Source organism: Actinopolymorpha singaporensis (genome assembly GCF_900104745.1).
Classification (GTDB): domain Bacteria; phylum Actinomycetota; class Actinomycetes; order Propionibacteriales; family Actinopolymorphaceae; genus Actinopolymorpha; species Actinopolymorpha singaporensis.
Map to the genome: position 1 here is coordinate 4,050,206 of NZ_LT629732.1, position 230,686 is coordinate 4,280,891.

At 68.9% G+C, this 230,686-nt stretch carries 196 protein-coding genes and 1 pseudogene (2 of these 197 cut by a window edge); 125 read left to right on the forward strand and 72 right to left on the reverse strand.

Annotated features, from left to right (window positions below):
- The 8 genes from BLU27_RS18240 to BLU27_RS30110 form a co-directional block, all read right to left on the reverse strand.
- A protein-coding gene (locus BLU27_RS18240; protein ID WP_092654874.1) for a prenyltransferase/squalene oxidase repeat-containing protein crosses the window boundary here: on the reverse strand, positions 1-1,009 show its beginning. The gene continues 1,217 nt to the left of window position 1, outside the view; the window shows 1,009 of its 2,226 coding nt (coding positions 1-1,009); its start codon is at positions 1,007-1,009; its stop codon lies off the left edge, out of view.
- Positions 1,000-1,230 (reverse strand): hypothetical protein, encoded by a 231-nt coding sequence (locus BLU27_RS18245; protein WP_092654875.1) that lies wholly within the window; start codon positions 1,228-1,230, stop codon positions 1,000-1,002. The genes BLU27_RS18240 and BLU27_RS18245 overlap by 10 nt, the downstream gene beginning before the upstream one ends.
- Positions 1,231-1,298: 68 nt before the next feature.
- Positions 1,299-1,637 (reverse strand): hypothetical protein, encoded by a 339-nt coding sequence (locus BLU27_RS18250; protein ID WP_092654876.1) that lies wholly within the window; start codon positions 1,635-1,637, stop codon positions 1,299-1,301.
- On the reverse strand, positions 1,634-2,830 hold the full coding sequence (locus BLU27_RS18255) for a polyprenyl synthetase family protein (protein WP_092654877.1): 1,197 nt from the start codon (positions 2,828-2,830) through the stop codon (positions 1,634-1,636). Before BLU27_RS18255 ends, BLU27_RS18250 begins: the two co-directional genes overlap by 4 nt.
- Positions 2,831-2,915: 85 nt before the next feature.
- Positions 2,916-3,161, reverse strand: a complete 246-nt coding sequence (locus BLU27_RS18260) for a hypothetical protein (protein WP_157728643.1) — start codon at positions 3,159-3,161, stop codon at positions 2,916-2,918.
- A gap of 62 nt (positions 3,162-3,223) precedes the next feature.
- Positions 3,224-3,610: an MTH865 family protein gene (locus BLU27_RS18265; protein WP_092654879.1), complete on the reverse strand. Its 387-nt coding sequence runs from the start codon at positions 3,608-3,610 to the stop codon at positions 3,224-3,226.
- Positions 3,611-3,645: 35 nt separating this feature from the next.
- The gene (locus BLU27_RS18270) at positions 3,646-4,386 is read right to left on the reverse strand and encodes a DUF6065 family protein (RefSeq protein ID WP_092654880.1); all 741 of its coding nucleotides are present in this window, start codon (positions 4,384-4,386) and stop codon (positions 3,646-3,648) included.
- Positions 4,383-5,063 carry a DUF6065 family protein gene (locus BLU27_RS30110; RefSeq protein WP_092654881.1) on the reverse strand — a complete coding sequence of 227 codons (681 nt, stop codon included), beginning with the start codon at positions 5,061-5,063 and terminating at the stop codon, positions 4,383-4,385. Before BLU27_RS30110 ends, BLU27_RS18270 begins: the two co-directional genes overlap by 4 nt.
- Before the next feature lie 920 nt (positions 5,064-5,983).
- Between BLU27_RS30110 and BLU27_RS18280 the strand changes: the two genes are divergently transcribed.
- The 17 genes from BLU27_RS18280 (at position 5,984) to BLU27_RS18360 (ending at position 27,103) form a co-directional block, all read left to right on the forward strand.
- Positions 5,984-7,024 (forward strand): sugar transferase, encoded by a 1,041-nt coding sequence (locus BLU27_RS18280; RefSeq protein ID WP_197681486.1) that lies wholly within the window; start codon positions 5,984-5,986, stop codon positions 7,022-7,024.
- Positions 7,024-7,986 (forward strand): glycosyltransferase family 2 protein, encoded by a 963-nt coding sequence (locus BLU27_RS18285; protein ID WP_092654883.1) that lies wholly within the window; start codon positions 7,024-7,026, stop codon positions 7,984-7,986. Before BLU27_RS18280 ends, BLU27_RS18285 begins: the two co-directional genes overlap by 1 nt.
- Complete coding sequence (locus BLU27_RS18290; RefSeq protein WP_092654884.1) at positions 7,983-9,494, forward strand: GNVR domain-containing protein; 1,512 nt, start codon at positions 7,983-7,985, stop codon at positions 9,492-9,494. The genes BLU27_RS18285 and BLU27_RS18290 overlap by 4 nt, the downstream gene beginning before the upstream one ends.
- Positions 9,491-10,945, forward strand: a complete 1,455-nt coding sequence (locus BLU27_RS18295) for an oligosaccharide flippase family protein (protein WP_092654885.1) — start codon at positions 9,491-9,493, stop codon at positions 10,943-10,945. The genes BLU27_RS18290 and BLU27_RS18295 overlap by 4 nt, the downstream gene beginning before the upstream one ends.
- Positions 10,942-12,012, forward strand: coding sequence for a glycosyltransferase family 2 protein (locus tag BLU27_RS18300; RefSeq protein WP_092654886.1), 1,071 nt, complete (start codon positions 10,942-10,944; stop codon positions 12,010-12,012). The genes BLU27_RS18295 and BLU27_RS18300 overlap by 4 nt, the downstream gene beginning before the upstream one ends.
- A gap of 38 nt (positions 12,013-12,050) precedes the next feature.
- A complete protein-coding gene (locus BLU27_RS18305) occupies positions 12,051-16,328 on the forward strand; it encodes an O-antigen ligase family protein (protein WP_172804988.1) in 4,278 nt (1,425 codons plus the stop codon).
- Positions 16,329-16,343: 15 nt separating this feature from the next.
- Complete coding sequence (locus BLU27_RS18310; protein WP_157728645.1) at positions 16,344-17,306, forward strand: glycosyltransferase family 2 protein; 963 nt, start codon at positions 16,344-16,346, stop codon at positions 17,304-17,306.
- A complete protein-coding gene (locus BLU27_RS18315) occupies positions 17,293-18,201 on the forward strand; it encodes a class I SAM-dependent methyltransferase (protein ID WP_092654889.1) in 909 nt (302 codons plus the stop codon). The genes BLU27_RS18310 and BLU27_RS18315 overlap by 14 nt, the downstream gene beginning before the upstream one ends.
- Entirely contained in the window at positions 18,198-19,136 is a 939-nt protein-coding gene (locus tag BLU27_RS18320; protein ID WP_092654890.1) for an SDR family oxidoreductase, read from the forward strand. The genes BLU27_RS18315 and BLU27_RS18320 overlap by 4 nt, the downstream gene beginning before the upstream one ends.
- 49 nt (positions 19,137-19,185) lie before the next feature.
- Positions 19,186-20,295: a hypothetical protein gene (locus tag BLU27_RS18325; RefSeq protein ID WP_092654891.1), complete on the forward strand. Its 1,110-nt coding sequence runs from the start codon at positions 19,186-19,188 to the stop codon at positions 20,293-20,295.
- Entirely contained in the window at positions 20,292-21,476 is a 1,185-nt protein-coding gene (locus BLU27_RS18330) for a 3-hydroxyacyl-CoA dehydrogenase family protein (protein WP_092654892.1), read from the forward strand. The genes BLU27_RS18325 and BLU27_RS18330 overlap by 4 nt, the downstream gene beginning before the upstream one ends.
- Positions 21,464-22,516, forward strand: coding sequence for a 3-oxoacyl-ACP synthase III family protein (locus BLU27_RS18335; protein WP_157728646.1), 1,053 nt, complete (start codon positions 21,464-21,466; stop codon positions 22,514-22,516). The genes BLU27_RS18330 and BLU27_RS18335 overlap by 13 nt, the downstream gene beginning before the upstream one ends.
- Position 22,517: 1 nt before the next feature.
- Positions 22,518-22,970, forward strand: a complete 453-nt coding sequence (locus tag BLU27_RS18340) for a MaoC family dehydratase (RefSeq protein WP_092654894.1) — start codon at positions 22,518-22,520, stop codon at positions 22,968-22,970.
- The gene (locus BLU27_RS18345; RefSeq protein ID WP_092654895.1) at positions 22,967-24,226 is read left to right on the forward strand and encodes a sulfotransferase family protein; all 1,260 of its coding nucleotides are present in this window, start codon (positions 22,967-22,969) and stop codon (positions 24,224-24,226) included. The genes BLU27_RS18340 and BLU27_RS18345 overlap by 4 nt, the downstream gene beginning before the upstream one ends.
- Before the next feature lie 66 nt (positions 24,227-24,292).
- Positions 24,293-25,426: a glycosyltransferase family 4 protein gene (locus tag BLU27_RS18350; RefSeq protein ID WP_092654896.1), complete on the forward strand. Its 1,134-nt coding sequence runs from the start codon at positions 24,293-24,295 to the stop codon at positions 25,424-25,426.
- A gap of 16 nt (positions 25,427-25,442) precedes the next feature.
- Positions 25,443-26,096, forward strand: a complete 654-nt coding sequence (locus BLU27_RS18355; protein WP_092654897.1) for a serine O-acetyltransferase — start codon at positions 25,443-25,445, stop codon at positions 26,094-26,096.
- On the forward strand, positions 26,093-27,103 hold the full coding sequence (locus tag BLU27_RS18360) for a hypothetical protein (protein WP_092654898.1): 1,011 nt from the start codon (positions 26,093-26,095) through the stop codon (positions 27,101-27,103). The genes BLU27_RS18355 and BLU27_RS18360 overlap by 4 nt, the downstream gene beginning before the upstream one ends.
- 7 nt (positions 27,104-27,110) lie before the next feature.
- Here the strand turns inward: BLU27_RS18360 and BLU27_RS18365 are convergent, their stop codons facing one another.
- From BLU27_RS18365 to BLU27_RS18385, 5 genes are read right to left on the reverse strand one after another with little or no spacing between them, the layout of a single operon-like run.
- Positions 27,111-28,097 carry a mannonate dehydratase gene (locus BLU27_RS18365; RefSeq protein ID WP_092654899.1) on the reverse strand — a complete coding sequence of 329 codons (987 nt, stop codon included), beginning with the start codon at positions 28,095-28,097 and terminating at the stop codon, positions 27,111-27,113.
- A gap of 41 nt (positions 28,098-28,138) precedes the next feature.
- Positions 28,139-30,832 (reverse strand): SUMF1/EgtB/PvdO family nonheme iron enzyme, encoded by a 2,694-nt coding sequence (locus BLU27_RS18370; RefSeq protein ID WP_092654900.1) that lies wholly within the window; start codon positions 30,830-30,832, stop codon positions 28,139-28,141.
- Between the two features lie 5 nt (positions 30,833-30,837).
- The gene (locus BLU27_RS18375) at positions 30,838-31,839 is read right to left on the reverse strand and encodes a carbohydrate ABC transporter permease (protein ID WP_092654901.1); all 1,002 of its coding nucleotides are present in this window, start codon (positions 31,837-31,839) and stop codon (positions 30,838-30,840) included.
- Complete coding sequence (locus BLU27_RS18380; RefSeq protein ID WP_092657860.1) at positions 31,833-32,768, reverse strand: ABC transporter permease; 936 nt, start codon at positions 32,766-32,768, stop codon at positions 31,833-31,835. Before BLU27_RS18380 ends, BLU27_RS18375 begins: the two co-directional genes overlap by 7 nt.
- 8 nt (positions 32,769-32,776) lie before the next feature.
- Positions 32,777-34,309 carry an extracellular solute-binding protein gene (locus BLU27_RS18385; RefSeq protein ID WP_157728647.1) on the reverse strand — a complete coding sequence of 511 codons (1,533 nt, stop codon included), beginning with the start codon at positions 34,307-34,309 and terminating at the stop codon, positions 32,777-32,779.
- A 252-nt stretch (positions 34,310-34,561) separates the two neighbouring features.
- Between BLU27_RS18385 and BLU27_RS18390 the strand changes: the two genes are divergently transcribed.
- From BLU27_RS18390 to BLU27_RS18415, 6 genes are all read left to right on the forward strand, one after another.
- Positions 34,562-35,734, forward strand: a complete 1,173-nt coding sequence (locus tag BLU27_RS18390; protein WP_092654903.1) for a GntR family transcriptional regulator — start codon at positions 34,562-34,564, stop codon at positions 35,732-35,734.
- Between the two features lie 125 nt (positions 35,735-35,859).
- Positions 35,860-36,885, forward strand: coding sequence for a Gfo/Idh/MocA family protein (locus BLU27_RS18395; RefSeq protein ID WP_092654904.1), 1,026 nt, complete (start codon positions 35,860-35,862; stop codon positions 36,883-36,885).
- A complete protein-coding gene (locus BLU27_RS18400; protein WP_092654905.1) occupies positions 36,882-37,661 on the forward strand; it encodes an amidohydrolase family protein in 780 nt (259 codons plus the stop codon). Before BLU27_RS18395 ends, BLU27_RS18400 begins: the two co-directional genes overlap by 4 nt.
- Positions 37,658-38,764, forward strand: coding sequence for a mandelate racemase/muconate lactonizing enzyme family protein (locus BLU27_RS18405; RefSeq protein ID WP_092654906.1), 1,107 nt, complete (start codon positions 37,658-37,660; stop codon positions 38,762-38,764). The genes BLU27_RS18400 and BLU27_RS18405 overlap by 4 nt, the downstream gene beginning before the upstream one ends.
- Positions 38,765-38,798: 34 nt before the next feature.
- Positions 38,799-39,671: an amidohydrolase family protein gene (locus BLU27_RS18410; protein WP_092654907.1), complete on the forward strand. Its 873-nt coding sequence runs from the start codon at positions 38,799-38,801 to the stop codon at positions 39,669-39,671.
- The gene (locus BLU27_RS18415) at positions 39,668-40,426 is read left to right on the forward strand and encodes an amidohydrolase family protein (protein WP_092654908.1); all 759 of its coding nucleotides are present in this window, start codon (positions 39,668-39,670) and stop codon (positions 40,424-40,426) included. The genes BLU27_RS18410 and BLU27_RS18415 overlap by 4 nt, the downstream gene beginning before the upstream one ends.
- 54 nt (positions 40,427-40,480) lie before the next feature.
- On the opposite strand, the gene BLU27_RS18420 is transcribed toward BLU27_RS18415, so the two are convergent.
- From BLU27_RS18420 to BLU27_RS18430, 3 genes are read right to left on the reverse strand one after another with little or no spacing between them, the layout of a single operon-like run.
- Positions 40,481-42,226, reverse strand: a complete 1,746-nt coding sequence (locus BLU27_RS18420) for a polysaccharide deacetylase family protein (protein ID WP_092654909.1) — start codon at positions 42,224-42,226, stop codon at positions 40,481-40,483.
- The gene (locus BLU27_RS18425; RefSeq protein ID WP_092654910.1) at positions 42,223-43,386 is read right to left on the reverse strand and encodes a Gfo/Idh/MocA family protein; all 1,164 of its coding nucleotides are present in this window, start codon (positions 43,384-43,386) and stop codon (positions 42,223-42,225) included. Before BLU27_RS18425 ends, BLU27_RS18420 begins: the two co-directional genes overlap by 4 nt.
- The gene (locus BLU27_RS18430; protein ID WP_092654911.1) at positions 43,386-44,819 is read right to left on the reverse strand and encodes a hypothetical protein; all 1,434 of its coding nucleotides are present in this window, start codon (positions 44,817-44,819) and stop codon (positions 43,386-43,388) included. The genes BLU27_RS18425 and BLU27_RS18430 overlap by 1 nt, the downstream gene beginning before the upstream one ends.
- Positions 44,820-45,325: 506 nt before the next feature.
- Between BLU27_RS18430 and BLU27_RS18435 the strand changes: the two genes are divergently transcribed.
- The 9 genes from BLU27_RS18435 to BLU27_RS18475 all read left to right on the forward strand — a co-directional run bounded on the left by BLU27_RS18435 (position 45,326) and on the right by BLU27_RS18475 (position 57,053).
- The gene (locus BLU27_RS18435; protein WP_092654912.1) at positions 45,326-47,143 is read left to right on the forward strand and encodes an ABC transporter substrate-binding protein; all 1,818 of its coding nucleotides are present in this window, start codon (positions 45,326-45,328) and stop codon (positions 47,141-47,143) included.
- Positions 47,144-47,145: 2 nt separating this feature from the next.
- Positions 47,146-48,138, forward strand: coding sequence for an ABC transporter permease (locus BLU27_RS18440; RefSeq protein WP_092654913.1), 993 nt, complete (start codon positions 47,146-47,148; stop codon positions 48,136-48,138).
- Between the two features lie 17 nt (positions 48,139-48,155).
- The gene (locus BLU27_RS18445) at positions 48,156-49,280 is read left to right on the forward strand and encodes an ABC transporter permease (RefSeq protein WP_092654914.1); all 1,125 of its coding nucleotides are present in this window, start codon (positions 48,156-48,158) and stop codon (positions 49,278-49,280) included.
- 9 nt (positions 49,281-49,289) lie between these two features.
- Positions 49,290-50,423 carry an ABC transporter ATP-binding protein gene (locus BLU27_RS18450; protein ID WP_092654915.1) on the forward strand — a complete coding sequence of 378 codons (1,134 nt, stop codon included), beginning with the start codon at positions 49,290-49,292 and terminating at the stop codon, positions 50,421-50,423.
- On the forward strand, positions 50,420-51,502 hold the full coding sequence (locus tag BLU27_RS18455) for an ABC transporter ATP-binding protein (protein ID WP_092654916.1): 1,083 nt from the start codon (positions 50,420-50,422) through the stop codon (positions 51,500-51,502). Before BLU27_RS18450 ends, BLU27_RS18455 begins: the two co-directional genes overlap by 4 nt.
- A 56-nt stretch (positions 51,503-51,558) precedes the next feature.
- Positions 51,559-52,365: an IclR family transcriptional regulator gene (locus BLU27_RS18460; protein WP_241827505.1), complete on the forward strand. Its 807-nt coding sequence runs from the start codon at positions 51,559-51,561 to the stop codon at positions 52,363-52,365.
- A gap of 193 nt (positions 52,366-52,558) precedes the next feature.
- On the forward strand, positions 52,559-53,815 hold the full coding sequence (locus BLU27_RS18465) for a sensor histidine kinase (protein ID WP_092654917.1): 1,257 nt from the start codon (positions 52,559-52,561) through the stop codon (positions 53,813-53,815).
- Positions 53,812-54,504: a response regulator transcription factor gene (locus BLU27_RS18470; RefSeq protein ID WP_092654918.1), complete on the forward strand. Its 693-nt coding sequence runs from the start codon at positions 53,812-53,814 to the stop codon at positions 54,502-54,504. The genes BLU27_RS18465 and BLU27_RS18470 overlap by 4 nt, the downstream gene beginning before the upstream one ends.
- A gap of 371 nt (positions 54,505-54,875) precedes the next feature.
- The gene (locus tag BLU27_RS18475) at positions 54,876-57,053 is read left to right on the forward strand and encodes an MMPL family transporter (protein WP_197681487.1); all 2,178 of its coding nucleotides are present in this window, start codon (positions 54,876-54,878) and stop codon (positions 57,051-57,053) included.
- A gap of 134 nt (positions 57,054-57,187) precedes the next feature.
- Here BLU27_RS18475 and BLU27_RS18480 read toward each other — a convergent pair whose 3' ends face one another.
- Entirely contained in the window at positions 57,188-58,201 is a 1,014-nt protein-coding gene (locus tag BLU27_RS18480; protein WP_092654920.1) for a LacI family DNA-binding transcriptional regulator, read from the reverse strand.
- Positions 58,202-58,499: 298 nt separating this feature from the next.
- On the opposite strand from BLU27_RS18480, the gene BLU27_RS18485 reads away from it, so the two are divergent.
- The gene (locus tag BLU27_RS18485) at positions 58,500-59,984 is read left to right on the forward strand and encodes a glycoside hydrolase family protein (RefSeq protein ID WP_241827506.1); all 1,485 of its coding nucleotides are present in this window, start codon (positions 58,500-58,502) and stop codon (positions 59,982-59,984) included.
- A gap of 146 nt (positions 59,985-60,130) precedes the next feature.
- On the opposite strand, the gene BLU27_RS18490 is transcribed toward BLU27_RS18485, so the two are convergent.
- The 4 genes from BLU27_RS18490 to BLU27_RS18505 form a co-directional block, all read right to left on the reverse strand.
- Positions 60,131-60,868 carry a TylF/MycF/NovP-related O-methyltransferase gene (locus BLU27_RS18490; RefSeq protein WP_197681488.1) on the reverse strand — a complete coding sequence of 246 codons (738 nt, stop codon included), beginning with the start codon at positions 60,866-60,868 and terminating at the stop codon, positions 60,131-60,133.
- 79 nt (positions 60,869-60,947) lie between these two features.
- Positions 60,948-61,781: a hypothetical protein gene (locus BLU27_RS18495; RefSeq protein WP_157728648.1), complete on the reverse strand. Its 834-nt coding sequence runs from the start codon at positions 61,779-61,781 to the stop codon at positions 60,948-60,950.
- Positions 61,778-63,301: an oligosaccharide flippase family protein gene (locus BLU27_RS18500; RefSeq protein WP_092654924.1), complete on the reverse strand. Its 1,524-nt coding sequence runs from the start codon at positions 63,299-63,301 to the stop codon at positions 61,778-61,780. The genes BLU27_RS18495 and BLU27_RS18500 overlap by 4 nt, the downstream gene beginning before the upstream one ends.
- Positions 63,298-64,221: a glycosyltransferase family protein gene (locus BLU27_RS18505; protein WP_092654925.1), complete on the reverse strand. Its 924-nt coding sequence runs from the start codon at positions 64,219-64,221 to the stop codon at positions 63,298-63,300. The genes BLU27_RS18500 and BLU27_RS18505 overlap by 4 nt, the downstream gene beginning before the upstream one ends.
- Before the next feature lie 314 nt (positions 64,222-64,535).
- Here BLU27_RS18505 and BLU27_RS18510 point away from each other — a divergent pair, with 314 nt between their 5' ends.
- On the forward strand, positions 64,536-65,615 hold the full coding sequence (locus BLU27_RS18510; RefSeq protein ID WP_241828028.1) for an NAD-dependent epimerase/dehydratase family protein: 1,080 nt from the start codon (positions 64,536-64,538) through the stop codon (positions 65,613-65,615).
- Positions 65,612-66,643 (forward strand): annotated as a pseudogene (locus BLU27_RS31330) (glycosyltransferase); the annotation flags it as partial. The gene BLU27_RS18510 and the pseudogene BLU27_RS31330, both read left to right, overlap by 4 nt.
- 99 nt (positions 66,644-66,742) lie before the next feature.
- Here the strand turns inward: BLU27_RS31330 and BLU27_RS31335 are convergent.
- Positions 66,743-67,459 (reverse strand): class I SAM-dependent methyltransferase, encoded by a 717-nt coding sequence (locus BLU27_RS31335; RefSeq protein WP_422386109.1) that lies wholly within the window; start codon positions 67,457-67,459, stop codon positions 66,743-66,745.
- Between BLU27_RS31335 and BLU27_RS18525 the strand changes: the two genes are divergently transcribed.
- The 7 genes from BLU27_RS18525 to BLU27_RS18555 all read left to right on the forward strand — a co-directional run bounded on the left by BLU27_RS18525 (position 67,377) and on the right by BLU27_RS18555 (position 74,383).
- Entirely contained in the window at positions 67,377-69,089 is a 1,713-nt protein-coding gene (locus BLU27_RS18525; protein ID WP_157728650.1) for an O-antigen ligase family protein, read from the forward strand. The genes BLU27_RS31335 and BLU27_RS18525 overlap by 83 nt on opposite strands.
- A 252-nt stretch (positions 69,090-69,341) precedes the next feature.
- Positions 69,342-70,163 carry a glycosyltransferase gene (locus BLU27_RS18530; RefSeq protein ID WP_157728652.1) on the forward strand — a complete coding sequence of 274 codons (822 nt, stop codon included), beginning with the start codon at positions 69,342-69,344 and terminating at the stop codon, positions 70,161-70,163.
- Positions 70,160-71,092, forward strand: a complete 933-nt coding sequence (locus BLU27_RS18535; protein WP_092654930.1) for a glycosyltransferase family 2 protein — start codon at positions 70,160-70,162, stop codon at positions 71,090-71,092. Before BLU27_RS18530 ends, BLU27_RS18535 begins: the two co-directional genes overlap by 4 nt.
- Complete coding sequence (locus BLU27_RS18540) at positions 71,089-72,225, forward strand: glycosyltransferase family protein (protein WP_092654931.1); 1,137 nt, start codon at positions 71,089-71,091, stop codon at positions 72,223-72,225. Before BLU27_RS18535 ends, BLU27_RS18540 begins: the two co-directional genes overlap by 4 nt.
- 32 nt (positions 72,226-72,257) lie before the next feature.
- Positions 72,258-72,980 (forward strand): class I SAM-dependent methyltransferase, encoded by a 723-nt coding sequence (locus BLU27_RS18545; RefSeq protein ID WP_241828031.1) that lies wholly within the window; start codon positions 72,258-72,260, stop codon positions 72,978-72,980.
- A gap of 242 nt (positions 72,981-73,222) precedes the next feature.
- Positions 73,223-73,693, forward strand: coding sequence for a hypothetical protein (locus tag BLU27_RS18550; protein WP_241827507.1), 471 nt, complete (start codon positions 73,223-73,225; stop codon positions 73,691-73,693).
- 81 nt (positions 73,694-73,774) lie between these two features.
- Positions 73,775-74,383, forward strand: a complete 609-nt coding sequence (locus BLU27_RS18555) for a dihydrofolate reductase family protein (protein ID WP_092654933.1) — start codon at positions 73,775-73,777, stop codon at positions 74,381-74,383.
- Positions 74,384-74,864: 481 nt separating this feature from the next.
- Here the strand turns inward: BLU27_RS18555 and BLU27_RS18560 are convergent, their stop codons facing one another.
- The 3 genes from BLU27_RS18560 to BLU27_RS18570 all read right to left on the reverse strand — a co-directional run bounded on the left by BLU27_RS18560 (position 74,865) and on the right by BLU27_RS18570 (position 77,287).
- Positions 74,865-75,365, reverse strand: a complete 501-nt coding sequence (locus BLU27_RS18560; RefSeq protein ID WP_092654934.1) for a GNAT family N-acetyltransferase — start codon at positions 75,363-75,365, stop codon at positions 74,865-74,867.
- 297 nt (positions 75,366-75,662) lie between these two features.
- Positions 75,663-76,211, reverse strand: a complete 549-nt coding sequence (locus BLU27_RS18565; protein WP_157728654.1) for a dihydrofolate reductase family protein — start codon at positions 76,209-76,211, stop codon at positions 75,663-75,665.
- 227 nt (positions 76,212-76,438) lie between these two features.
- Positions 76,439-77,287, reverse strand: coding sequence for a hypothetical protein (locus tag BLU27_RS18570; RefSeq protein ID WP_157728656.1), 849 nt, complete (start codon positions 77,285-77,287; stop codon positions 76,439-76,441).
- Between the two features lie 383 nt (positions 77,288-77,670).
- On the opposite strand from BLU27_RS18570, the gene BLU27_RS18575 reads away from it, so the two are divergent.
- The gene (locus BLU27_RS18575; RefSeq protein ID WP_172804989.1) at positions 77,671-79,218 is read left to right on the forward strand and encodes an FG-GAP repeat protein; all 1,548 of its coding nucleotides are present in this window, start codon (positions 77,671-77,673) and stop codon (positions 79,216-79,218) included.
- A 63-nt stretch (positions 79,219-79,281) separates the two neighbouring features.
- Here BLU27_RS18575 and BLU27_RS18580 read toward each other — a convergent pair whose 3' ends face one another.
- From BLU27_RS18580 to BLU27_RS18615, 8 genes are all read right to left on the reverse strand, one after another.
- Positions 79,282-79,656, reverse strand: a complete 375-nt coding sequence (locus BLU27_RS18580; RefSeq protein ID WP_092654938.1) for a DoxX family protein — start codon at positions 79,654-79,656, stop codon at positions 79,282-79,284.
- Positions 79,657-79,884: 228 nt separating this feature from the next.
- Entirely contained in the window at positions 79,885-81,492 is a 1,608-nt protein-coding gene (locus BLU27_RS18585; protein ID WP_092654939.1) for a DHA2 family efflux MFS transporter permease subunit, read from the reverse strand.
- A 549-nt stretch (positions 81,493-82,041) separates the two neighbouring features.
- A complete protein-coding gene (locus BLU27_RS18590) occupies positions 82,042-82,584 on the reverse strand; it encodes a GNAT family N-acetyltransferase (RefSeq protein WP_092654940.1) in 543 nt (180 codons plus the stop codon).
- A 143-nt stretch (positions 82,585-82,727) separates the two neighbouring features.
- Entirely contained in the window at positions 82,728-83,660 is a 933-nt protein-coding gene (locus BLU27_RS18595) for an NAD-dependent epimerase/dehydratase family protein (RefSeq protein ID WP_092654941.1), read from the reverse strand.
- A gap of 76 nt (positions 83,661-83,736) precedes the next feature.
- The gene (locus BLU27_RS18600) at positions 83,737-85,200 is read right to left on the reverse strand and encodes a flavin-containing monooxygenase (RefSeq protein WP_092654942.1); all 1,464 of its coding nucleotides are present in this window, start codon (positions 85,198-85,200) and stop codon (positions 83,737-83,739) included.
- Entirely contained in the window at positions 85,200-85,985 is a 786-nt protein-coding gene (locus BLU27_RS18605; protein ID WP_197681489.1) for an alpha/beta fold hydrolase, read from the reverse strand. The genes BLU27_RS18600 and BLU27_RS18605 overlap by 1 nt, the downstream gene beginning before the upstream one ends.
- A gap of 86 nt (positions 85,986-86,071) precedes the next feature.
- Positions 86,072-86,431 carry a WhiB family transcriptional regulator gene (locus BLU27_RS18610; RefSeq protein WP_092654943.1) on the reverse strand — a complete coding sequence of 120 codons (360 nt, stop codon included), beginning with the start codon at positions 86,429-86,431 and terminating at the stop codon, positions 86,072-86,074.
- A 324-nt stretch (positions 86,432-86,755) separates the two neighbouring features.
- Positions 86,756-87,475 carry a VanZ family protein gene (locus BLU27_RS18615; protein WP_092654944.1) on the reverse strand — a complete coding sequence of 240 codons (720 nt, stop codon included), beginning with the start codon at positions 87,473-87,475 and terminating at the stop codon, positions 86,756-86,758.
- 219 nt (positions 87,476-87,694) lie between these two features.
- Here BLU27_RS18615 and BLU27_RS18620 point away from each other — a divergent pair, with 219 nt between their 5' ends.
- A complete protein-coding gene (locus BLU27_RS18620; RefSeq protein ID WP_092654945.1) occupies positions 87,695-88,969 on the forward strand; it encodes a hypothetical protein in 1,275 nt (424 codons plus the stop codon).
- A gap of 9 nt (positions 88,970-88,978) precedes the next feature.
- Here BLU27_RS18620 and BLU27_RS18625 read toward each other — a convergent pair whose 3' ends face one another.
- On the reverse strand, positions 88,979-89,266 hold the full coding sequence (locus BLU27_RS18625; RefSeq protein ID WP_092654946.1) for a hypothetical protein: 288 nt from the start codon (positions 89,264-89,266) through the stop codon (positions 88,979-88,981).
- Between the two features lie 76 nt (positions 89,267-89,342).
- Between BLU27_RS18625 and BLU27_RS30610 the strand changes: the two genes are divergently transcribed.
- Positions 89,343-89,828 carry a respiratory nitrate reductase subunit gamma gene (locus BLU27_RS30610; protein ID WP_241827509.1) on the forward strand — a complete coding sequence of 162 codons (486 nt, stop codon included), beginning with the start codon at positions 89,343-89,345 and terminating at the stop codon, positions 89,826-89,828.
- Here the strand turns inward: BLU27_RS30610 and BLU27_RS29600 are convergent.
- From BLU27_RS29600 to BLU27_RS18645, 4 genes are all read right to left on the reverse strand, one after another.
- Positions 89,734-89,952 (reverse strand): hypothetical protein, encoded by a 219-nt coding sequence (locus BLU27_RS29600; protein WP_172804832.1) that lies wholly within the window; start codon positions 89,950-89,952, stop codon positions 89,734-89,736. The two genes, BLU27_RS30610 and BLU27_RS29600, sit on opposite strands and share 95 nt — an antisense overlap.
- A 69-nt stretch (positions 89,953-90,021) precedes the next feature.
- Positions 90,022-91,224: a YVTN family beta-propeller repeat protein gene (locus BLU27_RS18635; protein ID WP_092654948.1), complete on the reverse strand. Its 1,203-nt coding sequence runs from the start codon at positions 91,222-91,224 to the stop codon at positions 90,022-90,024.
- Positions 91,221-92,030, reverse strand: coding sequence for a polysaccharide deacetylase family protein (locus BLU27_RS18640; RefSeq protein WP_092654949.1), 810 nt, complete (start codon positions 92,028-92,030; stop codon positions 91,221-91,223). The genes BLU27_RS18635 and BLU27_RS18640 overlap by 4 nt, the downstream gene beginning before the upstream one ends.
- Positions 92,031-92,193: 163 nt before the next feature.
- Positions 92,194-93,198: an acetamidase/formamidase family protein gene (locus BLU27_RS18645; protein WP_092654950.1), complete on the reverse strand. Its 1,005-nt coding sequence runs from the start codon at positions 93,196-93,198 to the stop codon at positions 92,194-92,196.
- Positions 93,199-93,283: 85 nt separating this feature from the next.
- Between BLU27_RS18645 and BLU27_RS18650 the strand changes: the two genes are divergently transcribed.
- Entirely contained in the window at positions 93,284-94,060 is a 777-nt protein-coding gene (locus BLU27_RS18650) for an ElyC/SanA/YdcF family protein (protein WP_092654951.1), read from the forward strand.
- A 44-nt stretch (positions 94,061-94,104) separates the two neighbouring features.
- Here BLU27_RS18650 and BLU27_RS18655 read toward each other — a convergent pair whose 3' ends face one another.
- Complete coding sequence (locus BLU27_RS18655) at positions 94,105-95,175, reverse strand: aminoglycoside phosphotransferase/kinase family protein (protein ID WP_157728660.1); 1,071 nt, start codon at positions 95,173-95,175, stop codon at positions 94,105-94,107.
- Positions 95,176-95,301: 126 nt separating this feature from the next.
- On the opposite strand from BLU27_RS18655, the gene BLU27_RS18660 reads away from it, so the two are divergent.
- Positions 95,302-96,228 (forward strand): aminoglycoside phosphotransferase family protein, encoded by a 927-nt coding sequence (locus BLU27_RS18660; RefSeq protein WP_092654953.1) that lies wholly within the window; start codon positions 95,302-95,304, stop codon positions 96,226-96,228.
- Positions 96,229-96,253: 25 nt separating this feature from the next.
- Here the strand turns inward: BLU27_RS18660 and BLU27_RS18665 are convergent, their stop codons facing one another.
- Both BLU27_RS18665 and BLU27_RS18670 read right to left on the reverse strand, forming a co-directional pair.
- Positions 96,254-97,189 carry a hypothetical protein gene (locus BLU27_RS18665; protein ID WP_092654954.1) on the reverse strand — a complete coding sequence of 312 codons (936 nt, stop codon included), beginning with the start codon at positions 97,187-97,189 and terminating at the stop codon, positions 96,254-96,256.
- Positions 97,190-97,395: 206 nt separating this feature from the next.
- A complete protein-coding gene (locus BLU27_RS18670; RefSeq protein WP_172804990.1) occupies positions 97,396-98,457 on the reverse strand; it encodes a LacI family DNA-binding transcriptional regulator in 1,062 nt (353 codons plus the stop codon).
- A 272-nt stretch (positions 98,458-98,729) separates the two neighbouring features.
- Between BLU27_RS18670 and BLU27_RS18675 the strand changes: the two genes are divergently transcribed.
- The 5 genes from BLU27_RS18675 to BLU27_RS18695 are packed head-to-tail and all read left to right on the forward strand — an operon-like array spanning position 98,730 to position 105,456.
- Positions 98,730-100,022, forward strand: coding sequence for an ABC transporter substrate-binding protein (locus BLU27_RS18675; protein ID WP_092654956.1), 1,293 nt, complete (start codon positions 98,730-98,732; stop codon positions 100,020-100,022).
- 56 nt (positions 100,023-100,078) lie between these two features.
- A complete protein-coding gene (locus tag BLU27_RS18680) occupies positions 100,079-101,020 on the forward strand; it encodes a carbohydrate ABC transporter permease (protein WP_092657868.1) in 942 nt (313 codons plus the stop codon).
- The gene (locus tag BLU27_RS18685) at positions 101,017-101,838 is read left to right on the forward strand and encodes a carbohydrate ABC transporter permease (protein ID WP_092654957.1); all 822 of its coding nucleotides are present in this window, start codon (positions 101,017-101,019) and stop codon (positions 101,836-101,838) included. The genes BLU27_RS18680 and BLU27_RS18685 overlap by 4 nt, the downstream gene beginning before the upstream one ends.
- A 22-nt stretch (positions 101,839-101,860) precedes the next feature.
- Positions 101,861-103,312, forward strand: coding sequence for a glycoside hydrolase family protein (locus BLU27_RS18690; RefSeq protein ID WP_092654958.1), 1,452 nt, complete (start codon positions 101,861-101,863; stop codon positions 103,310-103,312).
- Positions 103,312-105,456, forward strand: coding sequence for an alpha-amylase family protein (locus BLU27_RS18695; protein WP_092654959.1), 2,145 nt, complete (start codon positions 103,312-103,314; stop codon positions 105,454-105,456). Before BLU27_RS18690 ends, BLU27_RS18695 begins: the two co-directional genes overlap by 1 nt.
- Positions 105,457-105,531: 75 nt before the next feature.
- On the opposite strand, the gene BLU27_RS18700 is transcribed toward BLU27_RS18695, so the two are convergent.
- Positions 105,532-106,041, reverse strand: coding sequence for a hypothetical protein (locus BLU27_RS18700; protein WP_092654960.1), 510 nt, complete (start codon positions 106,039-106,041; stop codon positions 105,532-105,534).
- A 140-nt stretch (positions 106,042-106,181) separates the two neighbouring features.
- Between BLU27_RS18700 and BLU27_RS18705 the strand changes: the two genes are divergently transcribed.
- The 14 genes from BLU27_RS18705 to BLU27_RS18765 all read left to right on the forward strand — a co-directional run bounded on the left by BLU27_RS18705 (position 106,182) and on the right by BLU27_RS18765 (position 119,272).
- Positions 106,182-107,072 (forward strand): NAD-dependent epimerase/dehydratase family protein, encoded by an 891-nt coding sequence (locus BLU27_RS18705; RefSeq protein ID WP_241827510.1) that lies wholly within the window; start codon positions 106,182-106,184, stop codon positions 107,070-107,072.
- A 215-nt stretch (positions 107,073-107,287) separates the two neighbouring features.
- Positions 107,288-108,208, forward strand: a complete 921-nt coding sequence (locus BLU27_RS18710) for an aldo/keto reductase (protein WP_092654962.1) — start codon at positions 107,288-107,290, stop codon at positions 108,206-108,208.
- A 5-nt stretch (positions 108,209-108,213) separates the two neighbouring features.
- The gene (locus tag BLU27_RS18715) at positions 108,214-109,191 is read left to right on the forward strand and encodes an aldo/keto reductase (RefSeq protein WP_092654963.1); all 978 of its coding nucleotides are present in this window, start codon (positions 108,214-108,216) and stop codon (positions 109,189-109,191) included.
- Between the two features lie 36 nt (positions 109,192-109,227).
- Positions 109,228-110,127: an NAD-dependent epimerase/dehydratase family protein gene (locus BLU27_RS18720; protein ID WP_092654964.1), complete on the forward strand. Its 900-nt coding sequence runs from the start codon at positions 109,228-109,230 to the stop codon at positions 110,125-110,127.
- Between the two features lie 402 nt (positions 110,128-110,529).
- Complete coding sequence (locus tag BLU27_RS18725; RefSeq protein WP_092654965.1) at positions 110,530-110,781, forward strand: hypothetical protein; 252 nt, start codon at positions 110,530-110,532, stop codon at positions 110,779-110,781.
- A gap of 525 nt (positions 110,782-111,306) precedes the next feature.
- Positions 111,307-112,644: an ROK family protein gene (locus BLU27_RS18730; protein ID WP_197681490.1), complete on the forward strand. Its 1,338-nt coding sequence runs from the start codon at positions 111,307-111,309 to the stop codon at positions 112,642-112,644.
- Positions 112,641-113,525 (forward strand): sugar phosphate isomerase/epimerase family protein, encoded by an 885-nt coding sequence (locus BLU27_RS18735; protein WP_092654967.1) that lies wholly within the window; start codon positions 112,641-112,643, stop codon positions 113,523-113,525. Before BLU27_RS18730 ends, BLU27_RS18735 begins: the two co-directional genes overlap by 4 nt.
- Positions 113,526-113,571: 46 nt before the next feature.
- A complete protein-coding gene (locus tag BLU27_RS18740; RefSeq protein ID WP_092654968.1) occupies positions 113,572-114,630 on the forward strand; it encodes a Gfo/Idh/MocA family protein in 1,059 nt (352 codons plus the stop codon).
- A gap of 168 nt (positions 114,631-114,798) precedes the next feature.
- Positions 114,799-115,674: an ammonia-dependent NAD(+) synthetase gene (gene nadE, locus BLU27_RS18745; protein WP_172804991.1), complete on the forward strand. Its 876-nt coding sequence runs from the start codon at positions 114,799-114,801 to the stop codon at positions 115,672-115,674.
- Positions 115,675-115,822: 148 nt separating this feature from the next.
- Positions 115,823-116,578 carry an AfsR/SARP family transcriptional regulator gene (locus BLU27_RS18750; RefSeq protein WP_157728662.1) on the forward strand — a complete coding sequence of 252 codons (756 nt, stop codon included), beginning with the start codon at positions 115,823-115,825 and terminating at the stop codon, positions 116,576-116,578.
- A gap of 35 nt (positions 116,579-116,613) precedes the next feature.
- Positions 116,614-116,817: a hypothetical protein gene (locus BLU27_RS29220; RefSeq protein ID WP_157728664.1), complete on the forward strand. Its 204-nt coding sequence runs from the start codon at positions 116,614-116,616 to the stop codon at positions 116,815-116,817.
- Positions 116,818-116,914: 97 nt separating this feature from the next.
- Entirely contained in the window at positions 116,915-117,718 is an 804-nt protein-coding gene (locus BLU27_RS18755) for an AfsR/SARP family transcriptional regulator (protein WP_157728666.1), read from the forward strand.
- Positions 117,719-117,843: 125 nt separating this feature from the next.
- Complete coding sequence (locus tag BLU27_RS18760) at positions 117,844-118,884, forward strand: eCIS core domain-containing protein (RefSeq protein WP_241827511.1); 1,041 nt, start codon at positions 117,844-117,846, stop codon at positions 118,882-118,884.
- Between the two features lie 10 nt (positions 118,885-118,894).
- Positions 118,895-119,272: a hypothetical protein gene (locus tag BLU27_RS18765; protein ID WP_092654972.1), complete on the forward strand. Its 378-nt coding sequence runs from the start codon at positions 118,895-118,897 to the stop codon at positions 119,270-119,272.
- Positions 119,273-119,340: 68 nt separating this feature from the next.
- Here BLU27_RS18765 and BLU27_RS18770 read toward each other — a convergent pair whose 3' ends face one another.
- Complete coding sequence (locus BLU27_RS18770) at positions 119,341-120,561, reverse strand: prolipoprotein diacylglyceryl transferase family protein (protein WP_157728668.1); 1,221 nt, start codon at positions 120,559-120,561, stop codon at positions 119,341-119,343.
- An 87-nt stretch (positions 120,562-120,648) separates the two neighbouring features.
- On the opposite strand from BLU27_RS18770, the gene BLU27_RS18775 reads away from it, so the two are divergent.
- The 5 genes from BLU27_RS18775 to BLU27_RS18795 are packed head-to-tail and all read left to right on the forward strand — an operon-like array spanning position 120,649 to position 126,576.
- Positions 120,649-121,269 carry a Pvc16 family protein gene (locus BLU27_RS18775; protein WP_157728670.1) on the forward strand — a complete coding sequence of 207 codons (621 nt, stop codon included), beginning with the start codon at positions 120,649-120,651 and terminating at the stop codon, positions 121,267-121,269.
- Positions 121,266-122,138: a hypothetical protein gene (locus BLU27_RS18780; RefSeq protein WP_092654974.1), complete on the forward strand. Its 873-nt coding sequence runs from the start codon at positions 121,266-121,268 to the stop codon at positions 122,136-122,138. Before BLU27_RS18775 ends, BLU27_RS18780 begins: the two co-directional genes overlap by 4 nt.
- Positions 122,139-122,151: 13 nt before the next feature.
- Positions 122,152-124,068, forward strand: coding sequence for a phage tail sheath family protein (locus BLU27_RS18785; RefSeq protein WP_092654975.1), 1,917 nt, complete (start codon positions 122,152-122,154; stop codon positions 124,066-124,068).
- A 13-nt stretch (positions 124,069-124,081) separates the two neighbouring features.
- Positions 124,082-124,543 carry a phage tail protein gene (locus BLU27_RS18790; protein WP_092654976.1) on the forward strand — a complete coding sequence of 154 codons (462 nt, stop codon included), beginning with the start codon at positions 124,082-124,084 and terminating at the stop codon, positions 124,541-124,543.
- Positions 124,543-126,576: a phage tail sheath C-terminal domain-containing protein gene (locus tag BLU27_RS18795; protein WP_157728672.1), complete on the forward strand. Its 2,034-nt coding sequence runs from the start codon at positions 124,543-124,545 to the stop codon at positions 126,574-126,576. The genes BLU27_RS18790 and BLU27_RS18795 overlap by 1 nt, the downstream gene beginning before the upstream one ends.
- A gap of 17 nt (positions 126,577-126,593) precedes the next feature.
- Here BLU27_RS18795 and BLU27_RS18800 read toward each other — a convergent pair whose 3' ends face one another.
- Both BLU27_RS18800 and BLU27_RS18805 read right to left on the reverse strand, forming a co-directional pair.
- Entirely contained in the window at positions 126,594-127,445 is an 852-nt protein-coding gene (locus BLU27_RS18800) for a CpXC domain-containing protein (RefSeq protein WP_092654978.1), read from the reverse strand.
- A gap of 15 nt (positions 127,446-127,460) precedes the next feature.
- Positions 127,461-132,446, reverse strand: a complete 4,986-nt coding sequence (locus BLU27_RS18805; protein ID WP_092654979.1) for an eCIS core domain-containing protein — start codon at positions 132,444-132,446, stop codon at positions 127,461-127,463.
- A gap of 186 nt (positions 132,447-132,632) precedes the next feature.
- Between BLU27_RS18805 and BLU27_RS29990 the strand changes: the two genes are divergently transcribed.
- The 21 genes from BLU27_RS29990 to BLU27_RS18900 all read left to right on the forward strand — a co-directional run bounded on the left by BLU27_RS29990 (position 132,633) and on the right by BLU27_RS18900 (position 160,631).
- Positions 132,633-133,112: a phage tail protein gene (locus BLU27_RS29990; RefSeq protein WP_197681491.1), complete on the forward strand. Its 480-nt coding sequence runs from the start codon at positions 132,633-132,635 to the stop codon at positions 133,110-133,112.
- Positions 133,109-134,362: a CIS tube protein gene (locus BLU27_RS18815; protein ID WP_092654980.1), complete on the forward strand. Its 1,254-nt coding sequence runs from the start codon at positions 133,109-133,111 to the stop codon at positions 134,360-134,362. The genes BLU27_RS29990 and BLU27_RS18815 overlap by 4 nt, the downstream gene beginning before the upstream one ends.
- On the forward strand, positions 134,359-134,529 hold the full coding sequence (locus tag BLU27_RS29225) for a hypothetical protein (protein WP_157728674.1): 171 nt from the start codon (positions 134,359-134,361) through the stop codon (positions 134,527-134,529). The genes BLU27_RS18815 and BLU27_RS29225 overlap by 4 nt, the downstream gene beginning before the upstream one ends.
- On the forward strand, positions 134,522-135,613 hold the full coding sequence (locus BLU27_RS18820) for a phage late control D family protein (protein WP_092654981.1): 1,092 nt from the start codon (positions 134,522-134,524) through the stop codon (positions 135,611-135,613). Before BLU27_RS29225 ends, BLU27_RS18820 begins: the two co-directional genes overlap by 8 nt.
- Positions 135,610-136,287, forward strand: a complete 678-nt coding sequence (locus tag BLU27_RS18825) for a phage baseplate assembly protein V (RefSeq protein ID WP_092654982.1) — start codon at positions 135,610-135,612, stop codon at positions 136,285-136,287. The genes BLU27_RS18820 and BLU27_RS18825 overlap by 4 nt, the downstream gene beginning before the upstream one ends.
- Complete coding sequence (locus BLU27_RS18830) at positions 136,284-137,912, forward strand: hypothetical protein (RefSeq protein ID WP_092654983.1); 1,629 nt, start codon at positions 136,284-136,286, stop codon at positions 137,910-137,912. The genes BLU27_RS18825 and BLU27_RS18830 overlap by 4 nt, the downstream gene beginning before the upstream one ends.
- A complete protein-coding gene (locus BLU27_RS18835) occupies positions 137,909-138,304 on the forward strand; it encodes a GPW/gp25 family protein (RefSeq protein WP_092654984.1) in 396 nt (131 codons plus the stop codon). The genes BLU27_RS18830 and BLU27_RS18835 overlap by 4 nt, the downstream gene beginning before the upstream one ends.
- A gap of 3 nt (positions 138,305-138,307) precedes the next feature.
- Entirely contained in the window at positions 138,308-140,470 is a 2,163-nt protein-coding gene (locus BLU27_RS18840) for a putative baseplate assembly protein (protein ID WP_092654985.1), read from the forward strand.
- The gene (locus BLU27_RS18845; RefSeq protein ID WP_092654986.1) at positions 140,470-142,662 is read left to right on the forward strand and encodes a phage tail protein; all 2,193 of its coding nucleotides are present in this window, start codon (positions 140,470-140,472) and stop codon (positions 142,660-142,662) included. Before BLU27_RS18840 ends, BLU27_RS18845 begins: the two co-directional genes overlap by 1 nt.
- Positions 142,663-142,665: 3 nt before the next feature.
- Entirely contained in the window at positions 142,666-144,171 is a 1,506-nt protein-coding gene (locus BLU27_RS29605; RefSeq protein WP_172804993.1) for a hypothetical protein, read from the forward strand.
- Complete coding sequence (locus tag BLU27_RS18850; RefSeq protein ID WP_172804994.1) at positions 144,164-146,089, forward strand: ATP-binding protein; 1,926 nt, start codon at positions 144,164-144,166, stop codon at positions 146,087-146,089. The genes BLU27_RS29605 and BLU27_RS18850 overlap by 8 nt, the downstream gene beginning before the upstream one ends.
- 1 nt (position 146,090) lies before the next feature.
- Positions 146,091-147,518, forward strand: coding sequence for a hypothetical protein (locus tag BLU27_RS18855; RefSeq protein WP_092654988.1), 1,428 nt, complete (start codon positions 146,091-146,093; stop codon positions 147,516-147,518).
- Between the two features lie 26 nt (positions 147,519-147,544).
- Positions 147,545-148,822 carry a GerMN domain-containing protein gene (locus BLU27_RS18860; protein WP_092654989.1) on the forward strand — a complete coding sequence of 426 codons (1,278 nt, stop codon included), beginning with the start codon at positions 147,545-147,547 and terminating at the stop codon, positions 148,820-148,822.
- 9 nt (positions 148,823-148,831) lie between these two features.
- Positions 148,832-152,200, forward strand: coding sequence for a hypothetical protein (locus BLU27_RS18865; RefSeq protein WP_092654990.1), 3,369 nt, complete (start codon positions 148,832-148,834; stop codon positions 152,198-152,200).
- Between the two features lie 80 nt (positions 152,201-152,280).
- Entirely contained in the window at positions 152,281-154,665 is a 2,385-nt protein-coding gene (locus BLU27_RS18870) for a glycosyl hydrolase (protein WP_092654991.1), read from the forward strand.
- Positions 154,666-154,719: 54 nt separating this feature from the next.
- The gene (locus BLU27_RS18875) at positions 154,720-155,250 is read left to right on the forward strand and encodes a hypothetical protein (RefSeq protein WP_092654992.1); all 531 of its coding nucleotides are present in this window, start codon (positions 154,720-154,722) and stop codon (positions 155,248-155,250) included.
- A 112-nt stretch (positions 155,251-155,362) separates the two neighbouring features.
- Positions 155,363-156,787, forward strand: coding sequence for a cytochrome bc1 complex cytochrome b subunit (qcrB, locus tag BLU27_RS18880; RefSeq protein WP_092654993.1), 1,425 nt, complete (start codon positions 155,363-155,365; stop codon positions 156,785-156,787).
- Positions 156,788-157,122: 335 nt separating this feature from the next.
- Positions 157,123-158,796, forward strand: coding sequence for a sodium:solute symporter family protein (locus BLU27_RS18885; protein WP_092654994.1), 1,674 nt, complete (start codon positions 157,123-157,125; stop codon positions 158,794-158,796).
- A gap of 31 nt (positions 158,797-158,827) precedes the next feature.
- The gene (locus tag BLU27_RS18890) at positions 158,828-159,169 is read left to right on the forward strand and encodes a hypothetical protein (RefSeq protein WP_092654995.1); all 342 of its coding nucleotides are present in this window, start codon (positions 158,828-158,830) and stop codon (positions 159,167-159,169) included.
- Positions 159,170-159,429: 260 nt separating this feature from the next.
- The gene (locus tag BLU27_RS18895; protein WP_092654996.1) at positions 159,430-160,185 is read left to right on the forward strand and encodes an SDR family oxidoreductase; all 756 of its coding nucleotides are present in this window, start codon (positions 159,430-159,432) and stop codon (positions 160,183-160,185) included.
- A gap of 23 nt (positions 160,186-160,208) precedes the next feature.
- On the forward strand, positions 160,209-160,631 hold the full coding sequence (locus BLU27_RS18900; protein ID WP_092654997.1) for a cupin domain-containing protein: 423 nt from the start codon (positions 160,209-160,211) through the stop codon (positions 160,629-160,631).
- Between the two features lie 37 nt (positions 160,632-160,668).
- Here BLU27_RS18900 and BLU27_RS18905 read toward each other — a convergent pair whose 3' ends face one another.
- From BLU27_RS18905 to BLU27_RS18920, 4 genes are all read right to left on the reverse strand, one after another.
- The gene (locus BLU27_RS18905; RefSeq protein ID WP_092654998.1) at positions 160,669-161,418 is read right to left on the reverse strand and encodes an SDR family oxidoreductase; all 750 of its coding nucleotides are present in this window, start codon (positions 161,416-161,418) and stop codon (positions 160,669-160,671) included.
- On the reverse strand, positions 161,415-162,440 hold the full coding sequence (locus tag BLU27_RS18910; protein WP_092654999.1) for an alcohol dehydrogenase: 1,026 nt from the start codon (positions 162,438-162,440) through the stop codon (positions 161,415-161,417). Before BLU27_RS18910 ends, BLU27_RS18905 begins: the two co-directional genes overlap by 4 nt.
- 153 nt (positions 162,441-162,593) lie before the next feature.
- Positions 162,594-164,411 (reverse strand): transketolase, encoded by a 1,818-nt coding sequence (locus BLU27_RS18915; protein ID WP_092655000.1) that lies wholly within the window; start codon positions 164,409-164,411, stop codon positions 162,594-162,596.
- Positions 164,412-164,775: 364 nt separating this feature from the next.
- Entirely contained in the window at positions 164,776-165,606 is an 831-nt protein-coding gene (locus BLU27_RS18920) for an endonuclease/exonuclease/phosphatase family protein (RefSeq protein WP_092655001.1), read from the reverse strand.
- A gap of 126 nt (positions 165,607-165,732) precedes the next feature.
- On the opposite strand from BLU27_RS18920, the gene BLU27_RS18925 reads away from it, so the two are divergent.
- The 8 genes from BLU27_RS18925 (at position 165,733) to BLU27_RS18960 (ending at position 177,366) form a co-directional block, all read left to right on the forward strand.
- Positions 165,733-166,821 (forward strand): LacI family DNA-binding transcriptional regulator, encoded by a 1,089-nt coding sequence (locus BLU27_RS18925; RefSeq protein WP_241827513.1) that lies wholly within the window; start codon positions 165,733-165,735, stop codon positions 166,819-166,821.
- 170 nt (positions 166,822-166,991) lie between these two features.
- Entirely contained in the window at positions 166,992-168,662 is a 1,671-nt protein-coding gene (locus BLU27_RS18930; protein WP_157728676.1) for an ABC transporter substrate-binding protein, read from the forward strand.
- Between the two features lie 41 nt (positions 168,663-168,703).
- Complete coding sequence (locus BLU27_RS18935; protein WP_092655004.1) at positions 168,704-169,693, forward strand: ABC transporter permease; 990 nt, start codon at positions 168,704-168,706, stop codon at positions 169,691-169,693.
- Positions 169,690-170,631 (forward strand): ABC transporter permease, encoded by a 942-nt coding sequence (locus BLU27_RS18940; protein ID WP_092655005.1) that lies wholly within the window; start codon positions 169,690-169,692, stop codon positions 170,629-170,631. Before BLU27_RS18935 ends, BLU27_RS18940 begins: the two co-directional genes overlap by 4 nt.
- Before the next feature lies 1 nt (position 170,632).
- Complete coding sequence (locus BLU27_RS18945; RefSeq protein WP_092655006.1) at positions 170,633-172,510, forward strand: ABC transporter ATP-binding protein; 1,878 nt, start codon at positions 170,633-170,635, stop codon at positions 172,508-172,510.
- 60 nt (positions 172,511-172,570) lie between these two features.
- The gene (locus BLU27_RS18950; protein ID WP_241827514.1) at positions 172,571-174,412 is read left to right on the forward strand and encodes a GH39 family glycosyl hydrolase; all 1,842 of its coding nucleotides are present in this window, start codon (positions 172,571-172,573) and stop codon (positions 174,410-174,412) included.
- A gap of 1 nt (position 174,413) precedes the next feature.
- Positions 174,414-176,789: a beta-galactosidase gene (locus tag BLU27_RS18955; RefSeq protein ID WP_092655008.1), complete on the forward strand. Its 2,376-nt coding sequence runs from the start codon at positions 174,414-174,416 to the stop codon at positions 176,787-176,789.
- A 16-nt stretch (positions 176,790-176,805) separates the two neighbouring features.
- A complete protein-coding gene (locus tag BLU27_RS18960; RefSeq protein ID WP_092655009.1) occupies positions 176,806-177,366 on the forward strand; it encodes a GrpB family protein in 561 nt (186 codons plus the stop codon).
- Here the strand turns inward: BLU27_RS18960 and BLU27_RS18965 are convergent.
- From BLU27_RS18965 to BLU27_RS18985, 5 genes are read right to left on the reverse strand one after another with little or no spacing between them, the layout of a single operon-like run.
- Positions 177,363-178,388: a Gfo/Idh/MocA family protein gene (locus tag BLU27_RS18965; RefSeq protein ID WP_092655010.1), complete on the reverse strand. Its 1,026-nt coding sequence runs from the start codon at positions 178,386-178,388 to the stop codon at positions 177,363-177,365. The two genes, BLU27_RS18960 and BLU27_RS18965, sit on opposite strands and share 4 nt — an antisense overlap.
- Complete coding sequence (locus BLU27_RS18970; RefSeq protein ID WP_092655011.1) at positions 178,385-179,386, reverse strand: Gfo/Idh/MocA family protein; 1,002 nt, start codon at positions 179,384-179,386, stop codon at positions 178,385-178,387. Before BLU27_RS18970 ends, BLU27_RS18965 begins: the two co-directional genes overlap by 4 nt.
- 42 nt (positions 179,387-179,428) lie before the next feature.
- Positions 179,429-180,415 (reverse strand): carbohydrate ABC transporter permease, encoded by a 987-nt coding sequence (locus BLU27_RS18975; RefSeq protein ID WP_092655012.1) that lies wholly within the window; start codon positions 180,413-180,415, stop codon positions 179,429-179,431.
- The gene (locus BLU27_RS18980; RefSeq protein ID WP_092655013.1) at positions 180,412-181,347 is read right to left on the reverse strand and encodes a carbohydrate ABC transporter permease; all 936 of its coding nucleotides are present in this window, start codon (positions 181,345-181,347) and stop codon (positions 180,412-180,414) included. Before BLU27_RS18980 ends, BLU27_RS18975 begins: the two co-directional genes overlap by 4 nt.
- On the reverse strand, positions 181,344-182,660 hold the full coding sequence (locus tag BLU27_RS18985) for an ABC transporter substrate-binding protein (RefSeq protein WP_092655014.1): 1,317 nt from the start codon (positions 182,658-182,660) through the stop codon (positions 181,344-181,346). Before BLU27_RS18985 ends, BLU27_RS18980 begins: the two co-directional genes overlap by 4 nt.
- A gap of 238 nt (positions 182,661-182,898) precedes the next feature.
- Between BLU27_RS18985 and BLU27_RS18990 the strand changes: the two genes are divergently transcribed.
- Complete coding sequence (locus tag BLU27_RS18990) at positions 182,899-183,933, forward strand: LacI family DNA-binding transcriptional regulator (RefSeq protein WP_092655015.1); 1,035 nt, start codon at positions 182,899-182,901, stop codon at positions 183,931-183,933.
- Between the two features lie 15 nt (positions 183,934-183,948).
- Here BLU27_RS18990 and BLU27_RS18995 read toward each other — a convergent pair whose 3' ends face one another.
- From BLU27_RS18995 to BLU27_RS19015, 5 genes are all read right to left on the reverse strand, one after another.
- A complete protein-coding gene (locus BLU27_RS18995; protein WP_092655016.1) occupies positions 183,949-186,051 on the reverse strand; it encodes a hypothetical protein in 2,103 nt (700 codons plus the stop codon).
- Positions 186,048-186,797: a phytanoyl-CoA dioxygenase family protein gene (locus BLU27_RS19000; RefSeq protein ID WP_092655017.1), complete on the reverse strand. Its 750-nt coding sequence runs from the start codon at positions 186,795-186,797 to the stop codon at positions 186,048-186,050. The genes BLU27_RS18995 and BLU27_RS19000 overlap by 4 nt, the downstream gene beginning before the upstream one ends.
- Positions 186,791-187,885, reverse strand: a complete 1,095-nt coding sequence (locus tag BLU27_RS19005) for a Gfo/Idh/MocA family oxidoreductase (protein WP_092655018.1) — start codon at positions 187,883-187,885, stop codon at positions 186,791-186,793. The genes BLU27_RS19000 and BLU27_RS19005 overlap by 7 nt, the downstream gene beginning before the upstream one ends.
- Before the next feature lie 10 nt (positions 187,886-187,895).
- Complete coding sequence (locus tag BLU27_RS19010) at positions 187,896-189,104, reverse strand: endo-1,4-beta-xylanase (RefSeq protein WP_092655019.1); 1,209 nt, start codon at positions 189,102-189,104, stop codon at positions 187,896-187,898.
- Positions 189,105-189,278: 174 nt separating this feature from the next.
- Positions 189,279-190,169 (reverse strand): AraC family transcriptional regulator, encoded by an 891-nt coding sequence (locus BLU27_RS19015; protein WP_092655020.1) that lies wholly within the window; start codon positions 190,167-190,169, stop codon positions 189,279-189,281.
- A gap of 114 nt (positions 190,170-190,283) precedes the next feature.
- On the opposite strand from BLU27_RS19015, the gene BLU27_RS19020 reads away from it, so the two are divergent.
- From BLU27_RS19020 to BLU27_RS19035, 4 genes are all read left to right on the forward strand, one after another.
- On the forward strand, positions 190,284-190,895 hold the full coding sequence (locus BLU27_RS19020; protein WP_092655021.1) for an NADPH-dependent FMN reductase: 612 nt from the start codon (positions 190,284-190,286) through the stop codon (positions 190,893-190,895).
- Between the two features lie 56 nt (positions 190,896-190,951).
- Complete coding sequence (locus tag BLU27_RS19025; RefSeq protein WP_092655022.1) at positions 190,952-191,464, forward strand: nucleoside deaminase; 513 nt, start codon at positions 190,952-190,954, stop codon at positions 191,462-191,464.
- Between the two features lie 213 nt (positions 191,465-191,677).
- Positions 191,678-192,550, forward strand: a complete 873-nt coding sequence (locus BLU27_RS19030; RefSeq protein ID WP_092655023.1) for a hypothetical protein — start codon at positions 191,678-191,680, stop codon at positions 192,548-192,550.
- Positions 192,551-192,583: 33 nt separating this feature from the next.
- Positions 192,584-194,080 (forward strand): cobyric acid synthase, encoded by a 1,497-nt coding sequence (locus BLU27_RS19035; RefSeq protein ID WP_092655024.1) that lies wholly within the window; start codon positions 192,584-192,586, stop codon positions 194,078-194,080.
- Here BLU27_RS19035 and BLU27_RS30125 read toward each other — a convergent pair.
- Entirely contained in the window at positions 194,061-195,185 is a 1,125-nt protein-coding gene (locus tag BLU27_RS30125; RefSeq protein WP_206744623.1) for a hypothetical protein, read from the reverse strand. The genes BLU27_RS19035 and BLU27_RS30125 overlap by 20 nt on opposite strands.
- Before the next feature lie 696 nt (positions 195,186-195,881).
- Between BLU27_RS30125 and BLU27_RS19040 the strand changes: the two genes are divergently transcribed.
- On the forward strand, positions 195,882-196,667 hold the full coding sequence (locus BLU27_RS19040; RefSeq protein ID WP_241827515.1) for an HpcH/HpaI aldolase family protein: 786 nt from the start codon (positions 195,882-195,884) through the stop codon (positions 196,665-196,667).
- Positions 196,664-196,867: a hypothetical protein gene (locus tag BLU27_RS19045; RefSeq protein WP_092655025.1), complete on the forward strand. Its 204-nt coding sequence runs from the start codon at positions 196,664-196,666 to the stop codon at positions 196,865-196,867. Before BLU27_RS19040 ends, BLU27_RS19045 begins: the two co-directional genes overlap by 4 nt.
- A 109-nt stretch (positions 196,868-196,976) precedes the next feature.
- Here BLU27_RS19045 and BLU27_RS19050 read toward each other — a convergent pair whose 3' ends face one another.
- On the reverse strand, positions 196,977-197,300 hold the full coding sequence (locus BLU27_RS19050; RefSeq protein ID WP_092655026.1) for a YciI family protein: 324 nt from the start codon (positions 197,298-197,300) through the stop codon (positions 196,977-196,979).
- A gap of 148 nt (positions 197,301-197,448) precedes the next feature.
- Here BLU27_RS19050 and BLU27_RS19055 point away from each other — a divergent pair, with 148 nt between their 5' ends.
- Positions 197,449-197,808 (forward strand): MmcQ/YjbR family DNA-binding protein, encoded by a 360-nt coding sequence (locus BLU27_RS19055; RefSeq protein WP_092655027.1) that lies wholly within the window; start codon positions 197,449-197,451, stop codon positions 197,806-197,808.
- A 37-nt stretch (positions 197,809-197,845) separates the two neighbouring features.
- On the opposite strand, the gene BLU27_RS19060 is transcribed toward BLU27_RS19055, so the two are convergent.
- Positions 197,846-198,733: a helix-turn-helix transcriptional regulator gene (locus tag BLU27_RS19060; protein WP_092655028.1), complete on the reverse strand. Its 888-nt coding sequence runs from the start codon at positions 198,731-198,733 to the stop codon at positions 197,846-197,848.
- Positions 198,734-198,844: 111 nt separating this feature from the next.
- Between BLU27_RS19060 and BLU27_RS19065 the strand changes: the two genes are divergently transcribed.
- Positions 198,845-199,600 carry an SDR family NAD(P)-dependent oxidoreductase gene (locus BLU27_RS19065; RefSeq protein ID WP_092655029.1) on the forward strand — a complete coding sequence of 252 codons (756 nt, stop codon included), beginning with the start codon at positions 198,845-198,847 and terminating at the stop codon, positions 199,598-199,600.
- 45 nt (positions 199,601-199,645) lie between these two features.
- Here BLU27_RS19065 and BLU27_RS19070 read toward each other — a convergent pair whose 3' ends face one another.
- Both BLU27_RS19070 and BLU27_RS19075 read right to left on the reverse strand, forming a co-directional pair.
- Positions 199,646-200,089 carry a mycothiol transferase gene (locus BLU27_RS19070; RefSeq protein ID WP_092655030.1) on the reverse strand — a complete coding sequence of 148 codons (444 nt, stop codon included), beginning with the start codon at positions 200,087-200,089 and terminating at the stop codon, positions 199,646-199,648.
- A gap of 49 nt (positions 200,090-200,138) precedes the next feature.
- Complete coding sequence (locus BLU27_RS19075; protein ID WP_092655031.1) at positions 200,139-200,984, reverse strand: NAD-dependent epimerase/dehydratase family protein; 846 nt, start codon at positions 200,982-200,984, stop codon at positions 200,139-200,141.
- Positions 200,985-201,153: 169 nt separating this feature from the next.
- Here BLU27_RS19075 and BLU27_RS19080 point away from each other — a divergent pair, with 169 nt between their 5' ends.
- Positions 201,154-201,906: a hypothetical protein gene (locus tag BLU27_RS19080; RefSeq protein ID WP_092655032.1), complete on the forward strand. Its 753-nt coding sequence runs from the start codon at positions 201,154-201,156 to the stop codon at positions 201,904-201,906.
- A gap of 30 nt (positions 201,907-201,936) precedes the next feature.
- On the opposite strand, the gene BLU27_RS19085 is transcribed toward BLU27_RS19080, so the two are convergent.
- Positions 201,937-207,090: a HAMP domain-containing protein gene (locus BLU27_RS19085; protein ID WP_157728678.1), complete on the reverse strand. Its 5,154-nt coding sequence runs from the start codon at positions 207,088-207,090 to the stop codon at positions 201,937-201,939.
- Positions 207,091-207,394: 304 nt separating this feature from the next.
- Between BLU27_RS19085 and efeU the strand changes: the two genes are divergently transcribed.
- The 3 genes from efeU to efeB all read left to right on the forward strand — a co-directional run bounded on the left by efeU (position 207,395) and on the right by efeB (position 210,913).
- Positions 207,395-208,276, forward strand: a complete 882-nt coding sequence (gene efeU / locus BLU27_RS19090; protein WP_092655034.1) for an iron uptake transporter permease EfeU — start codon at positions 207,395-207,397, stop codon at positions 208,274-208,276.
- An 83-nt stretch (positions 208,277-208,359) separates the two neighbouring features.
- Complete coding sequence (gene efeO, locus BLU27_RS19095; protein ID WP_092655035.1) at positions 208,360-209,559, forward strand: iron uptake system protein EfeO; 1,200 nt, start codon at positions 208,360-208,362, stop codon at positions 209,557-209,559.
- A gap of 4 nt (positions 209,560-209,563) precedes the next feature.
- Positions 209,564-210,913, forward strand: coding sequence for an iron uptake transporter deferrochelatase/peroxidase subunit (efeB, locus tag BLU27_RS19100; protein ID WP_092655036.1), 1,350 nt, complete (start codon positions 209,564-209,566; stop codon positions 210,911-210,913).
- On the opposite strand, the gene BLU27_RS19105 is transcribed toward efeB, so the two are convergent.
- A complete protein-coding gene (locus BLU27_RS19105; protein ID WP_092655037.1) occupies positions 210,906-211,880 on the reverse strand; it encodes a TauD/TfdA dioxygenase family protein in 975 nt (324 codons plus the stop codon). The two genes, efeB and BLU27_RS19105, sit on opposite strands and share 8 nt — an antisense overlap.
- Positions 211,881-212,003: 123 nt before the next feature.
- Between BLU27_RS19105 and BLU27_RS19110 the strand changes: the two genes are divergently transcribed.
- The 3 genes from BLU27_RS19110 to BLU27_RS19120 are packed head-to-tail and all read left to right on the forward strand — an operon-like array spanning position 212,004 to position 214,434.
- Positions 212,004-212,768 (forward strand): GNAT family N-acetyltransferase, encoded by a 765-nt coding sequence (locus BLU27_RS19110; RefSeq protein WP_092655038.1) that lies wholly within the window; start codon positions 212,004-212,006, stop codon positions 212,766-212,768.
- Positions 212,765-213,928, forward strand: a complete 1,164-nt coding sequence (locus BLU27_RS19115) for a Gfo/Idh/MocA family protein (protein WP_092655039.1) — start codon at positions 212,765-212,767, stop codon at positions 213,926-213,928. Before BLU27_RS19110 ends, BLU27_RS19115 begins: the two co-directional genes overlap by 4 nt.
- Positions 213,925-214,434 (forward strand): cupin domain-containing protein, encoded by a 510-nt coding sequence (locus BLU27_RS19120; protein WP_092655040.1) that lies wholly within the window; start codon positions 213,925-213,927, stop codon positions 214,432-214,434. The genes BLU27_RS19115 and BLU27_RS19120 overlap by 4 nt, the downstream gene beginning before the upstream one ends.
- Here BLU27_RS19120 and BLU27_RS19125 read toward each other — a convergent pair.
- On the reverse strand, positions 214,403-215,227 hold the full coding sequence (locus BLU27_RS19125; protein WP_092655041.1) for a hypothetical protein: 825 nt from the start codon (positions 215,225-215,227) through the stop codon (positions 214,403-214,405). The two genes, BLU27_RS19120 and BLU27_RS19125, sit on opposite strands and share 32 nt — an antisense overlap.
- 370 nt (positions 215,228-215,597) lie before the next feature.
- Between BLU27_RS19125 and BLU27_RS29995 the strand changes: the two genes are divergently transcribed.
- The 3 genes from BLU27_RS29995 (at position 215,598) to BLU27_RS19140 (ending at position 219,094) form a co-directional block, all read left to right on the forward strand.
- Positions 215,598-217,511, forward strand: a complete 1,914-nt coding sequence (locus BLU27_RS29995) for an HNH endonuclease signature motif containing protein (RefSeq protein WP_197681493.1) — start codon at positions 215,598-215,600, stop codon at positions 217,509-217,511.
- 568 nt (positions 217,512-218,079) lie between these two features.
- Positions 218,080-218,577 (forward strand): metallophosphoesterase family protein, encoded by a 498-nt coding sequence (locus BLU27_RS19135; RefSeq protein WP_092655042.1) that lies wholly within the window; start codon positions 218,080-218,082, stop codon positions 218,575-218,577.
- A gap of 13 nt (positions 218,578-218,590) precedes the next feature.
- Positions 218,591-219,094, forward strand: coding sequence for a DUF2127 domain-containing protein (locus tag BLU27_RS19140; RefSeq protein ID WP_092655043.1), 504 nt, complete (start codon positions 218,591-218,593; stop codon positions 219,092-219,094).
- A gap of 5 nt (positions 219,095-219,099) precedes the next feature.
- On the opposite strand, the gene BLU27_RS19145 is transcribed toward BLU27_RS19140, so the two are convergent.
- Positions 219,100-220,269 carry a calcium:cation antiporter gene (locus tag BLU27_RS19145; RefSeq protein ID WP_241827517.1) on the reverse strand — a complete coding sequence of 390 codons (1,170 nt, stop codon included), beginning with the start codon at positions 220,267-220,269 and terminating at the stop codon, positions 219,100-219,102.
- Between the two features lie 142 nt (positions 220,270-220,411).
- Here BLU27_RS19145 and BLU27_RS19150 point away from each other — a divergent pair, with 142 nt between their 5' ends.
- Positions 220,412-220,759, forward strand: a complete 348-nt coding sequence (locus BLU27_RS19150; RefSeq protein WP_092655045.1) for a DUF2188 domain-containing protein — start codon at positions 220,412-220,414, stop codon at positions 220,757-220,759.
- Between the two features lie 12 nt (positions 220,760-220,771).
- Here the strand turns inward: BLU27_RS19150 and BLU27_RS19155 are convergent, their stop codons facing one another.
- Positions 220,772-221,599, reverse strand: coding sequence for an MBL fold metallo-hydrolase (locus BLU27_RS19155; protein WP_092655046.1), 828 nt, complete (start codon positions 221,597-221,599; stop codon positions 220,772-220,774).
- 96 nt (positions 221,600-221,695) lie between these two features.
- On the opposite strand from BLU27_RS19155, the gene BLU27_RS19160 reads away from it, so the two are divergent.
- Positions 221,696-222,493, forward strand: a complete 798-nt coding sequence (locus tag BLU27_RS19160; RefSeq protein ID WP_197681494.1) for an EI24 domain-containing protein — start codon at positions 221,696-221,698, stop codon at positions 222,491-222,493.
- Between the two features lie 33 nt (positions 222,494-222,526).
- Here BLU27_RS19160 and pdxR read toward each other — a convergent pair whose 3' ends face one another.
- Positions 222,527-223,966 (reverse strand): MocR-like pyridoxine biosynthesis transcription factor PdxR, encoded by a 1,440-nt coding sequence (pdxR, locus tag BLU27_RS19165; RefSeq protein ID WP_092655048.1) that lies wholly within the window; start codon positions 223,964-223,966, stop codon positions 222,527-222,529.
- A gap of 47 nt (positions 223,967-224,013) precedes the next feature.
- Between pdxR and BLU27_RS19170 the strand changes: the two genes are divergently transcribed.
- Together BLU27_RS19170 and BLU27_RS19175 are read left to right on the forward strand one after the other, a co-directional pair.
- On the forward strand, positions 224,014-224,484 hold the full coding sequence (locus BLU27_RS19170) for a carboxymuconolactone decarboxylase family protein (RefSeq protein WP_092655049.1): 471 nt from the start codon (positions 224,014-224,016) through the stop codon (positions 224,482-224,484).
- On the forward strand, positions 224,484-225,206 hold the full coding sequence (locus BLU27_RS19175; protein ID WP_092655050.1) for an isocitrate lyase/PEP mutase family protein: 723 nt from the start codon (positions 224,484-224,486) through the stop codon (positions 225,204-225,206). Before BLU27_RS19170 ends, BLU27_RS19175 begins: the two co-directional genes overlap by 1 nt.
- Before the next feature lie 68 nt (positions 225,207-225,274).
- On the opposite strand, the gene BLU27_RS19180 is transcribed toward BLU27_RS19175, so the two are convergent.
- Both BLU27_RS19180 and BLU27_RS19185 read right to left on the reverse strand, forming a co-directional pair.
- On the reverse strand, positions 225,275-226,456 hold the full coding sequence (locus tag BLU27_RS19180) for a zinc-dependent alcohol dehydrogenase (protein WP_092655051.1): 1,182 nt from the start codon (positions 226,454-226,456) through the stop codon (positions 225,275-225,277).
- Positions 226,457-226,589: 133 nt separating this feature from the next.
- On the reverse strand, positions 226,590-227,576 hold the full coding sequence (locus BLU27_RS19185; RefSeq protein WP_092655052.1) for a sodium:calcium antiporter: 987 nt from the start codon (positions 227,574-227,576) through the stop codon (positions 226,590-226,592).
- Positions 227,577-228,275: 699 nt separating this feature from the next.
- Here BLU27_RS19185 and BLU27_RS19190 point away from each other — a divergent pair.
- Both BLU27_RS19190 and BLU27_RS19195 read left to right on the forward strand, forming a co-directional pair.
- The gene (locus tag BLU27_RS19190) at positions 228,276-228,713 is read left to right on the forward strand and encodes a gas vesicle structural protein GvpA (protein ID WP_092655053.1); all 438 of its coding nucleotides are present in this window, start codon (positions 228,276-228,278) and stop codon (positions 228,711-228,713) included.
- 270 nt (positions 228,714-228,983) lie between these two features.
- Positions 228,984-230,686: the 5' portion of a hypothetical protein gene (locus BLU27_RS19195; protein ID WP_172804995.1), read on the forward strand. Its footprint extends 685 nt past the window's final position; 1,703 of the gene's 2,388 nt are visible here — the first part of the coding sequence; the start codon lies at positions 228,984-228,986; its stop codon lies beyond the right edge, outside the window.

A 230,686-nucleotide genomic window follows, 5' to 3' on the forward strand; every position in this document is an offset into this window, starting at 1 on the left:
CCACCTTGTCGGCCGCCTCGGCACCCACGACGTAGAGGTCCTGATCGCCGCCCTGACTTGCGGATCCCTGGTCCAAGAGCGCGTACAGACGGTGAAGGAACACGTTTGGGAACCCGCAGCGATCGTCCTGGACGAGGTCCACAAGGTCGTCGGTGAGCCAGAACAGTTCGCCGAGCGCGGTGACGTCCTCCTCGATCTTCGAACACGCTGGGAGGCCAAGGGCTTCCCGTGCCAGCTCCGCACACTGCCACAGTGCCCATGTGGGGCCGACCGACTTCCACCGCACTGCCTCCGCGAACTCGTCCGGGTCGGCTTTGGCGCCGCCGGCCGAGACTAGTTCGGCACGAAGCAGTTCCCCGACGGTGGCTCCGAGGCTGTGCCACGTCGAACTCGTCCCGCCGGCACCGACGAGCGACCAACCTTCCTCCGCGCAAACTCCGACGAGTCCCATCACGACTGCCAGCAACGGGTTGCCGATGGCGCGATGTGCGTGCGCGATGCAGGAGCGCGCTGTCTCCTCCGAGGTGAAGAGGCCTGCCAGCAACGTGGGATCGAGAGCGTCGGCGGCCGGGCCGACGGAACCCATGTCATCGACGAGGTAGTCCAGCAACGAGATGGCGGTGTTGAACGCCGCACCCAGAACCACAGCGCGCGGGGCCAGGCCGTGCGCACCAGCTTCGAGGGCGCGGGCCTGCGCAGCACCCAGTCCCAACATCAGCGGAAGGCGCGACCACAGGTATGCGTCAGAGCGAGCGGCCTCGAACCCAGGTATGCCGAAGGACGCCCGAAGTCGTTCCGCGAACACCTGGTCGCGCAGTTGCAGTCCCTCGGTACGGAACGACTCGACGTTTCGCCGCAGTGTCGGACCATCGGCCCGGAAGCCCGCAGCCGTCAGTGTCGTACGGACGTAGGCAAGCCAGTGGTCATGGCCCAGAACTCCGCGGTATCGCTCCGCACCGGCGCACCTGGATCCGTCAGGGTGAGGTGAGCAGGTGCCGGTCACGACCATCCACCATCCTCGACGTCGGCTGGATCCACGTGCCGGACCCAACGGTCGAAGGCCGAACCGTCCACGTCTTCCCCCGCCCCCGCGAGGTCCGCGAGCTTCGCCGTCAGGTCAGCTTCGGAGACGACGGGAAAGTAGTACAAGGGCACCAGCTCCCGACAGTCGCCGACAAGCAACTTTCTGCCTCGGATGGTGAGTTGCCCGTCGGATCCGAGCACCGCCACGAGGTCGTCGAACGATCTCAGTGGCTGTCGGAAGGCTCGACTCGGGGGCCAGGGCGATTCGGCCCGGCTCACTCGGCCGTCCCGCGCGTTGTTCCCGCCTCGTCCGGGAACAGAACCTGCAGACAGTCGCAGACGCCGGTGACGCGGTCCTCCTCGCCCCGCTCGATCGCGGCGTTCAGATCGTGAACCATCTGCGTCACCGCCGTGCGGGCGACATCGGACAGCGCGCCCGAACGCAGCGCGTTCCGCCACGATTCCATGCCGCCCGCAGGGTCGCAGTAGGCCAAGGCATGCTGAACGACGTCGAGGGCCTCCACTGCCTCACGGGTCAGCGCGCCTGTACCGGAGCGGTGCGCCAGACCGTGTTCGATCCCCGAGATGATCTCGGCCGGGTTCGCCGGCCTCACCCCTCGGCCCTCCTGTCACCACTGGCCGGGTACACCGAGTCCGACACGGCGACATCCAGGTCGGCGAGTGGACGCATCCCACGGGCCACGAGCAGGTCCTTCGTCTTCTCCAGCAGGTCGGCCTCGGAATCAAGGGGGAAGAAGAAGTCCGGAATGAGGCGTGCGGCGAACTCGGTGTCGAAGGACTCGCCGCGGAAGACGACCTCGCCGCCACTCGCCGTCATGGCATCCACGAACTGCTGCTTCTCCGCGATGGGGTACTGCAGGTTCCGACCGCGGGCCAGTTCGAGCAGCCCTCGGATCTCCTCCTCCAACGTGGGCTCGATCATCAAAACCTCCTTGTTGGCAGAACGAATGAAAGTGTGCGCGACGTGGGCGGCGAAGCCGGCGAGCTCGCCCACCTCGATCAGTCCGCTGAGCTCTTCGAGTGCGTCCCGCGCCAGGGCCAGATGGTGTTCCCCGACACTGCGCAGCCCCCGTGGAGTGAGCAACTGTCCCTCGGGGAGACCGTCGACGAGGTCATCGGCCGCCTGGTAGGCCACTCCAAGGGCGTATCCGAAACGGGTGAGCACATCGACCACGTGGTCCTCGGCCCCGCCGGCCACCGCGCCCAGGGCCGCAGCGGCAGCGAACGGAGCACCGGTCTTCGCCGCTGTCTCCTGGTAGTAGGACCTGTGGTCGAGTGATCGGTTCGCGGTGCGGGCGCCGGACTCCCGTAACTGTCCGGTACAGCATGCGGCCGCGAAGTCCGCGAGCAGCCGGACCTGTCGTGAACGTGTGCCGGTCGGCGCAGGAGCCGCGCCGGAGATCCCGTCCGGCCCGGCCAGGACGCCGAAGGCCCGGACAAGCAGCCAGTCCCCGACGACGAGCGCGGTGGCCGCGCCCGCCGTCACATGCACAGCCGGCAGGCCCCGCCGAAACGGAGAACGGTCGATGATGTCGTCGTGGATGAGTGACGCCGCGTGGAGGAGCTCGACAGAAACGGCGGGAGCGACGGCCGCCGCATCGTCGCCGCCCACCGCATTCGCGGCGAGGACGACCATGAGCGGCCGTAGCCCTTTGCCCCTCCGGACGAACTCTCGCAGAGCGCCTTCCTGCGGACACTTCTCGACCTCGGCGCTCAACCGCTCGCTGATCGTACGCAGCACCGGGACGTACTTGGCGTGTGCGGCTGAAGCCCAGGTCCAGTCCATGTCCGTCCATTGATTCCAGTCGGGAGCCCGTCGGTGTGGGCTCGTCACGGGTGTGATGCGCCGCGCCCGGTGGTCCCGAGAGTGGTCACGACCAGCAGTTGGGAGGCGGGGGAGGCGGCGGGGTCGTGGGCTGAGGGGTCAGCCACACAGTCATCGACGCGTAGGTGTCGTCGTTGCCCCACAGCGTGTAGTGCCCAGGCGCTGAGCAGGTGAAGGCCTGGTTGTACGAGCTGAAGTAGACGTAGTAGTTCCCGTCACCACGGTTGTAGTAGGCGATGCTGAAACTTGCGTTCGTAATGACTCTGCCGGTGACCGCATCTAGCACAAGCACCCACACGTGAGTCTCCTTCCTGACAGGTACGCCGATCAGTCGTTGTCGAGTGCGGGCGCTGCCTACTGGCGCTTGCCGTGTCCGCGGAGCCCAGGGAAGCCCCCCGGCCGGCCGACGTGTTCTGCGCTCGGAGGATCGCCGGCGTCGTCGGCCGGGCGGTCGCGCTGCTCGCCGGCCTCGTGCCCGCCGGCACCTTGCTGGCTACGTACTTCCAGGTGACCCAGCTTTGCGATGAGGTCCTCGCGCGACTCGACCGGGAAGAAGGACTCGGGCAGCATGCGCCGCAGCTGTCCCAGCTTGATCCGTCGGCCTCGGTGCTGAACCTCGGTGTCCTCGTCTCCGAGGGCGCCTACCAGATCTCGCACGTTGCGGATCGGGTAGTCGGTCCGCTCGGAGACCTGGTCGGCATAGCGCTGGACCTCCTGGTATCCCTGTGGAGCTGGGGCCATGACGTCCTCCTGTTCTGTTGTCGTCGGCCGCGAGGTCAGATCGTCGGCCGTACTGAGCATTCGGTCTGCTCAGAGTCTTCGAAATCCCTCAGATGCAGCCTGGTCTGGTGCTCGCCAGGCGGTGCCGCGGCTGCTCCGGGGGAGCGGCCGCGGAAGTAGTCCTTCTGCCATTCCCGGGGCCTGGTCGCGTTGAACTCGGTTCGACTGTCCGAGAAGGTGCCGTACTCCTGTGAGAGTTCGGGCTCGTCGAAGATGTCACGGACCCGCGGCTCCCACTCCTCCAGTTCGCCACGACGTTGGGGGACGATCATGCAGATGGGTTCGCCGTCCTCCCAGACCACCGGGTGACCGCGCCGGGTGAGTTTCCAGGAATGGAACGCCGGTGCGACAGCCCAGTCGGTCTCGATGACGCCCTCGAGGGAGGTGGCGCCGTCCTTCGGGGCGTTGGCGGGGCCACGCATGAGGACGTTCCAGCCTGGCGGAGTGCGGAAGAGGTAAGGAACGCGCCATGTGATGATGCCGTGCCCGAAGTGGGAGGTCGGCGCCTCCCCGCCACCTTCGAACTCGATGCGTACGTCGCCTGGCCGGTCACCGTCCTCCCAGGTCGCGCGAGTACGCCCGCGGTGTACAACGATCCATCCACTCTGGTTCGCGATGAGGAGGGGCAAGCAGCGGTTGGCGTGGCCGGCCGGGGTCGCGTCCATCCAGGCACGCCGGATGGGTGCGGGCGTGATCGGGACGTAGGGAGGCTGCAGGGCGTAGGCGTAGAGCCTCACGGTGTTGGCTCCGCTCTGACGTGCTTCCAGTTTCGACGATGCGTTGGTTCCGGTGTGCCGTCCGGATGACGACCCATCAGGTAGTCGAGATCCTTGCGGTAGTCCGGGCGGTGGCGGCGCGCTCGCCAAGCCTCGGTTTCGGCCGGCAGACCTGGCCGTATGTCGAGGCGAGCCGAGCCCCCCTCGGCTCGGTACACGCACATCTGGGCCAGCGGATCCCCTCGCCGGACCGCGAAGCTACCGGCTCTGGTCATCAGGCACACGAGCCCGAACTCCCCCGGCTGCCACCATGCCTCGATGAGCGCTTCCATGGCGACGAACCAGGGGCAGCGCACGTTCGGGACAGGCCGCACCATGAGGAAGTCACCTTCGTCGGTGGTACGCGGAACGAAGCCCGGCTGGATCGTGAAGGAGCCTCCGGCCGAGTGGTTGTCCACAACGCAGTCGTCGACGTCGTCAACGGTTACGTGGGTGTCGACGTCACCGTCCCATGTCACCCGGAAGGCGCCCGGAGAACGCACCACGTACCCGAGGGAGTTCGCCATCGTCAGCGGAAGGCAGTGGTGCGCGTGACCCGCCGTTGCGAGGTCTTCGCCCCACCAGGACCGTTTGGGCGACGCAGGCTCGGGCAGCAGATCGTCGGACAGGGTAGTGATGTACAGGGTGATGTTCCCCACGAACGGTTCCTCGCGATCACATCGGAACTGCGCGAGCGAAGCAGGGCCCGCCCACCGAGTGTGGGAGAGCTAGGTGTGCAGGGTGGGGGCCGAGATCAGCCTGGATGCAGTACGTAGGCCCCGACAGTGCTTCGGGCCGTCGACGATCCGCCGTAAAGGAAGCGTAAACACAGGCTCTGGATGTTGCTACCTCGCGTGGTCCACACGGCTACCCCCTCCACGTCCCACCGCGCAGCGATAGCTGACAGAGTAGCGATCGGCGCAGACTTCGTCATAGTCTTCGCGATCTTTCTCGAACCGGTCGTGGACCGGACCTCGCCAGAGCTCGCCGGGAGCCGCGGAGGCTTCCTGCCGCGCCGGTGCCCGTACCGAGCTCGTCGGTTCCCGGATCGAACAGGGAACTCTCTCCGGTCGGCAGGGGGAGCTGCCACCCAACTCCTGGGTGCGGACGCGCCACCGCGGCGCAGGGCTGAACCTTGCGGTCGCGGCTGTCAGTGCCGGCGAGGAGCGTCAATCCCAGGTTGACATGATGGGACTGCGGGCCGCGGCGGTCCTGGCGACGGAAGCCGGCCGGCACGTGCGACATGGCCGGCGCCCTCGGATACCCACCCCCAGGTGGCGAGGGCAGCCTGCCGGGTTTCGTCGACGAGGCCTCACGAGAAACTTATTGACGTTCTTGACAGCGGTCGACATTGGGATCAAAGTTCCGTCACAGCCAGTTCGCCGCGGCCGGGATGGTCGGCTCGCGGATGGCTGCTTCATCCGGGGGGGATGGACGTTGCCTGGCGAAAGCTCTACATGCCTGCCTGCGCTGGACGTGAGCCGCCGGTGTTCCCATGGCTCGGCGCAGAGCGCGCTCAACCACAGGATGCCGACACTCAAACAATTCCTCTCGGGCCGGGAGCCACGGGAGGACGGGAATGGCTGAGGAATCCATGCCCAACGCGGGCGTGGGCGAAAACGGTGCTGTCGTCGGCGCGCGTTGGGTAATGGGGTTTCACGGTGCAGTCGGCGGATCGACCTTCGAGGCGGGCCAATTCGCGTCATTACGAGAGGTCGCGCTTTCACGACGGTCGATGGGGTTCGGGCGCATCGATGTGCTTACCGAACTGCCCGGGAGATCGGGGTGGGTGACGCCGACAAGTGGCAGTGGTGCGGTGCACGCAGGGTCCGGAAGGAGCCGTGTCGGGGACGAGCTGGGCCCGTTGGTCAGTGGGCAAGCGTACCGAGAAGCGCCTCGCGCTGCCGAAGAGACAATTCCGAGCAGAAGCTCCGGTGAGTCTCTGGCTGCCTATCTGGATCGCCGACTGGCCGACGCGCCCTACGTGTATCTGCCGAACCGCGGCCGTGCGTACGCCATTTCCAAGCGGCTCATCGATCTGGTCGGTGCAGCAATTCTGCTGCTGGTCAGTGCGCCGATCATGATCGCACTGGCGATTCTGATCCGACTTGACTCACCCGGTCCGGCCATATTTCGGCAGACCCGGGTGACCCGGGGTGGCCGCGTGTTCACCTTCTTCAAGTTCCGCACCATGTACGTTGATGCCCGAGAGCGGTTTCCGGAGCTCTATCGATACCACTTGAGTGAGGACCGCCGGGACAACACGTATTACAAACTGGCAGATGATCCGCGCAACACCAGGGTTGGCCGCTGGTTGCGCCGGACGACTCTCGACGAGCTCCCCAACCTGTTCAACGTGTTACGCGGAGAAATGAGCCTGGTGGGGCCGCGTCCCGACCTTCCGGAACTCGTGGTCTTCTACCGTCCGGAGGAGTTGGCCTGCCTGTTCACCAAAGCCGGGCTTACCGGCTTGGCACAGGTGGCCGGCCGCAGCTTCCTGACGATCCGTGAGCGCCTGACCCTGGACATGCGCTACGTGGCGCAGCAGACGCTCATGCTGGACCTGAGGATTCTCTGGCGCACCGTCATCGTCGTCCTGCTCGGACGTGGGGCCTTCTGATGGCGGCGGACGTCCCGGACGGTGACTTCGCGCATCGGAAAGCCTCCGGCATCGACGTGGTGATCTGTACTTACCGCAGCAGCGCGCACATCCTGGCCTGCTTGGACAGCCTACGGGCGAGCACGTCGGTCAGCTCGACGACAGTCGTCGACAACGCGTCGGACGACGGAACGAGCGAACTGGTGGCCGACCACTGCGCATCGGCCCAGGTGGTCCGGATGGGTTACAACGCCGGCTTCGCACGCGCCGTGAACCGAGGACTCCGTGTCGGCAACTCGCGATATGTCTTCGTGCTCAACCCTGACACGGTGGTCGAAGAGGGCACCCTGCAGACGTTGCTGGAATTCGCGGAGCTGCACACGGACGCCGGCGTGGTGGCACCTCGGCTGGTGTACGGCGACGGACGCGACCAGCTGACCGCGCGCGCCTTTCCGGCGGCGGCGGCAGGCCTGTTCGGGCGCAGGTCTCCGCTGACCCGCCTGATGCCGAACAACAGGTGGTCGGCCAGGTACCTCTCCGAGCGGCGGCACACCGGTGCGACCCCGTTCGAGGTCGACTGGGTGTCCGGAGCGGCCATGCTCCTACCGCGGTGCGTCATCGACGAGGTCGGGGGACTGGACGAGGGCTTCTTCCTGTTCTGGGAGGACGCGGACTGGTGCCGCCGGATCAAGGACGCCGGGTACAAGGTGTGGTGCGTTCCATCGGCCGTCGTGGTGCACCACGAGGGCGGCTCGAGGGGGTTCGGCTGGAACTCCCTGACCATCAGGTCGTTTCATCGGGGTGCCTATCGCTACTGGTGCAAACACCACGCCCCGCAGGTGTGGAACCCGCTGCGCTGGGTGGCGGGAACGCTGCTGGCGGGGCGGGCTGCGGCACTCCTTGCGCGCTCACGGCTGAGTGCACCAGCCAGGTCGACCGACCGTCGTCCCGAGACTGCTGAGAGAAGGCGGTTGGTTCCATGACGACTCTGCGGGCCATCCGGCCCTACTGGCAGATCCCGTTCGTCGCGCTGCTCAGCGCCGTCCTGGCCTTCGCTGGTTCGTTCCTGGTCAGTAAGCAGTACACCTCGAAGACCCGGCTGCTCATCCACGCCCATGACGTGACGTTCCTGAACAGCACAGGGACCGACCCGTCGCGACAGCAGCCGACCCTGACCGACGCGACCCTCTCACAGGCGCTGGCCCAGACCTATGCAGGAGTGGCCACCAGCCGCACCGTCGCGATCGCGGTGGTGGACAGGCTGCGCCTGGACGCACCCGACACCGGGCACGGCCCGATCCACGCCCTGGAGAAGGCGGCTGCCCTGACCTACAAGTGCACGCGGGCCTTCATCACCTACGGGTACTGCGCCGGGGTGGACCGCCGGGAGAAGGCGATCGCAGACGTCGTCAGCGGTGCCGACGCCGAACAACTCGGCGCGACCTCGGGCGCCGCCGCCGGCCAGCCCGGATCGTACGTCCTGGAGGTCTCGGGCTCCGGCAGGACCGGCGTAGAGGCGATGCAGGTGACCAACGCCCTTGCCGACGAGTTGGTGTCGGTGAGCGCCGAGCGGTTCCGGACGACAGCGCAGGCGTACGTGAAAGCCCTGCAGAAACAGGTTGATCTCGCATCTGCGGACGTCACCTCCAGGAGTGCCGCGGTGGCGAAGTACGAGACGGATCACGGCATCTCGGCCGCCGACGCCCAGCAGGTTCTGGACGCGAAGTCCTCCGACACGCTGCAGGCCGACCTGCGCAACGTCAAGGCCGACCTCGCGGACAACCAGGCCCAGCTGGCCTCGGTGGAGGCGTCCATCGCAGCGACGGCCTCCACTGCCACCAGTGACCAGCAGATCACCACCGGACGGTCGGGCACCTCGGTCACCACGAAGGAGGCCAACCCCGTCTACAGCTCGCTGCAGTCCCAGAAGGCGGTGCTGAAGTCGAAGGTCAAGGGGTTGCAGGCACGGCAGAGCCAGCTCGAACTGCAGATCGCCGACGCTCCGCCGACCGACCTGAACGCCCAGCAGGCACGCCTCGCCGAACTGCTGCAGGATGTCGACCTGGCCAAGGGTAACCAGACCGCGCTGACCCAGCAGCTGCAGAAGGCGCAGACGGAGGTCGCCGTCAGCGAGTCGGAGCTGACGCGGATCGACCGGGCCGGTGTCCCTGCGTACCCCGTGGCGCCCAAGCGATACCTCTACCTCGCCATCGGGCTGCTGCTCGGCGGGCTCGCCGGTGGCGCCCTGACCTGGCGGGCGCGGCGGCGGCAGGACCCGAACCTACCGGAACCCGGTTCCCTGGAGGATCCGGACCGGCAGGCGACCCGGGAACTGTCGGCGGAGCTGTCCGGCGGTGAGCACGGTGACCTGAGCGACATCCCCGAGCCGGCGCCGAGCCTCAACGGGCACCCGCGCGCGGGTTCCCACGAGACCCTGGTGAACGGCAGCTCGCAGCGCCCGAGCCCGGTCGACAACAGGGGTGGCGCATGAGTTCCGCTGTGCCGTCGGTCGAGTCGACCGTCAGCCGCAAGGTCCTCGTGAGTACGACGACGCAGCTGGCCGCGAAGGTCCTCCACCTGCTTCTCAACGTCGTGTCCACCCTCGCGATCGTGCGGCACCTCGCGCCGGGGGAGTACGGCGTCTACGTCCTGGTGCTGACGGTGACGACCATCGTCGGCCTGGTTGCGGACTTCGGCCTGCCGAAGGTGGCGGTGCGAGAGATCTCGGCCGCAAGGACAGACGAGAACGACGTCGTGGGCACGATCATCGCGCTACGCCTGGGGTTGGCACTGGCCGGCATCGTGGTGACCCAGGCGGTACTCCTGGTGATGCGGCAACCGCCGGGCACGTTGGCGGCGGCCGCCGTGGCCTCACTGGTCTTCCTGTCCGAGGCGGTGCTCGCCGCGGTCGTCGTGTGTTTCCAGGTCCGGCTCGTGCAGCAGTTGGAGGCGTTCGTCCGCACCGGCGCCGAGGTGCTGGAGACCGCCGCGATTCTGGCTCTGGTGGCGGTGAACGCCGGCGTGGCGTGGTTGTGCCTGCCGCCGGCGGTGGGCTCGGCGCTGGGTGCCGTGGTGGCGTACGGACTGGCGCGTGGGTACGGGCTGCAGGCCCGGTTCTCCCGCGGGCTCGTTCGGATGCTGATGCGCGAGTCGCTGCCGATCGCCCCGGCGCTCCTGCTGGCCGTGCTCTACCGGAAACTGGACAGCCTCACCTTGGCGGTGATGCGGCCCTCGCGGGAAGTCGGTCTCTACGGGTCGGCTGCCCAACCGGTCGAGTACTACTTCCTCACCACCGCGTTGTTCATCAACGTGATGTTCCCGCTGCTGTCTCGGGCGTACGGACAACAGGAGCGCGCACGGTTCCTGGACCTGTACCGCAGGGGCGGCGAGGCACTGCTGGCAGTCACCGCGATCGTGCCCGTGGTGCTGGTCTTCGCCGCCGGCCCGATGGTCCGTCAGGTGTACGGATCGGGATACGCCCGAGCCGCCGTGCCGCTGGTGTTGCTGTCGGTCGCCATGGTGTTCCTCGTGCTCGCCGTGTGGCAGTCGCTTGCCCTGCTGGTCGGCGGCTGTCAGCGGATCACCCTGCACTACAACGCGCTGGCGTTGGTGGTGGCGCCGGTGCTGTGCGTGGGACTGATCAGCCGGTTCGGACTCGTCGGGGCCGGCAGCGCCGCCGTGGGGATCGCCGTTTTCGTGACGGCGGCCTCCGCCTACTGCGTACGGCGCCACCTCGGCATCGGGCTGGAGGTGCGTGGACTGTCGCGTGTGCTGACGGCCGCGGCGGTAGCCCTGCTGATCTCCGGATCGGTGACCTGGCTGCACGTGAGCGGGGGGATGTTCGCCCCCTGGCCGCTGGTGATGATCCTCGCGTTGGTCACCTACGTGGCTGCGCTGTTCGTGTTGCGGGTACCACACGCGTTGCGAGAGGTGTTGGCATGAGTGACCCCCTGGCCGCCGACGAAGCCGCCACCGACGGAGGCGCCGACGGGGTGGGTGCGTCGCGTGGCACGACCGTGTCGGTGATCCTGCCGACGTACAACCGCTGTGACGTGGTGGAGACCACGCTGCGGCACTTCATCGCACAGGACTATCCGGCCGAGCAGATGGAGGTGCTGGTCGCGGACAACTCCACTGACGGCACTCCGGACATGGTGCGCCGGCTGGCTGCCAATTCGCCCTTGACGATCCGGCTGGTCAGCAGCGAGGAACGGTTGCCTGCGGTCAAACGCAACCAGGCCTTGCGTCAGGCGTCCGGCGACCTCGTCCTGTGGATGAACGACGACGTGTGGGTCCGCCCGGACATGGTCCGGCGCCATGTGGAGATGCACGCCCGCCACGACGCGCCGATTGCCGTGCTGGGACACGTCGAACAGTCCCCGCAGATGCCGCCCAACCCGTTCACCGACTGGTACCGGCCCTTCTCCTACTGGGAGATCGCCGACCGCGCCGGGAAGACGGTGTCCTACCGCTACCACTGGTCGATGAACCTCAGCCTGCCTCGCCGGGTGATGCTCCAGCGGAACCTCGTGTTCCACGAGGACTGGGCGAACATCGGCCACGAGGACATCGAGCTCGGCTACCGCTGGACCCGGGCCGGTTACGAGATCGTCTACGAACCCAGGGCCTGGGGGGAGCACTACCACCCGCACGACCTGCTGAGCGCCTGCCGGCTGCAGGAGAGCGTCGGCCGCGGGCTGCGCGACCTGGAGGTGCTCATCCCGGAACCGGACCTGCTCGAACGGTACGGCGTGTTCTCGCGCAACGCCTCGCCGCGCGGCATGCTGCGGATGGGCGTACGCAACGCGTTGTTCAACCGGCTCACCGTGCCGCCGCTGCGGGCCTGGCTGGCCGGGTTGCAGGAACGCAACGCCCTCGCGGAGTGGCTGTACTGGAAAGTGCTCCTCTTCCACACCGAGCGCGGCTACCACACCTCGCTGCCGCGCCGGCCCGCGGTGGTTCCGACCTGGCCGGCGGCCGGGCCGACACCCGTTGGAACGCCGGGATGAGCCTGGCCCTGCCGCCGCGGTCGGCCGGACCGCCGAAAATGCGCGTCCGGTCTTCCGGTGGGCCACCGCCGCCGCACGGTGGTCGACGCGGTCACGAGGGCCTGCTCGTGGTCGCCTGCGGGCTGGTGGCGGGTCTGGGGGCGCTGGCGCTGGCACCACTGGGCATGACCGCGGTGTACGTGTTGGCCGGGGGGATCACCCTTGGCGTGGTCGCCTACGGCCTGCGCGCGGACCTTGTCCCGCCGCTGCGGGAGGCCGTGGACCGGGTCCAACCACGGCGGTGGCGTGCCAGGGCCGCGGACGTGCCGCGATGGTTGCGCGTGTCGGGTTCGGTCGCCGTCGCGGTGGTTTGCGCGGGACTGGCGTACGTCATGGCCTCCTTCGGCTCGAAGGGGGTGATCGGGCTCGCCGGCGGCTGCGTGCTCGCCGCGGCGGTATGGCTGCTCTGGCCACTGATCCGTGACCTGCTCACCGCCGAGCCGTCGGACGTTCCGGCGCGAGCGGCCTCGCGTCGGCGTACGACCGTGGTCGAGCGACGGCCGTCGAGAGTGGTGTCGGCGATCGGTGTCGGCGCGATCGTGGTCGGCATCGCGATGCTCTCGTTCGTGCTCGGAACTCTGGGAAAGAAGGGCATCCTGGCCCTGGCGGGTGCCATCGTCGTGGGTGCCCTGATGGTCTACGTGCGGGACCGGTCGGTGTTCTTCACCTTCGCCGCCACCTGCTCCCTGGCCGTCATGCTGCACAAGTCGTTCAGCACCCAGGACCTGGAACTGTCCGGTGGGGCGATCTCGGTCTACGTGACGACCTTCGACGCCATGCTGCTCGTCCTCTACGGCCTGTGGGCGTGGGAGGGCAGGCTGGTCGCCGACGTGAAGGAGGCGATCCGGCGGCCGATCATCTGGCTGCCACCTGCGTGCGCACTTCTCCTGCTGCCAAGTCTGCTGGTCGCCCCCAGCGTGGAGCACAGCGCCGCGGAGCTGTTCCGGATGACGTGGATGTACCTCCTCTACTTCTACCTGGCAGTGCGAGTCCGGACCCGGCGCCACGTGTGGGCGGTCCTCGGCGGGCTGGCCGTGTTCGTGATGCTCGAGCTGGTCGTGGTCGTACTGCAGTGGAAGACCGGGGGAGTGCTCGGGCTGTCGTTCCTCGGCGTACCCACCCACCTCACCCAGCGCGTCACCGACCAGGGAGATCTCGGCAGACCTTTCGGCACGATCATCCACCCGGTCTTCATGGGTGCGGTGATGGGTTCGCTGGCACTGGTCGCCCAGGGGCTCGCGATCGAGCTGAAGAGGTCGCTGGCCAAGATCGCCGCCTGCGTCCTGATCCTGTGCTGCTTCTTCCCGCTCTACCTGGCGCACACCCGGGCGTCGCTGGTCGCCGCCCTGGCCGCCGCGCTGGCGATGCTGGTCGCGGGTGTCGCGCGGGGCCGGGTCGGGTGGCGGGCGGTCGGCCGGCTCTGCCTCGCGGCGATCGTCGGAATGGTCGCGTTCTTTCCCGAGCTGGCGACGAAGTACTCGGAGAACTTCGGCACTTCGCACTTCTACCTGGAGTTGAGGTCCCGGTTCCAGCTGAACGACATCGCGCTGGCGATGATCCACGACCACTGGGAGCTCGGTGTCGGGCTGAACAACTTCGAGCTGGTGATGCCGAAGTACGAGCCGTACCGGGTGATCTTCTTCAACAATCCGGTGCACAACCTGTACCTGCTCTACCTGGCCGAGTGCGGGTTTCTCGGTCTGGTGGCCATCTCGGTGCTCGGGGTGGCCCTGATGGCGGCCGCGATCCGGCTGGCCCGCTCCGCCGACCGGCTGGCCGCAGGGGTGGGGCTCGGCGTCGCCGGCGCGATGGGTTTCCTGATGGTCGAGGAGCTGCTCGGCTTCTCCCTACGACAGGACACGCCCTTGGCGGTGTACTGGCTGCTCGCCGGCCTGGTGGTCGCCTGTCTGCGGATCGCGCCGCCGGCGCCGCGGGGGCGGCGGCCGGGGCCGGCCAGCGTGAGCCACGCCGCACCGGCCGGCGGTAGGCACCTTTCGCCGCCGCGCGGCGAAGCAACGGCGAACGCCGCGAGAAAGTTCTGGCCGGGCATCCTGCGCGGGAGCGGACCGGCTCCTGTGATGCGTTGGTCGTGGCGGATGAACCGGATCGCGAGAGCATGCCGGCGGGGGCCGAATGCTCGTGCGGTACGCGAACGGCTGGCCTCGCTGCGAGCCGCGCGGCGGCGGCCGGCCTTCGCCCGGAGGATGGCCACGCTCGGGCTGGTCCCGGTCATCGGGTTCGGAGGCCTTGTGACGGCCGGCCCGCTGATGGCTGCGGGCGACACCGGCTCCGCTGTCCGTCTGGTGTTCGGGGCTCAGATCCGCGCCACCGGTGAGGACGCGATCTTCACCGCCAACGCGGACGGGTCCGGTGTGAGGAGGATCAGCCCGGCCGACGGGCGTACCTACAGCTGGCCCCGCTGGGCGTTCGGTGGAACGAAGATCGTCTACACCGCGCGCCGCGGCGGCCGGGGATCGGCCGAACGCATCGAGCTGATGAACCCGGACGGCTCCGGCCGCCGGCTGATCCAGTCGTTCGAGTACGCGGTGGGCCAGCCCGCCGTCGACAACACCGGCACGTACCTCACGTTCGTCGCGGTCACCCCGTGGTTCCCCAACTACGGGATCTTCCGAATGGACCTGCGTACGGGCCTGAGCCGCAACCTCAGTGGGGTGACCCGACCGCTGGGTTCCGGCGACTCCGATCCAGCGCTCGTCCCCGGCGGCAAGCAGATCGCCTTCGTCGCCGCCGGCCCGCGGAACGCTTCGATCACGACGATCAACGTGGACGGTACCCATCGGGTGCCGCTCACCACCCATGGCGACCACTTCGACACCGACCCGGACGTCTCACCTGACGGCAACCGAATCGTCACCGCCTCCTACCGTGGCCCGGCCACTCCGCAGGACGAGCAGAAGCTCAAGGGCAAGACGCAGGACTTCCGGATCGTGACCTTCAACCGCTGGACGGGGGGTGCGGAACGAGTGCTCACGGCCGGACGCAACTGCGTACTGCGTTCGCCTGCCACGCCGTGCGCCATACCGGAGATGTCGGGCTACACCCCGCGCTACTCTCCGGACGGCTCCAAGGTCGCGTTCACCGGCGCCCTGGACCGAACCACGACCTGCATCTGTGCGCTGAGGACGAACGGAAGCCAACCGCACGTCATCGTGAGCTCGACCACGTTGGCGATCAACTGGTTCGACTGGAGGCGTCCGTCGCCCCGTCCGCCGAGCAGTGCGGTCATAGGCAGCCACCAGGTGAACTCCCGGGTCCTTCTCACAACTCTGACGTCCAAAGGACGACAGGAAATCGTCGACGCGTCGGCCGATCTGATGCATCGGACCACCCTCGCGTTGCCGAAGCACCTGCGTCCCATCCAGGCCAGGTGGACCCCTGACCGCAGGCAGATCGTGTTCGTCGCCGACGTCCCGGTGCCGAAGGCCCAAGGAGCGCCGCATCCGGCACCACCGCCGGGAGAACACCGCCGCGAACACGTCACACTGGACGACTCCAGCCCGCTGGCGACCGCGCTGCGCGCCGGCACGCCAAGCCCACAGAGCAGACTCGCCGCCAGGCATCAGGTCTTCCTGCGCAGGGCGGACGGCACCCTGAAGCGGCTCACCGACCCCTGGACGGAGGACTGGCGGGATGGCGTCCGCCTCGGTGACGCACGCGGGAACGCCGACCCGGTTGTCACCCCGGACGGCCGGGCGGTGATCGTCACCAACACCTCAACGCTCACCGGTGAGTCATTCCTGTTGCGGATCGACCTGCGCACCGGAGCGGTGCTGAACCTCACCAACGGCACCTCCGGGGCGATGGCTGTCAACGACTCCTTGCCCGCGGTCTCCGCCGACGGGGGCCGGGTCGCGTTCTCGTGGCTGCGAGACGGACGGCGTGACCTCTACCTGATGGACGCGGCGACCGGATACGACGTTCGGGGCGTCACGGCGGACGGCCTGCCGGGTAGATCTCCGGCGTGGCTGCCGGACAGGAGCGGGATCGTCTACGTCGGACAGCGCGACGGTCACGACGTCATCCTCCGGGTCGATGTCGGTGGTCTGGAAGGGCAGCCCGCACCCCACGCACTGAGCTCCCGCGCGCAGGCCCCGGCGGCGAACCCCGTGGTGCGGGCGAGCGGTGGCGGTGTGCTGTTCGTCGGTCGCGCATTGACGACGCGAAGCGTCTACGTCGCCGATCCCCACGGCGCGAAGAAGCCCTGGCTGTTGCAGCCGGACCCGCAGAACAACGTTCTCTTCCTCGATTGGCGGTGAGTGGTGCGCGAACAGGTGACCGGTACCAGGCCGGACCTCACGACAGTGGTCGTCAACTGGAACACCCGCGACCTGCTGGACGACTGCTTGCGCAGCGTCTACGAAGCGACCCCTCACGGCCTCACGAACCACGTGGTGGTGGTCGACAACGGCTCGACGGACGGCTCGGCGGAGCACCTGCGCAGTCACTGGCCGCAGGTCGACCTGGTCGCGAACGACGAGAACGTAGGGTTCTGCCGGGCGAACAACCAGGCGTTGCGGATCACGGAGTCGCCGTACGTCCTGCTGATCAACACCGACGCCCGGCTCGAACCAGGCGGGATCGACGGCATGCTCGGCTACCTGCGCGACGATCCCACGTGTGCCGTCGTCGGTCCGCGGCTCGTCTACGGGGACGGAACCTTCCAGCGGTGGACGGCAGGACAACCGTTCACCCTGCGTACGTTGGCCAACTACCTTCTCGGGCTGGAGCGGTTGCTTCCCGGCCGGCCGGGTGCCGCCGGCATCTATCTCGGGCGGGACACCGACCGTGCCTTCCAGCCGGGCTGGGTGTCCAGCGCGGTGATGATGCTCCGGCGTTCGGCCATCGAGCAGATCGGGCTGCTGGACGAGCGGATCTTCGTCTACATGGATGACGTCGACCTGTGCCAGCGCGCCCGAGACGCCGGCTGGAACGTGTGGTACGCGGCCGACGTCACCGCGACCCACTTCATGGGCGCCTCATCGCGGCGAGCCCCGGGTCGCGCCTCGCCCGAGGCGCTGCGGGCCCTGAACCGGTGGTTCGTACGCCGGCACGGTCACGCCGCCGGTGTGGTCCTTCGCGGCCTTGAGGTCGCCGGCTTCGGCGGACGAGCCCTGGCCTACGTCGGGTTGGCGGTGGTCACCCGGTCCCCGGGGCGTTCGTCGGCCCTTTCACAGATGCGCGTACACGCAACCCGCCTCCGACTCGCCCTGGAGCCGATCGATGTCCGGAACTGACCAAGCCCACCGTGGCGACGCCCACGGCCACACCATCTCTGACCACGGTCGAAGGATCGACGGCCATGGCCTGATGATCGAGGACCGGCACGACCACGAGGCCGAGACGTACGACGCGATGGCCAGGGAACTGCTGGCGACCTGGACCGACGACGACTACCGGGTCGACCCGGCACGAATCCCCTTTCCCAACCGCGAACACGTCGACTACCTCACCGCTGCCGTCGACCAGCTTCGCCCGTTGGCCGGAAAGCGGATTCTCGAGGTGGGCGCCGGTGGAGGTTCGCTGGCGGTCTGGCTCGCGCAGCAGGGAGCCGAGGTCGTCGGCATCGACGTGTCGGCGGGCATTCTCGAGGTGGCGAGGAAGCGGGCGAAGGTCAACGACGTGGCGGGCTCGACCACCTTCGTGCACTGCCCGGTCGAGCGGTTCGACCCGCGTGCGGCCGGACTGGACCACGATCGGTACGACGCGATCATCGGCAACAACGTGGTCCACCATTTCGACCGGCATGCGGCGATGGCCAGCCTGTGCCGTCTCCTCGCACCCGGTGCCGTCGCGGTCTTCTGCGAGCCGGTGTTGTTCGCGCCCGAGTGGGTGCGATCGGTCCGTAACTCCCGCCTGGTGACCCGGCGGTTCCCACCGCACACCCACACACCCGACGAGCGATCCCTTGGCGAGGAGGACTTCGCGATCATGCGCCGCTGGTTCCGCCATGTGCAGTGGCAGCCGTTCCAGCTGCTGGCCAGGCTGCAGAACTTCGTGGAGTTGTCCGACCGCACCTGGAACGCCCTTGAGTCCATGGACCGCACGATTCTGCGCTGTGTTCCGTTCAGCCGACGGGCCTGCCGGATGGTCGTGGTGACCCTGGCCCTTCCGCGAGAGGAAATCCGATGAAGATGCTGGCAACCGGGAGCGCGGGGATGCTCGGCAGTGCCCTCGTCCCCACGCTCGTCCGCGCGGGCCACGACGTGGTGGCGACCGACATTGACCTGACCGACACTCACCCGTGGGGAAGCGCCGGCCCTCGCCTGCTCTGGCTGGACGTCCGCGACCGGCTGGCGGTGCGGAACGCTGTCCGCGAGCACCGACCCGACCTGCTGTTGCACCTGGCGGCGGAGACGTCGCTGGAGCTGAGCGACGCCAACCCCGACCACGCCTTCATGACCAACACCGTGGCAACGAAGTACGTCGCGCTGGAAGCTCGCCGGGCCGGCATCCCGATGACGTACATCAGCACGGCCGGTGTGTTCGACGGGGAGAAGCTCACCCCCTACACCGAATTCGACCAGCCCAACCCGCTGAACATCTACGGCAAGAGCAAGTACGAGGGCGAGCTCGTGGTACGCGAACTGCTCGACGAGTACTACGTGATCCGAGCCGGCTGGATGGTCGGAGGAGGTCCTCGCAAGGACCACAAGTTCGTGGCGCGCATCATCAACCAACTCCGCGACGGCGCCACCCGCGTCTACGCGGTGACGGACAAGCTCGGCACGCCGACCTACGCGCCGGATTTCGCCGAGTGCTTCCTCGGCCTGGTCGGGTCGGAGCTGTACGGCCTGTACCACATGGCCTGCGGTGGTGAGGGCAGCCGCTACGACGTGGTGGCTCGGATGCTGGAGGTCCTGGGCCGTGACGACGTGGAACTGGTCCCGGTCACCTCTGAGCACTTCGCCGCGGAGTTCCCGTCGGTACGCCCGCGCTCGGAGATCATGCGCAACCTGGTACTCGACCTGCAGGGCATGAACACGATGCGGCCCTGGCCGGAGGCACTCGAGGAGTACCTCACCGTCAACTTCGCCGACCTCGTAGCGGCTGTTCGAATCGCCTGACCGAGCCGCCGTCTTCGAGCCGAAGTCCCAACTTCCCGGGAGTCCCACCATGAGCACCCTTGCCGTCCCCGACCCGGCCGACCAACGTCGGCCCGGCACCGACTCCCGTTCGGTGGCCGTCGTCATCCCGATCCCGAGCGACCCGCCGTGGGAGCTCTTCGACGCGATCCCGCCGGAGATTCCGATCATCGTCAGCGACGACAGCGACGGCCGGCTCACTCCGCCCGCGCGGCCGAACGTCTTCTTCTACGACTACGCCGCTCAACGCGCCTACGCGGGCAAGCACTACGAGGCGATGCCGCACAAGAGCGCCGCGAGCCGGAACATCGGGCACTACATCGCCTACAAGGAGGGCTTCGACGTCGTCGTCGCACTCGACTTCGACTGCCGGACTCGTCCTGGTTGGCTGGCCTCTCACCTGGAGGCACTGGGAAAGGTGGTCGAGGCGCCGGCCCTCGCCCCAACCGTGCCGGGCGGCTGGGTCAACTCGATCGACCAGACCTTCACCGACGGGCAGGCGGTGTACGCGCGCGGCTTTCCCTACGAACTGCGCACCCCCGAGTTGGCCGGGGTCGAACAGACCACCGCCACCGGTGAGGTCAAACTCAACATGGGTGTGTGGGATGGCGTGCTGGACCTCAACGGGGTCGACAAGTTGTACGGCGGCGAGCCCGGCGATCCCGGTGTCGCTGCAGGAACCAACCGGATCGCGCTGGGAAACATACCGGTGTGCGGCATGAACACCGCGTTCGCGGCCGAGCTGACTCCGGCGTACTACTTCCTGCCGGACGTCTGGGTGAACGGCTGGCAGCTGAGCCGGCACGACGACATCTGGGGCGGTTACGTCGTCAAGAAGCTGATGGACCTGCGTGGCGACCTGTTCGCGTTCGGTGCGCCGGTGGTCGAGCACACCAAGCAGACCCGGCTGGAACGCGTGGTCGTCCTGGAACAGTGGATGCACCTGATGTCGGTACCGTTCTACGAGCTCGTGGACGAGGCGGTCGCCGAGGTCTCGCCGGGGCCCTACGCGCAGATGTTCGCGCACTTCGTGGAGGAGTTCCGCGACGTCGTGGGTGCCAGCCGAGCCCCTGTGCACTACCGCGCCGTGTTCGCCGAACTGGGTGACTGGATGGCCCGCTGGGCGGGAGCGTTCGCGTGAACGCGGTCCGGGAGGTACCGATCCTCGGTGTGGTCGGCGCGGGCACGCTGGGCGTCAGCCTGGTACAGGCCGGCCTCGCCGCGGGGTCGCCGGTCACGGTGCTGGTCCGCGGCGGCGAGGAAGGCGCGGCGAGCAGGCGCCGGGGGATTGCCCGCGCGTTGCAGCGGGATGTCGACCGAGCCGCGCTTCGGCCCGACCAGGCGCGGCTGCGGCTGGACCGCCTGCGGGTGACCACGGATCCGGCCGACCTCGCCGGGGCCGAGGTCGTACTGGAGAGCGTTCCCGAGAACGTCGCCGCCAAGCGTGCGGTGATCGCCACGGTCGAGTCCGTTGTGGACGGGAACTGCCTCATCGCCAGCACCACGTCGAGCATTCCCGCGGCCACCCTTGCGGTGGGTGCCCGCCGCCCGGAGCGGATCGTGGTGACCCACTACTGCTGGCCGGCCCACCGGATGCCGCTGGTCGAAGTGGCCCTGCACGCCCGCTGCGACGCGACGGCAAAGCAGCGGCTGGAGTGGCTGCTGGCCAGTCAGGGCAAGCAGTGGCTACGGACAGCCGACCGGCCAGGTTTCCTGACCACCAGGGCGCTCTTCGCGTACTGGGACGGAGCGATCCGGCTGCTCTGCGAGGGGTATGACGCTGCCGCGGTGGACGAGGCGCTGGAGAGGTACGGCTGGCCCCTCGGCCCGTTCCGCGTCATGGACGCCGCCGGCGTGCGCAGCGTGGTTCGGATCAACCAGTGGCTGGCACCCTTGCTGGGCAACCGGTTCACTGCGCTCGCACTGCTGTCCGGGATGGTCGACGCGGGGCTGGACACCTTCTACCACCGAGACTCAGACGGCAGGCGACGCTCGCGTCCGGAGATCGGTGACCACCTGTGGGGCCTGACGGGCGGCACAGCGCCCCGCCAGGCCGGCACCCCACTGCTGGCACGGGTCATGAACGCGCTCGCCCACGAGGTGACGCTCGCTGTGGCGGAGGGCGTGCTGCCCTCATGCGAGGACGCGGCCGCGGCGTACGACCTGGCCTTCGGATTCACCGGCCCGAACGGCGGGCTGCGGGCATGGATGACCGACGTCGCGATCCCGGGTCCCGGAAGCTCCCCATCGGCGCCAGGTCGGCCGTTCCTGGCCGGCGCCACATCGACCCGACACGGATCGGAGCAACCATGTCCTTCGTGATCCTTGGGACGGGGAGCGACCTGCCCCCGAAGATCGTGTCCAACGAGGACATCGAGCGGGCAAGCACGGACTACGACCCGGTTCGTGCGCGGCAGAGCCTGCACGAGTGGGTGATGCAGCGCGCCGGGGTGGCGACGCGGCACCGGCTGGACAACGGCGAGGGCACCTCCGACATGTCCGTGCGGGCGGCCCGGCGGGCGCTCGCCGACGCTGGAGTCGCTCTCGACGAGATCGACCTGCTCGTCCTCGGCACGTTCACCTCCGACAGCCGGCTGCCTTCGACGGTCAGCCTGGTCCAACAGGCCCTCGGCGGCAGGGCGAAGTGCCTGCAACTGGAGACCGCCTGCACCGGCTTCGTCGACTCGCTGCTGGTCGCGACCTCGGTCATGTCCGCCGCCGGTTACCGCACCGCGTTGGTCATCACGACCGAGGCGATGTCGGCGGTGACCGATCCGGAGCGGTTCATGTACCAGGCGATCTTCGGTGACGGAGCGGCGGCCGTGGTCATTCGCGACCTGCCCGGCTCCAGCTACGGGATCGAGGCCCTGTGCACCCACACCGACGCCACGCACTGTGAGTGGACCTGGGTCCCGGGCGGCGGGACGAAGCATCCGATCACCGCCGAGGTGCTGGCCGACCGCAGCCAGTACGTGAGTCTGGACACAAAGGCCATCTACCGCTTCGCCGTGGAGAAGATGGTCGATGCGACCCACGAGGTGCTCGACACCAAGGGGCTCAGCATCGAAGACGTCGACTGGCTCATCCCGCACCAGACGGGCGCGAACATCATCGCCGAGGTGGTCGAGCAGCTGAAGATCCCGCCGGAACGGGTGATCACCTGTCTGGACCACACCGGGAACGTGTCCGGCGCGTCGGTGGCCATCGCGCTGGACGAGGCACGCGCGAGCGGTCGGCTGGCCGACGGCGACCGGATCGTGGTTCCGGTGGTCGGCGGCGGGATGGCCTGGGGCGCGGTCAGCTTCGTCTGGCGCCGGTCGGCGGCCGCCCGTGCGCAGGAACCGGAGAGGGCGGCGAGCTGAGATGTACGACAAGTACTACGACCAGGTGGAGATCGGCGACAGCGCCACCTACGGCGGTGTGCGGGTCACCGAGGAGTACATCAACCGCTTCGCCGACCTCACCGGTGACCATCACCCGCTCCACGTCGACCCGGAGTTCGCCGCGAGGTCCCGCTACGGACAACGGATCGCCCATGGCTTCCTGGTGCTTTCGCTCAGCGCGGGAATGTTCCCGATGAACCCGAAGACCGTGTTGGCCTTCTACGGGATGGACGGGGTTCGCTTCGTGAAGCCCACGTACATCGACGACACCCTCCGGGTGCGGCTCACCGTCACCGACAAGACCGACAAGCCTGCCGGAGGCGTCGTGCAGACCGCGCTGGAGATGGTCAACCAGCGCGACGAGGTGGTCGCGGTGGCCACCATGCGGATCCTGGTGGCACGCAGCCCGATCCGGGTCGAGGTGGCGGGATGAGCGGAGCGGGCGTGGCCCGGACCCGGCGCCCGTACACCTGGCCGCCACTGCGGTTCTACAACTCGGTCGCCGATCGGGTGCCCCGGCTGGCCAGGCCGCTCGGCACCGTGCCGGAGCTGCAGGCGGCGGCACTCTCGGTGGCCGGGCCGCCTCCCGGGCAGCGGGGCGACGGCGACTTCGGCGACCCGAGCTACCTCTCCGGTCTCGAGGGCTTCCTGGCGGCGCTGTCGGCCGAGGCAGACCTGTCACCGGCGGGCCGGATCTTCGCCCGCGGCGCGATCGTGTCGGCGCTGACGAACCGGCTGCTGGTCCAGCGCGAACTGGCCGACCATCCGGAGGTCGCCCGGCGACCGGTCGGACCGGCGATGGTGGTGCTCGGCCTGCCGCGCAGCGGGACGACGCTGCTGCAGCACCTGCTCTCCCTCGACCCCGCGAACCGTTCGCTGCGGCAGTGGGAGGCGAACCGACCGGCACCGGCGCCGGCGGTCGGCGCGGAGTCCTCCGACCCCAGGGTCCGGGCGGCGGAGCGGGCCACCCGGGTGTTGGACCGGATCGCCCCCGCGGCCCGAACGCTCCACCCGACCGGCCCGCGGCTGCCGTGCGAGTGCGTCACGCTGTTCGCGAACAGCTTCGCCAGTCTGGAGTTCAGCGCCATCTACCAGGTGCCGTCGTACACCGGCTGGTGTCTCCAAACCGACATGCGCCCGCACTATGCGTACTACGTGACCCAGCTGCAGGTGCTGGCCCGGCACGATCGCCGCGACCGGTGGGCGCTGAAGTCGCCCGCGCACCTGTTCTGGATGGACGAGCTCGCGCACGCTCTGCCGGAGGCGACGCTCATCCAGTTGCACCGGGACCCGACCGAGGTCCTGGGCTCCTACTGCAGCCTGGCCGCGGTGCTCGCCGCCACCAACGCCCGGCGCGTCGACCGCCGAAAGATCGGCACGTTCTGGCTGCGCATCTGGGTCGAGGGTGTCCGCCGCGCGCGACGGGCCCGGCTCACGCTGCCGGCGGCCAGGATTCACGACGTTCGGTACGCGGATCTGGTCGCCGATCCGGTCGGCTGCGTCGCGCGGCTCTACGACGCCTGCGGCATCTCGTTCAGCGGTCGGTACGAGGCCGCGATCCGGGACTACCTGGACGGTCCCGGACGGCACGGCACCGGCCGGCATGGCTACTCCCTGGAGGACTTCGGCCTTGACCGGCACCAGGTGCGCGCACAGTTCGAGGAGGCTGGCCATGTGCTGTGGCAGTGACCTGATCGGGTGCTTCGGCGACGACCATCCGGCGGTAGGCGGCCGGCAACGCTCGGGACGGTCCCGATGAGGGTGACCTTCGACGGGGTGTTCCTGGGCGAGGGTCGCGGCGGCGACGAGACCTTCCTTCGCGGTCTGCTGGCGGGGCTGGCACTGCGCGCCGACCCGGCCGACCGCTTCGAGGTGCTGACCCCGAACGGCGTGCTGCCGCCCGAGGTCGCGTTCGCGCCCGCCTTCACCGCCTCGGCGATCCGGCGACGACCAGGGCCGTGGCATTTCACCCGGACACTGCCCGCACAGCTGCGCCGGGCACGGCCGGACATCCTGGTCGCCGTCACCCATGGGCCCGTCGGCAGCCCGATACCGGTGGCACTGACAGTCGGGGACCTCTCCTTCGAGCACCGTCGCCGGGACTACCCGCCGGCGACCGCGTTCCGGCTGCGCACGCTGGTGCGGCGTCAGGCGCGCGACGCGTCGGTGGTGCTCGTGCCGAGCGAGTTCACCCGGGCGGACGTAGTTGCCAGCTACGGTGTGGCTCCTGAGGCGGTGAGGGTGGTGCCGAACCGCGTGACCGCTCCTGCGCGCCTCGATGCCGGCACGATGGCCGAGGCCGATGCGTGGCTGGCGACCCGCGGCGTACGTGCGCCCTTCCTGCTGTATCTGGGCAACCTGCATCCGCGCAAGAACGTGCCGCTGCTGATCCGTTCGTTCCTTCGTGCACAGCGAGCGAACGCGGACCTGCGCGGGCACCAACTGGTGATCGCAGGGGGACGCTGGTTCCGCGGTGACGACGAGAAGGAGGCCGCAGCGGGCAGTGGGCAGGTGGTCTTCCTGGGTAGGGTCAGCGACTCCGTTCGGTCTCGACTGCTCGGCGGTGCCTCAGCTGTCGCGTACCTCTCGCTGTTCGAGGGTTTCGGGCTGCCGCCCCTGGAGGCCATGGCACACGGAACCCCGGTGCTCACCTCGCTCGCGACCTCGCTGCCCGAGGTCTGCGGGAACGCCGCGCTGCTGGTCGACCCACTCGACGGCGAGGCGGTGACCGCGGGGGTGGTCCGCATCCTGACAGACGAAGCGCTGCGCGAGCGGCTGCGCGTGGCCGGGCCGGCCCGCGCCGCGGAGTTCGACACCGAGCGAGTCGGAACCGCGGCGGTCGACGCGCTGCGATGGGGGCTGGCGCGTGGTCCTGCTAGGAGAAGGTGAAGGAGAAGGAGGAAGCATGTGGAACTCACGCGGTGACGGTTCCCTGGGGCTGCTGGGGACCATCCGGGCCGACCTGGCTGCCATGTCGACTCTCAAGGGCAGTCCGAAACTCACGGCGGCGTCCGCGGTCGACGTGCTGGCGTTGCCGGGCACCTGGGCGGTGCTCCTCTTCCGGCTGGCGGCCCACTGCCACCGCTCGCACCTACGCCCGTTTTCCAGGATGCTGTACTTCCTCGACGTCGTACTCTTCGGCGCCGACCTCGCGCCCGGTGCGCAGGTCGGGCCGGGACTGGCGATCCCGCATCCGGTCGGCTGCGGTTGGGGCAGCGGGCTGACCGTGGGGCGGAACGTGATCATGACCGGAGCCGCGCGGTTCGGCACGGCCGCCGCCCAGGACGAGGCCCGGATGGGACAACCCACCATCGGTGACGACGTGATCCTGCTGGACGGGGCCAAGGCGATGGGCCCGGTGAGCATCGGGGACCGAGCCGTGGTCGCCGCCAACGCTCTGGTGCTCCACGACGTCCCGCCGGACGCGATCGTGGTGGGCCAGCCCGCCCGAGTGGTAAAGATGCGCTACGAGCGCCCGGGCTCCGTGGGCCGGGACGGTGCCGTACTCGCCGCCGAACGCGCGGTCGCGGAGGCCGCAGGGACCACCGAGGGCAGATGAACGAGCAGGCAGGGGTGACCAGGCCGAGGCGATGGCTGTACGCGGCCGGCCTGACGATGTTGGCGCCGTTCCTCGCCGAGACGGTGGCCTCGTCCAACACCCCGGCAGTGGTCTTCCCCCTCGTACTCCCCGTCCTTCTCCTGGTCTACGGGGTGCCCGCGCTGCTGGTCCGCGAACTCTGGGTTCGCCAGCGGATCGGCTGGCCCGGCGTCCTGGTGCTGGGACTCGCGTACACACTGCTCAACGAGGGACTGGTCGCCGCGACCTGGTTCAAACTCGCACCCGCGTCGGGCAAGGTGCTCGTGTTCACCGCATCGCAGGCGTTGCACGTCGGCGGAGTGAACCTGGCGGTCGCGGCAGGCCTTGTGGTGTTCCATACCGTCTACAGCATCGTGCTCCCGTGTGCCCTGGCTCACGTGTGGGCGGGAGGGGCCCGCGGCGTGCCCTGGCTGGGTCGCACCGGCATCATGGTCGGCTCCGCGCTGGTACTGCTGGTGATGGTTGGCTCGCTGACTCCCAGGGCGACAGTTCGGGCCTGCACGGGACCAGCCCTGGCCAGCTGCACGGTCGGCCGGCGGTTGAGTTTCCTCGCCATCGTGCTGCTGGTCGGGCTGGCACTGGCCCTGCCCAAGGCGCGTGCCGCGGGCCAGGCGGTGAGCAGGCCGCGGCCCGCCATGCTGGTGGCGGCCGGAGCGGCCTTCGCGGTGGCGTTCCTGATCGGGTTCTTCGTCTTTCCGCTGGCCGGGGTGCCGATCCTGGGTGCCGCGACGGCGGTCGCGCTCACGGCGCTCGGGACGAGCGCGGCCGTGCGTTGGTTGCGGGCGCCGGACTGGGGCAGCCGGTCCACCGTCGCCCTGGCCGCCGGCCTCCTGCTGCCCGGCATGATCATCTCGTTCAAGGGGTTCGCGGTCGGGCAGCCGCTGGCCGCGGTAGCGGCAGCGGTGCTGCTCTGGCGGCTGGCCCGCAGGGCCGCTCCCTGTCCGGTCGAACCGGCGCGACGTCGGTGAGAGTCCCTCAACCGCCGTGGACGGCGAGCAGGGCCTGGATGTAGCCGATCGCGTGAGCGCGGGCGCGGTGACCCCACTCGGTGTCGTTCACCACCCGTGGCACGTGGTCGTCGAGCAGGAACCCGTCGAACCCGGCCGCCACCAGTCGCCGCATCACCGCCGGCGGATCGTAGTTTCCCTCGCCGAGGAAACACTCGCAGAACGCGGGAACGGTGCCCTGGACGTCGCGGAAGTGGACGTAGGCGACCCGGCCGCGCGGCACGAAGTAGTCGATCATGTCCTCGACGGCCGCCGCCCCTCCCGCCATCTCCGACGTCGTACCGAGGCACAGGTCGATGGCCCAGGCCTCGCTCCGCCCCGCGAGTTCGTACGCCCGGCGGAAGTTCGCGGGGGAGTTGAACAACCGGGCGACCCCTCCGATAGCTTCCACCGGCGGGTCGTCCGGGTGCAGCGCCAGCCGGATCCCGCACTCCTCGGCCACCGGCATCACGGCCTCGCAGAAGGTTCGGTAGTTGTCCCACATCTGCTCGGCGCCGATCCGTAGGCTCGGGTCGACCTGCGGATAGTCGACGAGGTTGCCGTCGGCCACCCGCGACTCGTCGAACGCCGTCACCAGGGCACCGCCCCGGCCGGGCTCCACCGAGGTACGCCACACGAACGTGGGCATGAAGTGATAACCGAGGATGGGGATACCGGCCGCCGCGACGTTGCGCACGGTTCGCTGGAAGTTCTCCAACTGTCGCTCGCGGCCGGGCGCTCCGGTGAGCACCTTGTCGTAGAAGGACATCGGGACATTCTCCAGCGCCTCCAGGTGCAGGCCGGCGTCGGCGCATCGGCGGCGCAGGGCGACCAGGTCGTCGAGCTGCCAGAAGCCCTGGTCCGCCGGTAGTCGCGGCGTGTTGAACTGCACGCCGTCGATACCGAGCTGGCGGGCGAACAGTGCGGTCTCGTCGTCGAGCTCGTTCAGCTGTCCGATGATCACCCGGATCGTCACGTCGGGCTACCTCCTCAGCGCAGGGTGCGGGTCCGCGGCGGTCACTTCGTCCGTCCTGCCGGGTGGATGGGGACCTCCACGATGGAGTTGGGTGGGATCCGGACGGTACGAGACGTGCCGTCGGGCATGAGGACGGACTTGTGGACCTCGCTGTCGGCGTGGCTGAGCAGCACGAGGCGATCGGCGAGCCGGGCGAGGTAGACCAGGTCCGAGACACCGTCCACCGGTGCGCAGTCGTTCGCGCGTAGCCAGTCGGTCAGAGCCGGCACGGCCCAGGAAGCGCCGTGCGCCGCAGGTCCGGCAAGCTCGGCCGGGTCCCGCGGTGAGCCGAACCAGCGGATCGTCCCGTCCGGGTCCCCGGGCCTGCGCAGGATCGTGACCGGATCCATGTCGTCATCCCCGTCGACCGGTCGCAGCTCAGTTGTCTCCAGTACGGCGAGCAGGCCACCGGATCGGGCCCACCGCCGAACGGCCCCGAGTGTCTCACGGTGGTAGTGGGTTCCGCCGAGAACGACCACAGCGCGATAGCCGTCGAGCGCGCCGGCGGAAATCGTCGTGTCGTCGAGGAAGTCGAGGTCGAACGCATCCCGCAGGTCCGCGACCCGTGCGGCGACCTTCCCTGTGCTGATCTCCCCGAGGACCAGGGGAGTGTCCGGATACAGGACGGCCACCTCTGTCTCCGGATGGCCCATCTCGATCCGGTCGTAGTTGGCGACCCAGGTGTCAACGCAGGATTGACGGGCAAGCACGTTCGGGGCGTAGAAGTGCAGGTTCCGCGTCCCGGAGGTCGCCGCGTTGTAGATCCGGGCCGTGATGCCCTTCTCGTCGACACCGCCCGCAGGTTCGAAGCCGAAGTACGCGCCGTGGAAGCGGCCGGCGGAAGCCACCCACCGCGTCATGGCGAAGTTGTGGGCGTAGTTCGAAGCCTCGTTGGTGACGCGTACGCCGGCATGGAACTGCGCCGCGAGCTGACACTGGTCACCGAAGTGGGCACCGTGGTGCGGTGAGGCGTCCCCGCCGGTGCACAGGTAGATCGGATGGTTCGGGAAGTGCCGGCGAGTGGTGGCGAGCCAGCGTCGAGCCAGGGAGTTCATCGAGGCGCGGTACCACCCGACGAAGTCCAGCCAGCGGCGCCGGTCGCAGGAGTTGGACACGGCGTACGTCCCGGGCGCTGTCGGCTCGTCCACGCGGAAGTCGTCGTCCGGATCGACCCGTAGCCGGGGAAAGCTGACTTCCGTCGGGTGGGCGAAGGAGGTGCCCCAGCGCCGGTTGAGCAGATCGAGGTCGCCGTCGTGCCATCGCAGCGCGGCGGCCTGGAAGTCGGCGAGGGCGAACCGGTCACCACACCAGTAGCCGCCGTGGGTGTGGTACGGCCCCGGGATGACCGTCGTCCACGTCGTCCCCGTCACCGGGAAGATCGCCTCACCGAAGTCGCCGGTGATGCCCAGCAGAAGCGCCTCGATCACGTCGGTGTCGCGGTAGTGGTCGGCGAAGGCCGCGAGGAACCGGTCGACGTGCCGGTCGAAGCGCTGGTCCCAGATGCTCTGGGTGCCGTTCGGCAGGCCGTGTTCGAGACAGATCAGCCCGCGGAAGTCGTCACCGCGGCGGTACCAGTCCGGCAGTGAGTACGTGGGTCCTGCGATGAGGAACGGAACCCATCGCAGGCCGTGCCGCCGCAGTACGTCCACCTGCTCGTCCCAGAACGAGAAGTCGAAGACGCCCTCGCCCTGGTTCTCGACCGTTTCCCAGGTGACGTACAGCTCGACGCTGGTGAAACCGAGCCGGCTCACCCGATCCGCGTCGGCGTCGGTGAGCGGGGCGGACATCCCCAGGCACAGCTCCACCTCCCGGCTCATGCGAAGGTTCACGCCGTCCAGGTCCGGCGTGCCGTTCTGGTCCGCGGTGCGTTCGGCCGCGAGCGTGATGGTGGGCCTTGGTGCCTCGGTGCGCGGCTCGTCCAGGTCTGCGACGCACCGGAAGCCCATGCCGTTGCCGCCGACGCCGCCGAACACCCGCAGCCGTCGGCTGACCCGAAGGTCCCAGGCAGTGCTGTAGTACGCGCCACCGCGCAGGACCCGCCGCATCCCCCAGCCCTCGTCGGGTGCGTCCAGGCTCACCTGCTGGTCGGGGTAGTCGTGGAACCAGTTGGCGCACCATTCCCACACGTTGCCGGCCAGGTCGTACAGACCGAAGCGGTTCGGTGGGAAGGAGCACACGGGCGCGGTGTAGCGGTGGCCGGTGCTGTGCCGCCAGTCGCGCCACGGATGTTCGGACTCCCTGGTCGCATACTGAGCGCGGCGGCCTCCCGGCTCCTCCTGCCCCCACGGATACCGCGCGCCCGGGATGCCGCCGCGCGCCGCGTACTCCCATTCGGCCTCCGTCGGCAGCCGCTTGCCGGCCCAGGCCGCGTAGTCGGACGCGTCCTGGAACGACACGTTGACGACCGGGTGGTCGGGGCGCGTGGAGAACGAGTTCGGGAGCCGTTCCCAGCGGGGTGAGTCCGGGTGAGCGCGGCCGGTGGCTGCACAGAACTCACCGAACTGCCGGTTGGTGACCGGATGGAGGTCCATCGCGAACGCGCGTACCTCCACGTCGTGGACGGGACCCTCCTCGCGTCCGCCGTCGGCCGCCCCCATGGCGAACCTGCCACCGGGTAGCTCCACCATGTTCGGCGGCGATGCCGAACCGGACGCAGGGCTCGATGTCAACGTCGGCTTGCCGGTTGTCCCGTCCATGATGATCAGCCCTTCACGGCGCCGAGGATGATGCCTTTGACGAAGTACCGCTGGAGGAACGGGTAGGCGAGCAGGATCGGGACCGTGGAGAAGATGATGGTCGCCGCCCTGATGTTGTCCGCGGAGATCACCATCCGCTGCAGGTCCTGGGTGGGGGCGTTCATGCCGCCCATGCCGAGCATGCTCTGGTCGATGATGATCGAACGCATGACCACCTGGAGCGGCCACTTCGAGCTGTCGGTGAGGAAGAACAGCCCGGTGAAGAAGTCGTTCCAGTGCGCCACACCGTAGAAGAGCCCGATCGTGGCCAGCACGGGTTTGGACAACGGCAGCACGATGTGCCACAGCACCTGCAGGTCCGAGGCGCCGTCTATACGGGCGGACTCCTCGATCTCGGCCGGGATGCTCCAGAAGAAGTTCCGCATCAGGATGAGATTGAACGGTGACACCAGTCCGGAGAAGACCAGCACCCACACGTTGTTGATCAGCCCGATGTTCTTCAGCAGCAGGTACGTCGGGATGAGGCCCGCGCCGAACAGCATCGGGACGATCACGATCCACATCAGGAGCCGGTAGCCCGGGATGTAGGTCTTCGACAGGCCGTACGCCGCGGTGGTCGTGAAGAACAGGTTCAGGCTCGTACCGACGAGCGTGGCGAACACCGTCACTCCGAACGACCGCATGAGCACCGGAGTCTCGAAGATGTAGTGGTAGGCCTCGGCCGTGAGGTTTCTCGGCAGCAGCATCAGCGGGTCGGCGGCGATCGACGCGCTCGAACTCATCGACTTGGCCAGGATGTTGACCATCGGCAGCAGGGTGACCAGGCCGAGGACGATGAGTACGACATGGATGATCGTGTCGGCCCATCGGGGGTTGCGGTCGAGTTGGGCCCGCCGCGCCGGACTCGTGATCTGGTCGCCGCTCACGAGTTCGGGGTCGGAGGGGTCTGTGCCCGGTGAGTCCGGCCCGGCCGTCCGCGTGGGTGGTTGTTCTGAGCTGGTCACCATATCGATCGCTGTCCCATCCTGCGCAGCACGTGGTTCGCGGTCACGATCATCACCATGCCGACGACACCCTTGAACAACCCGACGGCGGTCGCGGTCTCGAACTGCGCGTCCAGTAGGCCGATCCGGTACACGTAGGTGTCGATGATGTCCCCGACGTCCAGCACCGCGCCGTTGTAGAGCTGGAAGATCTGGTCGAAGCCTGCGTCGAGCAGGTTGCCGAGGGACAGGACCAGGAGTACGGCCATCACCGGTCGAAGGCCCGGCAGTGTCACGTGCCAGATCTGACGCAGCTTGCCCGCGCCGTCCACACGCGCGGCTTCGTACAACTGCGCGTCGATCCCGGACAGCGCGGCGAGGTAGATGATCGCTCCCCAGCCGAACTCCTTCATGATGCCGGTCAGCACCACCACCGATCGGAAGGTGTCGGGATTGGTGAGGAAGTTGACCCGGTGCCCGCCGGCGTCGAGCAGCAGGGTGTTGAGAAGTCCACTCGGCCCGAGGATGTTGATGACGATGCCGGCGAACACCACCCAGGAAAGGAAGTGCGGGAAGTACGTGACGGTCTGGATGCTGCGCTTGAACCACCGGGTGCGCACCTCGTTCAGCAGCAACGCGAAGATCAGCGGCACCGGGAAGCCGAAGACGATCCGGTAGGTACTGATGAGCAGCGTGTTGCGGACGAGCTGGGGAAACTTCTCCGACGACAAGACCGCCCTGAAGTTGTCCAGGCCCACCCATGGGCTGTTCCACATCCCGCCGAAGACCCTGAAGTCCTTGAACGCGATCTGCAGGCCGATCATCGGAAGATAGGCGAAGACCACGAAGTAGACGATGGTGGGCAGGATGAGCAGGTAGATGGTGCGGTACTGCCAGATCCGGGCGGCCGTGGAGCGGCGAACGGGCCGGGGTGCGGCGACCCGCTCAGCCACGCGGGTGCTCATAGGGAGGCGTACTGCGGCTTGGACTTGTCCTTCTGCAGTCGGTTGACCTCCGCGATGATCTTGTCGCCACCCGCGGCCCGCCACTTGTCCACGGCCCGCAACCAGTCCTGCCGGGTCGCCTTGTGGTTGATGATGGTGCTCTGCGTCGGCTTCTGCAGGAGGTCCTCGAACAGCTGCGTTCCCTTCTTCACCTCGGTGGGGGACATGATCGTCGGATCGCGGTAGTCGGCGTAGGCCTTGGCGGTGTACTCGTCGAACTTCCCCCTGATGTAGTCGAACCGGTCGGCGACGCCGGAACCCTCGAAGCCGATCCTCATCGCTTCCCAGTCCAGCTTCTCGCTGTAGGGATCGAGGAAGTGGAGTGGCTCCAGTTGAGGGCCCTGGTACGCCTTGTTCCGCTCGTTGTCCGGGATGGGCACCTTCCGGCCCTTGTCGACCTTGTAGGTCCTGCCCTCCACGCCCCAGCGGCGGAAGGTGGACCCGTCGGTGAGAGTCCAGTTGAGGAACCGGAAGAAGCCGTCGGGGTCCTTGATCTTGGCCGACACGTAGAAGCCGCGGTCCATCGGGAAGACCACCCGGTTTCCGCCCAGCTCACCCAGCGGGGACACGACCCCCACCCGGGCATTCGGGACCACCTCGCGAAGGTCGGTGGAGATTCCGGGGAACGCGAGCCAGTTCTCGATCGCCATCACCGTCTTGCCGGCCTTGAACTTGTCGGTGGAGAAGTTCGGCTCCTTGTTGACGCCGTAGTCGGGGTCGAGCAGGCCCTTCCTGTGCAGGTCCTGCAGCCAGAAGTAGAGGTCGATCTCCTTGTCCTTCATGAACCACGGGACGAGCCGGCCGCGGTCGTCGGCAGCGGGCTCCCAGCCGTTCTTGGCGACGCCGAACGACGTGGCCAGTTCCTTCGCGTGCCACTCGTACCCCATCGTGAACGGCACGAGCTTCGGGAACTTGCTCTTCAGCGTGGTGAGAGTGGTGACGAACTCCTGCAGCGTCTTCGGCTCGGGCAGGTTCGCCTGTTCGAACAGGTCCTGGCGGTAGAAGAGGAAGAACGGCACCTGAGGCCAGATCAGATTGGGTATGAAGTACGTGTCGCCGTGGGTGTCCTTGAGGGTCTTCCAGATGGAGTCCGGAACGGCCTTGCGGAGCGCGGGGTATTTCTCGAGGTAGTCGTCGATCGGCAGGAAGGCGCCCTCGTCCTGCGCTTCCTTCCAGGTTCCGCTCACCGGGCCAGAGCCCCAGATGACGTCCGGGATGTCGCCAGAGGCCAGGACCGTGTTCACCTTCGTGTCGTAGTCGATCACGGGGATGATCTGGACCTTGATGTCGACGTGGGCCTTGTTTTCCAGCGTCCGTTCGTACGCGCCGTTCTTGGTGTACGTCGCCGGACCCCAGGTGGGCCGCAGATAGCTGAAGGTCGTGACCCCACCCGAACTGCCGCCTCCACCGCCGCTTCCGTTCGAGCTGCACGCACTGACCGAAACGCTTCCCAGCAGCGCGCCGGCAAGAAACTGACGTCGTCTGAGCATGTCGGATCTCCTAGCGGTGGGCCGGACCGTGCACATGCGGGTGAGACGTGGCGATGACTGGACCAGCTGGTCGGAGAGGCTGCGCAGATACAGGCAGATGCGGGGCGCAGACCGCGGTCCAGGTGGCTCGAAACGTAATAATCAGAATGTCGACGTGTCAACGACGGCGTCCGATCTTGCCCGCCGGCTGACTCGCGTTCCCAACGTTGACACTATGAACGATGTCGAGAATCACACCTTCAGAAGGACACGATGACGGCACATGACAACACAGGGCGGGTCCTCCTCTACGAGGCGGTGAAGGCATCCCTGCGTGCGGCCATCGCGAAGGGGGAGTACGTTCCGGGGGCGCTGTTCGTCACCGAGCGCAAGGTCTGTGAGGAGTACGGCGTCAGCAAGACGACTGCCGTACGCGCCCTCAACGACCTCGTCGCCGAAGGCGTCCTCGTCCGCCGGCAGGGAAGCGGGACCTACGTCGCCGAACCACAGACGTCGTCTCCGCCGACTCCCCGGGCGAGCAGAGGATCCGGCAACCGTCACCCGACCATCGCCTGCGTCCTGCAGGGCCACGGCGGGGGGCACGTGAACCAACTGCTCGGGGGAGTGGAGGCCACCTGCTCGGCGCTCGGCTTCCGCGTGCTCCTGGCGTACTCCGAGAACGACTCCGAGCTCGAGGCGCGGGCGCTGTACCGGGCACTGGACGACGACGTGGACGGCATCGTGCTCTACCCCGCGGAGGGGCACGCCCACGCCGACCTGTTCGCCGAAATCCGGCACCGGAACGTCCCGCTGGTCATGGTCGACCGTTACCGGCCGGACGTGCCCACGGACGCGGTAACCGCCGACAACCTGGCGGTCGGCTATCAGGTCACCCAGGAACTACTCGCTCTCGGCCACCGGAGAATCCTCACGTTGTGGAACGAGGTCGACTGTACGAGTGTCCGGGACCGGTTGACCGGACACCTGCAGGCCCTCCGCCACAACGACGTGCCGATCCGCCCCGACCTCACTGTCCTGCGCAGGTACTCCGGCCGCCCAGGCTCGGGCGCGACGGGAACCCTCGAAGCTCTGCTGTCCCACCCCGAACCTCCGACGGTGCTGTTGTGCGGTAACGGTTACACGCTCGCGCAGGCTGTGGAGGACGTGGTGGCCCTCGGCATGGAGATCCCGGGCGAACTCGACCTCGCCGGAATGGACGACTCCGGGCCGTTCGACATACTGCCGCTCACAGCGGTGGCGGCGACGCTCCCGTCACGGCAACTCGGAGCCGAGGCCATGCGGCTGCTCCACTCCCGGATCGGTAGTCCCGAGCCGTACCGCGACGTGCGGCATGTCGTACTGCCGATCGCCGTTCGTACGAGGGAGTCCGCACCCGGTCACCTGCGGGTGCACCAACGAACGACGAGAGTGCCGCCCGAAGAGTGATCGCAGTCGGTCGTCAAGACCTTGATGGCTCCGTACCACCTGGATACGATCTTCGGGATATCGGAGCTGTCTCCGTTATTTCGTACGGTCGTGCCTTCTCCCTCTCAGGTCGAGGACGGTGAGCCATGGCAGTCGAGGGCCCGGTACGCCTCGCGCTCATCGGCCTCGGCTCGATCGGCTTGGCTGCACATCTCCCGGCAATGCTGAGGTCGGACGCTGTCCAGCTGGTGGGCATGGCCGATCCTTCGAGGGAGCGCCGGGCCGTCGCCACCACCCGTGCGCCTGGTGTGCCGATGTACACAGACGCGACGGCGCTGTGCGGTGCGGAAGGTGTCGACGGCGTGGTCCTGGCGACGCCGCCATGGGTGACCACCGGACTGGCGGAGCGGTTTCTGCGAGCTGAGCAGTTCGTCCTGGCGGAGAAGCCGATCGCCGTGTCGACGGCCGAGGCTCGACCACTGACCACCTTGTCGACCGAGCGGCAACGGCGGCTTCAGGTCGGGCTGACCTACCGACACGATCCAGCACTGGCGCGGTTGCGGGAGTGGGTTCGAACAGGACCGCTTCACGGTCCGCTGCTGATCCGTGCTCACATCTATGACGAACGTCTGGATGCGAACGACCCCGAGCACTCGGCCCGCGTCCACCAGACGCTGCGCCACGGTCCTCCGGTGCTGCACGAAGGAGCCCACGTGTTCGACTGGCTGGCGTTCCTGCTGGACGGTGCGAGCCCGCGGGTGTCCGACGCCTGGTCCGTGCGCACCGATCCGGACGTTGCCTCGCCGAACCTCAACGGGGCAAGACTGACCTACGAGTGCGGAACGACCGCCCTTGTGGAGTTCGGCTGGCTGACGTGCGAGCTTCCACGGTGTGAGCTCACGATCCTCGGACAGCACGGTTATGCCGTCCTCGACGGCTTCACCTTCCGCCTGACGCTTACCTCCGACGGCGAGACGAAGGTGTACGACGACCCGGCCGACCGGACCGAGCGCTGTTTCGACCGTCAGCTCGGCGCGTTCGTGGAACTGGTGAGCGGACGGGGCGATCGGGCGGTACCTGGGCTGCCCGAGGGGCTCACCGCGCTGGAGCTGAGTGAGCGGATCGCGGGCGCGGCGTCGGTGTTCACGATTCCCCGAAGGGAGCGCACGTGATCGACTTTCACACCCACACACCGGCCTGGAAGACCGCGACCTGGTTGGCAGGCGCGTCGTTCGGTGCCCGGGAGTTCGTGGAGTTCATGGACTCCGCGGGGATCGACGCCGCCGTGGTGCTGAGCCACGACGGACTCTTCAATCCCACTCCTGAGGCGAACGACGAGGTGGCCGCGTTCGTTGCGGAGTATCCGGACCGGATGGCGGCGTTCGGCACCGTCAGTCCCCGCCAGAGTGGTGCGGTGCCGGAGGTCGAGCGCTGCTTCAGCCAGCTGCACATGCGAGGGCTCAAGCTGCACCCGTGGCTGCAGGGATTCTCCATGCACGAGCCCGCACTCGACCCGATCTGCGAGGTGGTCGCCGGGGCGGGAGGAATCCTGCTGAGCCACGACGGCACACCGCCGTACTCCACGCCGCTGCAGATCGCGGCCCTGGCTCGAAGGCACCCGAACCTCCCCGTGGTGCTGGGGCACGGCGGCCTCCACGACTGCTGGCGGGAGGCCCTCGCCGCCACGGTGGAGACGCCGAACCTCTACCTGTGCATCTGTGGGACCCCGCCGTACGCGGCCCGCCGGATCCTGGCCGAGGCGCCGTCCGGGAAGGTCCTCTTCGGCACCGACGCCGGCCTGTCCGACAAGGCGAGCCAGGACTACGCGGTAGCCCGGGTCCGCGAGATCGAGGGCTGGGGGATCACGCCGGCTCAGCGACGATCGATGCTGGAAGATGCTCCGCGAACGCTGCTGGGAGATCGAGGACCGCTACGGGGCAGGGCATGACCGACACCATTGTCGCGGTTCACACCGCACTCGTGAGCATGCCGGCACATCCCGACCTTGTCGTCCGCGGTGCGAAGGGCGCTCACGAGCGGTCCGACTTCTGCCTGGTGAGGGTCATCACCAGTGCCGGAGTCGAGGGATACGGCGAAGTCAGTTGTACCCCTCTGTGGAGCGGCGAGGACGGGCCGACTGCCCAGCATTTCGTACGGACCGTACTGGCGCCGGCCCTCCTGGGTCGTCCCTTGGTGCCGGTGGCTGCGTTGGAGCAGGCGATGGATCGGGTTCTCGCGCGCAACCCGTTCACCAGGGCCGGCGTGTCGACCGCGTTGTGGGATGCCCACGCCCGAACCCTTGGCGTGCCGCTCGCCGTCGTGCTGGGCGGCCCACTACGTACCGAAGTGCCCATCAAACTCTCACTGTCCGGTGACGGCGAGCGCCTCGAGCAGGTGCACGCCAAGGCGGTGCAGGCCGGTTTCGCGGCGTTCAAGGTCAAGGTCGGCCTCGGCGTCGAGGGGGACGTCGCCAGGGTCGCGCACGCGAGGCGGCTGGTCGGCGCGGGCCCGTTCCTCGGGATGGATGCCAACGGAGGCTGGTCCCGGGGAGAGGCACGCACCGCGCTTCGCCGGCTGCATGACCAGGACGTCGCCTTCGTCGAGCAGCCCGTCGACGCCAACGATCTCGAAGGCATGGCGGCGCTTCGGGCCGAGGGCCTCCCGGTGGTGGCCGACGAGTCGATCTTCGACCTGGCCGACCTTCGCCGGGTGATCCGGCAGGACGCCGCGGACGTCGTCAGCGTGTATGTCGGGAAAGCCGGTGGGCCTGGCCGAGCGGTGGAGCTGGGCACGATCGCGCACGCGTTCGGCCTGGCTTCGTTGCTGGGCTCCAACGGCGAACTCGGCCTCGGCGCCGCCGCGCAGGCTCACGTCGCCGCGGCACTTCCGGGCCTGACCACGGCCTTCCCGTCCGACATCATCGGCGCGCATTACTACGCGGACGACATCCTCGCCGAACCGCTGCCGAGTAACGGACGGCGCGTGTGCCTACCGCCAGGCCCCGGGCTCGGCGTTCAGCTCCGTGAGGACGTGCTCGTCCGGTTCCGCTGACCTCGGCCACGACCCAGAAGGGGACGCAGCTGCGATGATCGTCGACGTTCACAACCACACTCCGACCCACCGCGACCCGGTACCCGACAGCGAGCGCCTGTCCTTCGAGGGCTGGCGTTCGGACCGGTCGGTCGTGACCACGAACAGCTGGGACGACTTCGACCGGCAGCAGACCGACGCGGACATCACCATCGTGTTCAACATCGCGGTCGACGACCCGTTGCGTGCGACGGGTCTTCCGTATCGGCCTGAGCGGACGAACGATGCCACGGCGGAGTTCGTCGCGGCAGCGCCGGACCGGCGGATCGGCTTCATGTCTGTCAACCCCCTCTTGCCGACGGTGTTCCAAGAAGTGGAACGCTGCCGCGACCTGAACCTCGTGGGCGTGAAGCTCGGGCCCAACTACCAGGACTTCGACCCACTCTGTGACGAGGCGCGTCGTCTGTACGCCTACTGCGAACGGGAAGGTCTGCCCATCCTCTTCCACCAGGGGACCTCGCCCATCCAGGAAGCGCCGTTGCGGTACACCCACCCGCTCGTGATGGACGAGATTGCGTTGGCGTACCCCGAACTCAGGGTGGTGATGGCGCACATGGGGCATCCCTTCGTACGTGAGACAGTCGCGGTCATCCGCAAGCATCCGCACGTGTACGCCGACGTGTCGTCGGTGTACCTGCGTCCGTGGCTGGCGTGGGAGGCGCTGACGTTCGCCGGCGAATGGGGTGTGCCGCACAAGCTGCTGTTCGGTTCGGACTATCCGATCTCCACCTCCGGTGAGGCGATGGCGGCCCTGCGACGTGTCAACGACATCGTCGAGGGCACGAAGCTTCCGCGGGTGCCTGACGACTCGATCGAACGGATCATCCACGCAGATGCCCTGTCGGCGCTCGGATTGGAGACGCGGTGATCATCGACGCGCACGTGCGGCTTGGAACAGGGCGGGAAGTCGACCTGACCGTCGAGCAACTCCTGGCGACGATGGACACGCTGGGAATCGACCACGCGCTCGTCGCGCCTGACGAACGTTGCACGGCATACGACAACCGTGAAGGCAACGAGGCGGTGTGCAGCGCCGCGGAGGCGTCGGGTGGACGGCTTGCTGCCTACGCAGTAGCAAATCCCTGGCGCGGCCGCTCTGCCTTGGACGAGCTCGCCCGCGCGAAGGACGCCGGCGCGGTCGCCCTGGCGGTGGATCCGGTACTTCAGGGTTTCGACGTGCTCGACGGGCTGCTCGACCCGCTGCTCGCGTTCGCGGGGGAGCAGGGCTGGTTCGTCTACATCCGTACGGGAACCCCACCGACTGCGCTCCCGCTCCCGGCAGCCACCCTCGCCCGCCGCTATCCGGAGCTGCGCTTCCTCATGGGCAGGAGTGGCGCGACCGACTTCTGGATCGACGCGGCACCCGCCCTGCGCCACGCGCCGAATCTCCACGCCGACACCGCGTACGCGCCGTGGGACACCGTTCTCAGCGAGTTCGCGCGCGACGAACAGATCGGAGCGGGTCGATGTGTCTTCACCACGGACGCGCCCTACACGGTGCCGCGGGCGGAAACGGCCCGGATCCTCGACTGGGTGACCATAGATGACACGCAGCGTGCCGAGGTCCTGGCCGGATCCGCGATGCGGCTGCTCGGCGCGAACCTCCCGGCAGGCTGGGCATGACAGACGTGAGGTGGACAACGGCGCCCACGGAACACGACTGGCTGACGGGGAAGCTCAGCAGGTCTCCACGGCGATCTCGTGGGGAGACGCCCGGTCGTGGTCGACCCTGATCGGGATCAGGCTGGAAGGCCATCCGAAGACATCGAGGCCGGTCACCGGGACGGCCTCGGTGTCCACGGTGGCTCTGGTCACCCGGTCGGATGCGACCGGCAACATGATGGTCAACGCACCGGCGGGGGACCTGCCGGTCACTCGGCAACGAAGAACGCCGTCTGTGCACGTGGCGTCGCTGATGCGGGCCCGGTCCCGCGCTACCACGAAGTCGGCCCACTCAAAGGCGCTCCAGATCGGCATTCCGAGCTCACGAGCGGCCTGCCAGCACAGCTCCATGTAGGTCCGGGAGTAGGTGAAGAACGACACCGGATGGGAGAGCATGGACAGCGGGCTGTAGTAGCGAGTGACCTTCTCCTCCATCAGCTTCCGGGTGAGGGAGGCCTGTCCACGTGGGTCGGCCGAGAGCAGGCCCTTGACGGCGAGGTCGTCGTAGGCCTGGGTGGACTGCTGGAAGCAGTCCACGACGGTGCCGTCGACGTCGACGAACCTCATCGGACGCGCGGACCCGGTGAGGTACTTCAACCACGAAGGTCCGGCACCGACGGAGTTCAGGTCCATGCGGACACCGAGTTCGGCATAGACCTTCGGCACGTCGACGTAGCCCTTCCAGGCAAGGCAGTGGTTGCGATTGGTAGTCGGGACGCCGCCGTAGTGGCGATCGAAGTCCGCGAGGTCCTTACGCACCAGGTCGACGATCACCTCTTCGGGATCCTCGCCACCGTAGGAGGGGTCGGAGGGGTCGTGGTGGACGCCGAACGAGTGCCCGCGGGCGCGCCATTCCGCGACCTTCTCAGGGGAGGCCACGGTCTCCCTGGACGTACCCGACATGAGGTAGACGGTGATCTTCCCGCCGTGAGCATCGACCGCACCGAGCAGTGCGTCGAAATGTTCCGATGCCGACCAGTCGTCGTCGGAGTCGAGAACGAGAACGCTCCGGTGGGCGGGCTCTGGGTAGTACCACATGCGAGGTTGTGGAAGAGTCGCCACCTGGTTGACCGCGTTGACCAGCATCGCGGCATGAAGATCGGCCTGGGGCAGGTGCCAGCACCCGGAGTCCGCGTAGCCGGTCAGCAGGTCCTGGATGCGGTAGGGCTCGCCTGCGCCGAGCCCCCGTCCGCCCACCCGGTTCGGGTCGCCCTGCCGGATCAACGCCACGGCCTGGGCCAGGTCGTAGGTGAAGACGACGACACGCCCGTCTCCGAACGGCAGCTCGATGATCGCGGGAAATGACGTCGGCGTGCCGACGTCGGCGTACAGGCGTGCTACCTCCACGGCTTCCGCCGGCAGGGCTTCGGGTGCGTAGGAGTCCGCGGGTACGTGGGTCTCGATCGCCTCCTGGGGCAACGCGTTCGCGATCGGGCTGGTGCCGAGGGGGCGGAGGTAGGCCGGCGCCACCATGGTCGACGCTGGCGCCAGCCCGAAGGCGCGGGCCAGGTAGTAGGAGGGCCGGACGAGTACCAGTCGTCCACCACCCTTGGCGAAGGCGCGCAGTCTGTCGGTCTGCTCCCTGGAAGGACGCGACCGCGCGACCACAACGGTCGCGAACTTCGTAAGGTCGTGGAGTCGCGGGCTGGTCAGGCCGACGATCTCGAGGTCCGCGAGGCCCTCTGCACGGAGGATCTCCGCCAGGTAGCGGCCGAACTTCCCGACGTCCTGTTCGTCGGCAACGACCACGGCGACAGTCATGGCGCCTGTCCCACCGCACGGGCCGGGCCGGGCCGGAAGTCCGGGACCTCGAGCAGGCCGCTGCCGGCCGCCATCGACTGGGCGGCCAACACGGCCGGGGCGGCCGTGTCCACTGCTTGATAGATGTCGAAAGGCGGCTGGCGGCCTGCGAACACGGCGTCTCGGAAAGAGATGTGGGTGTAGTAGTCCGCGTCACCGTGGCCACTGCCGCGTGCCTCGACTGGAGCGTCGGTGCGTTCGTACCGCCAGTCGACGTCCGCGAGGTCGTGCATCTGCGCGTCCGCCAACCACACCTTCGGTCGATCGCGGTTGGTGCGAGACCACTCGACCCGCCCACCTGTCCCGATGAGCTGGTACCAGTGCCAGTTACCGGGCGGATGTGGCTGGGCGAAGCTCGCTGCCATCCGCAGGATGGTCCCCTTCCCGGTCCGCATCAGCGCGACCTGCATGTCGGCCTGGGCGATCCGGGGGTTCGCGGCGCTCGGTGACCCGGTGCTCATCCCCACCACTTCGGTGACACGGTCGTCGAGGATCCGCAGCATCGGGCTCAACTCGTGTGGCAGGTAGTGGATCGGCGGCATCTGCTGCGCCCATGTGGGGACCGCATCCGGATGGTCGGGGATACTGTCCGGCCCCATCAGCTCACCGGATCGGGGATCCTGGAACATGCCCTCGGTGTAATGGTGGAAGTACTGCCCCTCGGCGAGCGTGACGTGGCCGAGGCGGCCGGAGGACACGAGGCCGCGCCAGGCGTCGACGAAGCCCCAGTACCGCGTCTGCTCGGCCAGTTGGTAGGTCAGGCCGCTCCGCTCGACCGCGAGCACGAGCCGCCAGCAGTCGTCGACGCTGTAGGCAGCCGGCACTTCCGCGTGGACGTGCTTTCCCGCCTCGAGGGCCCGTGCGGCGAGCCGGCCCTGGTCCCGGCTCCTGATCGTGAGCGCCACCGCATCGACGGTGGGATCCTGGAATACGTCGTCGTAGTCGCTGTACGCGTGTACGGATGTCGGGTCGCCGACGCGAGACAGTGCGGCCTGGTGCAGAGCCTCGATCCGATCGCACACAGCCGTGATCCGGTATCCCGGGATGCGCGCCAGCAGCGGGATCCACGTCCCGAGGGCCCGTGGACCGAGACCGACGACGCCGACGCGGATCTCGTCCATCAGATGTTGGCCGACTCGCCTGCGTGGGCGTGGTACTCAGCGGCCACTGCGGCGAAGGAGTGCTGCGGACGGTCGGGAACGAAGATGTCGATGCTGGGGACCGGAACGCCGTGGCTGGAGTCGAGTGTCCAGGCATCAGTGGTTTCGAACCCCGGATTGTCGACGGTGAAGCCCAGCGTCTCGATGTGGTCGAATCCCACGTCGACGGGGAAGATCTCGTCCCCTCCGCGAGCCTGGTGAAGGCGGAACGCCAAGGTGGCGCTCGTCCTGCCGCGCAGCCGTTCGGTCACGTCGATCGGCCCGTGGAGCGTGGAACACTGCTGCCACAGCGCGAAGCCATGGTGGCGGACGTCTTCGGACCAGATCACCTCACCGTCGAGCAGCACCTGCTTGACATGCTTACCGGCGCCGCCGACCAGTCCGCTGAAGATGTCGTTGTGCCAGAACGACAGTTCGTGCCGTGGCGCGTCCGGGTCGACCCGGACGACCTGTGAAGCCTGGGCGTACGCCCCCTCCTGCGTGCGGACAGGCGGGACGAGAAGACTCAGGCGGCCGTTTCCGTACATCGCCTTGTTGGTCGAGGAGATGGTCGGGGCGTCGTCGAGTTGGAGACCGTATGCCGTGACCCCTGCGATCCTGCCTGCCCGGGCGTACTCGAGCCCGGCGCGAACCGCCGAGGCACAGTAGTCGGGGGTGGGTTCGTTCCACGCGTCCAGGAAGCGGCCGGTGTACACGAGCAGAACCACATCGAGGTTCCAGGGCCGCACGGCGGCGCGGATCTCGTCCAGGCATGGTCCGACGCTGTCCGCGACGATGGTGTTGAGGTTCCGCCCGTCCAGGAACGGATAGAGCACGAGGTCGAGATAGGGGCCGTACTTCGCGAGGAACCCCGGATCGGTCGCCGCGTGGAAGTAGGTGCAGAGGTAGAACGCCAGATCGGGGTTGATGTCCTGGGCCACCTTGCGCAGCAGCGCCACATAGTCGGTCGTGAAGGTTTCCTGGTTGAACTCGAAATCGTCGATGCCCCACGCCTTCACGTTGGGATGCGCGACGGAGAGCTCGGCACAGGCGCGGGCCCAGGCCACGTAGTCCATCACGTAGGGCCTTGAGGCGCGGCCCCCGTCGCGGGAGGTCTCGCTGGGTGGAACGAGATAGACCCAGACGTCGATACCCGCATCCGCGGCGGCCGGGGCGAACTCGAGCCGCAGGTCGTCCCAGTCCGTAGGGGAGTCCCATATCCCGTAGATGTAGGTGTTGGCCCCGAGGGCCAGCAGCTTCCGGATCATCGCGGGCGTGTCGACGTGGCGGTAGCCGTCCGTGCGTGGAGATGGCTCACGCAGCATCGCTCCGACGGTGTTACCTCCGCACTGGGAGGCTCTGATGCCGCCGGCCGGGATCAGGCCGGACAGTCGTGAGTTGCCTACCTCGGTCATGCCGACCTCCTGGCACGGGCGGCTCGTCATCCAACGGGATTTCGTAGATGCAACTCAATTCTTGAAGGATGTTAGAGACAGTACGTAGACCAGGCAAGGGTCCTCCTGCATCGAAAACGTGGTGCAGGCCCGGTTGCGGCACCTTGGAAGATTCGGCCCGGTCGAAGGCTGTGCAGGCGGCCATCGTGGAGGTAACATCTCGCATCTCGTAGATGTATCTGACATCTCGAATGATCGTTCCGGCCACTCACGTTCAGGCCGCACTGCCTGCCGGCAGGCCTTTGGCAGGCGTCGTGGAGTAGGTGAACCGGCTTGGACGCAACGCTCCGCCCGGGACACGAGGAGGGCTCACGGTGGCATCGAGGATCACCCGCAGGGACCTGCTACGCGCCGGCGGCGTAGCCACACTTGGCGCCTGCACACTTACCGGCTGCTCGTTCCTGTCCACGAATCCCGACAAGGGACCTGGGCCGGCGGTTGCGGCGAAGGGGACCAAGGAAGCCCCCATGCTCGCTGCCCAGGTGAAGGCGGGCAAACTCCCGAAACTGACGGAGCGGCTCCCGAAGGATCCCATGGTGGTGAAGCCGCAGAGCCAACTCGGCAGCTTCGGTGGGACGATGCAGCGCGGACAGATCGACCTGAACAACGACGGCCTGCAGTACATGGGGTGGGCAGGCCTCGTCGAGTGGACTCCCACCACTCCGCCGAACCCCGGCCCGGGCCTCGCGAAGTCATGGGAGATCGAGGACGGCGGACGCGCGTACGTTTTCCATCTACGCGATGGTGTCCGATGGTCGGACGGCAAGCCCTTCACGACCGACGACATCATGTACGTCTACGAGCACGTCTACTCGAACAAGGAACTCGCTCCGGTCTTCCCTGCCTGGCTGTCTCCAGGAGGTAAGCCCGCGAGATTCGTCCAGGTGGACAAGAAGACCTTCCGAATCGAGTTCGCGGCACCGAACGGACTCCTGCTGAAGTACATGTCCTTCGTGGGCACCTTCGTCGGCGCCAACCCGTTCCTCCAGCCCAAGCACTACATGAGCAGGTTCCATCCCGACATCGCCGGGAAGGAGGCGGTCCAGTCGGCCCTGAAGAAGGAGAACTTCTCGGCCTGGGTCGACTTCTACCACTCCAGGCACGACCACTGGAGGAACCCGGACCTTCCGGTGCTCGGGCCGTGGCGCATCACCAGGCCGGCGAAGGGCAACAACGCCACGGCGGAGAGGAACCCCTACTACTGGAAGGTGGACCCCGAGGGCCGGCAGCTGCCCTACATCGACCGGGCCGTCTACACCTTCCTCGACCAGGAGGCCTTCGGACTGCGCGCGGCCAACGGACAGGTGGACCTCGCGGCCTGGGACCTCAGCTACCAGTCCGCTCCGATGTTGATCAAGAACCAGAAGGACAAGGGCTTTCGCTTCCTGCGCTGGAAGCCCGACGGGTTGTTCCACGCGGTCAACCTGAACCAGAGCCACCCCGACCCGGTGCTGCGCGAACTGTTCCAGGACATCAACTTCCGAGCCGGTGTCTCCCATGCCATCAACCGCGAGGAGATGCGGGACTCGCTGTTCTCCGGCCAGGGATCCTTCCAGCAGCCGTGCGCCCAACCGGAGGACCCGTACTTCGTCAGGGGCATGGGCCAGCGCTTCGTCGAGTTCGACGAGGCCAAGGCCAACGAGTACCTGGACAAGGCCGGACTCACCAGACGTGGCAGCAACGGCATGCGGCTGCGCCCCGACGGGAAACCGATGAAGCTCGTCGCCCAGACCTTCACCATCGGCGTCGGTGTGCCGACCGTCAGCATTCTCGAGTTCGTGAAGCGCTACTGGGCCAAGGTCGGCATCGACATGGCGATCAAGAACATCTCGTCCGAGCTCTGGTACGCCAGCATCTGGCATGGCGACTTCGACCTGAACTGCTATGTTCCGGCCGGTTACCTGTGGGACATCGACTCGCTGTGGTACATCCCGACAAGCGGCCTCACCTACTGGGCTCCGAAGTACGGCAACTGGTACTCCGATCCCAAGGGCAAGTTCTCGATGAAGCCGGAAGGGGAGATCAGGCAGCTGCAGGTGCTGTACGACGAGCTTGTCCAACAGGCCGACGACGACCGGCGCCTCGCGATCGGCCGGGAGATCCTGAGGTTGCACGACAAGAACGTCTGGATCATCAACACCGTCCAGTCGGCGTTCGCCCCCGTCGTCGTGAGCGACGACCTGGGTAACGTACGCGAAGACGCGGTGGCGAGCTACCGAACGCTGTACGAAGCGGCGACCGATCTGTCCCAGCTCTATTTCAGGCACCCCGAACGGCACACCTGAGCATGGGGCGCTACCTGCTCCGCCGGTTCGCCTACATGATCCCGACGGTGTTCCTGATCTCGTTGGTGTCGTTCGCGATCATTCAGCTACCGCCCGGTGACTACCTGACCACCGTCGTGGCCAACCTGTCGCGCACCGGGCAGACCGTCGACCCGGCGCAGCTCGCGGCGTTGAAGCAGCGTTACGCACTCGACCAGCCGTTGGTCGCGCAGTACGCCAAGTGGATCAGCAACATCGTCCTGCACGGGGACTTCGGACAGTCCTTCGAGCACGGCCGCTCGGTCGCCTCGCTCCTGGCCGAGCGGCTGCCGCTCACCCTCGCGCTCGGGATCGCGACCTTCCTCTTCACGTGGGCCGTAGCGCTCCCGGCAGGAATCTACTCGGCGGTGCGGAAGTACTCGGTGGGCGACTACCTCATGACAGCGATCGCCTTCGTGGGCATCGCCGTCCCGGGGTTTCTGTTGGCGCTCACCGTCGCGTACATCCAGTTCCGCTACTTCGACAAGAGCGTCGGCGGTCTGCTGTCCCCGGACTACGTCGACGCTCGATGGAACCTCGGGAAGATTCTCGACCTGCTGGACCACCTGTGGCTGCCGATCGTCGTACTCTCACTCGGGGGTATCGGCGGCACGATCCGCGTGCTCCGGGCCAACCTGCTGGACGAACTCCGCAAGCCCTACGTCGTCACCGGCAGGGCCCGCGGGCTGTCCGAACGCAAGCTGATCGCGAACTATCCGGTCCGGGTGGCATTGAACCCCTTCATCGCCACGATCGGCTGGCTCATCCCCGCCCTCTTCGACGGCGAGGTGCTCGTGGCGACCGTACTGGGACTGCAGACGACCGGCCCGCTGCTGCTCGGCGCCCTGCAGAGCCAGGACATGTACCTCGCCGGAAGCATCATCTTCATCGCCTGCGTCCTCACCGTGATAGGAACCCTGATCTCGGACATCCTTCTCGCACTCGTCGATCCACGAATCCGTGAGGGTCAGTACTAGGAACAGGAGGGAGGGCCATGACCGCCGTGACAGACGGGCCCCCGGCGACCGGACAGACGTCGAGTGAGATCTATGTCGCTTCTCAACGCAAGCTGATCTGGTGGCGCTTCCGGAAGAACCGGTTGGCTGTCGCCGGCGCGGTCGTTCTGGGCCTCGTCTACCTCCTGGCCGCCTTCTGTGAGTTCTGGGCGCCGGCCACACCGGACACCTATCGTGCGACCTACAGCTACGCGCCTCCGCAGCGGATCCACGTGTCGTTCCAGGGCGGCCTGCACTTCTTCGTCGACGACTACAGGTCACAGGTAAGCCGCAAGACGCTGCTGCGTGAGTTCACACCCGATCCCAACCAGCGGGTCGCCCTCCGCTTCTTCCCCCACGGAGAGAAGTACAAGCTGTGGGGCGTCTTTCCCACCACGGTTCACTTCTTCGGGCCCGTGCAGCCCGGGCGCCCGCTCTACCTCCTCGGCGCCGACGAGCAGGGACGTGACCTACTGACCAGGCTGATCTACGGGAGCCGGGTCTCGATGTCGGTCGGCCTGATCGGAGTGGGTCTCGGACTCGTGCTGGGCACCGCCCTCGGCGGAGTCTCCGGCTACTTCGGCGGGGTCACCGACACGTTGATCCAACGGATCATCGAGTTCATCATGTCGGTGCCGACCCTGCCCTTGTGGCTCGGCCTGGCGGCGGCCGTGCCACCAGGCTGGGGTCCGATCAAGACGTACTTCGCGATCACCCTGATCCTCTCGCTGATCGGCTGGACCGGCCTGGCCCGGGTGATCCGCAGCCGCTTCCTGCAGATCAGGTCCGAGGACTACGTTCTCGCGGCGGAGTTGGACGGTGTGCGGCGGTCACGAATCATCGGCCGCCACATGCTGCCGGCGTTCACCAGCCACATCATCGCAACCCTCACCCTGTCCATCCCGGGCATGATCCTCGGCGAGACCGCGCTGTCGTTCCTCGGTCTGGGCCTGCAGCCACCCGTGGTCAGCTGGGGAGTTCTCCTGCAGGACGCACAGAACATCAGGGTTCTATCGACAGCACCGTGGTTGCTGTTGTCGGGGGCCGCCGTCGTGATCGCGGTCGTGGCGCTCAACTTCCTGGGCGACGGCCTACGCGACGCCGCCGACCCCTACGACAGCTGAGGAGGGTGAATGCCAGGCGAAGTTCCGCCGCTGCTGAGTGTTCGAGGCCTGCGAACCGGCTTCGACCTCGACGAGGGACATGTACGCGCGGTCGACGGCGTCGACCTCACGGTGCGAAGCGGCCACACGTTGTGCGTCGTGGGTGAGTCGGGCTGCGGGAAGAGCATCACCGCCAGGTCGATCCTCCAGCTGGTGGAACGTCCAGGCCGAATCATCGAGGGTCAGGTGCTCTACCGACTCGGTCAGGACCACCGTCTCCTGAAGGCTCCGCACCCTTCTCGACAGGATCGCGCCGCGGTGCGTGCCGCCACCGACGGCATGCTCGACCTGACGCGCCTCGATCCGAAGGGAACCGCGATCCGGGCTGTCCGTGGCAGCGAGATCGCGATGATCTTCCAGGAGCCGATGGTCTCGCTGAGTCCTGTCCACACGATCGGGCACCAGATCGCGGAAAACATCCGCACCCACGAGGAGGTGACCAAGAAGGAAGCGCGGGAGCGGACCATCGACGAACTCCGAAGAGTCGGCATCCCGCGACCGGAGCGTAGGTTCGACTCCTACACCTTCCAGCTCTCCGGTGGTATGCGACAGCGCGCGATGATCGCGATGGCACTGGCGTGTCGACCGAAGCTACTCATCGCCGACGAACCCACCACAGCCCTCGACGTCACCACCCAGGCTCAGATCCTCGAACTCATTCAGGAACTACAGGAGCAGTTCGACATGGCGGTGATGCTGATCACGCACGATCTGGGAGTGGTGGCCGAGGTTGCCGACGAGGTGGCCGTCATGTACCTCGGCCTCGTCGTCGAGCAGTGCGGTGTCGACGACCTCTTCCACGATCCGCGGCATCCGTACACGAAGGCGCTTCTGGACTCGATCCCGACGGTGGGCCCCAGGGCCAAACGCAGACTCACGGCGATTCGCGGCATGGTCCCGCATCCGTACGACCGGCCGGTGGGGTGCCCTTTCCACACTCGCTGCGTTTCCGCGATGCCGGGTGTGTGCGATGCCGTCGTACCGCCCACGCAGGCGGTCACCGGACCCGACGGGACCGTGGACCGCGCGGTCCGATGCCTGCTGTACGACTCCGCCGAGTCGGTGCGGAGAGGGCCGATCACGGCGGGGGAGGCAGGGCGATGACCGCGCTGGAAGAGCACTCGAACAAGGGGCGGGGGGCCGGCTCGGGCGGGCCCGACACGGACGACGAGGCTCTGCTCGCGGTCAGGAACCTCTCGATGAGCTTCCACGTGTCGCGTGGCTTCCTCGGTATGGGTGGTGGGATGACCGTCAACGCGGTCACCGAGGTCGACCTCACGATCCGGCGGGGGGAGACGCTGGGCCTGGTGGGGGAGTCAGGCTGCGGCAAGACGACGCTGGGGCGCTGCGTCCTGCGAGCCTACAGGCCGACATCGGGCAGCCTGGCGTACCGACGCGAGGACGGGAACGTGGTCGACCTTGCCCGGCTGAACCGAAGCGAACTCCATCCCTACCGTCGGCAGATCCGCACCATCTTCCAGGATCCGAACTCCTCGCTCAACCCGCGGATGACGGTGCTCCAGATCGTCGGGGAGCCGTTGTTGGCCCATGGTCTGGCCAGGGGAGACGACCTCAGGGACCGGGTGGCGGAGACACTGCGGCTCGTGGGCCTGCGCCCGGAGTTCATGCGTCGGTATCCGCACGCGTTCTCAGGCGGCGAGCGTCAGCGCATCGGCATCGCGCGGGCGCTCATAACCCAGCCACGTCTGGTGGTCGCCGACGAGGCGGTCTCGGCCCTCGACGTGTCGGTTCGCAGCCAGATCCTCAATCTGCTCGAGGACCTGCAGGAGCAGTTCGGACTCACGTACATCTTCGTTTCACACGACCTGTCGGTGATCCAGCACCTGTGCGACCGCGTGGCGGTCATGTATCTCGGCCGCATCGTCGAGGAAGCTGTCACCGACGACCTGTTCTCCCGTCCACGTCACCCCTACACCGAGACGCTGTTGCGCGCCCTTCCACTGCCGGATCCGCGGCTTCGCGGCACCAAGAAGCGCATCCCGCTCCGAGGTGAGGTACCGGACCCCGCGCAACCACCTTCGGGATGCACCTTCCACCCGCGCTGCCCGTACGCCGCGGACAGGTGCGATTCCGCGGAGCCGGAACTCGCGCCACTACGTGGCGACCGCGCGTCGCGTTGCCACTACTCCGACACCCTGCAACTCATGGGCGTCACCGCCTAGGCGACGGCCGCCACTACCATTTCCGAGATACTGAAAATAGCAACGAGGAGGGCCGCGTGGGCGCGGAACCAAACCCCCGGGCGGCGTCCCCGTCGACGGATCGTGCGCTGCGGGTCCTGGAGACCCTGGTTCAGGCCGAGGGCTCACTGACCTTGACGATGCTCGCGCAGGAAGCCGGCGTACCGCTCGCAACCTGCGCCTCGATCGTGCAGACCTTCGAGGAGCGAGGCTACGCCAACCGGCAGGTCGTCGGCCGGAGCCACTTCTGGCAACCGACGCTCAGGCTGTACGCGATGGCAACTCGCCTCGTCCGCAAGATCGACCCGACCAACGTCTCCCGCCAGCACCTTCGCTCACTGAGCGACAAGGTCGGCATGCCGGCCCACCTGGGTGCGCTGGACGGTGCGACGATCGTCTACGTCGCGAAGGCCGCGACACCGGGTTTCGTCCAGTTCGACACCTTTGTCGGGAAGGTCGCACCCTTCAACCTGACGGCCCTGGGCCGAGCGATCACCGCCTACCTGCCGGAGTCGGAGCTTGTGTCACTGCTTGACCACCTGGCTCCCGGCGCCGGTCCTCGAGCGCGGCGCCCGAGCGTTCGGGCTTTCCGGCGGGAGCTGGCCGAGACGCGCGAGCGCGGTTACGCCTTCGAGGACGAGGAGGAACAAGCCGAGATCAGCTGCGTGGCTGCCCCGGTGTTCGACGCCGGCGACCGGGTGGCGTACGCCGTCGGCGTCACCGGCTTCTCGAGCGAGTTCTCCGGTGCCAAGCTGCATACGGTCGCGGCCGCCGTCCGGCAGACGGCGAGTGCGATCTCCTCCGAACTCGGCTCCCTGGTTCCGCCACAGCGGACCCTCCGCTGATCCGCAGCGAGGGCGAGGCCCGCCGGCACGGTCCACGCCACATGCTTTCGCCGCGGCGGGACACGACTTCTCCGTGGGCTCGATGTGTACGCAGATCTGCGTAGCCAACGGGTGCCTGACCGCGCTTGTTGTCGTAGCCGGCTGCGCGGCTGGTAGGAGCTACGGGACGGTGCGGGAGCCCTAGGATCTCGGTATGCAACGCCGAGTCGAGTCGTTCCGTGTGCCGGTCCTGGTACAAGACGCCTTGCTTGCCCTTTTCGTCACGGTCATGCAGGTTCAGGGCACGGTCGCCGTCGGTGCGGACAAGGTCTCGGCCCGGCCGCTCACCGATCTGGGCTACCTCGGATACGTGCTGTTGGTCGTGAGTGGTGTGGTGATCGCGTTCCGGCGACGGTGGCCGCTGGCGGTCTTCGTCACGGCTGCGTTGGCCAGCCTGGTCTACTACGGCTTCGACTTCCCGGATGCCCCTGGCTGGCTAGGCCTGTTCGTCGCCTTGTACACCCTCACCGCCTACGGAGACGGGCGCCGGTCGCTGCTGATCGCCGGCGGGGTCATCGCCGTGCTGGCCACGAGTTGGCTGGTCGCCGCGGCCGACATCGAACCCCGGGCCGCGATCGGCTGGGTGTTCTTCCGGATCGGAGCGTCGGTGATGAGCGCGGCTCTGGGTGAGTCGGTCCGATCCCGGCGGTTCATCGCGGCCGAGGCCCAGGCCCGGGCTGAGCGGGCTGAGCAGACTCGGGAGGAGGAAGCACGCGCCCGGGTCGACGCCGAGCGGCTGCGGATCGCGCGCGAGGTGCACGACACGGTCGCTCACGCCATCGCGATCATCAACATCCAGGCCGGCGTCACCGCACACGTGCTCGACAAGCGGCCGGAACGCGCGCGGGAGACGCTGGTGGCCATTGCGCAGACCAGCTCCGAGGCGCTGCGGGAAATGCGGGCCATCCTTGGGGTGCTCCGGGACGCCAACGACGGGCGAGTGCCGCACCCGGGCCTGGGGCAGATCAACGAGCTCACCGCGAAGGCGCGTGAGGCCGGGCTGGACATAAAGCTCGAGGCGACCTCGCCAACCCCGCCACTGCCGAGCGCGGTCGGCAGTGCCGCTTACCGGATCCTGCAGGAATCGATCACCAACGTGATCCGCCACGTCGGCCCGACCAGGGTGACTGTTGCGCTGAACTACGGCATCGACGCCCTGGAACTCCGCGTGATCAACGAGGCGTGTCGTCACGCCCCAGCCCATCAGTCCGCCGGCTCGCACCCGACAGCCCAGCTCCCGACCGACGATCGTGCCGGTGGCTCGGCCGAAGCACCGGGCCGTGGCATCCTCGGGATGCGCGAACGCTGCCAGTTGCTCGGCGGAGAGCTGGTCGCAGGGCGACGTCCGGACGGCGGGTTCGAGGTGCAGGCACGACTGCCCCTGGCACCAAGCGGAACCTCCCACCTGTGAACGCGGCAACCGCACCGCAAGGCAGGCCGATCAAGGTTCTCCTTGCCGACGACGAGCTGCTCGTGCGATCCGGTTTCAAGGTCCTTCTCGACCTCGAAGACGACATCACGGTGATAGCCGAAGCCACCAACGGCGCCGAAGCGGTCGAGCAGGCCCGCGCCACCCGACCCGACGTTGTGCTCATGGACATCCGCATGCCCAAGCTGGACGGAATCCAGGCCACAGAGCAGATCGGCAGGACACCCGGACTCCAACACGTCCACGTCCTGATCCTCACGACCTACGACACCGACGCGTACGTCTTCGAAGCACTGCAGGCCGGGGCCAGCGGCTTCCTGCTCAAGGACGCCGGACCGGCCGAACTCCTGCACGCCATCCGGGTCATCGCCGCCGGGGACGCACTGCTCGCACCACGGATCACCCGGCGCCTCATCGCCCAGTTCACCGCGCAACGAACAGCCACCCAGGCCGGACAGGACCGGCTCGCTACGCTGACCCAGCGCGAACGCGAGGTGCTCGCCCTGGTCGGACAGGGCCTGAGCAACGATGAGATCGGTGCCGAACTCTTCCTCAGCCCCGCCACCGCCCGCACCCACGTCAGCCACGCCATGGTCAAACTAGGTGCTCGCGACCGTGCTCAACTCGTCGTCATCGCCTACCAGACCGGACTCGTCAGCCCGTCGACCTAGGGCTTGCTTCCTGGCCGAAACCCTGCCGGAATCGACGGCCAGGACTCCTGTGGAGTCCCAGCACCCACCAGTCGCGCTACGACGACGGGCCTCCTCAGACACCGCTCGCCTACGCAGATCTGCGTAGGCGCAGCCATCCGTCGTCGGAGGCGGTACCGACCCGACGGCGCAACGATCGAGTGCATGAGGCTGCGTGCGGACGTTCCCTGCCCGCGTGACGGAGGTGACCCGCCGAGCGGGTCAGCGGGTGGGCAGATCCGCGCTGACGACAACTGTGCTGGATGTTTCACGACCTCCTTCGTCTCTCGCTTCACAGAAGCCAACGGCACAAGGAGATCGGGCGCAACGGTCAAGGACTTGAGGAGAAACTGGTGACGACGACCGAGACCCACCCGAGGGACGGGGCCCTGGCGAGACTGGCCCGGTTCTGTTACCGGCGCCGCCGCCTGGTCCTCATGATCTGGATCGTGGGCGTGGCCGCCTTGGCGTTCGTCGGCTTCGGCTACGGTGCCGCCCCCGACAACGACTTCTCCGGCGGAAACACGAGCTCCGCCAAGGCGCAGACCCTGATCGACAAGCACTTCCCCGAGCAGCAAGGGGACACGCTGACGCTGGCGATCAAGGCGGACAGGAGCGTCGACGATCCTTCCGTCCGGCAAAGGATCGAGAAGGTCATCGCCGACCTTGAGGCCTCGCCCATCACTGGGCCGGTCACCTCGCCATATCAGGACAAGAGCCTGGTGACGCCGGATCGCCACATCGCCCGTACGATCATCCCGCTGACCGACAAGGACGTGGACACCTCCAAGGTCAAGCCACTGGTCGACACGGTCAAGGAAGCCTCCGGTGACGGCGTGACGCTGGCGCTGGGCGGAGACGAGGCAGCCAAGGCCGAGACACCCAAGCAGGGCCCGGCCGAAGGGGTCGGCGTACTGACAGCAGCGGTGATCCTGTTCATCGCCTTCGGGTCGCTGGTGGCAATGGGCCTGCCGATCGTGACCGCGTTGCTGGCGATCCTTGGTGGCATCGCCTCGATGAAGCTGGTGGGGTACGTCGTCCCCTCGCCGGACTTCACCGTGATCATGGCCGCGATGGTCGGGCTCGGTGTCGGCATCGACTACGCGTTGTTCATCGTGACGCGCTACAAGGACAACCTGCAGGACGGCGACGAGCCGGAGAACGCCACGGTCAAGGCCATCACAACCGCCGGTCACGCCGTGCTGTTCGCGGGCACGACCGTCGTGATCGCGTTGCTGGGCCTGATCGTCATGGGGCAGCGGCTGATGACCGGAGTGGCCGTCGCCACGTCCGTGATCGTGCTGGTGACGATGATCGCCGCGGTGACCCTGCTGCCGGCGTTCCTGGGCTTCACCGGCCGCAGGATCAACTCGCTCCGGCTGCCCCGTCGCACCGTCCGCCGCGAGCCTGTCGGCGCCGCGTCCCAGGAACGCCGGGACCTCGCAGTGCGATGGGCCGGAGTGGTGCAGCGCAGGCCACTGGTCGCCGCGATGCTGGCCGGCGTGGCTCTGCTGGTGCTGGCCGCCCCCACGCTGTCGATGCGGCTGAGCCTTCCCGACGCCAGCGTCCAGCCCCACGACAGGAGCAGCTACGTCTCGTACAGGATCGTCTCCGAGGGCTTCGGTCCCGGCTTCAGCGCACCTCTGATCTTCGCCACGAAGCTCGACGCCGAGCACGCGGATCTGCGTCCCGTGGTCGAAGCGGTCAGCAGGACCAAGGGCATCGCCTACGTCACCCAGCCACGGGTCAGCAAGGACGGACAGGCCGCGACCTTCATGGCCTTTCCGAAGACCGGATATCAGGATGCGGCCACAGCGGACCTGGTGCACCGGCTCCGCGGTGACGTACTGCCCAAGGCGCCCAGCGGCGAAGGGATCTACATCGGCGGCCCGAACGCCGCCACGATCGACTACGCCGATCAGGTCAACTCGCGCCTGCCCCTGATGATCGCGGTCGTCATCGCGGTGTCCATGGTGCTGCTGACCGCGCTGGTCCGGTCGGTCACGATCGCGCTGCAGGCCGCTGTGATGAACCTGCTGTCGATCGGTGCCGCCTACGGTGTGATCGTCGCGGTGGTGCAGTGGGGCTGGTTCGGCTCGGCGCTCGGTTTCCCCACCGCGATGCCGATCACGACCTGGGTGCCGATGATGATCTTCCCGGTCCTGTTCGGCCTGTCCATGGACTACGAGGTCTTCCTGATCTCGCGGGTCCGGGAGGAGTACGAGCGCACCGGTGACACTCGAACGGCCGTCGCCGCCGGATTGGCCCGGACCGCCAAGCTCATCACCGCCGCGGCCGCCATCATGATCGCCGTCTTCACCACCTCCCTGCTGGGACCGGACGTCGCCGTCAAACAGGGGGGCCTGGGTATGGCCGTCGCCGTGCTCATCGACGCCACCATCGTCCGGATGGTTCTTGTCCCCGCGGTGATGGAACTGTGCGGTAAGGCCAACTGGTGGATGCCGGGGCGCCGGGCATCGAAGCCGACGCCGATCCCACCGGCCAGGGCCAGGGAAGAGGCCGGTGTCTGACCGGACCCGGACCCGGAGTGCGGGGAGCCTCGGGTGGTTCCCCGCACTCCGAGCCCCGAACATGCATCACCGAGACGGGCGGTCGAGCGCCGCGAAGACAGGACCGCCATCGGACCCAAGATCCGCAAGCCGATCTACCTGTCACCAGCGTTGCTTGACGAGGCACCAGCTTCGTCACTGCGGTCGATCAGCGTCGAGGAAACTCGGGTGTGAGTGAAACCGGCGTTGTGGCTGGTCAATCGGCGGAAGAGCGTTTCCGCGGCGGCGCGGCCGATCTCTTCGATGTCCTGCATCACGACGGTGATGCCGCCGCGGATCACATCGGCGAGTGGGAAGTCGTCGAACCCCGCGACTTCAATCGGATCAGCCGACGGCAACGCCCGAACAAGCGTGGTGGCCGACAGTGAACTCGCCGCGACGAGCGCGGTCGGCGGTGCCGGCGAGGACCGCCAGTAGTGCAGCTGCTTTCGCAGCTGGTCGACGTCCTGCTCCTGGCGAAAGACGATGCTTGGGTCGTCCTTGAGATCGCGGCGGGCAAGGGCGGCGCGGTATCCCTCGAAGCGTTCCTGTTGGGTGAACAGGTCAGCTGGGTCGCCAACGAAGCCGATGCGCCGGTGGCCACGCCGGACCAGGAAGTCGACCAGGTCCCCTACGCCGCGCCGATTGTCGCAGAACACCGTGTCGGTTTCGACACCGTCGATCGGACGATCCACACAGACCACGGGAACAGTACTGGACAGGCGTTGCAGAAATCGACTGCCGACACCGGTCGGCCACAGCAGGAGGCCGTCGACCTGGCGGGACAACAGTGACTCGATGACGCCTTGTTCAAGGCCCGGATCGTGGTGGGTGAGCGAGACCGTCAGCGTCGACTCGTGCTGGCTGGCCACCCGTTCGATCGCCCGTGCCAACCGTGCCTGGACCGGCTCGGAGATGTCTTCGCACACATAACCGATCGACCGAGTGACGTGCTTGCGAAGCACCCGCGCAGCCGAGTTCGGTCGATAGTCCAATGCTTGGATTGAGGCCTGCACGCGTGCCCGCATCGACTCGCTTACGGCCCGCTCGCTGTTCAATACCCGGGAGACCGTCTTGACCGCAACGCCAGCATGGCGTGCGACGTCGTGAATCGTCGGCCGTCCGGTCATCTTGCCTCCGTCTCCAGCAGATTGTGACACCGATGTCACCGACCCTCACCAGGTCAAACGCCAGCCCGAAAGCATGATTCCACGATCGATGCCATCGCGACGACCCGTGTAAGCGCATCAAACTGTCCTACGATAGACAACGCTCTCGAAGCCAGGGAGGACTGGGCGACGTCGGTGCGTGGCCGACACGGCCGCGGTCGGGCTGCCGGCGGTGACCGCTGGGTGTGCCAGGGGGACCGTGACAACCCCCGAGACGGTGGCGTCGCGCTCCGCGGGGCGCTGATGGTGTCCTACCGCCGTGATCATCTTCATCGCTTTCAACGGAGTTCGTTGCCGGCTTGCGGACCGACATTTGATCGCCGTCGCCGAACGAGACAAGGAGATCGAATCTATGCCCCGGCTCTACTACCAGCACCCGGAGACCTGGTTCGGGGACTGTATGCCCGTCTTCGCCGATGGCGCGTACCAACTCTTCCACCAGCGGGACACCCGACAACCTGGCCCGTTCGGCGAACCGTTCGGATGGGCGCTCGCCCGGACCACCGACTTCGTCAGCTACACCGACCTGGGGGAAGTGGTGCTGCGAGGCGGCGACAAGGATCAAGATCAGTTCATCTTCGCGGGCAGCGTGTTCGAAGCGAACGGTCGCTATCACGCCTTCTACACCGGTTACAACCGGGACCACGCGGCAGCGGGCAAGCCGGCCCAGGTATTGATGCATGCCGTCAGCGAGGACCTGGGGACGTGGACCAAGATCAACGGCGACCTGTTGCCGCCGCAGGAGGGCTATGACCCCGACAACTGGCGCGATCCGTTCGTGCTGCGGGATGACGAGAACGACCGATGGGTCATGATTCTCGGCGCCCGGAAGGGATCCGACCTTCGCGCTGTCACCGGCCGTACGGTGTGGTTTACCTCGACCGACCTGGAATCCTGGGCCTTTCAGGGCGATTTCTGGGCACCGGATCTCTACACCATGCACGAGATGCCGGACCTTTTCCGCATCGGGGATCGCTGGTACCTGCTGACCACTGAATACAGCGATCGCAGCAAGACCGTCTACCGCAGCAGCGAGAGCCTCCATGGTCCGTGGAGCGCGCCGGTGGATGACGGCATCGACGGTCGCGCCTACTACGCCGCGCGGTCGGCCTCAGACGGTGAGCATCGCTACCTTTTCGGTTGGGTCGCGACCAAGGAAGGCGAAACTGATCTTGGTGCATGGCAGTGGGGCGGAACGCTGGTGGTGCACGAGGTGTACCAGCGAGCAGATCACTCACTTGGGGTCCGTATCCCCGAGACCGTCCGGGCGGCACTGGGCCGGCCGGAGAGCTTGATCACCGACCCCGTGACTCTGGGGTCCCCGGATGGCCGGCAGGTCAGACGACTTGGTGAGCTACCGGCCGAGGACCCGTACGTGATCAGTCTGCGCATCACGCCGCAGTCCCCGCGTAGCTTTGCTCTCAGGCTGTTCGAGGACGACACCGCAACCGACGGCTATGCCTTCACCTTCCGCGCCGGGGAGCGCAGGATCGACTTCGACCGGATCCCGAACTATCCCTGGTACCGCTACGACAATCGCGGCTCGGAGCGTCCGTTCACCGTCGAGCCGGGGCGGGGCTACGACATCGACGTCGTTGTGGACGGCACGATCGCGACCCTGTACGTCGACGGGGTGGCGCTGAACGTGCGCGCCTATGATCGGCCGGGTCGTTACCTGTCTGTGGACGTGGTGGACGGCACGGTCACCATCGCCCGGGCTGAGCTCGCAAGCCCGGGGGAGTAGGAAGCTGACGAACGCAAGGAGCACCGGGCATGATCACAAGCCGCGGAACGGGCGTTGCGTCGCCTCGGCAAGGGTGACCAGCTGGCGTGGAAACGTGTCGCTGTGGCGATCGACGAACTGGCCGGCGAGCCGAGGCCGGACGGTTGCTATGTGCTGCAGGCGGGTTTGACGGCGACGCGGGCGCCACTGTCGTCGATCCGGATCAGGAACGGCATCGGAGGATGTTCCTCGAAGTACTCGTCCGTGGCTTCTGCCACGCCGTTCCACCAGGCGTAGTCATCCAGGATGAGCACGCCCCCGGGTGCCAGTCGCGGGTAGAGGTGGCGCAGTTCGTGGCGGCTGGACTCGTACCAGTCCGTGTCCAGGCGTAACACGGCGATGGTCTCGGGCGCCTGGTCGGGAACCGTGTCCTCGACCCGGCCGGCGACGAAGTGGACGCGAGATGGCGGATATGCCACGCCACCCATGACGGCGCGTACGTCCTCAAGCGAAGCGCGTGCCTGCAGCAGGTCGGCCGCCCGGCCGGTCTCCGAGGCCAGGAGATCGGCGGCCGACTCGCCGGTCCAGCGGATGTCCCTTTCCGTGGGGCGGGGCATGCCCTCGAAGGTGTCGAACAAGTAGATCTCGCGGTCGAGGACGCCGAGGTCCAGCAACGTCCTGGCCACGGCCTGCATGCTGCCCCCGCGCCATACCCCGCATTCGACGATCGCTCCCGGCACGCCCGACCGGACCATGTAGCGGATGGCATCTGCCAAGGCGTGGACCGCCTCGGGCGAGGTCATCGTGAACGGCTCGACCGCCCGGAAGAGTTCGACCGAGGACGACGGCAGGTCGGCAGGTTCCCGGGGCTGGATCTGGTTCAGTCGGTAACCCAGGCTGCGCAAGAGCCGGTTGCCGGCACGTTCGATCGTGGATCGAACCCAGGGCGACTGCCTGACCGGGCCCGACGTAGGGACGGCGTTGTCAACGATGGTGAGCTCCAGATGACGAGAGGCTCATCGTGTGAGCAGGAAGCCGGAACGAATGTCGTACGGGGTGGAAGGCCCGCCGTCCACCGGGTCGCTGCAACTCGGCGGTGATGGTCTCGTGCTGGATCGCAGTGGCGTTGGCGGCGAAGTACCTGTCCTCGACCGGATCGTCCCAGCTGCGACGGAAGCCGGTGTCGACGAGAGGGAACCCCAGCGACTGCACGACAAGAGGCAGCCGAAGCTCGTCGTGACAGAGCTCAGGTGGATCGATCCGTGCGTACGCGTCCAGAAACGCCCGTGAAAAGGCCGGCCCGCAGCCGATACATCCGAGTGGCTCGTCCTGGTAGCCCCATGTCAGCCGAGCGTATGACAGCAGTGACTCCCATTCTCGAAGTCCTTCGGGCGTCCGCAGCCACTCCCAGGACCCGAGCAACCGCGGCAGCGGCGTCAGGCAGGTGAGCGCGACCGCGTCAGGTGGCACGTCGGCGTACACCCGATCCAGACTGTCGAGGAGCAGCAGGTCCCACTCGACGAGGTGCGCGACGTCGAAGTCCAGATGCCGCCCCACCTCGCGGTACCACGCCGCCAGGGCGAGGTCGCCGTGTTTCCAGTTCCATCGGCCTGGGCGAGGAGAGACGTACAGGCTGTCAAGCCCGAGGAGAGGTATGGCTCCGTACCGAAGGAGAGCTTGACGACCTCCAGGTCCTCCGCCATACAGGCCGTGCACCTGGAGCCCAGGGTTGAGGGAACGTAGCAGGGCCACACCCGAGCGGCAGATGAGCGGATTCCGGTCGAATCGGAAGACGACGATGCGGTTGACCAAGGTCATGCCACTTCCGGGCGTACGTCGTCGACTCGGCTGCCCCAGACTGCCCGCACCGAGGACAACGTCATGTCCAAGGTCTCGGTGACCAGGCGCCGGTTCAGTACGAGGACCAGGACGAGATATGCGGCCGCTGCCAGCGTGCCGCCGCACAAGCCCGCGACGAGATCCGACCCCAGAGCCCGGGTCGTGAACCAACCTGCCGCGCCCGCGGCGATGCCCGCGCTCACCGGGGCGGCGAGCTGACCAGTCAGCCGGACCTGTGTCCGGGCAGCCGTGGCTCGCCCCAGGACCACCGCCTCGACAAGGTTCGACGCCAGCCAGCCCATCCCCACGGCGACGACGCCGATCCACGGCAACGCCACGAGGACGACCAGGAACTGCACGAGTGTCTGGAGGAGGGATGCGCGGAGAACGGCCGCCGCGTCGCCGACCGCATACAGGTAGCCCTGGGTGGCGACCGACACCGACCCGCCTACGCAGAGCCCCAGGCAGGCGGCTGGGAGGACGGTGGCGGCGTCGCGCCATGGCACACCGAACAGGCCGGGGACCAGACCCGGTGCCGAGGCGGCCAACCCGGTGAGAACGAGCCCGCTGGCGACGGTGGTCACACCGACAGCGCGCTCGATGAGCGGCCCGGGATCAGCTTTCTGCGCGAGCAGTTGCGACATGGTCGGGAACGAGACACGGAAGGTGGCGCCGAGGAGGAGATACGGCACCTCGAGCAGCCTTCTCGCTATCGTCACCAAACCCAGGGTCGATACGGTCGTCAGCGCCACGATGGCGGTGTTGAGTCCCTGATCGCGCACGAGCTGGACAGCGGTCACCGCCTGGAAGCGGATCCCGAAGGCCATGAGGCCCCGTACCCGCTGCCATGCGAACCGAGGCGACGGGACTCCGACCGGACTCGCCCACGCCATGGCGGCCACGCCGACAGCGGCGCGTACCGGCGCGGCACTGGCCATTCCCCACACTCCGGCGCCGGCCAGGACCCAGACGATCGCCCACAGGTTGAACACGATCACCTGGGTCACCTCGACGATCGCCAGTCGGCGATAGGCCAGGGCGCGCTCGAGGACGATCCTGCCGGGGATCTGCAACGCCAGGAACGGCGTGGAGGCAACGACGACCGCGGTCACCCACCCAGTCCGTCCGAACAACGGCGCCACGCCGGCAACTCCGGCTGCGAGCACGATCGCAACGGAGACCTGCAGTCCGCTCAGGGCACGAAGGTCCGCACGGTCCGGTTGCTCCGGGCGCCGGATGAGTCCCGCGCCCAGCCCGCCGTCGGCGAACAGGTTCACGAACGTCACGAACGCCAGCCCGACGGCCACCGCGCCGAAATCTGTCGGCATCAGCAAACGGGCCAGCACCACCTGACCGATGAAGCCGACAAGCATGATCCCGAGTCCGCGGGAGCCAACCACGAACAGCCCGGCCAGCGCGCGCTGCCTCAACCCGTCCCGGGCGAGCCCATCCTCCGCGTCCTGGCCCTGTGACGTGCCCGGATGCTGCGCCGTGGTCACGGTCGCACCCCGAAGGCACGCAGTCGGTCGGCCAGCCGTGTGCGGATCCCGAACGTGCCGAGTCGTCGGCGCGCGTCCGCCTTCACCCGGGCTTGCATGTCCGCGCGACGCAGGTCGACCGACGCCAGACGCCCCGGTCGCAGGCGCAGCGGAACGTGCCCAGGGTCGAGCCGGAGGGCGACGTCCGGTGCGAGCAGCAGCCGCGACAGAAGCGTGGAATAGACCGTCAGCCTGGTGGCCTGCAGCCAGGGCTTGGCCATCGTGTGATGCAGGAAATACGGCTGGGTGCGATCGGGATACGTACACGTCAGTGCCTGGATGTCAGTCAGCCGAAGCCCTGCGAACGGTGGATGCGGCGCCAGGCGATGCTCGCGAACGTCCAGTTCGTCGTCGTCCAGGGTGGCGCTCAGGACCGCGTTCACGACGTCCTGATCGGCGAAGTAGAAGGGGTCGGACAGGCGCGCCTTCCTGCCGTAGCGCGTACCCCGCATGCCCACCGTCACCTGTCCGTCGATCCAGCGGTCCAGCACCCGGGCATTGAGCGTTCGGGGAATCACGAACTGTCCGGCGTTGAGGTAGGCGCGTCGCCGCATCGACCTGAGCCCGAGCACCTCCGCCCACTCTGAGAAGAACCTGTCGTGGTTAGGGGGGTCGTTCACGAACCCGACGAGGCGACCGGCCGCGGCGGCATCAATGAGGCCGGTCAGCGGCCGGACGGCGATGACGTCCGCGTCCAGTACGACCTGCACATCGGCGGGACGTAGCCGTGGCCCGTACGGCGCGAGGTGCACCGGCGGGACGTCAACCGGCGCAGGGAGCAGTTCGACGTGTCCGGAAAGGAGATCCCGCTGAGCATCGGCGAGGCCCGCATCGACCAACCGGAACGGCGCGCGGTGGCCGAGCAGTCGCAGCGAGTTCAACAGTGCGACGGCTCCCGGAAAGTGCCGCGCGTCGGCGACACAGTAGAACGCGCAGGAAGGCGCGACGGGTCGCGATCTCGACCCGCTGGTATCGGCCGTCGCAGCGGGTCCGGCGGCGCCCTCGAGTCGTCGAGACGGAAACGTCACGCTGTGGCTGTTTCCCGATAAACGCCGGGCCTATTCCGGGTGACCGACGTGATGGCGAGTCCACGTAAGTGTCAGGCAGCCGACGCGGGTCGGTCGGCGTGCGGAAGGTGAGGGAAATCTCCCTTACCGCAATGGGCTTTTCCGCCCGTGCTGGCCGGTCGGTTTGCATGATCTCCCAGCGCGGTAGGACGAAACGCGGATGTGGTCAAGGGGGGACAGTGCGATATCTCGTCACGGGGGTGGCGGGCTTCCTCGGAAGTCACGTAGCAGAGGCGTTGCTGCCACATGCGACCGCTGTCACAGGAGTGGACTGCCTCACGGACTATTACCCGACTGCCATGAAGGAGAGAAATCTTCGGCGGCTGCTCGACAGCGAGAAGTTCACGTTCGTCGAGGCCGACCTGCGCCATGCCGACCTGTCGAGTCTGGTCGCGACCACCGATGTGGTGCTGCACCAGGCGGGCCAACCCGGAGTGCGGACGTCCTGGGGGGAGGACTTCGCCGCGTACGTGGAGCACAACATCGTCGCGACACACCGGCTGCTCGAATGGTCACGGCAAGCGCACATCAAGAGGTTCGTGTACGCGTCGAGTTCGTCTGTGTACGGCAACGCTGACTCCTATCCCACCACCGAAGCGAGCCTGCCACGCCCGTTCAGCCCTTATGGCACGACAAAACTTGCTGCGGAGCATCTCTGCGGTGCGTATGCCGAGAACTGGGGGCTCCCGACGGTGGCCCTGAGGTACTTCACCGTCTACGGTCCTCGGCAGCGTCCCGACATGGCGATACACCGGTTCATCCAGGCCGCGGCCGAGGGGCGCGACATCCACCTGTACGGCACAGGGGAGCAGGCGCGCGACTTCACCTACGTCGACGACGTGGTGCGTGCGAACCTCCTGGCTTCGTGGAAGCCGATTCGACCGGGCACGGTCCTGAACATAGCGGGCGGATCACACGTGTCGGTGAACATGCTCCTCGACAAGCTCGGTGACATCGTGGGGCGCCCGCTTACCGTAAGGCGAGGTGACACCTGTGCGGGGGACGTCGACAACACTCGCGCGGACTGCAGCAAGGCGGCTCTGTTGCTCGACTGGCGCCCGCTGATCGACATGACGACCGGACTCACCAGACAGGTCGAGTGGCAGTTGGCGGCATATGGTACGGCCAAGGGGAGAGCCCGCCACGGATGGCAGGTGTCTGTGGCGCGGTCGGTGGCCGGGCCTCCGATGAGGACCGCCACGACATGACACGGGCACCAATCGTCCTCCATGTCGCCGCGGTCGAATACACGGCGACGAAACTACTTGTGCCCCAACTGTGTGACCTGCGTGCCCGCGGTTTCGACGCGAGGCTGGCGTGCGCGCCCGACGGGCCGGAGTTCGATCGCAGTTTGGCGCCATTCCAGCCGATCTCCCTCTCGTTCCCACGTTCCCCACGTCCGGCGTCGATGGCAGCTGCCTGCGCCCGGCTGGTACGAATCCTGCGCGACCTGCAACCCGATCTCCTGCATCTGCACGCACCGGCGGCGGCACTACCTACCCGGATGATGCCGCGGTGGCTCATACCGAGGCGCACGCGGGTTCTGTACACGGTGCATGGTTTCGCCCACGTCTGGGACGGGCGTGGATGGCGCGATCGCGCCCTCGAACGGGTGGAGCGGATGCTCGCACCTCATACCGACATGCTGCTCTTCCAGTCGACGGAGGACCTCGACCAGACCCGCTCCCACGGGTATCGAACTCAGCTGCGTTACCTCGGAAACGGAGTAGAGGACCAGTGGTTCGCCATCCCGTCTCGACAGGCACCATCGCGGCCCTTCCGGTTGCTGTTCGTCGGGAGACTGATCAAGGAAAAGGGCCTCCTCGACCTGTTCGACGCGCTCGTCGCGGTACCGGATGTTCACCTCACGGTCGCCGGCGCCGAGCTTCCGACGGATCGCGACGGCGTCGAGGAAGTGCTCCGGGAACGCGCTTCTGGCACCGCACTCTCCGGACGGGTGACCTTCGTGGGCATGGTCGACAAGGCGCAGATGCAAAGTTTGGTGGCCGGCAGCGACGCGCTGGTCCTGCCCAGTTACCGGGAAGGCGTCCCCCGCTCGCTCATCGAGGGTTTCGCCGCCGGTCGTCCAGCCGTGGCGACAGCTGTTCGCGGGTGCCGCGAGCTGGTCGAGGACGGAGTCACCGGGTTCCTGGTGCCGCCTGGTCGCCCGGATCGGCTGGTGCAGGCGCTACGTGCGATGAGCGACCTGCCTGATCGTCGGTACCGCGAGATGTCTGCGGCTGCCCGAGCACTTGCCGAGGCCAGGTATCGGGAGTCGCTCGTGTTCGGCCGGCTGGTCGACGCCTACGCCGAGTTGCTCGGACGACGGAGTGACTCAGCCGCGCTGCGCACCGGGGTAGTAGTCGACGATGTCGCGAGGCGTGAGCTCGAGTTCGGAACGCCGGCCCAGGAAATACACCCCGGATGCGCAGTCGTTGGCGTACCTGCGCGGCACCATCCGGTCCAGGAAGCGCAGCCAGAAGAACACCGCCCGCACGATGCGGCCGGCATACTGCGATCGAGCGAGGCCCCGGGCGAGGTGGTCGACGCTCCAGAGCAACTGGGTCCCCGGTCCGGCGACCGGTCCGGCATCGATCTGGTCGAACCACCGGAACAGGTACCTGTGGCCGCTGGCGGTGAAACGGGTGAAGTCGTACGCGCCGGCATGCACGTGCTGGAGGAAGGGCGTCTCGGCATAGACGAGGCCGCCGTCGCCCAGCACGCGGTGAATCTCGGCCACGACCTGACCGGGATCGAGGACGTGCTCGAGGACCGCCTGGATGACGACGGCGTCGATGCACCCGTCGGCGAGGGGCAAGGCGTGCCCGTCAGCTATGGCGACCGTGAGATCGCTCGCGTAGAGGTCCATTCCGATGACCTCGACATCCGCCCCGGATCGGTAGAGGGCATCCACCCCGTTACCAAGGGTGCCCCCGCCGATGACTAGGACCCGGCCGCAGGGTTTCGGCATGAGCCCGATCAGCCTTGCGATGTTCTTCTCGGCGACGTGGTTGACGGGCTTCAAGACGCGTCGTAGGGGCGACGGGATCATGTCGACGCGTGACCGGTGCAGTTCGCGATGGGCGCGGCCGGAGGTGCGCACCCAGGCTGAAACCTCGTCGAGGGACAGCACGCTGCGCTCGAAATCGACCAGGACCGGCCAGTCGCTGACGACCGGGAAACTGCCCACTGCGGAGTACGGACAACCGACGGCCGTACACCGGAACGCCGCACCATCGGCGGCAACAGCGGATCGACATCGCGGGCAGACCAACAGCGGTCGCACGCGGCTCAGCGTCGCCAGCGCCATGTGTGCTCCTTCCTACCGGTCAACACGTCCTACTCCTGACTGGCTCATACCCTTTGCAGCGGTCTGTTCCCCACGGATGCGCGCCCTGGCCACCGCGTTTTCTCGCCGGCCTGATCGACGGCCCCGCGTGATGGTCATGTTGGTGCTGTTGGCCGCTGCCATGCCCTTCCGATTCCCGGTCTGGTACCCGACCTCGTTTCCGGTCATCAAGTCGGTGTCCATTCTCGACATGATGCTCGTGGTCGGTCTGACCGTGCTCTTGCTGGACCTGAAGCGCCGTCGACTCAACCTGGGCTATCGAGCCCTTGCCCTCCTCCTCGCCGTTCCGGTGCTGGTCTCCGCGCTCTCCCTGATGTGGAGCGACGATCGGATCGCGACGTTGCGTACCACCGTGAACTTCCTGGAGGCTTTCGTTGCTTACCTCTTCGTGACGCGTGAGCTGGCGGGCGTTGCCGTCGAGCGGGTCGTGGCATTCCTCCGCCGATACGTCTGGCTCGTGACCCTGCCGGCCGTGTTCCTCCTGCTGCACGTGCCGGGATTCGCGCCGTACGAGCCCGGGCTCTCACATCGGTCCGGCGACTATCTCTCCTACTACACCCGGCTCTCCCATCCGCTACTCGGCCGGTCGAACAACCTCGCCGCCGTTCTTGCCATCCTCGTCCCCGTTCTGTTGCACGTCGGGCACAGCCGGCGAGATCGGCTCACAACGCTCACCGGCCTGGTCGCGGCAGCAGCGGTGATCTGCACCTTCTCCCGCGGAGTCATGGTGGCGTTCGTGATCGCGGGCGTCGGTTGCGTTCTCTTGTTCCGCCGCCCGTTCGGCGGTTCTTGGAAACCGTTGATCGGCAAGGTGGTAGTAGGCGCGCTGAGCCTGGTCGCCGCCCCCATCGCGCTCTACGTGTTGAACCCGACCACGCACGAGTACTTCGCCGGTCGGCTGTCAGCGGCGAACATCCTGTCGAGAGCAGAGTTGTACCGTGCCGCATTCGAGAAGATCGAGGCCCAGCCACTTCTGGGCTACGGCGCGGGTGCCGTGCCCAAGGGCGACGCGGTGCTGATTGTCGACGTGCACAACACGTACGTTCAGCAGATCCTGTACTACGGCGTGCCGCTCGGGGCGCTTGTCGGGATGGTTGTTCTCAGCCTGCCGCTCTTCTTCCTCCTGCGCCGCGGTCTGCATCCGCTTGCGGGGGCCGTCGGTTTCGGCGTTCTGGTCGACGTCATCAGCTTCGCGTTCGAGTCCAGCCTCGAGGGCACCGTACTGCGAGTGATCTTCTACCTTCATCTCGGGATGCTCGCCGGACTCCTGCGGTCGCCTGTTCCCGAGCAACGTCGGGAAGCGCCGCAGGGCGCCGCGGAGGTGATGTCGTAGATGCGGCATGCAGTGACGCCCTATGGCCGCAGTGGAGGAAGTTCGCGGGTGCGTGTCCTTTCCTGGCTGGATCGACTCGTCGAACCGGTCGAAGTGCACAGCTACGTCGGACACCACAACGCGGCTCCACGCCACCTTCTGCGCCATCCGGGCCGTGTGCTCTCTGCCGAGCACGCTCTGCGACGGCTGGCGTCGCTGCGGCCAGATCGCCTTCTGCTGCATCGCGAGGCGTCACCACTGAGCCGAGGTGGTTTGGAGGCCGCACTCCTGACGAGGGCGGCCGTCGGTGTCTACGACTTCGACGACGCGCTCCATTGTGACTTTGGGGGGAGTGCTCCTTGGCGCAGGCTGGCTCCCAAGGCCCCCAAGGCTCTCGCGGCCGCTCGATGTGCGGATCGCGTCATCGCTGGTAACGACATTCTCGCCGAGTGGGCGGTCCGGCACGCCACGGACGTCGTGGTGATACCAAGCTGCGTCGCCGTCGAGGACTACGCCACCAAGCAGTCCTACGGGCTGTCCGATCCGCCTCGTCTGGGGTGGATCGGCTCAGCGGACAACGAGCCTGTGCTGATGACGATCGCTCCGGCGCTCTGGGAAGTTCACCGCCGCTCTGGCGCGAGGCTCACTCTCATCGGGACGAGTCGGTCGACGCTGGGCTCGCTCGAGCAGATCGTCGACCGCGTGCCCTGGACCGAGCACACTCAACATTCCGTACTGGCAGAGATCGACATCGGGCTCATGCCCCTACACGACGACCCGTACAGCCGGGGCAAGTGTGGTTACAAGCTGCTCCAGTACGCGGCCGCGGGCGTCCCAGCTGTGGGCAGCCCGGTTGGTGCCAACGGGGCCGTTCTGGGCTCGCTCGGCTTCGTCGCTGCGAGATCGTTGCAGGATTGGACCGACGCTCTCCGCTCCCTCGTCGAGGGTCCGGACAGTGATCGGGCGACGGTGGGATGGCATGCGCTCGACCAGGTGGCGAAGAGGTATTCGTACGACGCCTGGCTCGGTCGGTGGCAGCAGGCGACCGGATTCGGAGGAGATCGCGCACCCGCCCGGGCGGGGGGTGACCGGTGAGCGAACGCCGTGTCGACGTCGTCGTCGTGAACTGGAACAGCGGCGACTGCCTTCGCGCGTGCATCGACTCACTCGCCGGGCCGACCGGACGGGGTCAGGTCGGAGACGTGGTCGTCGTCGACAATGCTTCGACCGACGGCTCGGCAGAGGGTCTTCCGAACTGGGTCAAGCTGGTGGCGAACCCGGGGAACATCGGCTTCGCCGCTGCCTGTAATCAAGGAGCCGACCACTGCGCGTCTGACTACCTGCTCTTCCTCAACCCGGACACCGTGGTCAGCGACGACACGATCCAGAGGGCAGCCGCGTTCCTCGACAGCCGTGAAAACCTCGTGTACGGCATCTGTGGCGCGCTCGCGGTGAACCGTGACGGCAGTCCCGGACTCTGCGCCTCCCGATTCCCGACGCTCACGAACGTGATGGCCGGTGTCCTCAGGCTCGACAGGGTCGTGCGCCGGTGGGCGCGCCATCTGCCGCCGGAGGCCCTTCGCCGCGGCGGCCCTGTGGACCAGGTCATCGGCGCCTTCTTCGTCATCCGACGGGCCCTGTTCGGCCGACTGGGCGGATTCGACGAACGCTACTTCCTCTACTACGAGGAGGTGGACCTGAGCAAGAGGGCAAAGCTGCTGGGCTTCGGCTCGTACCTGATCGTCGACGCCACCTTCGAGCACATCGGGAACGTCAGTGCGAAGCGTTCCGGCGATCTGGCGCTGTATCACTCGCTGCGCAGTCGATCGCTGTACGCCTTTCAGCACTGGCCGGCCTGGCAGGCGTACCTGCTGATCTTCTTCACGCTTGCTGTGGACTTACCGGCGAGGCTGCTTCGAGCTGTGGTGGCGAAGGAGCTCGGGGATCTTCCGCGGCTGGTCCGCGCGAGCAACTCATACCTGCGCTTCGTTCTCGGCCTCGACCGATCAGCCGGCACGTCATGACGACGGGAGGACGCAAGCGTGTCGTCATCGTCTGCCAGCTCGATGGCTTCGGCAACAGTGTGAAACCGGTCGAGATCCACCGGTACCTCACGTCCCGTGGCCACGAGGTGTGCCTGGTCGACACGTATCGACTCAGCCGCTCCTCTGCCCGGCCGGCCACACTCGCGGCGAGGTTGCCACGTCCTCGGCCGTACCATGTCGCGCTCTATGCGGTTGAGGTGGTCGGCAAGCTCACCAGACCGGTGGGAATTGCACGCCGCCGGCTGTCGTACCACCTGTTGCGGGCTGACTTCTGGTTGCGTCGCCGCATCCTCCGGTCGGGGCTGGCGTTGAACGACGTCGACCTGGTGATCTGTGAGACGCCCTACGACAGTGGCCTTCTCCTTGATGTCGCGAGTGCCGAGACGATGTACGACTGCCCTACGCCCTGGGCGGATGAGCTCCTCTACGAGGGTCGACTGACTCGCCGTCAGCACGCTCGTTTGCGCCAACTCGAGATCGACGTGCTCGAGAGTGTGGACCATCTCAGCTTTCATTGGGAGTCCTATGCGGACTATGCGAGGGAACACTACCGAATCCCTGGGAGCAATCTTGTCACGCTCAACTGGGGCTGTTCGCCCGCAGCGATCCGCGCACGACCCGCCAGTCCGGCCCGGGTCGTCTACTTCGGCTCCCTCAGCTCGAGGTTCGTCAACCTACCCTTGCTGTCGAGGTTGTCCCGAAGCTACCCGTACATCGACGTCTATGGAGGCCCGCCGCCGGACCCTGCTCTCGGGATCCGCTACCGGGGATACGCGTCTCCGGATGTGCTCCGGGACTACCAGTTCGGGCTCATCACCTGCGTCGACGACCCGCTGCGTCGCGACGGGTTCTCCGCGAAGCATCTGGACTATCTGGCTGCCGGCCTTCCTGTCCTGGTGCCGGCTTGGCGACGAAGCGCCGAGGCACTCGCCGGCTCGCTGCCCTATGACGAGAAGTCCTTTGCCGACATCGTGACACGGCACGTGGATCCTGTTGCGTGGCAGCGAGTCAGTGACGAGGCCTATGCACAGGCGGAGCGACTCAGGTGGGAGCACACGCTTCGACCACTGGATGCGCTACTCGATACCACTGCGGCTGCCGTGGGACCCTGAACCGTGCTCAGACCCTTTTGAAAGTGATCAAGATGAATCTTCGCCATGTCCTGAAGCAGTCCGATGCGATGGTCGGACTGGTGCATGACTCGAGAAAGATGTTGAGGATCCCGGCCCTGGTCCGGCGGAGGAGGATCATCGACAACTATCTGGCCACCCACGGAATCAGGAGGCTCCAGATCGGCGCGGGCCGAACGTCCCTCGACGGCTGGTTGAGCACAGACATCTCTCCGGGCCCATACGGCAGCGTCTTTCTCGATGCGAGCAAAGCCTTTCCGTTTGACGACGCGGTGTTCGACACTGTCTACAGTGAGCACATGATCGAACACATCTCCTGGGATGATGGTTTGTTCATGCTGAGTGAGATCCGACGTGTCCTCAAGCCTGGCGGAGTGGTTCGGATCGCCACGCCGGACCTTGCGGTTCTCCTGAGCCTCTACGGCCGCGATCAAAGTGCCCTGGGTGAGAAATACGTCCGGTGGATCACTGACGAGTTTCTTCCACAAGTCGACGTGTACGACGCTTCGTTCGTGATCAACAACGCGTTCCGCAACTGGGGTCATCAGTTCCTCTACGATGGGAATTTGATGGAAATGGCGATGTCGAGGGCAGGATTCGCGGACATCAGGCGATGCTCTCCAGGTGAATCGAGCCATGCGGATCTGCGGGCGGTCGAGTCGCATGGCAAGCACGTTGCGGACGAGGAGATGGCAGCGTTCGAGACCATGGTCTACGAGGGGGCACGCCCACGTTGAGGACTGCGTCGTCGTCCGCCTGGCGTGATGGTCTGCAGACGCGTCTGAAGTCGGCGGACGTACGCCCGGCGGCCTGCTGATCCGACTGTCCACGTCGCAGGCGTATGGGGCTTCTCCGGACAGGTATCCCAGGAGATCGGACAGTACGTCGCGGCTGGTCTTGGCAGGCGCTTCGGCCACGGCGATCCTCGTGCCGGGGAGTTCTCGCTGCCTGGCGTCAGCACACTGATCGGAGAACGATGATGAGCAGTCCGTCCGACCACACCACACCGGCACTGGCACCGGCACCGGTAGCCGAACTCCATCTGCCGCTGAGTCGTGGTCGTGCGATGCTCCGGTTCACCGTGCACTACCTGGAAATGGTGGTGGCAATGGTTGTCGGCATGGTCGCTCTGGGTCCGGTGGAGTCACTGTTGGCCAGGGCCGTCGGCCAGCCGTACGCGCTGGACGGCACGACGGTGAGCATGCTGATGATGGCCGTGAACATGACGGTGCCGATGGCAGCGTGGATGCGGGTGCGCAGGCACCGGTGGCGGTTGACCGCGGAGATGTGCGCCGGTATGGACGTCCCGTTCCTGCTCGTACTTGTGCCGTACTGGGCCGGTGTGATCAGCGAGACGGCGCTGATGATGGTCGGGCACACGGTGATGTTCGTGGGGATGGCGGCGGCGATGGTACTTCGCCGGCAGGAGTACGTCGGCCACGGACACTGACGCGCTACCGTGCCTCGACGCGGACATCCTCGTGACGCGGGTCATTCTGAAGCAGGCCAGCTCCTAGGGAAGAGGACGCCAATGACCAAAGTGATCTGTAACCAGTCGATCTCGGCCGACGGCTACGCGGCCGGGCCCAACCAGACCGAGCAGCGCCCGTTCGGTGACGACGGCGGCGACGGCTGGGGCGACAAGCTGCACTCCTGGATGTTCGAAGCTTCCGAGGAGAACCGGACCGAGATCGATCAGATCGCGGCGCCCGGGGCATGCATCATGGGCCGCAACATGTTCGGTCCGGTGCGTGGGGAGTGGGATCGGGACTGGAAGGGCTGGTGGGGCGACAACCCGCCGTTCCACGCTCCCGTCTTCGTGCTCACCCACTATCCGCGCGCGCCGCAACCGATGGACGGCGGCACGACGTACTACTTCGTCACCGACGGAATCGAGTCCGCACTCAAGCAGGCGCGCGAGGCTGCAGGGAACGGCGATGTGATGATTCAGGGCGGTGCGAACACTATCGACCAGTACCTCGCCGCGGGCCTGATCGACGAGCTACGGCTGCACATCGTGCCCATCACGCTCGGCGCCGGCGCGCGGCTGTTCGACGGAGTCCCGCCGCTCGACCTGGAGCAGGTGGAGTCACGGTCAGCCACCTCGGTCACCCACGTGACCTATCGCGTGCTGCGCTGAGCCGGAAGGCGCCGTTTCGCGCGCGTTCGTCCACACCACAGCAAGTGTCGAGGCCGATGCCGATCGCCTTTGTCACGGCTTCCGTCCCGCAGCACGAGAACTGCCCACCGTGGGCAGTTCTCGTGGCCGCGTGGCAACGTCTCATCGAAGCGTCGGAGACGTTGGAGGTTGTCTCGTACGACCTCGCCGAGCATGCCTTGTCCGCCAGACGTGCGCTGACGCGGCGACGACTGCAGCTGCGAGTCCGGAGCCCAGACCGATGAGCATGGCAATCCCACTCGTGTGGACCCGCATGGCAAGCTCCCGCCGGCCAGGACTGAACAGGTCAGCGAATCCGATGGCGCTGTCGGGAGGCTGGTGGCCCAGTGATGCTCCCGCACCCCAGACCACGCCGTGGGGACGATTGCGTCACTCGACCCCACGAGCAGATTCCTGACCGAGCCCACCGTTGGGGCGCCGGAGCCCGTGGAATTGCACTCGATCAGCGCGGGATCTCCACGTTGGAGTAAAACGGCGCTGCGAAAGGGAGTTCGTCGCCGAGCCAGCATTGAAGGGCTTCGAACGTGGCGGTGTACAGGCCAGCCTCGTAGGCGGACGGGGTGACCCACCAGCTCACGTCGACGTCGTGGCGCAGCATTTCCACCGTCAGTTGTCGACGCACGCCCAGGGGATACAGGTACACGCATCCGATGTATCCGTGGTGGGGATTGGTGAGCACGTAGGTGTAGGACTTGTCATCACGAAACTCGGCTTCGTGCCAGACCAGGTCCACGTAGTTGCCTTCGAGGGTGACAGGCCGGGTGGGCCAGGACCCGCCGCGTGTGCGCCGGATCAACTCCAGACTGGTGTTGATCCCGGCCACGTCGGCTTCGAGGTCGTCGCGGGTGATGGCGTGAGCGTGGACTCGTTCATGATCGAGGGTCCGTGGCACTACGACTCCGGGGGCGATAGCGAGCTTCTTGGTCAGTCCGGCGATGTCCATGTCGTCTCCGGTTCCGTTGGTCCTCGCAGGCGCGGTGGATGCTTGGCGCGCTGGCTGGGTCGTCAGATGGTGCCGCGTCTGATCGCTGCGTCGATGAGGTCGAGCATGCCCTTGGCCCCGCGGCGGAGGCTTCCTCGTCGGCCGGCCCTGGCCAGCTGAGGAACTCCTAGGATTGCTCGGACATGATGCCTTCTTCCGACTCGGTTCGGACGGGTTCGGGAGGGCCTCGACGCTGCTGTCCGTCGCGGACTGGGGCGCGGCACGCCGCGCCCCAGTCCACCGGCCGGCACCCGCAAGCTACGCGTCGGGGTTGCGGAGGGTGAGTACGACGACTCCGGAGTCGAGGGTCCGGTTGGCCGTCAGCTTGAGCTTCTTGTTGAGCCCCTGGTCGATGATGAGGTCACTCTGGTCGCCGACTCCGGCCAAGTGGGGATGAACCCACAGATGCAGCTCGGTGAGAAGGTTCGCACGCAGGAGCGTCTTGGCCAGCGGCCCGTAGCCGTGCATCAGTATCGAGGCGCCACCCTGAGCACGCAGTTTGTGCACCTGCTCGATGAGATCGCCGGCGAGAACCGTCGTGTTCTGCCAGGTGGGCTCGGTGAGGGTCGTGGAGACGACGTACTTGGGGATGGCGTTGATCGTCTCGGCGTACTCCCCGTCTCTTCCGGGCCAGGCGCCGGCGTAGACCTCATAGGTCTTGCGGCCCATCAGCATCGCGTCGGCGGCGCGGAGCTGTTCCAGCGCCAGAGCGTTCGATTCATCGTCCACGTAATCGAAGTGCCACCTGTCCATGTGGTTCACGACTCCGTCGAGGCTGACGAACGTCGAGCTGATGATGTTCCGCATGGAGTTCCTCTCGTTGCGCTGTGTGGCCGGCAGCGACGCGCCTGCTCGTCGCCGGAGACTTCGGGGAGATGCTCCTCGATCCGACACCTTGGCCGAGCGAATTGGCGGGACGAAGTCCGGAAACCTGGGCATTCCGTCTGGACTCGCGGGTGGTTGGACACGGACACCACGTCGAGCCTCGGGGGTGGTCTGTCCCGTGAAGGAGATGCCGGTCCGAACAGGAAGGCTCAGGGAACAGTTGCGCGGACCGTCGAGGTCAGGGTGTACCCGCCGACGTCGACACGAAGAATCTGTTCCGACGGAAGAGGCGAACCACCGGGCGTCCACACCACGTTGATCGCACGAGCGTCGCCCGGCCCGACAGGCCCGTTGTCGGGCCACCCGACCGTGAACTCGGGGCCGCCGGTGATCGTGAGCTTCGCCGACTTCAGGTCGAAGGTGTCCTGAGTGTTGTTGAACAAGGTGACGCTGCCGCTCACCGACCCTCCTACTGCGGCTTCGGCTTGAAGGAGGAGGACGCCGGGAACGAGAGCCAGTCTCTGCGTGGCTGCCTTCTCACCGGGTCCGAGCAAGACGTCGACGACCCTCTTCACCAGTTCACGAAATGTTTCTTCGCGGTATCCGACGACGAAAGCGATGACGAACAGAACAGCGGTCCCGCCGGCGGTGTAGTTCTCGTTTGATGCCGGGATCACGTCCGGGGCGATCCCCTTCAGAACGAATAGCAGAGCCAAGACGGCCACCGAGCCGGTGATCATGCCGAGGATCGGCCGTGCGAGATGCCAGTAGGCGAATCCAAGACCGTCCCATTCGCGACTGTGGCCGACAACGCCGACGACACTGATCGTCGAGCCTCCCAGCGCGCCGGCCCATGGAACCCAGAGGGGAACGACATGGTCCCAGTTGTAGGAAGGCGGGGCCGCCTGGCCTCGGGTGGCCGCCGTCATCAGGGCCACCAAGGCCACGATCCACGCTACTTGGTAGACGAGGAAGGCCAGGGGCGACCATCGGGTTGGCCCGAGCTTGTAAATTGCCTTTCGTACGGCCTTGCGGAAAGGTCCAAGGCGTGCGTCCATCGGCCCTCTCCTCCTTGCCGCGCGTGCGCCAGCCCTCCCTGCGATGCGCATGACGCCGGCGCGACCTCGGATCGTGCACACAAGATGATCTCGTGCCCGAGGCCTGTCAACGCCGCTCGCTCCTGAGCTGCCGCGGCCTGCATCGCCCCGGTGGATTCGGCAAGCGGTCATCGGTGACTTGTGACGAAACGGGTTCGGCGCGCACGGCGGGAGCGCATGCTTGGTTGATCACGCGCGTCCTGCCACGCGAACTGCGCTGGAGGGGAGATCTCATGCGTGCGTTTCCAGCCGTAGGGCTGCTTGCCCTCGCCGCCTGCATCACGTTCTGTGCTGCGCCTTCGGCTGTAGGTACAGGAAGAGCCGCCGCGGCGGTGACGGAGTGTGTGACCTTGGCCTTGCCGAACCAGGACATGAACGGTACGCCCACCGGTGCCGACCACGGAGATGTCGTGGTCGGCGCACCAGGGGAGAACCACGCCGCCGGCGCGATCCATGTCTTCCACGGCACTGACGGGGCCACCGCCGGTGACAGCGCCGGCAGGTACGAGGATCAGTGGACCAGCCAGGACACGCCCGGGGTTGCCGGCGGCTCGGAGCCGAACGACCGGTTCGGGGCGGCCGTAGTCACCGGTGATTTCAACGGTGACGAGTGTGCTGACGCCGCAGTCGGTGTCCCGGGTGAGGACGGTTCCGCTGGTGCAGTCAACGTGTTCTACGGTGCTCGCGGCACGGGGCTTCTCGTCGCCACTGCGAACACGATGCTGCTGGAGGGAACGGCGTCGATCCCTGGTCCGCGTCGCGCGGGTGAGCGTTTCGGTTCGGTGCTGGCGATCGGGGATCTCAACGACGACGGGATCACCGACCTGGCCATCGGCGCACCGGGCGATGTGGACAGCGGTGTCGCCGCGGGTGCGGTGTTCGTCGTCTACGGCGACGCAGCCGGGCTGAACGAGGGCCCCGCCCGTGCGGTGCGTCTGGCCCAGTCGTCCGCTCTCTTCCCGGGGGCCCCGGAGGTGTCGGACCGGTTCGGTGCCAGCCTCGCGGTCGGCGACTTCGCCGGAGATGGGATCGACGACCTGGCGATCGGTGTCCCCGGGGAGAACGCGAACTCCGGTGGTGTGGTCGTCGTACCGGGCAACCACGGTGGTGCTCTCACCGGCGCCGGATCGAGGTTCTGGTCCCAGAACAGCGCCGGCGTCGTCGGAGCCGCCGAACCCGATGACGGTTTCGGCACCGCCCTCGATGCTGGTGCTGTCACCCTGGACGGCCGCGAGGACCTGGTGGTCGGAATCCCAGGGGAGAACCGCAGCGGGGCCATCGCGATCCTGTTCGGATCGGCGACCGGGCTTACATCCACGGGGAACCAGTACTGGTCGCAGAACACCCCGAGTGTCACCGGAACTGCCGAGGCCGGGGACCAGTTCGGCTTCGCCGTCGCAGTAGGGCGAATCTCCGCCGGGACCGCGGAACATCCGAACGCTGAGGACGTCGCTGTCGGTGTTCCAGGCGACCGCGTCGGCGGTGTGCCGGCGGCCGGGGCGGTCCAGATCTTCTTCGATGTCCCCAACGGTCCTCCCAGCGCCACCGGAGACGCAGAAATGCTCGTCAGCCAGGACACCCCCCAGGTGCCAGGAGCCGCGGAGACCGGCGACAGGTTCGGCGCCTCCCTCGCCATCGTGAACCTGAGCACCGACTACCCTGGCGACGGCCAGGACCTTCTGGTCGGGGCACCCGGCGAGACAGTCTCCGGTGTCCGCCACGCCGGTGTCTTCCACGACTTCATCGCCGGCGCGTTCCCCCGTGATCCGGTTGTCGTTCCCAACTGGAGGCAGTTCAACAAGGCCCTCTCAGCCGGCACCATCGAAGTCAAAGGACCCCTCGAGCCAGAAGGAGCCTTCGGCGCCGCTCTCGGCAACCCGGGCCGGCCCTGAGCCCAGCCGCAGCCAACCCTGCCGACGACAACCGCCGACCGGAAGCCTGCGGACGGCAAGCCGTCAGAAGCCGTACGGCCCGAGGCGCAGCACCGCCAGCACGGCGGGGATGATCGCCAGGGTGAGTGGTACGGCGAGATGTGCGGTTTCCCTGCGCCGCACGTGCACGACGACCGCCGCGGCCATCAGGACGGCGAGTCCGACGGCGGCGGCCGGACTCAGCATCTCCGCAACGCGCAGCGCAGGTGGCCCCACCAGCCCTACCGCACCCAGCACTTCGAGCAGGCCGATGAGCCTGACCTGCGAAGGAGTGAAGTCCGCGGCCCATCCGTAGCCCTTCGCGACGAGCGCCTCGCGCGAGAGAGCCAGCTTCGAAAAGCCCGACGCCGCGAAGACGAGGGCCAGCACGGATGCGACAGCCCACAGAGCGATGTTCATCGAGTTCCCCTTCGTGAGTACGACTGCTGCCGGCGCGCGGTCGAGGTGCGGGCAGCCCCTCACCTCGCGCGGCTGTCATCACGACGAGACTGGGGCGGGGAATGTCAGGATCCCGCCCGGGCACAGGCCCGCAGCCGAAGCTTCTGTGGTGGCGTCAGGGTATGGCCGCCAGGTCACGTTGACACCTGCCTGTCGGGCCGCCTCAGGCGATGGTGTCGGTGGCCGCGCTCAGTGCGTGTGTGTCGGCGCGGTCTGCACGTCGTCGGACTGCAGGTGGGAAGGCTCGCGCCGCCGAGGCAGCATCAGGGCGGGGACCAGGGTGAGTACCACGAGGGCCCAGGCGACCCAGTAGGTGCCTGCGAACGCCTGAGCCGCCTGGTCCAGGCCGTGGGTGATCAGCTCTGAGGGGAGCCTGAGGGAGGCGACCAGTTCGGGCCGGGTGTTGGACAGGATCCCCGCCTGGCTCTCCGTCAGTCCACCGTCGAGGCCCGCCATCGTCTCGGTGCCGGGGATGACCGGGGAGTCGTTGAGGTGGTTGGTGAGGACCACCGACATCACGGCCACGCCGACCGAGTTGGCCACCTGCTGGGTGATGTTCAGCAGAGTCGAGCCGCGTGCGACCTCGTGGTGCTTGAGCGTCTTCAGCGCCGAGGTCATCAGGGGCATCATCGTCGCGCCCATGCCGAGGCCCATGACGAACAGTTCGGCGATCAGCAGGGCGTACGACGTGTCGGCGTGGATTTGCGTCAGGCCGAACATTCCGGCGACGAGGGCGACGAGCCCGAACGGGACGATCCGGCCCACCGGTATCCTGTCGGAGAGCCGACCGGCGATCGGCATGGTCAGCATGGCGCCGATTCCCTGTGGTGCAACGAGAAGCCCGGCGTGCAGCGTGCTCTCGCCCCTGATCTGCTGGTAGTAGGTCGGTACGAGGAGCAGCCCGCCGACGAATGCGGCAGAGAACAGGAAGACCGTCATCACCGAGACGGTGAGGTTGCGGTTCCGGAAGAGCCGAAGGTCCAGCAACGGATGCGCCGGCCGGAAGGTGTGGAACACGAAGCCGACGATCAGGACCACCCCGGTGAGCATCGAGACCCAGACACGTGGCGCGGTGAAGTCGCCGTTCTCCGCCGGCAGCGAGGAGATGCCGAACAGGAGGAGGGCAAGTCCAGGGGACATCATCAGCATGCCGAGGAAGTCGAAGGACTCCGACGGCTCCGGGCTGTCCTTGGGAAGGACGACCGCGGCGTAGACGAGCGCCGCCAGGCCGATCGGCAGGTTGATCAGGAAGATCCAGTGCCAGCTGGCGTTCTCGATCAGCCAACCGCCGAGGATCGGCCCGAGGATCGGCCCGAGCAGCAGCGGTACTCCGAGGATCGCCATGAGCCTGCCCATGCGACGAGGCCCGGCCGCCCGGGTCATGATCGTCATGCCAAGCGGCATCAGCATTCCGCCACCCAGTCCCTGCAGCACTCGGAAAGCGATCAGCATGTCGATGGAGCCGGCTATCGCACACAACGCCGACCCGGCGGTGAACAGCGCGACCGCCACCATGTAGAGGCGTTTGGTGCCGAACCGGTCCGCGGCCCATCCGGTCAGGGGGATCACCGTGGCGAGCGCCAGGGTGTACGCCGTCACCGTCCATGCCACATGGGAGTACGACAGCGGCTCCTCGCGAGTGCCGAAGATGGTCTGGAACGTCGGCAGGGCCACGTTGACCACAGTGATGTCGAGAATCGACATGATCGCCCCGAGGACCACGACACCGGCCACCTTCAGCACGTCAGCGTCGATCTTGTCGTTCTTCGGGGCCGCGTGGGCAGGCGACTGACTCATGAACTCTCTCTTCTGGAAATGATGTGTGCGGGCGAGGCCATCAGCGAGCGGACCTGGTTCGAAGCTTGATCGCGGCCTGCCGGTGAACGCCGGCCGTCCCGCTCTCAAGACGACGGTGTGCGTTGCTTTGTGACATCGCGCCGCGATGTCACCTCCCGCGTGAGGTCAAACACGATGACCGATTCCCATGCAATCACAGATCGTGTGGGGCTCGAGGCGCTCCGCGCCGACTTCACCGATGCACCGATGATGCACGACCACGAAAGACTCGCGTCATCCTTCGTCGCTGGCGGCCGGCCGCTTGCCGGCCGGTCGTCCATTGCCTTCTGGAGGCCCGGCGGCGTGAACGACACAAAGAATTTCCAGCGACCGCGCTTTCGTCAGGACGACGCCCATGACCGACGGCATGAACTACGCCATGGCACTCGAGATTCTCAAAGCAGCGTGAGAAGGAACTCCTGCGGATGATGAAGGACAACCAACGTCGCTCCCTGGCACGCCGGGCGCGGGCAGCGCGACCACGCTGACGCTCGGCCGGCCGTTGGTCTGTCAACGTGTGCTCTTGAGGTATCGGTCCGACGACAACTCGAACACCCGTACTCGCCGCCCGCAGGTGGGATTGACGGTCTCACGGAACGGATGCATCCCCACTTTGGTCATGATCCGTTCGGAGGCGTCGTTGCCCACCTGGGCGATGCTGATGATCCGATCCAGCCCTCGGTCTTCGAACCCGAACCGTACAGCGGCCGCAGCAGCCTCGGTGGCCAAGCCCCGTCCCCAGTGGGAACGTCCCAGCCGCCAGCCGGCCTCAACCGCCGGCAGTACCTCCGGCAGGAAGTGGGGTACCGAAAGGCCGGTGAACCCGGCCAGCTCGCCAGTGCACCGGATCTCCACGGCGAACAGGCCGAAGCCCTGTGCCTCCCACTCGCTCTCCCATGCCTGGATCCCGTCGCGCGTCTGCTGTTCGTCACGGACGCTGCCGTCACGGATCCACCGCATGACCTCCGGGTCGGCATTGACGGCAGCCATGGGCGCAACGTCTTCCTCCCGCCAGCGACGCAGGATCAAACGGGGAGTCTCGAGCGTGATCATCCGACCATTGTGGTCACGAACGGGCTCTGCGCCATCCTCGTTCAACGGAGAACGGCGGTGCGTTCAACGGAGAACGGCGGTGCGTTCAATGGAGAACGGCGGTGGCCGAAGCTTCTCGAACTGTGCCTGCTGCTCTGTTCAGCTCACGCCAGCACCTCTTTGAAGCCCTGCCGCCACGAGGGGTAGTGCGGCGTCCAGCCGAGCTCGCGCTTGGCCTTCGCGTTGGAGAAGCCACGCCCGGAGGTCATCATGACGACGGCCTGGTCCCCGGCCAGCAGGCGGGCAAGCCACACCGGCACGCGCCTCGGCTTCTTCGCCCCGGCGCACTCCGCCATGTACGGCAGCCACTGGCTGGCCGGTGCGGGCTCGTCGTCGACGACGTTGAATGTGCCGGTTGCCTTCTTCTCCACGGCAAGCACGGTTGCCGAGGCGGCGTCGTCGAGGTGGATCCAGGACATGTAGCCGGCGCCGTCGCCCACGAGCGGGTACTGCCGCTTGCGCAGGAGCGTGACCTGGTCGTCCATCGCACCGGGCCCGTAGAACGAGCCGTAACGCATCACCGCGCCACCTGCCTCCAGGACTTTGTCCTCGGCCTCTTTCAAGGCAAGCAGAAGGGGATGAGAGGCGGTGCCGGGCATGAGGTTGGGCGGGTCCGTCTCCGTCTTGACCCAGCCACCCCTGGGCTCGCCGTTCCAGCTGGCGTACCCCTGGGCGACGAAGTGGGGGACGCCGGCGGCCTGGGCAGCGGCAAGCAGGTTGTCGGTCCCCTCGGTGCGCAACCGGTTGGTGATCGCGAACCACTTGTCGGGGTGCTTGATGTCCGGCTTGCCGGCATGCGTCATCGAGATCGCGGTCATCTGGTGCACGATCACGTCCGGTTGCGCCGACGCTACCGCGGTACCGACCGACGCGGCGTCCAGACCATCCATCACGACGCCAGTGGCGCCCATCTCGTCGAGCAGACGCACCTTGGCCTTGCTCGTCGTTGTTGCAGTCACCCGATGGCCGCGAGCCACCAACCGGGGCACCAGTCGGCGCCCGAGCACACCGCTGCCGCCTGCCACGAAGACGTGCATTTCTGTCTCTCCTCTGCTGAAGCCCTTGCCGAACACGTGACGCTCGAAAGCCGCCTGTTGTGACATGCGGGACGGCTCAGGCTGCTCGGCTGAGCCGGTAGTCGGATCGCCTGGCGCGCCGGGTGCGGGCCCAGTACTCGAACGAGAAGCCCGGCCAGAGCGTGCGGTTGACGCCTTGATCGTCGAGATACCAGCTGGTGCAGCCGCCGGTACTCCACACCGCCCGGTCGAGGCGACGCCGGAGCATCGCGGTGAACCGTCGTTGTGCTGCGGCCTCGACCTCGACGACCTCGGCGCCGCTCCGCCGCAGCATCTGCAGGCAGCTCATGATGTGCCTGACCTGCGTCTCGATCATGAACACCACGGAGGTGTGCGCGAGACCGGTGTTGGGGCCGAGGAGCATGAACAGGTTCGGGAATCCCGCGACCGTGATCCCGTGGTACGCGGTCACGCCGTCGGCCCAGGCGTCCTGCAGGGTCAACCCGGCGCGGCCGACGATCCGCTGGTCGAGCAGCGCCGAGGTGACGCGGAAACCGGTGCCGTAGACGATGGCGTCGACGTCGTACGACGTGCCGTCGCGGGTGAGGATGCCGTGCTCGGTGATCTCGGTGATCGGGTTGGTGACGAGTTCGACGTTCGGGCAGGTGAGCGCCGGATAGTAGTCCGACGACAGCAGGATTCGCTTGCAGCCGATGGTGTAGTCGGGCGTCAGCCGGGACCGCAGCTCGGGGTCGGTGACCTGGCGCTGCAGGTGTCGCCGGGCCATCTCCTCCATCGGACCCATCAGCCTCGGGCTCACGGCGAAGCCCAGTCCGCGAAGCTCCAGCGCGAGGTAGATCGAGGCCCGGAAGGCCCGCATCGCGAGCGGTGCCGATCGGAACAGCCGGCGCCGGTCCGGCGTGATCTCGGCGTCGGGCCGGGGATGGATCCAGGCAGGTGTGCGCTGGAAGACCTGCATCCGGGCCACCTGCTCGGCGATCCGCGGGACGAACTGCACGGCACTGGCACCGGTGCCGATCACCGCGACCCGCTTGCCCGTCAGGTCGTAGCGGGAGTCCCACTCCGAGGAGTGGAACTGCCGGCCGGTGAACCTGTCGCGGCCCGGCACGTCGGGATAGTTGGGTACGTGCAGTGCCCCGATCGCCGACACCAGCACCCGCGGCGTGAGCACCTCACCGTCGGCCGTCTCGACCCGCCAGCGCCCGGCGGAGTCGTCCCACCGCATCGACACCACGCGGACGCCGTAGCGAAGGTGCGGTTGGAGACCGTAGGTCCGTACGCACGAGCGCAGGTACTCCCAGATCTCCTCGCGCGGAGAGAACATCCGCGACCAGTCGGGGTTGAGCGCGAAGGAGTAGGAGTACAAGTGGGATGGCACGTCGCAGGCGCAGCCGGGATAGCCGTTGGCCCGCCAGGTGCCGCCGAGGTCCCGGTCCTTCTCGAGTACGACGAAGGAGTCCAGGCCTGCCCTCTTCAGCTGGATCGCCATGCCGATGCCGCCGAACCCCGCGCCGACGATGACGATCTCCGGCGTGGCCATCACCGCCTGTCCTCCGTCCCCGTCGTCTGGCAGATGACGGACGCGACCAGTTCCGGATCGTCGTTCATCGGAGAGTGGCCGCAGCCGGGCAGGTCGACGTGCCGGGCGTCGGGCAGCAGGGCACGGGCCCTGGCAGCCTGGCGGTGGAGGAGCAGTCGGTCGTGGGTGCCCCACGCCACCGTCACGGGACACCGGGGTTTGCCGCGCGGGGCGTAGTCGCGTCCGTGCCGCGCGACTGCCCGGAACGCCGGGCCGGACCGCATCGCGAGTGCGTCGGCGAGGACCAGCTCGGCCGTGAGCCGGTCGGGGCGTCCGACCAGAAGGCCGTACGCCAGCGTGCGGACCCGGGCCGAGCGGGCGGCGGCGCCCAGCACCGGGTCGGGCAGGAAGGCGACCGAACGAAGGGTGTGGAGCAGAGCGAGCGCCCAGCGGCGTTCCCAGGTGGTCCAGAAACCGGCCGGCGCCAGGGCAGTCGCGGACGCCACCTGGCCCGCGGCGGCGAGCTCCAACGCGAGCGCACCACCGAGACTGTTACCTGCGACGTGCGGGCGGTCGAGGCCGAGGTCGGCGGTGAACTCCGCAACTGCCACGGAGAGGTCCTCGCGCCAGCGTGCACCGCCGCAGGCCGGTGACGCGCCGAACCCCGGAAGGTCGACCGCCACGACGTCGTGCCTCTCGGCGAGCAGCGGAACCACGGGGTCCCAGCCCTGCCGACGATGCCCCAGGCCGTGCAGCAGCACCAGCGGCGGGCCGCTGCCCTGCCGGTGGTAGGCCAGACTCACCACGGCCGCGCTCCGATCCCGTCCATGCTCGACGCTTTACCACGTTTCGTCACCGGGTGCGAGACAGGTGCGGTGGTTGTTGGAGCAGGTCACGACGCGCGCCCGCTGGTGTCGAACGGTTGTCCCTTGGACCAGTGTCTGCTCTTCCTACGGTGTGCCTCGGTGGTGCCGCCCCACACCCCGTACGTCTCGGGCAGAGTCATCGCGTGGGCCCGGCATTGGCGGCGGACCGGGCAGCGTTCGCAGACAGCCAGTGCTGTTTGCTCCCTGGCGACGCGTTCGGCGGCGGTTTCGGATTCCCGGCCGTAGAACAACCCTGATGGCTGGCCCACACAGGCGGCGTACTCGTGCCAGCGGGTCCACGCCGCCGCGCGCCGTGCGGTGTTGTTTCGTCCGCCTGGCACGGCCCTTCTTCGGTTGGGCATGCTTCGCACTCCTCGCCCGTGCATGGTGCGGGCAGCCGACGGGCACTCTGACCAGAACGACGACGGCTGGGCCGGATCGGTCAGGTCGGCAGGTCGGTGAAGGAGGATCGGCGAACCGGATCCGCGCGTGCTGCGGGTACGAAGGGTCGGGGCATGCCAGCCTCACAGCGATCGACTCTGCGGGGTGGCTGTCTCCTCAACCGTCACCGACCCTACTCGGGTGGAACGTCCCGGCATCACGCAGTACTAAATGGACCGCGACCACTTCATGACGCCCCGGCGTCGCACACGCCAGGTGGGAAGCCGCTGGACCGGCTGATCGGCAACGGCGTCCTGACGCTGCTTCCGTCAGCGGGAGCGCGCCCGTACGCCGCGTTCCCGCACATCGTCTTGCTCGGCCGACGGCACCTCTGCCGTGGTGCGCCACCAGTGGCGCGACGCCAGCCCGGCCAGTACGGCGCCGGCGGCGTTGACCAGTACGTCGTCCACGGAGGAGACCCGGTCCAGCCGCAGAACGTACTGGGCGGTCTCGACCAGGACGGAGCAGCCCACCCCGAGCGCCAGGACTCGGGGTACCGATGCCAGCGCTCGGAAACGCATCGGGGCGAAGAGCCCGAGTCCCGCGAAGATCAGGAGGTTGCCCCCGATTCCGAGCGGACCCATCGTGGCGAGGTCGCGCAGCGGGACCAGGCTCACCCGACCGGGAACGATGCCGGCCCCCGGGCCCGGCATCATGGTCATCCACACGAACGGCACCGTTGCGTAGACCATGCCAACCTCAGCCAGCGACATCCGCCACGCAGACGTCACGCCCACGGCGCTTCGACGCCACGCCAGGAGCCATGTCACCAGCGCGGCCAACGGCAGCCCGACCACCATCATCAACACCACACCGTTCTCGGTGTCGAAGCAACCGTGCCACCGCCCGGCCATGCACGTCGGTGCGGCCATCATGAGCGGCCGCCGAAGGGCGAAAGTCGCGCCCGCAAGGCCGAGAACCGCCAGGCCGACGAGCACGATCGTGCGCGTACGGCGGACCGGCGCTGACGGGGCAGGGCTGTGGCTCATGCTCCCATTGGAAGCGGCAGGCCGTTGCATCGGCGTATGCGATTTTGGATACGCCCGCGATACCCCCGAACGCCGGACCTCGGTTTCGGTGTGTCGGACGACGGAGTCGGCTTCACCGTCTGCACCATGGACGTGACGAGCAAACACTCCGAGGGCCGGGTTACCATGCGCCGTGGCCGGGAGCTGGGGGAGTGAGGACGCTGCCGCGGCGGTGACCGAATGACGGCGCCGACGTGGAGCAGCGCGGCTGCGACGGCCTGGCTGAGCGCGCGGTCCGCGTGCTGGTCCGATCCCAGGTTGTCCGCCGTCGGCTGGGCTCTGATCGTGGCCTTGTTCGTGGCGACCGACACGAGCGGTGCCTGCAGCGAGGCGGCGCCGTGCACGATCGACCGGACCGACGTGGTCGGCGCGATCGTGGTCGTGGCGGCATTGGCGCACATCGGCTGGCTGGTGTGGATTCCTTACGTCGCATGGATCACCACTCCGGTGATTGTGGTGGTGTCGGCGGTGAGCCCGGGCGCCATTGTCGGCGAGGCCGCCTCGTGGGTGCTCTGGCTTGTCGTACCAGCAGCGGCCTGGACGCTGGCCACCCTGTGGTGGCAGCGGTCCGGGCGCGTTCGCCAGTTCGAGACCGTGGCACCTCTGGCGTCCGCGCTGGCAGTCCCGCCGGTTTCGAAGTGGGCATGGGACCGGCGGACGATCCGGCTGCTCGTCGGGTTCGCAGCTCTGGCCGCTTCGGCCGGCCTCGTGGCCTACACCCTGCACTGGCAGGCTACGGAGGACGCCCATGTACGTGAGGCAACGCGGGTGCCGGGCACCGTGCTCGCCCATCTCGACGACGGCTACGCGCTGAAGGTACGGGTCAGCCCGCCCGGTTCAGATGTGCGGACGCTGGAGACCTTCGACGCGAGCGGGTATCCGGTCGGATCGCCAGTACACGTCCTCGTCGACGGATCCTGGGCACGCCTGGCCGCCGAACCGTTCGATCCGACCGGCTGGTACATGCTCGCCGCCGGTGCCGCGCTGGTCGGGGCGACACTGGTGGGTACTGTTCTGGCGTGGCGCCGGCGGCTGGCCGTCCTCGCGAGCGGACCGGTGCCGGCCCTGACCGTGTGGGCAGGCCCGGCCCCCGACGGCCTCCTCACGTCTGACAGCCCGTGGGTTCGGCGGGCCGTGGTGTACGCGGCGGACGACGAGAACATGCGCCGCCCCCTGTTGGTGGTACCGGTGGAGGCGTACGACCTGCACGACGATGACCGGCCCGACGACGACCGGCCCGACGACGACCTCCCCGACGACGACCTGCCCGAGAAGGACGACGAGCCAGGGCCGGCCATCCTCTTCGGCCTGCCAGGTGACGGCGCCGTCCTCGCGTTGCAGGTGGAGGGCGACGAGCCATTACTTCTGTTGCCGACAGGTCCGGCGCGCAGGGCGGGCCGGCGGCACCGCGGCCGCGCCGTCGGCGAACGCCGCCCGCCGAATGCCTACCGGTGACCGAGCCGCCTATCTTTGAGCCCGATGCGTCATCCCGTCGCCGTCGGACCGGGCAGCGCCTAGGCGTACCTCACCTTTCTCGGTGACCACGGCGGCGTTCAGCACCTGCGTCTCCAGCGCCGTCATCAGCGCTTTCGCAGCGGACTCAGGAATCCCCTCGGCGATCTTGATGACGTTGCCGAGCTCCACGCCGAACCACGCCACCACGTCGCAACGATTCGCGCGGTGCCGGTCGATGCGCACTCTGCGTGCATGGTCGAGGTTGACGAGTTCACCGTCAGTGGCGCGTACCCACATAGTGCACACCCCTTCACCGCCGATGCCGATGGTTCCTGAGGATCAGACGGTAGGCGCAATCGACGGGTCACGCCTCATGTATGACAGAACCGGCCGTGGGGTGCACGTGCGGTCCTGGAGTACGCCGCCACCGGCGACGTGGCCGACGGTCTGGCCCTGTTGCAGGAACACCGTGCCCCGGGGTCGAACTGCTGCGACTCCCCGCCTGGTGCACGCCTTCACCGCACCGGTCGGCTACCTCTTCCGCCCCTACATCGTCTACCGCTCGCGTTCGCCCCCGGGGCGCCAACCCGCTCCGGCTCCGCCCACGCCGGCGATCGCAGGGAAGCGTCCGGGCCGCCCAAGGCATGCCCGGCAACCCCAGGTCGCATTCCAGCCTGCGTTGACGTCTTTCCGGACGGCCCGGAATGTCAAGGCGCAGTTGCCTGCGTCGACGGGCGGCCCCACGCCGGTGTGGGGCAGTGCGGCTAGCGCTTCTGAAGCTTCGACACGAACGAACGGATTCTGGCCTGGTTGCGTGGGTCGCTGGCGGCCGCCTGCAGCCGGTCCTGCGCCTTCTTGACTGCCTGTTGGGTCCGCGGGTCCTTGGCGAGCCGCTGCGCCTTCGCCTGCGCGTTCGCGGCGAGCTTCTTGCCCTGCGGACTCCGGAAATACTGCAGGACCCGGTCGAGCAGCGATGTCGCCACAAATGCCTCCTCTGTCGGTGGGACGTCTGGAGAACGCCTGGGGCGGCAACCAGGTTCCTCGGTCCCGGCTCAACGCATGACGCCGGTGTGCCCGAGAGAGTAGCGGCCCGGCTGTGGCCATACGCACAGGCCGTGTGGCCCGCTGCCGACCTGGATCTTCGCCAGGAGGGCGCCGTCGGTGGTGGAGAGTGCGTAGGCCTCGCCGTTGTAGCGTCCGGACAGCCAGAAGATCCTGCCGTCGGGGGAGAGGTTTCCCATGTCGGGGCTTCCGCCGCCTGGTATCCGCCACTTGCCTACCAGGCGGTCGGTGGCGAAGTCCAGGATCGAGATCGATCCTTCGTCGCGGTTGGTGACGAGGAGGCGGCGCGAGTCGCGGGTGATGTAGAGGCCGTGGGCGCCGAGGCCGGTGGGAAGGAAGTCCCTGACCCTGAAGGGGTTGCCGGTGGCGCGCCACAGCCCGTTCGCCGTCATGTCGGCGACGTAGAAGGTACGACCGTCGGGAGAGACCTTGACGTCCTGCGGCTTGGCGTCGGCGGGCAGTTTGATTCTCCCGACGATCCGCATCCTGGCAGTGTCGACCTTGAGCAGGTCGGAGGAGAACTCACAGCTCACGACGAAGTAGCGTCCGTCCGCGGAGAAGTCGGCGTGGTTGACTCCGGCGCAGTCGGCGGGAATCGAATGCTCGAGCCGCATCGTGTGCGGATCGCGGAAGTCGATCCGGTGCAGAAGTGAGGCCATGACGACGGCGTACCGCCCGTTCGGCGTGAAGTAGAGGTTGTACGGATCGTCCACGGGGACAGGCTTCCCGGCCTTTGTCGTACGCGGATCGATCGGTGTCAGCGAGTCGCCCACGTCGTTGTTGACCCAGAGAGTGCGAAGGTCCCAGCTGGGAACGACATGCTGGGGCTGGCTGCCGACCGGAATGGTCTTGACCACCTTGAACGTCTTCGGGTCGATCACCGTGACCGTGTCGTCGTTGGTGTTGGGGACGTACACCCGGTACGGATCCTTCCGCACCTCCGGTGCGAGCCGGCCGGGCCGGTCCGCCGCCCACACGTCGTCGGCACGCAACGGTGGCGGCATGCCGGGCAGATAGGCCGAGGTGTGTGGCGCTGCGCCTGCCGCGGTGGCCGTGGTGGCGGGACGGGCCGCCCGGTCCGCGTTCGTGCTCTGCGTCGGGTGAACGGCCTCACCCGGGCTCCGGCAGGCGGCGGCCGTCGCTGCCAGGACGAGTACGGCGGCAAGAAGGTGCCCGACGCGGGGCCGGTTCATCGGAGCAACTCCGTGACCGTGACTGGTCGCAGGCCCCGGGCACGGAGTCCGCCGACGAGTGCCGGTAGTGCCCGGACCGTGCCGGGATGCCCAAGGTGCAGGCTCAGAATCGAACCCGGCCTGGCGAGCTCCACTCCGTTGCGGATGACCGTCGCCGCCCCGGGATCGAGGTAGTCCCGGGTGTCGACGTCGTAGGAGAGGCAGCTCCGGTAGCCGGCTCGTGCCGCGGCCGCACGGATCAGCGGGGTGGTGTACTGCGTGCCTGATGCGCGGAACCACCGGCCCGTGCTGCCAGTAAGGCGGTGCAACACCGCCGCGCAGCCGGCGATCTCGTCGTACGCCCGTGACTCGTCCAGTTGCCGCATGGGCAGGTGGTTCAGGGTGTGGTTGCCGAGCTCGTGGCCGCCACGTCGGATTCTGCCTGCCATCCCGGGGTTCTGGGCAAGCCAGGTGCCGACGGCCAGCACCGTCACCGGTGTGCCGGCGTGCTCGGCCGCCCGCAACAGTGCTTCTGCAGTCGTGGGATCGCCCGCTCCGTGGAACGTCAGCGCCACCCGGGGCAGCGATCGCGGACCGTGCCCGATCTCGACGACGGTGCGGGGCGGTTTGCCTGCCGGTGGCGCCGTCGTCGGAGCGTTCTGGACGACCGATCCGTGGTCGGTGTGGGTTGGCGCCGGATGGGAGGTGGCCTGCGCGGACGGCGACGAGTGATCCTTCGTTCTCGCGGCAGCGCAGCCGCAGAGCAGAACGCCGGCGGCAGCGCCTGACACCGTACGCCAAAGAAGCCGGCGCCGCGGGATCGTCACGCCTCAACGTTAGGGAGCAGGGTGCCGGCGGACTGCAGGACGGACTATCCAAGGGCAATTGTCGAGGTGGTCACCGGGTCCGGGCACGGCCACCAGCGCCCGTCAGGTCGATCTGGCACCTCTGATCCCACGAGGGCGAACCCCCTATGGGCTCCTGACATCGCTACCCACGCAGCGCGGCCGCGGATTCGCGCAGGTGCCGGTGGACGCCGTCGTACGCCGCCGACGCCGGGAGGAGCCGCTTCGGGATCTTGACCACCGAGGAGTAGTTGGTGTCGACCACGTTGGCGATCGGCGCCAGCGCGGTCTGGCTGAGCAGCTGGTAGGCGTCCATCCGGTCCAGGCCGTAGAGCTCGCTCAGCCACTGCACCATCTCGACCTGCGCGATTCGCCAGGCGTCCTCGAGCGGGCGGCTCGACCCGACGGCGATGATCGCGTCGTCGTGCTCGATTCGCGGCCACACCGGCGCGCCGCCCTTGATCAGGTCGACGATCAGGGTGACGTTCATCGCGCCCTCGACCGCTGTCCCGCACGCCTCACCCTCGCCTTGGCGGTAGTGGCCGTCGCCTACCGAGAACAACGCACCCGGAACGTTGACGCCGAGGTAGCAGGTGGCGCCGGCACGCATCTCGGGGGTGTCCATGTTGCCGCCGAACCGCTCGGGTACGAGGGAGGAGCGTGCCTCGCGGCCTCCCGGTGCCACACCCACAGTGCCCAGCATGGGCTCCAGTGGCAGGTCGAGACGGAAGTCACTGCGCGCGGCCTCGAATGTCAAGGAGCGCTTGCGTGCGTCGACGTGGTAGACCCAGGTGACCTCGGGCAGCGGGTCCTGCAGCAGCGCGGTGCGGTCGGTGCCGGTCAGCCCGCCGAAGAAGGGGATCGTGGTCGAGACGCCCCAGTCACGGGCCGGCTCCAGGTCGACGAAGTGCAGGACGAGGGTGTCGCCGGGCTCCGCGCCCTCCACGAAGAAGGGCCCGGTCTGCGGGTTGACGAAGTTGATGTCCACGCAGGCCGACGGCAGGTCGGTGGTCTGCCGGATCCGGCCCGAGTAGGCGTCCTCGGTCCACAGCCGCATGGCCGTACCCGGACGTACGCGGAGGGCAGGCTCCGCGCCGCCGAACGTCCAGGCGTACTGCTCGAAGGTGGGGGTGTACTCGACCGTGTCCATACCGTGGTCTCCTTCCACGTGGTCCGTCCGCGCGCGACCGGCCCATCGTAGGAGGCGACCTCCCTGTCCGTCATAGGCTCGGACGGTGCGAGATGGTTCGACGGCGGAGAGCATCAACGCTCTGGTGCGGTTCTGCGCGCGACGCGACGTGGATGCGCTGACTCCCGCACTCGTCGGCGCTCGGGCCGACGTCGCGATCCTGTTCGGAGGGAGCATCCTCGCCGGCGCGGACGTGTTCGCGGACGCCGTTCGGGCGGAGGTCGCGTCCTTCTACCTGATCGTCGGTGGCGAGGGACACAGCACGGACGCGCTGCGACGCCGCCTGCACGATCGCACGTCGTGGCCGGACGTCGACGATCTCACCGAGGCCGCGCTGTTCGACCGGTACCTACGGGAACAGCACGGGCTCGTGGTGGACGCCCTCGAGGAGGAATCCACCAACTGCGGCAACAACGTGACCAACGCGCTGGCACTGCTGGACGCCCGCGGCATCAGGCACGACCGGATCGTGCTTGTTCAGGACGCCACCATGCAGCAGCGCATGGACGCCGGCTTTCGCCGGCATGTTCGGCCGACCACGACGCTGGTCAACTTCGCCTCGCACCAGACGATTGTGCGAGAAGTCGACGGTGCCGTGGAGTACGACTCGGCACCGGACGGGATGTGGGATCTGGAACGCTACGTGTCGCTCCTGATGGGCGAAATCCCGCGCCTGAGAGATGACGCCGACGGGTACGGACCGGGCGGTCGCGACTACATTGCCCACGTCGACATACCGGACGACGTTCAGTACGCGTTCGCGCTGCTGCAGAGCACCACCGAGTACAGCGTTCGGCAAGCCGATCGCCGGTGGGAAAGCTGACAGTTGCCGCGGCGCAGTGGTGAGTGCGCGGCCGGCCCGGTCGGCTACCAGGCCAGGTCGAGGTAGTCCTGGCCGTGCTCTCGTGCCAGCGAGAGGTTCGGGCCCTCCTCGCTCGTGCCGTTCGGCATGGCGACTTCCCAGCGGGCGTTGAAGGCGACGATCCAGGCGGTCGCCGCGGATGCCGTACGTCGTTCGCGGGCGTTGAGGCCGGCGCCGCGAGCAGCCTCGTAGTCCTGCAGAAACAATGCTGCTTCGGCAGGTGAGGAGAGGCCGCCCCCGCTGGTGGAACTCGCGGCGTAACAGGCTGCGGCGAAGCCCGCGATGACGGCCTCGGTGTCGGCCACGAGTTCCCAGTCGAAGGTGCCGACGAGCACGCCCTCCTGGACGGCGGTGTTTCCGGCGTACCAGTCGGCGTGACCGACGACCACCTCCGCGCCGGCGCGACCGGTGAGGATCTGGCCGGACGCACGCCCTGCGTACCCGTCAAGCCAGTCGTAGCCGGCAGGGGTGACGTCGAAGTTCACGATCGAATCGTGGGGTACGGGCCACGGCCCGGCCTGATAGCGGCACCACGACGGTCCTGCGCCCGCCCTCCGCAGAAGGTCGGGCCGGGCCCGCAGCAGGTCGATGTGCCGGGCCAGCCCCGCGGCCAGCAGTCGGCGGACGGCGGGGTCGCGCCCGTCCGGGACCGTGCCGGCGATGAGCGTCTCCGCGGTGAGGACCCGCCCGTTGCGGTCGTCCGGGCCCGACAGGGGCTCGGGACACGGAAACCCGGCTGCGGAGAGTACCAGCTGCGCATCCCTCGCGGCGGCGATGGCGTCGACGGCCGGGATGCCGTCGGTACTGTCGATGCCGTCGGCTCCGGTCGGAGCACGGTGACCCTTGATCACCACGGCCCGCCCGTCGTCCAGTTCGACTCCCCACACGGCGTCGATGCGCCCAGCGCGGAACCGCACCTTCCGGATGGGGCTGCCAAGCTGTTCCGAGGCGTACGCGCTCAGAAACGCCCGCAACTCGGCCACCGACTCCGTTCCGTGAACGGCGCGTTCGGTTTCGGTGGTCCGATCCGACACGTCGTCGAGGCCGGGGTCGGATGCGCAACCGGGACTTGTCACGTCCAGAGCATCCCACCCTGTTCGTCAGGCCGCATGGTGTGCCGCTGCCGACCAGCCCGCTCCACGGCCCGGTGTGGCCGGTGCTGTCAGTGTTGTCGGTGTGATCGGTGTGGGAGCATCGGCGCCGTGACCGACCGGGTGATTCAGCTGCAGGACGTGGTGCGCCGCAAGGCCGCGGCCCTCGGACCAGAGGGGGAGGCGTGGCTCGCGGGCCTCCCCGACCTCGTCGACGACCTCGCCCGCGAGTGGTCGATCACGGTCGGGCCGCCGGTTTCCGGCGGCACCGCGTCCTACGTCGCACGGGTGCGTACGGCGGACGGCCAGGACGCCGTTCTCAAGATCGCGGTTCCCCAACTCGACTTCGGCGGCCAGGTGCGCGCTCTCGTCGACGCGGACGGACACGGGTACGTCCGGGTGCTCACCCACGACGTCGACCGGCACGCGCTGCTGATGGAGGCGCTGGGCCGGCCGCTGGAAGAGGTCGATGCCTCTCCCGAGGACAAGATCGCGACACTGTGCGCGACCCTCCGCCAGGCCTGGCTGGTCCCGCGGCCCACGGGGCCGAGCGTCGACCCTGCTCTGGGACTGATCGAACTCGTCGGCACCCTGTGGGAACGGCTCGGCCACCCGTGCTCGGAGCGGGTGGTGAAGAGGGCACTGACCTACGCCGAGCGGCGGGCGGCCGCCTTCGACCTCGACCGCTGTGTCGTGGCGCACGGCGATCCGCATCCCGCCAACACCCTGCGGGTGCTGACACCGAGGCCGGGTGCGGAGTCCGGCTTCGTCTTCGTGGACCCCGACGGCTTCCTCGCGGACCCGACGTACGACCTCGGCGTCGTCCTGCGCGACTGGTGCTCGCAACTTCTCGCCGGAGACGCACCCGCCCTGGCTCACCACTACTGCGCGCTGCTGGCGGGCCACACAGGGTTCGACGAGAAGGCCATCTGGGAGTGGGGATTCCTCCAGCGGGTGTCGACCGGGCTGTACGCGCTCAGCTTCGGCGCCGACGAGATGGCTCGGCCCTACCTCGAGACCGCAGAGCTGCTCGGCTGACCCGCCGCTGGCCTCCTGTTCTGTGTCAGGTGCTCCACGTTCGTGAGGGGCGCCGCAGCCTGGAGAGCTGCGGATCCTTGTACTGCGTCGTCCACTGCGTGACGATCGGATTGGTGCCCGGCCAGGCGTTCTCGGACTCGGCGGTGAGGACCAGCGTGAGGTCGGTACCCCAGTCGGGGTGGTGGATCGAGGCGAGGGGAAGGTCGGTCAGCGCAAGCCGGCGGCCGTCGACGGCAAGGCCGACGTAGGTCTGCCGGGCGAGGTCGGCGACCACCTCGAAGCGGTGCCAGTCGGTGTCCGGGGGGAGGACGACGCCGGTGTCATGGGCGGCGAGATGCCCGTCGACCATCGTGTAGGCGAAGATCTTGCCGAAGTTGGGGTCCCATGGGTTGAGCTTCCAGAACGTCGCGGCTTCCAGGGTGTGCTTGTCGGCGTTCCAGAGTCGGTTGGAGCCGTCCCAGAACTGGATCATCTGATGCGTCTGCTCCGGCAGGTGCGGCGCGGAGCTGGGAGAGGGCACGAGCGGTAGCCGGATCGAGTAGGAGTAGTGGTACGTCGCCAGGCTGATCGGGCGGTGGTCGGGCGTCCTGTCGCCGAACTTGATCCGGCCGATCGCGTTGACGAAGGTCGTGATGCCGCGCGGGTTCGCGGTGACCTCGCTGTAGTCCGCAGTGGAGGTGATGGCGACGTCCTCGGTGCCGCACGGCAGGTCGGTCGTGCCGCCGGGATTGCACTCGGGGTCGATGCCGTAGCCGGCGAGTGGGCCCCGGGCGCGCCAGACCAGCGCCTCGTCGGCGTCGGGTGGACCGGAGGGCCGGGGCGTCATCTGGCGGGCGGTGGCGGGGCCGGCGGCGGCGAGCGTACCGGCGCCCGACGCCAGGATCAGCCCACCGGCGGTGAGGACGGTACGCCGGGGAAACCTTCTCGGGTTCGGCCCTGGATTCGACTCGGGTGGACGCATACGCCGCCTCCTCGACCTGGCGCGACCTTCGCGCGTTGTTCCGCTGCGTCGCGCACCATCACTTCCAGCGGCCGCAGGCTACTTCGGCGGAGCGATCGGTGCGTGCCTCGTGTCCGCGACTGCCCTGCCAAGACCGGCCATCTTCGGCGCCAGGTGCAGGCGGGACGTCCCGTCGACCGCGCCGCCCCTCCCACGGACCGATGCGATCACGCGGGCGTCTCCTGGCCGAAGGCCGGCGCCCCGGACTTGGTGGCGTAGGTGGGAGCCACGTGGACAGGCGTGCTCGCCGTCGACCCTCTGGGCACGATCTCACACGGCAACCTGACGACGGTGGGGGAGACCGCCGGCTCGGTGATACGACGACGGAGCAGGTCGAGTCCCGTCTCGACGATGGCCTGGACGGGTTGGTTCACCGTGGTCAGGTCGAACGCCTCCCAGGACGCCATGTCGGTGTTGTCGTAGCCCACCACCCACAGGTCGCCGGGCACGTCGACTCCGAGGGATCGTGCGCCGTCGAGCAGTCCGAAGGCGAGGACGTCGGTGATGGCGAAGATTGCCGACGGCGGCTTCCTCCGCCCGAGCAGCCGGTGCGCGGCGCGATGACCGTCGGCGTGGGAGAAGCCGCCGACGACGGTGTTGCGTCGGCTGACCGTGAGCCCGGCCTCTGCCAGCGCGGCCCGGAACCCCGTCTCCCGGTCTCTGGCCGTCGACACCACCAGAGGAGAGGTCACCAGGCCGATGGCCGTGTGGCCGGCGTCGACGAGGTATCTGCCCACGTCGAAGGCGCCCTGCCAGTTGTCGCCGATCACCTGGTCACAGGCGAGGTCATCGATGCCGCGGTGCAGGAGAACCGTGGGTAGTCCGGAGGCGACAGCGACAGAGTGCAACGGGGAGTCGAAGGTGGCGCATGTGAGGACCAGGCCGTCGACGAGCCGCTGCTGGATGAACCGGCTGGACGCCTCGATGTCGTCGTGCTCGACGTCCCAGAGGGTCATGTGGAGGCCCAGACTGCGCAGGCGGCGGGCGATCACGTCGAGGAGAGTGGCGTGGAAGGGGCTGGTCACCCGGGACATGAAGACGCCGATGGTGTCCGTACGACCCGTCTTCATCGCCCGCGCGAGTGCATGTGGGGTGTAGTTGGTCTCCGCCAGAACCTTCAGGACCCGGGCGCGGGTCTCGGGGCTGACCCGCGGATGGTTGGTGAGCACGCGGGACACGGTCGACTGGGAGACGCCGGCCAGCCGAGCCAGGTCCCTGCTCGTGCTCACTCGTTCCAATCCCGTCATGGCACCTCCGCGAGCCGCTGGTCATCGGGACAAGGAAATCACTCCGTCGGCCTCACCGTCCTAGTTCGGACGGGATCCACGTGGAACGGTTGACCGCCTTGCAGGGCAAGCGTAGATACGTATTCACAGCCCGATCCATCCGGCGCTGAAGTCCGCCGACCGGCGGCGCCAGGTGCCGAAGCCAATCGAACCGCCGTGGGGGACCTTTCGAGCGCGGAGACTGCCGCGCAACGGTCGAACGATCGGAGACTCCGGTGAATCAGACGGCCTCAGCGGTGAGCCGCCGCACGTTCGTGGGCGGGGCGCTCGGCCTCGCCGGTGCCAGCGTCCTGTCGGGATGTGGTGGCAACAAGGCATCGTCCTCCTCCGACGAGGTGACCTTCCTGAACTGGGAGGCGGTGAAGGGCACACCATTGGAGAAGGCCATCAGGGCGTGGGAGAAGAAGAGCGGCACGAAGGTCGTCGTGCAACCCACGCCGACGGCTGACTACGACACGAAGATGCGAACACTTCTGGCCGGCGGCCAGCCACCGGACATCATGAGGATCAACGACGACTTCGTCCGGGGCTTCTCACAACGGGGTGCCCTGCTCGACCTCAACAAGTACATCCGGAAAGACAAGCTCGACACGAGCGCGTACGCCAAGGAGTCGTTCGAGTTCCCCAGGCAGCCCAACGGGCAGCACACGGCATGGGTGCTCGGCTACCAGCCGCGGCTGATCTTCTACAACGTCGACGCCTTCAAGGAGGCGAACGCCGAACTGCCACCGACGACCTGGACGATGGACGGGTGGAAGTGGGACGACTTCGCCGAGCGTGCGAAGAAGCTGACCGTGCCGGGCAAGCGGTGGGGTGCGCTCGTCTACTACGACACCGGATACGAGCAGACCTTCACCATCAACCACGGAAGCAACACCGGGATCTTCAACGACGACGGTACGAAGTTCACTCTCGCCGGTCCCACCGAGACCGAGGCCCTGCAGTGGGCGACGGACCTCACCTGCAAGGCCAAGGTGCAGCCTCCGTGGTCGCAGCTGCAGCAGGACGGCATCGGGAACCAACTGTTCGTGCAGGGGAAGGTCGCGATGTACTTCGCCACCTTCGGCGCGGTGCCCTATTTCCGCAGCACCATCAAGGACTTCACGTGGGACGTGACACCGCCACCTGGTGATGTGCAGCAGCGGACGGAGTCCAGCGTCATCGTGTTCACGATCCCGAAGGCCGCGAAGAATCCCGACAAGGCGTGGGAGTTGCTCAAGTTCCTCGCCAGCGAGGAGGGCGGCAGGATCCTGATCGAGGGCGGTCAGTTCACCCCGATCAACAACGCCGCCGCCGCCCAGCTCGGAGCCGGCGGCAAGGCTCCCGAGCACCTCAGCCTGTTCGGCGAGGCCGCCAAGCATCTCACTGCGCCGAACCAGACGAAGAACACGTTGGGCGCACGCGACCTGTACCGACCCGCCCTGGACGACGCGTACAACTGCGAGAAGTCGGTCCAGGACGTGCTGAACGGAGTGAAGCCACAGGTGGAGAAAGCCCTGCAGGGGTAGAGCGTTCGCAGGAACTGCCACGGAGGACCTAGCTAGGGGTTCAGGTGCAGACCAGGATGCAGTCACTGGTGTCGACCGGCGCGGCACGCCGAACGCCCGGCGTGGGTGGGGACGTGGCCCGGGCGGCACGGCGACGGCGCAATCTCACGGGCTGGCTCTTCATCAGCCCCATCGTCGTCGGGGTGGTGGCGTTCCAGTTCTTCCCGATCTTCGTGTCGATGGCGGCGTCGCTGACGAAATGGGACGGGATCTCGCCACCGGAGTTCGTGGGGTTGTCGAACTTCACCGACATCTTCACCGACGATCCGTTGTTCTACAACACGCTCTGGAACACGACGTACTTCACCCTGGCAAGCATCCCGCTGACCGTGGGCATCGGTTTCTTCCTTGCGGTGCTCTGCGCCCAGCGTGTCCGCGGAGTCTCCTTCTTTCGCACGGCCTTCTTCGCTCCGTACGTGACGAACGTCGTCGCGATCGGCTTCGTGTGGTTCTGGTTCTTCCACCCCAGCGACGGGGTGGTCAACGGACTGCTTCAGCAGGTCGGCATCCACGGCCCGGAGTGGCTGTCGAGTTCGACCTGGGCGATGCCCGCGGTGATCGTGGTCAGTGTCTGGCAGGGAGTCGGCTACCCGATGATCATCCTGCTGGCCGGTCTGCAGGGGATCCCGGAGATGCTGTACGAGTCGGCGAAGATCGACGGGGCCGGCCCGCTGGCCCGGATCAGATACGTCACCCTCCCGCTGCTGACCCCGCACTTCCTCTTCCTGCTGATCACGCAGTTCATCAGCTCGTTCCAGGTCTTCGGCCTGATCTACGTCATGACCAAAGGCGGGCCAGGGCACTCCACGAGCGTCTACATCTACAACCTGTACGAGAACGCCTTCGCCTACGGGAAGATGGGTTACGCCTGCGCTCTGGCGTGGATCCTCTTCGCCGTGATCGCGAGCGTGACCTACGCGCAGTGGAAGCTACAGAGCAGGTGGGTGTTCTACGCATGAGTATCGCGAGACTCGGCGCAAAGGCACTCACGTACGTGGTCCTGGTGGTGCTCGCAGTGGCCTTCCTGTTGCCGCTGGTGTGGATGCTCAGCAGCTCCCTCAAGCCCGAGGCGCAGGTGCTGACGATCCCACCCGACTTCTTCCCGAACCACCCGCTGTGGAGCAACTACGCAGACGTCTTCGATCGCATCCCCACCTTCGTGTTCAACAGCGTCAAACTCGCGGCGTACAACGTGATCGGAATCCTGGTGGTGTCGTCGATGGCCGGGTATGCGTTCGCACGGCTGCAGTTCGCCGGTCGGGACATTGCGTTCATGGTTCTGCTGGCGACCTCGATCATCCCGGGTATCGCGTACCTGATCCCGCAGTACATCGTGTTCCGGCAGATCGGCTGGATCGACACGCACTACCCGCTGTGGGTGCCGCGGGTGCTCACGCCGGTGTTCGCGACGTTCCTGATGCGGCAGGCCTTCAAGACCGTTCCCAACGAACTGGAGGATGCCGCGAAGATCGACGGTGCGTCGACGTTCGGCATCTACTGGCGGATCATGCTGCCGCAGACCAAGCCGGTGCTCGCGGCCATCGCGGTGTTCACGTTCCTGGAGTCCTGGAACGACCTGTTCGGCCCGCTGATCTACCTGAACTCCGAGAACCTCCAGACCCTGCCCGTCGCCCTGGCGCAGTTCCAGGGGGAGTACTTCAGCCAGCTCAGCCTCCTGATGGCCGGCGCGACGGTCTCGGTCGTACCAGTGATCGCCGTGTTCCTGCTGGCCCAGCGGTACTTCATCCAGGGCATCACGATGACCGGGCTGAAGTAGCCAACAAAGAAGGAGTTGTTCGGTGAACGATCCTGTGGTGGCAATCCAGATCGGAGCGGTGTCGTTCGTCGACGAGGGTGTCGACGCCACGCTCGACGTGCTGGCCGAACGCGGCGGGGTCAACGCGCTGTTCCTCGCCACGCCGACGTGGACGCGTGGTACGGGCGGCCGCCAGGTGCCCGGTTACCCGCTGCCCGACCACGGCGTGCAGACGTACGACCTTGGCTGGCGTGGTGGCAACTACGCCACACCCCATCCGCAGTACTACGGCAACACCGTTCTCGGTGCGACCGGTCGGGCACCCGAGCACCCCGACCTCGACCTGTTGGCAACTGTCGTCCCACGAGCTCGTGAACGCGGGATGAAGTCGTACGCGTGGATGGAGGAGAGTGGCTCGGCCAGGGAGTTGCGCACCTATCCGAACTTCGCCAAGATTCTCGAGGTGGACGCGTGGTCGCGACCGGGTCTGCGGCCGTGCTTCAACAATCCCGACTACCGCAACTGGCACCTGGGTTTCGTCGAGGACTACGTGCACAGCTACGAGCTCGACGGGCTGGCCTGGTGTTCGGAACGGCCCGGTCCGCTGAACCTCCTCATGCAGGGGCCCGCCCAGGTCGCAGACATCGGCTGCTTCTGTCCGCACTGCAAGCGGATCGCCCGCGATCGGGGCATCGACGTCGCTCGGGCGCAGGAAGGTTACCGCGCACTGGTGGACTGGAACGCGAAGGTCGGTGCGGGTGAGCGACCCGCGGACGGCGCGTTCGTGACGTTCTGGCGGATCCTCCTCACCTATCCGGAGGTTCTCTCCTGGCAGACGCTGTGGACCGAGAGTCAACGGCAGCTCTACCGCGACATCTACGGTGTCGCGAAGGCCGGTGCGCGTGACATCGAGGTCGGCTGGCACGTCTACCACAACATCTCGTTCAGTCCCTTCTACCGCGCTGACCAGAACTACGCGGAGATGGCGAGGTTCTCCGACTTCATCAAGGTGGTGATCTACAACAACTGCGCGGGCCCCCGCTTCTACACGTGGGTGCAGAACATCTGCGCGGGCCTGTTCGCCGACGCGGAGCCCGAGGACGTCTACCCGTTGGTGCTCAAGCTTCTCCAGCTGGACGAGGGGGCGTACGAGAAGCTGCCGCAGACCGGTTTCTCGGCCGACTACGTGCGCAGGGAGACGGCCCGCGCGGTCCAGGGGGTGGGCGGACAGGCCGCGATCTACCCGGGCATCGACATCGACATCCCGGTCGGCCTTCCCAGGGAGAACCCCGAGCCGTCCACCCATGTCGGCAAGGCGAACTGGGACACGACGCAGGGCGACCTGACGCAGTGCACGCGGGAGTCGGTGCGCGACGCGGTGCTCGCCGCGTTCGACGGTGGAGCGCAGGGTGTGGTCCTGTCCAGGAAGTACTCCGAGATGCGCCTGGACAACCTGTCCGGCGCAGGCGACGCGGTGCGCGCGCTGGAGAAGTGATGACGTCGCCCCGAAAGGATCCGTGGTACCGCCGCACTCTGCGATGGGGGCAGACGAACCTCACCGAGAAGGATCCGGTGCGATACGACGCTGAGTGGTGGCGGGAGTACTGGCGCCGGACGCGTGTGCAGGGCGTGATCGTCAACGCCGGAGGCATCGTCGCCTACTACCCGAGTGCCCTGAGGCTGCAGCACCGTGCGGCCTTCCTCGGGAACCATGACCTCTACGGTGAGGTCGTACGGGCCGCGCGTGAGGAGGGGCTCGTCGTCCTGGCCCGCATGGACTCCAACCGAGCCGCCGAGGACTTCTACCTGGAGCATCCGGACTGGTTCGCCCTCGACGCCGAAGGTCGGCCATATCGGGCCGGCGACCTCTATGTGGCGTGCGTCAACGGACCGTACTACCGCTCGTACCTGCCGTCGGTCCTCGAGGAGATCATTGCTCGTAGTGCACCGGACGGAATCACCGACAACAGCTGGAGCGGCCTTGACCGAGACCACATCTGCTACTGCGAGAACTGTCGGCGCGCCTTCAGGGCGGATGTCAACCTCTCCCTGCCCCCCTCGGTCGACTGGGCCGATGACGCCTACCGTCGTTGGATCGAGTGGAGCTACCAGCAGCGACTCGCCGTGTGGGACCTCAACAACCAGGTGACCACCGGGGCAGGCGGCGCGGACTGCCTGTGGATCGGCATGAACGGCGGCGACCTCGTCTCCCAGAGCCGGAGGTTCCGGGACCACAAGGCGATCTGCGAACGAACGCCGATCATCATGCTGGACTCCCAGTACAGGCAGGAGCGATCCGGCTTCCAGGCCAACGGTGACAGCGGAAAGGTGCTGCACGGTCTGCTGGGGTGGGACGCGCTGGTTCCGGAGAGCACGGCGATGTACGACGCGGGCACGCCGACCTTCCGCCTGGGCAGCAAGCCTGAGCCTGAGGCCCGGATGTGGGCGGTGGAGGGGTTCGCCGCGGGCATCCAGCCCTGGTGGCACCACATCGGCTCAGTGCACGAGGACCGCCGGCAGTACGCCACGGCACCGCGGTTGTTCGGCTGGCACGAACGACATCAGGATGTGCTGGTCGACCGGACCCCGATCGCCACGGTGGGCGTCGTGTGGAGTCAGCGGAGCATCGACTTCCACGGCCGCGATGATGCGGAGAGCCGCAGCATGCTGCCCTACCGCGGGTTCACCGACGCGCTGATCCGCGACCGGATTCCGTACCTGCCCGTGCATGCCGATCACATAGCCAGGGACGGCGCCGATCTTGCGGTGCTGGTCGTGCCGAACGTCGGTGCGCTCACCGAGGCGCAGTGCGACGGCATCCGAGCGTACGCCGAGGCGGGTGGGGGACTGGTGGTCAGCGGGGAGTCCAGCGCCTACGACGAATGGGGAGAGCGGCGCCCGGATCTCGGCTTGGCAGACCTGCTCGGTGTCCACCCGACCTGGACCCACCACGGCACCTCCGGCATTTCGCCGGCGAGCTGGGAGACGTACGGTACCCACACCTACCTGCGGCTCTATGCCGGGACGTCGCCGGCCGCGGACCTCGCAAGAGGCTTCGAGCAGACCGAGTTGCTGCCGTTCGGTGGTCGCCTGGAGGTCGTGCGGCCAGAACCCGATGTCAACGTCGCCCTGACATGGGTGCCGCCGTTTCCGATCTACCCGCCGGAGAAGTCCTGGATGGCCTCGCCGCGTACGGACCTTCCTGCGGTCGTGACCCGCGTAGGGGCGAACGGCAGCCGGGCGGCTTACCTCGCGGCCGACGTCGACCGCTGCTACGCGAGGTACCACCACCCCGACCACGGGAGGCTGCTCGCCAACGTCGTGCGCTGGGCAGCCCGCGACGTCGTGCCCCTCGCGGTCGAGGGGGCGGGCGTCGTGGACTGCCATCTCTACCGCAAGGGCACGTCGCTCGTGCTCCATCTGGTCAACCTGGACCAGGGTGGCGCCTGGCGCGGCCGGCTGCAGGAGCTCACCCCGTCAGGTCCGTTCGAGGTTCGCGTACGGCCCCCTGCGGGTGTGTCGCCCGTCCGGGCGGAGTTCCTCGTCGCCGGAGGCGATGCCGAACTCGGTCATGACGGCGGATGGGTGAGGTTCCGAGCCGAGCGAGTGGTCGACCACGAGGTTGTGGTCCTGAGCTAGCCGGCTACTGGCGAGCCGGCGCCACCCGAACGACGACGCCGACGCCGGTGCGCCGTCCGGGCAACGCGGTCGCGCCTACTGGCCCGTGGCGGCGAACCAGGCGCCGTCGGGTGAGGTGACGAAGACGATTGGTGCGAGGCAAGGGGAGGGGAGCCTGACCTTGTCCCTGATCACGATGTCGCCGTCCGGTGTGGCCGGTGCGGTGGCGGTCGCCACGTTCACCGTGGCGGCGGTTCCCGCGCTGGTGGACAGGCAGCTGACCACGGCCTTGAGGGCCGGAACCGGATTCGTGCCCTGCCGTTCGACAGGTACGGGCGCGCGCCGGGCGAGTACCAGCCCCTCGACGGTGATCTGCAGCCTGCCGTCGCCTCGCAGCTCACCATGGGCGGATTCGATCTCCCATGGCAGGCCGCCCCCGGGTACGGATCGGATCGCGTTGCCCGCCCCGGTGTACGGCTCGGTGACCGGAGCCAACTCGTCGAAGGACAGGATCTTCCTGCCTTCACCCGCGCTCGCGGCCGCCACGGGAAGGGCCAGCAACACCGCGAGCAAGCTCGCGACCAGGAGGGCCAGGCGTCGTTTCATCGTTGTCTCCGTTCCTCGGTACGGCGGTGATGTGCCGGTATCACGGGCCACGTGAGACGACGGTTCAGGCAATCGAGAAAACCTGCTCCGATCGTGAGACCCCGACCTCTCCGGCTCGGCTCCACTGAGAGGGTTCGCGCATGACCAGTGCACAGCAAGGACGCCGGGTGTTGATCACGGGCGCTTCCGGCAATGCAGGCAGCGCGATCGCCCGGCTTGCCCGGGAGGCCGGCTTCGACGTACGGCTGGCCGACGTCGCGCCGCCGAATGATCACGATCTTGGTGACGGGGAGTTCGTTCGTTGTGACACCCGGACGCCGGCCGACGTGGACCGGGCCGTTCGCGGATGTGACGCGGTGGTCCACCTGGCGGCGTGGCACTGTGCCCACGAGCCGCCGGTCAGTGACGAAACCATCTTCGCTGTCAATGTGGACGGCACGTTCAACGTCGTTCAGGCCTGCCGCGCTCATGGCGTTTCGTCGGTGGTCTTCGCATCCTCGATGGCTTATGGGTGGGGCGGCGTCTACGGCGTGACGAAGGTGGTCGGCGAGGATCTGTGGCGCATGCACCACGAGACCACGGGCGCCTCCGTCGCGCTGCTCCGCTACCACGACTTCGTTCCCAAGCCGTACCTCGCCTGGGGCGCCATGCTGTTGCGCAACGGTGTGGACCGGCGCGACGTGGCGTCGGCCACGGTCGCGGCTCTGCACGGCGTCATGGAGCACAAGGTGGATGTCTTTCGCTCGATCGTGCACACCGACCACGGCATGCCGGCTTCGGTCGCCGGGCATTTCGCCGACCAGGGCAGGGCTTGGTGCGACGAGCAGGTGCCCGGCTCTGCGGAGTTGCTCGATCGGTACGGGATCGAGTTGCCCACGCAGGTGGAGCAGCACGACCTCACCGAGGCCGACCGGGTGCTCGGCTGGCGCCCGAGGTACGGAATCGTCGACTTCCTGGCAGATCTTCGGCGGCGCGACGCCCGCGGAGAGGACGTGACGTCGTTGTGGGCGCCCGGACAGACCCCCGAGTGAACGACGTACCGCAGCACGGAGCGCATTCGGCGGTGTCCAGCAGTGGTCAGCGGTGTTCAGCGGTATTCAGCAGTGCTGCCGCTCGGGTCGAGCATGGCTGGCTATTGGACACCCGCCGGTTGCCCCCGCCAGGCTGATGACCGGCCGCGCTCTACACCGGCCGGTCGTGCGACGACGCACTGGCAACGACTGACGACAGCGGGCGAGGGAGAAGCATGGCCGGCACGCTTGCCACTCGAAAGCTGGGCTCCACGGGCCTGGAGGTCACCAGGCTGGGATTCGGCGCCATGGAAGTACGTGGCGAACGGATCTGGGGTGGCCGGCCGGTCCGCGACGAACAGGCGCGGGACATTCTCGGGGCAGTCCTGGACGCCGGGATCACCTTCGTCGACACCGCCAATGACTACGGGAAGAGTGAGGCCTACATCGGCCGTTTCATCTCCGAGCGCCGGAAGGAGTACGTCCTCGCGACGAAGTGCGGTTGTTCGATGATCCCGGCCGGCGACCACGACGAGACCCCGCATCAGTGGGACCGAAAGCACCTGCTGGGCAACATCGACGACAGCCTGTACAAGCTCGGCACGGACCAGGTCGACCTGCTGCAGTTGCACAATCCGTCGGTGGCGCTCGCCGAGGAACACCGGCTCGTCGACACCCTGCGCGAGATCCAGGCCTCGGGCAAGGCGAGGTTCATCGGCGCCTCGTCCACCTCGCCCGACCTCGGTACGTACATCGACTGGGGCGTCTTCGACGCCTTCCAGATTCCGTACTCCGCACTCGAACGACGCCACGAGGACCTCATCACGAAGGCGCACGCGGCAGGGGCCGGCACGATCATCCGCGGCGGAGTGGCGCGGGGGGAGCCCGGCGCCGGGCTCGGTGCGGCCGACCGCTGGGCGACGTGGGAACGGGCGAAGCTGGACGAACTCCTCGACGAGGGCGAGAGCCGTACGCAGTGGCAACTGCGGTTCACCCTCAGCCACCCCGGCGTCGACACGATCATCGTCGGCACGCTGAACCCTGCGCACCTGGCGGAGAACGTCAGGGCTGCCCAGGCCGGTCCGCTCGCCGACGACGTGTACGAAGAGGCCAAGCGACGTCTCGACGAGGCGGGCGAGTCCCCGGAGAAGGGCTGACGACCATGGCCGAGAAGGCAGGCTCCACCCAGCGCCGGCCGCTTGGACGGTCCGGCCTCGAGGTGAGCGCGATCGGATTCGGCTGCTGGGCGATCGGTGGCCCGCACAGCCGTAACGGAGAGCCGATCGGCTGGGGCGAGGTCGACGACGAGGAGTCGGTCGCCGCGATTCATGCCGCCCTCGACGAGGGCGTGACCTTCTTCGACACCGCCGACGTGTACGGCTGTGGGCACAGCGAGCGGGTACTGGCACGGGCGTTGCGTGGGCGACGGGACGGCGTGGTGGTGGCCACGAAGTTCGGGTTCACCTACGACGAGGAGCGGCGGGAGTCACCGGGCACCGACGACTCGCCCGCCTACGTCCGTAAGGCGTGTGAGGCGAGCCTGCGCCGCCTCGAGACCGACGTCATCGACCTGCTGCAGTTCCACCTCGGAGGCTGTGACCCGGCCGCCGCCGAGGACGTGCTGGCAGTCCTCGAGGACCTGGTCGACGAGGGCAAGATCCGTTCGTTCGGCTGGAGCACCGACGATCCCGAACGCGCCGCGATGTTCGCCGCCAGCCCGCACTGCGCGGCGATCCAGCAGGCGTTCAACGTGCTCGGCGGCAACGCCGAGACGCTTGCGGTCTGCGAGGCCAACGGCCTCGCCGGCATCGTTCGTGGCCCGCTCGGGATGGGTGTTCTGTCGGGGAAGATGAGCGCCGACACGAGGTTCGCCGCCGACGACGTACGCCACGGCTGGGACTTCAGGGGAAACCAGGCTGACACGCTCGCTGCGGTCGACCGGGTCCGCGAGGTTCTCACGTCCAACGGGCGCACCCTCGCCCAGGGCGCGTTGTGCTGGCTGCTGGCCCGTAGTCCTGTCTTCGTGCCGATCCCCGGCTGCCGTACGGTCGCGCAGGCCCGCGAGAACGCCGGTGCGCTGCGGCACGGTCCCTTGTCAGCTGAGGAGATGGCCGCGGTGGAGTCCGCGCTCGGGCGATAGGCCCAGGCGAAGAGCCTTGCGGGAAGGGAACAAAGCATGCGGATTCTGGTGACGGGCGCGGGCAGCAACGTGGGAAGGGGCATCGTGGCGCGGCTGCGTGCCGCCGGGCACGATCTCGTGCTGTCCGACCTCGTCCCCCTTCCGGACCTGCCCCAGTTCGCCGGCCTGCCGTTCGTGCAGTGCGACATCCAGGCCGGCTTCGGGCTCGAAGGGGCCGCGCAGGGCTGCGAGGTGTTGCTCCATCTGCCCGCCTGGCACGGCATCCACTCCGGGGTCAAGACCGAGGCCGACTTCTGGCGACTGAACGTCGACGGCACGTTCTGGGCGTTGCAGGCGGCGCGTTCGGCCGGCATTCACAGGCTGGTCTTCCTGTCCTCGCAGTCCTGGCACGACCACTACGGAAAGTACGGCTTCACCAAGCAGGTCGGTGAGGAGCTGTGCGAATACCACCGGCGCAACCACGGCTTGCGCTACGTCGCGATCCGTCCACACGACTTCACGCCATGGGGGAACGACTACCTCAACCGTTACGGCGCACGCCTGCTGTACGGCGGGGTCGACCGGGAGGACGTCCTCGGGTATGTCGAGGCAGCGGTCGAGCATCTGGGACCGGACCTCCCCGGCGGCGCGGATCCCGAAGGCCTGGTGGTCGACGCCGTACGACCCAACGCCTATTCCGAGGACCAGGTGCGGGACTGGGAGGACGACCCTCTGGCTGCCTGCGAACGGGTGTTCCCGGGCTCACGCGACCTCATCGAGCGGTACGCGATCGACGTGCGCCGCCGGCCCTCGGTGGTGGCCGGTGGCGACGAGGGAGTCGGCGCCGCGATCGGCTACACACCGACCCGCCACTTCGGCACCTTCCTGGACGAGCTCCGAAGGCTGGACAGCACCGGCGGACCGGATGCGGTCCATGCCCTCACCTGCCCGTACTGACCTCGCCGACAAGCGTCACCCTGCGGACTCTGGACTTCGACCGGGTGCAGGCTGTCGACTTGGGCGGATTTTGGATTTCTCCGGATCGAGCGATTGCCCTGATCTGTGCGGGAAGGACCGGAAAGTCCGGGCCGATGCGACATGGGTTGGGCGCTGGCGGGCCTTTCGGGACTTTGGTCACTGGCCGATTCCGGCCACGGCCAGACGCCCTTTCGTCGCGGAAACCGAGTGACCATCCTCTCTCACGTCCGGCCGGCGACTGGTGGTCCTCCGGCTGAGTGCTCAGAGAGGTTCCGTTCCAGTGTTGTCGATCAGCCCACACCGGCAGTGCCCGTTCGGTCACCGACAGGTCCTCGCCGCCGTCCACACCGGCGCCTTTGCAGCCCACTGCCAGGTGACGCGATGAAGGCCCGTCCGCCCGCCGAGGCGATATCGGTGATCGGCACCTTCGATGCGGCCACCGAACGGGATCTGGCCGTGGAGGAGTTGCACTCGGCCGCCCGGGCGCTGCGGTCCCTCGGCGCGAACGAGACGTACGGGGTTCGTCTCGCCCTTCGCGCCAACACCCTCTGGCTTGTCGTGGTCCACCGCGAGGACATGACCGCCGACGAGGACGACGACCTGTGGCGGGACTGCCTCGGCTTCACGGCGTGATGCTGCCGGCACCGGCGCTTGCCTGAAAGATCGGTGGCCTGCACACTTGCGCTCGGCGATGAGGCTCGCCGCCGACCGGGGGCTACCGACCGACTGCCTCGACGTATCGGCGTAGAACGACAGCCCAGCAAGGAGATCCGGGCATGAGCCACCAGCACCCGCCAGGTCTTTGCAACTGCCATGCCCCACAGGCTGCGGCCCACCGGCACCCACCGGGGCTGTGTGCCTGCGACGGGACGGTTCCGGCCGGGGTCGGACATGCCCCGACCGCTCCGCAGGCAGGCGGTCACCGCGCCGCCGGTCAGCCTTCAGGCGGTGCGATCACTCCGGCGGGACCCGGCTCAGACCTGAATCACCTACAAGCTCCCTGCGGTTCGACCAAGGCCTGAGGAGCTCCGCGCTGCCGTCACCACGACCGAAACGGGGTTGACCCGGGGCGAACCGGATCGGTACCGTCTAATTTGAGAACCGGGTTTCATAATTTCTGGAGTTCACCTGTCCATCCAGGATCCGGCCGGGGCGGCTGTGCGGCGGGCCAACGCGGCGGCCTGCCTGGCGGCGTTGCGTGACCAGCAGCGCCCGCTGACCATCGCCGAGCTCGCGGCCGCGACCGGCCTCGCCCGGCCGACCGTCGAGGCGGTCGTTGGTGACCTGCTCCAGACGGGACCGGTTCGGCCGGCGAAGCCGCAGCGCAGCGCGGGAGCCGGCCGGCCAGCGCGGGCGTACGCCTTCACCGCCGACGGCGGACGGGTCGCCGGGATCGACATCGGCAGCGACAGCGTGCGGGTCCGGATCGCCGACCTGGCAGGCGACATCGTCGGCCGGGCCGAGGCGGACGTACCCGCCGGGATCGACGGCCCGGGCCGGCTCCGGATCGTCCGAAGCACCGTCCGGCAGGCGGTACGCGCCTCGGGGGCCGACCTCGCCGACCTGCGCGCCGCCGGGCTCGGCGTACCCGGAATCCTCGACCGCGACGGCAGGATCACCCAGAGCCTGGCGGTGCCGGACTGGATCGGCGTCGACCCGGCGGCCCGGCTCTCGGCGTCCTGGGACTGCCCGGTGCTGGTCGAGAACGACATCAAGCTGGCCGCCCTGGCCGAACAGCGGCTGCGGGCGGAGCCGGTCGGCAGCACCGAGCCGGATCCCGGCACCGGCCACCAGGACGACCTGATCTTCCTGCAGATCGGCCACCGGATCTCGACCGCGCTGATCCTGAACGGCGCGATCCTCCAGGGCCGGCACCGGCTGGCCGGCGAGCTGGGAAGCCTGCGCGGGATGCGCTGGACCAAGTCGTCCAGGCGCGGCCGGCTGCAGTGGCGTACCGGGCGTACGGGGGAGCAGGTGTTCGCCAGGGCGCGTGACGGCGACCAGCAGGCCGCCGCCGAGATCAGCGACTTCTGCGCCGAGATCGCCCCGATGATCGCGACCATCGCGCTGACCGTCGACCCGGCGCTGATCGTCATCGGCGGTGGACTGTCCCGGGCCGGCGACGAACTGCTCGCACCGTTGACCGGGGCCGTCCACCACATGCTGATGACCGACGACAAACCGGTGATCACCACGTCGCTGTTGAAGTCCAGCGGAACACTCTGCGGCGCCCTCGGTTCCACCTTCGAGGCCCACTCTGCACGGATCCTCGGAGTGCCCCGCGTGCCCATCCGTTGGCATCGCTGGCCCGGCACGTTCGACGGCCCACCGTCCGACGGCCCGCCGTCCGACCCTGCCGCGCCCGACCCTGCCGCGCCCGACGACGCCGGCCCCGACGACGCCGTCTCCGACGTACTCCTGCCCGACGCAACCAGATCCCACGCACCGGCCGTTCCGTCAGTGCCCGCCCGATCGACGAGAAGGATGTCCAGATGAAGTTCGGATTCAGTTCCTACAGCTTCCACCAGCGGCTCAGCACAGGGGAGATGACCCTCTTCGACGTCATCGACTGGATCGCCGACAGCGAGGGCGAGCACCTCGAACTGGCCTCGATCTACTCCGGCGCGGACAGCCCGGTTCCCAACACCGACTCCGACCCGGCGTTCGTCGACAAGGTCGCCGAGCACGCGGCCAACCGCGGCGTCACGCTGTCCAACATGGCGATCGGCGCGAGCTTCCTCGGCGACGAGGCCGAGAACGCGGCCGAGGTGAAGCGGGTCAAGGCCCACATCGACCTCATCGAACGGCTGGGCATCAAGCTGATGCGCCACGACGTGGTCGCACATGCCGGAATCCAGGGCGACGACACACCGGCGTTCGAGGCCGCGCTGCCGAAGATCGTCAAGGCGGCAAAGGAAATCGCGCAGTACGCCGCGACGAAGGGCATCACCACCAGCCTGGAGAACCACGGCTTCTTCGTCCAGAGCAGCGACCGCGTACGCCGGATCGTGCACGCCGTCGACGAGCCCAACTTCAAGACCACGTTGGACATCGGGAACTTCCTCTGCGTCGACGAGGACCCGACGGTCGCAGTCCCGTCCAACCTCCCGTACGCCATGATCGTTCATTTCAAGGACTTCTACGTCCGGCCGGCCGGCCGCAACCCCGGCGAGGGCTGGTTCCGCAGCCGGGGCGGCAAGTACCTCCGTGGCGCGATCGTCGGAAACGGCGACCTCGACACCTGGAGCGTCGCGAAGTCGATCAAGGAGTCCGGCTACGACGGGTTCGCCTCGATCGAGTTCGAGGGTCACGAGGACTGCCTGATCGGCTGCAGCCGCGGCATCGCAAACGCCAAGCGCATCTACGCCGAGGCCTGAACCAGCCAGCCGTTCACGTCAAGAACTGTTCCACACAAGGAGAGTCATGCAGAAGGTAAGGATCGGCGTCGTCGGGGTCGGTAGCATCGCCGCGTTGCATCTCAAGGCCTACCAGGGAAATCCGCGCGCCGAACTCGTCGCCGTCGCCGACATCAACGCCGACCGGGCCGCCTCGGTGGCCAAGCAGTGGGGTGCCGCCAGGTCCTACAGCGACGCGGCCGAGTTGTTCGCCGACCCCGACGTCGACGCGGTGAGCATCTGCACCTGGAACAACTCCCACGCCGAGCTCGCCATCGCCGCGGTCCAGGCCGGCAAGCACGTGCTGGTCGAGAAGCCCATGAGCCGCACCTACGCCGAGGCGCAACGGCTCGAGGACGTGGTGAACGCGCACGACCGCGTCGTCCAGGTCGGTTTCGTACGACGGCACTCCTCGAACTGCCGGGTGCTGAAGTCGTTCATCGACGCCGGCGACCTCGGTGACATCTACTACGCCAAGGCCAGCTGCATCCGCCGGATGGGCAACCCTGGTGGGTGGTTCGCCAACAAGGCGATCTCCGGCGGCGGGCCGCTGATCGACATCGGCGTGCACGTGATCGACCTGTGCTGGTACCTCATGGGGACGCCGCGGGTGACGTCGGTCAGCGCCAACACCTACGAGAAGCTCGGCAACCGGTCCAACATCACCACCCTGCCGCGGTACCAGGTGGCCGACTACGACCCGACGAAGAACGACGTCGAGGACATGGCCAACGCCCTTGTCCGGTTCGAGAACGGCGCGTCGCTGATCATGGACACGTCGTTCTCGCTGCACGCCACGAGCGACTCGCTCAACGTGTCGGTGTACGGCGACAAGGGCGGGGCGGACCTGGAGCCGAAGCTGCAGATCGCCTCGGAGAAGCATGAGACGGTCCTGAACCTGACGCCGCAGATCGGGTTCGAGTCGTTCGACCTCGACGACGGCTTCGGCCACGAGATCGAGAACTTCGTGGCGGCCTGCCTGGGTGAGGCCGAGAGCATCGCGCCGGCCTGGCAGGGCGCGGAGATGATGAAGATCCTGGACGGCGTCTACACCTCCGCCGCCCAGGGCAAGGAAGTCCAGATCTGACCTTCTCCACAGGCCTGGACGTCGGGGCGCTCGCGAGCGGACAAGCCGCCGGCGGGCGCCCCTGCCGTTGGCCGAGACTGTCCTCGACGTGTACGGCTCCCGACCCGACGGCTGTACCGAACGGCGAGCGGCGTCGACGCCGAGGTCCTGCTCGACGGCCGATACATTATGCCGGTGGCGAACCTACGTGATCAGATCCGTGCCGAGCTCGGCATCAGGACGACCATCACACCCAAGCTCGAGATCCGGCAGCGGATCGACTTCCTCAAGGACTACCTTCGGTCGGTTCCGGCCAGGGGATACGTGCTGGGGATCAGCGGCGGCCAGGACAGCACCCTCGCCGGCCGACTGTGCCAGCTGGCCTGTGAGGAGTTGCGTGCCGAGGGACCCGACGCGACGTTCGTCGCGGTGCGGTTGCCGTACGGCGTGCAGGCGGACGAGGACGACGCGCAGGTCGCGCTGAAGTTCATCCAGCCCGACCGTTCGATCACCGTGAACGTCAAGCCCGGCGCGGACGCCGTGGCCGCCGAGACGGCGACGGGGATGCGCGAACTGCTAGGCCCCGAGCCCGGGCTGCGGGACTTCGTTCGCGGCAACATCAAGGCCCGCGAGCGCATGGTGATCCAGTACTCCGTCGCCGGCCAGCTGAACCTCCTCGTCGTGGGCACCGACCACGCCGCCGAGGCGGTCACCGGCTTCTTCACCAAGTACGGCGACGGCGGAGTCGACCTGACCCCGCTGACGGGCCTGACCAAGCGTCAGGGCGCCGCGCTTCTGCAGGAGTTGGGAGCACCCGCGAGTGTGTGGAAGAAGGTGCCGACCGCCGACCTGGAGGACGACCGCCCCGCACTTCCAGACGAGGTGGCGCTCGGTGTGACGTACGCCCAGATCGACGACTACCTGGAAGGCGCCGACGTCGCCCCGGAAGTGGCGGCACGGCTGGAGTCCGCCTACCTCGCCACCCGGCACAAGCGGACCGCCCCGGTCACCCCGCTCGACGACTGGTGGCGCGCCGGACCGAGCGCCGACGCGCCGTCACACTGACGGAGGTCTGCCCTGAACGGCGTCGCGTCCCGCCATTGACGCGATGATCGTCAAGCACTACTTCTTCATCAAGAAGGTTGGTGTGCGGTCGGGTCCGCGGGTCCTTGACCGACGAAGTGGTGGTTGGGGGGCTGCAGCGGTGGGTGCTGTGCCGGCATCGTGTGTGCGGCTTCGGCTGCTGGGTCGCTTCGCGGTGGCGGTCGACGGGTCCTCGCTGTCGGTCTCCCGAACCGGCCAGCGGCTGCTCGCACGGCTCGCGCTGAACGAAGGGGTCGAGGACAGGGGCGTGCTGGCCGGAGCGCTGTGGCCGGAGCATGCGGGGGCCAGGGCGCAGGCGAATCTGCGCGGCGCCGTCTGGCGGTTGCCGGCGGCCCTGCATCGGCGCCTGCGGCTCGGAGCAGGCATGCTGGCGTTCGACGATGGCTGGGACGTCGACCTGCACGCGTCCGAGCGGCTGGCCGGCGCCGCCGCGCCAGACCTCTCCCGGCGGCCGGACGGTCTGCCGGCGTCCTCGGTGTTCCGGCACGACCTGCTCCCGGACTGGGACGAACCGTGGCTGCTCCTGCATCGCGAGCGATACCGCCAGTTGCGGCTGCACGCACTCGAGAACCTCGCTCGGCAACACCTCGACGCAAACCGCCCGTTCGACGCCGCCGACTGCGCACTGCTCGCGATCGCCTCCGAACCACTACGCGAGAGCGCCCAGCGGCTGCTGGTACGCAGCCACCTCGCGGCAGGGAACCGAGCCGCTGCCCTGGCCAGCTACGAGCGGTTCCGTCGTCTGCTCGCCGACGAGCTCGGCGTCGTGCCCGGCCCGGAGCTCACCGACCTGGTGCGCGGCGTCGGGCACGTACGCCCGGCCGACGGCGATCATCGAAACCATGCGGCGATGCCTCCGAGGTGACGGCGCGGCGACGCCCTGCGACGCACACTGCTGGGGTGCGAGAGCCAAGCACGGCGGACGCGGCCTGCATCGTGCGGGTGTGGGTCGAGCCGAGTGACCGTGCACTGCGTGGCCGGGTCGAGTCGGTGCCAGGGGATGCGGCGGTGGTGGCTCGCGGGGTGGAGGAGCTGGTAGCCGCCGTACGTGACCAACTGGAACGGCTGGAGCGACTGTTGGAGCACGAGACCGGCACACAGTGACCACCGACGTTTGTGCGACGCGGTCGCGACGCCGGCACGACGGCGTCGCTGCCTCGACGAGACGGTTCGAAGACGACGCATGCAGATACTCGCCGTTGTGACCGAACCTTCTGTTCCAGCGGTACGACTGCAACTGCTCGGCGGATTCGAGTTGCGGGTGGACGATGCGGTCGTCGAGGTCAAACCGGCCCCCCAGCGACTGATGGCACTGCTCGCGCTCGCGGGTGCCGCGGTCGAGCGGACCTTCGCCGCCGAGCAGCTGTGGCCCGACGCGTCTCGTGAGCGGGCCCAGGCGAACCTCCGTACGACGGTGTGGCGGCTGCGGCATGTCTCGTGCGAGCTGGTGGCGAGTTCGAAGACGCACGTCCGGCTCGCCGCCCAGGTGTGGGTCGACGTTCGGGAAGGGCTGGCCGAGGTGCAGCGAGCCGACCCGGCTGCCGTGCTGCGGACGGTGGGTCTGGAGGCGACGCTGCTCGCCGACCTACTCCCGGACTGGTACGACGACTGGCTTGAGACAGAGCGCGAGCGTATCCGCCAGCTCCGGCTGGCCGGACTGGAGCGCTGCGGGGAGCAGCTGTTGGCCGCAGGGCACCCGGCGGACGGCATCCAGCTCGGGCTGCGGGCGGCCGCCATCGAGCCGCTTCGGGAGAGCGCACAACGGCTGGTGATCCGCTGTCATCTCGCCGAGGGGAACCTCGTGGAGGCGGTTCGGCAGTACCAGAGATTCGCCGCCCTCCTGGGCCGCGAACTGGGAGCGGCCCCGTCGGCCCGAATGACCGACCTGATCCACCGGCCGGCTCCGGGAGGCCACGGGAGAAGGCATCCCCTCTGTGGAGATCACGAATCGTCCGGGGAAGACGAGCACGAAGGTGTCCCGGCTGTTCCGGCGTTCGTCCGATGAGGAGTCGCGAAGACCGCGTACATGCGCTAGCCCGGAGAACGCCCATGGAGCAAAGCAGGGAACCCCGACCTCACAAGCGTGCGACCACGCAGCCGAAGGCGGCGCCGTCACCAGGGACGGCCGACGTGGCCGGGGCACGCGGGCGTGAGTTCAGCCTCCCCGTCGCCCCGCGACACGGGCCGGGTGAGAAGCACGCGGAGGAGGCCGAGGCAGGCCGGGCAGCGGCAGGCCGGGGTAGCCCCACATCGTCCCGGTCACCGCTGGCGGCCGAGGAGGGCTCCGCCGTACCCGGTCATCCCGACGCGCGGGTGCACAGCGGGACGCAGGACCAGGCCTTCGCGCGGCTGCTCGGCGCCCGGGCCGCCACGCACGGGCGGGACATCTTCCTCGGTGAGGGCGAGTCGGTCTCCGACGAGGCGCTCATGCGGCACGAGCTCGCCCACGTGGCCGAGGGCGACGATACGGTCCGGCTGCGCTCCGCCACGTACCTCGAACGTCGAGCGTGGCTGGGATTCTTCGACCACTACCTTCCCCGCAAGTTCCTGAACAACTACATGGACGACTCCGGCATGCCGATCTGGCTGACGCTTCAGGAGATGCAGGACTGCAACCCCGTCGTCGATGTGCGGCGCAGCACGGCGTTCATGACGAAAGTGGCCGCGCTCGCGGCGCCAGGCGGTGGCACGGCCACGTTCGCGTTCAACGGATGGGGTGGGGCGCGCACCAACGGGACGCTCGGCAACTTCACCGTCAAGTACTACGGCACGGTGGTCGTGAAGGCGGATGGTTCCTGGACGTTCGGCGGCACCATGACGTTCTACGACTACTGGGACTTCGACCCGAAGGGCAGTGGGTCCGGACGGCCCTGGCAGGCGGAGCTCAAGGTGCGGGTCGCCGCGGCGTTCCTGCCGGGTCAGCCGTTCCCGATCTTCAGCGTCGCCGCGCCGATGTCCCAGTCCAGCGCCGACAGCCGCGCGATGTGGGGCACGATGGCAGCGCCGGTCTTCGTGCCCGAGAAGGGCGGCCGCGCCGGCGCGGACATCGGCGGCGGCGAGGTGGCCGGCGGCGCCACCGGTGACGTCGCCGGAGGCCCGTTGGTCGTGGGACCGGGGGCCGACATCGGTGGTGAGATCGGCGCCCAGTCCGCAGAGGACCTGAACAAGTGAAGGAGGCGAGATGGCCGACGGACACGAGACGGTCGGGACTCTGCTGGGCACTCCGGTCGATCGGACCTCTCCCGTGCGGGTGCACACCTACGCGGCACCGGGGGAGCTCGACTACGAGGTCGTCTACGCCGCCGTCGACCTGGCCGAGGCGGACGCGCGGGCACTGCTCGAGCACGCGGGCCTCACCGGACCGGAGGCGGTGAGCTTCGCCCGGGTCATGCTGCCCGGCGGGTGGAACATCGACCCCGGTAGCCCTCCGGCCTGGTGGCCCGAACCCACCGTGCTGCGCGACCAGGCGGCGCGGTCGTTGCCGCCGAACGGCTGGCTGCTGTGCGGCTACCAGGACGGCACGTTGTACGTACTCGCCACACGCACGCCGGCGGGCTGACCGTACGACGCCGCGGGCAATCCCCTCCGAACCGCTCGTAGCCCGTGGTACCGCGTCGACCGCGTGCGTCACGCGTCGGCACGGTTGCCGAAGTAGTCCCGGCCCGTCCCGTTGCCCGCGGCCTCGGGTGTCACGGCCCGCGGCGTCGCCGGCTGGTGGGTGCGTGTTCGCAGCCGCGGGTCGGACAGTCGTGTGGCCGCCACCAGGACGTGGGTCGCGACGCCGGTGACGGCGAGCGGGGTCAGACCCAGACCGTATGACAGGCCGGTGACCGGACGGCTCGGGTGGGAGAACGACACGTGCAGGCCGTACGCACCCCAGGACGCGGCGAGCCGTACCCCCGCGGAGGTCTCGTCCGTGCTGGGGCGGGAGTCCTCCGGCGGCGCCGTCTCGGCCAGCGACCGGATCCGCTCCCACACCTCGTCCAACTGTTCCGGGTGGGTCAGCGGATCTGCACGCCGCCGCGCGAGCAGCAAGGCGGCGACCCCGGCGACCGCGAGGACACCGGCGCCCACCGCCGTCCGCCGGATCTGCCCGCCCTCGGCGGCGAACTCAGCGAGTCCCAGCGCGAAGGCGAACTGGGCCGCGCACATCAGGCGGGGCACCGACACGCCGGCCAGGAACGGCCGGGCGTCACCGCGCAACGCCTCGGTGCCGAACCGGACCGTCGCGTACGCGACCAGCACCCACGCCGTCGCCGTTCCGGCCGGCCTGCCGGCCATGGCAAGGGCGGCGAGGCCGATGCTGCACAGCGCGACGGCCTCGATCAGCGGCGCCGGAAAGAGCCGGATGCCGGTCAGTCGAGCAGGAAGCCCTGAGGACGGCGGGTAGACGATGCCGAGCGCGGCGGGCTGACCGTGGCAGCAACCGGCGACGACACAGCCGATCCGGCCCAGCGCCAGAAAGGGGCAGAGGCCGACGGACAACACGTCCAGCCCCGGCAGGATCGGTGCGTCGGCGATCCACCGCAGCAGTGCGACGGTGCCGTACGCCACCCACACGTGTTCCAGAGCGACCAGCGACTCCCGCCCGGTCAAGGCTTTGCGCAGCAGCGCCCAGCCGAAGAACGAAGCGCCCGCGACGGTCGACAGCGCCGCCACGTCCAGCGCCGGCACGCCAGTGAGGACGCCGGTCAGCAGCGCGACGAGCACCGCCAGGTGGAAGCCGAGCACCCCGAAGGAGCGGAACGCCGGCACCTCGCGCGCTCCGACGCGCAGGTTCTCCCGCGGCAGCCGGTCCAGCAGCTGGTTGATCCGCTCGACCCGGGTGCCGTTCGCCTTCGTAGCCACACGCGCACCATGGGGGACGCGCGTCACCCGACCGTCGCTGCCGACGTGGGTGACGGTCAGGTGACGGGTCCGCCACACAGTTGCGGCGTGGCAAGGTCGATGGCGGTCGCGGCGGCGGTGCTGAGCGTGCAGGCGCGGCTCAACAGGTCGTTCCAGGAACTGGACGCGGCCGACCCGGACGCCTTTCGGGCGCGGCCGACCGCCCGGATCGTGCGTACCGACGACTTCGCGAACATCGGCGGCAGCGCGAGCAGCCCTATTCGCTATCCGACCCTGTCGATCTTCTGCTACCGCGTCGACCTCAACCATGTGATGCGACCCCCGTGGTCGGCGGTGGCGTCGGTGGACGGCTCGGTGCACCTACCCCTGGACATCCACCTGCTGCTCACGCCGTGGGACAGCGACCCGGAGGCGGAGTTGCGCATTCTCGGCGCGACGTTGCAGTGCCTGGAGCAGCATCCGGTGCTCAGCGGGCCGAGCCTGCACCCGCTGGGCCGGTGGACGGCGGGCGAAGCGGTCCAGATCCTCAACGAGGACCTCGTGACCGAGGACGTACTGCGCACCTTCGACACGTTGCCGAGTGACTTCCGGCTGAGCGTGTCGTACTGCGTGCGGATCGCCCGGATCGACGCACCGGCCGAGCCCGACCACCCGGACGTGACGACGGTGATCCGAGGGCTCACCCCAAGTTCGGTGCCGTACCCATGACGAACCTGTTCACCGACGTGCGGTACGACGAACGAGTCGTCCGTCTCGCCGTCGGGGTCGAGCCGCTCGACGGCCTCGGCGGTGGCCGGCTGACCGGGCCCCTGCGGGTGCTCGTCGAGGACGCCCCCGCGCCGCTGCACAACTGGCGGAACTGGCGGCCGGGGGAGACACTCGACGGGTTCCTCGGCCGCCTGGACCGACATCGGTCCGGACGCTTCGGCCGCGTGTACGGGCCCGGCTTCCGGGCCGGCGAGATCACCCTCCGTCTGGTCGAGCCCAGTGCACGTGCGGTGGTGCCGCGCCGGATCGGTGTGCAGATCGCCGACGAGGCCGCTGTGCTGACAGCAGAGGCGGCTGGTACGTCTGTGCCCTTGTTCACCCGGGTCTTCCCGGTCGGCCTGTTCCCCGGGGCGGCGGTGGCACTTCCGTCTCGGGCCACCGTGGTCCGCGGCCGGGTCGTGACCGCGGTGGCCGGCGGAGGAACCATGCCGGTCAGGTGGGTGCGGGTGCGAGCAGTGGACGCGGACGGGAACGACGTCGGATGGGCGCACGGCGACGACCGCGGCGAGTTCGTGCTCTTCGTCACGGGCGCGACGGAAGCGGTGGTTCCGGCCGACGACCCGCTCGCCGTCTCGTTCACCGTGTACGCGACGGTCCCGCCGCCGGCACCCGACCCGGCCGACCCGCTGAGGGCCGTCGTGGACCCGCTGTGGGACCTGCCCGTGGAACCGCTCCCGGCGCTGGCCGGCGCTGCCTCCGACGACCGGTACGCGGGCCGTGTCCCGCTGCCCGGCCAGGATCCGTTCGGTCCGTTCCCGTTCGACCTCCCGCTCGGCCGGGAGACCTCGATCCAGCTCCACATCCCGTAGGGAGATCCCGCCGATGCCCGAGTACCTCGCTCCCGGCGTTTACGTCGAGGAGGTCAGCTTCCGGTCCAAGTCGATCGAGGGCGTGCCGACCAGCACGACAGGGTTCGCCGGGGTGACCCGGTACGGCCCGGTGCAGTACGTCGATGGCACGCGCCCCGGCCCGCGCTCCACCGAGCCGCGGCTGGTCACCAGCTTCACCGAGTTCGAGCGGGTGTACGGCGGTCTGGAGCAGGTCGCCGTCGACCGTGGCGACGGCCAACCCATCAGCGAGTCCTACCTCGCCCACGCGGCCCGCGCGTTCTTCCTCAACGGCGGGCGCCGGCTTTACGTCAGCCGGGTCTTCGCGCCGAGGGATCCCGGCGGAGGTGGGGCGCTCGAGCTCGGCCTCTCGTCGTTGCCGGTGGCGTTCGGTGCGGGGGACACGGCCACCTGGCGAGCCCGCTGGCCCGGCGCGTACGGCAACGCGCTACTGACCGTGCGCCCGGTCCGCAAGCGCAACTGCGCGGTGCAGCACGCGACGTTCGGGACCCAGGCGACCGGCGTGACCCGCGGTACGGTGGTGGAGATCCAGGAGCCACCGGTACCACCGGCGAAGCTGCCCGGCGACCAGGACGACCTGGTGGCGGCCAACCTCGCCGTGGTCGACCTTGACGACTCGGATGTGGACGCCAACGGCCGTCCGAAGCAGGTGTTCCGCAGCGCGGGCGGGCCGGTCGCGACCACCGCCACCTCGATCATCAAGGAGGTGGTGCTGCGCGTGACCGTGCAGCCGTCGACGGAGCGGATCGACGTGTACGACGACCTGGGCGCACACCCGGCACAGCGACGGTGGATCGGCCGGATCCTGCAGGCCGACGACCCCGAGGACGAGAACGCGGTGCTGTTCGTCGACACGGACGCACCCGATGATCCGGCGGACCCCGCCACGCTGACCCGGGCACTGGAGTTGATCGTCGCGCTGCAGACGCCGGCGACCGGGGTTCGGCTGACCGGCGGCCACGACGGAGTGATGCCGACCCCCGACGACCTGTTCGGTGCTGTCGCCGACCCGGATGTCGCGACCGTCAAGGCGACCGGTCTCCAGGCGCTCGGCGAGATCGACGACATCGCGATCGTCGCGCTGCCCGACGCCGGTACGTACGCCGACACGACCAGCTGCCAGGTGGCGGCCTCCTATGTGATCGCGCACGCTGAGGACCTTCGCTACCGGATCGCCGTGGTGGACGCCCCCCGCAGCAGCTCGATGACCGAGGTTCGCGACTTCCGCGGCAAGTTCGACACCACCCGGGCCGCGCTCTACCACCCGTGGATCGAAGTGCTGGACCCGCTGCAGCGGCCGGCGCAGGGATCGCCACCGCGTCGGGTGGTGCTCCCACCGTCCGGCTTCGTCACCGGCATCTACGCCCGTACCGACATCACCCGCGGCGTCTACAAGGCGCCCGCGAACGAGGTGGTGCAGGGACTGACTCGCTTCGAGGCGAACATCAACAAGCCGCGCAACGACGTGCTCAACCCGGAAGGGATCAACGCACTGCGGTTCTTCGAAGGGCGCGGCAGCCGGGTATGGGGCGCCCGCACGATGACGTCGGACCCGGAGTGGATCTACGTCAATGTCCGCCGACTGTTCATCTACCTCGAGCACTCCATCGACAAGGCGATGCAGTACGCGGTGTTCGAACCCAACAACTCGCGGCTGTGGGACTCGATCCGGCGCAGTGTGGAGGACTTCCTCTACGGGCAGTGGCTGTCCGGCGCGCTGCTGGGTGCGACACCGGAGGAGGCGTTCTTCGTCCGCTGCGACCGCACCACGATGACCCAGAACGACCTCGACAACGGCCGGCTGATCTGCCTGATCGGGGTGGCGCCGACGAAACCGGCGGAGTTCGTGATCTTCCGGATCGGCCAGTTCACGGCCGACGCGCGAGCCTGAGGAGGGCTGACCGATGGCGGTGAAGCGGGACAACCCCTATGGGGCGTTCAACTTCCTGGTCTCCCTCGGCGGGGACCAGGGGTCGGGCGACGAGGGCTCGATCGTCGGAGGCTTCTCCGACGTCAGCGGGCTCGGCTTCGAGGTGCAGTACGCCGAGTACCGCAACGGCAACGAGAAGGTCAACACCGTCCGCAAGGTCCAGAACAGTTTCAAGGTGGACGACGTCACACTCAAGCGCGGGCTCATGGGCTCCGACGACCTCTTCTCCTGGCTGCAGGACGTCCGGGAGGGCCACGTCGACGCCCGCACGGTGACGATCTCGCTGCTGGACGAGGCCCGGAGCACCGTCGCCACCTGGAAGCTGCTCTTCGCCAAGCCGAAGAAGTGGACCGGGCCGACGTTGGCCGCGAAGGGTGGCACCGAGGTGGCGATGGAGGAGCTGGTGCTCTGCCACGAGGGCATTGAGTACCGCTGATGACAGCGCCCGGGACCGGTGGGCTCGGTGGGCTTAGCGGGCTTGGTGGGCTTGGCGCGCCCGGCGTCCTCGTGGCCCCACCCGAGCCGGTACGGGCGATCACCGGCGTGCGCCGGGACGTGACGGCGTTCGCCGGAATCGCTCCGCGCGGCCCGGTCCGCGAGCCGGTGGGAGAGTTGTTGCCGGACACGGACCTGGCGGTCTGGCTCACTGGCCCGAAATCACGGTCGGTGGCGGTGCCGGTGACCAGTTGGGACGAGTACCGGTACGCCTTCGGTGGCTTCGAGGGTCCGGGCCGCCTTCCGTACGCCGTGGCCGCCTTCTTCGCGCAGGGTGGTGAACGCGCCTGGGTGGTACGGGTCGTGCACGACTACGGCTCCGACGACGACGCAGGACGCGCCGTCGGCCCGCTCGGCTCGCTGGTCACCACCGAAGGTGACCAGCTCCAGCTGTCCGCCCGGAGCGAGGGCGCCTGGGGCAACCGGCTGCGGGCGACGCTTTCCTTCACGGCGCGGCCGGTCCCGGTGCTCGCGGCCACGTCGAGCGAGCTGGTGGTGACCCCGTACCAGGAGGCGCCGATCGGTTCGCTGGTCCGGGTACGGCTTCCGGGCGACCTGCTCCAGCTGCGGTTCGTAGACCGGGTCGAGGACCGCCCCGACCCTGCCGGTCCGGGACTGCGCAGGTACCTGTTGCTGGACGTACCGCTGGCGTCCGCGCCCGCAGGCTTCGACCTGGTCACCGGTGTACTGGCGGTCACCGACGCAGACCCGCTGTTTCCGCGCGAGGAGACGCTGGCCGGGCTCGGCCTGCGCGCGGACCACCCGCGGTGGGTCGGCCGCGCACTGGTCACCGAGTCCACGTTGCTGCAGCCGACAGTTGGCTGGGCAGGGGGGACGGTCGACCTGGCCGAGGTCGACCCGACCCTGCCACCGGTCGAGGCGGCTCTCGCCGGCGGAAGAGACCGGTGGGACGACGTCGTACCGGAGGACTTCTGGGACCCCGGCTGGGTGCCCGGCGACGAACGGCCCGGCTCCGGCGTGCACTGCCTGGCCGAGAACGACGAGGTGGCACTGCTGGCGGCGCCGGACCTGTACGACCCGGCGCCGATCGCACCGACCGACGATGTCCGCGACCCACCTACGGTGGCCGGCCCGGACTTCGCCGTCTGCGTCGAGCTTTCGCCGCCGGCACCGGCACCGGATCCGCCGCCGCCCGGGTTGAGCGGCCTGGCGCTCGACCCGCAGGTCCCCGCCGACCTCGACCGCATCGTGGCCGCTCAGCAGGCGCTTGTCGCGTTCGCCGAGATCCGGCGCGACCTCACCGTGCTGCTGGACGTGCCACTCGGGCTGCCACACCGGCGGATCCTGCAGTGGCGGAACGCGTTCGACTCGCCGCACGCCGCCGCCTACCACCCCTGGCTGGACGTGGCCGCGCCGGACGACGCCCGGGACACCCTCGTCAGGGTCAACCCGTCGGCGTTCGCGGCCGGCATCGTCGCCGACCGGGAGCTCCGGCTCGGCGTACCGACCGGGCCGAGCAACCAGGTCGCGATCGGCCCGGTCCGCGTGTCCTCCACCGTGACCCGGAACCAGCACGACGAGCTGCACGCGGACGGGATCAACGTCTTCCTCGCCGACCGGGACGGCATCCGGCTCACCGGCGCTCGCACGCTGTCGCGGCGCGCCGAACTGCGCCAGCTCAGCGTCGCCCGGCTGATGACGGTGCTGCGCCTGTCACTGGAGCGGGAGTTGGACTGGGCGGTCTTCGAACCGAACGGGGACGCACTGTGGGACGAGGTCCGCCGCATGGTCGCGGCGTACCTGGCCCGGCTCTACGCCGCGGGCGCGTTCACCGGGGCGACCGCCCAGGAAGCCTTCTTCGTCCGCTGCGACCGCACCACGATGACCCCGAACGACCTCGACAACGGCCGCTTCGTCTGCCTGGTCGGCGTCGCGCCCGCCGAGCCCGTCGAGTACCTCGTACTCCGGCTTGCCCGCGACCGCGACGACACCGTCCGCGTCGAGGCGGTGTGACGCGCCACCGTCGTGACTCAACAGCGCCGTACGGAGTAGAGCGTCCGGCGGCGGGGCGCCTGCTGGTTCCGCCACGCCTCCACTGAGGGCGGGATGCGCAGCGTTGCCGGGCCGAGCCACAGCTCCCCGCGCAACTCCCGGCTACGCAGAACCACCCCGCCCACCTCGTACGCCCGAATCAGCGGCTCGTAGGGGTCGGGCAGGTCGGTGGGTATCTCGCCGGAGGCATCCAGGATCAGCCAGACCAGCCAGTACGCCAGGTCTACGCGGGCCGGGGCGTCCGATGGCAGGGCGGCATACCACGACTCGGCAGACAGTCGGGCGAGGGCAGCCCGGGCGAGAGACGGGTCGTCGCGAACCAGCACCGGCGGTTGGAGGTCCGGCCACAGATCGGGCCGGTCCGCCGCCCGCACCCAGGCCGCCACCGCGTCCAGGTGTTCGCACACCGGCTCCAGTTGGGCGTCCGTGGTGGCCGGCGTCCAGTCGACCGTCCGCAACCGCTCGATCGCAGCCTCCACCGCCGCCTCCGCATCGGCCGGCACCTGGAACGCGGGCTCCCCGCTCAGCACCCGGGTCACCGCGCAGATCCAGCCGGGCCGGAGCTCTCCGGCCACCCTCATGCCGGGGCCGGCGAGTTCCTCCGCGAGCGTCGAATCCATCGCGCCTGCCCGGAGCAGCACCTCGGGTGTCAGCTCGACCACCGCCGAACCGTGGGGCCCGGCCTCCACCACGGCGGCGTACCCGCAGGCGGGGCAGGACCAGCGCAGCAACAACCGGTCCGGTCCTGGTGGCCGGAACGTGGGAACCAGGTTCGGCGGCGTCGGCGGCACGGCCCGGTGCCCGCAGCGAGGACAGGACAAGTCGATCACAGGTCTCCTCGTGGGCTAGGGAATCGTGTACACGTTGGACAGGACCGCCGTGGTGCGCGTACCGGTGATGAACCGTACGCCGGCCCACAGTTGGCGGGCATCGCCCATCCTCGCGTAGTTGCGCAGCACACGGGACAGGTCGGCCAGCCCCTCCGGGATCGTCTGGCCGGTCTGTCGGATGTCCACGACCAGATAGGACGGGGTGCCCTGGGGAAGATGCATGATCCGCCCCGCGTGCTGGTCGATGATCCACTGCTCGGTCTGCGGATTCCGGAAGTAGGAGAACACGGTTTCCCCGAGCCGGGGTGTCTTCAGCTCCATCGCCGCCCGCTGCCCGATGGCCACGTCGGTGCCGTAGACGTCAGGGAAGGTGGCACCGCGGCGGGCTCCGGGGGCGAGATCGAGCCGACCCAGGTCGAGTGGAGTTCCGCCGCGGAATCCGGGCTCGGAGAGCGGACCCGGTGTGGGATTCTGTGCGGTCGGGGGTGGGGTGTAACGCTGGAACCCGGACCCGGGACGATCGAGAACGTTCTCAAGTTGGCGCTGGGAGTGGCTTTCCGCCCAGTAGTTGGTCGGCAGTGGCCGCTGCGCGGCGGCCAACGCGTCGCGCCCCATCTCACCGAGCAGGTCTCTGTTGGGTGTTCCCGCCGGCTGGCCGACCATGGCTTCCACCCACGGCCGGCCCATACGTTGCAGCAATGCGTCCAACGACCGGCCGCCGAGCATGTCGCCCGGCATGGTGCACAGCGCCAGCGCCTCGGGTAGCAGCGCGGCGTCGAGGCCCAGCACCCTGCCCAGGCCCGGCGCGTCCAGTGGAATCAGCTGGCGGAGTTGGTCGGCAGTCAGGGCCGCGACCGGCGAGGCGCCGGTCGGCGTCTGGCGGGCCGCGTCCAGCAGCGCGACCAGATCCTGCGCCTCCTGGGCGGTCAGCCCGCGTCCGATCAGCTGGGTGCGCAGGCTGTTCCAGGCCGGGTCGGCGCCACTTGTCGGGGTGATGCCGCGGCGGGTGGCGAGGGTGCCCAGCTCGGCCGGGTCCCGGGCCTCGATCCGGTAGCCGTACTGGGCGGTGGGATCGGCGACCACACGGTACGGCCCGCCGGTACGTCCCGCGAGAGACTCGAACGCTCCCCGCAACGCGGCGTCGTAGTCCCAGACCTCACCGGTCTGCGGTACCGGCTGGCCCGCGGGATCCAGACCGAGTTGTTGGCGAAAGGCGTAAGGGTCGGCCCGGTGCTCGCTCGGCGCCACGTCGTGCGCACCGAAGTGCTCCCGGCCCGGCTGGGTGACGTCGCCGCGCCAGCCGCCCGGGTGCGCCGACCGGTACGGCATCCCCGCCAGCATGAGTCCCTGTTCGACGTACTCGTGCGCCATCAGCCGGCGGAACTCCGCCACCTCTGTGTCGGTCAGCACGCCCTCGTATGCGCGCAACCACAGTCGGGCCAGGCTGTACATCGGGTCGAAGCGCTGCACGTTCGCCCGCCCCGGTGCGACCGCGATGGTGTGGAGCCGGAAGAAGAGGTGCTGTCGAACGGCCTCGATCACATGCGCCGGTACGCCGGTGTTCTGCGCTATCTGCAGTACGTCGTCAGTGAGGGTGCGGATCGTGTCGTACGCCTCGGTGGCGCGCCGCTCCACCTCGTTCGGTCCGCGAGAGATCGTCAGGTCGGCCTCGGGCGGCATTCGCAGCGGGTCGGCCCCGGTCGCGCCCGCGTGCATTCGAATGAACGCGATCTCCTGCCCGGACGGGTCATGCAGCCGCAGGAGGCCGCTGGCCGGATCCGCCGAGACGACAGTGAAGCCACGCTGCAGGAAGTGCGACCGAACCATCTCGAACGTGCCCTCGTAGCCGAAGACGTTCTGGCCGCTCCCGAGTGGACGGACCCGGAAGGCGTCCAGCAGCAGGGTCGAGTCGGCCTGCCGGATCTGCGTCTGGAGCAGCGCGCTGAGTTCAGCGAACTCGGCCTGGGTGAGCTGGCTCGGGTCCCGGGCGGCGATTTCGCGCAGGAGACCGATCCGTTCCTGCAGCATTGCTCGCGAACGGCGGACCAGCGACCGGGTCCGCGCGGGGTCGGGCTCGCCCTGGAAGTTGGCCTGGAGCTCGGCTCCGATCCGCTCTGCGCGCACGTTGTGTGCGGAGATCCGGGCCCGCAGCAGCGGCTCGGTGATCCTCAGCGTGAGCGGCCGCATAGCGGCCAGGCCGACGTGTACCGCGCCCATCATCAGCAGCGTCTCGCCGGCACTCGTCCAGAACCGGGCGGTGCCGAGCCCCGGGATCGGCTCGCCGCGGGCCAGCGGCTCGATGATGTTGCCGTACGCCAGCAGCGTGGCGTAGCTGGCCGCGAACCGGCCGGCGGACAGGCCCGTGCTCGGCGGGCGCGCACCGGCCAGCGCCTCGAACAGCCCACCCACAGCCCGTAGCGCCCCGACCGCACCGATGGACAGCAGCAGGTCCCGTCGCCAGGTGGTCGGGAACACCGGGCCCTGTCCACCGTGCACCGCCCAGTCCAAGCCACGTTGGGTGGTGTAGAACGCCGAGCCCTCAGCGATCACCGAGCCCACCCAGATCAGGCTGCGCCCGCCGATCAGCTCGCCGACCCCGAGCATCTCCAGCCCACCGGCGGCAGCCTCGCCGGCCAGCCCGCCGGTCCACGCGGAGACGATGAGGATCGCCACCGCCAGCTGGATCTCGGCCGTGACGAGGTCGGCCTGGTAGCGGGCCGCCTGGGAGGTCATCCAGATCTGCATCCGCCGGCCGGTCTGCTGTGCCGACTCCGCGCCGGCCGCTTCCAGCTGCTCGACCACCTCCGGGTTGGACTCGTACCGTTCGGCCAGCAAGGTGAAGTTGTCGCGGTGCGTGCGCAGGTCGGCGACGATGGCGTCCTTGTCCCGCTGGTCCATCAGACCCTGACCGACGCCTTGCATGGGGTCGACGAACTGGCCCTCGCCGCCGCTCATCGAGGGCGTCGGCGGCGGCGGTGTGTAGACCAGCTGGGACTCCAGCTCCCGGGCGGCGCGTTCACTGGCCACAGCGCTGCGGGCCAGCCGGACGCGGGCCAGGAGCGACCGCAGGGTCGGCTGGATCCGAGCCAGGTCCTCCAGCACCGCGATGGGGTGCTGGTCCACCGCCGGCTGCCAGGCGGCGATCCGTGCGGTCATCCGGTCCAGCTCGGCGATCAGCGGTGGGACGAGCGCGGTGAGGCGTGGCACCGGCGCGAAGCCGACCGCGGGTTGGAGGATGGTGCGCAGGTCGTTACGCGCCTCGTCCACGTGCGTGCCCAGCTCGGTGACGGTCTGGCGGGTGGTGTCGACGGTGAACCGCCGCATGCCGGCCAGCGCGGACTCGAACGCCGTGTCGCGTTCGTCCGAGCCGATCGTGACCGCCGCGTCGAGCATCGCCTGGCGGTGCGCCCGGACAAGGCCGCCCATCGGGCCGGAGAGGCCGTCGGTGGCGGCGAGTGAGTCGGCCCGAGCCACTTCGGCCCGGATCAAGGTGAAGCGGTCCAGTAGCCGGGAGATTCGACGCCCCACCTGGGCCAGCTGGATCGCATCCGTCGTCGCGAGGCCGGCCTCCAGGTCACCGAACGAGGTGTCCGGGCCGGTGCTGGCGGAGGTTCGGGCGGTTGCGAGCTCACCCCGGTAGGCGCGCAGCAGTTGCAACTGCTGACGGAGTAGTCCCCGATATCCGTCGAGGTCCACCTGCCCGCCCCTGCCGGCCCGAGCGAGCAGGCCGACCGCGAGGTCGCCGAGCTGACCACTACCCTGGGCCGGCAACGCGGCCAGCCAGGCCAGGAAGTCCGGCCGCGCCAACCAGCGGACCACGAGTTGCTCGGCCGCGGTCGCGACCTCCGGCAGCGGGCTCGCGGATGCCAGCACCGCGGCCCGCCAACCGTCCGGTCCGCTTGCTCTGGACAACTCCTCGAGTGCCGCTGCACGGACCGCCGGGTCGGTCGACTCCAGCCGTTCGCCGAGCCCGGGCGCGGGCCGCGCCGGAGCCGTGAATGCCGGGAGCGCACCGATCGCCGGCGCCGCCTGGCGGCCCGGCACCGCGGGGATCTGCTCGCCGGTGAGCCGCTCCACGTCTCGGCTGCCGCCCAGGATGCCGCCGCTACTGCCTCCGCAGGACGCAAGCCGCAAGCCCGTACCGGCAAGTCGCGGTGCCCGGCCGCCGGCGATGGCAGAGGCGGCGGCGTCGTCGGCGTCTCGTTCCGCGCCGGCAGCGTCGGTTGCCGGCGCTGAGCGTTGCTGGACCGTGTGCGCGACCTCGTGGGCGAGCAGGGCTTCGGCGGCAAGGGTGCCGGTGGCGGGCGCGTGTGCGCCGAGGACGACGTGCTCGCCGGCGGTGACCGCGAGGCCGGGCAGCGTATCCGACCGGTGCACCTGCACGGTCGAGAGGTTCGCGTCGAGAGCTGTGCCAAGCCGTTGCCGCTGACTGGCCGTCAGCGGCTCGCCCGGGCCGAGTCGCAGCAGCGCCTCCAACAGGTTGATGACCGGGTCGGCAGGAACCGGGTTGGGCAGCCCAACTGCGCGGGCGGCACTGCCGAGCAGGCCGGCGGGATCGGCCGGCAACATGACCGAGCCGTCACCGGAGGACCGCCAGGTTCGAATGCCGGTGCGGGCCCGGGCGACCACCGCGGCTCGCAGGTCGTCCGCGGTACGCCCGGTCACCGGTGGGACCCAATGGACGAGGAAGGCCTGCCACCGGTCCAGTGGCGCGGCCCGGTAGCGCTCCAGCATCCCTTCGATGATCGGGCAACCCGCGCCGGTCATCCCTGTGCCCGCCAGCTCCTCGTCGACCATGGTTTCCAGGTCGCGGCCGAGCATGGCGAGGAACGCGCCACGAGTCGTACCGCCCGGCGGCGGGGCCGTGCCATCCTCCGCGATGACATCGGTGACAGCCCACCGGCCGGTGTTGGTCCGCTGTCCCGCGACCGGGTCGGCCCGGGCAACGGCCGGGGTGGCCTGAGTGTCCCGTTCGCTCCGAGCGAGTGCCGGTTCGCTCATCGGCGGACCGTCCCGACCGCACGTCGGTGGGACGACTCCCGGGATCCCGGGAACCTGCAGGGCCGGGTACGCACCTGCTCACTGTGGTCCGCCCGGCATCACCGGGCCGTCACCGGAGCGACGAGAGCGACGGGCCACGGCGGTGAGGGTGACGGTGACGTGACGGGCCGGCCGGACGCTTTCGCCGTGGCTGACGTGCTGCTGACCGCATTCCGCTTCGAGGTGAGCTTCACCCGGGTCGCCGGGGCGGGGCCACAGGGCCTGGGCAACGGCGGTTTCCAGGAGGTCTCCGGCCTGGACGTCGAAATGGACGTCAAGGACTATGAGGAGGGCGGCCGCAACGACGGGATCATCCGTCGGGTCGGCCGAGCCAAGTACTCACCGCTGGTCTGCAAGCGAGGCATGTTCGGCCCGGTCGGCGGCAACGCCGTTCCCGAACTCTGGCAGTGGTTCCAGGACGTCGTCGGCGGCGTTCGGCCCGTCCGCCGGTACGACGGCACGGTAGTCGTCCAGGACCAGCAGGGCCACCAGAGAGCCGCCTGGCTGTTCTCGGCCGCAGTGCCGGCGAAGCTGGTCGGCCCCCAGCTGAACGCCCGTACCGGCGAGATCGCTGTGGAGGAGCTGCATCTGGCACACCAGGGCTTGCGGTTGGAGGGCACGGCATGACCACGCTGGAGAAGGCCGTCCTCGAGGAGCTGGACAAGGCAGGCAAGGCGAAGCCGAAGAGCGCGGTACCGGTCCAGTTCAACCCGACCTCGCTCAAGCTGCAGATGTCCAACAGCACCGACGGCGCAACCTCCCGGGGCCGCCAGGTGCAGCAGTACAACGGGTCGGCCAGCACCAGCCTCTCGGTGCAGCTGGAGTTCGACACCGCCGACGAGGGCACCACCGCCGCGCCGGTCGACGTGCGTACCAAGACCGCACAGGTGGCGCGGTTCGTCCTGCCCGGTGGCACCGGCTCCAAGCAGGCACCGCCGCGGGTCCAGTTCCGGTGGGGCACGGTGATCGTCGGCGGCGTCATGACGTCGATGTCGGAGGAGCTGAGCCTCTTCTCCACGCAGGGCGTCCCGCTGCGCGCGTCGGTCACCGTGGACATCAAGCAACAGGACCCGAAGTTCGAAGCGCTCGAGCGCGGCCCGGGAGCCAACCCGGACACCGCGGCGCCGCCGGCCGGCAAGCCCACGAAGAACGCCGGTCCGGGCACCGTCGGCAGCGGGGGCGGCGCCGGGGGGCGTACGGCCGAGGCACTTGACGGCGAGTCGGCGGCGGACTTCCTGGCCCGCAACGGCCTGGACCCCTCGGCCTGGCGGTCCATTGCCGGGCCGCTGGACGACCCACTGTCGCTGCCGGCCGGGCTTGCGGTCGACTTCTCCGCCTCGCTGTCGGTGGACCCCGGCGTGGGTGTCTCGGCCGGCTTCGCCGCCGAGCTGGACGTGTCCGCCGGCGCCTCGCTCGGGCTGGAGGCCGGCAACGGAGCCGGGGTGTCCGCGGGCCTTGCGCTCACCGGCGCCGGTGGAGTCACCGCCGCGGCCGAGACGCTCGCCGCCGGAGAGGCGGCCACCGCGGCGGATCTGGCCCGGGCCGCGTTCGCCTCGCCCGCCTCTCCGGCGGCTGCCCCGGCCACGGATTCGCGTGCTCCGCTGCGTACCGTCCCGAGCGCACGGACTCTCGGCCCGGTGCCGGCAGCGCCACGGCCGCTGCCTCCGCGTGCCGACCCGCGGGCGACGAGCTTCGGCCGGGGCGTACCGCTGCGGGACCGGGTGGTGCCGCCCGAGGTGTCCGCCGGTACCGGCGGCTGGGTCGTGGTCGGCCACCGACCGCCGGTTGCCCCGGCCACCGGCGCGGGCGGCGCCCGCCGAGCCGGAGACTGTTCGTCCAGCTGTGGCTGCGGCGGCCGCACGGGGTGTTCGCGATGACCGTGCACGTGGGCGAGCTGACGTCCGAGGTCGTGGCCGCCGAAGAGCCGCGCACCCCGAGCCCGGCGGAGGTGTCGGTGTGGGAGGAGCGCCTCCGCATCCAGGCCACCCTCGACCGGCTCGCGCGCGACCGGGCCCGTACGGCGACGGAGGGCTGTCATGAGTGAGCCCGCGGTTCACCCGTACTCCTCCCACGCGCCGGTCTTCACTGTCGCGGGACGGACCGAGGGGCGACTCGGTCGAGACCTGCTCCGCCTGGACATCCAGGAGGGCTCCCTCGGCCTGCGCACCCTGGTGGCACACCTGGACCCGGTCGGCCCGGACAGCGACGGCTCCGCCGAGTCGCTGTCGTACCTGGACGGTGGCCTGCTGGACTTCGGCACCGAACTCACTGCCACGCTCGGCCCGGCCGGCGGCGAACGGCAGCTGTTCAAGGGCGTCGTCTCCGGGCTGGAGGTGTCCTTCGCCGAGGGTGGCACGCCGTACGTCACGGTCTTTGCCGAGGACGCGCTGATGAAGCTGCGGCTGACCCACACCACCACGTCGTACGAGAACAGGACCGACGCCCAGCTGGCCGAGGCGGTGGCCGACCGGCACGGGCTGGGTTCGGTCGCAGACGCCGACGGCCCGGCATATCCGCTCGTTCAGCAGTGGGACCAGTCGGACCTTGCGTTCCTGCGGGAGCGGGCACTGCGGGTGGCCGCCGAGCTGTGGGTGGACTCCGACGACACCCTCCACTTCACCACCCGGGACAAGCGGGAAGGCGCCGACCTGCGGCTGGTGCAGGGCAACGAACTCGTCGAACTGCACGCACGGGCGGATCTGGCGCACCAGCGGGCCGACGTCCAACTGCTCGGCTGGGACGACGACACCGCCGCAAAAGTGGTCGAGACCGCCGGTGCCGACCTGGTCTCGGCCGAGACCGGCGGTGGGCGCACCGGGCCGTCGATCGTCGCGCAGGTCTATCGAGGGCCCCGCCTGACCAGATCCCGCCGGGACACTCCGGTAGCGGGCACCGCCACGGCGTACGCCGCCGCAGAACTGCTGCGCCGAGCCCGGGGATTCGTCACCGTCGAGGGCACCACCGCCGGCACCCCCGACCTCGTGCCCGGTGCGCACCTCGACCTGCGCCGGGTGGGGCGCCCGTTCGAAGGGGACGGCTACCGCGTCGTGCACGCCCGGCACAGCTACGACCCGTCGATCGGTTACCGGACCGCGTTCCGGGCGGAGCGGCCGGAGGTGCGCTCGTGACCCCGGACGTGCACGCGGACCGCTGGTACGGGCTGTATCCGGCGACGGTGGCCAAGCTCGCGGGCGACCCCGAGCACCGGCAGCGGATCCAGGTCAGCCTGGACTGGCTGCCCCGCTCGGACGGCACCGGTCCGGTGACCGCCTGGGCCACCGTCGTCAGCCCGTACGCGGATGCCGACCAGGGGCTGCGGATCCTGCCGGAGAAGGGCTCCACCGTGGTGGTGGGCTTTCAGGCCGGCTACCCCGACCGTCCGTACGTCCTCGGCGGAACCTGGAACGGCGTCGCGCACATGCCGGATGCCCCGGACGACGCGAACAACCTGCGGGTGCTCCAAACCCGGTCCGGCACCCGCCTGGAGTTCGACGACACCGACGGCGCGGTCGCGGTACGGCTGTCGGTGGCCGGTACGGACGGACCGGTGCACCGGCTGGTGATGGACGACGCGCAGGGGACCGTCACCGTCGAGGCGGCCAGTGGCGCGACGATCACGCTCACCCAGGACGGCGGTGTACGCGTCGACGCGACCTCCACGGTGAACGTCAGCGCGGCGATGGTGAGCGTGGACGCCGACCTCAGCGAGTTCTCCGGGACCGTGGTCTGCGACACGCTGGTGGCGACCGGCGGTGGCGTGGTGTCCCCGGCGTACACGCCCGGCGCGGGGAACGTCTGGTGACCGCGCGGGTGACCGCCCACCGGTGGCGGCTGGTGGCCCCGTGGTACCGCTGGGAGCGGCGGGACGGGGCAGAGCCGGAGCGGGCCGCGGGCGCGGGACGACCGGCGTTGCACAAGTACACCTCGACCGGCTACGTGGCCGACTACCTGGCCGACCCCCAGCGGTCGGTCGTGTTCGGCCCGGTCGACCAGTACCAGCAGCTCGAGCCGATCCCGCACGTCCCGCTGCCGGGCGACACCCGCAAGCGGCACCGGTTCCTGGCCACGACCCGCTTCAAGCCGAGCGGGGTGCGCAAGCTCTTCCCGGTCGCCCACCAGCGGCACTACGTGGTCGCGGTCGGACTGCACTGCGACGACCCGGGTTTTCCCCGGGTCGACCCGGGGGACGTGGCCGAGGCCGGGTTCGTCGTACGTCGGCAACGGGTCGCGGTGCCGGTCGGCCAGGAGAAGGCGGCGGCCGCGCTGTTGCAGGCGGTGGCCGCGGCGAAGACCGAGCAGACCCGCCGGGAGCTCACCGTGGCCCGCGACCGCGCCCGCGCACTGCATCCGTTCGGCACCGCGCTGCGGGCGCGGCTGCGCGATCCGGACGCGGCGGCCGTCGTCGCGCATCGCGAACTGGAGACGGCCCGCAGAGCGCTCCGGGTGTGGGCCTCCACGGCCGGCGTCGACCGCCGCACTGAGGCCTGGGTGCCCACTGGGGACGGCGCCTTCGGCGAGTGGGTGCCGATCGCCGACGAGCCGGAGGAACTGGTCGAGCGCCGTTACCCCCTTCGGCTGCTGACGGCTCCGGCCGCCGATCCCGACCATCCGGCCCGGGACGGCACCATCTACTGGGGCACGGTGCCCACCGCGAGCGCCGAGCTGAGCCGGGACGGGTCGGCCCGGTTCACCGAACTGGGCACCTACGAGGTGCGCGCCTTCGCGCGGATGCGAGGCTGCGGCGACTGTCCGGGCCCCCTGGTCTGGTCGGCGCCGTCCGAGGCGTACCGGCTGGCGTCCTTCCACGACCCGGACGGCTGTGCGCAACGGCCGGTCGAGATCCGGCTGCCCGACTTCGCCCAGCTCGAGGCGAGCAACGCGACGCCGTCGGTGAGGATGAGCTCGCCGCCGGCCTCGTCGTTCGTCTTCGCCGAGGACGGCCGGATACCCACCTCGGGCTCGGTCCGGCCCGGCGCTGACTTCTGCTTCTTCGCCATCCCGCTCATCACCATCGTCGCGACGTTCGTGCTCAAGCTCTTCCTGCCGATCGTGACCTTGGTCTTCGGGCTGTTCTGGATGCTCAAGCTGAAGTTCTGCATCCCTCCGAGCCTGCAGCTGGAGGCCGACCTCACCGCCGAACTGGACGTTGTGCCCGGCGGGATCGAGGCGTCGCTCCATGTCGACATCGACGTGCAGGCGGGGGTGGACCAGTCGGCGCTGGAGGGCGTGCTGCGGTCCGGCCTGGACACAGACCGTCCGGGCCAGCACCTGGGAACCACGCTGACCAGCGCCTACACCAACGACCCGGTGGTGGAGTTGCTGGCCCGGCAGGGATACGGCGCACCGCCCGGACAGCCGTTCCCGGTGTTCGGGGAGCTGCCGGAGTACACCACCGGCGTACGCCCGGAGGAGGTGGTGCACCCGTGACCGAGACACCTTCGCGGCTCGGCTCCGGCTGGGCGTTCCCGGTGCGGCCACGCCAGGTCGGCGGCGGCTTGGCGTACGCCTCCGGTGCCGAGAAGGTACGCGAGGCGATCCTGCTGGTGTTGCGTACCGAGCCGGGGGAGCGGGTCATGCGACCGACGTTCGGCTGCGGGCTGCGCCGCTACCTGGGCGAGCCGAACACCGTGGCCACCCGGGCCCGGCTCGTTCGCGAGGTGACCGGGGCGCTCGACGCGTGGGAGCCCCGGGTCCAGCTCCGTGAGGTGACCGCGACCGCCGGGGACGACCCGTCACTGGTCCTGCTGACCGTCCGCTACGAGCACGCCCGCGACGGCAGCCCGGGCCTTCTCGTCTACCCCTTCTACCTGGAGGGCTGAGTCGTGCCCCTGCGCAGCCCGATCCTCGACGACCGTTCGTACGCTCAGCTGCGCGACGAACTGGTCGCGCGGATTCCCGTGTACGCGCCGGAGTGGACCGACCACCACCCGAGCGACCCGGGCATCACGCTGGTCGAGCTGTTCGCGTTCCTGGCCGAGAATCTGCTGTTCCGGTTCAACCAGGTCCCGGACGCCACCAAGTTGGCGTTCCTGAAGCTGCTGGACATTCCGGTACGCCCGGCGGTTCCAGCCTCCGGGACGGTCGCGTTCGCCACTGCCGTACCGGCGGGCGTGTTGGTGCCGGGCGACACCCGGGTACTGGCCGGGCCGGTGGAGTTCAGGACCGGTTCGGAGCTGGTTGCCTGGCCGCTGACTGCCCGCGCGGCGATCCGCGCCCGCCACGACGCAGAACTGGACGAGGACACCGCGGAGTACTTCGCCCGCGCCAGCGTCGCCGCCGGCACCACGGTGGCGGCCGCGTCCCGCTACCGGACCGCGTTCGGCGCGGCGGCGCCGGCCCAACCTGGCGGCGACGTGCTGGACCCCGCCGGGTCCATCGACGGCCGGCTGTACGTGCTGCTCATCAGAGGTGCGGTGGCGCCGGACCCGGCAAGGTTCGCCGGCGGCCTGGTGACGCTCGGCGTGGTACCTGCCCGCGAGGTCGCCTCGATGTCGGAGGTGGACGCCTGCGGCGCGGCCACCGATCCTGCCGCCGTTCAGTGGCAGATCGCGACGACCAGTCCGGTGCCCGGCGCGCCAGACCCGGACAGTGCCGACCCGGTGTGGCGAACGCTGACAGTCGAGGCCGACACCACCCGCGCGCTCACCCGGCCCGGCGTCGTTCAGCTACGCATGCCGGCCGATCTCACCGACATCGGCCTCTATCTGCCCGCCGACCCCGACTCCGCCGGCGCCGGCGACCAGCCGCCGCTGATCGAGGACGACGCACTGGCCGTCACCGCGCTGGCCTGGCTGCGGGCGTACCGGCCAACCGGCGCGCCGCTGCCCGCCGTCGAGTGGCTGGGCGCCAACGCCACCCCCGTCGAACAGTCGGCCGCCGCGACGGCGGAGTTCCTCGGGACCGGCACCGGCGAACCAGGCCAGGAGTACCGGCTGGTGCACCCGGGCGTGCTCGGTAACGTCGCGCTCGACGTCGAGGAGCAGGGCGCCAACCGCTGGGTGCCGTGGACCCAGGTCGCCGACCTGCGGGCGACCGGCGTGGACGACCGGGTGTTCGCCCTCGACCCGGAGGCCGGGCTGGTGCGGTTCGGTGACGGTCGGCGCGGCAGACCCCCTCAGATCGGGGAGAGGATCCGGGTCAGCCGCTATCGCTACGGCGGCGGGGCGACCGGGAACGTCGGTCCGGAGGCGATCAGCACTGTCCGGTTGGTCGGCGGGGTCACGGTGACCAATCCGCTGCCCTGCCGCGGCGGCGCGGACGCCGAGCCGCTCGCCGACGCGGTCGACCGGATCCCCGAGGAGTTCCGCCGGCACGACCGGGCAGTCACCGTCTCCGACTTCCGGGAACTGGCGGAGCAGACGCCGGGGGCCGGGGTGGTGAGGGCGGAGACGCTGCGGCTGTTCAACCCGCACCAGCCGGACGAGCCTGCGCCTGGTGTGGTCTCGGTGGTGGTGTGGCCGGCCGCCGACCCGGTGCACCCGGACGCGCCCATCCCGGACCGGGACACGCTGCGGGCGGTCTGCCGGTGGCTGGACGAGCGCCGACTGGTCACCACCGAGCTGTACGTGATCCCGCCGACGTACCGGCGGGTCGCGGTGAGCGTCGGGATCGCGGTCAGGCCGGGGTACGGCGTGGAAGGCGTACGCCGCTGGGTCGAACTGGTGCTGCGGCAGTACCTGTCGCCGTTGCCCCCGTACGGGCCGGAAGGACGGGGCTGGCCGCTCGGCCGGTCGGTCTTCGGACCGGAGCTGGAGGCGGCGGCGCTGCAGGTCGAAGGCCTGGAGTTCCTCAGCGGGCTGCGGGTCGCCGCGTGGTCCGACGGCTGGCAGGAGCAGTCGCGGGTCGAGCTTGACGACTGGGAAGTACCCGAGCTGGCCGAGATCAGCGTGGTGGCGGGCGACCCACTGCCCCCGGGTCAGCAGCCGGCGCCGCCGGGACCCCCCGGTCCCCCGGTGCCCGTGCGCGCTCCCAGGGAGGTGTGCTGATGCCCGCCGTCCGGACCGCATCGATGGTCGCCACCTGCGACCAGTGGGTGCGTGCACGGCACCAGGGCACCGCCGTGGACGGCTCGCCGGGCGCGCTGACCCTGTCGTGGACGGAGCCGGCGGATCCCGGCCCCGGCTTCGGCTCCCACTGCGTGTCCCGCGGCCTGGCGGTCGACCGGCTGTGCCGGGTCTACCGGCTGCTGCTGCACTCGGTCGAACGGCTGGCGGTGGGACCGACCCGGCACGGGCTGGACTACGCGAAACTCCCACTTTCGGTGAGGGTGGTCGGCCGCGAACCGCGACCCGCGCCCGCCGCGGACTTCCGGCCGTGGTCGCCACCGGAACTGTTGGACGGTGCCGGGATCGCCGTGGACGCGGACGATCGGCTGTTCCTCAGCGACCGCGGCCGCCACTGGATCGCCGTGCTGGACCTGTGGAGCCGCCGCACGCTGCGCACGGTGCCGGTGGCGGGGGAGCCGATGGGCTTGGCGGCCTTCGGCCGGACGGTCTACGCGGTGATCCGGGAGCCGGCCGCCCTGCTCCGGCTGACCGCCACCCGCGGCCCGGAATCGACGGCACTGTCCGGCGGTGCGCCCGTCGGCGCCCAACCGTCGCGGGTGGCGGTGCTGCCCGGTGGCGCTCCGGTCGTCCTGTGGCATGCCCCTGACGGCACCGGCTGGCTGACTCTCGCCGGCCGGCCGGCCGAGCCGGTCGGCGGTGCCTCCGACATCACGGTCGACGCCGACGGAGCGGTGGTCGTGGCGCCTTGCCCGCAGCCTGCCGGCGGCCAACGCGCGATGCTGCGCAGGCTGGTGCCCACCGCGTCCGGCTGGACCCGGGCTCTCCCGTTGGACGCCGCCGGATACGACGGCTCCGGCGTCGTATCCACCGCCGACGGACGGATCGGGTACTGGACGGCGGCCGGCTTCCGGCTGGCAGTCCGCGGCCGGGTGACGTACGAGACACAGGGGATCTGCGTGACCTACCGGCTCGACTCCGGCCTGCCACGCAACCGGTGGGGCCGGGTGATTCTGGACGGCTGCCTGCCTCCCGGCACCGACTGCCACATCGCGACGGCCACCAGCGACGAGGAGTACGAGACCGCGCTCCCACCGGCGCCGGCGCAGCCCGCAGGCTGTGACCCCGCCGGCGGAACGACCCCTCCACTTCCGCCCGCCGAGCTCGCCCTGCCGCCTGTGCAGATAGGTGGTGCGCTTCACCGGCGCCGGGACGCGCCCACCCCGTGGTGGCGACCGGCAGCTGGCGACAGCGTCGACATCTTCGAGGCGCCCGTCCTGTCCCCGCCCGGCCGCTACCTCTGGGTCAGCCTCCGGCTGTCCGGCGACGGCCGGAGCACGCCCGTGGTCCGCGCGCTCCGGGTCGAGCACCAGACCCACGACCTGGTTCGCCGCCTGCCCGGGGTGTACGCCGAGGACCAGCCGGACCCGTCGTTCCTGCACCGCTACCTGGCGATGTTCGACAGCCTGCTGTACGACCTGGACCAGCGGGCCGCCCGTCGGGACGTACTCGTCGACCCGGCGGCGACACCGGTGGAGGCACTGACCTGGCTGGCCTCCTTCGTCGGGCTGGCCCTGGACGACCGTTGGCCGGAGTCCTCCCGGCGGCGGCTGCTCGCCGAGATCGTCCCGCTCTACCGCCGCCGCGGCACGATCGGTGCGCTGTCCCGGTACCTCGAACTGTTCCTCGGCCGACCGCCGGTGATCGTCGAGCACTTCCGGCTCCGCGGCCTGGCACCGGTGCCCGGCGCCGACCCGGCGGCGTCGAGCCGGGCCGTGGTCGGGGTGGGCTTCCGGGTCGGCGGCGAGGTCGGCACGCTCGGGTCGACTCCCGACCCGGCAGGCGTGCATACCTCGCCGATGGCTGCCGCGGCGCACCGATTCTCCGTACTCGTACCGCAGCCGCTGTCGGAGGAGGAGGAGGCCGCCGTACGGCATGTCCTGGACACCGAGCGGCCGGCGCACACCGACTACGAGCTGTGCACGGTGGACGCGGGGATGCGAATCGGCAGTGGCCTGCACCTCGGGCTCACCTCGATGGTCGGCCCCACCGGCGCCTTCGACCCGCTGGTCGCGGGCGCGTCGGTCGCCGGTCGCGGCACCGTGCTCGGCGGCGCGATGTCCGGGCTGGCCGTCGAGGCGGCCCGGCTGGACCGAACGGCCAGGGTGGGGTGAGGGATGGTCACCGTGACCGTGGACCGGATGCGTACCCGCTACATCGGCGACGCGGTGCGCTTCGACGGTCACCTGCGTCGGATGCTCGACGAGGAACTGGCGCCGGCACTGAGGGCGGTGTCGCTACCCGACGGACACGTCTGCCTTCGGCGGCTGAGCGTGCCGGTGAGACTGGGGCCGTCCGGCGCGGCCCGGTCGTGGGCGGACCAGATCGCGGCCGCACTCGCCCGCGCCCTCCACGCGGGTGACGACGTGGTGATCTTCCCGCGCACCCTGGACGCGCTGACGGACGTACTCGTGTCCATTGGCCGGGGCGACACCGGCAGGGCCTGGGCCTGGCGGCAACTCGGGCTGCTGTCCGCCGACCCGCACCACCCGGATGCCGCGGCGACCGCACTGCTGCGCCGACCAGACCTCGCGTGCGCGGCGCTCGCCGCGGCCGCGCCACACGCACCGCTTCCGCTGACCGTCACCGGGTGGGCTGCACTCGCCCAGGCCGTGGCGGACCTGGTCGCCTGGCCGGCGGCCGACGACGGCCCACCTCCAGAAGTGGTCGCGGAGGCAGTGCTCGACGCACCGGTGGCCCGACGGCGCCCTGCGAGGATCGCGGAGTTGCCTCCCGACGAGCTCCGGGCGGTTGCCCAACTGCTGCTGCTGTGCGCGGCGCCTTCGCTGTCGCGTTCGGGTCGGATGATCGCCGCGGTGACCGACCTGCTGCGCCGGCCTCACGCAACGAGGCCCGGGTACGCGCCGGCACCAGGTGAAGCCGAGACGGCCGCGCGGTCGGCAGGGATGATCGACGCCGGCTGCGTCGCTCCCGACCCCGACGTACGCGATCGCGCCGTGCCGGACCGCGCGGTACCGGATGTCGACATGCCGGAGGAAGACGTGCCTGAGCGCGCGGTGCCGGCCCGTGCCGCCGGCCCGGACGGGCGCTCGGAGCCGGGTCCTCGCGACCGCACCACCGTTCGTACCTCCGGCACCCGTGCGGCGTCCGCGCCGGAGGCCACACCAAGTCACGCCGCCGGAGTGCTGTTCCTCATCGCGTGCACGGGCGTCCCTGAGCTCCGCCCCGGATCGTGCCCGCCACTCGCCCCCGACGCCCGCAATGCCGCGCGGCTCGGGCCTCTCGCCGACCGGCCCCTCTCGATGGTGGTGGGCTGGCTGGCCGCCCACCTGGGTGACGTCGACACCGACGACCCGGCCGTCCACGTCCTCGCCGGCCAGCCCCAGCAGGCGCCGGACCAACCCGTCCCGACGGAAGATGCTGCGCTCGCGGATCTCGCCGAGGACGTCCGGACGTGGCTGCGGAACCTGCTACGACTCGAACCCGCCGACGACCTGCGCTGGCTGTGGCAGCGGCCGGCCCGGATCGTGGCCGAGCCGGGCTGGGTGGAGGTCACCTACTCGCTGGAGGACGTCGACACTCGGGTCCGGGCCGCCGGCCTGGACCTCGACCCGGGATTCGTGTGGTGGCTCGGTGCCGCCGTCAGGTACCACTATGAGTGACCTCTCGTCGATGCCCGTCCGGGCCGGCCATCTGGTCGAGCGGCTCGCCGATCTGGCCGATGAGCCGCTCCGCCCGGCGCTGGCCGGGCTGGCCGCCGCGTTGCGGTCCGAGAAGGACGCCGGCGCCGCCGGCCGGCTCGGCGCCGCGCTCGGTCTCACCCCGTTCCAGTACGACCTCCTGCTGCTGGCCGGACTGCCCGAAGAACACGAGGCGGTGTCCCGGCTGGCCCGGTTGCTGAACAGCACGGCCGAGCCATGGTTCACGTCGGCTACCGCGTCCGCCGTGCTCGGTTTGGACACCGCAGGCCGCGGCCACCTGCGTACGGCGCTGGACTCCGGCACGCTCCACCGGCACCGGCTGGTGACCGGCCCGGAAAGCGTCCCGCTGCCTGAACGCGGACTTCGGCTGCCGCCAGGCGTGTGGAGCGTGCTGCGCGGGGTCGACACCTGGCCGGCCGGGATGCACCCGATCGGGCTGCCCGTCCTGCCCGGTCCCCAGCTGCCTGGGCTCGCCCCGGCCCTCGGCTCCACGTCCACCTCCGCCTTCGCAACCACGCTTGCTGCCACGCTCGCCGCCGCCGAACCGGGCCGGCACCCGGGGGAGCCTCGGGTCGTGGTGCTGAGCGGAGAGGGGCGAGACGACCGCGAGGTCGCCGCTCTCGCGGCGGCCACCGTCAGGGCTCCTACGGTGATCGTCCCCGCGGCCGAGTTGGACGCCGAGCGGACGCCCGCCTGGTCGGCACACCTGCTCGCCCGCGGAGCCGTCCCGGTAGTGGCCGGAGCGCCGTCGAGCCCGCCACTGCCCGCGTTCCCGGGCGTGGTGGTCGTCGCCACCGGCACTGTCACCGGGATGCCGTTGGACGACCGCCCGGCCGTCACCGTCGAGCTGCCAAGGCCCGATCTCGGCGAGGCGGTCGAGCTCTGGCAGGCCCTGCTGCCCGACCTCAACGGTGCCGCGGGGGAGCTGGCTGGACTGCTGCGGATCGGACGGATCGGAGCGACCCGAGCCGTCCGTGACGCCCGCGCCGCCGGCGACGTCACCGTCGGCCGGATCGTTGCCCAGGCCCGCCGGCGTACCGAGGTCGAGCTACCCGCCGCGGTTCGGCTGGTCCACCCGCACGCCTCGCTCGACCGGGTGGTGCTGCCCGCAGACCAGCACCGGCTGCTTCGATCGGTGGTGGACCGCGTACGCGGCCAGGCCCGGGTGCTCCTCGAGTGGGGCTTCGGCGAGGCGGCCAGGCATCCCGGCGGTGTGCGAATGCTCCTGTCCGGCCCGCCGGGCACCGGGAAGACGCTCGCGGTCGAGGCAGCCGCGGCGGAGCTCGGCCTGGACCTACTGGTCGTGGACCTGGCCGCGCTGGTGAGCAAGTGGCTCGGCGAAACCGAGAAGAACATCGCCGGCGTGTTCGACGCGGCCGAACGCTCTCAGGCAGTGCTGTTCTTCGACGAGGCGGACGCGGTGTTCGGTCGGCGTACCGACAGCTCCGACGCACAGGGCCGCTGGGCCAACCTGGAGACGGCGTACCTGCTGGCCCGGATCGACAGGTTCGACGGGCTGGTCGCGCTGGCCACCAACCTACGCCGCGGTATGGATGACGCGTTCGTCCGCAGGCTGGACGTGATCCTGGAGATCGACGAACCGGACCGGACGTCGCGCGAACTGTTGTGGCGGCGGCACCTACCCGCCGGCGCCCCGTATGCCGCGGACGTCGACCCTGCCGCACTCGCCGCCCTGTACGAGATCCCGGGCGGCCTCATCCGCAACGCCGCCCTGGCAGCCGCGTTCGTCGCGGCGGCAACCGGCCGCCCGATCGACCAGAGCGCCCTGGTCGAGGCGGTACGGGACGAGTACCGCAAGGCCGGCAGGTCGTTCCCGGGTGCGCCCCGGACGACTGCCCGGGGACGAGGAGGACTCTGAAATGGCCGAGAACCTCGCGGACCGGGCCCGGGCCCGGCTCGCGGCCCTGACAGTTCGCCGGGACGCGATCGGCGACGGGCTGGCTGCCGCACGGGCGGAAGTGGACCGCAGACATCCCGACCCGGCCTCCGTACCACCGGAGAACTGGGCCACCGAACTGGGCGCCACCCAGCACGTCGCAATCGCGCGGGCCGCACTCGCGAGCATCCGGGCCGACCAGGACCGCATCCGCGCGGCGCTGGCGGAGGTGGACAACCCGGCGGACACGGCCACCTTCGAAGCCCAGCTGCGGGATGCGCTGATCGCCGACGCCGAGCTGCGGGTGCGGCTGCGGGAGGCGACCGAGCGGGCCGGGCTGGCGAACTCGACGGTCGCGGAGTGGTCCGCCCTGGTCGGCCGGGCCGCAACCGCCGTCGGTGTGGCCGAGTCCGAGGTGGCCGAAGCGGCTCGCCGGCAGGCCGACGCGGACGCCCTGCGTACCGCGCTCGGTCAGCCGCCGCTGGACACGGTGGTCGGCGACGCGGCTGCCGTGGACCGTGCCGCCGCGGCCGATCGACTCGCCGAGTTGCTGCCGGACGAGCTGCGAGACCGAGCGTTGGCCCGTGCCGCCGAGGCCGAGGCCGTCGGCGCCGCGGCGGCGGATGCGGAGGCAGCCGCCGATGCGAGCCGTTCGGCACTCCAGGCGACGGCGCACCCGTTGGCGGCCGCCTCCGACGAAGCCGAGCGAGCGTTCCTGCGGGCGCTCGCCGACCTGCGAAGGTACGCGGCGACCGCCTCGGCCGAGCTGGCCACCGCCCGGGCAGCACTCGCCGGGGTCGCCGCACTGCCGGACCTCAGCACGGCCCAGCAGGAGGCCCTGGACCCGGCGAACCGCACCGAAGCGGTTGCCGCCGCGGCCGCAGAGGGCGCACTCGCCGCGGCGGTCGCGGCGCTGTCCGCCGCCCAGCGCGCGGTCGACGACGCGACCGTCGCAGCGCTGCTCGCCGACCCCGACGCCGACCCACTGCAGGACGCCGGCGTGAAGGGGGCCCTGCAGACCCGGGACGGGCCCGCGATCCAGGGCCCGCTGGCCACCGCCAGGGAGAACTACGACGACGACGCCCGCACAGCGCTGGACGAGTGGGAGGTCGAGGTGCCGGACAGGCTGTGGCGGGCGGCCGTCGCATTCGCCGCGAGCACCAGCGCACTCGACCGGCTGGCCGACCAGGCCGCCCGGGACGCTCTGGTCAGCGACCTGGACAGCACGGGGGACGCGCTCGCCAATGCCCAGGACGCGCGCGCCGAGCAGGTGCGCCGCGATCTGGCTGTCGGCGCCGCGCTCGCCCCCCGGGCGGGCGCCGTCGCCGCACTCCGCGCCACGCAGTCCGACCGCGCCGGACAGTACGTCCGGGGCGACGGGCCCGGCGGCCGCACAACGGCCCAGCTCTGACCGCGACACCGACGAGGGAGCGCCACGTGGTCACCCCAGACCTGGTACTCAGCAGCGACACCTGTGGGACGGCGAGTCTGCCGCTGAACCCGTTCGTGTCCAACCGCTACCACTTCGGCATGCTGCTCGGGGTCGCCGACCTCGACACCGAGCAGGGCTACCACCGCGGCAAGACCTGGCTGCACAACGCGTGGCTTCATGGCCCGGGCGCGGTGTGGGGTCTGGGCGTCGAGGTGACACCGGCGAACAACGAGATCGTGGTGCTGCCCGGCCTGGCGCTGGACGGCAACGGTCGCGAGCTGCGGGTCGCCGACCGGCTCTGCCTCGACCTCGGTCGCTGGTACGCCGAACGCCGGCCCGACGACCTCGAGGTCACCGAGCAGGCTGACGGCAGCGTCACCTTCACCGCGCACGTCCGGCTCTGCGCCCAGCAGTGCCTGGACCGCCCGGTACCCTCGGTGAGCGAGCCGTGCGAGGGGTCGGACCTCGGCACGGCGTACTCCCGGACGGTCGAACAGGCGCTGCCCTCCCTGGCCGCCGGCCCTGCTCCGGCCGACCCGGTGGTGCCGTACCCGCGGCTTCGGCAGCTTGTCGGCCAGCAACCCGTGACGGACCCGGCCGTGCAGGACGCCGTCGCCGCGATCGCCACTGCCACCGACCGGCCGGCCGAGATCCTGCGCTCGCTGCGCAGGCTGGCCGCGCTGGACACCGTCGACCTGGTACCCGAGGACGGCGTGGGATCGCTCTTCCCGGTGACCGACGGCTGTCTGGCACTCGCCCAGATCGAGGTTCACCTGCGACCAGACGGCGACCGCTGGGTGGTCGTCGACGACACGGCGGTGGACAACTCGGTGCGGCCCGCGCACGTTCGCACCCGGACCATCCAGGAGCTGCTGCTCACCACGCCGGCCGAGGCGCCCGGCGTCGGACCGGTGCCCGAGCCTGCTCGCCTGCGTGCCGCCGAGCTGACCGCCGACTCTCTGCGGGTCGACTTCACCCAGCCGCTGTTGCCGGCGACGGTCGGCCCGAACGCGTTCACGGTGACCGCGCTGGGTGCGACCGGCTGGGACGGCGTCGAGGTGAGCGACGTCCTGCTGGACGAGGCGGGCACCTCCGTGACCCTGACACTGAGCTCGACTCCGGATGTACGGCCGGTCCGCGTGGTCGCTCGTGGCGCCGGATCCACCCCGCTGCTCGGTGCCGACGGGCAGCCGCTGTCCGGCAACGAAGCCGACGGCCGGACCGTGCACGCCGGCGAGGACGGCGCCCTGCTGATCGACAACTCCGGCCCCGACCCTGAGTGAGGTAGACAGATGCCCACCACCGGCCCTACCCCCGGCACCGCCACCACGCCGCTGGAGCTACTCGGCACCACCGCGGGAGTGAGCGTGGTCGACCCGACCACCATCCTCACCCGGCTCTGGTACTTCGACGGCAAGTTCCTGCGGGCGGACGGCTTCCGGTTGGACCAGGACTACGTACGGGCCCTCGCTGCCCTGTCTCACCAGGCCACCGGCAGCGGTGTGGTGTACGGCTTCGACGTCACCCGGCCGGCGACTGGCGACAGGCTGCGGGTCGCCGGCGGCCTGGCGCTGGCCCCGTCCGGCCGGGTGGCCTATCTGCCGCGCGAGATCGAACTCGGCATCGCCGAGCTCATCGCGCGCTCGGCAGGCAGCTTCGACCCGGCCACACCGCCGGAGCCTGGCGTCACCGACTTCCGCCGCTGCCCGCCTGAGGACTCGGCCGGACCCGACGTCACGGCTCCCGCCCGGCCGCTGTACGTGCTCACGGTCTCCGGGGTCGAGGCCTTGTGCGGAGAGGAGGAACGGTTCGGACAACTTTGTGTCGACGCCTGCGCCACCGAGACCGACCGGTCCACCGTCGTCGAGGGAGTGTGCTTCCGAGTCCGGGAGCTGACGCTGGCACTGCCGTCCAGCAAGGTCGTCCCGTTCGACGGTCGGCACCTGCGGTCCCGGGTGGCCTCGGCGTACTTCGCGGCCGAGCGGATCGCCGTGCCGGCGATGATCTCCGCTGCCGGGCTGGCCACCCCGGTGTGGTGCGCCGGTGCGGAAGGTGTCGGCGGCGAGGAGGTGCCGCTGGCCGTACTGGACCGCTCCGGCGGCGTGACCGCTCTGCTGGACGGTTGGACCGCGCGCCGCGAGCTGCACGAGACCAGCCCCCGCCGGTACTGGGCTTGGCGGATGGCGTCGCGTCCCTGGGACGTCTTCCTCGCCCAGGTGCTGCAGTTCCAGTGCCAGTTGCTCGACCTGAGCGCGCCGGGCGATCCTGGAGGTCCCGGTCCCTGCGGCACCGAGCGGGACGCGCTTGCCGCCGCCGCCGAGGTGCTCGGTGGTTTGGCCGGCGACGCGGCCGGCCGGATCGAAGCCGTACGTGCGAAGATCGCCGCCGCTCTCGACAAGGGCGCAGCCCCGGCCGCCGGCACGGGTTCGTTGCTGCTGGACTGGGGCCTGGTCCAACTACCGTCGGCGGGCTACCTACCGGTCAGCATGGCCCGGCCGGTCGAGGACCAGGTGCGCGCGCTCTTCGGCCCCGGCGTCGACCTGCGGTTCTGCGTCGCCCGACCGGACTGCGTACCGGAGCTGCTCCAGCAGGCCCAGCACCTCGACCGGATCTCGCTGACCCAGGGGCTGGACGACCCGAAGCGCCTGGAGAAGGTCGACGTGCTGGTCCCCGATGGTGTGATCGGGCTGCGGCAACCGTCTACCGTCGGTACGTACAGCGGCACCGCACGAATCTTCCCCGCCACCAGGTCGCCGAACGGCGAACCGGCCTCGGCGATCAGCCTGTCGGTGGTCGCCAGGGAACGGACCGGGGCCGGCTGGTCCTGGACCGCGGCGGCGTACGGCGAGGCGCCGCGGCAGTTGTCCATCGCCGACCTGGCGGAGGCTTCGCTGCGAGTGGTGGGGCGGATGTTCGGAGTGGATACCTCCGCGGGGTTTTCGGGCGAAGGCGAGCCGGCCGATCCGCTGGACCGACTCGACGTACGCCCGGACGCGGAGCACGACCGGGTCCGCCGGAGCGCGGCGTTCACCGAGCGACTGGCGGCCGAGGGACATGCGGCCGCGGCTCGCCGGGCGGCCGTGCTCGGGGCCGTCGGCAGGCGGCTGCCCGCGGACCGCCCGCTTGCGGAGGGAGAGGATCGGCCGGTCGCGCTCTGGCTGGACGGTACGACCGCCGTCGGCCTGGACAAGCTGCAGATCGGTGGTAGCACCGAGGTCCGGGCCCGAGCCACGATGTACTCCCGGGCCAGCACCACGCCGGTCTTCGGTGACGTCCGCCTCACCGGAACCCTCCGGGTGGTCGACCTGCTCACCGTCCGCGATCGCAAGATGATCCGTACAGTGCTCGATGGGGTGGCCGAGATCCTGGGCCGCGAGGTGGATCAGCCCGTGCTGCGGTCGGTACGGTCGTTTCCGCTGACCTGGACGTTGTCCGGCTCTGCCCGGACGCTCGCCGTCGGCGCCGGGGACCCGGTTGTCGCGCAGGCGGAACTGCAGGAGAGCGGACCGCCGCGGCACATCGTCGGGCAGCTGGTGAACCGCGACCAACAGCGCTCGCCCGTCGTGGGGCCCGGGGCGGCCGCCGACCGGCCGGTCGGCTCGATCGAACTCGATGAGGAGGCTGGAACGCTGGCGCCCGGATCGGCCGGGCGGACACTGGCCACCTCGGTGATCGCTGTTCTGGGTGCCGAGCTCGCCGCGCCGGACCGCGACCCCGGTTTCGCGCAGTACGCGACCGAACGCCTGCTCGGCGGCCTCGCACCTGAGGGCGCGGCACAGGTCACCGCCACGACCGACTGGGTCTTCTTCACCCGTCGCCGGGACGTCGTCTGCGCGGGCGAACAGGTCGAGGTGCCCGTTCGGACCCGGACGTACCGGCTGTTCCACCGGCGGCGAGACGCCCAGCAGCTCACCCGTACGGACCTGTCGCGTGGCGTGGCCGGAACGGTGGGCTCCGATTCCGGCTTCGAACCGGTCGCGACGGTCCAGTTCGCAGCGGGCGAGGTGACGCTGACCTCGCCGGTTGCCGACCTGCGCGCGGGCTGGCAGGCCGTGGACCGCGGGGACGAGATCCTGCTCGCGGGTGTTGGTGACTTCGCCGACAGCGACGGCGAGGCGGTCGCGCTGGGCCGGCTGTCCAGCGTGCGTTCGGCTCTCGCCGACCTCGTGGACAGCTCCCAGGCGAAGGTGGAGTACCTCGCGGAGATCCCGGCCGAGTTCCATGAACCCGGCCTCGACGGCGCGATGTTCACGCTGGGCATGCGGCGACAGATGAGAACGTGCATCACCGTCTACCGCCTGCAGCCGGAGGCCCACAAACGGGTGGTGACCGTGCTGCGGCGGCTCGGCGACAGCGAGCCGCTGACAACGGTGTTCCAGCGAGCCGACACCAGTCCCGAGGCCTATACCGTGCAACTCCTCGACGACGAGGTCGAGAACCCCGACAGCGTACGAGCGGACTGGGCGCAGCTTCGTGTCCTCCAAGGGATGCTCGGTCTCCCGTCGAACACGAGCGACGCGGACGCGGAGACCTGGCGACGGCGCGCTGCGAGAGTGGGCGATGCGATCGGGCTCCAGGCAGTCGACGACGAACGACTCGCCGCGCAGGCAGGGGACTGCGGCGCGGTCCTGCTGGTCGCGTTCGAGCCGATCATCAACTGAGCACCTAGGTGGCGACCGGGCGTTGACCGGACTGGTCAGGGCGGGCCTCAGCTGATCGCGCCCGCATAGGGTTGGTCGCCATGCGGTTGGACGAGTTGCGACGGACCTTTGCCGAGCCACCGAACGACGCCCGGCCGATGCTGCGCTGGTGGTGGTTCGGGCCGGCTGCCGACGAGGCCTCGCTGGACCGCCAGCTCCAGACGGTGGCTGCGGCCGGCTTCGGCGGCGTCGAGGTGGCGTACGTCTATCCGCTCGCACCCGCCACGTGCGACTTCGGTTCGCCGCGGTTCCACGAACTGCTCCGCCATGCCGCGCTGCGCTGCCAGGAACTAGGGCTGCGGTTCGACCTGACGCTGGGCAGCGGCTGGTCGTTCGGCGGCCCGCACATCACGCCGGACCTGGCGGCGCGCCGGTTGCACTGGGAGATCCGGGAGCTGACGCCGGGCCCTTCGCGAGTGCCGGTGATGCCGGGCGACGAGTTCGTCGCGGCGTACGTGTTCCCCGGCTCGATCCACGACCGCTCCGAGACGTACACGTTGCTCGACACGCTGGACGTCCCGGACGGAACCGGGCCCCGGACGCTCCTGGTGGCCACGTCCCGGCCGACCGGCCAGAACGTCAAGCGCGCCGCGGCCGGCGCCGAGGGGCCGGTGCTCGACCACTACTCCGCCGCTGCGACCAGGGCGCACGTCCGAAGCGTCGCCGCGCCCCTGCTGGACGCCGTCGCGCCCGCACCCGTCGGCTCGGTCTTCTGCGACAGCCTGGAGGTCTACAGCTCCGACTGGACACCGGAGGTGCTTGCGGAGTTCGGCAGACGCCGCGGATACGACGCACTGCCACTGCTTCCGCTGCTGCGGTTCGACATCACCGACTTCCGCGGATTCCGCGCCGACTTCCTGCGCACGCTGTCCGAGCTCTACCAGGAGAACTTCGTCGCGGTCATCGGTGAGTGGGCGCGCGAGCGCGGTGTTCCGTTCCGAATCCAAAGCTACGGAGTGCCGCCGGCCTCCGTCAGCAGCTACCGGTACGCCGACGTCGCGGAGGGAGAGGGCTGGGGCTGGACCGGTCTCCCGCAGACGAGATGGGCGTCGTCGGCCGCGCACATCTACGGCCGGAGGATCGTCTCCTCCGAGGTGTGGACGTGGGTGCACTCGCCGTCGTTCCGCGCAACGCCGCTGGATCTGCAGGCCGAGGCGCACGAGCACTTCCTGTGCGGAGTGAACCAGCTGGTCGGGCACGGTCTGCCGTACACCCCGGCCGATGCGCCCGGGCTCGGGTGGTTGCTCGGGTGGTTCTTCTACGCCGCCGGCGCGTTCGACGACCGGAATCCCTGGTGGGACGACGCGGCCCCCGGACTCACGACCTACCTCCAGCGGCTGTGCTGGCTTCTCCGGCAGGGCGACCCGGTGGCGGACGTGAAGATCCACGTCGGTTTCGAGGACGTCTATCCCGAGCTCGACCTGTGGAAGGCCACGGCGGCGAAGGTGAGCGACGTCGTACGCCGGATACGTACGGGCGGTTGGGACTTCGACCTGTGGGACGACGAGGCCATCGCCCAGCTGCGGCCGGATTTCGTACTGACGTCGGCCGACCTGGCCGACCCGTCCAGCCTGCCCGGTCTGCCCGAGCCGGACGTCGTGGTGGACTCGGACGCGATCGGCGTGACCCACCGGCGGCTCGGTGACGTCGACGTGTACTTCGTCGCCAACACAGCGAACACCCGGCAGGAAGCCACCTTCACCCCACGCACCCGTCGTTCGTCGTACGAGCTGTGGGACGCGAAGAGCGGGAGCGTCGTCCGGTCCGGCAGCGGCTCCACGGTCGACCTCGCCCTGGATGCGTACGAGGCGACTGTGATCGTGACCTTCGACGCGCCGGCCGAGGTGCGTACGCCCGGCGCACCCATCAGCCGGCGACAGGTGCGCGACTTCGCCTTCCGCGGAGCTCCGGTCGAGCTGCCGCACCGGTGGGAGGACACGCGTGCGGGGTATTCCGGGAAGGGCGAGTACGAGACACGGTTCCACCTGGACTCGGTGACCGACCGCCGGTTGTTCCTCGACTTCGGTGAGGCGCGGCCGATTCGAGAGGACCGGCCACGAACGCTCCGGTCGTTCCGTGCGCTGGTACGCCCGCCGGTCGGCGAGGTCGTCCGCGTCGTTGTGAACGGCTCCGACGCCGGCGTGGTGTGGTCGGCGCCGTACCGCGTCGAGATCACCGGCCTGCTTCGCGACGGCGACAACATCCTGAAGCTGGTGGTCAGCAACACCGCCGCCAACGCACTGACCGAGGAGACCGAGATCCACCGGCTCGCCGCCGACAGTGAGCAGCGATACGGCCGGCGGTTCGCCATGCAGGAGCTCGACCGGGCAGGCGACGACCTGCACTCTGGCCTGCTCACGACGCCGGCGCTGGTGGAGTGGTCGGCTTCCGCACCGTGCAACCGGGGGACGGTCTCAGGCGTTTGAACGCCGGATGGAGCCGCACGGGTAGCGGCTCTCGTACTCCCGGGGGATTCACGTATGACCGATCATCAGCCGTGGCGTGCCGTCGACCACCTCAGCCGACGGGTGGCCGTGGCGATTTACGGGCTGGTTCTGGGTGTCGTGCTCGCTTCGTGTGCGGCCGGAGGGCCGGATGGTGCGGGAACGACGGCGGCTGACACGCCCAAGCCGGCGCCGACGGTCACGGTGACGGCGACGCCGGAGCCCGCGCCGACGGTCACGGTAACGGTGACGATGACGCCCGAGCCCGCGCCGACGGTGACGGTGACCGCGAAGGCGAGCATCCAACCGACGGCTCCGCGGGCGAAGTCGGCGCCGAAACCCTTGCCGGCGCGGCCGAAGGTGACCCACCGGCCGACGAGGACGACGTCACCGCGGCCCGCGCCCCCGCCCGAGCCTGCTTCCTGCTACCCGCGCAGCAACAGCGGCAACTGCTACCGGCCAGGACAGTACTGCCGGAACTCCGACCACGGGAGGACCGGCGTGGCGGAGAACGGCGAAGCCATCAGGTGCCAGGACGACAACGGCTGGCGGTGGGAGTCGATCTAGGCAGGGCCGGATGTGAGGAAGGTCTCCGGTCCGAACGCCGAAAGGCTGTCACGTTCCGGCCGCGACTTCTGTCCTAGGGGTGACTGACGCCGATCAGGTTGGGAGGCATCCGATGCGCCGGTTGCGCAGGGCCTGGGATCTGCCGCACACAGGTCGGTTCGCCGCCAGGCTGCGGACGAGGGCCTTTCCGGACGATCTGTCCGTTCTGCTCGCCCAGATCGGGGCCTTCAGCTTCGTCCTGGTCGCGATCAGTGGCGTGGTGTTGATGTTCTTCTACGACCCGTCGATGGAGAAGGTGACCTACGCCGGGTCGTACACCCCGCTCGCGGGGGTGGAGATGTCGCGGGCATTCGCCTCCACCCTGGACATTTCGGTCGGGGTACGCGGTGGTCTGCTGATGCGCCAGGTGCACCACTGGAGCTCACTGGTGATGACGGCCGCGATCATGGTGTACCTGCTGCGGTTGTTCTTCACCGGCGCGTTCCGCCGGCCACGGCGGTGGACGTGGCTGATCGCCGTCGCGTCCCTGCTCCTCGCGATGGCAGGCGGCCTGACGGGCTCGGCGTTGCCCGACGACCTGCTGTCCGGAAGCAGCATGGCGGTCCTCGACGGCGTCCTCGCGGGGACGCCGTTCGTCGGCGGGTTGCTGTCGCGGCTGGTGTTCGGCGGCCCGGCACCCGGTGACGTCACCGCGGTGTTCTACCCCGTGCACGTCGTACTTCTTCCCGCGGCACTGGTGATCACCTACGTCGTGCACGCGATTCTCGGCCTTCGCCGTAAGCCTGCCCAGTACGCCGGACGCGAACGGCCGGGCACCAACCTCGCCACGTTCCTGGTGAGGAGTGCGGGCCTGTTCCTGCTCGTGAGCGGAGTGGTCGCCGCGATGGCCGCGACGCTCACTGTCAACCCGGTCTGGCGGTACGGCCCGGCGGATCCGGCCAGCGCGACCGCCGGATCGACGCCGACCTGGTATCTCGCCTTCCTCGACGGCGCGCTCCGCCTCGCTCCTGGCTGGGAGTTCAGCTGGCTGGGACGAACCTGGTCCGTCGCCATCCTGCTTCCGTTGCTCGTCGGCACGCTGTTCTTCGCGGTCCTGGCCGCGTATCCGTACCTCGACCAACTGGTGACCAGAGACAGGGCCGAGCACCATCTGCTCCAACGCCCGCGCAACCACCCGGTCCGTACCGGCGTCGGGGTGGCCGGGATCGTCTTCTACGGCGTGCTGTGGGCCGCCGCGGGCGTCAACGCGATCGCCCTCGTCTTCCACGGCTCGGTGGAATGGCTCATGTACTCCCTGCAGGTGCTGCTCGTGCTCGGCCCGGTGGTCGGGTTCGACGTCACCCGGCGGATCTGCCTCGGACTGCAGCGCAACGACCGGGAAGTCCTCCTGCACGGACGGGAGACCGGCCGGATCGTACGGACGCCGAGCGGCGGGTACGTCGAGATCCACGTGCCGGTGCAGCAGATCCGGGCGGACGAGCGCCGGCCGGCGGCCATCACCCCCTCCGAGGACCGCGAACTGTCGCAATTTCCCTGAGGCACCGCGACCGCGCACGGCGACCAGGTGTGCACGCCCTTTCCGGACCGCCTTGCGGCCACGGCCCGACGTCTCCCACGTCGGCCGGTGACCGAGCGTACCCGGACCGCCACCCTGACGGGGAGGCCCGCCTGGCGCAACACGACGTCATGGTTCGTTCACGGTGAGCGGCATGCTGGCAGCGACATTCGAACCAGGGAAGGAGTTTCGCCTCGGATCGCCACCGGCCACTGGCCTCCGGTCGTGCTGCGTGCCGCCTGCCAGGACGGCACCACGAGCGTCTGCGACAACACCGGAGTATGGTCGGCGGGCCGTCTGACCAGAAAGGAACCCCCGTGGGCAACTCACTGAGAATCGGCGCCGGGTTCATCGACTACGCGTTGATCTTCGTCTACTTCGCCGTTGTCCTGTTGGTCGGACTCGCCGCGCGCCGGGGGGTCTCCAGCAGTCTCGACTTCTTCCTGTCGGGTCGTTCACTGCCCGCCTGGATCACCGGCCTCGCGTTCATCTCGGCCAACCTCGGTGCCGTGGAGATCATCGGCATGTCGGCCAACGGTGCGCAGTACGGCATGCCGACCATGCACTACTACTGGATCGGCGCCGTCCCGGCCATGCTCTTCCTCGGCGTGGTGATGATGCCCTTCTACTACGGGTCGAAGGTGCGCAGCGTCCCGGAGTTCATGCGCCGCCGCTTCGGCACCGGTGCTCACCTGGTCAACGCACTCACCTTCGCCCTGGCCCAGGTGCTCATCGCCGGCATCAACCTGTTCCTGCTGGCCACGGTGGTGCACGGACTGCTGGGCTGGCCGCTGTGGGTTGCCCTGGTCCTCGCCGCCGCCATCGTGCTGAGCTACATCACTCTTGGTGGGCTCTCCGCGGCCATCTACAACGAGGTCCTGCAGTTCTTCGTCATCGTCGCCGCGCTGCTGCCGCTGACCCTCGTCGGCCTGCACCGCATCGGTGGTGTGGACGGGCTGACCAAGAAGGTGACCGCCGCGGTAGGCGGTGGTGCCGAGCAGCTCAACTCCTGGCCGGGCAACGACCTCGCCGGGTTCAGCAGCTCCTTCCTGTCCGTCGTGGGCATCGTGTTCGGCCTGGGTTTCGTACTCTCCTTCGGTTACTGGACCACCAACTTCGTCGAGGTCCAGCGCGCGATGGCCACCAACTCGATGTCGGCCGCGCGCAGCGCGCCGATCATCGCCACGTTCCCGAAGATGTTCATCCCGTTCGTGGTGGTGATCCCGGGCATGATCGCCGGCGTGCTGGTGCCCGAGGTGATCAAGATGAAGTCGGGCCACTCCGGCGGGGGGATCACCTACAACGACTCGATCCTGCTGCTCATGCGTGACGTGCTCCCGACCGGGTTGCTGGGTATCGCGCTGACCGGTCTGCTGGCCGCGTTCATGGCCGGCATGGCGGCCAACATCTCGGCGTTCAACACGGTCTTCAGCTACGACCTGTGGCAGCAGTACGTCAAGAAGGACCGTCCCGACGGCTACTACCTCAAGGTCGGCCGGTTGGCGACGGTCGGTGCGACGATCCTGGCGATCGGCACCGCGTTCATCGCCTCGCAGTACGACAACCTGATGAACTACCTCCAGACGCTGTTCGGCTTCTTCAACGCACCGCTGTTCGCCACCTTCATCCTCGGCATCCTCTGGAAGCGGATGACGGCGACCGCCGGCTGGGTGGGGCTGGTGTCCGGCACGCTGGGTGCGGTCTTCGTGTGGGGGCTGAACGAGCTGGGCGTGATCAGCCTGCCCGGTCAGGGTGCAGCGTTCCTGGCCGCCGGTGCGGCGTTCGTCGTGGACATCGTGGTGAGCATCGTGGTCAGCCTGGTGACCGCGCCCAAGCCGAGGAGCGAGCTGGCCGGGCTGGTTCTCTCCGAGACCCCCAAGTCGAAGCGCACCGACCCGGCCGCCGGCCGCCAGCCCTGGTACCAGGCGCCGGTGAAGCTGGCGGGCGTCTCCCTGGTGCTCGTCATCGCGCTCAACGTGGTCTTCCGGTGAGCATCGGTCTTCAGTGGAAGGGAATCGGGACATGAACGACCGCCAGCGCAGCGCGAGCCGGAGCGGCAGCGCGCAAGGAGACAACAAGAAGAAGGCCGGCGCCTTCGACGTCCGCGTCGTCATCGCGGGCCTGATCGGGTTCTACGGCGTCGTACTCGTCGTCATGGGGTTGGTCGCGGACGATGCCGTGGCGCGGGCCAAGACCGGCGACGTGAACGCCAACCTGTGGGCCGGCATCGGGATGGTGGTCTTCGCCGCGGCGTTCGTGATCTGGGCACGCCTGCGGCCCGTGGTCGTCGCGTCCCCCGAAAGTCCTGCGGAGGATGCTGACACCGCCGGCGCACACACGCCCGCCGGAGAGCGCACCGGCTGAGCTCCGCCCGAAACACCACCCCGCTGGGGGGCTGCTCCTGATGGAGCGGCCCCCTTGGCTTTTGGGGGACCCGCCTGCCTCGACGTACCGAGACGCGCACTGACGTGCCCTGACGTACCTTGACGTCGCGCCGTGCACAGGCGTTGGCTGACTCGATGGGTTCATTCTCCCGCCGGCCGTCACGTCCACCGCCCGCTGCCCTGTCCTAGCTGGTGACCGGCGGGCAACGGGTGCCCTCGGGACATCGAGGAAGGTTTGGCATGAAGATCGTCGTCATCGGAGGAACCGGCCTGATCGGGTCGAAGCTCGTTGCGAAACTCGGCAGGCTCGGACACGAAGCGGTGCCCGCTTCGCCGAGCACCGGCGTGAACACCCTCACCGGCGAGGGCCTGGCAGAGGTGCTGACCGGTGCGCAAGTGGTGATTGACGTCACCAACTCTCCGTCGTTCGAGCGCAGCGCGGTCATGGAGTTCTTCGAGACCTCCACTCGCAACCTGCTCGCGGCCGAGGCCACCGTGGGTGTGGAGCACCATGTGGTGCTGTCGGTGGTGGGAACGGAGCGGATGCCGGAGAACGGCTACTTCGCGGCGAAGATCGCCCAGGAGCAGTTGATCGAGAAGTCGGGCATTCCGTTCTCCATCGTGCACGCGACCCAGTTCTTCGAGTTCGTCCGGGGAATCGCCGACGAGGCCACGGACGGCGGCACGGTGCGGATCGCGCCGGTGCGCTTCCAGCCGATGGCAGGCGACGACGTCGCGCAGGCGGTCGGCCGGGTCGCGGCCGGCGCGCCGTTGAACGGCCGGGTCGAGACCGGCGGGCCCGAGCAGTTCCGGATGGACGAGTTCTTCCGCGACGCCCTGGCAGCCTGGGGCGACTCGCGGCAGGTGGTCACCGACCCGCAGGCGACGTACTTCGGAAGCGTGCCGGGTGAGCGGACGCTGGTGCCGGGGGACGGCGCGACCCTCGGAACGATCCACTACCGGGACTGGCTCGCCAAGAACACGCCCGCGAAGTAGACCCACCGCGAGAGGCGGTTCCCATGTCCAACGTCCATGCCAGGCCGAGGTCCGATGCGTGGCAGACGGCGCTCACCGTGCTGCAGGAGGTGGAGCCGCCGTACGTTCCCACCGGCGCCCACGCGATGACAGTGGTCGTCGAGTACCCGCCCGGCGACCCCGGCGCGCCGCCACACCGCCACAGCGGACCGGCGTTCGGATACGTACTCGAAGGCGAGATGGTGTTCGAGCTCGAGGGTGAGCCAGAGCGGGTCGTACGCGCCGGCGAGGTCTTCTGGGAGGCGGGTGGCGACGTCATCCACTACCAGGACGGCAACAACCGTGAGGACATCCCCGTCCGGTTCACCGTCACGATGCTGTGCGAGCCGGGCAAGCCGATGTTGACACTGGTGAGCGAAGAGGAGCTCGCCCAGCGCGAGAGCCGGCGAGCCCCGCGTCCGTCCTGACGACCGTGCTGGTACGGAGGGGTTGATCCGGAGCACACTAGACGAACTGCTGCCCTCCGTCGATGTCGTACGTGGCGCCGGTGAGCGCGGTGTTCGCCATCAGGTGGACCGCCAGGGCGGCCACGTCGGCGGGGCCCACGACGCGGCCGATGGGGAGCTTCGCCCGGAGTTCGTTCCGGCGCTCCTCCAGCCGATCTCCGAGCAGCGCCGCCGACAGCGGCGTGTCCACGAAGCCCGCGGCGATGAGGTTGACCCGCACCGGAGCGAGTTCGAGGGCGAGCGCCGCGGTGAAAGGAGGCAGCGCGGCCGTGGCGGCGGAGGCGAGGCCGAGGCCGGGGGCGACCCGTCGTGCCCCGGTGCCGCCCATGAGCACCAGGGAGCCCCCGGGCCGCATCTTGCCCACCGCGTTGCGTGCCACCAGCAGAGCCAGCACCGCATGGTCGGCGATCGCGTCGCGGACCTGCGCAGGGTCCAGTTCGAGCATCGGCCCGTACCGCGGACCCCCGGCCGTGATCATCACGTGGTCGATCGGACCGGGCAGGTCCTGGAAGAACCTCTCGACGGCGCCCTCCTCATTGACGTCGAAGGCCGCCGTACGTCGCGCACCGACGTCGAGCGCCGCCTGTTCGAGCCGATCGGCCCGACGGCCGGTGAGAATCACCTCGGCACCCTGAGCCCGGGCACGTCGAGCTGTCTCCAGCCCGATGCCGGCGCTGCCGCCGATGAGGACGACGTTCTGCCCGGCAAGCTCAGGCTCGGGGCGGCCCGGCACCGCGCTGCTGGTCATGATGTCGTGAGCACCATCCGGAAGCGGGCCTTGCCGGCGAGCATCTTCTGGTACGCCTCGCCGGCGCGGTCCAGCGGAACCTTCTCCGTCATCGGGCGGATGCCGTGCAGGACGCTGAACGCCATCGTGTCCTCGACGTCCTGCGATGTGCCCGAGGGGTGTCCCCGGACGACGCGGGCGCTCATCAGTAACTGCACAGTGCTGATGCCCAGCGGTTCAGGGTCCGCTCCGATGGCCACCAGTTCCCCGCGAGGGGCCAGACCGTCCACCGTCGCGGTGATGGCGGCGGAGTTGCCGGCGGTGGCCAGGACCACCTTGGCGCCGCCGAGCGCCTGCAGCGCTTCGGCGACCGGGGTGCCGGAGGTGCTGTCGACGTAGTGGTGGGCGCCGAGCTGCTTGGCGAACTCGGCCTTCTCCGGGCCGCGGGCGATGCCGACCGTCTCGAAGCCCATCGCCACGGCGTACTGCACTCCGAGGTGTCCGAGGCCGCCGAGCCCGAGCACGGCGACCAGATCACCGGGGCGGGCGGAGCTGCGCCGCAGTCCGTTGTACGTCGTCACACCCGCACAGGCCATGGGGCCCGCGTCGCTCGCGTCCAGTCCTTCCGGGATCCGGGCCAGAGCGTCGGCGGGCGCGATCACCTTCTCGGCGAACCCTCCGTCGTACGCCCAGCCTGGGACCTTCAGGGTCTCGCAGACGATGAAGTCGCCCCGCCGGCAGGACCTGCAGTGGCCGCAGCTGCCGCCGAACCAGCCGACCGCCACCCGGTCACCGACCTGCCAGCCGCGGTCTGCCACTCCGTCGCCGAGGTCCTCGATCCGCCCGGCGATCTCGTGCCCCGGGACCACCGGGAAGGACACCCCGGGCACGCCGGCGTTCACGAACAGCGCGTCGCTGTGGCATACACCGCACGCCTCCACGGCGATCCGCACGTGACCGGGCCCCGGGCTCGGCACCTCCCGCTCAACCAGCTCGAACGTTCCACCCGGCTCGGTGACCTGCGCGACGCGGTAGGGGCTCATGCGTTCCTCCGGAGAACAAGCTCGGACGGTCCGTCGCCGGCCAGCCTAGCCGCGGGCCGCTGAAGATCGGGGCCTTGTCGACCAACGGCTCCTGCCGCCGGGCGAGCGTGCTGACGGCCCAGTCGACCTCCTTGACGGTCAGTTCCCGCACGGTCATCGGCGTACCGCCGCGGCGATGGAGTCCGCGTCGATCCCCGCTTCGTGCAACAGCTCGGCCGGCGAACCCGAACCAGGCATCCTGCGGACCGCGAGCTTGTGCACCGGCGTGCTCTGTTCGGTCTCCGCCAGCGCCTCGAGTACGGCATCACCGAGGCCGCCCTCGGCCCAGTGGTCCTCCACGGTGAGGATCCGGCCACACTCACGCGCCGCGGCCCGGATCGTCTCGACGTCGATCGGCTTGATGGAGTACGCGTCGACGACCCGCGCCTCGATCCCCTCGCCCGCGAGAGTCTCGGCGGCCTCGACGGCTTCGTCGACCGTGACTCCGCACGCGATGATCGCGACCGCGCTTCCTTCCCGGACGACACGGGAGCCGCCGATCCTGACCTGCTCGTCGGCCGGCGTGCGGACCGTCGTCTTGCCTCGCAGCGTACGGAGGAAGGAGATTCCCTCCCGGTCGGCCATCGCGGCGACGAGCTGAGCGGTCTGGTTGGCGTCGGAGGGCGCCAGCACGGTCGAGCCGTGGATGGCGCGGAACGACGCGAGGTCCTCCAGCGCCATCTGCGAGGGGCCGTCCTCACCGATCGAGACGCCGGCGTGGGAGCCGGAGAGCCGCAGGTCGGCACGCGAGATCGCGGCCATCCGCACGAAGTCGTACGCCCTGGCGAAGAAGGCCGCGAACGTCGAGGCGAACGGCACCCAGCCCCGCACCTGCATGCCGACCGCCGCTGCGATCATCTGCTGCTCGGCGATGAACATCTCGAAGTAGCGGTCCTCGTGTGCCTCGCGGAACAGCTCCGAGTGCGTGGAGTTGGAGACCTCACCGTCGAGCGCGACGACGTCGCCTCGCATGGACCCGAGCGCGGCAAGCGCCTCGCCGTACGCCTGGCGGGTCGCCACCTTCTCGCCCACGTCCCACGACGGCAGCTTCCCGCCGGAAGTGTCGAAGACGTGGGGCTTCGCGTCGTCGGGCCGCCGCAGTCGCACCGAGATGTCGCGTTCGCCGCCGAGCTCTGCGATGGCGGCCTCCGGGTCGTCGAGCGGCTTGCCGTGCTTGCCGGGCTGGTCCTCGACGGCTTTGACGCCCTTGCCCTTCTTCGTCCGGGCGATGATCACGGTCGGGCGCCCGGAGGTGGCGAGTGCCTCGTCGTAGGCAGCCTTGACGGCGTTCACGTCATGGCCGTCGACGGTGATCGCGTGCCAACCGAACGCCTCGGCGCGCGCCTTGTAGCGGTCGAGGTCCCAGCCGACCATCGTCTCGCGGGTCTGGCCGAGCCGGTTGACGTCGATGATCGCGGTCAGGTTGTCCAGCCCGTTGAAGGCGGCGTGCTCGAACGCCTCCCAGATGGAGCCCTCGGCCATCTCCGAGTCGCCGCACAGACACCATACGCGGTACGGCAGGCGGTCGAGCCTGCGGCCGGCCAGCGCGACGCCCACGGCGATCGGAAGGCCCTGCCCGAGCGAACCGGTGGCGACGTCCGTCGGAGGGATCTTCGGTGTCGGGTGCCCCTCGAGCCGGCTCCCGAATTTCCGGAACGTCAGGAGTTCGGCATCGTCGATGATGCCGGCGGCCTTCAACATCGAGTAGTAGAGCGGCGACGCGTGGCCCTTGGAGAAGATGAGGTGATCGTTCGCCGGGTCCTTCAGGTCGTCGACGTTCCAGGCGAGGTAGCCGCCGTCCATCAGCACCGCCATCAGGTCGGCCGCCGACATCGACGAGGTCGGGTGTCCTGACCCGGCCGCCGCCGCGGCGCGTACCGAGTCGACTCGTAGCTGCTGGCCGAGTTCGGTGAACCGCTCGCTGGCATCCATCAAAGCCACCTCCGTCAACGCGACGTTTCGCATCGGCGACGCTGCCGCGGCAGGCGTTCGCCGTACGAAGCAGGAACGCCAGCCTATGCCCGCACCCTGTGGTGTCCCAAGCAGGCGGGCGGACGGTTCGCAGGCCGTGACGAGCGGGGGAGGGGGCGGGGTCGCTCCCCAGGCGCCAGGAAGCCGTACGGGGTCGTGCGGGCGTCGGTGGGTGAGAGCGTCGCGGGGACCGTTTCCTTGTTTGAAACATTCTCGGAACGGCGGCGGTGGGCGTCGTCAGTCCGCGTGCTGGCGGTACCCGGCACGGGATTGGTGAGGGTCTTCGCCGGAGCTTGCCGTCCTGGTGTTCGGAAGCGGCGATGGTTCAGCTGAACAGCGAGGTGACCAGCAGGGCGTCGTGGTCGGAGTAGGTCATCGGCGGCGTGGTGGCGACCGGGTGATGGAACCAGCGGTAGGTGCCGTACGCATGCTGGATTCCGGGGCTCTGCGAAGCCGCACTGTCCTGGCGGGTCCAGAAACCGACCGGCACGCACGTGGTCTGCCGGTTCATGTCGCCGGCGGCGATCACCGGCCTGCCGGTGGACGCGAACCCGGCAAGCAGCTCGCCGAACTCCGCGCACTGGCCGTCGTTCGCAGCCGAGTTCGGACCTGCGGGATCGGCGTCACGTACGGCGAGGTGGGTGACGCAGGCGGTCTGCCCGTCGACCGTGGTGGCGCAGACGCGGCGGCGCTGCTCGTTGCCGTTCTGCGCCTGGTACGGCGCGTCGTCCACCGCGGCGATCGGCCGGCGGGTGAGGACGGTGATGCCGTAGACGCCGCGGCCCGTCGGCTTCACACACGGCAGCTGTGCGCCCTTGTAGATCACGGCACCGAACGCCAGGTGGTAGCCGGTCTCGTCCGCGATGCGCTGCGCGTCGCCGCTGCACGTCTCGACCAGGGTGGCGACGTCCGGGGCGTTCGTGCGGATCTTGTCGACAGCCTCGTCGACCACGGCGGGGTAATGCGTCCCCGCGTAGCAACCGGCGATCCCGGACAGGCAGAGATTCATCTGCAGCAGCTCGTACGACGGGGGGCGTTGGGTGTCCGTCGTGGTCGCCGTGGTCGACGCGTTCGCGACAGGTGCGGCGACCGCCAACACCACAGCGAGCAGGAACGCCAGCCAGGCACACCGCCGTACGCGCCTCGTCAAGGTCATCGTTCAGTCGTACCAGTAGTCGTCACTTCACAGACGTCTGCTTTCCTGGATCGGTCACCACCCTCAGGTGACGCCGCGATCAAACGCCATGTCCGGTCCCGGACGCTCGGGTTGCAAGCCCGCACTATGTCGTTAATCTTCTCGACACGTTGCTGCAAACGTTTACCGCAACGGCAGCTCGATGACGGGACCGCAATGGGCAAAGGCTCGACCCTGCACGAGATCGCACGAGACGCGGGCGTCTCCATCGCGACCGTGTCCCGTGTGGCACGGGGGGTTGGCCAGGTCTCACCCGCGACTCGGCAGAAGGTGCAAGAAGCCATTGACAGGCACAACTTCCGTCCGAGTCACTTCGGTCGTGCTCTCGTCAACCGGCGGCACGGCGCCCTCGGAATCGTCTTTCCGGGGTTGTCCGGGCCGTACTACTCCGACGTCATCAACGGTTTCGAGGAAGAGGCCGTCAACGCACAGGTGAGTGTGCACATCATGGGCACGCACTTCCTGCGCCAGTCGGTCGACATGGTTCTGGACATGGCGGATCGGGTCGACGGCATAGCGGTGATGGGCGACGTCATTCCCGAGGATGCGGTTCGCCGGCTCACCGACCGGGGTGAGCGGGTGGTGCTGCTCGCCGGCGGTCCGCTGGTGGGCGTTCCGACGGTTCGTACGGAAAATCTGGCGGCGATGGCGCGGCTCACCACGCACCTGCTGTCCGATCACGGCTACGGCCGGCTGGTCTTCGTCGGCAATCCCGACGGCTCACCCGACGCAACCTACCGTTGGCAGGGCTTCCTGCAGGCACATCGGCGACTCGGTGTCGAACCACCGGACGAACCGATCCGCGTCGGACTCGCGCAGTCGCACGGTTTCATCGCCGTGAGCCGGCTGCTCGACGAGAAGGAACTCCCGGACGCGGTCGTCTGCGCCAACGACGAGATCGCGCTCGGCGCCGTGGTCGCGCTCATGGACCGCGGGGTGCGGGTGCCGGAGGACGTCGCGGTCACAGGATTCGACGACATCTCCATGGCGGGGCTCGCCGCGTCGGGCCTCACCACAGTTCATCAACCCATGCGTGAACTCGGCGCGGAAACCGCGCGTCAGCTGTTGCGGCACGTCGAGGGGGATCTCGACGTCTCGCTGGATCGTGTCCTCGAAACGCAGGTCGTCGTACGCGGCAGCTGCGGCTGTGGCGTGGACGATCCGTCAGCGAAGTAAGAGATTCTCGAAGCTTTTCCGTACTACCGGATGTAACACCGGCGGCCAGTTGCCGGCCGGCCGGGTCGAGTCGGCTGCCGCGGGGCGCAGTTTGACGGAAATGGGTGATCGGCAAGACCGGACACTGCCCGGACCAGATGGTTCGACGGCAATCATGAGGAGCGGTGTACATGTTGTTGCGGAAGATACTGGTCACCGGAGCGGCCGCCTCGCTGTTGCTCCTGCCGAGCTGTGCGGGAAGCGCGAAGGACACCTCCTCCGGTGGCGGCGGCGGGGGCGGGATGGTCCCGCAGCTCAACCTGCCGGCTGAGGTCGACGCCTCGGTCGGGAGCCTCGTCAACTACAACCCCTACTCTGCCAAGCCGGCGACGCAGACCTGGCTGTACGAGCCGCTCATGATGCAGAACTCGCTCGACTGCAAGGTCACTCCGTGGCTGGCGAGCGCCTACGAGTGGGACGGCTCCGACAAGCTCGTCTTCACCATCCGCAAGGGCGTGAAGTTCGCCGATGGTTCCGAGCTCACCGCCAAGGACGTGGCGTTCACCTTCAACCTCACCAAGAAGTACCCCGCGATGGACACCGCGGCCGTGTGGAACGACACCTTCGGGGCGCACGCGACCTCGGTGACCGCCCAGGGCGACAAGGTCACCTTCCAGTTCAGCGGTGCCGCCGTTCCGAAGTTCCAGGGGATCATCAGCCAGAAGATCCTCCCCGAGAAGAAGTACGCCTCGGTGGGTGACCCCACGAAGTACATCGACAAGAACCCGAACGGAACCGGCCCGTTCAAGGTCGGCAGCTTCAACGGTCGCCGGCTCGAGCTCGTACGCCGAGCCGACTACTGGCAGGCGAGCAAGGTGAAGGTCTCCAAGCTCGTCCTCGAGGGACAGCCCGACGCCACCCAGGCGCTGCTGCAGCTGCGGTCCGGGAAGCTGGACTTCTACAGCGGCGAGATTCCCAACCCGCGCAAGGCGTTCGTCTCCTCCAACCCGAAGCTGAACCACGTCTGGTACGCACCCAACGGCATCACCGCGCTGGCGCCCAACCTCAAGAAGGCCCCCTTCGACGACGTGAAGTTCCGCGAGGCGCTGGCGTACGGGATCAACAAGCAGGACGCCACGCTCAAGGCGACCTACAACATGATGCACGTGGCCAGCCAGTCCGGGCTCGTCATGCCGCTGCGGGAGTCGATGCTGCCCGAGCCCTACACGGCGGAGAACACCGTGCTGCCGTTCGATCTGACGAAGGCCGGAAAGCTCCTCGACGCGGCCGGCTACAAGAAGGGCGCGGACGGTTTCCGCACCAACAAGGACGGCTCCCCGCTGACCATCAAGTTCGCCGTGCAGGCGGGCTGGATCGACTACGAGGCGATGGCCGACTCGATCACCGCGTCGTTACGGAAGCTCGGCCTGAACATCAAGGAGGTCAAGTCGCCGCCCGACTCGGTGGACCTCGCCAAGAAGACCGGGCAGTTCGACATGATGATCAACTTCGTCGGATCCGGCTGTGACTATGCCAACGGTCTCGGCGCGACTCTCCAGACCGCGCAGATCCCGACCAAGACCGAGGTCAGGGGCAACGTCGAGCGGTTCTCCGATCCGGCCGTCGACGAGGCCGTGAAGGCCCTGCAGGCCACGACCAGCCCCGCCGCCGTCAAGCAGCAGGTCGGCGTACTGGCCAAGGCGATGATGACGCAGTACCCCGTCATGCCGATCCTGTACGCACCGGCCCGGGGCATCTACCGGACCGACAAGGCGGTCGGATGGCCGACGGAGAAGGACCCGTACGCCAACCCGCAGGACGCGATCCTGCTCATCATGACCCACCTCGAGCCGGCCAAGTAGTGCCCCTACACACGAGCTGGTGATGCGGAGGTGAGGCGCGGATGAAGTACTTCCTTCGGAAGATCGGCTTCTTCCTGCTCACACTCTGGGCCGTCGTGACGCTCAACTTCCTGATCCCCCGGCTTCAGCCGGGGGATCCGGCGGAGCTCATGGTCCAGAAGCTGGCGGGCAAGGACGCACAGCTCAACCTGGCCCAGGTCCGGGCGATGCGGGCGATGCTCGGGACACCGACTGGTTCGCTGTGGAGCCAGTACTGGGAGTACATGAACCACCTGGCCCACGGGGATTTCGGCCTGTCCTACACGTACTTCCCATACAAGGTCACCGACGTCATCGGACAGGGACTGTGGTGGACGCTCGTCCTCGTGGCGTGCACCCAGATCCTGTCGTTCGTCATCGGTGTGATGCTGGGCGCCTACGCGGCATGGCGGCGCAACTCGAGGTTCGACTCGGTGGTCACTCTGGGCTCGACATTCGTCGGGACGCTCCAGCCGTTCTGGATCGCCCTGCTGCTGTTGTACGTGTTCGCGTACTCGCTGGGCTGGTTCCCCACCTCGGGTGGGTACTCGTCGTCCACCCCGGGGTGGAACCTCGGTTTCGTGTACGACGCGGTGTCGCACGCGTTCCTCCCGGCGGTGGCGTTGATGATCGTCACCCCGATCGGGTGGATCCTCGGGATGCGCAACACGATGATCATGAACCTCGGCGAGGACTACATCCGGCTCGCCAAGGCGAAGGGGCTGCCGGACCGCACGGTCGCCCTGCGGTACGCCGCGCGCAACGCGTTGCTGCCGAGTGTCACCGGGTTCGCCCTCGCCCTCGGCGGCCTGCTCGGTGGGGCGATCCTGGTGGAGACGGCGTTCGACTACCCCGGTCTGGGCCGGCTGATGGGTGAAGCGGTGGCGAACAAGGACTATCCGCTCCTGCAGACCCTGATGCTCCTCACGACGACCGGCGTCCTCGTCGCCAACCTCATCGCAGACCTGCTCTACGGAGTTCTCGATCCGCGGGCCAGGAGGGCCGAACGATGACGACATCGGGTTTCACTCCCGCCGGCGCTCCGGACCAGGCGAAGAACGTCGAGGTCGATCCCGAGGAGACGGCCAAGGACGCCTCCGCCGAACGACCCGAGGCGTGGTACTCGGTCATCTGGAGCAGCAAGAAGGCCCGCGTCGGTGTCATCACGGTCGGGATCTTCATCCTGATCGCGGTCTTCGCCCCGTGGATCGCACCGCACGACCCGACCGACTCCTCGTTCGTACCGCTGGCCGGCCCGAGCGGGTCGAACTGGCTCGGCACCACCACCAACGGCCAGGACGTCGCCTCGCAGCTCGTGTACGGCACCCGGGTCTCGCTGATCGTAGGACTCTTCGGAGGCCTGCTGGCCACGGTGATCGCCCTGGTCGTCGGCATGATCTCGGGGTACGCCGAGGGAACGTGGCTCGACGACGTGCTGACCTTCGTCACCAACGTCGCTCTCGTCATCCCGGTGCTGCCGCTGATCATCACCCTCGTCGCGTACTCGTCGACGCGCGGGGTGACCCTGATCATCTTCGTCATCGCGATCACGTCGTGGGCCGGCGCGGCCCGGGCCAAACGGGCGCAGATCATCACCCTGCGAAACCGGGACTTCGTCACTGCCGCGAAGTTCTCCGGTGAGGGGACCTTGCGGATCGTCTTCCGCGAGATCATGCCGAACATGACGTCGCTCGTCGCGGCGAGCTTCGTCGGCGCGGCGACCGGCGCCATCGGAGCCGAAGCGGGACTGGCGGTTCTCGGCCTCGGAGACAACAACCAGGTGTCGTGGGGGACGATGCTCTACCAGAGCAACGCCCAGGGCGCGATCGCGCAGGGCTTGTTCATCTGGGTCTTCGCGCCCGGCCTGCTGCTGGCGATCCTCATCACCGCCATGTGTTTCGTCAACTTCGGCGTCGACCTGCTCAGCAACCCCCACCTGAGGGAGGACTGACATGCCCCTGCTCGACATGCAGCACCTGTCGGTCCGCTACGAGCCGAAACGCAACCAGCCCCTGACGGCGGTTCAGGACGTGTCGTTCTCGATCGGTGACGGTGAGTTCGTCGGCCTGATCGGTGAGTCGGGGAGTGGCAAGACGACCCTCGGCATGGCGCTCCTGCGCTTGCTGGAGCGGCCGGGGCGGATCTCCGACGGGAAGATTCTCTTCAACGGCGCCGACATCACCCACCTGACGCAGGACGAACTCCGGCCGACACGGTGGCGGGACGTCTCCACGGTCTTCCAGTCGTCGATGAACTCCCTCAATCCGGTCACCCGGATCGAGGCGCAGTTCCGCGACGTCATCGAGTACCACACGAAGCTTCGGGGCGAAGCCGTCACCAGGCGCGTTCGCGAACTCTTCGAGATGGTCATCATCGACCCGAAGTTCGTCACCGCCTACCCGCACGAGCTCTCCGGCGGGATGAAGCAACGGGTCAACCTCGCGATGGCACTCGCGATCGAACCGAGGTTCGTCCTGCTGGACGAGCCGACCACCGGCCTGGACGTCGTGGTCCAGCACGAGATCCTGCAGAACATCCGGCGGCTCCAACGTGAGCAGGGGTTCGCGGTGCTGTTCATCAGCCACGACATCGGCACCGTGCTCAACCTGTCGGACCGGCTTCTCGTCATGTACGCCGGCCGGATCGTCGAGGAGCAGGGAGCAGACTCGATCCTGCGCGATCCGCTGCACCCCTATTCCAAAGGCCTGCTGGGCTCCTACGGTGACCCGCGCGCCGAGACGGTGCAGATCACCTACGTCCCGGGACGCCCGCCGGACCTCACCCAGCGTCCGGTCGGATGCAACTTCGCCCCGCGGTGTCCCGAGCGGATCGAACGCTGCCTGACCGACGACCCGCCGCTGTTCCGGATCGGTTCGGCGCGGGCCGCCTGCCACGTCGCCGCGCTGCAACGACTCGGCGGGGACGGGGCGGAGGAGGTCGGCCCACCGACACGCACCTTCGCCGGTCCGCGGTTCGTCAAGACCTCCGAGGAGTCGAAGGCTGCCCTGCGCGGGGAGGTGCTGCTGTCGGTCGAGAACGTCTCGAAGGTGTTCGAGCGGCGTCGCGGCCTGAAGGTTCATCGGGTGCAGGCCGTCCAGGACGTGTCGTTCGAACTGCGCCGCGGCGAGGTGGCCGCACTGGTCGGCCAGAGCGGAAGCGGCAAGTCCACCCTCGCCTCGATGATCACCGGCGTCGACACCCCCACGGCGGGCCGGATCGTCTTCCACGGCGACGGGGGAGCCCAGGAGGTCGCGAAGTTCCGGGGACGGCACCTGCGTGACTACCGAAGCCACGTGCAGATGGTCTTCCAGGACCCGTACTCCTCGCTCAACCCGGCCAAGACGCTCGGCTACATCCTCAGCAGGCCGCTGGCGAACTACAAGGGAATCAAGGGCAAGGCCGCCCGCGAGCGGGTCTTCGAGCTGCTCGAGACCGTGGCGCTCAATCCCCCCGAGCGCTACGTCAACCGCTTCGCGTACGAACTGTCCGGAGGACAGCGTCAGCGGGTGGTCATCGCCCGGGCGCTCGCGGTGGAGCCCGAGCTCATCGTGGCCGACGAGCCGATCTCCAGCCTGGACGTCTCCATCCGCGCGGAGATTCTCGAGCTGTTGAACAAGCTCGTCCAGGACAGCAACGTCGGCATCCTCTACATCACCCACGACCTGTTGAGCGCCCGGATGCTCTCCGATGAGGTCATCGTCCTCAACCAGGGCCACGTGGTGGAGTCCGGGCCGTCGCTGGAGGTCATCCGTAACCCCAAGGACGCCTACACGAGGCGGCTGCTGGAGGCGATCCCGTCGCCGGACACTCGGTCCGCCCCCACGAAGTAGCCCGTTCATGCGTGCAATTCATCCAAGCGTGGCAGCGCGTGGCAGCAAGGAGCAACTGACGTGAGCAAGCCCATGGCCGACGCCCGTGCCGACTGGGAGGCGCGGATCGCCACCCGTTCGGACAGCAGTCGTGCGACCGAGCCTCCCCAGCTGCCTGCGCCCGGCGGGCTGATGGCCGAGCCGGGGGTCGGCCAGGTGACCCTGCGCTGGCAGCCCGTCGAGGGAGCGGTCGGCTACCTCGTACACCGCGCCGACGCGCGGGAAGGCCCGTTCGCCCCCGTCGACCACCTGGGTGGTGACGTGCTGTCGGTGCCCGACACGTGGTACGTCGACACCACCGGTGAACCCGGCCGGACCTACCACTACGCGGTCGCGTCGGTTCCGGAGGTCACCACGTGCGGTGAGCTCGGTGGCGGCATCGCTGCGTCCTCGCAGGTGCCGGGCGGCGCGGTGCCCACGGTCACACTGACCACGGACGCCGGCGCCGCCGGATCCCCGCTGCACAAGCCGTGGCAGCCGATGATCGGCAGCGAGCGACTCAGCCAGTTGCTGTGCACCGACACCTCCGGTGGCCGCGAGATCGGCACCGAGCTGTTCGCCGCCCTGCGCCGGGTGGCCGAGGAGATCGGGGTGACGTCGGTACGCGCGCACGCCATCCTGCACGACGACCTGGGCGTCTACCGGGAGGTCGACGGCGAACCGGTGTACGACTTCTCCGAGGTCGACGAGGTGTACGACGCGATCCTCGGGATCGGCCTGCGCCCGGTGGTGGAGATCGGCTTCATGCCCCGCGACCTGGCGAGCGATCCGGACCGGACCGTGTTCGAGTACGGCGCCATCATCTCCCCACCGAAGGACTGGCAGCGCTGGGGCGACCTGGTGCACGCGCTCGTGAGGCACCTGGTCGACCGGTACGGCATCGACGAGGTTCGCCGGTGGGAGTTCGAGGTCTGGAACGAAGCGAACCTCGAGGTGTTCTGGTCCGGAACCCGGCAGGAGTGGATGCACCTGTACGACGTGACGGCGTTCGCCGTGAAGGACGTCGACTCCCAGCTGGTGGTGGGCGGCCCGTCCTCGGCGGCCGCGGGCTGGGTGGACGAACTCCTGGCACACGTCGCCGAGTCCGGCGCACCGTTGGACTTCGTCTCGACCCACACCTACGGCAGCCCGCCGCTGGACCTGCGCCCCACGCTGGCGCGGTTCGGCCGGTCGGACGCGAAGATTCTCTGGACGGAGTGGGGCGTCACCCCGACCCACTTCAACCCGGTGAACGACTCGGCGTCGTCGGCGATGTTCCTGCTGCAGGGAATGCGCTCGTCGGCCGGACGGCTGGACGCGCTGTCGTACTGGGTCGCCTCGGACCACTTCGAGGAGCTGGGCAGGCCGCCCAGGTTGCTGCACGGTGGTTTCGGCCTGCTCACGGTCGGCGGCCTCGCGAAGGCGCGCTACCACGCGCTGTGGCTGTTGTCGCTGCTCGGCGACACCGAGCTTCCTGCCACGGTTGACGGTGACGGTGCCGGTGGCCTGGTGCAGGGCTGGGTCAGCCGGCGGGCCGACGGCTCGCTGGTCGTCCTGGTGTGGAACCACACCCTGGACCAGTCCAAGGCCCACGGCGGCGCGGGGCTCGACCGGCGGATCCGGCTGAAGGTCGCGGGTCTCGACAGCGGTGCTGTCGACGGCGTACGTCCGGCCACCCTGACCCGGCTGGACCGCGAACACGGCGACATCTCGGAGCTGGCCGAACACCTCGGCGTGCAGGACTGGCCCACGGACACCCAGTGGGAGCAGCTCGCCGCGATCGACGCCCTGACGCCGGACAAGGTGGCCGGACACGTCGAGGACGGCGTACTCGTGCTCGAGTTCGACCTGCCGCAGCCGGGCGAGGCCCTGGTCGAGGTGTGACATGACGGCAGTGGAGAGCGTCCGGCTCAGCCGCCGCAGGTTGCTGCTGAACGGCAAACCCGAGCTGGTGTTCGCCGGTGAGGTGCACTACTTCCGGCTGCACCGTCGTGACTGGGCCGACCGCCTGGACCGCCTGACGGAGGCAGGCTGCACGGCGGTGGCGAGCTACATGCCATGGCTGGTGCACGAACGCCCGGACGGTGCGATCGACCTGCGTGGGGACACCAGCGGATACCGTGACCTGGTTGGCTTCCTGGACCTCGCGGCCGAGCGCGGTCTGCTCGTGATCGCCCGTCCCGGCCCGTTCGTGATGGCCGAGCTGAAGAACGAGGGCATTCCGTACCGCGTCTACCGAGAGCACCCGGAGATCCTCCCGGTCGGCTGGGACGGCAGGCCCGGCACCACCAGGACGGTCGACTACCTCGCGCCGGGCTTCCTCACCGAGGTCGACCGATGGTACGCCGAGATCATGCCGGTGCTCGCCGAGCGCCAGGTCGGTCGTGGCGGCCCGGTCGCAGCGGTCCAGCTGGACAACGAGATCGGGATGCTGTCCTGGGTGAGCAACACCCCGGAGCTCACCGACCAGACGTTGACGGACTTCGCCGGCTGGTCGACGAAGCGCTGGGGCAGCGATGGGGTCCGTACGCGCTACGGGTTCGACCCGGACGACGTACCGGCCTGGCGGGACGGTGTGCGCTCGCCGGCGCCCGGTTCACTCGCGTTGCACCACGACCTGTCGGAGTATCACCGCGACCGTTACGACCGCTACGTCACCCACCTGCGGGACGGTGCGGAGTCGCACGGCGTCACCGCCGTTCCGTTCCTGATCAACATCCACGGCACCGGCGGCGGGCGTGGCCGCACGTACCCGATCGGGATCAGCCAGCTCTACCCCTCCTACCGTGGCAAGCCGCGGTTGACGTCCGGATCGGACCACTACCTCGGCGACCTGACCGTGGAGAACGTCGCCGACCTCTACGTCATGAACGCCTTCATGTCGGCGGTGCACGACGTGGACCAGCCGCTGACCTCACTGGAGTTCGAGGCCGGGCTCGGCGACTACGGGGAGGACCTCAGCCGGTTCGTTCCGCCGGAGGCGCTCGCCCTGAAGACCCGGCTGTGCGTCGCCCAGGCCAACCGACTGGTCAACTACTACCTCTTCGCCGGTGGCCACAACCCACCACTGGAGGAGGCCGTGGCCGACGGCAACGACCGGATCGCCTTCACCGGCGAGCGGCACGGGTTCACGGCGCCGATCGGGCCGGAGGGCGTGCCCAACGCGTCGTACCCCGTGCTGCGTGACACAGTGACCGCGGCGCGCGGAGCCGCTCACCTGCTCGCCGACATGGACGAGGAGTACGACGACCTGGCACTGGCGTTCGTACCCGATCACTACCTCACCGAGTACTGCCACCCCGGCGACGACGCCCGCCGGGAGGTGGTCGCCGAGCTGGAGCAGTTCCGCGGGATGGGCTCGCGGGACGTCGTCGCCAGGGCGATGCTGCTGGGGGGATTCTCCTTCCCTGCGGTCGACGTGCAAGCCGACCTTGACACCAATCCCGCCACGGGCCGCGCGATCGTGCTGGCGAGTGCGTCGACCCTGGCCGCCTCCGTCCAGCAACGCCTCGCGGACCTCGTGCACTCCGGCGGGCGCCTGCTGATGGCCGGAGTGCTGCCGACCCGCGACACCGACGGCTCCGCCTGCACGATCCTGGCGGACGCGCTCGAGGTGTCCGGGGGCGAGATCGTCATCGGGAACGAACGCGTGTTTCCCTCCGTCCGGGCCGTGGGCTGGACCACGGCACAGGCGGAGGTCCGGGTCGGCGTCATGCAGCACCTGGCGCCACGGGGAGATGCCGAGGTGTTCGCTCGGGACGTCGCGAGCGGCAACCCGGTCGCGGTGGAGGTGCGCCCGGGTCGTGGGCACGCGTTGGTGCTGGCCTGCGACTACATCTGCGACCTGGGCTTCTGGACCGCGCTTCTGGCACGCCTCGGAGTCCGGCCGCGCCACACCCACGACTCCACGAGTCCGGGCATCGTGGTGACGTCCACCGCGGACGACCGGGGCCAGCGGCTGCTCCACCTGATCAACGTCGGACCGGTGGACCAGGCGATCGTCGTACATGACGGAGCGGGTCCGCTGTTCGACGGTGCGCGGGTTCACCTTCCGGCTCGTGCCGGGCGGATGCTCCCGTTGAACGTACGCACCGGCGACGGCGTCCTGGCCTGGTCCACCTGCGAACTCGCCGGGGTCCGCGACGGAACCCTGCTGGTCCGGCGTACCGGCGTCGGCGACGCGGTCCGCTTCCACGGCAGGGATCCCCACACCTGGCCGGACGCTCCGGAGGCGGCGGGCAAGGTTGTCGTGGTGGCTTGACTCCTACAGTGGGGCGGTGATCATCGTCGAGGAGTACGACCCCGCCTGGCCCGAGCGCTTCCAGGCGCTGCGAGACGAGTACGAAGCGGCGATGGCGGCGGCCGGCGTTCCGGTCGTCGCCATCGAGCACGTCGGCAGCACGTCTGTGCCGGGACTCGCGGCCAAACCGGTCATCGACTGCGACATCATCGTCCGCGAGGCTCACGTCGCGGCGGCGAGCGAAGTCCTGGTGTCGCTGGGGTTCGTGCCGCTGGGGGAGCTGGGGATCCCGCAGCGATGGGCGTTCAGGGAGCCCACGAGGCTGTCCGGCACCAACACGTACGTGATCGTGGACGGCTGCCTGTCACTGCGCAACCACCTGGCCCTGCGCGAGTTGCTCCGGTCGGATGCGGCGTTGCGGGAGGAGTACTCCGCGGTCAAGCGGCAGGCCGGCGCACGTGCCGCCGACATCGACGAGTACGGCCGGCTGAAGACCGGCATGGTGCAGAAGATCCTCGCGGCTGCGGGGCTGACGGACGCCGAGCGGGCTTCCATCGCCGGCAACCAGGTGCCGTCCCACGCCGACCTACCCCGCTAGGCCCCCAGCGGTACGGAGCGGGAACCGTTCGCGGCCGAGTCGTACGCGGCGAGTGCCACCTCCAGAGCGCGCAGCCCGTCGGTCCCGGTGGCACACGGGTCCAGATGACGCCCGGCGACCACCGAGGAGACGAACGCCTCGACCATCGCCGCGTCCGGGTCCTCGCCGAAACCGACGAGGCGAAGCCCGTCTCCGGCCGTGGCGCTGACCAGTTGGAGCGACTCGGAGATGTCGTCGAGGTCGGCGCCGCCGTCGGTCCCGACCAGGTGGAGGAAGAAGTCGTAGTCCCACGGGTTGTTCGCCGGCACGGACCAGCTCGGGTCGATGTTCGCCACCGCGCCGCCGTGGAACTCCAGGGACACCAGCGCGCAGTCCTCCACGGCCAGGTCGTGCAGCAGCCGCCCCGTCACGGCGTTCACCCGCCGGACCTCCTGCCCGGTGAGGTGGCGCAGCACGTCGGTGAGGTGCACCGAGTGGTCGATCAGGGCGCCGCCACCGGACAGCTCCGGAGTGGTGATCCACGGCGGGTAACGCGGCGGCAGCGGTGGCACTCCACGGTTGCCTGCCCGTGCGCCGATCACCTGACCGAATGCGCCCTGCGCCAGCGCTGCCCGCAGCGTCCGTACCTGCGGGAGGAACCGGCACACGAACGCGACGTGGAACTGGATCCCGGCATTCTCGGTCGCGGTCACCATCGCCCGGGCGTCCTCGACCGTGGTCGCGACCGGCTTCTCGCACAGCACATGTGTGCCGGCGTCGGCGGCGAGCTCCACATGGCGGCGGTGCTCGCTCGTCATCCCGCAGATGATCACCGCCCGCACGTCGTCCGACCCGACCAGGCCCGCCAGGTCGTCGGTGTACGGCACGCCGAAGTCGTCCGCGACCGAGTGCCCGAGCGCCGGGTCGGAGTCGTACACGCCGACCAGCCGGGCGTTCGGCGAGGAGGTGACGGCGCGGGCGTAGGACCACGCGTGCTGCCGATGGGCGCACCCGACGAGGGCGATGCCCAGCCTGTCGTTCATGCGACCTCCCACGTCGTCAGGTCGACGGGTTCTCCGGTGTCAAGCGAGTGTTGCGCGGCCAGTGCCGTCCGCGTGGACTGGAAAGCCGCCTCGACGGGCACCGGCGAGGGGCCGCCGGCGCGGACGGCGTGCACGAACGCGGTCACCTCGCGGGCGAACCCGCGCTCGCCGAGTGGATCGAGCAGGGTCCGGCCGGTCTGCCTGGAATACATCGCGCCGCCGTTGATCGAGTCGTAGTCCCAGGCGAGTCGGCCGAGCGTTCCGGCGAGCTCGACCGCGACCTTGAAGCCGCGCTCGGCCGGGTGCGCCCAGCTGACCTCGATCTGGCCCATCGCGCCGTTCGCGTAGGCCAGGGTGGCCAGTGCGTACGTCGCCGGACCGGCGGGACTGTCGGCGCCGATCGCGTACACCCTGGTCGGCGCGCTGCCGTTCACCCAGGACAGGTAGTCGAAGCTGTGCACGGCCAGGTCGAGCAGCGGGCCGCCGGAGCGTCGCGGGTCGGTGAGCCAGCCACCCTCGCTCCAACCCGGCAGCGAGGTCGTCATCGAGTGGCACAACATCGCCAGCCGGCCGAGCCGGCCCTCGTCGACGAGTTCCTTGGCACGCTGGTGATCCGGCTCGAACCGGCTCACGTGCCCCACGCAGACGACGGCTTGCGTCGTGTGCGCGGCCGCGACGATGCGGCGGGCGTCCTCGAGCGTGCCCGCCAGGGGCTTCTCGCACAGCACGTGGGCGCCGGACTTGATCGCCGCCACCGCGAGCTCGGCGTGGGTGTCCGGGGGAGTGCAGACACTGATCACGTCCACGCCGGCGTCGAGCACGGCCTCCAGGCCGTCGAACGCGCGCGCACCCACGGTCGAGGCGAGAGCCTGTGCCTTCGTCTCCCGCGGATCCGCCACACCGACGATGGAGACCCCAGGCACCGTCGCGTACGCCCGGGCGTGCACACCCGCGATCAGACCCGCTCCGACGATGCCGACCCGCAACGCGGTGGTCATGGACGTCTCCTCATCTCTTCACGCCCTTCATCCCTGCATGCCTCATCCCTTGAGGCCGCTGAGGGTGATGCCCTTGATGAACTTCCGCTGGAAGACCACGAAGATCGCGATCATCGGCAGCGTGGCGATCACCGACCCGGCGAACAGGAGGTTCCAGGAGGTCTTGTTCTTCACCACGAACAACGCCAGGCCAAGCGGAGCCGTGTAGTGGTCCGGGCTGGAGATGATGATCAGCGGCCACAGGAAGTCCTCCCAGGACGCCTGGAAGGTGAAGATCGCGGTGGCGGCCAGCGCCGGCATGCACAGCGGAAGCACCACCGACCAGAACACCTTGAACTCATTGGCACCGTCGATCCTCGCCGCGTCCAGGAGCTCGTCCGGAATCGACAGCATGTACTGCCGGAGCAGGAAGATGCCGAACGCGCTGACCGTTCCCGGGACGATCAGCCCCCAGTAGGAGTCGAGCCATCCGTGACCGCCGTTGCCGAGGATGTCGTTGCCGCCGAACAGCGGGATGTGCTTGACGATGATGTAGTTGGGGATGAGGGTGACCTGCCCCGGGACCATCATGGTGGCCAGGAAGACCATGAAGATGCCGTTGCGGCCGGGAAACCTCCGCTTGGCGAAGACGTAGGCGGCGAGCGCGTTGAAGAACGTCTGCAGCACGGTGACGGACGTGGCGACGAAGACGCTGTTGGCGAACCACTTCCAGTCGCCGGTGCCCTGTCCGTGCTGGGCCGCGCTGAGGTGGCCGAGGTTCAGGAACTGCTGGTAGCCCGCGATCGTGGGATCGTCGGGGATCCACTGCGGCGGGGTGGAGAAGATCTGCCCCATGGTCTGGAAGGACGCGCTCACCATCCAGGCGAACGGCGCCACGAAGACGATGGCGCCGGCCACCACGACGACGTAGACCAGCCAGTGACCGACGCTCCACCTCCCGGGGCGTGCACGGCCCGGGACCGACCGGGCGCCGTCGCCGCCCGCGCCGCGGTCGGTGGCGCGTTCGGTCACCTGGTCGAGCGCGGTCATGCGTCCGCCTTCCGGTAGAGCCGAAGCTGGACGAGCGTGACGACGAACAACAGCGCGAACAGCCCGAACGCGAGAGTGCTCGCGTACCCCATGTCGTAGAACTCGAACGCCGCGCGGTAGATGAAGTAGACCATCGTGGTGGTGCGCTCGACCGGCCCTCCGCTGGTCATGATGAAGATCTGGGTGAAGATCTGGAACGAGCCGATGATTCCCATCACCAGCAGGAAGAGCGTCGTCGGCCGCAGCATGGGGATGGTGATGTGACGCAGCCGGGCCAGCGCGCCGGCGCCGTCGATCCTGGCCGCCTCGTACAGCTCGTCCGGTATGGACTGCAGGCCCGCGAGGTAGACGACCATGGAGAAGCCCACCCCGCCCCAGACCGCCATCAGGATGACCGCCGGCATGGCGAGGTTCTGGTCCGACAGCCACAGCAGCGGCTTGTCGACGAGGTGTGCTCGCACCAGGTAGTAGTTGAACAACCCGAAGTCGCCGTTGTAGAGCCACTTCCACAGGATCGCCACCACCACGAGCGGGGTCACCACGGGCAGGTAGTACAGCGTCCTGAACAGTCCTCTGAACCTGATCGGCTGGTTGAGCAGCAGCGCGACCCCGAGGCCGATCACCATCGTCAGCGGCACCGAACCACCGGTGAAGTAGAACGTGTTGATGATCGAACGCCGGTAGTCGGCGTCACCGATCATCCGCTGGTAGTTGTCCAGGCCGACGAACGGCTTGTCCGGCTGCAGGATGTTCCACTCGTGGAAGGTGAGATAGAGGGCGAACACGAGCGCCGCGACCGTGAAGACGGAGAAGACGATGCCGCCGGGCAGCAGGAAGACGTACGCCGACCACTCCCGCCGCATGCGGAGGAGAGTACGTCGTACCGCACCGGCGTTCGCCCGGGGTGTCTCGCGAGCGACGGTCGCGGTCATTGCTCGAGAATCGTCTCCGCGGCCTTCGCCGCGTTGTCCAGCGCCTGCTCGGCGGTCTGGTTGCCGTAGAACGCCTTGCCCAGCTCCTTGTTGAGCTCCTGCTCGACCCTCGGGAACTTCGGGGTCGGCACATTGCTGGAGACGCCGCACTTCATCAGCTCCGCGAACCCCTTCAGGATCGGCTTCTCCTTGACCAGGTCGGGGGAGTCCAGCAGTGGGGTCAGCGGCGGAAGCTCGGTGCCGTTCGCCGACTTGTAGGTCCACAGCGCGACGTTGTCCGGCGTGGAGAGGTACTCCATCCACAACCACGCGGCGTCGGCCTGCTTGGTGCCGGCCAGCATGACCAGCGAGTCCCCGGCGATGGTCGTCTTGCATCCGGCCGGGCCGTTCGGCAGGGGAGCGGCCGCCCACTTCCCGGCGATCTTCGGATACTCCGAGTTCAGGGTGCCGGCGAACCACGAGCCGGCCATGTACATCCCGACCTGCCCTTGTGCGAAGGCCACTCGGCCGTCGTAGGAGTTGGAGTTCAGGTAGTCCGGGGGTGAGTACTTCGCCAGGCCGACGTAGAAGTTCGCGGCCTTCTTGGCCTGCGGGCTGTTGAACAGGATCTTGTTTCCCTTGCCCAGCAGGTCACCACCCGCCTGGTAGAGCCAGGGGTACCAGTAGTAGGCGGCCTCGGGGGCGAACACCTCGTAGCCGTACTGCTTCCTGGCGGGGACGGTGAGCTTCTGTGCGGCACTCAGGAACTCGTCCCATGTCTTCGGCGGGGCGGGTATTCCTGCCTGCTCGAACAGGTCGGTGCGGTAGAACAATCCGGTCGACTCGCCGTCGATCGGCAGCCCCCACAGGTGTTTGTCGTACGTCACGAAGTCCTTGAATGCCGGGACGTAGTCCGCCGCCTTCACCACCTTGCTGCGGCGGATGTAGTTGTCCAGGTTGACCAGCGACTGGCGCGAGGCGAAGTCGGAAGTGGCGCTGGCGTCGATGTAGGCGACGTCCGGCGGGTCGCCACCGGCGATCTGGGTGGTGAGCTTCTGGCTCGCGTTGTCCGCCGAGACGTTCTGGAAGCGGATGGTGATGTTCGGGTGCGACTTGTGGAATTCGGCGGCCAGCTTCTTCATCGTCGGATCGCCACCGACCCAGGACGAGAAGGTGACCGACACCGGGGAGGTCGGGTCCTTGACCGGCCCCTTGCCGGCCCCGACGTCCGTCTTCGACGAGTCATCGGGCGAGGAGCAACTTGCCAGCGCGATGCCGGTGACGGCCAGTGCGGCGATGATCCGGGGCAACTTCGATACCGTGCGAACGCCCATCCAAGGGCTCCCTGCTCGAGTCCGATGAACAGTTGTGGCGAAGTGCAAGCCAGGTGCAAATCGTTTGGCTTCGGCAGAGCATCGTCCGGGACGAATTCCTTGTCAAGAGGACAAATCGATTTGCGTTCTCCCCCGGAAAGCGCTATGAAATCCGTGGACAGGTGCGGGACGCCGCGTCGGCTCGGGTCGCCGAGCCAGGAGCGGGGACCACCTCGCACTCCACCCGGAAAGGGTACGCATGCCCAAGCAGAAGGCGCCGGCCGCCGACACCGGCCGGCCCCGGGTGACCATCACCCAGGTCGCCGCACACGCCGGCGTCAGCCCCACCACCGTGTCGCACGTCCTGTCCGGCAAGCGCCTGGTGGCCGAGGAGACGCAGGCCACCGTGCACGAGGCGATCCGGACCCTCGGCTATCGCCCCAACCACGTCGCGAGGTCACTGCGTACCCGTCGTTCGCAGATGATCGCGGTGGTGGTCCCGGACATCACCAACACTTTCTACAGCGTGCTCACCCGAGGGCTGGCCGACGTGGTCGACGCCGACGGGTACGGCACCTACGTGTGCAACACCGACGGCCTGCCCGACCGGGAGACGAAGTTCTTCGAGGACATCCTCGACCGGGGCGCCGACGGCATCGTGCTGGCTGCGGTCGACGAGGCGTCGGTGGGTGCGCTCGGGCCGGCGAACATGGGCGTGCCGGTGGTGTCCATCGGCGAGCGGCTGGACCACCCCGAGGTCGACGTCGTGACGGTGGACGACGAGGTCGGCGCGTACGCCGCGACCACCCACCTCCTCGGCCGGGGAGCCAGGCGGGTGGCGATGATCTCCGGCCCGTCGCAGACCGGCCGCAACCGGGTCGCGGGCTTTCGGAGGGCGCTGTCGCAGGCCAGGCGGCGGGCGAACCCCTCGCTGCTCGTCGCCGGTGACTGGACCCGCCAGGGTGGCCGCGACGCGATGCGGTCACTGCTCGCCCTTCCGGCACGCCGTCGGCCGGACGCGGTGTTCTGTGCCAATGACCTCACCGCGATCGGGGCCATCGACGCGCTGCGCGAGGCCGGGTTGAACGTGCCCGACGACGTGGCGGTGGCGGGCTTCGACGACGTGGACGCCGCGACGATCGTCCATCCCGCTCTCACCACGGTGGTCAACCCCGCCTACGAGATCGGCGCGACAGCGGGGCGCCTGCTGACCAGACGGCTCCGGGGCGAGCGGGACCGGGATCGTACGACCGTGGTGCTGCCCTGCCCGCTGGTGGTCCGCGGATCCGCGTAGGCGGACTCACCAGAGTCACGCGTCGCCGCGAAGCTCCACGATGCCGTACACCCCCACCCGGGGGATCGAGACCTCGACCGTCATGCCGTCCCGGCGAACGGGGAGGTCGAACGAGGGAATTCCGGGAGCGTGGTAGACCACCCGGCCGCTCGTCGCCACCGGAAGACGGACCCGCAACGAGACGTCGGTGTGGTGGCGTACGGCGTCGATCTCGGCGTCGTAGGCGTAGTTGACCAAGTGCACCGCGGCGCTGCCGCCGCTCAGCCTGGCCACGTTGACCGCGACGTCGGCAGCACCCGTCGAGACGGTGACCTGTGCGGCGCCGGCGACGGCGGGGACGTCCTCCGCGACGGCCCGCCGAACGCCCGGTCGGCGGAGCAGCCGGTCGCGCATGTCAGCCGGGAGGTTCTCCGCGAACCGGTCGGTGACGACGACGACCACGCCGGCGTTCACGCAGGTCTCCAGTACCTCCACCTGCCGTGGCGTGAGCACGTGGCAGTCCGGAAGCACAATCCGCTCGTACCGCGTCAACGTCTTCGCGTCCACGCGATCGGGAGCGACATCGCCATCGGCGAACACCGCCACGTCGAACGGCACCGCCGCCGCCGACAGACCTTCGGTGACGACCCGGTAGGGAACCCGCACCGAGTCGTTTCGTGCGTTGGTGATGTTGTCGCTCACGTCCGCCCGGCGAATCAGGTCGCGGGTGCTGGCCACGCCGAAGACGACGCACACCTCGTGCCAGGAGTCGTGGGAGTACAGGTGTTCGTGGTCGGCGAGGAAGTTCTGCACCTCGACCGCGAGGTCGTGCGGAGGGTGGAACGAGTCCTCGATCGTCGCGCCCATCCACGCGCCGTAGGGCACCGACATGTTCGCGCCGAACGCCGCACCTTCGTACAACGACAGCCGGAACAGGTCGTAGCCGCGTCCCTTCCGCAGCTGTTCCACCAGCTCCGGAACGACTCCGCCGTAGGGGTTCTCGACCACGACGACGTCCTTGCCGGCCGCGAATCCCGCGACGTAGCGGTACCACTGCGGCTGCCGGTAGGTCGTGTTGCGCATCTCGGTGACGACGACGTCCACGTCGTCGACCAGCGCGAGATAGGACGGGTCGCAGTTGAAGAAGTTGCCCGAGATCAGCACGTTCCGGCCCTGCTCGCGTGCGTACTCCCTCGCGTACTCGGCGAGCTCGCCGAAGTAGCGTTTGATCGTCCGGCACTGGAAGCGGTAGTAGTCGCCGAACAGCGGCGCGGACTCGCGGTCGGTCTTGAAGTCGTGGCCTCGCGCCAGCAGCCAGTCGCCGTAGTGGAACGTGTCCAGGTCGACGCCGTCCAGGGCCGGGTCGCGCAGATCGGGCGGAAGCTCCTTCAGGTACGTACGAAACAGCCGCATGCAGTCCCGGCAGAAGCACGCGCCGTACTGGAACGCGCCCATCGGCAGCTCGGCCTCGTCCAGCTGCACACCGTCCACGCCGGCGTCGATCTGGATCCGGATGACCGCCTTGAGGTACTCCCGCCACACGGGGTTGTTGCGGTCCATGTAGTAGCACTGGTGGTCCCGGTCGGGGCACTCCACCCACTTCGCGTGACAGGGTTGCTGGTGGATGTCGCGGGCGACGCACTCGTCGATCAGGTCCGTCACCGACTCACCGTCGCTGTTGACCAGCCCGTCGGGGAAGTAGTGCTCGACCGGTTTCCACAACCGGGGATAGCGGTTCGCGGAGAACTCGCGCAGACCGAGCCAGTCCCGCCTGCCCACGCCGCGGAGCTCGTTCAGGGCGAGGATGGTGGTCTCGTCCTCGTCCAGCTCGACCGGAAACTCCCAGCCCTGGGCCTCGAAGACGATGCCGAAGACCGCGATGCCGTGGCGGTGGCACTCGGCGATGAACTCACTGTCGTTGACGAAACCGTAGAACCGCGCGCGGGGATCGACCGGGCCGAAGGCTTCCTGTTCGAGATAGGGCAGGCCGAGCGACCCACCGCCCATCGCCGCCCACACGAGCATGTCCGCGCGGTAGTCCACGAGGTCGTCGACCATCCGCAGTCGCCGGGGTGGCAGGCTCGGGTGGTAGCAGTGCTGTCCGGGAAACCAGCCGTCGAAGTAGACGCCCCGCCTCATCGGCTCGGCGTCCTCTCCGGCTGGTAGACGTTGCCGGCCGTGTCCCGGCCCCGGGCGAGCCAGATCTTCCACCCGGCGTTCTGTTCGACCGGCAGCACGCGGACGGACGCGGGGAAGTACCGCATGGTGTAGCCGGTACGCCGTACGTCGCTGGTGTTCGGCTTCGCGCCGTGGATGATGCGGCCGTCGTGCAGGGAGAACTCACCGCGGTCGAGGACGAAGTCGACCGCCCGGCTCTCGTCGACTCCCTGGATCTCGGCATGGAACGTCTGGGTGGTGCGGTCGGTCGGGGCGTAGTTGTCGGAGAATCCGTTCACATGCGTGCCGGGAATCACCCGCATGCACCCGTTGGAGGTGTCGCTCGGCTTCTCCAGCGCCAGCCACACCGTGACGATGCGGTCGTACGCGCTGAGCCGGCCCTTCCAGTAGGCGCTGTCCTCGTGCCAGGGCGTGGCGCGTCCGACCTTCGGGTCCTTGGAGATGAAGTGGCTGGTCCACAGGGCGATGTCCGGCCCGACCAGCGGTTCGACGGTGTCGAGCACCTCGTCGGAGAGCAGGAAGTCCAGCAGTTCGGGGTCGCGGAAGTGTGGGGTGTCCAGCTCGTCGGAGAGCTTGTCACCCTTGTCCCGAAGGTGCCGGTTGAAGATCGCCTCCAGGCGCGCGAGCTTGTCCTCGGAGAACAACTGGGTGTGGGGGAGGAGATATCCGTTGGCGCGGAAGAATCTCACGTCCTCGTCGGTCAGCATCGTTCCGCGCCTTTCTGTGTGTGGTGGGCGAGCCGGATGATCTCGGTGAACAGCTCGAGGTCCTGCACGAAGTCCTCGGGAGTCGTCCTGACCGGAACGCCGGCGGTGACCGACGCGTGGAACGCCTCGAGTTCGTGGGTGTAGGGGTCCTTCAGGTGTGGCCGGACCACCGAACGGGTGTAGGCGTCCCCGTTGCTCTCCTCGAACATCAAGACGGTGGGCAAGTGCCGGACGTAGGGCGTGTCGTACTGGATCCGCATCGACGTGGTCTCGCCGTAGACCTCGATGTGTGCGTCGAACCGAAGCTGTTCGTCCACGCCGGTCTCGTAGACCGCCAGGTGGTCGTCGTACTCGAACAGCGCGACCACGAACTGCCCGTCGCGCCACTGGCGGGCGGCGGCGACTCCGCGGGGCCGCCCGAGCAGCTCACGCATCGCCGACAGGTCGTGGCTGCCAAGCCCGCACAGCAGGCGGTAGGTGCCGCCGAGCACGTCGGGAACATCTCCGAGCGCCTCCCGCACCAACCGGCGTCCGCGCTCGTGCCGGTCCGCCAGGGCTGCCGCCGGAAGGTCGTGCGGACGGAGCACGTGCGCGGTCTGGTCGATCAGCAACTGGTTGCGGCCGATGACGTCATGGACGCGTACGTAGTTGACCCGTCCCAGCTTCGTCAACTGCTCCTTGGCAGCGGTGAACGCGGGGGCGAATCGCCGCATGTAGCCGACCATGACCACACATCCCGAAGCATCCCGGGCGGCGACGATCCGCTCCGCCTCCCGGGGGCTGAGACACATCGGCTTTTCCACCAGCACGTGCAGGGACTGCCCCAGCGCCGCGGTCACGGCGTCGCAGTGGTACTCGTCGTTGTTGAGCACGAGCACACAGTCCAGGGTCTGGTCGCGTGCCAGCTTCTGGAAGTCGTCGTAGCGCCGTTCCACGCCGTACCGCCTGCCCACGACGTCGAGCAGGGTGGGGGAGAGGTCGCACACGGCGGCCAGCTCGTAGAGCTCTGGCAACGATTCCAGGATGGGCAGATGAATGACCTGAGCGACCTCGCCGAGGCCGATTACACCGACTCGAAGCGGGCTCATGGACGCCACCTCACCGGTGGGTGCAGGTTCGCGGGGACTTCCAGGCCGGTCGCCTCCGGGGCGCACTGCCAAGGCTGCGGCGTTCGGCGTGGTAGGCGCGAACGGGCCGCAGGTCGGCGTCGAAGGGCAGCGGGCGCCGGTGCGTCCCGTCCTCGCGTGGGTAGTCCTCGTCCAGCCAGGTGTAGCGGTCGGACAAGCCGAAGTCGACGACGGCCACCACGTCCGCGCACTCGAGCGTCACGTCGAGGTAGCGGCGGTAGACGTCGGCGACCATCCGGTCGCGGGGCCCGGTCGCCGTGGGCAGCCCGTCGTCGAGGACGTCCAGCTCGGTGATCAGGATCCTCAGGCCGCGGTCGGCCAGCTCGGAGAGGAACCGGAGGTACTGCCGTGCGTGGAAGCGTTCGTGGAACCGGTCGGCCAGCAGGTGACCCTGGATCCCGAACGCGTGCACGGGAACCCCGGCACCGAGCAGGTCGTCGAGCACCCGGAGGGTGTTGCGCTGCTTGTCGGCCGGCTCGTCGCCCCACTGGTTGACGGTCTCGTAGCCGAAGTCGTTCATCATCAGGCACGCGTGCGAGTCGGTATCGTGCGCGACCCGGAACGCGTGTGCCACGTAGTCGGGGCCGATGGTCTGGAACCACGGGACGTCCTCCCGCAGCCCGCCGTGCCCCGTGTCCGTCCCGTTGACGATCGCCTCGTTGACCACGCTCCAGATCGGCACGCGGTGGCGGTAACGCCGCATCACTGCGCGCATGGTGCCGTAGAGCAGCTCGCGGGCACGGTCCTCGGGGATGTTCCACAGGTCGTCCTCGCCCCAGCCGTCGCCGAACCCCTGGTCCCACACCAGGTGGGCACCCAGCACGAGTTGCCGGTTGCGTTCGGCGAACTCGACGATCCGGTCGGCGTAGGTGAAGTCGAGCCCGGAGTCGGGAGTGGGCCGCAGCCGCCACCACAGCATGTCGTCCTCGGTCAGCAGGAGCGCGGCATGCCTGGCGTGCAGGGCGGCGTAGTCGGCGTCCTCCAGTTGCCACGTCGCCGCGGAGGATCCCAAGAGGAGTCCCTTCCTGGCCGCGGCTCGCCACAGGGGTGGTACGCGTGTCCCGGCGACCTCTGCCGCGTGTGCCGTTTCCGCCGTCCCCAGGCCGACGACACCGGCCGTGGCGGCGGCTCCGGCGCCGAGCAGGAAGGCCCGCCGGTGCAGGGATGTGCTGGTGCCCATGCTGTCCTCCGCTTCGCGCCACGAGGGCGGACTGGTCACAGGACGCTGCAAGGAACGACGATGCACGAACGATGCTGCAGGAGGATGCAAAACGATTTACAACCTCAGGCCTGAGAGCCTAGGGGTGCCGGACACAAAGGGCAATAGCCTCCCGGCGGCCGCAACCGACGAGGCTCACCCGCGTCGCCGGTAGGCGCCTGGCGCGGTTCCGAACTCCCGCTTGAACGCGTTGGCGAACGCGAACTCCGAGGCGTAGCCCACCCGCTGGGCCACCGACTGCAGCGAGCTGTCGGTCTCGCGGAGCAGCCGTGCGGCGGTGGTCAGCCGCCACCAGGTGAGGTACGCGAGTGGCGGTTGCCCGACGAGGGCGGCGAACCGGCGGGCGAACGCGGCCCGGGACAGTCCCGCCTCGGTGCCGAGGCTCTCGACGGTCCAGGGATGCCCGGGGTTTCGGTGGATGGCCGACAGCGCCGTACTGACCGGGCGATCTCTGAGTGCGGCTGCCCATCCGCTGCCCTCGTCGCAGTCCTGATCATCCGTCCACGCCCGAAGGATGAACAGCAACAGCATGTCGAGCAGCGCTGGTATCGCCGCGTCGGTTCCGGGCCGCCGGTCCTGCACCTCCCGGCCGAGGAGGTCGATGGCCGCCCGAAGTGAGGGATGGTGGCCCAGGCGGGCCGGGAGGTGGACGTACTCCGGCAGCTCCAGCAGCATCGGATGGACCCGTGAACGGTCCAGCCCGTACGCCCCGCAGAGGAGCACGGTAGTCGGGCCGTCGCCGTCTGCGGCGGTGTCTGCGGCGGTGCCGACCCCGGGGAGGGGAGTCGTGGCGCTGTCGGCCAGCGCGTGTCCGGCACCCTGTGGTGTGAAAACCACGTCCCCGACACCGAGCGCAACCGGCTCCGTCCCGGACGGGAGCAGGACGGCCGATCCCTGAAGGATCACGTGAATCCCCGCTCCCTGGACGGGTGGGTACGAGCGGTGCCAGGGGGCGTGGTGGGTGATCAGAGACGACGCGGGTTCTCCCGTCCGCATCGTGGCGACCAGTTGGCTGAGCGCGTCCACGCCCGTCAGCGTAGCTCCGTCCGTCTGTCCCGGACCTGGTCACGAAGACGCTCGAGTATGGTCGCGAGACTTTCGCGCATGGGACGTCTTCCTCGTGGTCCGTACGGTCGAACCATGACCAGAGTGGGAATCATCATCGGAAGCACCCGGCCCGGGCGTAACGGCGAAGCCGTGGGCCGCTGGGTGCAGGAGGTCGCACACGCTCACGGCGGCGGGGAGTACGAGCTCATCGATCTGGCGGCCTTCGACCTGCCGCACCTGGACGAGATCGTCCCGGCCGCGGCGGGGCAGTACGCCCTCCAGCACACGCGGCGCTGGGCGGAAACGATCCGCGGCCTCGACGCCTTCGTCTTCGTCACGCCGGAGTACAACCACTCGATGCCGGGCGTCCTGAAGACCGCTCTCGACTTCGTGTACGCGGAGTGGAACCACAAGGCCGCAGGCTTCGTCGGGTACGGCGCCGACGGCGGGGTCCGCGCCGTCGAGCAGCTCCGCCAGGTGATGGCGCACCTGAAGGTGGCCGACGTCGGGCCACAGGTCACGTTGTCGCTGTGGACGGACTTCGTGAACATGAACGAGTTCCGGCCCGACGCCCGGCACGAGGCGACGCTCGCAACCATGCTGGACGAGCTGCTCAGCTGGGCCCGCGCGTTGCGAACGGTCCGGACCGAGTCCGTGCACAACGGGACGGTGCGAAAGGAGGCCGTGGCCGAGCCGGTCGGCTGACGACGCGGCCCGTCGGAGAAGCCTCGCCCCGGTACGCCACTGCTAGCCTGCCGGGAATGGAACCTGGACGTCACGAGGACGCCGGACTCACCGCGGCTGACCGCGGCTACCTGCGCCGCTGTGTCGACCTGGCGCGGGAGGCGCTGGAGGACGGGGACGAGCCGTTCGGCTCCCTGCTCGTCGACGATCAGGGAGTCGTACGGTTCGCCGACCGCAACCGCGTCAAGGACGGCGACGAGACTCGCCATCCGGAGTTCGAGATCGCCCGGTGGGCGGCGTCGAACCTCTCACCCGCGCAGCGGCGCGACAGTGTCGTCTACACCTCCGGAGAGCACTGCCCGATGTGCAGTGCCGCCCACGCCTGGGTTGGCCTGGGCCGGATCGTCTACGCGACGAGCTCGGAGCAACTGGTCGGCTGGCGGAAGGAGTGGGGCGCTCCGCCGGCACCCGTCGCACCGCTGCCGATCACCACGGTCGCACCCGGCATTCGGGTCGCCGGCCCCGATCCCGAGCTCGCTGACGAGGTGCGCGCCCTGCACGCCCGGCTGCTGGGTGTGACGGACAAATAGGTCCGGACAACAGGGTCCGGACAACAGGGCGACCACGCCACCCGGACGCTCCGGGGGGAACATTTCGGTTTCGCCACATGGTGCTAACGGTCCGGGAAAGCTCGGTTCCCTCGCCCGCCAGGCTTCTTGACGGTCGCCTGCCGGAGGCTCATCCTCGCGGGCACGTGGGGCCGGTGCGGCGTCGTCATGCGCGGCCCCGAAGGGGTGTGCGAGATGACAACCGACTCCACCGCGGCCGGCGCTCGCCAGCTGCTTCGGCGTACCGATCTCTATCTGCGGCTCGGGATGGTCCTGCTGGTGTTGTTGCTGGCGGCCGCCATCACCTTGGAGTGGTTCCGGTACGGCTCGCTGCTGGACTCGGTCAGCGCCTACTACTACACGCCCGCGCACGCGGTGTTCATCGCCTGCCTGTGTTCGCTTGGGGCGTGCCTGATCATCTATCCCGGACGCACCGGGTTCGAGGACGTGACCCTGAACGCGGCGGGATTCCTGGCGTTCCTGGTCGCATTCGTACCCACCAGCCGCGGCGAGGCGGAGTGTGATCCGCGCCGCGCCTTCTGCGACATCCCGTCCTCGACGATCGCGGCGAACGTGGCGGCGGTGCTGATCATCGGCGGCGTCGGCCTGCTGGTCGCCTATCTCGCACCGATCCTGCGCGCCGGGCATGGAGCCTTGCCTCACGCGGGTGACCGGCACGCGAGGATCGCGCTCCACGTGCTCGCGGTCGGATACGTGGTACTGGTGGCCGGTTTTCTCGCTGAGCGGGCCACGTTCCTGCGGACGGGGCACGGCTTGTCCGCCCTGGTGCTGTTCGCGGGCTTGATCATCGTGGTCGTCAACTCGGGCTTGCATCTCGGCCATCAAGGGGGGCGGCGCGTCTGGTACTGGGCGATCCTCGCGGTCGTGATGCTCGCGATGGCGATCGTCTGGATCGCCGGGAAGCGAGGCGCCATGGAGCACTGGATCTTCGTCGAGGAGTCCGTCGTGATCCTCGGGTTCACGTTCTTCTGGATCACGCAGAGGGTCGCGGAGGTCTGGGCCGAACCCGAGGCCGACGCCGAGCCCACCGATCGGGTCCTCACGTGACGGCGGTCTCGTCGGCATGACATCCTCTGCGGGGTGACAGGACAGGGCCTCCTAGTGGCCGGTACGACGTCCGACGCGGGCAAGACCGTCGTCACCACGGCACTGTGCCGGGCGTTGCGCCGGCGGGGCTACCGGGTCGCGCCGTTCAAGGCGCAGAACATGTCCAACAACTCGATGGTCACCGCCGAAGGCGCGGAGATCGGCCGGGCCCAGTGGGTGCAGGCGGTGGCTGCCGGTGTGGAGCCGGAGGCGGCCATGAACCCCGTACTCCTCAAGCCCGGCAGCGATCTGCGTAGCCACGTCGTGGTGATGGGCCGTCCGTACGGCACTCTCGACGCGTCGGACTTTCTCGGCGGGAGAGGTGCGCTGGCTCGGGCCGCGTTCGACGCGTTCGACGACCTGCGGACCCGCTACGACGTGGTGGTGTGCGAGGGCGCGGGCAGCCCGGCGGAGATCAACCTGCGCAGGTTCGACTACGTGAACATGGGTCTCGCCCGGCATGGCCGAGTCCCGACGATCGTGGTGGGCGACATCGACCGGGGCGGGGTGTTCGCGTCGATGTACGGCACGTTGGCCCTGCTGGAGCCGGACGACCAGGCGCTGTTGTGTGGCTTCGTGGTGAACAAGTTCCGTGGCGACGTCGGGCTGCTCCGGCCCGGACTGGACAGCCTGGAGGAACTCACGGGGCGACCGGTGCTCGGCGTACTGCCCTGGCTGGGAGGACTGTGGCTGGACTCCGAGGACGCCCTCGCGCTGGAGTCCCGCCCTCGCCCGGACGTCACTGCGCCGGGGGAGCGGCTGCGGGTCTCGGTGGTGCTGCTGCCGCGGATCAGCAACTTCACCGACGTCGACGCGCTGTGCCTGGAACCCGGCCTGGACGTGGATTTCGTGCACGACGCGCGAGGGCTGGGTTCGCCGGACGTCGTGGTGCTCCCTGGCACGCGAGCCACCCTCTCCGACCTGGCCTGGCTGCGGCAGCGAGGTCTGGCCGACGCGATCACCGCCCATGCCGCGCGCGGCGGGGTGGTGCTGGGCATCTGCGGAGGGTTCCAGATGCTTGGCCGTGAGGTGCGCGACCCGGACGGCGTCGAGGGACCTGCCGGTGCGTGCGCCGAGGGGCTCGGCCTGCTGGACGTACGTACCGACTTCGGGCCCGACAAGGTGCTCCGGTTGCCGTCCGGCGAGGCGCTCGGCGTACCGGCCGGTGGTTACGAGATCCATCACGGCCGGGTCCACCTCGGTGCCGACGAACCGTTCCTCGGCGGTGCCCGACGCGGCTCGGTGTTCGGGACCATGTGGCACGGCAGTCTGGAAGGCGACGCGTTCCGCCGTGCCTGGCTGGGTGAGGTCGCATCCTTGGTCGGCTTGTCCATCGAGCCTGGGCAGGTCAGCTTCGCAGCGGCGCGCGAACGGCGCATCGACGACCTCGCCGACGCCGTCGAGGAGCACCTCGACCTGGAAGCCATCGTGCGGCTGGTCGAGACCGGCCCGCCCGCGAACCTTCCGGTGGTCAAGGGGTCGCTGACTTGAGCTCGTCCCTGCAGCGCCCCACGCGCGAGATCGGATTTCGGAACGGCGGTCGATCGTCGGTCTCTGCGGTGCTGGTGGTGGCAGATGCCGGTTGGGCTGTCACGGGGGGTGGTGAGGGATGGTGCCTGGCTGCGGTATTGGCGGCCGTAGGGGTCGGTGAGAGTGTGTTCGCCGGGTCGGGTCTGTTGGAGTGTCCAGTCCCGTTCACTCTTCGCCTTGTGGTGGCGCGGGCACAACGGCGCGACGTTGCCCACCGAACTTGCACCACCGCCGGCATATTCGGTGTTGTGGTCCAGGTGGCACGTCGCCGCGGGCCTCCTGCACGTGGTCCACGCACACCGCTGGTCGCTTCGATCTTCGAGCGTGTTCGTATGGCACCCCAGCTCGGCTGCGAGGAAGACCAGGGCGGTGATGTCGAAGCGCCGGCGTGGGCAGCTGCATTCTCTACGGCTGCGTTGCCCTCCGTCTGGTTGTCCCCGGCTGCATCCCCGCCGGCTGTGCCGCATTCCGCTGCGTTCTGTGCGGCACTGTGGGCGGCGGTGTTGTGGATCGGGACGCCGTTCTTCGCGGCCGCGCCGCACACCCTGCAGCTGGTGACCGGCGCCAGGGAGCAGTCGCCACACTCACACCAGCTGTCGTGCAGGTCATGGTCGGGGAACCGGTGAACGGCACAGTGCCCCTGCCCGCCCCGCTCGGTCCCGTCCGGGTCAGCTTGCGTGGGGGCGGAGCAGTCGGTGATGTCGGCGGTGCCGGTGAGCAGTGCGGCGGCGACGTCGGCGCGGAGGTGGCTGAGGGGTCGGGTGTCGCCGGTTGCTTTGACGGCGCGGGCGATGGCGTCGATGTTGCCGTACGCCTCAGCGGCCTGGTCAGCCGACAGGCCGCGGACGGCGAGGTCGGCTACACCGTCCACGGCGGGCCAGATCGCGACGTTCCGCCCGGTCCGCGCGGCCCGGTGCCGTTTGACGGCGGCTTCGGGGTCGGCCTTGAGAACCTCTGCCTCCACCTTGGACCGCAACAACCCGCCCCGAAGCTCCAGGACTTTGGGGAAGATCGCGTCCTCGATGGCACCCCACAGGTCGGGTTCGGCGTCGGTGATGCGGTCCACGATGGTGCGCATGTCGCCGAGTTCGAGCCCGCCGGACGCCAGAGTGTCCCGTACCTGTGGCAGGCGGGGGGAGGGTGGTGGCCAGCGAGAGGTACCAGTCGGCGTGGTGGCCGGTCCATCCCAGCAGCGGTTCGAGGACGGCCTGGGTCATCGAGTCCAGCTCGGCACAGCGTTCAGCTGGCTCATCGGGCATGCCGGGGCTGGTGTGGGCCAGCACGTTCACATCGGACAGGCACTCAGCCTCCAGGCAGCAGATCAGCCGCCGCCGTGCCTTGATCGACTCCTCCAGCTCGAATCCGTTACACACCCTCCGGTCGACCGAGGCGACCAGCACGGCAAGCCGCGGCCCGGCTGGCAAGTCCGCCAACCCCGCAGGCAGCACCTGACGGCCACCGGGACCTTCGCCCGAGTGGCCGTCGAAGCCCTCGCCGTCGTCGCTCATGTATTCGATTCTATCGTGCATGATCGGCCCATGCGCGCGGGAAACCGCTTGTCCACAAGACAGTTCGCGTCAACGTCAACCTGCGTGAGAGGCTGGGCCGCCGTGTTGGAAACTGCCCTGTTGGAAACGGCCGTGCTGGAATCGGACACCAAGGGCCACTGGAAAGCCACACCTGCTTGGATTGGCGTACCTACACGATCGGCCGGTCGACATCGCGACTCTCGTCGGCCCACGACCAGGTGAGGAGTGGTTCGGTGAGTGGTCTTGCGACGGAGTTCGCCGCCAGGATCCGTAGGCGGGAAAGGGCGATCGGCTACTGGTCGGCCATGGACGCCCCGGTGGCCACCGAACGGATCGGCCGGCTCGGCTACGACTATGTCGTGCTCGACGCACAGCACGGCCTGATCGGATACTCCGGAATCCTCAACGGACTGACAGCGATCGACGCCGGCGCACAGGCGGTCGGGATGGTCCGGGTGGAGGACAACCACCTGACGCTGACGCCGATCGGGCGCGCGCTCGACGCCGGTGCGGCCGGCGTCATCGTGCCGCTCGTCAACACGCCCGCTGAGGCGGCCAGTGCGGTGAGCGCCACCCGTTACCCACCGGCGGGCAGGCGTTCGTACGGACCCATGCGGTCAGGTTTGCGGATCGGCCCGCGTCCGTCGGAGGCGGATGCGAGCACGCTGGTGTTCGCGATGATCGAGACCCGCGAGGGCCTGGAGAACGTCGAGGCGATCTGCCGTACGCCCGGACTGGACGGTGTCTACGTCGGTCCGTCGGATCTCGTTCTCGGGCTCGGGGGAGCGTTCCCGGGTGACCCCGCAGTCGCCGGTGAGTTCGAGGCGGCGTTGCGGGCGGTGAGTGAGGCCGCGAAGGCCGCTGGTGTGGCGTCCGGTATCCACACCCATGACGGCGAGGTGGCCGCGAAGCGGCTGGCCGAGGGTTTCACGTTCGCCAGCGTCGCCTCTGACCTGGTGCATCTGGAGCTGGCGGCACGCGCGCACCTGACCGCCGCGCGTGGCAGGACGCACCAGTGAGCCGTCGCCAAACCGGTGCGGAGCCGAGGGCGAGGAGAGCGCACCCGGGCGACAGCCACGCGGCCACGTTGGTCGCCACCCTGCGGGAGACACAGTTCCGCTGGGCTCCCGACGGAGAGGGTGGCATGCGCCGCAAAACGCTTCGCACGCCGCTCACGCTCGCGTTGTCCGAGGACGAGGGAACCACCTGGCCGCACTGACGCAACCTGCAGATGCAGGACGAGGAGTACCTCGACAACGAGTTCGGCTACTCCTACCCCTGGCTTCTGCAGGCCACGAACGGGGACCTGCACGTCGTCTACTCGTCGCTCACTGGAACGGCCGCACCTCGATCTTCCGATCGCAGACCTTCGACGCCTCGGCGGCGAGCTCGAGCGCCACATCCAGATCAGGGGCCTCCCACACCCAGACACCGGCGAGGTACTCCTTCGACTCCACGAAAGGCCCGTCGCTGAACACCGCCTGCTCGCCCCGGTTGTCGACGACCGTGGCCGCATCGGTGTCCGCAAGTCCGCCCGCGAAGACCCAGTAGCCCTCGGCGATCAGTCGTTCGTTGAACGCGCTGATGGCAGGCTGCCTGTCCGTACTGCCGGGATTGCTCTTGTCATCGATCACAGAAATCAGGTACCGCATCTGACCATCATCTCCTGCGGCAGCTCACCTGGAGCCGGCGAACTGCTCGTAGGTGCGCCGGCCGAACAGGAAGACCGATGACTTCGGGCCACTGCCGCGGTCTACCGTCTACGCGGACTCACCCAGGAAGGGGGAGGAGAGATCGCTCATGGCGACGATCAGCGATGTCCGGCCACTCGGAACGTCACTGGAGCGCTCCTACGAGGTGTGTGTGCGCGGCAGGTTGAAGTTCCGGGTCAGGCAGATCGTGTACGTGGCCTTCTCCATCGACGAGAGCGTCATGGGTTTCGCGTTCCCCGTCGAGGAGCGAGCGGCGCTCGTCGCGGGCGAGCCGCACAAGTTCCACCTGCCGGCGACATCGGACATGCGGTTCAACTGGGTGCACGCCGACCTCGCTGCTCTCGACCCGACGGAGGCCCGCGAACTCGTTGTCGACGCGTGGCGCATGGTCGTGCCGGCGAAGCTCTCCCGTGCTTTCGACGCAGCTCACCCCAAAGGTCCTGGCTGAGCCTTGCCGAGCAACGGGACCCGTCGGCCGGAGTGACTCACGTTTCGTGCGCGGGTGCACCCGTGGCGGACGCGAGTTGCTGGATGCCGACGACGCGCAGCAACGCGAGGGCGTCGGCCTCGGAGGTGCCCGGTGCGGCGGAGTAGACGACCAGCGTCTGGTCGGTGTCGGGGATGTGGAGGGTGTCGCACTCGAGGGTGAGTTCGCCCAGCGACGGATGGACCAGGGTCTTGGTGTGGCTGCGGAAGGTGGAGGCGTCGACGGTGTCCCACAGCTCGCGGAATTCCGCCGAACGCCGCCGCAGGTCCTCGAGCAGCCGCCGCAGACCCGGGTCCTCCGGATACCGGCCCGCCGCCGAGCGCAGGTTGGCGACGGTCTGGGCGGAGGTCTGGGCGCGGTCCTCGGCGGAGCCGCCGATCACGGTGCGCGGGGGCTCGTTCGGGTCGGGGAGGAACCTGAGCCGGGTCTGGTTGCGCCGATCCGGCGAGAGTGCGGACCAGTCACCGTGCAACGCGGACGACATGGCGTTCCAGGCGAGGATGTCGCTTTTCGCGCTGAGCACCATCGCCGGGAGGTCGGTGAAGCGGTCGATCAGCCGAAGGATCCCTGGGCGTACGTGCAGGTCGATCAGGCCCTGTCGCGGCGGCGTACCTCCGGCGACGTGGAAGAGGTGGTCACGCTCGTCGGTGTCCAGACGGAGCGCCCGCGCCAGGGCGGACAGCACCTGCTCCGAGGGCCGGGGGCCGCGGCCCTGCTCGAGCCGGACGACGTAGTCGACGCTGATCCCGGCGAGCTGGGCGAGCTCCTCGCGCCGCAGACCGCGAACGCGGCGGTGGCGGCCTACCGGCAGCCCCACCTCGCCGGGTCCGACGCGCTCGCGGGCGCGTCTGATCACCCGGGCCAGCTCCTCGCGGTTCGCCTTCACCCATCCAGCATGCCCTCGGCTGCCCGGCCGCACCAGTCGCGAGGGTGGGACCGGCGGTCCCACGATCGGCCGGTCCTGGCAGCCCGTCACGGGTCGTCACAGAGTGGGGCCATGACCGAGAACCCCAACCACAGCGAGAACCCCAGGCACCACGACCGCACCACCGTTCTGGTCACCGGAGCCAACAAGGGCCTGGGCCTGGAGACGTCCCGCCGGCTTGCCCTGCTGGGCTGGACCGTCTGGATGGCTGCCCGCGACGAACAGGCCGGCCTCGACGCCGCGGCCAGGATCAGGACAATCCAGCCGGATGCCGACGTACGCCCCGTCGTGCTTGACGTCACCGATGACAAGTCCGTCTTGACGGCGTACGACATCGTCGCGGAATCCGGCACCGGACTGGACGTCCTGATCAACAACGCCGGCGTGGCCGGTTTCCACAGGACGACACTGGAGACCGTGCCCGCGGACTTCCTTCCGGTGTTCGGCGTCAACGTCCTCGGCCCGGTGCGGGTGACGCATGCCTTCCTGCCGTTGCTCACCGCTTCGCCAAGCCCTCGGCTGGTGATGGTGTCCAGCGGCCTGGGATCGATCGCCCTGGTCAACGATCCCGAGCGCACCGAGTCGCGCGTACCGGGGATGGTCTACCAGTCCTCCAAGGCGGCGCTGAACATGATCGCCAACCAGTACGCCAGGGACCTGCCGGGCGTTCGGGTCACCACCGTCGACCCCGGCTACACCGCCACCGACCTCAACGGGCACCAGGGGCACCAGACCGTCACCGAGGGCACCGACGCGATCGTGGCCGCCGCCTCCGCCGACACCGTGGCCGGTCCGCACATCGACCGCCACGGCGTGGTCCCACACTGATCGCACCCAGCCCGCACCGAGCCCGGTCGCAGGTGGACGCGGACATCATCGTCGGGCAGTGGTGTTCGCACCGTCCAGCGCCTCCCGGATGATGTCCGCGTGCCCGGCGTGCTGGGCCGTCTCCCGGATCAGGTGCAGCAGGATCCGGCGTACGGGCCAGTGGACCGGCTCGGGCGGGGACCATGGCGTGACCGGGAGCAGCACGCTCCGGCCGAGGTCGGGCATCGTGCCTACGACATCCTCCAGCCCCTTCGCCGCCGCCTCGTACGACTCCAGCAACACCCGGAGGGAGTCGTGCTCGGCCATGCGGTACTGCCCGATGTCGAGCATGCCGTCCGGCAGTTCCCCGTCACCGGTGACGATGATCCGCGTCCAGACCCGCTCGCCGGTGGCCAGGTGCCGGACGATCCCGCCCAGGGTGAGCTCGCTCACGGTGGTACGCCGCCTCGTCTGCTCGTCGGTGACACCGCGGAAGGTCAGGAGGAGCAACGGTCAGTTGACGGCCTCAATTCGAGTCGTTCCGTGTGGGACGGACCTCCTACCGTTCGTCGACGACCAGATGGCGGGCGTGGAAGCCGAGCAACTCCTCGGCCCGGGTGATGACGTACGGCGTCTGCCGCCCGACCAGCGGCGTGCGTACCTCGCTGGTCGGGTGGTAGCGGGCGATCAGCTCGGCGGTCGGGCGGTCTGCGAGGGTGTCCGGCGCCATGACGTACACCGGCTGGAACCCCGGCACCTCGCTCTCCACCCCGAGCCGGATCGCCTCGGCCGCGTCCCGCAGGTCGAGGTAGGCCCACAGCTCCCGCACCGCCTCTGCCGGGTCCGCGCGTACCTGGGCGGCGCGCTCGGCCAGCGCGCTCGCGGAGGTGGTGAACGGGAAGCGGTAGGCGAGGATCGGCATCCCGAAACGCCGGTGGATCATCGCCGCGGTCGCCTCGTCCACCTGTTTGGACAGGCCGTAGGACTCCTCGGGCCAGAACGGGTGGTCCTCGTCGATCGGCACGTACGCCGGTGAGTTCACCTCACGGGCCCACGCCAGGCCCAGCGCAGACACACTGGAGGCGATGACCGCCCTGCCCACGCCGGCCTCGGCGGCGTACTGCAGCACGACCAGGGTCGCGCAGGAGTTGTTGACGAACACGTCCTCCGGCCGTCCGAGGGGTGCGGGCGTCGCCGCGAGGTGCACCACGGCGTCGACGCCGGTCACCGCCCGCGACACCGCCGCCGGGTCCGTGGCGTCTCCGCGTTCGACCTCGACGCCGCTGGTGTCCGGCGGTGTGTCGTCCTCGCGCACCAGCGCCCTCACTGCGTGCCCGGCCTCGACGAGCCGGGCGGTGGCCGCTCCACCGATGGCGCCGCCGGCCCCCGTGACAAGAATCCTCATGGCTTCCTCTGCTCCTCGGCCTCAACTGCCGCGGATCCACGCGGTGACGCGGACCCGCACCGGTCGCCTCCCGACGTCCGTCCTACTACGAGGCGGCGGACACGTCCACGATGCGGCCGGTCACCACCCGCGACGTCCCGCGCCGCATCCCCGGAACATGATGGGGGACATGGAGCTTTCGAACGTGCTGTGGATCGGTGGTCCGGCCGGCGCGGGCAAGACGACGGTCGCCCGGAAGCTGGCGCGGCGGCACGGTCTTCGCTGGTACAACTCCGACAGCCGCACCTGGATCCATCGCGAGCGGGCGCGCGCCGCCGGTGTGCCCGTGCCCGACCGCGGCCCGGCACACAACCTCTACGACCGCGCCCCGATGATCGTCGACGACCTACGTGCGCTGCCCGCGTCCCCGCTGGTGGTGGCCGAGGGCGGGCCGATCAGCCCGGCGATGGTGACCGTTCCCGGCAGGGCGGTGTGGCTGATGCCGTCGCGGGAGGTTCAGCACGAACGGTTGCGCCGGCGGCATCCGGAGGGCGTGCCGGCGTACTACCTGCAGACCTGGGACCGGCTGACCACGATGCTCGCGGACTCCCCGGTCACCACGCTCGTCGTCGACGACCTGACCGAGGAGGAGACCCTCGCGGAGGTGGAGCGGATCTTCGCATCGGCACTTGCCGGGGGCCTGACGGCCACGAGTGTGGAGGAACGCCGCGCGCTCGTCCGGTACGGCAACGACGCGCTGGTCACGCAGCATGCCGGTCCGTTGACCAGGCCCGAGGTCCCGGTCGACACGTCGACGGTCGTACGGACCTTCGACTGCGAGTGCGCCGACCCGGAGTGCACGGCACTGGTGGACCTCATCGTCGCCGACGCGGTGGCCGCGGTCGCCGAACCGGCGCCTTCGATTCTCGCCGCCGGGCACTGATCGGGTCAGCGTGCCCGGCGTCGTGCGTACCTACGACCGGTCCGGATGCTTCTGCTGCGGCACCCTGGTCGGATCGGACGGCAGGTACGTCGCGATCAGGTGCAGCAACTGGTCGATGTCGACCGGCTTGGTGACGTAGTCGGTGGCACCCGCGGAAAGACTCTGCTCCCGGTCGCCCTTCATCGCCTTGGCGGTGACCGCGAGCATCGGCAGCTCGCGGTACCTCGCCATCTTCCTGATCGTCGTCATCGTCGCGTTGCCGTCCAGGCCGGGCATCATAACGTCCATCAGCACCAGGTCGACGTCCGTTTCCTGCTCCAGCGTGCGGACCGCCTCCATGCCGTTCTCGACGCAGACCGGGTGGAGGCCGTGCTGTTCGAGGGCGGTCGCCAGCGCGTAGATGTAGCGCGGGTCGTCGTCGACCACGAGGATGCGTTCCCCTTCGAACGTCCGGAAGCGCCGCCAGCGAGCTTCCTCCGCCGAGCCCGGCCGAGGTGCGTTCCCGGCGTAGGCCGCCTCGGCCGAGGGGGAAGGCCGCATGTGCTCACCGCCGCCGCTGCCGGAACTGCCCTCGCTCCCCAGCTGGTCCGGCGTCTCGCGCGGCGCCCCCTCGTGCCGTTCGGGGTCCGGTCGCGTGGTGTCGGACGCCTCACCGGATACGACGTTCACGGGGGCGACGTGGCCGGGAGGCGTCGGAGTGGGACCGCCCGACCCGGGCATCGTGGGGCGGGGAATCCGCGCAGCCGGCCTGGAGGTTTCCGCACCGGACACCCTGGATTCCGGCGACATCCTGGATTCCGACGACGCCGGCTCCGACGACGCCGGCTCCGACGCCTCCGACGCCCTTGTCTCTGGCACCTTCGTGCCGGGGATCGTCCGCCCCGGCGCTCTCGTTGCCGGGATCGCCGTGCCCGCGCCGGGTACCGGCGTACCACTCATCGCCTGCCACCCGGGAGTGGTCTGGTCCGTCAGCGCGAGATGCTCCCCGACGGGCAGAACGAGAGTGAACGTACTGCCTCGGCCCGCCTCGCTGAAGACCTGAAGCTCGCCGCCCAGCAGGCGGGCCAGCTCGCGGCTGATGGACAGGCCGAGCCCGGTCCCCCCGTACTTCCGGCTCGTCGTGCCGTCCGCCTGCTGGAACGCCTCGAAGATGAGCGCGAGCTTGTCCGCGGCGACGCCGATCCCGGTGTCCTCGACGACGAACGCGACCCTGGAGTGCGCCGCCTGCAGTGACGGGCTGTTCACCTCGGACTGGCCGACCACCCGGATGTGCAGCTGGACGCCGCCGGTGTGGGTGAACTTCACGGCGTTGGACAGCAGGTTGCGCAGGATCTGCTGCAGCCGGTGCCGGTCGGTCTGCAGGGTGGACGGGACCATGGGGGACACTGTGACGGAGAAGTCGAGTCCCTTCTCGGAGGCCATCGGCCGGTACAGCGAGTCCACGTAGGCGACGAGGTCGTCCACCGTCACCGGGACGACGAGCACCTCCATCCGGCCGGCCTCCACCTTGGCGAGGTCGAGAACGTCGTCGATCATCTGCAACAGGTCGGTACCCGCGGAGTAGATCGTCCGGGCGAACTCGATCTGCTGCGCGGTCAGGTTGCCCTGCAGGTCGTTGGCGAGCAGCTTCGCCAGGATCAGCACGCTGTTCAACGGCGTACGCAGCTCGTGCGACATGTTCGCCAGGAACTCCGACTTGTACGTCGACGCAAGCGACAGTTGACGGGCGCGTTCCTCCAGCTCCTGGCTGGCCTGCTCGATGGCGATGTTCTTGATCTCGATGTCGCGGTTCTGACTGGCGAGCAGGGCCGCCTTTTCGGCGAGCTCGATGTTCGAGCGCTGCAGTTCCTCCTGCTGTTGCTGGAGTTGTTCGGACCGGGCCTGCAGCTCCTGTGCCAGCCGCTGGGACTGCGCGAGCGACGCCTCCGTACGCGAGTTCGCCACGATCGTGTTGACGTTGACGCCGATGGTTTCCTTCAGCTGCTCGAGCAGATCCCGGTGCACCGCCGTGAAGTCCTTCACCGAGGCGAGCTCGATCACGCCGAGCGTCTGCCCCTCGAACAGCACCGGCACGAGGATGACGTTGGACGGCATGACCGTGCCCAGCCCGGTGGAGATGCGTACGTAGCTGGACGCGCCGGCCATCACGATCGTCCGCTTGTCCGCGGCGGCCTGCCCGACCAGGGACTCGCCCAGGCAGAACCTCGCGGGCGGCGCGTCCACCAGGTCGGTGGGGATCGAGCCGTACCCGGCGGTGCGTTCGAGGATCACGTCGGCGTCGGGGTCGCTGGTGGCGAGGTAGAAGGAGCCGTACTGCGCGGAGACCAGCGGAGCGAGCTCGCTCATGACCAGCGACGCCAGTGCCTTCAGGTCGTGGCATCCCTGCATCAGGCCGGAGATCCTTGCCAGGTTGGTCTTCAGCCAGTCCTGTTCGAGGTTGGACGTGGTGGTCTCGCGCAGGTTGGCGATCATCTGGTTGATGTTGCCCTTGAGCTCGGCGACCTCACCGGAGGCGTCCACGGTGATCTGCCGGGTCAGGTCGCCTTCGGTGACGGCGGTGGCGACGGCGGCGATCGCGCGGACCTGGGAGGTGAGGTTCCCGGCCAGGTGGTTGACGCTCTCGGTGAGGCGCTGCCAGGTGCCGGACACCCCGACCACCTCGGCCTGCCCGCCCAGCTTTCCTTCCGTACCGACCTCGCGGGCGACCCGGGTGACCTCCGAGGCGAACGCGGACAGTTGGTCGACCATCGTGTTGATGGTGTTCTTCAGCTCCAGGATCTCCCCGCGCGCGTCGACGTCGATCTTCTTGCTCAGGTCGCCGCGGGCGACGGCAGTGGTGACCTGGGCGATGTTGCGCACCTGGCTGGTCAGGTTGTTCGCCATGAAGTTCGTGTTGTCGGTGAGGTCCTTCCACGTGCCGGCGACGTTGGGCACCCGCGCCTGACCGCCCAGGGTTCCCTCGGTGCCGACCTCGCGCGCCACCCGCGTCACCTCGTCGGCGAACGCACGCAGCGTGTCGACCATCCCGTTGATGGTCTCGGCCAGCGCGGCGACCTCGCCCTTGGCCTCGACGGTGATCTTCTTGCTCAGGTCGCCACCGGCGACCGCCGTCGCCACGGTGGCGATGCTTCGCACCTGGGCGGTGAGGTTCTCCGCCATGATGTTGACGTTGTCCGTCAGGTCCTTCCACGTGCCCGCGACGCCGCGGACCCGTGCCTGGCCGCCGAGTCGTCCGTCGGTGCCGACTTCCCGGGCGACGCGGGTCACCTCGTCGGCGAAGGAGGACAGCTGGTCGACCATCGTGTTGATGGTGTTCTTCAGGGCGGAGATCTCGCCTCGCGCGTCGACGTCGATCTTCTGGCTGAGGTCGCCGCGGGCGACCGCCGTCGTCACCTGGGCGATGCTGCGGACCTGGGCGGTGAGGTTCTCCGCCATGATGTTGACGTTGTCCGTCAGGTCCTTCCACGTGCCCGCGACGCCAGGCACCTGCGCCTGGCCGCCAAGTCGTCCGTCGGTGCCGACCTCGCGTGCCACGCGGGTCACCTCGTCGGCGAACGACGAGAGCTGGTCGACCATCGTGTTGATGGTGTTCTTCAGGGCCAGGATCTCCCCGCGCGCGTCCACGTCGATCTTCTGGCTGAGGTCGCCGCGGGCGACCGCCGTCGTCACCTGCGCGATTCCGCGCACCTGGGCGGTGAGGTTCTCCGCCATGAAGTTCACCGAGTCGGTGAGGTCGCGCCACGTCCCCGCGACTCCTGGTACCTGCGCCTGCCCGCCCAGTCGTCCGTCACTGCCGACTTCCCGGGCGACGCGGGTCACCTCGTCGGCGAAGGAGGACAGCTGGTCGACCATGGTGTTGATGGTGTTCTTCAGGGCGGAGATCTCGCCTCGTGCGTCGACGTCGATCCTCTGGCTGAGGTCGCCGCGGGCGACGGCGGTGGCGACCTGGGCGATGTTGCGGACCTGGGCGGTGAGGTTCTCCGCCATGAAGTTCACCGAGTCGGTGAGGTCGCGCCAGGTGCCGGCGACTCCTGGTACCTGCGCCTGCCCGCCCAGTCGTCCGTCACTGCCGACTTCCCGGGCGACGCGGGTCACCTCGTCGGCGAACGACGACAGCTGGTCGACCATGGTGTTGATGGTGTTCTTCAGGGCGGAGATCTCGCCTCGTGCGTCGACGTCGATCCTCTGGCTGAGGTCGCCGCGGGCGACGGCGGTGGCGACCTGGGCGATGTTGCGGACCTGGCCGGTGAGGTTCTCCGCCATGAAGTTCACCGAGTCGGTGAGGTCGCGCCAGGTGCCGGCGACTCCTGGTACCTGCGCCTGCCCGCCGAGGCGCCCGTCGGTGCCGACCTCGCGCGCCACGCGCGTCACCTCGTCGGCGAACGACGACAGCTGGTCGACCATCGTGTTGAACGTGAACTTCAGCTCCAGCACCTCGCCCGACACGTCGACCGAGATCTTCTGGCTGAGGTCGCCGCGGGCCACCGCCTTCGCCGCCTGGGAGACGTCGCGGACCTGCGCGGTGACGTTGGCGATCATCGAGTTCAGCGAGTCGGTGAGGTCCTTCCAGGTGCCGGTGGCACCGGGCACCTGCGCCTGACCGCCGAGCCGCCCCTCGATGCCGATCTCGGTGGCCACCCGGGTGACCTCCGAGGCGAACATCGACAACTGGTCGAGCAGGCCGTTGACCGTCTTGCTGAGCGAGTCCAGTTCGCCGCCGGCGGGCGCTCTGGTGGCGTGGAAGGAAACCCGCTGGCTCAGGTCCCCGTCGGCCACCGCGCCGAGCACCCGGCTGAGTTCCGCTGTCGGCTGCAGCAGGTCCTCGATGGTGTCGTTGACCAGATTTCCGGCGATCAACCAGCCACCCGGCATGTCGTCCAGCCGCAGCCGTTCGGTGAACTGCCCCTCCCGGCCGGCTGCCTCGCGTACCCGCATCAACTCGCCCACGAGGCCCTGGTTGCGCTCGGCGATCTCGTTGAACACCCCGGCGAGCTTGGCGGTCACGTCGTCGTCGCCGCCGACGGTGACCCGGCGCCGGAAGTTGCCGTCCCGCAGGTCCTCCATCGCCGCCAGCAGGCGTTCGAGGGCGACATCCTGCGGGTCCCCGGCACAGCCGCCCTTGCTGCCTTTCGGGGTATTCGAGCGGCCGGCGTTGCGCCGAGAGCCTGGTGTGCGAGTGGTCAACGCGATCTCCGGGGGTCTGGGGTGCGTTTCCTCGACCGTGGGAGCCGTACGGCGCCCGGCACGGGAATGTCATCACGGTGCGATCTCCACACCACCTGACCATCTCCTCGCCGGCACAGGGCCGAAGGTCCCGAGCTGGCGACGGGATGAGGGAGAGCGGTCACCGGCCACTGACCGCTGCGACAGGGCGCCATACAGTTACCGGCTCCGCGGCCAGGGAACTGTCGAGCGGTCGGTTAGTTAGGCTAGCCTTCGCTTGGGAAGGCTGACCTGTCGAACGTAACCGTCGTGTCGGAGTGGACGAATGCTGGCGAACTACCTGATCGGACTGCGCGAGGGGCTGGAGGCATCCCTGGTCGTGGTCATCCTGGTCGCCTACCTGGTGAGGTCGGATCGCCGCCGCCTCATCCCGCGGATCTGGGCGGGGGTGGCGGTCGCGGTCGGTGTCTCGATGGCGTTCGGTGCACTGCTCACCTTCGGGCCTCGCGGCCTTAGCTTCGAGGCGCAGGAGGCGATCGGCGGTTCGCTGTCCATCGTGGCCGTCGGGTTCGTGACCTGGATGGTGTTCTGGATGGCACGCTCGGCCCGCGGGCTTTCGTCGGAGCTGCGTGGCCGGATCGACCGGGCTGCCGACGGTGGCCGGGCGAGCCTGGTCGTCGTCGCCATGCTCGCGGTCGGCCGCGAGGGTCTGGAGACGGCGTTGTTCCTGTGGGCGGCCACCCAGGCAGCCACCCGGACGACGCAGGGCACGACCTCCACCGTGGGCCCGCTGGCCGGTGCGGCGCTCGGGATCCTCACCGCGGTGGGCCTTGGCTACCTCATCTACCGGGGAGTGCTCCGGCTCAACCTCTCCAAGTTCTTCACCTGGACCGGCGCGTTCCTGATCCTGATCGCCGCGGGTGTGGTCGCCTACGGCGTGCACGACCTGCAGGAAGCCCGGATCCTGCCCGGGGTGAACAACCTGGCCTTCGACGTGAGCGGCACGATCGCCCCGACCTCGTGGCTGGGCACGCTGCTCAAGGGAACGCTGAACTTCTCACCCGCCACCACCTGGCTCGAGGCCGCCGTGTGGGTCGCCTACGTGGTCCCGGTGATGTTCTGGTTCTTCCGCCGGATCCGCCAGAACAACGCTCCCGCCACACCCACCGCACCGGCCGTCCCCGCGTCGGCGTCGAGTGCCGGCTGACCGTGGGCTCGGCAGACCCGAACCAGCCGATCCAGCCGATCCAGCCGATCCAGCCCAGATCCGGACCAGAAGGACACCCGTCCATGCGTCTCCCGAAGCACCCGCCGGTTCCCGCCGTCCTCTGCGTGCTCGCCGCGGCCGCCGTCATGCTGGCGTCGGCGGGCTGCACGTCCAACGAGCCGCGTACGTCCGCCGGCCGGGGCGACGGCGAAGGCGCCAAGGGTGGGATCACGGTGTCCGCTACGGACGACGCGTGCTCGGTGTCCACCACCGAGGCGCCCTCGGGGACGCTGGTGTTCGACGTGACGAACGACGGCAGCAAGGTCACCGAGTTCTACCTCTACCGTGCGGACGGGAAGACGATCGCGGGCGAGGTCGAGAACATCGGCCCGGGCCTCACCCGACAGCTCGTCGTACGTGCCCAGCCCGGCACCTACACCACGGCCTGCAAGCCCGGCATGTCCGGCGACGGTATCCGGGCGCGCTTCACCGTGACCGGTTCGGGCACGGCTGTCACCGGAGCCGACCAGCGCCTGCTCGACCAGGCGGCCGCACGCTATCGGTCGTACGTCGCGGCCGAGGCCGGCAGGCTGCTCAGCGGTACGAAGCAGTTCGTGGCCGCCTACAAGGCGGGGCAGTACGACCGGGCCCGTGAGCTGTACGCCCCGGTGCGCGTGCACTGGGAACGCATCGAGCCGGTCGCGGAGTCCTTCGGTGACCTCGACCCGAAGATGGACCTCCGCGAGGCGGATCTGGCGGCGGGCCAGACCTGGACCGGCTGGCACCTGCTGGAGAAGGACCTCTGGTGGCCGGCCGACGCGCGAGGCGCGCAGCGGCTCACCGACGCCGAACGCGCGAAGTACGCCGACCAGCTTCTCGCCGACACCGGCGACCTGCGCAAGCGGGTCGCGACCCTGAACTACCAGCCGGACCAACTGGCCAACGGCGCCAAGGAACTCCTGGACGAGGTGGCCACCGGCAAGGTCACCGGCGAGGAGGAGATCTGGTCGCACACCGACCTGTTCGACTTCCAGGCCAACATCGACGGTGCCAGGGTCGCCTTCGACGCGCTGCGTCCCGTGGTGGACAGGAAGGATCCCGCCCTGGGCAGCGTCATCGAGCACCGCTTCGCCGCTCTGCAGAAGCAGCTCGCCGAATACCGCCGCGGCGACGGATTCGTCTCCTACACCGACCTCTCCCAGACCCAGGTCAAGCAGTTGTCGGACTCGGTGAACGCACTGGCCGAGCCGCTGTCCCGCCTCACCGCCACCGTCCTGGTGTGACGACATGACCGACGACGCCATCCGGAAGTCCACCCCGAAGTCCACCCCGAAGTCCATCCCGAAGTCCACCCGGGACGGCGTGAGCCGGCGCCGGCTGTTCGGCCTGGCCGGGGCCGGTGCGGCCGTGGGCGCGGCCGGGTTCGCCGGCGGGTTTGGGGTTGCGCATGCCGCCGAGGCGGATGCCTTCGACCCCGCCCGGTCGTCGGACCGGGGCGCTGGGGACCGGTACCCGTTCCACGGCGCCCACCAGGCCGGCATCGTCACGCCCGCGCAGGACCGGCTGCACTTCGCGGCGTTCGACGTCACCGCGACGACCCGCGCCGAACTCGTCTCGCTCCTGCGGGAGTGGACCGCCGCCGCTGTCGCGCTGACCCATGGCGACACGGTCGGTGGCGGCACGCCGGGGGCGTACGAGGCGCCTCCGCCCGACACCGGAGAGGCGCTGGGCCTGCCGCCGTCGCGGCTGACCCTGACGTTCGGCTTCGGGCCGTCCCTCTTCCGCGACGCCGAGGGGAACGACCGGTTCGGGATCGACGACCGAAGGCCGCGGGGACTGCGCCGGCTGCCGCACTTCCCCAAGGACAACCTCGACCCGGCCCGCAGCGACGGCGACCTGTGTGTGCAGGCGTGCGCGGACGATCCGCAGGTCGCCGTACACGCGATCCGGAACCTGTCCAGGCTCGCCTTCGGCACGGCCGCGTTGCGCTGGTCCCAGCTCGGTTTCGGCCGTACGTCATCGACGTCGAGGACCCAGCAGACGCCGCGCAATCTCTTCGGCTTCAAGGACGGCACCGCCAACCTCAAGGCGGAGGAGACCCGGCTGGTCGACCAGCACGTGTGGGTGGGCGCCGCCGACGACCCGAAGGCGCGCTGGCTCGCCGGCGGCTCCTACCTCGTTGCCCGCCGGATCACCATGAACATCGAGACGTGGGACCGTACATCCCTGCGGGAGCAGGAAAATCTCGTCGGCCGGGACCGGCCCGAGGGTGCACCGCTGTCGGGTGGGACGGAGTTCACCCCACCCGACCTCACGGTGAAGGGATCCGACGGCAAGCCGCTGTTGACAGCCGACTCCCATGTCCGGCTTGCGCATCACAGCCAGAACGACGGCGTACGGATGCTGCGGCGCGGCTACAACTTCACCGACGGCAACGACGCGCTGGGCCGGCTCGACGCTGGCCTGTTCTTCGTCGCGTACGTTCGCGATCCGGACACGCACTACATCCCGATGCAGACCAGGCTGGCCGCCCGGGACGGCCTGATGGAGTACCTCCAGCACCGCGGCTCGGCGCTGTTCGCCGTGCCGCCGGGCGTGCGCCCTGGTGAGTACGTCGGCCAGGCGCTGTTCACCTGACCGCCGGCACCTCGGAGTAGTGCGAGGCGTCGCCCTTGCGTACGGCACTTCGCTCACCGTCCACGCTCACCGGAACGTCGCCGGCCAGGGTGATCCGGTGCAGCAGCCGCGGATGGTCGTCGTAGTCGTCGACGGCGTAGTGCTGGGTCGCGCGGTTGTCCCAGATCACGAGGTCGCCGGGCAACCAGTTCCACCGGACGGTGTTGTCCAGCCGGGTCACGTGCCGCTGCAGGAGTTCGAACAGTTCGCGGGAGTCTCGGGTGCTCAGGCCGACGAACCGGCGTACGAAGTGACCGAGCAGCAGGGACCGCTCGCCGGTCTCGGGGTGGACGCGCACGACCGGGTGCTCGGTCTCGAACTCCTCCTGCCCGAACTCGGCACGGTACTCCTGCTGCCTGACGTCGATCCCACCGAGCCGCCGCTCGTCCCGCTCGGCCGCGTAGTCGTAGAGGTTGGAGTGCACCGCCCACAGTTCGTTCGCGAGGGCCTGGAGCGCGGGGTGCAGGGTGTCGTACGCCCGTACGGTGTTGGCCCACACCGTCGACCCGCCGTAGGGAGGAAGGACCAGCGCGCGGAGCAGGCTGATCGCGGGCACCCGGTCGACGAACGTCACGTCGGTGTGCCAGCTGTTCGCCTTGCTGTAGTCGGAGTCGATCGGCAGGACCGCGTCGCCGTCTCCGGCCACGGTGGGATGCGGTTTCGTCGGGGTGCCGAGCAGCGACGCGAACTCCCGCTGGCCGGCGTCGTCGAGGTGTTGCTGGTCGCGTAGGAAGACCACCCGGTGCGCCAGGAGGGCCCGCCGGATCTCGGCGACAGTGGCCGGTTCGACGTCGCCGCCGACGCTCACTCCGCCGATCACGGCGCCGATGGTCCCGGAGGTCGGGCGTACTTCGATGCGTTCGTAACCGTCCTCGGTCGCGTCGGGCCGGTCGGTGGTCAGGTCTGAGAGCGTGGTGAGCGTGGTCATAATCCCTACTATCCCGCTGGGAATTGTCGCTAAACCAGGGCTGTCCCGACCCGTGGACGGTGGTTAGGCTGGCTCGACGTTGGGCGAACACCCTCTGGAGGTCACGATGACCGTGGTGCGCCGATGACGAGCCTGGAGCAGTCGCCGTCGGCCGGAACGAACGGTTCCGTGGGATCCGCCGGCGGGCACCCACTGGACAACCCGGTGTACGCGGCGCTGACCGGTCCGCACGCGCACCTTGCCGAGACTCTCGGACGGGCCGTTCGCTACCAGCCCGACGTCTCGCCGTTCGCCGCACTGCCCGGCGAGCCGACCGAAGCCGACTGGGCCGACCTGGCCCGGCTGACCGGTGCCGGGTCGGTCGTGACCCTGTCCGGCGGGCACGTCGTTCCGCCGGACGGGTGGGGTGTGGTGCAGCGACTCGAGGGTGTCCAGTTCGTCGAGTCCGGGGTCGACTTCCGCGCGGACGAGGAGGCCGAGCCCCTCGGCGCGGACGACCTGCCGGAGATCCTCGACCTGGTGAAGCGAACGCAGCCGGGACCGTTCCGGAAGCGCACCATCGAGTTCGGCGGCTACCTCGGAATCCGTCGCGGCGGCCGCCTGGTGGCCATGGCCGGCACCCGCGTGCACCCGCCCGGGTGGACCGAGATCAGCGCCGTGTGTACCGACGACGCACACCGCGGCCAGGGCCTGGCCGGCCGGCTGGTCCGCACCGTGGCCGCCAACATCCGAGCCGATGGACGGACGGCGTTCCTGCACGCGGCGGCCACCAACGCCTCGGCCGTTCGGCTCTATACCGCGCTCGGGTTCGTGTTGCGGTGCGAGACGCCGTTCGTCGTCCTGCGCGTCCCGGAGCACGCCGGCAGCGCGGAGGGAGCGAACCGATGACGATCGACGTCGCGGTGGTGGGCGGGAGGTTCGGCGGTGAGTTCCTGCCGCTGTACCGCAGCCATCCCGAGGTGGGCCGGGTGGCGCTCTGCGACATCGACCAGGACACCTTGCACAGGGTCGCCGACACGTACGGCGTACGCGACCGGTTCGACAGCCTGGAAACGTTGCTGGCCTCCGACGACTTCGATGCGGTGCACATCGCCACTCCGGTTCGCTTCCACGTCGACCAGAGCGTCGCGGTGCTCGACAGCGGCCGGCACTGCGCGTCGGCGGTGCCGATGGCGACGACGCTGGACGGGATCCGCCGGGTGCTGGCCGCGCAACGGTCGTCTCGACGTACGTACATGATGATGGAGACGATGGTCTTCGGGCGGGAGTTCTTCCACGTCCGTGACCTGTACGAGCGTGGTGAGCTCGGTGCGTTGACGTTCCTGCGCGGCGCGCACATCCAGAACCTCGACGGATACCCGCGCTACTGGTACGGCTACCCGCCGATGACGTACTCCACGCACGCGCTCTCCCCGCTGCTGGCGCTGGCCGGTGCCCGGGTGCGGACCGCCGTAGGGCTGGGGTCGGGCCGGCTGACCCCCGACCGCCGCGGCGACTTCGACAACCCGTTCCCGGTGGAGACGGCACTTTTCCAACTGGACAAGGGAGATCTGGCAGCCGAGGTCACGGTGTCGTTCTTCCAGACCGGTCGTACGTACTACGAGGGTTTCTCCGTGTACGGGCACGAGGCGGGCGTGGAATGGCCGCAGCTCAACGAGGACGACGGACTGCGGGTGTACAGGTTGGAGCCGCTCGGCGGCGGAGACGGACCCGTCGGCCGCGGCCGCAGCGCGTCGGCGACCGTCGTCCACCCGCTGGACCGTCCGGACCTGTTGCCGCCGGAGCTGGCGCCGTTCGTTCGGCCCACGACCTTCCACCCTGGCGAGGGTGCGCCTGCCGTGCGACTGGGCAGCGCGCACGGCGGTTCACACCCGCATCTTGTGCACGAGTTCGTGACCAGCATCGTGGACTCCCGCGCGCCAGTGGTCGACGCACTCACCGCCGCGGCCTGGACGGCGCCCGGGATCTGTGGACACGAGTCGGCGCTGCGAGGCGGCGAACGCATCGAGGTCCCGGACTTCGTTTCCGAGCAGGAGGTACGCGCATGAACCACCCCGCTGTCCCGCCCGTCCCGGACGACCCGTTCCACCGGATGCTGCACCACGTCGCGCCGGCGGGGCTGTCCGAGGCGACCGCGCAGAGTGCGGGGATGCGACGGGTGGAGGCGATCAGTGGCAAGTCGGTCGGGTCCCGTCGGCTGTGGATGGGCCAGACGCACGTAGCGCCGGCGACCGCCTCGGAGAACCACCACCACGGTCATTCCGAGACAGCGATCTTCGTGGTGAGCGGGCGACCGGAGTTCGTCTTCCTCGACCTGGAAGGGCCTGAGCCGCGGGAGGTCCGGATCGTGACCGGCCCGGGGGAGTACATCTACGTGCCGCCGTACGTCCCGCACCGGGAGGAGAACCCGGACCCCGACCAGGAGGCACTGGTCGTCATCGCCCGTACGACGCAGGAGGCGATCGTGGTCAACCAGCCGGACCTGCGCTGGACCGGTCCGGTGATGACCAACAGCGAGGACGTCAGGGAGCGCCAGCGCCGTCGCCGCCGATGAACGTGACGCGCCGGAGGCCGTCGAACAGCGGATGGTCGCCGGCGCCCTCGGTCAGCGCCTGGCAGTCGAAGAGTTCGAGTACGAACCCCTCGCCGCCGAGCTTCAGGTAACGGGTGGGCAGGACGTCGCGGGATCCGAGACGGTGCAGGTTCATCGGGTCGAGTCCCAGTACTCGCAAGGGCTTGTGGCCGGTAGTGGTGAGCACCACCTTGTCGTTGCGGGCAAGGAGGGCTTGACGGCGGGAACGGCGTTCCTCCCGCAGCGCCGCGACGGCTTCCCGTGCCCGGGCGACGGCGGTCGCGCGGTGTCCGGCGGAGAAATCCCTCCGCGTGGCGTCGGCGACGGCAGGTTGGAGCAGGTCGTCGAGGTACGACGTGTCGTCGGTCTCCAGCCTTGCTTGCCAGCCTGGCGTGAACCGGTCGAGGAGCAGCGCGATCGCCTCCCCGGTCGCGTAGGCGGCACGGCGGATGTCGTCCGGACGTACCGGCTCGGCCAACGCCCCCAGGCACCGCGGTCTGCCCGCTACCCTGCCCTCCACGTAGTACGCGAGACCCTCGCAGCGCTCCACATCACGCTCGTACTGCGCGGCCGCGTCAACGAGGATCTGCCGGCGCTCCCGCCGCAGAGTGAGAGCCGTCGCAGCCCAGCCGGCCGACGTCTTCCGGGCGCCGGAGTCTGAGCCGGTCTCGAAGGCGGCGAGCACGGCGCGGCGGAGGGCCTCTGCCTCCAGGCGGCGCAGCGTGAGCACGTCCGCGTCTTCAACGGGGTAGCCCAGGGCCGCGGACTCGTCCACGAATCTCCTGGATGACGCTGCCGGCAGAAGACGTGGAAGGTCTCGTGCGCGATCTCCGCCCGTACGTCCAGATCGTCGCGCCCGGCCCTGAGGACTGTCGGCGTGAGCACGCCACCGAGTTCGACCGCTGAACTGGCGACGACGGCCGGGTGCCGACCGGCGAAGACGAGGGCGTCGTCTGCCTGCGGCTGGAATCCGGGTACGGGACACGGCCACGGCGCCGGTCACCGCGCGCGCCCGACCACCGGCTCGATGACCGGCGACCTACGCAAGAAGCATGGTTCGCGCAAGTTAGGTTGGCGTTGATTCGTCTTGTGGGTAAGGGGTTTCCGGCGCGCATGAGCCGATCTTGTTCGGTAGAATCGAACGCGTGAGCGATGGCGGTGGGTGCTTCGACGGCCACCTGGGTGATGAGCCCGGTGGCCGTCGGGTGCTGCCTGCGGGGTTTGCTGATCTGCCGGCGGGTCTTGGGTTGGCTGCCGCGGTGGCGGGGGTCGACGTGGCTGGGTGTAACGGGTTCGAGTTGGAGGAGTCGATCAAGGCACGGCGGCGGCTGATCTGCTGGCTGGAGGCTGAGTGCCTGTCCGATGTGAACGCGCTGGCCTACGCCGAGCCCGGCATGGTTGACGGCCCGGCCGGACGCAGGGTGACGCCGGATCCGATGACCCCGGAGGTCCTGGAGCCGTTGCTGGGGTGGACCGGCTACCGGGCGCACCAGTACGTGGCCCTGGCCGCCACCCTGCCCCGCCTGCCGCGGGTACGTGAGGCGTTGGCCAGCGGGCAGCTGGAGCTCAACGATGTGCGGGTGATCGTGGACCGGATCACCGACGCCGAACCCGATGTGTGGGGTGCCATCGAGGAGGCGATCTTCCCCAAAGTCCTGGAACTGCGGGGCGGGTTGTTGCGGGCCAAGGTGGAGGCCGAGGTCGTCACAGCAGACCCCGACGCCGCCGCCAAACGTCACCGCGCGGCCAGGTCCGGGCGGAACGTCGCGATCTGGCCCGCCGTCGACGGCGTCGCCGACCTCGCCATCCGCGGCCTGTCCGCAGGCCAGGCAGCTGAGGCGTACGGCCACATCGACGCCATCGCCCGCGCAGTCAAATCAACCGGTGACCCGCGCACCCTCAGCCAACTCCGCGCCGACGTCGCCGCCGCCCTACTCACCGGCACCGCCGACATCAAAGACTGCTCAGCCCCAGCGGCCACCCACCACACCAAGCAAGAAGAGGCGCAAAGCCAGGCACAACACCAGCCTGCGCAGGACCAGGCCGAACGAGCCGAAGGTGAATCCGAGCAGACGCCGGACGAACAGGGGCACTGTCCCATTCACTGCTACCCCGACCACGACCTGCACAGCGCCGGATGTGACTGCGGTGACTGCGCTCCCGCCGGAACCGCAAACACCACCGCCCACTACACCCCCTGCCACTGCTCCACCACGCACGACAGCGCAGCCCACGACGCCGCGGAGCGCAGCGCAGCCGCAGAGGACGCAGATAGCAGCGCCATCGGGCAGAACGCAGCGGGACGCGGCGCAGCCACAGGCGGTGCAGCTGCTCCCGACGGCGGGCGGCCTACCGCGGGTCAGATCCCGCGGCAGAACCGCCGACCCGACGAAACGGCCGACCCGCCGGATCCGCCTGATCCACCGACAGGTAACCCGACACCACCAACACCGCCCTGGTGCTCCTCACAACCGAGCTGGGGTGCCATACGAACGCGGGCGAAGATCCAGCTGAACGTGCCGCTGACCACCCTGATGGGACTCAGCAGCCAGCCTGGTGAGCTCGGCGGGTTCGGGCCGGTCATCACCGAGGTCGCCCGCCGCGTGGTGGCGAACAATCTCGGCAACCCCGAGGCGAGATTCAGTGTCGGGGTCACCCACCCGGTCACCGGGCGGTTGTTGCATCTGCATCCCATCCCGGCGAGGTTCCTGCGCGGGCTGCAGGCAGAGCTGGTGCATGCCCGCGACCAGCGCTGCGCATGGACCACCTGCAGGAGACCGGCGGCGACCTGCCACCTCGACCACAACACCGAACACCACCACGGCGGCCAAACCGCCGTGGACAACATCGCACCGCTCTGCCCACGCCACCACAAAACCAAGACCGAACGCGACTGGAAACTCGAGCAGACCGGCCCCGGCGAACACATCCTCACCGACCCCCACGGCCGGCAATACCACAGCAGAACACCATCCCTCACCGACCCGGTGGTACCACCCGAGCGAGCAGTCACCACCACGGGCACAAGGACGGTCGACAATGACCTACCGCCGTTCTGAGAAGCCTTTCAAGAGCTGTTAACGAAGCTCACGATCTCTGCCATGGTGGGTCGTATCCATCGGTCGTGTCGACCATCAGCGTCGGCGCGGAGAGGGAGATCGCGGCATGGATGTCCTCCTCACCCGCGGGATTTCGGTCTCCGATCGTCGTGGCGTGGGCGGCCTTCCGCACCGGATTGGACGCAACCAGTACGCCAAAGAACGTAGGCAACGTCTGTCTGGTGAGCGGATCACCTGGACCCGGTCGAAAGCCTGGGTTGGCGTTGACCATGCCCTCCACCGTTGTCCCACCACGCCTCGTCGCGACCGGCAGGGCCCGGCAAGGTGGCGTTGACACGGCGAATGTGTAGTACGGCCAAGGACTCGAGCACGTCGTCGGACACATCGACCTCCGAGGCGAGTGTGCTGCGGTCGCGTCGGTCCCGTCGGCCAGTAGTTCCGGAAGTGCGCTCACCGGGTCCTCACCCAGTCCGGCGCGTACTCAGGCCGTCCGACCGCATCCGCCGAGACTGCCATGACACCGCCGCGCCCCACCGCTGCTGGGCCGTGGTGGGACATGATGGGGCCGATGAGAGTGGTCGTCCTGTCCGACACGCACGCGCCTCGGCGGTGGAAGTCGTGCCCGGAGCGCGTGGCCGAGCATCTGCGGACGGCAGATGTGATCCTGCATGCGGGTGACGTGTGTACGCCTGACGTACTGGACGAACTCGCGGCCTTCGCCCCCGTTTATGCCGTCGTCGGCAACAACGACGGACCCGAGGTCGCCGAGTGGGGCTCGGGCGTGCCGGAGGTCCTCGAGACCACCCTGGCCGGCGTTCGGGTGGCGATGGTGCACGACAGTGGGCAGGCGACGGGGCGGATGGCACGGATGCGACGGCGGTTCCCGAACGCCGACCTCGTGGTGTTCGGGCACTCGCACATCCCGTTGACGCAGACCGAGGACGGCGTACGGATCTTCAACCCCGGCTCGCCGACAGACCGGCGACGGCAGCCGCACGGAACGATCGGCATCGTCGTCCTCCAACGCGGTCGGGTGAAGGACGCGTCGATCGTTCCGGTGACGTAGGGCAGGTGGCGACATGGCCTGGTTCAAGCCCGGGGATCTGCTGGACCGCACCTTCGAGGTCGGGATCATCCTCAAGGGGCTGGATGGCCTGCTCGAACTGGTCGGCGGGATCCTGCTGCTGGCGGTGTCGCCCGCCACCCTCAACCGGCTGGTCGTCACGCCGACCCAGCACGAGATCTCCGAGGACCCGCACGACTTCGTGGCCACCCACCTGCTGCACCTGACGGCCGGCCTCCACCGGTCGACGGTGTGGTTCGGTGCCGTCTATCTGCTTCTGCACGGCGCGGTGAAGATCGTCCTCGTCGTCGCGCTGCTGCGCAACCAGCTGTGGGCGTACCCCTGGACGATCGTGTTCCTGCTCGCCTTCATCGGCTACCAGCTCTATCGCATCGCGCTCCATCCGACGGTCGGACTCGTGCTGTTGACCGTCTTCGACGCGTTCGTCGTCTGGTTGACCTGGCGCGAGTACGGCCGACAACGTGCCGCCGGCCGCACTCGCTCAGCCGCGCCGGGGTGACACCGTCACGGGCTCACCGCGAGGAAGAGGAACGCGACCAGCAGGACGAGATGGACACCACCCTGCAGCCGCGTCGCCCTGCCGGGTACCACCGTGAGGACGCTGACGACCACGGTGAGCGCCAGGAGGACGAGCTGAGTGGCCCCGAGGCCGAGGTGGAGCGGACCCTTCAACCAGATCGACGCGAGCGCGATCGCCGGGATCGTGAGCCCGATGCTCGCCATCGCCGAGCCGTAGGCAAGGTTGAGGCTGATCTGCGTCCGCTGCCTGCGGGCGGCGCGTACGGCAGCGATCGTCTCCGGCAGCAGGACGAGCAACGCGATCACCACGCCGACGAACGACTGCGGGAATCCGGCCGCCTTCACCACGGTCTCGATCGCGGGTGACTCGACCTTCGCCAGGCCCACCACGGCGACGAGCGCCACCAGCAGCAGCGCGAGGCTTGTCAGTGCCGCTCGGGTGCTAGGGGGAGCGGCGTGTTCGTCGGCGTCGCCGCTCTCGTCGACGTCGCCCGTCTCGACCTCGGCTCGCTCGGATGTGGGAGCGTTCCCACGTCCGGCGGCCGGCTCGTCGTCATGGTGGACGGGCAGGAAGAAGTCGCGGTGCCGCACCGTCTGGGTGAGCACGAACATGCCGTACAACAAGAGCGAAACGATCGCCGCGAAGATGAGCTGGGCGGCGGAGAAGGCCGGGCCGGGGGCACCGAGGGTGAAGGTCGGCAGCACCAGGCTCAACGCAGCCAGGGTCGCCACAGTCGCCAGCGCGGCTCCACTTCCCTCCGCGTTGAACCGGGTCGTTCCATAGCGCAGCGCGGCCACCAACAAAGAGATCCCGACGATGCCGTTCGTGGTGATCATCACCGCGGCGAAGACGGTGTCCCGTGCCAGTTGGGACGTCTCCGGACGACCCGAGACCATCAGGGTCACGATCAGCGCGACCTCGATCACCGTCACAGCCACCGCGAGGACCAGCGAGCCGAAGGGTTCGCCAACCCGGTGCGCCACGACCTCCGCGTGGTGCACCGCGGACAGCACCGCTCCTGCGAGTACGACCGCGATCACCAGCGCGAACGGGACCGCCAGGTACCGGCCCCAGGTGAGTGCCAGCGCGAGAAGGGCGAGCAGCGGTACGACGGTCGTCCACGAGACGTACGGCGGGCGGCGGGGGAGCGTCACGGCATGGAGCCTTCCAGTCGTGGCGGACGAATGGGTGAGAACCCTGAGCGGCAATTGTAAAGGCAAGGCAAAGTTGCCTGGTGAAGCGGCAGGTGCCGTAGGCCGGACGGCGTCTGGCCTGCGTCGGGGATAGTTTGGGCACATGAGCGAGCTGCCGGAGCGACCCGACGTGCCCCAGGAGACCCACTCCGGGCTGGCCCAGGCCTGGGCCAGTGCGGGGGAGGCCGCGCAACAGTTGAGTGAGGCACGTCAGACCGAGCAGGAGACGACTGCCCGGGAGACGTCGGGCACCACGCCCGCGCCCGTCAGGTACTCCGTGCTCCCCGCCGGCGGCGCGTTCCACGTCAAGCGGGGTGACGAAGTGGTCGGCTACTACACCGACCGCGACGCGGCCCTGGCCGACGCTCGCAAGCTCGCGGGTGGCGACAGCCCCAGCCGGGTGGTCATCCACGACGACGACCGGCGCCCAAGTGAGGAAGAGACGTACTGAGCGGCCCGAGCGTCACAGCGTCAGCGACTCACCGCGCTCGACGTAGCTGACCCGAGAGGCCAGCCCACGCCGCTCCACCTCCGCACGGAAGTCCGACAGCGGCGAACGCATCACGTCGTAGTCGTCGTAGTGGATGGGCACCGCCCGACGTGGTGAGATCGTGGCCAGCAGGTCCGCGCCCTGCTCGGCGTCCATCGTCACCACCATCCCGCCGGGCAGGGTCGTCCCGCCGAGATGGAGCAGCGCCAGGTCGGTGGCCGGGAAACGCTGGGCGATCTCCTCCACGGCCGGGTACATCAGCGTGTCGCCGGTGATGTAGAGCCGGTGGTGCACCTCGCCTTCGGCGGTGGCGAGTTCGAGAACGCTGCCCATCACCGGGGGCAGCAGGTGGCGGATCGGCCCGGGTGCGTGCCGACCGGGTGTCGAGGTGATCCGGAGCACCATGCCGCCCTTGGCCATGGTGTGCTGCTCCCAGGTGCGCAGTCCCACCGCGCGCCGGAAGCCGTGCAGTCCCTGCAGCCGCCGCGAGGCATGTGGCGTGGTGACGATCGGCAGCCCGGAGTCCAGGTTGCGGCGGGCCACCCGGTCCCAGTGGTCACCGTGCAGGTGGGACAACACCACCGCGTCCAGCGGCGGAAGCTGGTCGACGCGCAGTGCCGGCTCGGTCAGCCTCCTGCTGGTCAGCCCGTGCCCGAGGTAGGCACGCTGACCGCGGTGCAGGAAGTTCGGGTCGGTGAGCAGGGTGAAGGGGCCGTACTTCAGCAGTACCGTCGCGTTGCCGACGAAGAACAGCTCACCGACGGACTGTGGCGTGGCGGAGTTGGCAGGGTCATGGGACATGGCTTCCGGCTACCCTGTCCACGGCTGATCATTCGGTGGTACTCCGCGGAGTTGGCCGGCGGCCCCAATCGGAGGCACGCCCTAGACTCACCGATCGTGAGTACGCGATCGGCTCCGGCATCGGCGGTCAGCTACCCCGGCGGTTTCCTCACCGGCGTGGGACTGCTGGTGCGCGGTGTGCGCATGTACGCCGCGAACCCCCGGCTCGCACTGCTCGGCGTCGTGCCGGCTCTCATCACCGGAGTATTGTTCCTCGGCGCCTTCCTCACCCTCGCGTACTTCGCCGGTGACGTGGCCGCAGTGCTCACACCGTTCGCCGACGACTGGTCCGGAAGCACCCGTACGTTCGTGAGGTTCGCCGCCGGTCTGGCGTTGCTCGGCCTGGCCGCCCTGATCGGCGTCATCGCGTTCACCGCGGTCACGCTCGCGATCGGTGGGCCGTTCTACGAGCGGATCTCCGAACGCGTCGAGGAGCAGTACGGCGCCGTGCCGAACCCGGTCGAGGTCGGCTGGGCCCGGTCGCTGCGGCGCGGGGTCACCGACTCGTCCCGCCTCGTCGCCCGGTCGGTCATGGTCGGGGTCCCGTTGTTCGTGGCGGGTTTCCTGCCGGTGGTGGGGCAGACGGCCGTGCCGGTGCTCGGTGCGGTGCTCGGCGGCTGGCTGCTCGCGGTCGAACTCGTCGGAACGCCGTTCGAACGGCGGGGGATGGGCCTCGCCGAACGCCGCCGGGCGCTGCGGAGGATCCGGCCGGTGACCGCGGGCTTCGGCGTCGCGGTGTTCGTGGTCTTCCTGATCCCACTCGGCGCGGTCGTGTTCACTCCGGCGGCGGTCGCCGGCGCCACGCTGCTCGCCCGGCGGGCGCTCGGCGAGCCCACCGAGCGGCGCCGCTCCTGAGGACAGCCCGCCCCACGTCCAACTTCCCACGTCCTACTTCCCACGTCGGCTCCGCCGGCGTTCGTCGGGGTAGGCGAGGGCCCGGCACAGTGCGGCGAGCGCACCGGGAAAGAGATGGTCCGGCGGAGTGCCGTACCCCACGATGATCGCGTGCCGGACCGGCTTCGGCGTACCGAACGTCAGGGGAGCGAGTCCGGCCACCCCTAGCCCTTCCCGTCGCGCCCGCGCAACCACCTGCTCCTCCGTACCCGCCGGAACCTCCAGCAGGACGTGCAGGCCCGCGGCGATCCCGCTGACCCGGACGTGCGGCACGGCCCGTGCGAGCGCGGCGACCAGGCGGTCACGACGGCGCCGGTAGCGGGTCCGCATCGCGCGTACGTGCCGGTCGTAGTCGCCGGAGGAGATGAACTCCGCCAGGGTCAACTGCTCGACCGTGGACACCTGCCAGGGGGACAGTCCGAGTTCGAACGCGGTGGCGACGAGCCGCTCCGGCAGGACCATCCAGCCCAGGCGCAGGCCGGGTGCGAGACTCTTGCTGGCCGTACCCAGGTAGACGACGTGCTCGGGGTCCAGGCCCTGCAACGCGCCGACCGGCTGGCGGTCGTAGCGGAACTCACCGTCGTAGTCGTCCTCCAGGATCACGCCGCCACCGGCCCGCGCCCAGTCGATCACCTGCGCGCGCCGCTCCGGTGACAGCGCCCCGCCGGTGGGGAAGTGGTGCGATGGTGTCAGGAGCGCAGCCTGTACGCCGAGTTCGGGCAGCGGCGCCGGGTCCGCGCCGTCCTCGTCGTGGGGGAGGGGCGACAGGCGCAGCCCGCAACCGGTGAGCCGCGAGCGGTGTTCGGGCAGGCCGTACGCCTCCACCGCGACCCGCCGCACACCGTGCGCGCGGAGCACCTCGGCCATCCGCCACAGGCCCTGCATGGTGCCCGCGCACACCAGGATCCGCGAGGGGTCCGCGTACACCCCGCGCGCCCGGGCCAGATAGTCGGCGAGCGCCTTGCGCAGCTCCGGCCGGCCCGACGTCGCCTGGTACCCGAACGCCTCACTGGGTGCGGCCGTCACCGCCCGGCGGGTCGCGGCGACCCAGGCCGTTCTGGGAAAGGCCGACAGGTCCGACGAACCCGGCATCAGGTTGTAGGTCGTACCCGGCAGCAGGGGATGGGCCGGCTCGGGCACGGCACGTGGTCTCGTGCGCCGCGACCTCACGCGCTCGGCGACCACCGTGCCCGAACCCTGGCGCGCCGTGAGCCAGCCCTCGGCGACGAGTTCGGCGTAGGCGTCGGCCACGGTGTTGCGGGCGATCCCCAGGTCGGCGGCCAGCGCGCGCGAGGACGGCAGCCGGGTGCCCGGTGTGAGCCGGCCACCTCGAACGGCGTCACGCAACTCCCGGGTGAGCGCGGCGCCCAGCCCGCGACCGCGGTGTGCGAGATCAAGGTGGAGGTCCAGTGAAGTGGCCCACGATTCCGCCATGGAAATGGACCATATCCCTGGGCTGATCCGGCCGTAGCGTTGAGGCCATGACACAGCGAATCAACGTTTACCAGCACTCGCCGAAGGTCCTCTCCCTGCTGATCAAGCTTTCCGCGGAGGCAGCCAAGGACCTGGATCCGAAGATCAAGGAACTCGTGGTGCTGCGTGCCTCGCAGATCAACCGTTGCGCTTACTGCATCGACATGCACACCAAGGACGCCCGTGCCGGCGGCGAGACCGAGGAGCGCATCGCGCTGGTGGCGGCGTTCGAGGAGGCGGACAACTTCTTCACCGAGAAGGAGCGGGCGGCGCTGGCGCTGACCGAGGCGGTCACGATGCTGACCGACGGCTTCGTGCCGGACGAGGTGTACGAGCGGGCGGCCAAGCACTTCGACGAGAAGGAACTCGCCCAGCTCATCTGGACGATCGCGGTGATCAACACGTTCAACCGGCTGAACGTCACCGCCCGGACCGAGGCCGGCAGCTACACGCCCGGGCAGTTCGCGGGTCAGCACTGATGTCCGTGGACACCTTCCGCGCACTCCACCACGGGCGGGCGACCGGAGATCCGCTGATCCTGCCCGGGCCGTGGGACGTGGCAAGTGCGAGGGTTTTCGTGGACGCGGGCTTTCCCGCCCTGGCCACGCCGAGCATGGCCATCTCTGCGTCACTCGGCTACCCCGACGGACAGGGGACGCCGCCGACGGAGATGTTCGCGGCGATCGCGCGGATCGCCCATGCGGTGGACGTCCCGGTGTCCGCCGACGTCGAGGCGGGCTACGGGCTACCGCCGGCCGAGCTCGTCGAACGCGTCCTCGATGCCGGAGCCGTCGGGGTCAACCTCGAGGACTCCGACCCGGCGACAAGCGAGCTGGTGGAGCCGAAGCGGCAGGCCGACTACCTGGCCGCGGTGCGCGCCGCGGCGGGCGACGACCTGTTCGTCAACGCCCGCATCGACACCTACCTGCGTGGCGCCACCTCACCGGAAGCGGCGATCGACCGCGGCAAGCACTACGCGGCGGCAGGCGCCGACGCGGTGTACCCCATCTTCGCTCCGCCGGAACAGCTGCGGCCGCTCGCCGACGGGATCGGCCTGCCTGTCAACGCTGCTGCCCGACCGGACGGCCCGTCCCCGCGGGAGCTGGGCCGGCTGGGCGCCACCCGCATCACCTTCGGCGGCGGTCTTCACCTGCGCACGTTGGCGGCGCTGAAGTCCGTCGCCGGGCAACTCACTGCCTGAGAAGCCGGAACGGCGGGCCGCGGCTGCATGCCACGGCCCGCCGTTCGTGTTGCACCCGCTTCCCCGGTCTATGGTGTCAACAAGATCTTGACAGCGCCGTCCTCCTTGCGCTGGAACATCCGGTACGCCTCCGGTGCCTCACTCAGCGGAAGGCGGTGGGTGGCGAAGTCCTCCACGCCCAGCGGGTCGCCGTCCCCGGTGACCAGGGGGAGCAGCTCGTCCACCCAGCGCCGGACGTTGGCCTGCCCCATCCGCATGGTGACCTGCTTGTCGAACATCTGCATCATCGGCATCGGGTCGACCATTCCGCCGTACACGCCGCTGACCGAGATGGTCCCACCCCGCCGTACGGCGTCGATCGCGCCGTGCAGTGCCGAGAGCCGGTCGACGCCGCCGCGTTCGGTCATCGCCGCCGCCAGCGGCTTGGGAAGCATGCCCACGAGCTGGTGGGCGGCCTTGCCGAAGGGCGCCCCGTGCGCCTCCATTCCCACCGCGTCGATGACCGTGTCCGCGCCGCGGCCGTCGGTGAGATCCCGGATCGCGTCGCCGACGCCACCCTTGCCGGCGTCGATGGTCTCGACGCCGTACTTCTTAGCCAGCGCTAAGCGTTCGGGAACGAGATCGACGCCGATGACCTTGCGCGCGCCCCGATGCGCGGCGACCCGGCACGACATCTGACCGATGGGCCCGAGACCGAGCACCGCGACCGTCGAGCCCGAGGTCACGTCGCCGTACGCCACCGCCTGCCAGGCGGTCGGCAGTACGTCGGACAGATAGACGAAGCGCTCATCGGACGGGCCCTCCGGAACCTTGATCGGCCCGTAGTGTGCCTGGGGCACGCGGAGGTACTCCGCCTGGCCGCCGGGCACCTGGCCGTACAACTTGGTGTAGCCGAAGAACGCGGCACCCTTGTCCTGGTCGCGCACCTGCGTCGTCTCGCACTGGCTCTGCAGGTTCCGCTCGCACATGTAGCAGTGGCCGCAGGAGATGTTGAAGGGGATCACCACCCGGTCGCCCGGCCCGATGTGGGTGACCTGCTCGCCGACCTCCTCCACGATGCCGATCGGCTCGTGGCCGAGGATGTCGCCCTCGGTCATGAACGGTGTGAGCACTTCGTACAGATGCAGGTCGGAACCGCAGATGGCGGTCGTCGTCGTCCGGATGATCGCATCGGTGGGTTCCTTGATGGCCGGGTCGGGAACCTCGTCGACGCGGACGTCTCGCTTACCGTGCCACACCGCTGCCTTCACGCGTCCACCTTTCCAGCTGGGTTGGCCGGGGTCGGAGTTGGTCAGTCAGGTCCGGTCGAGCCAGCGCCGGTCGTCGGGTCGCCGTCTCGATCATGTTTCGTGCCCGGTACGAGCCGCCGCAAACGTTCGGGTGTCACGCCGCCAGTCCGACGTAGGCCACGAAACCGGCGTAGAGCACTCCCCACGCTGCCATCGAGAGCCGGGTGAACTGCCGGCTGCGTAGCACGGCATACAGCGCGAGCCCGCCGCCGGCGAGCGCACACCCGACCGCCAGGGTGCTCGGCGCGGTGAACGACCAGGGCGTGAACGCGAGTCCGACCGCGACCGGCACCATCGACTGGAACACCATCGCCCCTGTGACGTTGCCCAGGGCCAGGGCGTCTTTGCCTCGCCGCGTCCACAGGACGCTGTTGGTCTTCTCCGGAAGCTCGGTCGCAAGCGGTGCGAGGACGAGTGCGAGGACCAGCGGGGAGATGCCGACCTGGTGGGCGATGCCCTCCACCTGGGTGACGAACACCTCGGCACCGCCGACGATGGCGGCCACCCCGACCAGCATCTGGGCGACGACGGTGACGTTGTGCGGGGGGTCGTGCTTGGTCGGGTCGAAGTACAGGGGGCGCGGCTCCTCCTGTTGCTCGCCGCCGTGCCCGACCGTTCGCCAGACGTAGACGCCGTACGCGACCAGGAACACCACCGCCGCGACGACGTTGACCGACTGGTTGCCGATCAGTCCCAGGATGCCCGCCACGGCGATGAAGACGCCGAAGACGATGAGGTCACGGGCTGTGGTCGGGGTGTGCACCGCGAGCTTGGAGTCGTTGTCGCGCCTGCGCGCGAACATGTGGGTGGAGACACCGATCACCAGCATCCCCAGAGTGGCCAACAGGAACGGCGCACCGAGGATCGCACCGATCGCGATCTGCCCGGACTGGTCACCGCTGAGGATGGCGACGATCGGGATCACCGACTCCGGCAGAGCGGTCGCGGTGGCGGCGAGGACGCTGCCCACCGCACCCGCGCCGAGTCCGAGCCGGATACCCGCCCACTCGACGGCGTTGGTGAACACGACGGCACCGCCGAGCAACAGCGCGAAGGAGACGGCGAGCAGAAGGTAGGCCATGGTCGGAGCAGGTTAGCGGCGCGGTGATCCAGATGCGTGTCACCGAGGACGCGTGGAGCGCTGCCGGACGGCGGGGTCGGTAGCCGGTCGAGACGCGCATGGAGTGACCGTTTTCGGGTATTCGACTCGAATGTCCCCCGTCTGCCTGACGGCCGGTCCGGGGATCACTGCCGTACGCCATCACCCCGTACCTGACTGTCAAGTTGTGCTTGACGGCGACGTGGGGATCCGCGCGTCCCCCTACACCGCTCTTCTCGCGACTGCCTCTGTCGGCAAAGACGTCCGGCCGTCTGCATGACCGCGCCGGTTTTCGGCCGCGCGACACAATGCGGCGTATGCGTTATGGTCGCCAGATCCCGGAAGGGATCATGTGCACGACGACCTGACAGACCTGCGCCCGAAACCTGGTAGTGGTGATGAGCGAGCAGACACAGGCCCGACGGCCCGGTGGGTCCGGCGTCGCCCGGGGTCGGCCGAGGAGTGATGTCGCCCAGGTTGTGAGTACCGCCACGCTATGTTCCGCTGACCCTCGCGGTACGGCGGGCGTGGCGTGACGAGTCGCCACCGCCGGCCATGGTCGCGTGCGCGCGGCCTCCCTTTACCTCAACTTCGTCGCCGGTCATACGGGGGCAGACAGACCGCAGACGCAACCACCCCCTTTGACCGATACGTAGCGAGACGAACACGTGGAGGGACCCAATGGCAACAGCGACGCAGGGCATCAACCGGGCGCCCCGACCCAGCAGCCTCGCGGACGTGCTCGAAGTCATCCTCGACAAGGGCATCGTCATCGACGCGTACGTCCGGGTGGCGGTGGTGGGGATCGAACTCCTCACCATCGACGCGCGAATCGTGATTGCGAGTGTGGACACCTACCTACGGTTCGCCGAGGCCGTCAACCGGCTCGACATGCAGCCGCAGGGACAGGTCGCGGGTGTCCCCGGCCTGATTCGCGAAGTCACCGAGGGCGGCGCCAAGTACAAGACGAAGGGCGCGCTGTCAGGCGTGAAGGACACCGCCAAGGAAGTGATCTCTTCCTTCACCGGCGATGACGACGAGGACGAGTCGAGTACGCCCCGCAAGCGTTCGTCGAGCCGCTCGGGTTCCCGTTCCCGTCGCAGCGACGACAACGGCTGACAGGCCGCACACCGGGGTCGTGTCTCCGCGCCCAGTCACCGGACATATCTCGAAGGAGAAGCAGTGGACGACAGAGCCAAGATCGGCGCGGCGATCGCGGGAGGGTACCTCCTCGGCCGAACGAAAAGAGGCAAGGCCGCGGCAAGTTTCGCGCTGTGGCTGGCCGGGCGCCAGCTCGGGGTCGAGCCCCGCGAACTGGTGCGCGAAGGACTTCTGAAACTGGTTCAGACGCAGCAGGTCAACGAGATCGCCGCTCAGCTGAGAGGACCGTTGCTGGCCGCGGGCCGCAAGGCGGCGATCGCCACCGTCGAGTCCCGGCTGAACAGCCTGTCGGACAACCTGAACCAACGCACAGCCGACATCACCAGCCGTGCGTCGAAGGTGGCCGACCAGGCGACCGGGGCCGGCTCCGACGTCGCCTCGGACGTGACCGACCGGGCATCTGACGCGACGGACAGGGCGACGTCGGCGGGCGACAAGGCGGGGAAGCGCGGTGCCGGGCTCGCCGGCAGGGCGTCGGGCCTGACCGACCGGCTTCGGCCGGGTCGCAAGCGGGCGGCCGCGGACGAGGACGTCGAGCCCGACGAGGACGAGTACGACGACGCGGAGGGCTCGGACGAGTACGACGACGCGGAGGGCTCGGACGAGCCCGACGACGCGGAGGGCTCGGACGAGCCCGACGACGCGGAGGGCTCGGACGAGCCCGACGACGAGGACGACTTCGACGACGAGTACGACGACGAAGACGACGACGAGGCTGACGACGACGAGGACGACTTCGACGACGACGAAGACGGCGACGAGGCTGACGACGAGTCGGACGACGAGGACGACTTCAACGACGAATACGACGACGAAGACGACGACGAGGCTGACGACGAGGCTGACGACGAGTCGGACGACGAGAGCGACTTCGACGACGAATACGACGAGACGGATGAAGAGGCTGACGGCGACGTCGACGACGACCTGCCGGAAGACGAGTACGACGACGAGCCCGACGAGAGGGATGAAGAGGCTGACGGCGACGAGCCCGAGGACGCGGACGGCGAGGACGAGTCGGATCGTGACGACGTGGCCGACGTCGACGAGCCGGACGACGACTCTGACGGTGAGCCTGCCGACGACGTCGACGACGACCGGCCCGAGGACGAGTACGACGACGAGGCCGACGAGGACGAGTACGAGGGCGAGCCTGACGGGAAGGACGAGCCCGAGGGCGAGTACGACGAAGAGTCCGAGGACGAGGCTGACCGCGAGGACGACTACGACGATGAGTCCGACGAAGACGGTGACCGCGAGGACGACTCGGGCCGGGACGAGGTAGCCAACGAGGCCGACGAAGAGGGCCCCGACGACGAGGGTGACGACGACGCCGACGACTACGACGACTCCGATGGCGATGGCCCTGACGGCGCCGTCCCCGGCAGCGACGATGACCAGCCTGAGGCCGAGTTCGACGAGTCGGCAGGCGACGAAGGACCTGAAGGTGAGTCTGCCGACCGGTCCGAGGGCGACTCTGACGAGGCCGACGAGCCGGACGAGGACACGCCGGATGACGAGCCCGAAGCCCAGGACGAGTCGGATGAGGGCTCGGATCGGGAGAACACCGACGACGCTCCCGCGGTAGCGGAGTCCGGCGACCGTTCCGACGACGAGCCCACCGACCGGTCCGAAGACGGCGAGGACGACGACCAGTCCGACGCCGAGTCCCCCGAGGACTCCGGCGAGTTGGATCCTGGTTCGGAGGCCGAGGCAGAGACCGATCCCGCCCTCGGAGCCAGTGCGGAAGAGGCCGGCAAGGCGTCGGACGCGCCGGTAAAGAAGGCTTCCACCGCTCGCAGGGCGAGGAAGACCAGCTCCGGTCGTGGAGGCAAGAAGGCTGCCTCGTCGGGTGAGGCGAAGAAGGCCGCCGCCTCCCGCGGCGGGGCGAAGGCGACCTCCGCCCGGGGTGGGGCCAAGAAGGCCGCTTC

Coding starts and splice junctions, on each gene's coding strand:
- BLU27_RS18255 (WP_092654877.1), bottom strand. CDS start 2,830: ATGGACTGGACCTGGGCTTCAGCCGCACACGCCAAGTACGTCCCGGTG.
- BLU27_RS18265 (WP_092654879.1), bottom strand. CDS start 3,610: ATGGCCCCAGCTCCACAGGGATACCAGGAGGTCCAGCGCTATGCCGAC.
- BLU27_RS18280 (WP_197681486.1), top strand. CDS start 5,984: ATGGCTGAGGAATCCATGCCCAACGCGGGCGTGGGCGAAAACGGTGCT.
- BLU27_RS18285 (WP_092654883.1), top strand. CDS start 7,024: ATGGCGGCGGACGTCCCGGACGGTGACTTCGCGCATCGGAAAGCCTCC.
- BLU27_RS18290 (WP_092654884.1), top strand. CDS start 7,983: ATGACGACTCTGCGGGCCATCCGGCCCTACTGGCAGATCCCGTTCGTC.
- BLU27_RS18295 (WP_092654885.1), top strand. CDS start 9,491: ATGAGTTCCGCTGTGCCGTCGGTCGAGTCGACCGTCAGCCGCAAGGTC.
- BLU27_RS18300 (WP_092654886.1), top strand. CDS start 10,942: ATGAGTGACCCCCTGGCCGCCGACGAAGCCGCCACCGACGGAGGCGCC.
- BLU27_RS18305 (WP_172804988.1), top strand. CDS start 12,051: ATGCGCGTCCGGTCTTCCGGTGGGCCACCGCCGCCGCACGGTGGTCGA.
- BLU27_RS18315 (WP_092654889.1), top strand. CDS start 17,293: ATGTCCGGAACTGACCAAGCCCACCGTGGCGACGCCCACGGCCACACC.
- BLU27_RS18320 (WP_092654890.1), top strand. CDS start 18,198: ATGAAGATGCTGGCAACCGGGAGCGCGGGGATGCTCGGCAGTGCCCTC.
- BLU27_RS18325 (WP_092654891.1), top strand. CDS start 19,186: ATGAGCACCCTTGCCGTCCCCGACCCGGCCGACCAACGTCGGCCCGGC.
- BLU27_RS18335 (WP_157728646.1), top strand. CDS start 21,464: ATGTCCTTCGTGATCCTTGGGACGGGGAGCGACCTGCCCCCGAAGATC.
- BLU27_RS18340 (WP_092654894.1), top strand. CDS start 22,518: ATGTACGACAAGTACTACGACCAGGTGGAGATCGGCGACAGCGCCACC.
- BLU27_RS18345 (WP_092654895.1), top strand. CDS start 22,967: ATGAGCGGAGCGGGCGTGGCCCGGACCCGGCGCCCGTACACCTGGCCG.
- BLU27_RS18350 (WP_092654896.1), top strand. CDS start 24,293: ATGAGGGTGACCTTCGACGGGGTGTTCCTGGGCGAGGGTCGCGGCGGC.
- BLU27_RS18355 (WP_092654897.1), top strand. CDS start 25,443: ATGTGGAACTCACGCGGTGACGGTTCCCTGGGGCTGCTGGGGACCATC.
- BLU27_RS18360 (WP_092654898.1), top strand. CDS start 26,093: ATGAACGAGCAGGCAGGGGTGACCAGGCCGAGGCGATGGCTGTACGCG.
- BLU27_RS18370 (WP_092654900.1), bottom strand. CDS start 30,832: ATGGACGGGACAACCGGCAAGCCGACGTTGACATCGAGCCCTGCGTCC.
- BLU27_RS18375 (WP_092654901.1), bottom strand. CDS start 31,839: ATGGTGACCAGCTCAGAACAACCACCCACGCGGACGGCCGGGCCGGAC.
- BLU27_RS18385 (WP_157728647.1), bottom strand. CDS start 34,309: ATGCTCAGACGACGTCAGTTTCTTGCCGGCGCGCTGCTGGGAAGCGTT.
- BLU27_RS18390 (WP_092654903.1), top strand. CDS start 34,562: ATGACGGCACATGACAACACAGGGCGGGTCCTCCTCTACGAGGCGGTG.
- BLU27_RS18395 (WP_092654904.1), top strand. CDS start 35,860: ATGGCAGTCGAGGGCCCGGTACGCCTCGCGCTCATCGGCCTCGGCTCG.
- BLU27_RS18405 (WP_092654906.1), top strand. CDS start 37,658: ATGACCGACACCATTGTCGCGGTTCACACCGCACTCGTGAGCATGCCG.
- BLU27_RS18410 (WP_092654907.1), top strand. CDS start 38,799: ATGATCGTCGACGTTCACAACCACACTCCGACCCACCGCGACCCGGTA.
- BLU27_RS18420 (WP_092654909.1), bottom strand. CDS start 42,226: ATGACTGTCGCCGTGGTCGTTGCCGACGAACAGGACGTCGGGAAGTTC.
- BLU27_RS18425 (WP_092654910.1), bottom strand. CDS start 43,386: ATGGACGAGATCCGCGTCGGCGTCGTCGGTCTCGGTCCACGGGCCCTC.
- BLU27_RS18430 (WP_092654911.1), bottom strand. CDS start 44,819: ATGACCGAGGTAGGCAACTCACGACTGTCCGGCCTGATCCCGGCCGGC.
- BLU27_RS18435 (WP_092654912.1), top strand. CDS start 45,326: ATGCTCGCTGCCCAGGTGAAGGCGGGCAAACTCCCGAAACTGACGGAG.
- BLU27_RS18440 (WP_092654913.1), top strand. CDS start 47,146: ATGGGGCGCTACCTGCTCCGCCGGTTCGCCTACATGATCCCGACGGTG.
- BLU27_RS18445 (WP_092654914.1), top strand. CDS start 48,156: ATGACCGCCGTGACAGACGGGCCCCCGGCGACCGGACAGACGTCGAGT.
- BLU27_RS18450 (WP_092654915.1), top strand. CDS start 49,290: ATGCCAGGCGAAGTTCCGCCGCTGCTGAGTGTTCGAGGCCTGCGAACC.
- BLU27_RS18455 (WP_092654916.1), top strand. CDS start 50,420: ATGACCGCGCTGGAAGAGCACTCGAACAAGGGGCGGGGGGCCGGCTCG.
- BLU27_RS18465 (WP_092654917.1), top strand. CDS start 52,559: ATGCAACGCCGAGTCGAGTCGTTCCGTGTGCCGGTCCTGGTACAAGAC.
- BLU27_RS18480 (WP_092654920.1), bottom strand. CDS start 58,201: ATGACCGGACGGCCGACGATTCACGACGTCGCACGCCATGCTGGCGTT.
- BLU27_RS18495 (WP_157728648.1), bottom strand. CDS start 61,781: ATGACCTTGGTCAACCGCATCGTCGTCTTCCGATTCGACCGGAATCCG.
- BLU27_RS18510 (WP_241828028.1), top strand. CDS start 64,536: ATGATCTCCCAGCGCGGTAGGACGAAACGCGGATGTGGTCAAGGGGGG.
- BLU27_RS18525 (WP_157728650.1), top strand. CDS start 67,377: ATGAGCCCGATCAGCCTTGCGATGTTCTTCTCGGCGACGTGGTTGACG.
- BLU27_RS31335 (WP_422386109.1), bottom strand. CDS start 67,459: ATGATCCCGTCGCCCCTACGACGCGTCTTGAAGCCCGTCAACCACGTC.
- BLU27_RS18540 (WP_092654931.1), top strand. CDS start 71,089: ATGACGACGGGAGGACGCAAGCGTGTCGTCATCGTCTGCCAGCTCGAT.
- BLU27_RS18545 (WP_241828031.1), top strand. CDS start 72,258: ATGAATCTTCGCCATGTCCTGAAGCAGTCCGATGCGATGGTCGGACTG.
- BLU27_RS18550 (WP_241827507.1), top strand. CDS start 73,223: ATGAGCAGTCCGTCCGACCACACCACACCGGCACTGGCACCGGCACCG.
- BLU27_RS18555 (WP_092654933.1), top strand. CDS start 73,775: ATGACCAAAGTGATCTGTAACCAGTCGATCTCGGCCGACGGCTACGCG.
- BLU27_RS18560 (WP_092654934.1), bottom strand. CDS start 75,365: ATGGACATCGCCGGACTGACCAAGAAGCTCGCTATCGCCCCCGGAGTC.
- BLU27_RS18565 (WP_157728654.1), bottom strand. CDS start 76,211: ATGCGGAACATCATCAGCTCGACGTTCGTCAGCCTCGACGGAGTCGTG.
- BLU27_RS18570 (WP_157728656.1), bottom strand. CDS start 77,287: ATGGACGCACGCCTTGGACCTTTCCGCAAGGCCGTACGAAAGGCAATT.
- BLU27_RS18580 (WP_092654938.1), bottom strand. CDS start 79,656: ATGAACATCGCTCTGTGGGCTGTCGCATCCGTGCTGGCCCTCGTCTTC.
- BLU27_RS18585 (WP_092654939.1), bottom strand. CDS start 81,492: ATGAGTCAGTCGCCTGCCCACGCGGCCCCGAAGAACGACAAGATCGAC.
- BLU27_RS18590 (WP_092654940.1), bottom strand. CDS start 82,584: ATGATCACGCTCGAGACTCCCCGTTTGATCCTGCGTCGCTGGCGGGAG.
- BLU27_RS18595 (WP_092654941.1), bottom strand. CDS start 83,660: ATGCACGTCTTCGTGGCAGGCGGCAGCGGTGTGCTCGGGCGCCGACTG.
- BLU27_RS18600 (WP_092654942.1), bottom strand. CDS start 85,200: ATGGCCACGCCGGAGATCGTCATCGTCGGCGCGGGGTTCGGCGGCATC.
- BLU27_RS18610 (WP_092654943.1), bottom strand. CDS start 86,431: ATGCACGGGCGAGGAGTGCGAAGCATGCCCAACCGAAGAAGGGCCGTG.
- BLU27_RS18615 (WP_092654944.1), bottom strand. CDS start 87,475: ATGAGCCACAGCCCTGCCCCGTCAGCGCCGGTCCGCCGTACGCGCACG.
- BLU27_RS18620 (WP_092654945.1), top strand. CDS start 87,695: ATGACGGCGCCGACGTGGAGCAGCGCGGCTGCGACGGCCTGGCTGAGC.
- BLU27_RS18625 (WP_092654946.1), bottom strand. CDS start 89,266: ATGTGGGTACGCGCCACTGACGGTGAACTCGTCAACCTCGACCATGCA.
- BLU27_RS30610 (WP_241827509.1), top strand. CDS start 89,343: ATGTATGACAGAACCGGCCGTGGGGTGCACGTGCGGTCCTGGAGTACG.
- BLU27_RS18635 (WP_092654948.1), bottom strand. CDS start 91,224: ATGAACCGGCCCCGCGTCGGGCACCTTCTTGCCGCCGTACTCGTCCTG.
- BLU27_RS18645 (WP_092654950.1), bottom strand. CDS start 93,198: ATGGACACGGTCGAGTACACCCCCACCTTCGAGCAGTACGCCTGGACG.
- BLU27_RS18665 (WP_092654954.1), bottom strand. CDS start 97,189: ATGCGTCCACCCGAGTCGAATCCAGGGCCGAACCCGAGAAGGTTTCCC.
- BLU27_RS18680 (WP_092657868.1), top strand. CDS start 100,079: ATGCAGTCACTGGTGTCGACCGGCGCGGCACGCCGAACGCCCGGCGTG.
- BLU27_RS18685 (WP_092654957.1), top strand. CDS start 101,017: ATGAGTATCGCGAGACTCGGCGCAAAGGCACTCACGTACGTGGTCCTG.
- BLU27_RS18695 (WP_092654959.1), top strand. CDS start 103,312: ATGACGTCGCCCCGAAAGGATCCGTGGTACCGCCGCACTCTGCGATGG.
- BLU27_RS18700 (WP_092654960.1), bottom strand. CDS start 106,041: ATGAAACGACGCCTGGCCCTCCTGGTCGCGAGCTTGCTCGCGGTGTTG.
- BLU27_RS18705 (WP_241827510.1), top strand. CDS start 106,182: ATGACCAGTGCACAGCAAGGACGCCGGGTGTTGATCACGGGCGCTTCC.
- BLU27_RS18710 (WP_092654962.1), top strand. CDS start 107,288: ATGGCCGGCACGCTTGCCACTCGAAAGCTGGGCTCCACGGGCCTGGAG.
- BLU27_RS18715 (WP_092654963.1), top strand. CDS start 108,214: ATGGCCGAGAAGGCAGGCTCCACCCAGCGCCGGCCGCTTGGACGGTCC.
- BLU27_RS18720 (WP_092654964.1), top strand. CDS start 109,228: ATGCGGATTCTGGTGACGGGCGCGGGCAGCAACGTGGGAAGGGGCATC.
- BLU27_RS18725 (WP_092654965.1), top strand. CDS start 110,530: ATGAAGGCCCGTCCGCCCGCCGAGGCGATATCGGTGATCGGCACCTTC.
- BLU27_RS18735 (WP_092654967.1), top strand. CDS start 112,641: ATGAAGTTCGGATTCAGTTCCTACAGCTTCCACCAGCGGCTCAGCACA.
- BLU27_RS18740 (WP_092654968.1), top strand. CDS start 113,572: ATGCAGAAGGTAAGGATCGGCGTCGTCGGGGTCGGTAGCATCGCCGCG.
- nadE (WP_172804991.1), top strand. CDS start 114,799: ATGCCGGTGGCGAACCTACGTGATCAGATCCGTGCCGAGCTCGGCATC.
- BLU27_RS18765 (WP_092654972.1), top strand. CDS start 118,895: ATGGCCGACGGACACGAGACGGTCGGGACTCTGCTGGGCACTCCGGTC.
- BLU27_RS18780 (WP_092654974.1), top strand. CDS start 121,266: ATGACGAACCTGTTCACCGACGTGCGGTACGACGAACGAGTCGTCCGT.
- BLU27_RS18785 (WP_092654975.1), top strand. CDS start 122,152: ATGCCCGAGTACCTCGCTCCCGGCGTTTACGTCGAGGAGGTCAGCTTC.
- BLU27_RS18790 (WP_092654976.1), top strand. CDS start 124,082: ATGGCGGTGAAGCGGGACAACCCCTATGGGGCGTTCAACTTCCTGGTC.
- BLU27_RS18795 (WP_157728672.1), top strand. CDS start 124,543: ATGACAGCGCCCGGGACCGGTGGGCTCGGTGGGCTTAGCGGGCTTGGT.
- BLU27_RS18805 (WP_092654979.1), bottom strand. CDS start 132,446: ATGAGCGAACCGGCACTCGCTCGGAGCGAACGGGACACTCAGGCCACC.
- BLU27_RS18815 (WP_092654980.1), top strand. CDS start 133,109: ATGACCACGCTGGAGAAGGCCGTCCTCGAGGAGCTGGACAAGGCAGGC.
- BLU27_RS29225 (WP_157728674.1), top strand. CDS start 134,359: ATGACCGTGCACGTGGGCGAGCTGACGTCCGAGGTCGTGGCCGCCGAA.
- BLU27_RS18820 (WP_092654981.1), top strand. CDS start 134,522: ATGAGTGAGCCCGCGGTTCACCCGTACTCCTCCCACGCGCCGGTCTTC.
- BLU27_RS18845 (WP_092654986.1), top strand. CDS start 140,470: ATGCCCGCCGTCCGGACCGCATCGATGGTCGCCACCTGCGACCAGTGG.
- BLU27_RS29605 (WP_172804993.1), top strand. CDS start 142,666: ATGGTCACCGTGACCGTGGACCGGATGCGTACCCGCTACATCGGCGAC.
- BLU27_RS18850 (WP_172804994.1), top strand. CDS start 144,164: ATGAGTGACCTCTCGTCGATGCCCGTCCGGGCCGGCCATCTGGTCGAG.
- BLU27_RS18855 (WP_092654988.1), top strand. CDS start 146,091: ATGGCCGAGAACCTCGCGGACCGGGCCCGGGCCCGGCTCGCGGCCCTG.
- BLU27_RS18865 (WP_092654990.1), top strand. CDS start 148,832: ATGCCCACCACCGGCCCTACCCCCGGCACCGCCACCACGCCGCTGGAG.
- BLU27_RS18870 (WP_092654991.1), top strand. CDS start 152,281: ATGCGGTTGGACGAGTTGCGACGGACCTTTGCCGAGCCACCGAACGAC.
- BLU27_RS18875 (WP_092654992.1), top strand. CDS start 154,720: ATGACCGATCATCAGCCGTGGCGTGCCGTCGACCACCTCAGCCGACGG.
- qcrB (WP_092654993.1), top strand. CDS start 155,363: ATGCGCCGGTTGCGCAGGGCCTGGGATCTGCCGCACACAGGTCGGTTC.
- BLU27_RS18890 (WP_092654995.1), top strand. CDS start 158,828: ATGAACGACCGCCAGCGCAGCGCGAGCCGGAGCGGCAGCGCGCAAGGA.
- BLU27_RS18895 (WP_092654996.1), top strand. CDS start 159,430: ATGAAGATCGTCGTCATCGGAGGAACCGGCCTGATCGGGTCGAAGCTC.
- BLU27_RS18900 (WP_092654997.1), top strand. CDS start 160,209: ATGTCCAACGTCCATGCCAGGCCGAGGTCCGATGCGTGGCAGACGGCG.
- BLU27_RS18905 (WP_092654998.1), bottom strand. CDS start 161,418: ATGACCAGCAGCGCGGTGCCGGGCCGCCCCGAGCCTGAGCTTGCCGGG.
- BLU27_RS18910 (WP_092654999.1), bottom strand. CDS start 162,440: ATGAGCCCCTACCGCGTCGCGCAGGTCACCGAGCCGGGTGGAACGTTC.
- BLU27_RS18915 (WP_092655000.1), bottom strand. CDS start 164,411: ATGGATGCCAGCGAGCGGTTCACCGAACTCGGCCAGCAGCTACGAGTC.
- BLU27_RS18920 (WP_092655001.1), bottom strand. CDS start 165,606: ATGACCTTGACGAGGCGCGTACGGCGGTGTGCCTGGCTGGCGTTCCTG.
- BLU27_RS18925 (WP_241827513.1), top strand. CDS start 165,733: ATGTCGTTAATCTTCTCGACACGTTGCTGCAAACGTTTACCGCAACGG.
- BLU27_RS18930 (WP_157728676.1), top strand. CDS start 166,992: ATGTTGTTGCGGAAGATACTGGTCACCGGAGCGGCCGCCTCGCTGTTG.
- BLU27_RS18935 (WP_092655004.1), top strand. CDS start 168,704: ATGAAGTACTTCCTTCGGAAGATCGGCTTCTTCCTGCTCACACTCTGG.
- BLU27_RS18940 (WP_092655005.1), top strand. CDS start 169,690: ATGACGACATCGGGTTTCACTCCCGCCGGCGCTCCGGACCAGGCGAAG.
- BLU27_RS18945 (WP_092655006.1), top strand. CDS start 170,633: ATGCCCCTGCTCGACATGCAGCACCTGTCGGTCCGCTACGAGCCGAAA.
- BLU27_RS18955 (WP_092655008.1), top strand. CDS start 174,414: ATGACGGCAGTGGAGAGCGTCCGGCTCAGCCGCCGCAGGTTGCTGCTG.
- BLU27_RS18965 (WP_092655010.1), bottom strand. CDS start 178,388: ATGAACGACAGGCTGGGCATCGCCCTCGTCGGGTGCGCCCATCGGCAG.
- BLU27_RS18970 (WP_092655011.1), bottom strand. CDS start 179,386: ATGACCACCGCGTTGCGGGTCGGCATCGTCGGAGCGGGTCTGATCGCG.
- BLU27_RS18975 (WP_092655012.1), bottom strand. CDS start 180,415: ATGACCGCGCTCGACCAGGTGACCGAACGCGCCACCGACCGCGGCGCG.
- BLU27_RS18980 (WP_092655013.1), bottom strand. CDS start 181,347: ATGACCGCGACCGTCGCTCGCGAGACACCCCGGGCGAACGCCGGTGCG.
- BLU27_RS18985 (WP_092655014.1), bottom strand. CDS start 182,660: ATGGGCGTTCGCACGGTATCGAAGTTGCCCCGGATCATCGCCGCACTG.
- BLU27_RS18990 (WP_092655015.1), top strand. CDS start 182,899: ATGCCCAAGCAGAAGGCGCCGGCCGCCGACACCGGCCGGCCCCGGGTG.
- BLU27_RS18995 (WP_092655016.1), bottom strand. CDS start 186,051: ATGAGGCGGGGCGTCTACTTCGACGGCTGGTTTCCCGGACAGCACTGC.
- BLU27_RS19000 (WP_092655017.1), bottom strand. CDS start 186,797: ATGCTGACCGACGAGGACGTGAGATTCTTCCGCGCCAACGGATATCTC.
- BLU27_RS19005 (WP_092655018.1), bottom strand. CDS start 187,885: ATGAGCCCGCTTCGAGTCGGTGTAATCGGCCTCGGCGAGGTCGCTCAG.
- BLU27_RS19010 (WP_092655019.1), bottom strand. CDS start 189,104: ATGGGCACCAGCACATCCCTGCACCGGCGGGCCTTCCTGCTCGGCGCC.
- BLU27_RS19020 (WP_092655021.1), top strand. CDS start 190,284: ATGACCAGAGTGGGAATCATCATCGGAAGCACCCGGCCCGGGCGTAAC.
- BLU27_RS19025 (WP_092655022.1), top strand. CDS start 190,952: ATGGAACCTGGACGTCACGAGGACGCCGGACTCACCGCGGCTGACCGC.
- BLU27_RS19030 (WP_092655023.1), top strand. CDS start 191,678: ATGACAACCGACTCCACCGCGGCCGGCGCTCGCCAGCTGCTTCGGCGT.
- BLU27_RS19050 (WP_092655026.1), bottom strand. CDS start 197,300: ATGCGGTACCTGATTTCTGTGATCGATGACAAGAGCAATCCCGGCAGT.
- BLU27_RS19055 (WP_092655027.1), top strand. CDS start 197,449: ATGGCGACGATCAGCGATGTCCGGCCACTCGGAACGTCACTGGAGCGC.
- BLU27_RS19065 (WP_092655029.1), top strand. CDS start 198,845: ATGACCGAGAACCCCAACCACAGCGAGAACCCCAGGCACCACGACCGC.
- BLU27_RS19075 (WP_092655031.1), bottom strand. CDS start 200,984: ATGAGGATTCTTGTCACGGGGGCCGGCGGCGCCATCGGTGGAGCGGCC.
- BLU27_RS19080 (WP_092655032.1), top strand. CDS start 201,154: ATGGAGCTTTCGAACGTGCTGTGGATCGGTGGTCCGGCCGGCGCGGGC.
- efeU (WP_092655034.1), top strand. CDS start 207,395: ATGCTGGCGAACTACCTGATCGGACTGCGCGAGGGGCTGGAGGCATCC.
- efeO (WP_092655035.1), top strand. CDS start 208,360: ATGCGTCTCCCGAAGCACCCGCCGGTTCCCGCCGTCCTCTGCGTGCTC.
- efeB (WP_092655036.1), top strand. CDS start 209,564: ATGACCGACGACGCCATCCGGAAGTCCACCCCGAAGTCCACCCCGAAG.
- BLU27_RS19105 (WP_092655037.1), bottom strand. CDS start 211,880: ATGACCACGCTCACCACGCTCTCAGACCTGACCACCGACCGGCCCGAC.
- BLU27_RS19110 (WP_092655038.1), top strand. CDS start 212,004: ATGACGAGCCTGGAGCAGTCGCCGTCGGCCGGAACGAACGGTTCCGTG.
- BLU27_RS19115 (WP_092655039.1), top strand. CDS start 212,765: ATGACGATCGACGTCGCGGTGGTGGGCGGGAGGTTCGGCGGTGAGTTC.
- BLU27_RS19120 (WP_092655040.1), top strand. CDS start 213,925: ATGAACCACCCCGCTGTCCCGCCCGTCCCGGACGACCCGTTCCACCGG.
- BLU27_RS19135 (WP_092655042.1), top strand. CDS start 218,080: ATGAGAGTGGTCGTCCTGTCCGACACGCACGCGCCTCGGCGGTGGAAG.
- BLU27_RS19140 (WP_092655043.1), top strand. CDS start 218,591: ATGGCCTGGTTCAAGCCCGGGGATCTGCTGGACCGCACCTTCGAGGTC.
- BLU27_RS19150 (WP_092655045.1), top strand. CDS start 220,412: ATGAGCGAGCTGCCGGAGCGACCCGACGTGCCCCAGGAGACCCACTCC.
- BLU27_RS19155 (WP_092655046.1), bottom strand. CDS start 221,599: ATGTCCCATGACCCTGCCAACTCCGCCACGCCACAGTCCGTCGGTGAG.
- pdxR (WP_092655048.1), bottom strand. CDS start 223,966: ATGGCGGAATCGTGGGCCACTTCACTGGACCTCCACCTTGATCTCGCA.
- BLU27_RS19170 (WP_092655049.1), top strand. CDS start 224,014: ATGACACAGCGAATCAACGTTTACCAGCACTCGCCGAAGGTCCTCTCC.
- BLU27_RS19175 (WP_092655050.1), top strand. CDS start 224,484: ATGTCCGTGGACACCTTCCGCGCACTCCACCACGGGCGGGCGACCGGA.
- BLU27_RS19185 (WP_092655052.1), bottom strand. CDS start 227,576: ATGGCCTACCTTCTGCTCGCCGTCTCCTTCGCGCTGTTGCTCGGCGGT.
- BLU27_RS19190 (WP_092655053.1), top strand. CDS start 228,276: ATGGCAACAGCGACGCAGGGCATCAACCGGGCGCCCCGACCCAGCAGC.